Source organism: Aminobacter sp. 01T433 (assembly GCF_056398585.1).
This window is the reverse complement of sequence record NZ_JBFTPR010000002.1, coordinates 288,134-518,819: the sequence shown is the minus strand read 5'-3', so window position 1 is coordinate 518,819 and position 230,686 is coordinate 288,134. Positions and strand designations below refer to the sequence as shown.

Annotated in this window: 202 protein-coding genes and 3 pseudogenes (2 of these 205 cut by a window edge); 95 read left to right on the top strand and 110 right to left on the bottom strand. The window is 62.0% G+C overall.

Going from position 1 to position 230,686, the window contains the following annotated elements; translation table 11 throughout:
- Window positions 1–364, bottom strand: partial view of a methyltransferase gene (locus AC1DLV_RS05145; protein ID WP_476798487.1) — the beginning only. It extends 623 nt beyond the left edge of the window; only the first 364 of its 987 coding nucleotides appear in the window; its start codon is at window positions 362–364; its stop codon lies off the left edge, out of view.
- Window positions 365–619: 255 nt separating this feature from the next.
- Between AC1DLV_RS05145 and AC1DLV_RS05140 the strand changes: the two genes are divergently transcribed.
- Both AC1DLV_RS05140 and AC1DLV_RS05135 read left to right on the top strand, forming a co-directional pair.
- Entirely contained in the window at window positions 620–976 is a 357-nt protein-coding gene (locus AC1DLV_RS05140; RefSeq protein ID WP_476798486.1) for an ArsR/SmtB family transcription factor, read from the top strand.
- A complete protein-coding gene (locus tag AC1DLV_RS05135; protein WP_476798485.1) occupies window positions 960–1,439 on the top strand; it encodes an SRPBCC family protein in 480 nt (159 codons plus the stop codon). Before AC1DLV_RS05140 ends, AC1DLV_RS05135 begins: the two co-directional genes overlap by 17 nt.
- A gap of 194 nt (window positions 1,440–1,633) precedes the next feature.
- On the opposite strand, the gene AC1DLV_RS05130 is transcribed toward AC1DLV_RS05135, so the two are convergent.
- The 4 genes from AC1DLV_RS05130 to AC1DLV_RS05115 all read right to left on the bottom strand — a co-directional run bounded on the left by AC1DLV_RS05130 (window position 1,634) and on the right by AC1DLV_RS05115 (window position 5,898).
- Complete coding sequence (locus AC1DLV_RS05130) at window positions 1,634–2,539, bottom strand: DUF930 domain-containing protein (protein WP_476798484.1); 906 nt, start codon at window positions 2,537–2,539, stop codon at window positions 1,634–1,636.
- 652 nt (window positions 2,540–3,191) lie between these two features.
- Window positions 3,192–4,043, bottom strand: a complete 852-nt coding sequence (locus AC1DLV_RS05125) for a DUF1194 domain-containing protein (protein WP_476798483.1) — start codon at window positions 4,041–4,043, stop codon at window positions 3,192–3,194.
- A 45-nt stretch (window positions 4,044–4,088) separates the two neighbouring features.
- Window positions 4,089–4,784, bottom strand: coding sequence for a hypothetical protein (locus AC1DLV_RS05120; RefSeq protein WP_476798482.1), 696 nt, complete (start codon window positions 4,782–4,784; stop codon window positions 4,089–4,091).
- Between the two features lie 136 nt (window positions 4,785–4,920).
- Window positions 4,921–5,898 (bottom strand): DMT family transporter, encoded by a 978-nt coding sequence (locus tag AC1DLV_RS05115; RefSeq protein WP_476798481.1) that lies wholly within the window; start codon window positions 5,896–5,898, stop codon window positions 4,921–4,923.
- Window positions 5,899–6,038: 140 nt separating this feature from the next.
- On the opposite strand from AC1DLV_RS05115, the gene AC1DLV_RS05110 reads away from it, so the two are divergent.
- The 6 genes from AC1DLV_RS05110 (at window position 6,039) to AC1DLV_RS05085 (ending at window position 13,658) form a co-directional block, all read left to right on the top strand.
- Window positions 6,039–8,018, top strand: a complete 1,980-nt coding sequence (locus AC1DLV_RS05110) for a BTAD domain-containing putative transcriptional regulator (protein ID WP_476798480.1) — start codon at window positions 6,039–6,041, stop codon at window positions 8,016–8,018.
- A 607-nt stretch (window positions 8,019–8,625) separates the two neighbouring features.
- Window positions 8,626–10,146: a winged helix-turn-helix domain-containing tetratricopeptide repeat protein gene (locus tag AC1DLV_RS05105; RefSeq protein ID WP_476798479.1), complete on the top strand. Its 1,521-nt coding sequence runs from the start codon at window positions 8,626–8,628 to the stop codon at window positions 10,144–10,146.
- A 247-nt stretch (window positions 10,147–10,393) separates the two neighbouring features.
- Window positions 10,394–11,122: a TenA family transcriptional regulator gene (locus AC1DLV_RS05100; RefSeq protein WP_476798478.1), complete on the top strand. Its 729-nt coding sequence runs from the start codon at window positions 10,394–10,396 to the stop codon at window positions 11,120–11,122.
- A gap of 89 nt (window positions 11,123–11,211) precedes the next feature.
- Window positions 11,212–11,691: a GlcG/HbpS family heme-binding protein gene (locus AC1DLV_RS05095; RefSeq protein WP_476798477.1), complete on the top strand. Its 480-nt coding sequence runs from the start codon at window positions 11,212–11,214 to the stop codon at window positions 11,689–11,691.
- Between the two features lie 43 nt (window positions 11,692–11,734).
- Window positions 11,735–12,748, top strand: coding sequence for a 2Fe-2S iron-sulfur cluster-binding protein (locus AC1DLV_RS05090; protein WP_476798476.1), 1,014 nt, complete (start codon window positions 11,735–11,737; stop codon window positions 12,746–12,748).
- Between the two features lie 268 nt (window positions 12,749–13,016).
- On the top strand, window positions 13,017–13,658 hold the full coding sequence (locus tag AC1DLV_RS05085) for a GntR family transcriptional regulator (RefSeq protein ID WP_476798475.1): 642 nt from the start codon (window positions 13,017–13,019) through the stop codon (window positions 13,656–13,658).
- A gap of 225 nt (window positions 13,659–13,883) precedes the next feature.
- Here the strand turns inward: AC1DLV_RS05085 and AC1DLV_RS05080 are convergent, their stop codons facing one another.
- The 7 genes from AC1DLV_RS05080 to AC1DLV_RS05050 all read right to left on the bottom strand — a co-directional run bounded on the left by AC1DLV_RS05080 (window position 13,884) and on the right by AC1DLV_RS05050 (window position 18,834).
- Window positions 13,884–14,801 carry an ornithine cyclodeaminase family protein gene (locus tag AC1DLV_RS05080; protein WP_476798474.1) on the bottom strand — a complete coding sequence of 306 codons (918 nt, stop codon included), beginning with the start codon at window positions 14,799–14,801 and terminating at the stop codon, window positions 13,884–13,886.
- The gene (locus tag AC1DLV_RS05075; protein WP_476798473.1) at window positions 14,801–15,556 is read right to left on the bottom strand and encodes a sulfite exporter TauE/SafE family protein; all 756 of its coding nucleotides are present in this window, start codon (window positions 15,554–15,556) and stop codon (window positions 14,801–14,803) included. Before AC1DLV_RS05075 ends, AC1DLV_RS05080 begins: the two co-directional genes overlap by 1 nt.
- Window position 15,557: 1 nt before the next feature.
- Window positions 15,558–17,012: an aldehyde dehydrogenase family protein gene (locus AC1DLV_RS05070; protein ID WP_476798472.1), complete on the bottom strand. Its 1,455-nt coding sequence runs from the start codon at window positions 17,010–17,012 to the stop codon at window positions 15,558–15,560.
- A 29-nt stretch (window positions 17,013–17,041) separates the two neighbouring features.
- Window positions 17,042–17,335 (bottom strand): 2Fe-2S iron-sulfur cluster-binding protein, encoded by a 294-nt coding sequence (locus AC1DLV_RS05065; RefSeq protein ID WP_476784481.1) that lies wholly within the window; start codon window positions 17,333–17,335, stop codon window positions 17,042–17,044.
- A gap of 25 nt (window positions 17,336–17,360) precedes the next feature.
- Window positions 17,361–17,660: a ferredoxin gene (locus AC1DLV_RS05060; protein ID WP_476798471.1), complete on the bottom strand. Its 300-nt coding sequence runs from the start codon at window positions 17,658–17,660 to the stop codon at window positions 17,361–17,363.
- Between the two features lie 97 nt (window positions 17,661–17,757).
- Window positions 17,758–18,066, bottom strand: coding sequence for a 2Fe-2S iron-sulfur cluster-binding protein (locus AC1DLV_RS05055; RefSeq protein ID WP_184769869.1), 309 nt, complete (start codon window positions 18,064–18,066; stop codon window positions 17,758–17,760).
- Between the two features lie 9 nt (window positions 18,067–18,075).
- Complete coding sequence (locus tag AC1DLV_RS05050; RefSeq protein WP_476798470.1) at window positions 18,076–18,834, bottom strand: TenA family transcriptional regulator; 759 nt, start codon at window positions 18,832–18,834, stop codon at window positions 18,076–18,078.
- A gap of 169 nt (window positions 18,835–19,003) precedes the next feature.
- Here AC1DLV_RS05050 and AC1DLV_RS05045 point away from each other — a divergent pair, with 169 nt between their 5' ends.
- Together AC1DLV_RS05045 and AC1DLV_RS05040 are read left to right on the top strand one after the other, a co-directional pair.
- Window positions 19,004–20,476 (top strand): gamma-glutamyltransferase family protein, encoded by a 1,473-nt coding sequence (locus AC1DLV_RS05045; protein WP_476798469.1) that lies wholly within the window; start codon window positions 19,004–19,006, stop codon window positions 20,474–20,476.
- A gap of 47 nt (window positions 20,477–20,523) precedes the next feature.
- Entirely contained in the window at window positions 20,524–21,288 is a 765-nt protein-coding gene (locus tag AC1DLV_RS05040) for an SDR family NAD(P)-dependent oxidoreductase (RefSeq protein ID WP_476798468.1), read from the top strand.
- 116 nt (window positions 21,289–21,404) lie between these two features.
- Here the strand turns inward: AC1DLV_RS05040 and AC1DLV_RS05035 are convergent, their stop codons facing one another.
- The gene (locus AC1DLV_RS05035; protein ID WP_476798467.1) at window positions 21,405–22,664 is read right to left on the bottom strand and encodes an NAD(P)/FAD-dependent oxidoreductase; all 1,260 of its coding nucleotides are present in this window, start codon (window positions 22,662–22,664) and stop codon (window positions 21,405–21,407) included.
- A 101-nt stretch (window positions 22,665–22,765) separates the two neighbouring features.
- Here AC1DLV_RS05035 and AC1DLV_RS05030 point away from each other — a divergent pair, with 101 nt between their 5' ends.
- The 7 genes from AC1DLV_RS05030 to AC1DLV_RS05000 all read left to right on the top strand — a co-directional run bounded on the left by AC1DLV_RS05030 (window position 22,766) and on the right by AC1DLV_RS05000 (window position 30,540).
- Window positions 22,766–22,933, top strand: a complete 168-nt coding sequence (locus AC1DLV_RS05030; RefSeq protein WP_476798466.1) for a hypothetical protein — start codon at window positions 22,766–22,768, stop codon at window positions 22,931–22,933.
- Window positions 22,930–24,300: an amidase gene (locus AC1DLV_RS05025; RefSeq protein ID WP_476798465.1), complete on the top strand. Its 1,371-nt coding sequence runs from the start codon at window positions 22,930–22,932 to the stop codon at window positions 24,298–24,300. Before AC1DLV_RS05030 ends, AC1DLV_RS05025 begins: the two co-directional genes overlap by 4 nt.
- Before the next feature lie 665 nt (window positions 24,301–24,965).
- Window positions 24,966–26,450 (top strand): ABC transporter substrate-binding protein, encoded by a 1,485-nt coding sequence (locus AC1DLV_RS05020; RefSeq protein WP_476798464.1) that lies wholly within the window; start codon window positions 24,966–24,968, stop codon window positions 26,448–26,450.
- Between the two features lie 99 nt (window positions 26,451–26,549).
- Window positions 26,550–27,470 carry an ABC transporter permease gene (locus tag AC1DLV_RS05015; protein ID WP_476798463.1) on the top strand — a complete coding sequence of 307 codons (921 nt, stop codon included), beginning with the start codon at window positions 26,550–26,552 and terminating at the stop codon, window positions 27,468–27,470.
- Window positions 27,471–27,522: 52 nt separating this feature from the next.
- Entirely contained in the window at window positions 27,523–28,497 is a 975-nt protein-coding gene (locus AC1DLV_RS05010; RefSeq protein WP_476798527.1) for an ABC transporter permease, read from the top strand.
- Window positions 28,494–29,522, top strand: a complete 1,029-nt coding sequence (locus tag AC1DLV_RS05005) for an ABC transporter ATP-binding protein (protein ID WP_476798462.1) — start codon at window positions 28,494–28,496, stop codon at window positions 29,520–29,522. The genes AC1DLV_RS05010 and AC1DLV_RS05005 overlap by 4 nt, the downstream gene beginning before the upstream one ends.
- Window positions 29,523–29,535: 13 nt before the next feature.
- Entirely contained in the window at window positions 29,536–30,540 is a 1,005-nt protein-coding gene (locus AC1DLV_RS05000) for an ABC transporter ATP-binding protein (protein ID WP_476798461.1), read from the top strand.
- Window positions 30,541–30,573: 33 nt separating this feature from the next.
- On the opposite strand, the gene AC1DLV_RS04995 is transcribed toward AC1DLV_RS05000, so the two are convergent.
- Window positions 30,574–31,131: a MarR family winged helix-turn-helix transcriptional regulator gene (locus tag AC1DLV_RS04995; protein WP_476798460.1), complete on the bottom strand. Its 558-nt coding sequence runs from the start codon at window positions 31,129–31,131 to the stop codon at window positions 30,574–30,576.
- Window positions 31,132–31,343: 212 nt separating this feature from the next.
- On the opposite strand from AC1DLV_RS04995, the gene AC1DLV_RS04990 reads away from it, so the two are divergent.
- Window positions 31,344–31,712, top strand: a complete 369-nt coding sequence (locus AC1DLV_RS04990) for a hypothetical protein (protein WP_476798459.1) — start codon at window positions 31,344–31,346, stop codon at window positions 31,710–31,712.
- An 11-nt stretch (window positions 31,713–31,723) separates the two neighbouring features.
- A complete protein-coding gene (gene maiA, locus AC1DLV_RS04985) occupies window positions 31,724–32,365 on the top strand; it encodes a maleylacetoacetate isomerase (protein WP_476798526.1) in 642 nt (213 codons plus the stop codon).
- A gap of 24 nt (window positions 32,366–32,389) precedes the next feature.
- Here the strand turns inward: maiA and AC1DLV_RS04980 are convergent, their stop codons facing one another.
- The gene (locus tag AC1DLV_RS04980) at window positions 32,390–33,637 is read right to left on the bottom strand and encodes a flavin-dependent oxidoreductase (RefSeq protein ID WP_476798458.1); all 1,248 of its coding nucleotides are present in this window, start codon (window positions 33,635–33,637) and stop codon (window positions 32,390–32,392) included.
- A gap of 78 nt (window positions 33,638–33,715) precedes the next feature.
- Window positions 33,716–34,612 (bottom strand): LysR substrate-binding domain-containing protein, encoded by an 897-nt coding sequence (locus AC1DLV_RS04975; RefSeq protein ID WP_476798457.1) that lies wholly within the window; start codon window positions 34,610–34,612, stop codon window positions 33,716–33,718.
- Between the two features lie 151 nt (window positions 34,613–34,763).
- On the opposite strand from AC1DLV_RS04975, the gene AC1DLV_RS04970 reads away from it, so the two are divergent.
- The 5 genes and pseudogenes from AC1DLV_RS04970 to AC1DLV_RS04950 all read left to right on the top strand — a co-directional run bounded on the left by AC1DLV_RS04970 (window position 34,764) and on the right by AC1DLV_RS04950 (window position 41,486).
- On the top strand, window positions 34,764–35,735 hold the full coding sequence (locus AC1DLV_RS04970) for a bile acid:sodium symporter family protein (RefSeq protein WP_476798525.1): 972 nt from the start codon (window positions 34,764–34,766) through the stop codon (window positions 35,733–35,735).
- Window positions 35,736–35,788: 53 nt separating this feature from the next.
- Window positions 35,789–36,022, top strand: a pseudogene (gene tcuB, locus AC1DLV_RS04965) (tricarballylate utilization protein TcuB); the annotation flags it as partial.
- A gap of 125 nt (window positions 36,023–36,147) precedes the next feature.
- Window positions 36,148–36,285 (top strand): annotated as a pseudogene (locus AC1DLV_RS04960) (adenylate cyclase); the annotation flags it as partial.
- A gap of 208 nt (window positions 36,286–36,493) precedes the next feature.
- Window positions 36,494–36,703, top strand: a complete 210-nt coding sequence (locus tag AC1DLV_RS04955) for a hypothetical protein (RefSeq protein WP_476798456.1) — start codon at window positions 36,494–36,496, stop codon at window positions 36,701–36,703.
- 436 nt (window positions 36,704–37,139) lie between these two features.
- A complete protein-coding gene (locus AC1DLV_RS04950; protein ID WP_476798455.1) occupies window positions 37,140–41,486 on the top strand; it encodes an autotransporter domain-containing protein in 4,347 nt (1,448 codons plus the stop codon).
- A gap of 257 nt (window positions 41,487–41,743) precedes the next feature.
- Here AC1DLV_RS04950 and AC1DLV_RS04945 read toward each other — a convergent pair whose 3' ends face one another.
- A complete protein-coding gene (locus AC1DLV_RS04945) occupies window positions 41,744–42,217 on the bottom strand; it encodes an Lrp/AsnC family transcriptional regulator (RefSeq protein WP_476798454.1) in 474 nt (157 codons plus the stop codon).
- Window positions 42,218–42,328: 111 nt separating this feature from the next.
- On the opposite strand from AC1DLV_RS04945, the gene AC1DLV_RS04940 reads away from it, so the two are divergent.
- From AC1DLV_RS04940 to AC1DLV_RS04930, 3 genes are read left to right on the top strand one after another with little or no spacing between them, the layout of a single operon-like run.
- Window positions 42,329–45,799, top strand: coding sequence for an indolepyruvate ferredoxin oxidoreductase family protein (locus AC1DLV_RS04940; RefSeq protein WP_476798453.1), 3,471 nt, complete (start codon window positions 42,329–42,331; stop codon window positions 45,797–45,799).
- A gap of 5 nt (window positions 45,800–45,804) precedes the next feature.
- The gene (locus tag AC1DLV_RS04935) at window positions 45,805–46,932 is read left to right on the top strand and encodes an acyl-CoA dehydrogenase family protein (RefSeq protein WP_476798452.1); all 1,128 of its coding nucleotides are present in this window, start codon (window positions 45,805–45,807) and stop codon (window positions 46,930–46,932) included.
- Between the two features lie 11 nt (window positions 46,933–46,943).
- A complete protein-coding gene (locus tag AC1DLV_RS04930) occupies window positions 46,944–48,125 on the top strand; it encodes an acetyl-CoA C-acyltransferase (RefSeq protein WP_476798451.1) in 1,182 nt (393 codons plus the stop codon).
- Window positions 48,126–48,306: 181 nt separating this feature from the next.
- Here AC1DLV_RS04930 and AC1DLV_RS04925 read toward each other — a convergent pair whose 3' ends face one another.
- Genes AC1DLV_RS04925 through AC1DLV_RS04905 form a run of 5 tightly spaced genes read right to left on the bottom strand, consistent with a single transcriptional unit; the run spans window position 48,307 to window position 52,597 of the window.
- The gene (locus tag AC1DLV_RS04925) at window positions 48,307–49,542 is read right to left on the bottom strand and encodes an NAD(P)/FAD-dependent oxidoreductase (RefSeq protein ID WP_476798450.1); all 1,236 of its coding nucleotides are present in this window, start codon (window positions 49,540–49,542) and stop codon (window positions 48,307–48,309) included.
- Between the two features lie 59 nt (window positions 49,543–49,601).
- The gene (locus tag AC1DLV_RS04920) at window positions 49,602–50,393 is read right to left on the bottom strand and encodes an amino acid ABC transporter ATP-binding protein (protein WP_476798449.1); all 792 of its coding nucleotides are present in this window, start codon (window positions 50,391–50,393) and stop codon (window positions 49,602–49,604) included.
- On the bottom strand, window positions 50,390–51,298 hold the full coding sequence (locus AC1DLV_RS04915; protein WP_476798448.1) for an amino acid ABC transporter permease: 909 nt from the start codon (window positions 51,296–51,298) through the stop codon (window positions 50,390–50,392). Before AC1DLV_RS04915 ends, AC1DLV_RS04920 begins: the two co-directional genes overlap by 4 nt.
- Window positions 51,299–51,323: 25 nt before the next feature.
- Window positions 51,324–52,178, bottom strand: a complete 855-nt coding sequence (locus AC1DLV_RS04910; RefSeq protein ID WP_476798447.1) for an ABC transporter substrate-binding protein — start codon at window positions 52,176–52,178, stop codon at window positions 51,324–51,326.
- Between the two features lie 41 nt (window positions 52,179–52,219).
- Complete coding sequence (locus tag AC1DLV_RS04905) at window positions 52,220–52,597, bottom strand: RidA family protein (protein ID WP_476798446.1); 378 nt, start codon at window positions 52,595–52,597, stop codon at window positions 52,220–52,222.
- Between the two features lie 210 nt (window positions 52,598–52,807).
- On the opposite strand from AC1DLV_RS04905, the gene AC1DLV_RS04900 reads away from it, so the two are divergent.
- The gene (locus AC1DLV_RS04900; RefSeq protein ID WP_476798445.1) at window positions 52,808–53,746 is read left to right on the top strand and encodes a LysR family transcriptional regulator; all 939 of its coding nucleotides are present in this window, start codon (window positions 52,808–52,810) and stop codon (window positions 53,744–53,746) included.
- 166 nt (window positions 53,747–53,912) lie between these two features.
- On the opposite strand, the gene AC1DLV_RS04895 is transcribed toward AC1DLV_RS04900, so the two are convergent.
- From AC1DLV_RS04895 to AC1DLV_RS04865, 7 genes are all read right to left on the bottom strand, one after another.
- Window positions 53,913–54,518 (bottom strand): alkylhydroperoxidase domain protein, encoded by a 606-nt coding sequence (locus AC1DLV_RS04895; RefSeq protein ID WP_476798444.1) that lies wholly within the window; start codon window positions 54,516–54,518, stop codon window positions 53,913–53,915.
- A gap of 14 nt (window positions 54,519–54,532) precedes the next feature.
- Window positions 54,533–55,156 carry a CMD domain protein gene (locus tag AC1DLV_RS04890; RefSeq protein ID WP_476798443.1) on the bottom strand — a complete coding sequence of 208 codons (624 nt, stop codon included), beginning with the start codon at window positions 55,154–55,156 and terminating at the stop codon, window positions 54,533–54,535.
- A gap of 15 nt (window positions 55,157–55,171) precedes the next feature.
- Window positions 55,172–56,200: a putative FMN-dependent luciferase-like monooxygenase gene (locus tag AC1DLV_RS04885; RefSeq protein ID WP_476798442.1), complete on the bottom strand. Its 1,029-nt coding sequence runs from the start codon at window positions 56,198–56,200 to the stop codon at window positions 55,172–55,174.
- Window positions 56,197–57,894 (bottom strand): dipeptide ABC transporter ATP-binding protein, encoded by a 1,698-nt coding sequence (locus tag AC1DLV_RS04880; protein ID WP_476798441.1) that lies wholly within the window; start codon window positions 57,892–57,894, stop codon window positions 56,197–56,199. Before AC1DLV_RS04880 ends, AC1DLV_RS04885 begins: the two co-directional genes overlap by 4 nt.
- Window positions 57,891–58,778: an ABC transporter permease gene (locus AC1DLV_RS04875; RefSeq protein WP_476798440.1), complete on the bottom strand. Its 888-nt coding sequence runs from the start codon at window positions 58,776–58,778 to the stop codon at window positions 57,891–57,893. Before AC1DLV_RS04875 ends, AC1DLV_RS04880 begins: the two co-directional genes overlap by 4 nt.
- Window positions 58,775–59,719 carry an ABC transporter permease gene (locus AC1DLV_RS04870; protein ID WP_476798439.1) on the bottom strand — a complete coding sequence of 315 codons (945 nt, stop codon included), beginning with the start codon at window positions 59,717–59,719 and terminating at the stop codon, window positions 58,775–58,777. Before AC1DLV_RS04870 ends, AC1DLV_RS04875 begins: the two co-directional genes overlap by 4 nt.
- A gap of 66 nt (window positions 59,720–59,785) precedes the next feature.
- Window positions 59,786–61,435, bottom strand: a complete 1,650-nt coding sequence (locus tag AC1DLV_RS04865) for a TIGR04028 family ABC transporter substrate-binding protein (RefSeq protein WP_476798438.1) — start codon at window positions 61,433–61,435, stop codon at window positions 59,786–59,788.
- A 411-nt stretch (window positions 61,436–61,846) separates the two neighbouring features.
- Between AC1DLV_RS04865 and AC1DLV_RS04860 the strand changes: the two genes are divergently transcribed.
- From AC1DLV_RS04860 to AC1DLV_RS04835, 6 genes are all read left to right on the top strand, one after another.
- Window positions 61,847–63,364, top strand: a complete 1,518-nt coding sequence (locus AC1DLV_RS04860; RefSeq protein ID WP_476798437.1) for a peptide MFS transporter — start codon at window positions 61,847–61,849, stop codon at window positions 63,362–63,364.
- Between the two features lie 360 nt (window positions 63,365–63,724).
- A complete protein-coding gene (locus tag AC1DLV_RS04855; RefSeq protein ID WP_476798436.1) occupies window positions 63,725–64,345 on the top strand; it encodes a hypothetical protein in 621 nt (206 codons plus the stop codon).
- Between the two features lie 1,017 nt (window positions 64,346–65,362).
- Window positions 65,363–66,286, top strand: coding sequence for a DUF1194 domain-containing protein (locus tag AC1DLV_RS04850; RefSeq protein WP_476798435.1), 924 nt, complete (start codon window positions 65,363–65,365; stop codon window positions 66,284–66,286).
- 143 nt (window positions 66,287–66,429) lie between these two features.
- Window positions 66,430–67,038 carry a hypothetical protein gene (locus tag AC1DLV_RS04845; RefSeq protein WP_476798434.1) on the top strand — a complete coding sequence of 203 codons (609 nt, stop codon included), beginning with the start codon at window positions 66,430–66,432 and terminating at the stop codon, window positions 67,036–67,038.
- Window positions 67,039–67,397: 359 nt separating this feature from the next.
- The gene (locus AC1DLV_RS04840; protein WP_476798433.1) at window positions 67,398–69,035 is read left to right on the top strand and encodes a helix-turn-helix domain-containing protein; all 1,638 of its coding nucleotides are present in this window, start codon (window positions 67,398–67,400) and stop codon (window positions 69,033–69,035) included.
- A gap of 357 nt (window positions 69,036–69,392) precedes the next feature.
- The gene (locus AC1DLV_RS04835) at window positions 69,393–69,863 is read left to right on the top strand and encodes a nucleoside deaminase (RefSeq protein ID WP_476798432.1); all 471 of its coding nucleotides are present in this window, start codon (window positions 69,393–69,395) and stop codon (window positions 69,861–69,863) included.
- A gap of 148 nt (window positions 69,864–70,011) precedes the next feature.
- Here the strand turns inward: AC1DLV_RS04835 and AC1DLV_RS04830 are convergent, their stop codons facing one another.
- From AC1DLV_RS04830 to AC1DLV_RS04795, 8 genes are all read right to left on the bottom strand, one after another.
- Window positions 70,012–70,962, bottom strand: coding sequence for a hypothetical protein (locus AC1DLV_RS04830; RefSeq protein WP_476798431.1), 951 nt, complete (start codon window positions 70,960–70,962; stop codon window positions 70,012–70,014).
- 82 nt (window positions 70,963–71,044) lie between these two features.
- The gene (locus AC1DLV_RS04825; protein ID WP_476798430.1) at window positions 71,045–72,145 is read right to left on the bottom strand and encodes a glycoside hydrolase; all 1,101 of its coding nucleotides are present in this window, start codon (window positions 72,143–72,145) and stop codon (window positions 71,045–71,047) included.
- A gap of 43 nt (window positions 72,146–72,188) precedes the next feature.
- Complete coding sequence (locus tag AC1DLV_RS04820) at window positions 72,189–73,361, bottom strand: polysaccharide pyruvyl transferase family protein (protein WP_476798429.1); 1,173 nt, start codon at window positions 73,359–73,361, stop codon at window positions 72,189–72,191.
- Between the two features lie 44 nt (window positions 73,362–73,405).
- Entirely contained in the window at window positions 73,406–74,584 is a 1,179-nt protein-coding gene (locus tag AC1DLV_RS04815) for a polysaccharide pyruvyl transferase family protein (protein WP_476798428.1), read from the bottom strand.
- A gap of 41 nt (window positions 74,585–74,625) precedes the next feature.
- Window positions 74,626–77,298: a glycosyltransferase gene (locus tag AC1DLV_RS04810; RefSeq protein WP_476798427.1), complete on the bottom strand. Its 2,673-nt coding sequence runs from the start codon at window positions 77,296–77,298 to the stop codon at window positions 74,626–74,628.
- Window positions 77,285–78,757 (bottom strand): DUF6212 domain-containing protein, encoded by a 1,473-nt coding sequence (locus tag AC1DLV_RS04805; RefSeq protein WP_476798426.1) that lies wholly within the window; start codon window positions 78,755–78,757, stop codon window positions 77,285–77,287. The genes AC1DLV_RS04810 and AC1DLV_RS04805 overlap by 14 nt, the downstream gene beginning before the upstream one ends.
- A gap of 212 nt (window positions 78,758–78,969) precedes the next feature.
- On the bottom strand, window positions 78,970–80,184 hold the full coding sequence (locus AC1DLV_RS04800) for a glycosyltransferase family 4 protein (RefSeq protein WP_476798425.1): 1,215 nt from the start codon (window positions 80,182–80,184) through the stop codon (window positions 78,970–78,972).
- Between the two features lie 45 nt (window positions 80,185–80,229).
- Window positions 80,230–80,817: a MarR family transcriptional regulator gene (locus tag AC1DLV_RS04795; protein WP_476798424.1), complete on the bottom strand. Its 588-nt coding sequence runs from the start codon at window positions 80,815–80,817 to the stop codon at window positions 80,230–80,232.
- A 194-nt stretch (window positions 80,818–81,011) separates the two neighbouring features.
- On the opposite strand from AC1DLV_RS04795, the gene AC1DLV_RS04790 reads away from it, so the two are divergent.
- The 10 genes from AC1DLV_RS04790 (at window position 81,012) to AC1DLV_RS04745 (ending at window position 94,928) form a co-directional block, all read left to right on the top strand.
- Window positions 81,012–82,781: a type I secretion system permease/ATPase gene (locus AC1DLV_RS04790; RefSeq protein ID WP_476798423.1), complete on the top strand. Its 1,770-nt coding sequence runs from the start codon at window positions 81,012–81,014 to the stop codon at window positions 82,779–82,781.
- Window positions 82,778–84,184: an HlyD family type I secretion periplasmic adaptor subunit gene (locus AC1DLV_RS04785; RefSeq protein ID WP_476798422.1), complete on the top strand. Its 1,407-nt coding sequence runs from the start codon at window positions 82,778–82,780 to the stop codon at window positions 84,182–84,184. Before AC1DLV_RS04790 ends, AC1DLV_RS04785 begins: the two co-directional genes overlap by 4 nt.
- A 353-nt stretch (window positions 84,185–84,537) precedes the next feature.
- Window positions 84,538–85,197: a calcium-binding protein gene (locus tag AC1DLV_RS04780; RefSeq protein WP_476788814.1), complete on the top strand. Its 660-nt coding sequence runs from the start codon at window positions 84,538–84,540 to the stop codon at window positions 85,195–85,197.
- A gap of 75 nt (window positions 85,198–85,272) precedes the next feature.
- Complete coding sequence (locus AC1DLV_RS04775) at window positions 85,273–87,522, top strand: glycosyltransferase family 2 protein (protein ID WP_476798421.1); 2,250 nt, start codon at window positions 85,273–85,275, stop codon at window positions 87,520–87,522.
- Entirely contained in the window at window positions 87,519–88,358 is an 840-nt protein-coding gene (locus AC1DLV_RS04770) for a class I SAM-dependent methyltransferase (RefSeq protein WP_476798420.1), read from the top strand. The genes AC1DLV_RS04775 and AC1DLV_RS04770 overlap by 4 nt, the downstream gene beginning before the upstream one ends.
- Window positions 88,359–88,360: 2 nt before the next feature.
- Window positions 88,361–89,617, top strand: a complete 1,257-nt coding sequence (locus tag AC1DLV_RS04765; protein ID WP_476798419.1) for a glycosyltransferase family 4 protein — start codon at window positions 88,361–88,363, stop codon at window positions 89,615–89,617.
- An 11-nt stretch (window positions 89,618–89,628) separates the two neighbouring features.
- On the top strand, window positions 89,629–90,363 hold the full coding sequence (locus AC1DLV_RS04760; RefSeq protein ID WP_476798418.1) for a hypothetical protein: 735 nt from the start codon (window positions 89,629–89,631) through the stop codon (window positions 90,361–90,363).
- 6 nt (window positions 90,364–90,369) lie between these two features.
- Complete coding sequence (locus AC1DLV_RS04755; protein WP_476798417.1) at window positions 90,370–92,580, top strand: glycosyltransferase family 2 protein; 2,211 nt, start codon at window positions 90,370–90,372, stop codon at window positions 92,578–92,580.
- Entirely contained in the window at window positions 92,577–93,896 is a 1,320-nt protein-coding gene (locus AC1DLV_RS04750) for a glycosyltransferase family 4 protein (protein ID WP_476798416.1), read from the top strand. The genes AC1DLV_RS04755 and AC1DLV_RS04750 overlap by 4 nt, the downstream gene beginning before the upstream one ends.
- Window positions 93,897–94,040: 144 nt before the next feature.
- Entirely contained in the window at window positions 94,041–94,928 is an 888-nt protein-coding gene (locus AC1DLV_RS04745; protein ID WP_476798415.1) for a UTP--glucose-1-phosphate uridylyltransferase, read from the top strand.
- A gap of 31 nt (window positions 94,929–94,959) precedes the next feature.
- On the opposite strand, the gene AC1DLV_RS04740 is transcribed toward AC1DLV_RS04745, so the two are convergent.
- From AC1DLV_RS04740 to AC1DLV_RS04730, 3 genes are all read right to left on the bottom strand, one after another.
- Window positions 94,960–96,336, bottom strand: coding sequence for an aminotransferase class I/II-fold pyridoxal phosphate-dependent enzyme (locus AC1DLV_RS04740; protein ID WP_476798414.1), 1,377 nt, complete (start codon window positions 96,334–96,336; stop codon window positions 94,960–94,962).
- A gap of 56 nt (window positions 96,337–96,392) precedes the next feature.
- Window positions 96,393–96,956, bottom strand: a complete 564-nt coding sequence (locus tag AC1DLV_RS04735) for an outer membrane protein (protein WP_476798413.1) — start codon at window positions 96,954–96,956, stop codon at window positions 96,393–96,395.
- A 595-nt stretch (window positions 96,957–97,551) separates the two neighbouring features.
- Window positions 97,552–98,769, bottom strand: a complete 1,218-nt coding sequence (locus AC1DLV_RS04730) for an MFS transporter (RefSeq protein WP_476798412.1) — start codon at window positions 98,767–98,769, stop codon at window positions 97,552–97,554.
- A gap of 67 nt (window positions 98,770–98,836) precedes the next feature.
- Here AC1DLV_RS04730 and AC1DLV_RS04725 point away from each other — a divergent pair, with 67 nt between their 5' ends.
- Window positions 98,837–99,265, top strand: a complete 429-nt coding sequence (locus AC1DLV_RS04725; protein ID WP_476798411.1) for a helix-turn-helix domain-containing protein — start codon at window positions 98,837–98,839, stop codon at window positions 99,263–99,265.
- A gap of 196 nt (window positions 99,266–99,461) precedes the next feature.
- Here the strand turns inward: AC1DLV_RS04725 and AC1DLV_RS04720 are convergent, their stop codons facing one another.
- The 5 genes from AC1DLV_RS04720 to AC1DLV_RS04700 form a co-directional block, all read right to left on the bottom strand.
- Window positions 99,462–100,031 (bottom strand): helix-turn-helix domain-containing protein, encoded by a 570-nt coding sequence (locus AC1DLV_RS04720; RefSeq protein ID WP_476798524.1) that lies wholly within the window; start codon window positions 100,029–100,031, stop codon window positions 99,462–99,464.
- Window positions 100,032–100,288: 257 nt separating this feature from the next.
- The gene (locus tag AC1DLV_RS04715) at window positions 100,289–100,435 is read right to left on the bottom strand and encodes a hypothetical protein (RefSeq protein WP_476798410.1); all 147 of its coding nucleotides are present in this window, start codon (window positions 100,433–100,435) and stop codon (window positions 100,289–100,291) included.
- Window positions 100,436–100,551: 116 nt separating this feature from the next.
- Window positions 100,552–101,895, bottom strand: coding sequence for a purine-cytosine permease family protein (locus tag AC1DLV_RS04710; RefSeq protein WP_476798409.1), 1,344 nt, complete (start codon window positions 101,893–101,895; stop codon window positions 100,552–100,554).
- 91 nt (window positions 101,896–101,986) lie between these two features.
- A complete protein-coding gene (locus AC1DLV_RS04705; protein ID WP_476798408.1) occupies window positions 101,987–103,996 on the bottom strand; it encodes a hydantoinase B/oxoprolinase family protein in 2,010 nt (669 codons plus the stop codon).
- Window positions 103,997–104,040: 44 nt separating this feature from the next.
- The gene (locus AC1DLV_RS04700) at window positions 104,041–106,101 is read right to left on the bottom strand and encodes a hydantoinase/oxoprolinase family protein (RefSeq protein ID WP_476798407.1); all 2,061 of its coding nucleotides are present in this window, start codon (window positions 106,099–106,101) and stop codon (window positions 104,041–104,043) included.
- 605 nt (window positions 106,102–106,706) lie between these two features.
- On the opposite strand from AC1DLV_RS04700, the gene AC1DLV_RS04695 reads away from it, so the two are divergent.
- Complete coding sequence (locus tag AC1DLV_RS04695) at window positions 106,707–107,867, top strand: transporter substrate-binding domain-containing protein (protein WP_476798406.1); 1,161 nt, start codon at window positions 106,707–106,709, stop codon at window positions 107,865–107,867.
- Between the two features lie 89 nt (window positions 107,868–107,956).
- Window positions 107,957–108,613, top strand: coding sequence for an ANTAR domain-containing response regulator (locus AC1DLV_RS04690; protein ID WP_476798405.1), 657 nt, complete (start codon window positions 107,957–107,959; stop codon window positions 108,611–108,613).
- Between the two features lie 162 nt (window positions 108,614–108,775).
- Here the strand turns inward: AC1DLV_RS04690 and AC1DLV_RS04685 are convergent, their stop codons facing one another.
- The 5 genes from AC1DLV_RS04685 to AC1DLV_RS04665 all read right to left on the bottom strand — a co-directional run bounded on the left by AC1DLV_RS04685 (window position 108,776) and on the right by AC1DLV_RS04665 (window position 114,590).
- Entirely contained in the window at window positions 108,776–109,030 is a 255-nt protein-coding gene (locus AC1DLV_RS04685) for a helix-turn-helix domain-containing protein (protein WP_476798404.1), read from the bottom strand.
- 91 nt (window positions 109,031–109,121) lie between these two features.
- Complete coding sequence (locus AC1DLV_RS04680; protein ID WP_476798523.1) at window positions 109,122–109,988, bottom strand: glycine betaine ABC transporter substrate-binding protein; 867 nt, start codon at window positions 109,986–109,988, stop codon at window positions 109,122–109,124.
- Between the two features lie 62 nt (window positions 109,989–110,050).
- Entirely contained in the window at window positions 110,051–110,929 is an 879-nt protein-coding gene (locus tag AC1DLV_RS04675) for an ABC transporter permease (protein ID WP_476798403.1), read from the bottom strand.
- Window positions 110,930–110,951: 22 nt separating this feature from the next.
- A complete protein-coding gene (gene proV / locus AC1DLV_RS04670) occupies window positions 110,952–112,184 on the bottom strand; it encodes a glycine betaine/L-proline ABC transporter ATP-binding protein ProV (protein WP_476798402.1) in 1,233 nt (410 codons plus the stop codon).
- Between the two features lie 705 nt (window positions 112,185–112,889).
- Window positions 112,890–114,590 (bottom strand): sensor domain-containing diguanylate cyclase, encoded by a 1,701-nt coding sequence (locus AC1DLV_RS04665; protein ID WP_476798401.1) that lies wholly within the window; start codon window positions 114,588–114,590, stop codon window positions 112,890–112,892.
- 369 nt (window positions 114,591–114,959) lie between these two features.
- Here AC1DLV_RS04665 and AC1DLV_RS04660 point away from each other — a divergent pair, with 369 nt between their 5' ends.
- The gene (locus tag AC1DLV_RS04660; RefSeq protein WP_476798400.1) at window positions 114,960–115,382 is read left to right on the top strand and encodes a GNAT family N-acetyltransferase; all 423 of its coding nucleotides are present in this window, start codon (window positions 114,960–114,962) and stop codon (window positions 115,380–115,382) included.
- A 71-nt stretch (window positions 115,383–115,453) separates the two neighbouring features.
- Here the strand turns inward: AC1DLV_RS04660 and AC1DLV_RS04655 are convergent, their stop codons facing one another.
- The 9 genes from AC1DLV_RS04655 to murA all read right to left on the bottom strand — a co-directional run bounded on the left by AC1DLV_RS04655 (window position 115,454) and on the right by murA (window position 126,074).
- Window positions 115,454–116,572, bottom strand: coding sequence for an anhydro-N-acetylmuramic acid kinase (locus AC1DLV_RS04655; RefSeq protein WP_476798399.1), 1,119 nt, complete (start codon window positions 116,570–116,572; stop codon window positions 115,454–115,456).
- Between the two features lie 2 nt (window positions 116,573–116,574).
- The gene (locus AC1DLV_RS04650; protein ID WP_476798398.1) at window positions 116,575–117,588 is read right to left on the bottom strand and encodes a serine hydrolase domain-containing protein; all 1,014 of its coding nucleotides are present in this window, start codon (window positions 117,586–117,588) and stop codon (window positions 116,575–116,577) included.
- 12 nt (window positions 117,589–117,600) lie between these two features.
- Window positions 117,601–119,349: an ABC transporter ATP-binding protein gene (locus AC1DLV_RS04645; RefSeq protein WP_476798522.1), complete on the bottom strand. Its 1,749-nt coding sequence runs from the start codon at window positions 119,347–119,349 to the stop codon at window positions 117,601–117,603.
- Between the two features lie 14 nt (window positions 119,350–119,363).
- On the bottom strand, window positions 119,364–120,197 hold the full coding sequence (locus AC1DLV_RS04640) for an ABC transporter permease (protein WP_476798397.1): 834 nt from the start codon (window positions 120,195–120,197) through the stop codon (window positions 119,364–119,366).
- Window positions 120,197–121,156, bottom strand: a complete 960-nt coding sequence (locus tag AC1DLV_RS04635) for an ABC transporter permease (protein WP_476798396.1) — start codon at window positions 121,154–121,156, stop codon at window positions 120,197–120,199. The genes AC1DLV_RS04640 and AC1DLV_RS04635 overlap by 1 nt, the downstream gene beginning before the upstream one ends.
- Window positions 121,157–121,309: 153 nt before the next feature.
- Window positions 121,310–122,824, bottom strand: a complete 1,515-nt coding sequence (locus AC1DLV_RS04630; protein WP_476798395.1) for an ABC transporter substrate-binding protein — start codon at window positions 122,822–122,824, stop codon at window positions 121,310–121,312.
- Window positions 122,825–122,875: 51 nt separating this feature from the next.
- Window positions 122,876–123,808 carry an N-acetylmuramic acid 6-phosphate etherase gene (murQ, locus tag AC1DLV_RS04625; protein ID WP_476798394.1) on the bottom strand — a complete coding sequence of 311 codons (933 nt, stop codon included), beginning with the start codon at window positions 123,806–123,808 and terminating at the stop codon, window positions 122,876–122,878.
- A 113-nt stretch (window positions 123,809–123,921) separates the two neighbouring features.
- Window positions 123,922–124,821 carry a glucosamine kinase nucleotide-binding domain-containing protein gene (locus tag AC1DLV_RS04620; RefSeq protein ID WP_476798393.1) on the bottom strand — a complete coding sequence of 300 codons (900 nt, stop codon included), beginning with the start codon at window positions 124,819–124,821 and terminating at the stop codon, window positions 123,922–123,924.
- A complete protein-coding gene (gene murA, locus AC1DLV_RS04615; RefSeq protein ID WP_476798521.1) occupies window positions 124,818–126,074 on the bottom strand; it encodes a UDP-N-acetylglucosamine 1-carboxyvinyltransferase in 1,257 nt (418 codons plus the stop codon). Before murA ends, AC1DLV_RS04620 begins: the two co-directional genes overlap by 4 nt.
- 136 nt (window positions 126,075–126,210) lie before the next feature.
- On the opposite strand from murA, the gene AC1DLV_RS04610 reads away from it, so the two are divergent.
- Window positions 126,211–127,074 carry a MurR/RpiR family transcriptional regulator gene (locus tag AC1DLV_RS04610; protein WP_476798392.1) on the top strand — a complete coding sequence of 288 codons (864 nt, stop codon included), beginning with the start codon at window positions 126,211–126,213 and terminating at the stop codon, window positions 127,072–127,074.
- A gap of 138 nt (window positions 127,075–127,212) precedes the next feature.
- On the opposite strand, the gene AC1DLV_RS04605 is transcribed toward AC1DLV_RS04610, so the two are convergent.
- The 3 genes from AC1DLV_RS04605 to AC1DLV_RS04595 form a co-directional block, all read right to left on the bottom strand.
- A complete protein-coding gene (locus tag AC1DLV_RS04605) occupies window positions 127,213–128,124 on the bottom strand; it encodes a bifunctional GNAT family N-acetyltransferase/nucleoside diphosphate kinase regulator (protein WP_476798391.1) in 912 nt (303 codons plus the stop codon).
- 422 nt (window positions 128,125–128,546) lie between these two features.
- Window positions 128,547–130,205, bottom strand: a complete 1,659-nt coding sequence (locus AC1DLV_RS04600) for an FMN-binding glutamate synthase family protein (protein ID WP_476798390.1) — start codon at window positions 130,203–130,205, stop codon at window positions 128,547–128,549.
- Between the two features lie 378 nt (window positions 130,206–130,583).
- Window positions 130,584–131,480 carry a DMT family transporter gene (locus AC1DLV_RS04595; protein ID WP_476798389.1) on the bottom strand — a complete coding sequence of 299 codons (897 nt, stop codon included), beginning with the start codon at window positions 131,478–131,480 and terminating at the stop codon, window positions 130,584–130,586.
- Window positions 131,481–131,646: 166 nt separating this feature from the next.
- Between AC1DLV_RS04595 and AC1DLV_RS04590 the strand changes: the two genes are divergently transcribed.
- Window positions 131,647–132,537, top strand: coding sequence for a LysR family transcriptional regulator (locus AC1DLV_RS04590; protein WP_476798388.1), 891 nt, complete (start codon window positions 131,647–131,649; stop codon window positions 132,535–132,537).
- 199 nt (window positions 132,538–132,736) lie between these two features.
- Here the strand turns inward: AC1DLV_RS04590 and AC1DLV_RS04585 are convergent, their stop codons facing one another.
- From AC1DLV_RS04585 to AC1DLV_RS04510, 16 genes are all read right to left on the bottom strand, one after another.
- The gene (locus tag AC1DLV_RS04585; protein WP_476798387.1) at window positions 132,737–133,651 is read right to left on the bottom strand and encodes an SMP-30/gluconolactonase/LRE family protein; all 915 of its coding nucleotides are present in this window, start codon (window positions 133,649–133,651) and stop codon (window positions 132,737–132,739) included.
- 42 nt (window positions 133,652–133,693) lie between these two features.
- Entirely contained in the window at window positions 133,694–134,236 is a 543-nt protein-coding gene (locus AC1DLV_RS04580; RefSeq protein ID WP_476798386.1) for a gluconokinase, read from the bottom strand.
- Window positions 134,237–134,240: 4 nt separating this feature from the next.
- Window positions 134,241–135,227, bottom strand: coding sequence for an ABC transporter permease (locus AC1DLV_RS04575; RefSeq protein WP_476798385.1), 987 nt, complete (start codon window positions 135,225–135,227; stop codon window positions 134,241–134,243).
- Window positions 135,224–136,204, bottom strand: a complete 981-nt coding sequence (locus AC1DLV_RS04570; protein WP_476798384.1) for an ABC transporter permease — start codon at window positions 136,202–136,204, stop codon at window positions 135,224–135,226. The genes AC1DLV_RS04575 and AC1DLV_RS04570 overlap by 4 nt, the downstream gene beginning before the upstream one ends.
- Window positions 136,201–137,724 carry a sugar ABC transporter ATP-binding protein gene (locus tag AC1DLV_RS04565; RefSeq protein WP_476798520.1) on the bottom strand — a complete coding sequence of 508 codons (1,524 nt, stop codon included), beginning with the start codon at window positions 137,722–137,724 and terminating at the stop codon, window positions 136,201–136,203. Before AC1DLV_RS04565 ends, AC1DLV_RS04570 begins: the two co-directional genes overlap by 4 nt.
- 104 nt (window positions 137,725–137,828) lie before the next feature.
- Window positions 137,829–138,956 (bottom strand): sugar ABC transporter substrate-binding protein, encoded by a 1,128-nt coding sequence (locus tag AC1DLV_RS04560; RefSeq protein WP_476798383.1) that lies wholly within the window; start codon window positions 138,954–138,956, stop codon window positions 137,829–137,831.
- Between the two features lie 236 nt (window positions 138,957–139,192).
- Entirely contained in the window at window positions 139,193–140,236 is a 1,044-nt protein-coding gene (gntR, locus tag AC1DLV_RS04555) for an HTH-type transcriptional regulator GntR (protein WP_476798382.1), read from the bottom strand.
- 150 nt (window positions 140,237–140,386) lie between these two features.
- Window positions 140,387–141,454 carry an Ldh family oxidoreductase gene (locus AC1DLV_RS04550; protein ID WP_476798381.1) on the bottom strand — a complete coding sequence of 356 codons (1,068 nt, stop codon included), beginning with the start codon at window positions 141,452–141,454 and terminating at the stop codon, window positions 140,387–140,389.
- A 2-nt stretch (window positions 141,455–141,456) separates the two neighbouring features.
- A complete protein-coding gene (locus tag AC1DLV_RS04545; RefSeq protein ID WP_476798380.1) occupies window positions 141,457–142,419 on the bottom strand; it encodes a hydroxyacid dehydrogenase in 963 nt (320 codons plus the stop codon).
- Between the two features lie 51 nt (window positions 142,420–142,470).
- Entirely contained in the window at window positions 142,471–143,256 is a 786-nt protein-coding gene (locus AC1DLV_RS04540) for a FadR/GntR family transcriptional regulator (RefSeq protein WP_476798379.1), read from the bottom strand.
- Window positions 143,253–144,326, bottom strand: a complete 1,074-nt coding sequence (locus tag AC1DLV_RS04535) for a four-carbon acid sugar kinase family protein (RefSeq protein ID WP_476798378.1) — start codon at window positions 144,324–144,326, stop codon at window positions 143,253–143,255. The genes AC1DLV_RS04540 and AC1DLV_RS04535 overlap by 4 nt, the downstream gene beginning before the upstream one ends.
- 5 nt (window positions 144,327–144,331) lie before the next feature.
- Entirely contained in the window at window positions 144,332–145,324 is a 993-nt protein-coding gene (locus tag AC1DLV_RS04530) for an ABC transporter ATP-binding protein (RefSeq protein WP_476798377.1), read from the bottom strand.
- The gene (locus AC1DLV_RS04525; protein WP_476798376.1) at window positions 145,324–146,334 is read right to left on the bottom strand and encodes an ABC transporter ATP-binding protein; all 1,011 of its coding nucleotides are present in this window, start codon (window positions 146,332–146,334) and stop codon (window positions 145,324–145,326) included. Before AC1DLV_RS04525 ends, AC1DLV_RS04530 begins: the two co-directional genes overlap by 1 nt.
- On the bottom strand, window positions 146,331–147,296 hold the full coding sequence (locus tag AC1DLV_RS04520) for an ABC transporter permease (protein WP_476798375.1): 966 nt from the start codon (window positions 147,294–147,296) through the stop codon (window positions 146,331–146,333). The genes AC1DLV_RS04525 and AC1DLV_RS04520 overlap by 4 nt, the downstream gene beginning before the upstream one ends.
- A 1-nt stretch (window position 147,297) precedes the next feature.
- On the bottom strand, window positions 147,298–148,254 hold the full coding sequence (locus AC1DLV_RS04515) for an ABC transporter permease (protein ID WP_476798374.1): 957 nt from the start codon (window positions 148,252–148,254) through the stop codon (window positions 147,298–147,300).
- Window positions 148,255–148,333: 79 nt separating this feature from the next.
- Window positions 148,334–149,983, bottom strand: a complete 1,650-nt coding sequence (locus AC1DLV_RS04510) for an ABC transporter substrate-binding protein (RefSeq protein ID WP_476798373.1) — start codon at window positions 149,981–149,983, stop codon at window positions 148,334–148,336.
- 382 nt (window positions 149,984–150,365) lie between these two features.
- On the opposite strand from AC1DLV_RS04510, the gene pdxA reads away from it, so the two are divergent.
- The 4 genes from pdxA to AC1DLV_RS04490 all read left to right on the top strand — a co-directional run bounded on the left by pdxA (window position 150,366) and on the right by AC1DLV_RS04490 (window position 154,636).
- Window positions 150,366–151,355, top strand: a complete 990-nt coding sequence (gene pdxA / locus AC1DLV_RS04505; protein WP_476798372.1) for a 4-hydroxythreonine-4-phosphate dehydrogenase PdxA — start codon at window positions 150,366–150,368, stop codon at window positions 151,353–151,355.
- Complete coding sequence (locus AC1DLV_RS04500; RefSeq protein WP_476798371.1) at window positions 151,352–152,257, top strand: dihydrodipicolinate synthase family protein; 906 nt, start codon at window positions 151,352–151,354, stop codon at window positions 152,255–152,257. The genes pdxA and AC1DLV_RS04500 overlap by 4 nt, the downstream gene beginning before the upstream one ends.
- Window positions 152,258–152,328: 71 nt before the next feature.
- A complete protein-coding gene (locus tag AC1DLV_RS04495; RefSeq protein WP_476798519.1) occupies window positions 152,329–153,462 on the top strand; it encodes a sialidase family protein in 1,134 nt (377 codons plus the stop codon).
- 43 nt (window positions 153,463–153,505) lie between these two features.
- Window positions 153,506–154,636: an iron-containing alcohol dehydrogenase gene (locus AC1DLV_RS04490; protein WP_476798370.1), complete on the top strand. Its 1,131-nt coding sequence runs from the start codon at window positions 153,506–153,508 to the stop codon at window positions 154,634–154,636.
- Between the two features lie 190 nt (window positions 154,637–154,826).
- Here AC1DLV_RS04490 and AC1DLV_RS04485 read toward each other — a convergent pair whose 3' ends face one another.
- Window positions 154,827–155,468, bottom strand: coding sequence for a helix-turn-helix transcriptional regulator (locus AC1DLV_RS04485; RefSeq protein ID WP_476798369.1), 642 nt, complete (start codon window positions 155,466–155,468; stop codon window positions 154,827–154,829).
- 9 nt (window positions 155,469–155,477) lie between these two features.
- Window positions 155,478–156,350 carry a S1C family serine protease gene (locus AC1DLV_RS04480; RefSeq protein WP_476798368.1) on the bottom strand — a complete coding sequence of 291 codons (873 nt, stop codon included), beginning with the start codon at window positions 156,348–156,350 and terminating at the stop codon, window positions 155,478–155,480.
- Window positions 156,351–156,531: 181 nt separating this feature from the next.
- On the opposite strand from AC1DLV_RS04480, the gene AC1DLV_RS04475 reads away from it, so the two are divergent.
- Window positions 156,532–157,494, top strand: coding sequence for a S1C family serine protease (locus tag AC1DLV_RS04475; RefSeq protein ID WP_476798367.1), 963 nt, complete (start codon window positions 156,532–156,534; stop codon window positions 157,492–157,494).
- On the opposite strand, the gene AC1DLV_RS04470 is transcribed toward AC1DLV_RS04475, so the two are convergent.
- Window positions 157,454–157,756, bottom strand: a complete 303-nt coding sequence (locus tag AC1DLV_RS04470) for a hypothetical protein (protein WP_476798366.1) — start codon at window positions 157,754–157,756, stop codon at window positions 157,454–157,456. The genes AC1DLV_RS04475 and AC1DLV_RS04470 overlap by 41 nt on opposite strands.
- Window positions 157,757–157,935: 179 nt before the next feature.
- On the opposite strand from AC1DLV_RS04470, the gene AC1DLV_RS04465 reads away from it, so the two are divergent.
- The 7 genes from AC1DLV_RS04465 (at window position 157,936) to AC1DLV_RS04435 (ending at window position 163,978) form a co-directional block, all read left to right on the top strand.
- Window positions 157,936–158,331, top strand: a complete 396-nt coding sequence (locus tag AC1DLV_RS04465) for a cupin domain-containing protein (protein ID WP_476798365.1) — start codon at window positions 157,936–157,938, stop codon at window positions 158,329–158,331.
- A 26-nt stretch (window positions 158,332–158,357) separates the two neighbouring features.
- Window positions 158,358–159,353 carry a sialidase family protein gene (locus AC1DLV_RS04460; protein WP_476798364.1) on the top strand — a complete coding sequence of 332 codons (996 nt, stop codon included), beginning with the start codon at window positions 158,358–158,360 and terminating at the stop codon, window positions 159,351–159,353.
- 10 nt (window positions 159,354–159,363) lie between these two features.
- Window positions 159,364–160,056 carry an HpcH/HpaI aldolase family protein gene (locus AC1DLV_RS04455; RefSeq protein WP_476798363.1) on the top strand — a complete coding sequence of 231 codons (693 nt, stop codon included), beginning with the start codon at window positions 159,364–159,366 and terminating at the stop codon, window positions 160,054–160,056.
- Window positions 160,053–160,403, top strand: a complete 351-nt coding sequence (locus AC1DLV_RS04450; protein ID WP_476798362.1) for a RidA family protein — start codon at window positions 160,053–160,055, stop codon at window positions 160,401–160,403. Before AC1DLV_RS04455 ends, AC1DLV_RS04450 begins: the two co-directional genes overlap by 4 nt.
- A gap of 105 nt (window positions 160,404–160,508) precedes the next feature.
- A complete protein-coding gene (locus tag AC1DLV_RS04445) occupies window positions 160,509–161,669 on the top strand; it encodes a Gfo/Idh/MocA family protein (RefSeq protein WP_476798361.1) in 1,161 nt (386 codons plus the stop codon).
- The gene (locus AC1DLV_RS04440) at window positions 161,666–162,493 is read left to right on the top strand and encodes a sugar phosphate isomerase/epimerase family protein (RefSeq protein ID WP_476798360.1); all 828 of its coding nucleotides are present in this window, start codon (window positions 161,666–161,668) and stop codon (window positions 162,491–162,493) included. The genes AC1DLV_RS04445 and AC1DLV_RS04440 overlap by 4 nt, the downstream gene beginning before the upstream one ends.
- Before the next feature lie 15 nt (window positions 162,494–162,508).
- On the top strand, window positions 162,509–163,978 hold the full coding sequence (locus tag AC1DLV_RS04435) for an amidase (RefSeq protein ID WP_476798359.1): 1,470 nt from the start codon (window positions 162,509–162,511) through the stop codon (window positions 163,976–163,978).
- A gap of 11 nt (window positions 163,979–163,989) precedes the next feature.
- Here AC1DLV_RS04435 and AC1DLV_RS04430 read toward each other — a convergent pair whose 3' ends face one another.
- The 8 genes from AC1DLV_RS04430 to AC1DLV_RS04395 form a co-directional block, all read right to left on the bottom strand.
- Window positions 163,990–165,693 carry a glycoside hydrolase family 3 N-terminal domain-containing protein gene (locus AC1DLV_RS04430; protein WP_476798358.1) on the bottom strand — a complete coding sequence of 568 codons (1,704 nt, stop codon included), beginning with the start codon at window positions 165,691–165,693 and terminating at the stop codon, window positions 163,990–163,992.
- Between the two features lie 122 nt (window positions 165,694–165,815).
- On the bottom strand, window positions 165,816–166,604 hold the full coding sequence (locus AC1DLV_RS04425; protein ID WP_476798357.1) for an ABC transporter permease: 789 nt from the start codon (window positions 166,602–166,604) through the stop codon (window positions 165,816–165,818).
- Window positions 166,597–167,517: an ABC transporter permease gene (locus AC1DLV_RS04420; RefSeq protein WP_476798356.1), complete on the bottom strand. Its 921-nt coding sequence runs from the start codon at window positions 167,515–167,517 to the stop codon at window positions 166,597–166,599. Before AC1DLV_RS04420 ends, AC1DLV_RS04425 begins: the two co-directional genes overlap by 8 nt.
- Window positions 167,514–168,563, bottom strand: coding sequence for an ABC transporter ATP-binding protein (locus AC1DLV_RS04415; RefSeq protein WP_476798355.1), 1,050 nt, complete (start codon window positions 168,561–168,563; stop codon window positions 167,514–167,516). The genes AC1DLV_RS04420 and AC1DLV_RS04415 overlap by 4 nt, the downstream gene beginning before the upstream one ends.
- Window positions 168,564–168,594: 31 nt before the next feature.
- Window positions 168,595–169,653, bottom strand: coding sequence for an ABC transporter substrate-binding protein (locus tag AC1DLV_RS04410; RefSeq protein WP_476798354.1), 1,059 nt, complete (start codon window positions 169,651–169,653; stop codon window positions 168,595–168,597).
- 779 nt (window positions 169,654–170,432) lie between these two features.
- Window positions 170,433–171,671: a cyanate transporter gene (locus AC1DLV_RS04405; protein WP_476798353.1), complete on the bottom strand. Its 1,239-nt coding sequence runs from the start codon at window positions 171,669–171,671 to the stop codon at window positions 170,433–170,435.
- 4 nt (window positions 171,672–171,675) lie between these two features.
- Complete coding sequence (locus AC1DLV_RS04400) at window positions 171,676–172,149, bottom strand: nucleoside deaminase (RefSeq protein ID WP_476798352.1); 474 nt, start codon at window positions 172,147–172,149, stop codon at window positions 171,676–171,678.
- 15 nt (window positions 172,150–172,164) lie between these two features.
- Window positions 172,165–172,836 carry an ankyrin repeat domain-containing protein gene (locus AC1DLV_RS04395; RefSeq protein ID WP_476798351.1) on the bottom strand — a complete coding sequence of 224 codons (672 nt, stop codon included), beginning with the start codon at window positions 172,834–172,836 and terminating at the stop codon, window positions 172,165–172,167.
- A 161-nt stretch (window positions 172,837–172,997) separates the two neighbouring features.
- Between AC1DLV_RS04395 and AC1DLV_RS04390 the strand changes: the two genes are divergently transcribed.
- The 3 genes and pseudogenes from AC1DLV_RS04390 to AC1DLV_RS04380 form a co-directional block, all read left to right on the top strand.
- Complete coding sequence (locus tag AC1DLV_RS04390; protein ID WP_476798350.1) at window positions 172,998–173,867, top strand: LysR family transcriptional regulator; 870 nt, start codon at window positions 172,998–173,000, stop codon at window positions 173,865–173,867.
- Between the two features lie 55 nt (window positions 173,868–173,922).
- Window positions 173,923–174,093: a hypothetical protein gene (locus AC1DLV_RS04385; protein WP_476798528.1), complete on the top strand. Its 171-nt coding sequence runs from the start codon at window positions 173,923–173,925 to the stop codon at window positions 174,091–174,093.
- 14 nt (window positions 174,094–174,107) lie between these two features.
- Window positions 174,108–174,458 (top strand): annotated as a pseudogene (locus AC1DLV_RS04380) (DDE-type integrase/transposase/recombinase); the annotation flags it as partial.
- 484 nt (window positions 174,459–174,942) lie between these two features.
- Here the strand turns inward: AC1DLV_RS04380 and hdhA are convergent.
- The 3 genes from hdhA to AC1DLV_RS04365 form a co-directional block, all read right to left on the bottom strand.
- Window positions 174,943–175,704, bottom strand: a complete 762-nt coding sequence (hdhA, locus tag AC1DLV_RS04375) for a 7-alpha-hydroxysteroid dehydrogenase (RefSeq protein WP_476798349.1) — start codon at window positions 175,702–175,704, stop codon at window positions 174,943–174,945.
- A 176-nt stretch (window positions 175,705–175,880) separates the two neighbouring features.
- The gene (locus tag AC1DLV_RS04370; protein ID WP_476798348.1) at window positions 175,881–176,411 is read right to left on the bottom strand and encodes a dihydrofolate reductase family protein; all 531 of its coding nucleotides are present in this window, start codon (window positions 176,409–176,411) and stop codon (window positions 175,881–175,883) included.
- Window positions 176,412–176,683: 272 nt separating this feature from the next.
- Window positions 176,684–177,355, bottom strand: a complete 672-nt coding sequence (locus tag AC1DLV_RS04365; protein WP_476798347.1) for a TetR/AcrR family transcriptional regulator — start codon at window positions 177,353–177,355, stop codon at window positions 176,684–176,686.
- A 212-nt stretch (window positions 177,356–177,567) separates the two neighbouring features.
- On the opposite strand from AC1DLV_RS04365, the gene AC1DLV_RS04360 reads away from it, so the two are divergent.
- From AC1DLV_RS04360 to AC1DLV_RS04335, 6 genes are all read left to right on the top strand, one after another.
- Window positions 177,568–179,085, top strand: coding sequence for an ABC transporter substrate-binding protein (locus AC1DLV_RS04360; protein WP_476798346.1), 1,518 nt, complete (start codon window positions 177,568–177,570; stop codon window positions 179,083–179,085).
- 79 nt (window positions 179,086–179,164) lie between these two features.
- Window positions 179,165–180,169: an ABC transporter permease gene (locus tag AC1DLV_RS04355; protein WP_476798345.1), complete on the top strand. Its 1,005-nt coding sequence runs from the start codon at window positions 179,165–179,167 to the stop codon at window positions 180,167–180,169.
- A gap of 44 nt (window positions 180,170–180,213) precedes the next feature.
- Window positions 180,214–181,029, top strand: a complete 816-nt coding sequence (locus AC1DLV_RS04350; RefSeq protein WP_476836123.1) for an ABC transporter permease — start codon at window positions 180,214–180,216, stop codon at window positions 181,027–181,029.
- A gap of 35 nt (window positions 181,030–181,064) precedes the next feature.
- Window positions 181,065–181,424, top strand: a complete 360-nt coding sequence (locus AC1DLV_RS04345) for a RidA family protein (protein WP_476798343.1) — start codon at window positions 181,065–181,067, stop codon at window positions 181,422–181,424.
- 27 nt (window positions 181,425–181,451) lie between these two features.
- Window positions 181,452–181,811 carry a Rid family hydrolase gene (locus AC1DLV_RS04340; protein WP_476798342.1) on the top strand — a complete coding sequence of 120 codons (360 nt, stop codon included), beginning with the start codon at window positions 181,452–181,454 and terminating at the stop codon, window positions 181,809–181,811.
- A 29-nt stretch (window positions 181,812–181,840) separates the two neighbouring features.
- Window positions 181,841–183,631, top strand: a complete 1,791-nt coding sequence (locus tag AC1DLV_RS04335; RefSeq protein WP_476798341.1) for an ABC transporter ATP-binding protein — start codon at window positions 181,841–181,843, stop codon at window positions 183,629–183,631.
- Window positions 183,632–183,817: 186 nt separating this feature from the next.
- On the opposite strand, the gene AC1DLV_RS04330 is transcribed toward AC1DLV_RS04335, so the two are convergent.
- Complete coding sequence (locus AC1DLV_RS04330) at window positions 183,818–184,060, bottom strand: DUF1344 domain-containing protein (RefSeq protein WP_476798340.1); 243 nt, start codon at window positions 184,058–184,060, stop codon at window positions 183,818–183,820.
- Between the two features lie 105 nt (window positions 184,061–184,165).
- On the opposite strand from AC1DLV_RS04330, the gene AC1DLV_RS04325 reads away from it, so the two are divergent.
- From AC1DLV_RS04325 to AC1DLV_RS04295, 7 genes are all read left to right on the top strand, one after another.
- On the top strand, window positions 184,166–184,432 hold the full coding sequence (locus AC1DLV_RS04325; protein WP_476798339.1) for a hypothetical protein: 267 nt from the start codon (window positions 184,166–184,168) through the stop codon (window positions 184,430–184,432).
- 329 nt (window positions 184,433–184,761) lie between these two features.
- Window positions 184,762–185,178, top strand: a complete 417-nt coding sequence (locus AC1DLV_RS04320; RefSeq protein WP_476798338.1) for a Rid family hydrolase — start codon at window positions 184,762–184,764, stop codon at window positions 185,176–185,178.
- Window positions 185,175–186,395: a pyridoxal phosphate-dependent aminotransferase gene (locus AC1DLV_RS04315; protein ID WP_476798337.1), complete on the top strand. Its 1,221-nt coding sequence runs from the start codon at window positions 185,175–185,177 to the stop codon at window positions 186,393–186,395. The genes AC1DLV_RS04320 and AC1DLV_RS04315 overlap by 4 nt, the downstream gene beginning before the upstream one ends.
- On the top strand, window positions 186,392–187,183 hold the full coding sequence (locus tag AC1DLV_RS04310; protein WP_476798336.1) for an ABC transporter ATP-binding protein: 792 nt from the start codon (window positions 186,392–186,394) through the stop codon (window positions 187,181–187,183). The genes AC1DLV_RS04315 and AC1DLV_RS04310 overlap by 4 nt, the downstream gene beginning before the upstream one ends.
- Complete coding sequence (locus tag AC1DLV_RS04305) at window positions 187,180–187,908, top strand: ABC transporter ATP-binding protein (protein ID WP_476798335.1); 729 nt, start codon at window positions 187,180–187,182, stop codon at window positions 187,906–187,908. The genes AC1DLV_RS04310 and AC1DLV_RS04305 overlap by 4 nt, the downstream gene beginning before the upstream one ends.
- Entirely contained in the window at window positions 187,905–188,807 is a 903-nt protein-coding gene (locus AC1DLV_RS04300; protein WP_476798334.1) for a branched-chain amino acid ABC transporter permease, read from the top strand. The genes AC1DLV_RS04305 and AC1DLV_RS04300 overlap by 4 nt, the downstream gene beginning before the upstream one ends.
- A gap of 7 nt (window positions 188,808–188,814) precedes the next feature.
- A complete protein-coding gene (locus AC1DLV_RS04295; RefSeq protein WP_476798333.1) occupies window positions 188,815–189,759 on the top strand; it encodes a branched-chain amino acid ABC transporter permease in 945 nt (314 codons plus the stop codon).
- Window positions 189,760–189,793: 34 nt separating this feature from the next.
- On the opposite strand, the gene AC1DLV_RS04290 is transcribed toward AC1DLV_RS04295, so the two are convergent.
- From AC1DLV_RS04290 to AC1DLV_RS04270, 5 genes are all read right to left on the bottom strand, one after another.
- The gene (locus AC1DLV_RS04290) at window positions 189,794–190,492 is read right to left on the bottom strand and encodes a GntR family transcriptional regulator (RefSeq protein WP_476798332.1); all 699 of its coding nucleotides are present in this window, start codon (window positions 190,490–190,492) and stop codon (window positions 189,794–189,796) included.
- Window positions 190,493–190,592: 100 nt separating this feature from the next.
- Window positions 190,593–191,558 (bottom strand): ornithine cyclodeaminase family protein, encoded by a 966-nt coding sequence (locus AC1DLV_RS04285; protein WP_476798331.1) that lies wholly within the window; start codon window positions 191,556–191,558, stop codon window positions 190,593–190,595.
- Between the two features lie 48 nt (window positions 191,559–191,606).
- Window positions 191,607–192,911 (bottom strand): NAD(P)/FAD-dependent oxidoreductase, encoded by a 1,305-nt coding sequence (locus tag AC1DLV_RS04280; RefSeq protein WP_476798330.1) that lies wholly within the window; start codon window positions 192,909–192,911, stop codon window positions 191,607–191,609.
- Complete coding sequence (locus AC1DLV_RS04275) at window positions 192,908–195,205, bottom strand: molybdopterin guanine dinucleotide-containing S/N-oxide reductase (RefSeq protein WP_476798329.1); 2,298 nt, start codon at window positions 195,203–195,205, stop codon at window positions 192,908–192,910. The genes AC1DLV_RS04280 and AC1DLV_RS04275 overlap by 4 nt, the downstream gene beginning before the upstream one ends.
- A 28-nt stretch (window positions 195,206–195,233) precedes the next feature.
- Window positions 195,234–196,508 (bottom strand): ABC transporter substrate-binding protein, encoded by a 1,275-nt coding sequence (locus AC1DLV_RS04270; protein WP_476798328.1) that lies wholly within the window; start codon window positions 196,506–196,508, stop codon window positions 195,234–195,236.
- 575 nt (window positions 196,509–197,083) lie between these two features.
- Here AC1DLV_RS04270 and AC1DLV_RS04265 point away from each other — a divergent pair.
- Window positions 197,084–197,875, top strand: a complete 792-nt coding sequence (locus tag AC1DLV_RS04265) for a cyclase family protein (RefSeq protein WP_476798327.1) — start codon at window positions 197,084–197,086, stop codon at window positions 197,873–197,875.
- Window positions 197,876–198,115: 240 nt separating this feature from the next.
- Window positions 198,116–198,661: a MarR family winged helix-turn-helix transcriptional regulator gene (locus AC1DLV_RS04260; protein ID WP_476798326.1), complete on the top strand. Its 546-nt coding sequence runs from the start codon at window positions 198,116–198,118 to the stop codon at window positions 198,659–198,661.
- Between the two features lie 18 nt (window positions 198,662–198,679).
- On the opposite strand, the gene AC1DLV_RS04255 is transcribed toward AC1DLV_RS04260, so the two are convergent.
- Window positions 198,680–200,224 carry an indolepyruvate oxidoreductase subunit beta family protein gene (locus AC1DLV_RS04255; RefSeq protein ID WP_476798325.1) on the bottom strand — a complete coding sequence of 515 codons (1,545 nt, stop codon included), beginning with the start codon at window positions 200,222–200,224 and terminating at the stop codon, window positions 198,680–198,682.
- Window positions 200,225–200,229: 5 nt separating this feature from the next.
- Window positions 200,230–202,383: a thiamine pyrophosphate-dependent enzyme gene (locus AC1DLV_RS04250; protein WP_476798324.1), complete on the bottom strand. Its 2,154-nt coding sequence runs from the start codon at window positions 202,381–202,383 to the stop codon at window positions 200,230–200,232.
- A gap of 527 nt (window positions 202,384–202,910) precedes the next feature.
- On the opposite strand from AC1DLV_RS04250, the gene AC1DLV_RS04245 reads away from it, so the two are divergent.
- From AC1DLV_RS04245 to AC1DLV_RS04230, 4 genes are read left to right on the top strand one after another with little or no spacing between them, the layout of a single operon-like run.
- Window positions 202,911–203,258 (top strand): MurR/RpiR family transcriptional regulator, encoded by a 348-nt coding sequence (locus tag AC1DLV_RS04245; RefSeq protein ID WP_476798323.1) that lies wholly within the window; start codon window positions 202,911–202,913, stop codon window positions 203,256–203,258.
- Window positions 203,233–203,778, top strand: a complete 546-nt coding sequence (locus AC1DLV_RS04240) for a MurR/RpiR family transcriptional regulator (RefSeq protein ID WP_476798322.1) — start codon at window positions 203,233–203,235, stop codon at window positions 203,776–203,778. The genes AC1DLV_RS04245 and AC1DLV_RS04240 overlap by 26 nt, the downstream gene beginning before the upstream one ends.
- A 55-nt stretch (window positions 203,779–203,833) precedes the next feature.
- Window positions 203,834–205,405, top strand: a complete 1,572-nt coding sequence (locus AC1DLV_RS04235; RefSeq protein WP_476798321.1) for an ABC transporter substrate-binding protein — start codon at window positions 203,834–203,836, stop codon at window positions 205,403–205,405.
- 22 nt (window positions 205,406–205,427) lie between these two features.
- A complete protein-coding gene (locus tag AC1DLV_RS04230; RefSeq protein WP_476836122.1) occupies window positions 205,428–206,792 on the top strand; it encodes a serine hydrolase domain-containing protein in 1,365 nt (454 codons plus the stop codon).
- Window positions 206,793–206,865: 73 nt separating this feature from the next.
- Here the strand turns inward: AC1DLV_RS04230 and AC1DLV_RS04225 are convergent, their stop codons facing one another.
- The 8 genes from AC1DLV_RS04225 to AC1DLV_RS04190 all read right to left on the bottom strand — a co-directional run bounded on the left by AC1DLV_RS04225 (window position 206,866) and on the right by AC1DLV_RS04190 (window position 216,557).
- Window positions 206,866–208,125, bottom strand: a complete 1,260-nt coding sequence (locus tag AC1DLV_RS04225; RefSeq protein ID WP_476798319.1) for an NAD(P)/FAD-dependent oxidoreductase — start codon at window positions 208,123–208,125, stop codon at window positions 206,866–206,868.
- A 28-nt stretch (window positions 208,126–208,153) separates the two neighbouring features.
- Window positions 208,154–209,644: a M81 family metallopeptidase gene (locus tag AC1DLV_RS04220; RefSeq protein ID WP_476798318.1), complete on the bottom strand. Its 1,491-nt coding sequence runs from the start codon at window positions 209,642–209,644 to the stop codon at window positions 208,154–208,156.
- 164 nt (window positions 209,645–209,808) lie between these two features.
- On the bottom strand, window positions 209,809–211,236 hold the full coding sequence (locus AC1DLV_RS04215) for a serine hydrolase domain-containing protein (protein ID WP_476798317.1): 1,428 nt from the start codon (window positions 211,234–211,236) through the stop codon (window positions 209,809–209,811).
- Window positions 211,233–212,222: an ABC transporter ATP-binding protein gene (locus tag AC1DLV_RS04210; RefSeq protein WP_476798316.1), complete on the bottom strand. Its 990-nt coding sequence runs from the start codon at window positions 212,220–212,222 to the stop codon at window positions 211,233–211,235. Before AC1DLV_RS04210 ends, AC1DLV_RS04215 begins: the two co-directional genes overlap by 4 nt.
- Window positions 212,219–213,172 carry an ABC transporter ATP-binding protein gene (locus AC1DLV_RS04205; protein ID WP_476798315.1) on the bottom strand — a complete coding sequence of 318 codons (954 nt, stop codon included), beginning with the start codon at window positions 213,170–213,172 and terminating at the stop codon, window positions 212,219–212,221. The genes AC1DLV_RS04210 and AC1DLV_RS04205 overlap by 4 nt, the downstream gene beginning before the upstream one ends.
- Window positions 213,173–213,174: 2 nt before the next feature.
- Window positions 213,175–214,026 carry an ABC transporter permease gene (locus AC1DLV_RS04200; protein ID WP_476798314.1) on the bottom strand — a complete coding sequence of 284 codons (852 nt, stop codon included), beginning with the start codon at window positions 214,024–214,026 and terminating at the stop codon, window positions 213,175–213,177.
- Window positions 214,023–214,949, bottom strand: coding sequence for an ABC transporter permease (locus tag AC1DLV_RS04195; protein WP_476798313.1), 927 nt, complete (start codon window positions 214,947–214,949; stop codon window positions 214,023–214,025). Before AC1DLV_RS04195 ends, AC1DLV_RS04200 begins: the two co-directional genes overlap by 4 nt.
- 18 nt (window positions 214,950–214,967) lie before the next feature.
- Window positions 214,968–216,557, bottom strand: a complete 1,590-nt coding sequence (locus AC1DLV_RS04190) for an ABC transporter substrate-binding protein (protein ID WP_476798312.1) — start codon at window positions 216,555–216,557, stop codon at window positions 214,968–214,970.
- Between the two features lie 290 nt (window positions 216,558–216,847).
- On the opposite strand from AC1DLV_RS04190, the gene AC1DLV_RS04185 reads away from it, so the two are divergent.
- The 10 genes from AC1DLV_RS04185 (at window position 216,848) to AC1DLV_RS04140 (ending at window position 227,675) form a co-directional block, all read left to right on the top strand.
- Window positions 216,848–217,705, top strand: a complete 858-nt coding sequence (locus AC1DLV_RS04185; protein ID WP_476798311.1) for a MurR/RpiR family transcriptional regulator — start codon at window positions 216,848–216,850, stop codon at window positions 217,703–217,705.
- A gap of 243 nt (window positions 217,706–217,948) precedes the next feature.
- The gene (locus tag AC1DLV_RS04180; protein WP_476798310.1) at window positions 217,949–218,695 is read left to right on the top strand and encodes a GntR family transcriptional regulator; all 747 of its coding nucleotides are present in this window, start codon (window positions 217,949–217,951) and stop codon (window positions 218,693–218,695) included.
- Between the two features lie 69 nt (window positions 218,696–218,764).
- Window positions 218,765–219,451, top strand: coding sequence for an N-acetylmannosamine-6-phosphate 2-epimerase (locus tag AC1DLV_RS04175; protein WP_476798309.1), 687 nt, complete (start codon window positions 218,765–218,767; stop codon window positions 219,449–219,451).
- A gap of 5 nt (window positions 219,452–219,456) precedes the next feature.
- The gene (locus tag AC1DLV_RS04170; RefSeq protein WP_476798308.1) at window positions 219,457–220,305 is read left to right on the top strand and encodes an ROK family protein; all 849 of its coding nucleotides are present in this window, start codon (window positions 219,457–219,459) and stop codon (window positions 220,303–220,305) included.
- A 19-nt stretch (window positions 220,306–220,324) separates the two neighbouring features.
- Window positions 220,325–221,653 carry an extracellular solute-binding protein gene (locus tag AC1DLV_RS04165; RefSeq protein ID WP_476798307.1) on the top strand — a complete coding sequence of 443 codons (1,329 nt, stop codon included), beginning with the start codon at window positions 220,325–220,327 and terminating at the stop codon, window positions 221,651–221,653.
- Between the two features lie 248 nt (window positions 221,654–221,901).
- Entirely contained in the window at window positions 221,902–222,786 is an 885-nt protein-coding gene (locus AC1DLV_RS04160; protein WP_476798306.1) for a carbohydrate ABC transporter permease, read from the top strand.
- Entirely contained in the window at window positions 222,786–223,607 is an 822-nt protein-coding gene (locus AC1DLV_RS04155; protein ID WP_476798305.1) for a carbohydrate ABC transporter permease, read from the top strand. Before AC1DLV_RS04160 ends, AC1DLV_RS04155 begins: the two co-directional genes overlap by 1 nt.
- A 22-nt stretch (window positions 223,608–223,629) precedes the next feature.
- A complete protein-coding gene (locus AC1DLV_RS04150) occupies window positions 223,630–224,691 on the top strand; it encodes an ABC transporter ATP-binding protein (RefSeq protein WP_476798304.1) in 1,062 nt (353 codons plus the stop codon).
- Window positions 224,692–224,966: 275 nt separating this feature from the next.
- Window positions 224,967–226,640 carry an alginate export family protein gene (locus AC1DLV_RS04145; protein ID WP_476798303.1) on the top strand — a complete coding sequence of 558 codons (1,674 nt, stop codon included), beginning with the start codon at window positions 224,967–224,969 and terminating at the stop codon, window positions 226,638–226,640.
- A gap of 30 nt (window positions 226,641–226,670) precedes the next feature.
- The gene (locus AC1DLV_RS04140; protein WP_476798302.1) at window positions 226,671–227,675 is read left to right on the top strand and encodes an SDR family NAD(P)-dependent oxidoreductase; all 1,005 of its coding nucleotides are present in this window, start codon (window positions 226,671–226,673) and stop codon (window positions 227,673–227,675) included.
- Between the two features lie 153 nt (window positions 227,676–227,828).
- Here AC1DLV_RS04140 and scpB read toward each other — a convergent pair whose 3' ends face one another.
- Together scpB and AC1DLV_RS04130 are read right to left on the bottom strand one after the other, a co-directional pair.
- Window positions 227,829–228,566 carry an SMC-Scp complex subunit ScpB gene (gene scpB / locus AC1DLV_RS04135; protein WP_476798301.1) on the bottom strand — a complete coding sequence of 246 codons (738 nt, stop codon included), beginning with the start codon at window positions 228,564–228,566 and terminating at the stop codon, window positions 227,829–227,831.
- Between the two features lie 3 nt (window positions 228,567–228,569).
- Complete coding sequence (locus tag AC1DLV_RS04130) at window positions 228,570–229,535, bottom strand: DUF1403 family protein (RefSeq protein WP_476798300.1); 966 nt, start codon at window positions 229,533–229,535, stop codon at window positions 228,570–228,572.
- A gap of 302 nt (window positions 229,536–229,837) precedes the next feature.
- On the opposite strand from AC1DLV_RS04130, the gene AC1DLV_RS04125 reads away from it, so the two are divergent.
- On the top strand, window positions 229,838–230,686 hold the 5' portion of the coding sequence (locus AC1DLV_RS04125; RefSeq protein ID WP_476798299.1) for a site-specific integrase. Its footprint extends 339 nt past the window's final position; only the first 849 of its 1,188 coding nucleotides appear in the window; it begins with the start codon at window positions 229,838–229,840; its stop codon lies off the right edge, out of view.

The window sequence follows — 230,686 nt, the reverse complement described above, 5'->3', positions numbered from 1 at the left end:
CGTGCAGCGCAGCCGGCCGGCTTTGACGCAGCGACTCTGCGGTCAATAGGTCGGCTCCCCAGAGCTCGCGCAGGAGCGAATGATCGCCGCCGCGATAGGTCGGCTTGGAAGCGTCGAGAAAGGCGGACGCTTCGGCTCCGTTGCGGAATTGACCGTCCTTGACTTCGAGGAGTCCGATGCTGGCGAGCGCGTAGAGGAGCCGCGACAGACGATCGGGCTCCACTTTGAGTGCGGCCCCAAGACTGTCAACAGTCATCGCGCTGTCACCGAGCCGGGTGAAGACGCCAAGGTCCAGCCCGGCTCGAAGTGCCAAGGCGGGAGGCACCGCTGCGATCAGGTTGTCGATCCGATTAGAATCCACCATGTCACTCCCCTTCCGCGACCCAGGACCGAATTTGAAACAGCTCGGAAGATCGTAATCAACCGGGGCAGCGCTTTCCTTGCTTATCGCAGGGCCTCAGTGACGACCGGATCGCGGCGCATCTTGATGGCGGCCCATTGAGACGCGTTGCTGAACTGGGGCCTGAGCGGCCGACCTGTAGTGTCGCCTGTCAGCGATTACTAAGGCAACTACCTTAATTTCCTTGACCGGCGCCTCCAACTCGCGTTACAAAGGCATATGCCTTACCATTCGACGCCCCTCGACCTCGCCTTTCACGCTCTCAGCGACCCGACCCGCCGCGCGGTGGTGTCGCGGTTGGCAGAGGGTGAGGTCGCGGTCAGCGTTCTGGCCGAGCCCTTCGACATGGCGCTGCCGTCCTTCGCCCAGCATCTCAAGGTGCTGGAAGATTGCGGGCTGATCGCCAGCGAGAAGCGCGGGCGCAGCCGCTGGTGCCGGTTGGTGCCGGCGCGCTTCGACGAGGCGGCGGACTGGATGGAAGCGGAGCGCCGGCGCGCGGCCGAGCGGTTGGATCGGCTGGAAGTCTACCTGGACAAGACACAAGAGGATGGTGAACGACATGACAAACCTGTTTGATACCTGGTCGCTCGACCGGGAAATCGTGCTGGTAAAGCTGCTCAACCACCCGCGCGACAAGGTCTTTGCCGCCTGGATGGACCCTAAGGCGCTGGCGCAATGGTACGGGCCGGCAGGCCTTGGCATCGAGACCCACGAAGCCGATATCCGCGAGGGCGGGGTCTGGCGGTTCGACATGGTAGGCGTGTTCGAGGGCCGGGAGCAGCGCTTTGAGAACCTCATGCGCTTTCTGGAGATCGTGCCGAACGAACGGATCGTGATGGACTACGGCACGCCCGACCCACACGACCCCGATCGTTTCCGCGCCACGGTGACCTTCGATGAACAGGCCGACGGCAAGACTGTGCTGACCATGCGACAGCTCCACCCGAGCCGCGAGCGGCGCCAGGTGGTCATCGGCTTCGGCGCGGTGGAATACGGGCTGCAGACGCTGGACAGCCTTGCCGCCTGGCTGGACGGCTGAGCCCTTGGCCGCTGGGTGCCGCGCGCGCTAGTTGGCGATGGCTGATGCGGCGTGCGTATCGAGCTGCGCTTGATCGCGCGGGTCAGAGCTTGACGGAAAAGGATGGCCACAGCCGATGTCTGCCTTCAGACGGATGCTATCTCGCGTGACACGAGAAACCAGACAGCCGGGATCCCCATTGGGGGCAACAAGCTCTAGAACCCTGTAGGGAGTCCGAGACGCGCCCATTGCTCGCGCGGGATCGTAGCTCCGACGCGGAAGGAGAACGACAGGACTGACGTCGCGTCGGTATCGACCTCGCATCTGAAGCTGAGAGCGTGCCATGTTGTTCGCGTGCGGAAATGAGCCTTCGGGACGTCAAGGACATTGCCCAGTTTTAGCGGAAGACTTGGCACCAGGTCGGGGTAATAAGAAGCTTGCATCAGTTGCTGCTGCAAGGTGCTGGCACAAAGTTTGGCAACCCGCTGGTCGCGAGGCACGCCAGCCATCGAGGTTGTGGCCAGCGCATCGCCGGTAACACCTTGCGATTGGGGCCTTCGAACTCCCGGCAATCCCGAATAGGGTTGCGATGTGGCAACGTCCACATCCTTAGAGTTTGGCGTCCCGGAGCTCCCGCTTTTGGGCTTCGATGCCTTTGCAAAGCTGGACTTCGGCGCAGTCGCAGGCCTGGGCTGTGGCGCTTTGGCCAAGGCGGGAAGCGCGATCTCACCGTCGCTGCCGGCAGCATCCAACGGCGTTGGTGGCATTGCTGTTTGCTTGTCAGCACCATCCACCAGTCCCTCTTGTTTGTCAGTCTCCTGTTTGCCTATGTCCTGGTTTAAGGTCGCGTCGTTCTCCGCATCCTGTGCGGACTCGGTATCCTTTGCCGCAGTCGCCTGCTTTTCGGTGTCGCTGGCTGCATCTGGCCGCTCTTCGGAGCCCGGCGACGTGGCGGCTTCGTTCTGCGAGCCCTTCGCTGGGAGAGGTGGCTTCGAATCGTCACCCTTCGCCGGGGACGGCGAGCTGTTTTGAACGATGCCCCCCTCCAGAGATTTACTGGAACCGGCATCCTTGTCCCCGAACCGGAAAACAGGCTTCAGGACCTCGATTGGTGCGGGCATGGGTGGTGGCACTTCCGATGGAGGCGGTTGTTCCGCCTTCGGTTCCGGAGGCTTTTCGGCTTTGGGTTCCTTTGGTTCCGGGGGCTTTTCGGCTTTGGATTCATTTGGGGCCGGCGGAGGAGCAGGTTTCGGCTTTGGCTGTTCGGGCGGAGGCACGAGAGTGACGTTTACCGCTGGTTCTTCCTGCTGCAGATGAGGAAGCATCGGCTGGCCGTAGACCAAGACCGCGACGATGAGCCCGTGCAAGATCAGTGACGCGGGCAAGGCCCACGACAAGTCCCGACTGCGGTCCCTTGTCTCATCCTTCATGCTGACCGATGTGCCGTGAAAAGGAGGCGGCATCAAGCATGAACGTAGGAGTTGCGCAAAATAGCCGCTGGAGGGCCTAAATAGGGAAACAGGACCGCGGAGTTGGTTTTGTCAGGGCCAGTGTAGTGTGATTGGGCCGGCCCTGCTTCCTCGTGTGTGTATCTTCGTCTGGCCTGAGCGGCTCGTAGTGGCACCGAGCCGTCGATCCGCTTTCGGGACGATGCTATCAACGATCAGCCGTTCCGTTGGGGACCCGCTTGCCGCCGATGTGCCGCCCCTGCACGCAAAGCTGACCTCGAAGATCATGTGCGTGCTCTTGGATTTGGCCAACCCGCGACCGCATTCAGCAATCGCGACACAACCGCGAAGAACGCTCATCCGCTGCTCGCGAAAATTGTGGGTCAATGTTCATGCTTATTTCAGCCACCAGTTTGCGGCGGAGAGCCGTGGCATAGTCGCCAGGATCTTTGAGGGCCACCACGAAGGCTTGGGGACCGCCAATGACGGAGTCGGCAAAATACGAGGCCAACCTTTGGTCGGGGTTCTCACCTTCCGTCGGAATGGCGATCGCATTGATCGTGTACCCCTTAGCAATCGCGTTCAACCTGCTTCGGTGAACAGGAAGGCCGTCATTGTTTTTGCCATTGCTTGAGATGTCGATTACTTTCTTGGCCGCTGTTCCCGGAAACTGGTCGAGGAGCAGACTTCCCACGTCGATGGCTGAGGAAACGGATGTTCTGCCTCGCCCCCTGCGACTAAAGCCGGTATCGCCTTCCTCGCTGATCACCAGTGCAGCAGCCTCGGCATCTTTCAATGAGCAGATCCTTGTCCACGGCAGCACAATGCGTATGCGCCCGGCACTCGACCATTCAAAATAGGTTACACTGATACAGCCGAGATAATTGCGGGCAATGGCGGCGACAATCTCGGGCGAAGTCAGAGCTGCGGCATGCCCCTTGCGTTGGAGATCGGCTATGTCCGGATCGATCGAGGACGAAAAGTCAACTGCGAACACGACAGCTACATCAACGTTGGCAGCATGCGCCTGCAGGCCCCAGAACATTGACGCCGCAAGTGTGGCGGCCAGTCTCAATGGGCCTTTGGGCTGCCCGGTCACAGTCAGGGACGGCATCTGCACGGGATCGAGCGGCGCCCACAGCTTACGACCGACGTCTTGGAGCGCTTTTCCGAACATGGCACTTTCCCTTTCCGCGTTTGGCTGGGTTGAAAGCGATCGATTTCAATATTCGGAAATCTGGCGAGGAACCTTGGCCTCCGAGCCGAACAGCAGCAGGTCGGCCTTGGCCCATAAAAAGTAGCAACCGAGCAAGGCTATCGGCATGATGAGCACTGTGAGGGACCCGTCCGGCCAGACTTGCGGCAAGGCTGAGCCGAGGGCGAGCGCCGTAGCCAGCATGGCCGGCAACCTGCTGGCGAGAACGACGCTCCGAAACGGGTCGGGCCAGGCGACTGGCCACACCGGAACAGGCGTGCCCGGCCGGTGAAAGGCGCTGCCGAATTTACCCAGCGCATGCAGCAGCCCGGAGGTTGCAGCAAGCAGCGGATCCCCGAGCAACAACAGGGCGATGCCGAGTCCGATCGCACCTATGCCCGAAAGGAGGTCGCCCAGCCGGTTGAGGGCCGGATCGGGAGCGTCCGGCCGTGCCCACGCCCGGTGATAGGCCTCGCCGCCCCAGAAGAAGACCAGCGTCGCCAACGTCAGCGCGACAGCGCTGTGGCTGCCGGCGAAATAGTCGACCATCGCCGCCATGACGGTGTTTTCGCCAGGCGATCCAGTCGGTGCGGTGGCGATCTGGACACCAAGACCCGCGACGAGGCCGAGCGCATTGCCGCTGTTGTAGTAGCCACCGGGACCGCTCATGCGGGCGCGAAATGCGGATACCAGGCGCGGACAAAGAATTGCCAGCGACGTCATTATGGTGCCCTCCCGACAAGTTTGGACGCTATCGGTAGGGCGTCCTCCGGCAAGGTAGTCCCCGATGCAGGGAGACGAAGTCTCGCCGCGTTTTGCATTGCTGGGGCGATAAGTTGGCAGCTCGCGTTGGCAATGATCATAGCGTGCCTCCCTTTTGGACCGGTGGGACGGTCGGCTTTGCCCGCACGGGCAGTGGCATAGGCAAGGACGGAGCAGCGAATGACCGAATGGGGTCGATCCGCCTGGGCGCGTTTGTCGGTGTCGACCCCTTCGACATTGCGAGCGACAGGATGGCGGCGAGAATCATCGCGGCACCCAATGCCCCCATGGTCGAGGACCGCTCGCCGAGAAAGATTGCAGCACCAAGCGCCCCGAAAACGCTCTCGGCACTGACGATCACCGCGGCATGGCTCGCGGAGGTGAAGCGCTGGGCCGCTGCCTGCATGCCGAAAGCGATTGCCGTAGAGAACACGCCAAGGATGGTCAGTTCCGGACCAGCCGCAAAAATTGCGGCCGGCGACAGATTGCCGAATACAGCCCCGACCGGCAGGGCGAGAGCGGCGGTGCAAAGAAACGGCACCGCGGCGGCCGTGAATGGACGCGCATGGGCTTGCACATGGCGGCCAAGCTCGATCATCCAGAGCGAGTAGCAGGCGGCCGACAAAAGGGCTGTGAGGTCACCAGAGCCAAGGCTGGCAAGCCCGCCCGACAAGAGCAGGGCTCCGACAACGGTCAGGCCAGCGGCGATGGCGATACTGGCCGTCGGCCGTTCGCCGATGATTAGCCAGGCGGCGATAGGGGTCATCACCGTAGCTGTGCTGATCAGGAAACTTGCATTGGTGACGGAGGCGCCGAGATAACACACCTGTTGGAGCACGATCGCGATGACAAACAGCGCGCCCACCTTGGCGAGGCTCGAAAAATGACCCGGCCCGGCGGGCGCGCGCCGTTCGGTCAGGACAAAAGGCAGCACCAGCAGCCCGCCGATCAGGCAGCGCAAGCCGACTGCACTCAAAGCATCGAGATGGATAAGCACGGTCTTTTGCGCGACGTTGCCAAAGCCCCACAAAGCGGAGGCAAGCAGAAGCAGCAGATTGGCTTGCAGCTTTGACACAGGCCCTCATCTTGCTCAGATGGCTCTTTAGCGATTTCTAATTGATCCGCCGTCACGACAGCGCTTGAATGCACGGGCCGTTGGTTTGCGGGGCGTTAGTTTTGAGTTAGGATTTGGGCTGGTGGGAAGCTATTGGGCAAATGCCAGGTGAAGACAGCGCCACTGCAAACAAAATCTCGCTCTTCGGCGGCTTCCGAATTGATTGGGAGCCTGTTGGCACGCTCTGGCTGACCGGAAAGCGGGGACCCGCAATCATTGCCTATCTGGCCCGGTGCCCTGGCATGACGGCGACGAGAGAAAGACTGGCCGACTTGCTGTGGAGCGATAGCGACAGCGACCACTCACGAAACAGCCTGCGGCAAACGCTCAGCGTTCTGCGCCGGGATTTCTCGCGAGCAGGTGTGGACCTCATCCATTTTCGGAAGGATTTGATAGGGCTCAGGCCGGACAAAGTTCGCGTTGATGTAGAGGAATTTGAATCAGGGCTCTTGGCCCGCTCTTCGCTGGAACTCGAAACGGCCCTGAGCAATTACACCGGACCGTTCCTCGACGGACTTTATCTGGGCAGCAATGCTTTCGATGATTGGGCCGCGGCGGAACGCGACCGGCTCCTGAGTCGAGCACTTGAGTCGTTTGAGAAGCTCGCCCGTCTCGTCGACACGGAAACTGGACTCGTCATTGCGGATCGGCTTCTGGCCATGGAACCGACGCGGGAGGCATCCTATCGGCTGAAGATAGAACTGCTTGTTGCATGCGGCCAGCGAGACAGGGCCATGCGGACATTTGAGGCTTGCAAGGAAGTACTGAAGAAGGAGTTTGGCGTCACGGTCAGCCCCGAGACACAAGCGCTATGGCAGTCTCTGTCGGCCGCCGCCACCGCGTCCAATCCGCAGCCACACGGTGTTCCGACCGCCCAGCGTGTCGAGCGACCGTCGATCAGCGTCGCCGACGTCGTCAACCTGACAGGAAAGCGAGGCGACGACTTTTTTGCCAGAGGGCTCGTCCAGGACATCACCACGGCTCTGTCCGAGGTGGCCGACTACGTTGTGCTCTCCAGGCCTCCGGCGCTGGAGAAGAATGGCGCAGGCGATGAAGCCAAAGTGCCAGGAATGCTGCGCTCGCGCTACGTGCTGAGTGGCAGCATTCAGCGATCTGGCGACGAGCTGAGGGTAAACGTCCAGCTTGTCGATGCAGTCAGCGGTCAGAACGTCTGGGCCCAGAAGTTTGATGGCCACTCCGAGAGTGCACTTCAGTTCCAGGACCACATCGCACAGTCGGTCGTACTTGCCGTCACCCTCGAACTTCAATTGACGAATTGGAAGGTCCGCGACAAGAGCCCACCTGGCCCCCCTGAAGTGCGCAGGTTGGTGAACGAAGCTCTCATGAAGTATTTCGAGATGACGCGGGACTCGCTGTTGGTTGGCTTGGAGCTCGCCGAGAAAGCTCTTTCGCTAAGTCACGACAATGCGCGCGCGCAGCGAACACTCTCGATCATAACTTCAATGGGGGTAGCTTTTGGAGCACTGCCTCGGGAGCCTGGGCAAATCGAGCATGCGCTCGCACTTGCGGAAGCCTCGGTGAGAGCCGTGCCGGACGATGAAATTGCCCGGTGCGTTTTGTCATTCGCGCTCGAGAGCTCCGGCCGTATCGAAGATGCGATCGCGGAATGCCGGCATGCCATCAGCGTCAACCCAAGCTACCCCAGTGGTCACGGCGACCTTGCAATGCTTTTTGCTTTGCGCGGACAGGTCAATGAAGCACTACACGAGGCCAACGAAGCGATACGCCTCGGAACGCATGACGTTATCGACTTCTGGCGACACCATAGCGTGGTTATGGCCCGGTTCGCTGGCGAAGACGACCAACGAGCGCTTGAAGTCGCCCGCAAGGTGGTTAGGACCAAGCCAGGGTTCGTTCGGGGTGCCCTATATTGGGCTGCGGCAGCATCGGCAACGGGCAACAAGGCAGAGGCCTCCCGGGCCATCCATCACTGCCTTTCGCAGCTTCCGCATCTCAACCTTGGTAATGTCTGTCCCGGCTTTGTGCCGCGCTATGTCAAGGATTTGCACCACTCGAGGTTCCTTGAAATGCTGTCGCAGGCTGGCCTCCCGAGTTCCTAACAAGGTGTGCAGCGCCGGGTATCACGATGCACTGCCGCTCCTAGATGGGGCTGAGCAGCGGATAGGTCAGCCTTTGTGCCACGGCGAACACCCTGACGGTTGCGATGAGGCCTCCATCGCGGCCCCATGGGATCCGATCTCTCTTGCCGTAATTTCATGCAGTGCAAAAGCCGACGAACCACTGCGGAACACACGGAAACAGACGATCCCATGTCACGGCAACATTCGCCTTATGCCTGCCAGAAGGGCTTGGCGATCTCCGTCTCGACCTGCCGTCTCGTCAGACCGATATCGTCGATCAAATGGGCATCGGCCCTCGACTTTTGCTCAAGGTCCCAGCGAAAATGTATGCGCCAACGCCAGGTCGCTATCATGCTTCGCACAGTCACCAGGTGCCGACGTGTCACGTCCGCCGGCCTCATAGGCGTACCCGGCTGCGCTGCCTGATGCGGGACCGACGTAAGGGTGGACATATCGTTCATAGCAACCTCCATCGGATTTGAGGGCCACCGCCCTCGACCTGAAAGAGGATGAAGTCTGCAGGATACGAACACCGTCGTCGTTAAGCTCTGCCAAATAGTTCCAAAAACTTCCAAACGAGTTATAGATGCATCGCATGCAGGAAGCGCGCTTTGCCTTTGGTCCGTTCGTGCTTGATCCGGATGTGGGAACGCTCCTTCGGAACGATGTCCCCGTTGCCGTCGGCCACCGCGGGCTGAAGCTGCTTACGGCGCTCGTCAGACGATCGGGCGAAATCCTTGATAAGGCCGAATTGATGGACGCGGCGTGGCCGGGCACAGCCGTCGAAGAAGGCAACCTCACCGTCCAGATCGCGCAGCTCAGGAAGTTGCTTGGACCCGCCGCAGACGGCGGTGAATGGATATCAACGGTTCCGCGCGTCGGCTACCGCTTCACGGGAGCCGTCGAACAGATCCATGGCGCGATGCGAAAACCCTTGCCGCTGCCCGACAAACCGTCGATAGCCGTGATGCCTTTCGTCAATGTCAGCCACGATCCCGAGCAAGCCTCCTTCGCCGACGGGTTGACCGAAGACCTGATCACCGACCTGTCCAGAATTTCTGGCCTGTTCGTCATCGCCCGCAACTCGGCCTTCGCCTACAAGGGAAAGGCGATGGACGTGCGCGCGATCGCCGAGGAGCTCGGTGTGCGCTACCTGCTGGAGGGGAGCGCACGCCGCGCGGCGGGACGCGTGCGCATCAATGCTCAGCTGGTCGACGCGGCGAGTGGCGATCATTTATGGGCGGAACGGTTCGATCGCGGCCTGGAAGATATCTTTGCCGTCCAGGACGAGGTCACCGGCAAGATCGTGGAGGCGTTGCTGGGCCGGCTGCGCTCGCCACCGCCGCCGCGCAATCGGCCCAAAAATCTCGAGGCCTACGATCTCTGCGTGCGGGCGCGCAAGCTGATGGATGACATGCCGCAGGCGGCGCAAGAAGCCCATCTGATGCTCTCTCGCGCTATTTCGCTCGATCCGGAATATGCCGAGGCCCATCGCTGGCTTGCCATGAACCACTGGATGGGATGGATCCATAGCGGCGGGCCAGCAGAGCCTACTCGTAGGGTTGCTTTAGAACTGGCGCGCAAGGCTGTCGCGATCGATCCCAACGATGCTGGTTGCCGCTGGGTCCTGGCTTACCTGCTTGCCTATGAGCGCAGCTTCGCCGAGGCGGATGCGGAATTCGCCAAGGCGATCGAGCTTGACCCGAGCGAGGCCGACACCTGGGCGGCATTGTCCGACATCGCGGTGCTCGCCGGGCGGGTTGAGGAGGGCCTTGAGCACATTCGCAAGGCGTTCCGGCTCAATCCGTTTCCGCCAAGTTGGTACTATCTGACGCTCGGACAGGCGCAATATGCGGCTGTCGATTACGAAGCCGCTGTCGAGACACTGCGCAAGGACGAGACCTATCGTACAAGCTCACGCCGTTTCCTGGCGGCAAGCCTTGCCCAGTTGGGCCGGCTCGAAGAGGCGCGCGCAGAGGTCGAACTGTTCCTGACAGGCAATCCGAATTTCACAACCCGCCACTGGGCCGCGACGGAGCCATTTCGCGACGTTGCAACGCTTGAGCATTTCGTCGATGGCTACCGCAAGGCCGGCCTTCCGGAGTGAAGTTCATGCCTCTTTGCCATGATCGCCCATGCGATGCGGGCGATATTGTTGGCGAGTGCAACGCGCAAGCGTGAAGGGCTTCTTCGCGAGCAGGCCTCGGGGCTAGTTCGCCAAAGACCATCACTCGTCCCCCCTCTTCATCCAATAGAGGGCGGCATGCGCTCCGGCCAGCCGCTCTTGCACTCAGGTCATTTTGGTATACAGTATCCCAAATGGTTTGACATGTGACGACCTGAAGGAGCAATGAATGACCGTCGCAATGAACCCGGACGAGTTCCGCACGGCACTGGAAAACGCCATCAAGGGCAAGAGCGCCAACAAGTCGCCGTTCAGCGTCGGCTGGGCGAGCGGCAAGCTCAGCCGTGAGCATCTCGCCCGCTGGGCCGAGAACCATTACCACTATGTCGGGCCGTTCGCCGATTACCTTGGCTACATCTACGCCCGCATGCCGGAGGGCCACACCGAGGCCAAGGATTTCTTGCTCGCCAACATGTATGAAGAAGAGATCGGCGGCGACCGCCACACCGATCTGCTGGTACGCTTCGGCGAAGCCTGCGGCACGACGGGCGACAGGATGCGCGACCCCGACAACATGTCGCCAACGACACGCGCCCTGCAGAGCTGGTGCTACGCAGTCGCGATGCGCGAAGACCCAATCGTTGCGGTTGCCGGCCTCGTCGTCGGCCTTGAATCCCAGGTGCCGTCGATCTACCGCAAGCAGACGCCAACCCTGCGCGACAAATATGGCTTCACCGACGAGGAGGTCGAGTTCTTCGACCTGCACATCGTCTCCGACGAGATCCATGGCGAGCGCGGCTACCAGATCGTGCTCGAGCATGCCCGCACCGTCGAGATGCAGCAGCGCTGCCTCAAGATCTGCGAGGTTGGTGCCCAGATGCGCCTGCTCTACACCACCGCACTTTACAACGACTATGTCGCGGCCGAACTGCCGCTCGATGAGCTGCTCGCCGCTTGATCCCGCCACAGTGAGGAGCGCGCGGGGCAGCCCTGCCGCGTGCGTTCCCTCGGTGACCCAAACGCCAACAATTGCCGGACGATAACGACGTGAAACAGGTCCTGAAACTCGAACTCGAAGAAGCCCGTGTGATGGTGGCCGCGGCTGTGGCCAAGGCGCTGGAGCTCAATGTTCCCGAAACAGTCTGCATCGCCGATGACGGCGGCTATCCGATCGCGCTGGAGCGCATGAACGGCGCGCGCGTCACCGGCCCGCAGATCGCCTGGAACAAGGCCTTCACCGCCGCCGGCCACAAGCGCTCGACGCATCTGTTCACCACCCCGCCCAACGGCCCGGCGCTGCCCGGTAACGAGGCCTTCGGCATCCAGCTTAGCTTCGAGGGTCGCTTCGCAGCCTTCGTCGGCGGCTTTCCGATCGTCGTTGACGGCGAAGTGATCGGCGGCGTCGGCCTGAGCGGCGGCAATGGCGAGCAGGACATCGCCTGCGGCGTTGCGGCGCTCGCTGCATTGCAAGCAATGCTGGAACCCAAGGGCCACAAGGTCATGGTCCAGGCCGACATCAAGAAGTGACCGAAGCGGCAGCGCCGCGTCCAACCGTACAGTGGAGACATGGATGAGCCATGTTGTGCGCGTCCTCGAGACCGAGGACCAGTTCACCGTTGATTCCGAAGAATCCGTGCTGATGGCGGCGATCCGCCAGGGCGTCCAGTTGCTGCATGACTGCACCGAGGGCGGCTGCGGCACCTGCCGCGTGCGGCTGATGGAAGGCTGCGTCCGCTATGAGGAATACCCGTTGGCACTCACCCCGGAGGACGAGGAGGAAGGCTTCGCGCTTGCCTGCCAGGCACGCCCGGAAAGCGACCTGCTGATCTCGACCGAACGGCCAATGGATCCGTGCTCCGATCCCGAACGGTATGCCGCGACCGTCCAGTCGGTTCGCAATGTCGGCCGCGACGTCGTCCATCTCACGCTCGCGCTTCCGGGCTCGGAGGAGTTGATCTACCGGCCAGGGCAGTATCTCAACGTGCTGCTCGACGATGGCAACAAGCGCAGTTTTTCAATGGCTTCGGTACCCAATGGCAAGACCGTCGACCTGCATATCCGGCGCGTCCGCGACGGCCATTTCACCGGCGGCCAACTGCTGCGGCTCAGCCCCGGCGACAGGCTCGATGTCGAGCTGCCACATGGCCTGTTCTGCTGCCGCAAGGGGGATTTCCGCCCGCTGCTGATGGTGGCGACGGGTACGGGGCTGGCGCCGATCAAGAGCATCCTGGAATCGCTGATGGACGATCCCGACTGCCCGCCAGTGTCGCTCTACTGGGGCATGCGGACGGAAGAGGACCTATATCTGCATGACGAGATCCAGTCCTGGGGCGAGCGGTTGTGCGACTTCCAGTATGTGCCGGTGCTGTCGCGGCCCCGTCCGGGCTGGGAAGGACGGCAGGGCTATGTCCAGGAGATCGCTGCTGAGGATATCGGCGACTTTTCCGAGCACGCCATCTACATGTGCGGCTCGCCCAAGATGATATCGAGCGCCAAAAAACTGTTCGTCGAGAACGGCGCCAATCCCGGCTTCATCTACGCCGACGCCTTCAACTTCCAGCACACGCTGGTGCCGGCGGAGTAGCGGCGAACACCGAGCCCAGGGCGAGGGCAACATGGAAATCTCAGTCGCAACGCCCGCCGGGCGACGGCATGACGACGTCGACCATTTGCGAGGAATTCCCTATGCGGCAGCACCCGTGGGCGCGATCCGGCTCGAATCCTAGCCTGAAATGCACCAGAAGGGCAGCGCGGATTGAATACTGTACTCCAAAGCCAGGACGCTATATCGTCCGGCACAAGGCGTTGCTTCCGCAGGTTGATTCGACCCTTGCCACAGGAAGTGTAAGAGCATGACCGTCATACTCGGGGAAATCCACGCTCCGCTCACCAAGCTGATCACCGCCGCCTTGCGTGAGCGCATCGTCAGCGGTGAAATCGGCGTCGGCGAAAGGCTTGTCGAAGGTCGCCTCTCCGAGGAGATGGGCGTATCGCGCATGCCGGTGCGTGAAGCGCTGCGCGAGCTTGCCGCCGAAGGCATCGTCACCATCGAGCCGCGCCGTGGCGCTTCGGTTGCAGTGTTCAGCGAGGAGCAGAAGCGTGAGCTGGTCGAAGTTCGCGCCACGCTCGAGGCGCTCAACGCCAAGCTGGCCGCCAAGCGCCACGACCCCGAACAGATCGCCGCTTTGCAGCGCATCCTCGACGACGGCGCCAAGCTGGCCGACACCGACGATCCGGTGCTGCTCTCGCGCCAAAACACCGAATTCCACGAGGCACTGGCCACCGTCGCCGCCAATTCGGTGCTGCAGGACATGGTGCGCTCGCTGCGCGACCGTACGGTTATGCTGTTCGCCCCGATCAGCAAGCGCCGCGGCCGCCAGAACTGGGAAGAGCATGCCGGCATCCTCCGCGCGGTCATCGCCGGCGACAGCGAACTCGCCGCCTTGCTTGCCGCGCGCCACGTCTACAACGCTGCCGAGATGCCACAGGAATAGGCGCTCAGCGATTGTCGTAACTCTCCGGCGAATTGGGGCTGGTAGGGGCACCTGAATATCAGCTTTCGTGTCACCCTGAGGCACCCACCCACCGGTCGCCAGTCTTGAACGCACTGCAATCGAGCCTTTAGCTCCGCGCCTACAGCAGGTACGGCAGGCCGTGAAGAAGAGATAACCCCATGTCAGGAGCCGGCAATCGTCGGGCTCTGCGCCTGCAGGCCCAGATCAATCCTGGTCAACGATCCGACTGTAGGCTAGCCCGGCCAGGGCGATGTCCTGCAGGCCGACGCCGACAGACTTGTAGATGGTGATCTCATCATCTGAGGTGCGGCCACGCGCCCTTCCGGCGAGAATTTCGCCGAGCTCGACGACTTTGACCGCAGTGAGCGCCTGGGGATCGGCCAGCGCGAGATCGCCCGCTTCGCGTAGGCTCTGTTCGCGCCATTCGACGGCGACGAGCGAGGCACGGGCGATTGCCCGGTCGTCGAGCTCGCGAGTGTTGGGCAGGCTCGAGCCAACGGCAGCAATGAAGCACCCCGGCTTAAGCAGGTCGCCCGAAAACAATGCGGTTGGCGATCGCGAGGCGGTGACGACGATGTCGGCTTCTGCTGCCGCCTGTTCGGCCGTGGCCATTTTCGTGGGAACGCCGCAGGCAGCTTCCAGCTCGGCCGCCAATGCGGGATCGGACGACCGGCTGACCAGCAGCACGTGCCTGAGCGGAAAGGCTTCGGCCATCTGCACCGCATGCGCCCGGCCCAGCGGACCGGAGCCGAAGACGGCGAGCGTCGACGCGTTAGGGCGGGCCAGCCGTTGGGCGGCAACAACCGAGCAGCCGGCGGTCCTGAGCCGAGTAATGGCACCGGCATCGAAAGTGGCGAGCGCGCGGCCGTCGACGGACGAGAAGAGCAAGATGACGAAGGAGAACTGGCCTTTGATCGTGCTGTAAACCTTGGCGCCCAAAACCTGCTGGCCGGGGATGACGGCGCCCAGCGTCGAAAGCTTGACGCCATCGGCTTCGCTGCGGATGCGTGCCTGCATCGCCGCCTCTTGCCTGCCGAAAGACAAGAAAGCGTCAGCCAGCACGGCGCGAGCGTCGGCAGCGCTGACGGCCTTTTCGACCATGGCGTCGGTGATATGGATCATCATTGCACCAGCGTTCGGGCGAGAATGCCAAGCGCGCCGAGCCCGGACATGGTGAGCAAAAGGATGCGCACGCCGCGCGGCGAGAAATAGCCGACGAAGCGGCTCGAAACGAAGAAACCACCCAGCATCAGCGGGAAGAGCAGGATGCCAAGCCACAGCTGTGGCAGGGTAAAACGATCGACATAGGCCAACATCAGCAGCGACAGGATCGCGCCAGCAAAGAAGACGCAGCTGATCGTCGCCCGCATCTGGCGTGGCGGCACATATTGCATGACGATGGCGAAGGGCGGCGCGCCCGACGAGGTGATGGTGCCCATCAGCCCTGAGGCGAGGCCGGCAATCGCCATGTTGGGATGAGATGCCCTGACCTTCCAGCCGGCGAAGCTCAGCGCGACGCCGGCAAGGATCAACAGCGCAAAGACGATGGAGAACGCATTGGTCGGAAGGGCCGCGAGCGTGGCACCCGCAGCCAGTGTGCCGCCGGCGCGTCCTGCCATCAGCGTGGTCACGCTCGGCCAGTCGACGGCGTCGAAGTCGCGGAGAAGGCCGAGCAGCGCCAGGCCGGCGCCGAGCACCAGCAACGGCCCGGGCGCCATCTCGGGAAAGAACAGCACCGCAAGCGGCGCCGACACCATGGCAAAGCCGAGCCCGCCTATGCCCTGCAGCAGGGCAGCAATGAAGACCATGGCGCCCATGCCGAACAGATGTCCCGGCACGAAGTCGCCGGGCATCAACTCGAGCAGGGACTGGAGCATGTCAGGTCCCAAGATAAATGCTCTTGATGCGGCTGTAGAAATCCATGACGTTGGCGCCGCCCTGTTCCTTCGCCGCCTGGTTGCTCGAATGCTTGAGGCCGCCGAAGGGGGCGTTGAGCGAGACACCCGTGGTCGGGCTGTTGACCTTGACGATGCCATGCTGGGTCTCGCGGGCGAAGCGCAGAACCGACGGCAGATCGCCAGTCACCAGCGAGACGGCGAGACCGTATTCAGTGTCGTCGGCCAGCTTGATCGCCTCGTCGAGGCTGTCGACGGGACGCACCGCGACGACCGGACCGAAGATCTCCTCGCGCCACAGGCGACTGGTTTCCGGCATGTCCGAAACGACTGCGGGCCGGACAAAATAGCCATGCGCCAGACTGCTGTCGGCCTCGCGCAGCGCATCGCCGCCGACGACGCGGCCGCCCTCCTCGCGGGCGATGCCGACATAAGCGAGCACCTTGTCGTACTGCGCGCGGGTGGCAAGCGGCCCCATCTGCACGCCTTCTGCCGTGCCCGGCCCGACTTTGATGGCGGCAACGGATTTTTCGAGTCTTGCTACCAGTTCGGCATAGAGCGGGCGGGCGACGAGCACCCGGCTGGTTCCGGTACAGGCCTGGCCAGTGAGGCCGAAGGCGCCACGCTCGATGGTTGCCACCGCTTTGTCGATGCCGGCGTCAGCGAGAATGACAGTGGCGTTCTTGCCACCCATCTCGAGTTGCACGCGGGTGTCGGTGGACAGCGACGCGGCGATCTGCTTGCCGACCGCGTAGGAGCCGGTGAAGGTGAGTGCGTCGACGCCAGCGCTTGCGGTGATTGCCTTGCCGACCTTGGCGCCCTTGCCCTGGACGAGCGCGACGAGCTTTGGGGGAAGGCCGGCATCGAGCAAGACCTCGACCAGTCGCTGGCCCATCAGCGGCGTGATTTCGGACGGCTTAAAGACGACGCCGTTGCCGGCGGCAAGTGCCGGGCCAAGCTTGCGGGCGGCCATCGACAGCGGGAAGTTCCACGGCGTGATGACGGCGACCACGCCGACAGGCTGGCGCACCGACAGCACCAGCTGGCCGCTTTCGCTCGGATAGGTCTCACCATTCAGCCGCAGCGCCTCGCCGGCATAGAGGCGGAAGTTGGCGGCGATGCGCCTGGCTTCGTTGCGCGCCTCGATCAGCGTCTTGCCCTCTTCGCGGGTGAGCTCGGCGGCAATGGTGTCGGCTCGCTGGGACATCAGGTCGGCAGCCGTGAACAGCACGTCGGCGCGCACCTCCGGCGACTGCGCCGCCCAGGCCGGCCACGCGGATGCAACCGCTACCACCGCCGCGGCGACATCGGTGGCGTCGGAGTCGGGAAACAGCCCGATCAGGTCGCGTTCATCGGCGGGATTGCGGTTCTCGAAGGTGGCTCCGCCACGCGCGGGCTGCCACTCGCCAGCGATGTAGTTCAGGTGTCGCTCAGTCATCGGTCGGTTCTGCTTTCGGAGAGGGCGCGTCAGCGCGTCTTGGGCACCCAGGAGACGCTGATGTCGCCGAGCACGAAGGTCTGGCAGGCCATGCGGAAGCCCGCGGCAAGGTCGTCCACCGTCAGGTGGTTGCGCTCCTTTGGCTTGACGGCATCGGTGTTTTCGATGCCGGTCTCGATCTTGCAGCGGCAGGTGCCGCAGAGCCCGCCGCCGCACTTGAAGGGGATGCCCCCCTTCTCGCGCAGCGAGACACGCAGCAGGTTGCTGTTGTCAGGTGCGGACACCTGCTTGCCACCATTGGTGATGAAGGTGATGTTGATCATCGGCGCGTTCGATGCTGTTGACCGGTCAGACCAGCTTGAGCTGGATGTCCATGCTGCCGTAGGTGGTCAGCGTCTTGAGCTCGTGGCGGGCGTCCTCGACCGTGTCGAATTTCTCGAACAGCTTGCACGGCACGTTGTTTTCGATCTGCGGCGGCTCGTCCTCGACGATGCGGATGCGTGCCTGCCCGTCGTCGGCGAGCTTGGCGATTGTGAAGCTCGCACGCTTGCGGCCATAGAAGATGTAGTCGTAGGTCTCGACCGGCTGCACGCCAGGGCTCATCTCGGTCCGGAACTCGCCCGGCTTGGTCGTCAGAACCACATACATTTGTCCACCTCATGCTGATTGCTGTTCACGCCTGACAACGCACAAGCGTCACCGGCAAACTGTTCGGGAAGTGATGCGTCTTCCGGCGCGGCGAGCGCTAGGCCTGCTCCGTCACCTTCTCCTGGCGGAGCTCGATGTCGTTCTTGATCCAAAGCTGGCAGACGAGGCGGAAGCCCTCGTCGATCTTGTCGCCGAGCTGCTTCTTCTCTTTCCAGTTGGGCGGCGGCAGGTGCTCGGCACCGGCAAGGATGCGGCTGGCGCAGGTACCGCATTTTCCCATGCCGCACTTGTAGGCCAGATGCGGATAGGGAAACTGCTTGATGCCGGCGCGGACGACGAGGTTGGTGTCCTCCTTCACCTCGCCGGAGTAGGCCTCACCCTTGCTATGGATCACGACTGTCGGCATGTGCGTGCCTCAGACCCCGCCGATGCCGGCGAGTTCAGGCTCCATCGGCGCGACGCGGCCGAGCTTCACATCCTCAGCGACATAGTCGTTGTAGAGCGCCGTGGTGTAGAGTAGCCGCATCTGGGCGCCGACCTCGCAAATCTTGAGGCAGCGTTCCTGCATCTCGACGGTGCGCGCATGTTCCAGCACGATCTGGTAGCCGCGTTCGCCATGGATCTCGTCGGAAACGATGTGCAGGTCGAAAAACTCGACCTCCTCGTCTGTGAAGCCATAGCTGTCGCGCAAGGTGGGCGTCTGCTTGCGATAGATCGACGGCACCTGCGATTCGAGACCGACGACGAGGCCGGCAACCGCGACGATCGGGTCTTCGCGCATCGCCACCGCGTAACACCAACTCTGCAGGCCGCGCGTGGTGGGCGACATGTTCTCCGGATCGGTCATGCGCTCGCGGCTGGTGCCACAGGCCTCGCCGAAGCGGATCAGAAGGTCGGTGTGGCGGTCGCCGCCGATCTCTTCCTCATACATGTTGGCAAGCAGGAAATCCTTGGCCTCGACGTACTGCTCGGGCATGCGGGAATAGATGTAGCCGAGGTAATCCGCGAACGGCCCGACATAGTGGTAGTGGTTCTCCGCCCAGCGCGAGAGGTGGTCGCGGCTCAGCTTGCCGCTGGCCCAGGCCATTGAGAATGGCGACTTGTTGGCGCTCTTGCCCTTGATGGCGTTTTCAAGCGCGGTGCGAAATTCGTCCGGGTTCATCGGCTTGGTCATGCGGTTCCCCTGTCGTCGATGTGTCAAACTTGATTTAGAATACTGTATACCAAATTGACATCGGCGCAAGCCGCATTCTACTGTCGCGCCAGTGATCGCAGCCGACGCAAGCATACAGTATGTTGCAAGGATGATGATCGACGGGCTGAAACAGGTTAGGACAACAGCGATGGACAGCTCCGAAACACACGGCAACGCAGGCGTTCGCAGCGAAACCGCGATGGTCGCGACCGGGCACCCGCTCGCCGCCCGCGCAGCGCAGGACATGCTGGCTGCCGGCGGTTCCGCGGTCGACGCGGCGATTGCGGCGGATGCGATCCTCGGTGTGGTCGAGCCGATGGCGACCGGCATAGGCGGCGACCTTCTGGCGATGCTGGTCGAGCCGGACGGCCATGCGATCAGCTACAATGGCACCGGTCGCTCACCGGCAGCATTGTCGGTGGAGGCGGTGAAGAATCTGCCAAACCAGCGCATCCCGGAGCGGCACGGCCTGTCGGTAACTGTGCCCGGCGCGGTGCGGGGCTGGTTTGACCTGCACGCCCGCTTCGGCCGCCTGCCGTTTGCCCAATTGCTGGCTCCGGCAATCGCACTTGCCGAGCATGGCTTTGCCGTCCTGCCGATCACCGCGCGCGAATGGGTGGTGTTCGAGCCGGTGATCAAGCTCGATCCCGCCAGCGCAAAACTCTACCGCGCCGGCAGCACGCCGCTTGCTGGCGAGCGTTTCGCCAATCCAGAGCTTGCGGCGGTGTTGCGAGCGATCGCCGCCGACGGCCCTGACGCCTTTTATCTCGGCGCCCCGGCCCGCCAGGCAGCGGCGACGAACCAGACCAAGGGCGGGTTGCTGTCGGTGGAGGATTTCGCCAGCCATCGCGGCGACTTCGTCCTGCCGCTCGAACGAAAGTTCCGTGGCCTGACGGTGCTCGAATGCCCGCCCAACACTCATGGCGTGGCCGTGCTCGACGCGCTGGAGGAGCTCGATTCCTTGCCACTCGACCGCAACGATCCCGCAACCACACTCGCCATGGTCGAAGCCGTCGGACGCGCCATGGCAAAGGCCAAGAAGACCGTCGCCGATCCCGCCGGTAACACGGTCTGCACCGTGGTCGTCGACCGCGACGGCCTGGCAGTGACGCTGATGAGCAGCGTCTTCAAGCGTTTCGGCTCAGGCATCGCCGTGCCTGGTTGCGGCTTCGTGCTGCAAAACCGCGGCCACGGCTTTTCCGAGCCTGGCCACATCAACGGGCCGGGACCGTCGAAGCGGCCCTATCACACGGTGATCCCAGCGGCAGCCTTGAAGGGCGGCCGGTTCCATGCCGGCTTCGGCGTCGTTGGCGGCGCGATGCAGCCGCAGGGCCACGTCCAGATGATGATCCGCCTCGCCGCCTGGGGCGAGCAGTTGCAGCCGGCCATTGACGCGCCGCGCTGGCGGCTGGAGGGCGACAAGGCTCTGGCGATCGAGCCGGGCACATCAGATGCCATCGTCAGGACGCTGCGCGATTCCGGTTACGTCGACCCTGAAGGCGCTGGCGAACTGGCCGGCCGAAGCGATTTCGGCGGCGCGCAGTTCGTTCAGCGCGCCGAAGACGGCAGCCTGCTCGGCGGCTCGGACAAGCGCAAGGACGGCGTGGCACTAGGCGCTTAAGCCGAGTGCCTGCAAACATCATTCTCAACTGCCTCGGGGACAAAGACTTGACCACATCATTCGATCGCATCGTGCTCATCACCGGCGCCGGCAGCGGCATCGGCGCCGAAACCGCCCGCCGGCTCGCGGCGCCGGGCATCGGGCTCGTGCTGCACACGCGCAAGAACGCCGAAGGGCTGAAGAGCGTCGCCGAAACCTGCCAGTCATCGGGGGCCGCGACCGAGATCGTGATGGGCGATCTCGCCGATCCTGATGTGCCTAAAGCGATGGTCGCTGCCGCCCGCGCCCGCTTCGGCCGCGTCGACCAGATCGTTTCCAACGCTGCCCAGGCGACACGCTCGACGCTCAGTGAGGTCAGGCCGGAAGATCTCACCCAGGCTTTCGAGACGATGCCAACCGCACTGCTGCGCCTCGTCAATGCAGCGATGGCCGACCTCGTCGCCTCGGACTGCGGACGCGTGGTGGTGGTGAGTTCCTTCGTCGCCCACATCTTCGGCACGGCCGACATCCATTTTCCGGCGACGTCGGCGGCCAAGGGCGCACTTGAGGCGCTGGCGAAATCGATGGCCGCGCAGCTCGCGCCGAAGGGCGTGACTGTCAACTCAGTCGTTCCGGGTTTCACCCGCAAGGACCCGACCGGCCATTTCGCGGCGACGACCTCAGCGCTCGAAAAGGCCATTGCGGTCACGCCGACAGGCCGGCTGACCGAACCGGCGGACGTGGCGGCGGCTATCCTGTTCCTGCTTTCGCGCGAGGCCAGGCAAATCACCGGCCAGTCGCTGCATGTTGACGGCGGGCTGACGCTGCCGTGACGGCGCTCCGCCGCCTAGCGCAATTCCAGGAAAAGGGTGAAGCGGTTTTCCGTCCGGAATTGCGCAAAAACAAGAAGATAGAGAGATTCCGCATTTCGAAGAAAAACGGAAACGCTCTAGCCGCCGAAACGCGAAGGCGCGAAGGCGGCAATCGGCACCGGTGGGCGCTCTCCCTGGATCAAGCTGGCGACGACGGCACCGGTCATCGGACCGTTGGCGAAACCGATATGGCCATGGCCGAAAGCAAAGATCAGCCTGGGGTGGCGGGCGGCGCGGCCGATGACCGGCAGCCCGTCCGGCGTCGACGGCCGGCTGCCAAGCCAAGTCTTGCCATCGACCGGCATGGTGAAGGAAAGCGTCTTTCGCGCGTCGGGTTCGACCCCGTCGATCTGAGCATGATTTGCAGGATCGTCCGGCCGCGCCAGCTCGACGCCGGTCAGCAGGCGGACATAACCGTTCATCGGCGACAGCACGTAACCGCCAGCGGCATCATAGACTGGGCGGCGCAGTTCGACGCCATCGGCCAGGGCGAAATGGCGATGATAGCCACGCTCGGCGGCAAGCGGGAAACGGTAGCCGAGTGTGCGGGCAAGCATCGCCGAACGGGCGCCGGCGGCGAGCACGACATTGCGGCCTTCGATCCTACGACCGGCCACCATCACCGCCATGGTCTCACAGGCATCCGTCATGACCTCGGCCTTGCCAGCGACCAGAACAGCCCCCCGCGCTTTGGCCGCCTGCCGGTAGAGCTCGACCAGCTCGCCGGGGCTTTCGACGGAACCGGTGTCGGGAAAGAAGATGCCATTGCTGAACCGGCGGGCGAGATGTGGCTCGAGCTGGCGGATCTCGTCTTCGCCAAGGCAATCGATGCGAACGCCGTTCTCTTTGAGGACCGCTTGCTCCAGCGCGCTGCCGGCGAATGCCTCGTTGCTGCGGTAGAGCCTGAGCCAGCCATTGCGCTTGATCAGATGGCGGCCACCGACAAGATCAGCCAGCACGAGGTGACGGTCGAACACCTCGGCCACCATCGGGTTGAGAGCCGCCGCCGCGCGACGCCAGGCGCCCTCCTCGGCGGCGATCAGGAAGCGCACGAGCCAGGGCGCGAGGTGTGGCAGCGACCGCAAGCGGGCGCGTACAGCAACGTCGCGGCCGAGCGCATAACGCGGCAGGCGCGACCGGATGCCGGGTGCGGCCATCGGGAAGATCGAGCCGCGGCTGAGCACGCCGGCATTGCCGAAGGATGCACGGGCCTCGGCGACATCGGGGTCGATCACCGCGACAGAGAGGCCACGCGTCTGCGCTTCGAGTGCCACCGACAGCCCGACGATGCCGCCGCCGACAATGACCACGTCGAACGACTTTTCATTCTGCTTCATGCTGCGCACCCGATCCCTGATCGGCCCCAATCCCGCCCGGTACCAACAATGCATAACAGACGTATACTGATCAATTCCAATCTCTCAGCCCCGGACAAAACATGCGCGACGTGACCCCGCCTGCTCCCGAACTTCGCGAGATCGTGCTGCCGCCCGAGGCAAGCGCTGCCGAAGCTGCTGATTTCGCACGTGGCGTTTCAGTCCTCGAACGACTGGCCAGGCGCGTTGCCGAACTGGCCCGCGTGCAGGACCGGGAGAACAAGCCGTGAGCAGGCTGGAGCAGCTTTCCATCGCGGAACTCGCTACCGCCGTGACCAGCCGCGAGATCGCCGCCGTCGAGGTGACGGGCTACTTCCTCGACCGCATCGCACGTTTCGACGGCGAGCTTTCGGGCTACATCCATGTCGCCGACGAGGCGGCGCTGGCGCAGGCACAACGTCTCGACGCGCGCCTAGCCGCCGGTGATACCGTCGGCCCGCTGGCGGGCGTGCCCATGTCGGTCAAGGACATCGTCGAGGTTGCCGGCATGCCCAACACCGGCGCTTCGCATTCGCGGCTCGACCGCAGGCCGACGCAGGATGCACCAGTCGTGCGCCGGCTCGCCGATGCCGGCGCGATCATCATCGGCAAAGCCAATTGCCACGAACTGGCCTTCGGCGGCCCGTCCTTCGACCTGCCGTTTCCGCCTGCGCGCAATCCGTGGTGTCCGGAGATGTTCCCGGGCGGCTCGTCGAGCGGGTCGGGTGTCACGGTCGCCGGCGGGCTGTGCCTGGGATCGGTCGCGACCGACACCGCCGGTTCGATCCGCCTGCCAGCCACCATGTGCGGCGTGGTCGGCTTCAAGCCGGGCTTTGGCGCCGTTCCCGTGGAAGGGATCGATACGCTGGCGCATTCTATGGACCATTGCGGTCCGATCGCTGCGCGCGTCGACGACTGCCGCAGGCTCTATGCCACGATGTCGGAGACCGGAAACAGGCCGTCCCCCTCCGGCGAGGTGCCGTCATTCGCCGGCATGCGCCTCGGCATCTCCGCCTGCGCATGGGGGTTGGGGGGCAGCCTGAGGCCCGAAGTGGCGACAGCTATGCAAAACGCGCTGGACCTTTTCGCCCGCAACGGCGGCGAGATCGTCGAACTCGACCTGCCGCCGCTCGAAACCTTCCACGCGCCCGGCGCGGTGTTGATGATGGCAGAGATCGCGGCACATTACGGCGCCGAGGTGCGTGGCAACTTCTCCGCTTTCGGGGAAATGTTTCGCGGCCGCGCGTTGGTCGGCGAGAGCCTCGCGGCCGCCGACGTCATCGCGGCCCGGACGCTCCGCGAGGTGTTGCGCAGACAGGTCGACGCTAGCCTCGCCAATGTCGATGCGATCCTACTACCCGGCGCGCTCGCACCGGCGGGACCGCTCAAGACAGTCGACAAGTTCTACTTTCTCGAGGAACCGATCCCCAACATCCTGGCCAACCTGACCGGCCACCCGGCGCTCGCCTTTCCCTTCGGCAATGCCGGCAACGGCATGCCACTGGGGCTGCAGATCATCGGAGCACACGGGACAGAAAACCGCCTCTTCGACATCGTGGCCATGTATGAACGCCTCGACGGTGTGGCAGTCAGACTGCCGCCGCGCTACTTCAGCTGACCCAAGCGTCGCCAGCATGGCGGCGCACTCCTTGAACCACCACCCGATAGCCGAAATCGCCGCCGCCCGCGCAACACAGATCGCGCGGGCAGCAGTTCAGCGTCGATGTCAGCGAGAAACGCAATAACAGAATGCGCAAGCAGTTTCTTTCCCGGAACGAGTATCGGCCCGCAATTACATGAAGCGCCGGAGATCAGCGGAAAAGGATAACACGACCTTCTGCACCAACAGGATGCCGCAATTTGCACTCTTGTCGTTGAACACCAGCATAGCCGTAGCTGTCACGACGATGTATTTCCCGGAGACGCGATCGCCCGGGATGGCCTGACATAGCCGGCATCCTTGTTGCAGCGGTGATTTTTGGTATACTATATCCAAGAAATTGCCGAAGAACCGACTGATCCGCTTACCTCCGTGATATTCGTGAACGAAATTTCAGCAATCACATTCTAAATTTTGTGCATTTTCAATTATTTAAAGTGCCATTCGACGAATTGCTTAGTCTCGGCCCGCTATCGTCAGAAAAGTTGACCAACAATCGCTTGACAGTCAATTGCATACAATCCACTCTTCTGGTCGAGGGAAATGGCGGCCCGCAATATCAACGCAGCTCAAGACTGCGCGCATCGGGTCGTTTTTGTTATCTATGGCGAATGGGTGGACCGATGAAGCTACTGACGAGACTGGCAAGCAGCGCCGCACTTGCGGCAATCATGGCACTTTCCCCGCTGTCGGCGCACGCCGCCGACATCACCATTGCGATCGGATCGGAACCTTCGACGCTCGATCCGCAAGTGCGCGACGACGGCGGCGAGCGCGCGATCAACGACAATGTCTATGAGACGCTGATGGCGCGCACGCCCGAGGGCGAACTTGTCGCCGGACTGGCGACTGCGGCACCGACCCAGGTCGACGCCAAGACCTGGGAATTCAAGCTCAGGCCTGACATCAAGTTCCACAATGGCGAGGCATTCAACGCGGATGCCGTCGTCAACAGCGTCAAGCGTGTGATTGATCCGGCGCTGAAGTCGGAGCAGGCCGCCTACTTCGGCACCATCACCGGCGCGGAGAAGGTCGACGACCTGACCGTGCGCATCATCACCTCAGGTCCGGATCCCATCCTGCCGTCGCGCATGTACTGGATGAAGATGATCCCCGCGACCTATGCTGCCGACGCCAAGTTCGCCGAGGCGCCGGTCGGCACCGGCCCCTACAAGTTCACCAGTTGGAACCGCGGCCAGGACATCGTGCTGGAGAAGAACGCCGACTATTGGGGCGATGCCGCGTCGATCGACAAGGTGACCTACCGTTTCGTCGGTGAATCCGGCACGCGCCTTTCCGGGCTGATGGCAGGCGAACTCGATGTCATCACCAACCTCCTGCCGGAGTTCGCCCAGCAGGCACCGAAGTTCGCGGCCGTCAGCGGCCTTGAAACGAGCCTCATGATCGTGTCGACCGACAACGAGGTGACCAAGGATCCGCGCGTCCGCGAGGCCATGAACATCTCGGTCGACCGCAAGGCGCTGGCTGAGAGCCTGTTCGGGGGCTACGCCACACCGGCAAAGGGGCAGGTCGTCAACCCCAAGGCCTTTGGCTACAACAAGGCACTGCCCGACTACGTGTTCGACGTCGACAAGGCGAAGGCCCTGATCAAGGAAGCAGGTGCCGAGGGCAAGACCATCAAGCTTGTCGGCGAGGCCGGCCGTTGGCTCAAGGACCGCGAACTGATCGAGGCAGTCGGCGCCTATTGGAAGGACGCAGGCCTCAACGTCGACATCAAGATCGAGGACTTCGGCGAATACCTCAACCAACTGTTCGACAAGAACACGCGGCCAGATGCGGTCTTCCTCTCGAACTCCAACGAACTGCTCGACGTCGACCGTGAAATGACCGCCGTGCTACAAAGCAAGGCGAGTTCCGCGTCCAACAGCGACCAGGAAATGTCAGACCAGATCAGCGCTGCCAGGACCGAGACCGACGTCGAGAAGCGGCAGGCAATGTATGACGCCATCACCAAGAAGTCGTACGACCTGTCGTACCTCGTCCCGCTGCTCAACCAGCAGGACATCTACGGCTTCTCCAAGCGCCTGGAATGGCAGCCTCGGGTCGACTCCAAGCTCCTGGTCAAGGAGATGAAGGTCACGGAATAACCGGGACGATTGCGGGTTCGAACAAAAACATAAGCGAACCCCAACAGTTCTGGAGCCGGCTCAACAAGGGAGAGCCGGCTCCAGCCAATGGAGAGGAATATGGGTGGTTTTCTGCTCCGCCGAATTGGACAAGGTCTCCTTGTCGTCATCGGCGTGACCGTGATCGTTTTCATCGCCACTCGCATGGTCGGCGATCCGGTCAAGGTGATGCTGCCGCTTTCGGCAACCGACGCGCAGCGCGCGGCCTTTGCCCAGCAGATCGGCCTCGACCGTCCCATCGCCACGCAGTTCGTCGATTTCGTCGGTGACATGGCCCGGCTCGACTTCGGCGAGAGCCTGTGGCAGCGCCGACCGGCCCTCGACGTCGTGCTCGAACGCCTGCCGAATACGCTCAAGCTGATCGGCGCCGGCCTCGGCCTAGCGATCCTGCTGTCGCTACCGCTCGGCGCCATCGCCGCACTCAGGCCCGGGGGCTGGGTCGACCGAACGACAGTTTTTGTCGGACTGTTCGGCCTGTCGTTGCCGCAGTTCTGGTTCGGCCTTTTGATGATCGTGTTCTTCGCCGTGACGCTCGGCTGGCTGCCGACATCGGGAATGGGTGGCGCGCGCTACTACATACTGCCGGCAATCACGCTCGCCCTGCCCTCGCTCGCCCGGCTAGTGATGCTGGTGCGCTCGTCGATGATTGACGAACTCAACCAGCAATATGTCCGCACCGCCCGCGCCAAGGGGCTGCATTTCAGGCGCGTGGTGATGGTGCATGCCATGCGCAACACGCTGGTGCCATTCGTGACGCTCGCCGGCTGGGAACTGATCAGCGCACTTGCCGGCTACACCGTGGTGGTCGAAACGGTGTTCGCTTGGCCCGGCCTCGGGCTGACGGCAATGCAGGCGATCCAGAAGAGCGACCTTTTCCTGTTGCAGGCCATCGTTTTCACCGTCGCCGTGCTGATCGTGATCATCAATGTCGGCCTCGATGTGATCTACAAACTCATCGACCCACGGATAAGGTTGGCTTGAGATGGCTATCCCCATGCCTGTGACGACGCCGGTGGCAACCACGCACAAGACGATGCAACGCCCGACGCTGCTGACCAAGCTCGACGAGCTCGGACGCGAACTTTGGCAGGACAAACTCGGCACGCTCGGCTTCGCCGTCATCGTGGCCCTGCTGCTGATGGCGATCTTCGCGCCTCTCCTCGCGCCCTACGACCCGGCCGCGCAGTCGGTTATCTCGCGCCTCAAGCCGCCAGCCTGGCTGCCCAAGGGCAGCTGGGAGCATATCCTCGGCACCGACCATCTCGGCCGCGACGTGCTTTCGCGCGTCATCTACGGCGCCCGCGCCTCGCTGCTTGTCGGTGTGCTTGTGGTGCTGTTCGCCGGTAGCTTCGGCGTCGTGCTCGGCCTGTGGGCCGGCTTCAAAGGCGGCCGCACCGACTCGATCATCATGCGCATCGTCGACGTGCAGGTTGCCTTCCCGGGCTTACTGCTCATCCTCCTGGTAATCTCGGTCATCGGCCCGAGCATGACAACGATGATCATCGTTCTCGTCGTCACCAACTGGATGGTCTATGCCCGCGTTGTGCGCGGCATCGTGCTGTCGGTGCGCCAGACACCCTATGTCGAGGCCGCTGAAATGATCGGCTGCAAGACCTCGCGCGTCATCTTCCGCCACATCCTGCCCAATCTGTCGTCGCCGCTTCTGACGCTCGGCATCCTCGAATTCACCAATATCGTGCTCGCCGAAGCCGCCCTCTCTTTCCTCGGCCTCGGCGTGCAGCCGCCGGCGACGAGCTGGGGTCTCGATGTCGCCAACGGCCGCGACTACATCTTCGTCGCCTGGTGGCTGATCACCTTCCCCGGCCTGTCGATCGCCACCACCGTCCTTGCGGTCAACCTGTTCGCCTCCTGGGTGCGTGTCACCACCGACCCGCAGGAGCGCGAGAAGCGCTTCGCCTATCAGCGCGCCAAGCTTGCCACCCGGCAGGCGCGCCGCAGCCCGAAAGCCCAAAGCCCGGAAACCACGAGCCAGGGAGGCCGGTCATGAACATCAGCGCCATGAGTACCCAGGAACCGCTGCTCGAAGTCGAAAAGCTCAAAGTCGAGTTCGACACCAGGCGCGGCCTGGTCCAGGGTCTGCGCGGGGTGACCCTGTCGATCGGCCGCGGCGAGACGCTCGGCGTGGTTGGCGAATCCGGCTCGGGCAAGAGCGTGACCGCGCAGGCGGTGATGGGCCTGATCGACCTGCCCGGCCGCATCGCGTCGGGCGACATCCGCTGGAAAGGCCGCTCGTTGCTGGGCGCCGACGGCGAGCGTTACGCCCGTGACATCAGAGGCAACGAAGTTGCGATGGTCTTCCAGGACCCGATGACCTCGCTCAACCCGGTGCTCAGGATCGGCACCCAGATCGGCGAGGTGCTCGAACGCCATCTTGGCATGACCCGCAAGCAGGCGCGCAACCGCGCCGAGGAGCTGCTCGCCGCCGTCGGCATCAGCGCGCCGGGCCGCAGGCTGGACCAGTATCCGCACGAATTTTCCGGCGGCATGCGCCAGCGCGTGATGATCGCCATGGCGATCGCCTGCGAACCACAGCTTCTGATCGCCGACGAGCCGACCACTGCCCTTGACGTCACCATCCAGGCGCAGATCCTCGAACTGCTCGCCGAGTTGCAGCAATCGCTCGGCCTGTCGGTGGTGCTGATCACCCACGACCTCGGCGTGGTCGCCGGCCTCTGCCACCGCGTGGCGGTGATGTATGCCGGGCAGATCATTGAGACTGGCCTGGCCGAAGACGTGTTCGAGCGCCCGGCGCATCCCTACACGCAAGGGCTCCTGCGCTCGACGCCTCGGCTCGACGAGGTCTCAGAGCGGCTGGTCTCGATCGAAGGCACGCCGCCCAATCTGGTGACCCCGCCCGAGGGCTGCTCGTTCCAGCAGCGCTGTCCGCTGTCTGGCGAAGCCTGTCGCAAGGCGCCAAAACTCGAACATATCCGCCCGGATGCCGAGGCCGCTTGCTGGCAGCCATCGGTGCCGGCCTGGGCGACGCCGCTGATGTCGCCCACCTTCCCCTGACAGGAATTTCTCGATGCTCAACCCCGTGCCAGCCCAGACGCCAGCACCACCGCCGCTGCTCAGCGTGCAGGGCCTCGACGTGACCTACGAAACCGGGGCGCAGGGCTTCTGGGGACGGCCAAAGGCCTTCAAGGCGCTGGAGGACATTTCCTTCGACCTTCATCCCGGCGAGACACTCGGGCTTGTCGGCGAATCCGGCTCTGGCAAGACCACGACGGGCCGGGCCGTGCTGCGGCGCATCACAGCCTCGTCTGGCAAGATCGTGTTCCAGGGCAAGGATATCACCCACACCAAGGGCGAGGCGCTGCGCAAGCTCCGCCGCAACATGCAGCTTGTATTCCAGGACCCCTATGCCAGCCTCAACCCGCGCATGCGGGTGATAGACCTCGTCGCCGAGCCGCTGTTGGTGCACGGGCTGATCCGCCGTGTCGACGAGGCGCGCGACCGTATCACCGAGCTGCTGCGCATCGTCGGCCTGCCGGCGGACGCGCATGACCGTTTTCCGCACGCCTTTTCCGGGGGGCAGCGTCAGCGTATCGGCATCGCCCGCGCGCTGGCGTTGCAGCCCGAATTCATCGTCGCCGACGAGCCGGTGTCGGCGCTCGACGTCTCGGTGCGGGCGCAGGTGGTGAACCTGATGCAGGACCTGCAGCGGGAACTCGGGCTGAGCTACCTGTTCATCGCCCACGACCTCTCGGTGGTGCGTCACATCTCGCACCGCGTGGCGATCCTCTATGCCGGGCGCATGGTCGAGATCGCCGACCGCGACGACCTCTACGACCATCCGATCCATCCCTACACCGAGGCGCTGTTGTCGGCGGTACCCGTGCCCGATCCGCGCACGCAGCGCCAACGCAAGCGCATCGTCTACGGCGGCGAAGTTCCCGATCTCGTCAATCCGCCGCCCGGATGCCGCTTCTCGACGCGCTGCCCGCTGGCGACCGAGCAGTGCCGCACAGAGGCGCCGAAGCTCAGCGAGCGTTCACCCCGCCATCTCGTCGCCTGCTGGAATAGATGACCGGCTGCATGCAGGTTGTCTGACGACTGTCAGTCAATCGCCGAACTTGGCGGTGGCGAGTTCCGCCCGGCCATACTTGTTGTTGGCCTCCAGCAGCTTGATCAGCGCCGACAGAAACGCTTCGCGTTCCTTGTCACCAAGCGTGTCGAGTAGCCTTTCCTGGGCGCGGCTCATCGCAGGGTGCATGGCCGCCACCAGCTTCTCGCCCTCGCCGGTCAGGCGCGCCAGCACCATGCGCTTGTCCTCGGTGCTACGAGTGCGCTCGATCAGCCCGCGCTGGGCCAGCCGCGACAGCACGTCGGCGACATTGGTGCGGTCGATGCCGAGCGCCTGGGCAAGCGAAATCTGGTCGGAATCGGGATTGCCAGAGAGGATGGTCAGCAGCCCGTATTGCACCGGGGTGATGCCGAACCCCTCGCACTCCTCGAAGAACAGGGCGTAATGGATCTGGTGCAGACGGCGGATAAGATAGCCCGGCCGTTTCCAAAGCGGTAGTCGCTCGATGAGCTGCTGGAGTTCGGGGTTAGGCTCTCGCGGCGCGGCCGCAGCCTTCTTCGTCCGCGTCCCTTCCGACTTTGGCGACTTGGCCACGCTCATTTCCTCGCATTCGACTGCCTCATGTCTAGCTCTTGCCGGACTTGCAGGAAAGGGCGGTACCACCTCATATTTTCGGCCATCCGGAACAGCGAACGGGGGACAAATGCCCGGTGCGAAGCCCTTGTCCGGCAAGGCGTTGCGCCTTGCGGATGCTATAAAAGGCGGTATACTGATGAATATTGGAAACCTTGGAAAAGGAGAGCACCATGGCGCAGGAACCACTGGCCACGAAAGGCAACTTCCTCCACATCTACGACTTCCGCGTCGAAGCCGGGCGCGAGGAGGAATTCGTCCGGTTGTTCGAGGAGTTCGACTATTCGGACGGCAACCCGATGCACAAGTCCTGGGCCCAGGTCAAAGACGGCGTGCTGTGCCGCGACACCGAGGATCCGCAGCGCTTCTTCCTCATCGCCGAGTGGTCGGACATCGTCGAGCACGCCAAGATCCGCAAGGTGCTGGCCGAGGAAATCAAGCCGGCCTTCGTCGGCCTGATCGAGGGCCGCAAGTTCGTGCCCAAATATGTCGAGGTCGTCTCGTCGACCCCCGACGAGATCCTCAATGCCGCGTCACATTGACTGCCACAGCGATGCGCACGCTCTACACCTTCTTCAGGTCGTCGACCTCGTACCGGCTGCGCATCGCGCTCGCGTTCAAAGGGCTCGATTACGAGCCCCGGTTCATCAGCCTGCCCGGGATGGAGCACCGCACCGCCGACTACATGGCGCTCAACCCGCAAGGGCTGGTGCCGGCGCTCGTCGAGGACGGCAATATCTTCGCCCAAAGCCTCGCCATGCTCGAATATCTCGACGAGACCCATCCCGAGCCGCCGCTCTTGCCCACTGACCCCGCCGGTCGTGCCTATGTCAGGGGCCTCGCCCAGATCATCGGCTGCGACATCCACCCGCTCAACAATGTGCGCGTTCTGAAATACCTGAAATCTCGCTGGCAGCTTTCCGACGACGACACCAACGAATGGTACCGCCACTGGATCGAAGAAGGGTTCCGTTCCTTCGAGGCAACGCTTCGCGCCGCCGGCCGGCACAGTCGCTATTGTCTGGGCGACACCGTCACCATCGCCGACATCTGCCTGGTGCCGCAGGTGGCCAACGCCCGGCGCTTCCTTTGCGATCTGGCCGCCTTTCCCCTGTCGGTCGCCATCGCCGACCGCGCTGCCGCCCTGCCGGCATTTGAGGCGGCGCATCCGAACCTGCAGGCCGACGCGTTCTGAAGCGAATACGTCGGCAATGCCCTCTCACGCCGTTCGCCGCTCGGCCACCGTTGCTTTGTCGTAGCCGGCGACCTTTTTGTAGCTGTTCGACAGCGCCGCCAGCTCGTCCTGCGTGATGACGTCGTCAAGCCGGACGAAGGGCCGGTCACCCGTTCGCTCGTAAACCTCCTTGAGAATGACGTCGGGCGGGGTGGTACGGTTGGTGCGCACGACGGTCGCCGTCGCCTGCAGCCGCTTGTCCTCATAGGCCTTGAGCACGCCAGCAACGTCGCCGCCCGATGCGAAGCTGTCGGCCAGCGCACGCGCGTCAAGAATCGCTTGGCCAGCGCCGTTCGAACCGCGCGGATACATTGGGTGCGCGGCGTCGCCGAGCAGTGTGAGGCGGCCAAAGCTCCAGCGAGCAAGTGGGTCCTTGTCGACCATCGGGTATTCGAGGATCACCTCAGTGCCCCGGATCAGGCCGGGCACGTCGAGGAAATCGAAGCTCCAGTCGGCGAAAGCGCCGATGAAGTCGTCGAGCCGGCCGCGGCGGTTCCAGTCCTGCTGGTGATAATCAGGCGTCTCGATCTCCGCGACCCAGTTGATCAGCTGGCGGCCGTCGGCGTCGAGCTTGTTGCGGATGGGATAGATGACCATCTTGCCATGCGTCAGCCAGCCGGCGCGGACATAGCTGGCGCCACCGAGATAGGGTTTCCACCAGGTCGTGCCGCGCCACATGTTGACGCCGGAATAGATCGGGCCGCCATCGTCGGGCACAAGTTTGCGGCGCACGACGGAGTGGATGCCGTCGCAGCCGACGATCACCGTACCATGCTGAACGGGCCGGTCCTCGCCGGTGCGGCCGTCGACGAAACGGGCAATCGCCGCATCCGCCGTCTGCTCGACATCGATGCATTTCCAGCCAGTGACGACGCAGTCCGGCCCGACCCGCTCGACGAGTGCGGCGTAGAGGATCTGCTGTAGATCGCCGCGATGGATCTGGAACTGCGGATAATCATAGCCGGCAAAGGTGCCGACCGGCTCCCTGTAGATTAGCTGGCCGAAGCGGTTGAAGAAGCAGGATTCGTGCGCTGTGACCGCGACCTCCGCCAGTGCATCCTGCAGGCCGAGCTCGGTCAGCTCGCGGCTGGCGTGCGGCAGGATCGAGATGCCGACGCCGATCGGCCGGATCTCCTGCGCGCTTTCGTAGACACGGAAGGGAATGCCTGCCTTGTGCAGCAGCAGGGCCAGCGTCAGCCCGCCGATGCCCGCGCCGATGATCATCACGTCCATATGGCTCTCCGATCAATTTACACAGTATACTGATGATTACTCGGTTCGAAAAGCATAACCTCCGCCAACGTAGGCCGACTAGACCGCCTCGCGGAACGGCAGTTCGAATTCCTGGCGCGCATTGCGGTCGAGGATTTCCTTGGCAAGTGCCGCGGCCACGCCAGTCGGCTCGTTGGCGGCACTGGTCAGGATGAACTCGACCTCCTCGAGCTGCGGCAGCTGCGGGCTGGTCGGCAGCACCATCAGCCCTGACGACACCATGCTGCGCGGCTGCACCATGATGCCGAGCCCCGCGCGAGCGGCTGCCTGAAGCCCGCTCAGGCTGCCGCTGGTGCACACGATGCGCCAGGGGATGCCCTTGCGGTCGAGCGCCTCGATCGCCGCGACACGGGTGATGCCCGGACGCGAAAACAGGATCAGCGGCAAAGGCTTGCCAGTCTCGACGACCGATGGGTCGCGCGCCGCCCAGACTAGCCGCTCGGTGCGGACGGCAACGCCGCTGCGCGCTTCACGCTGCTGGTTGAGACCGACGCGGCGCTTGGCGATGACGAGGTCGAGCGCGCCCTCGTCAAGAAGGTCGAACAGCGTGCTGGACAGCGCCACAGTCAGTTCGAGTTCGACGGAGGGATGGCGCTCGGTGAACTTGTGCAGCACGTCGGCCAGCCGAGTGGTGACGAAATCCTCCGACGCGCCGAAGCGAATGCGGCCGCTCAGCCTGGCCCCCTGCAGGTAGCTGCGGGCACGTTCATTGGCGTCGAGGATCGAACGGGCAAAGCCGAGCATTGCCTCGCCGTCGGGCGTCAGCATCACCGAATGGGTGTCGCGAACCAAAAGCCGCCGACCGACGCTGACCTCGAGCCGCCGGATGTGCTGGCTGACCGTCGACTGGCCGAGCCGGAGATGCACCGCCGCCCCGGTGAAGCTGCGCGAACCGGCAACCGCTACGAAGGTCTGGAGGAGTATCGGATCAAACATGATCCCCCCTGTGTTCACGAAACGAAATGAGCATCATTCCTGTATGCGCCATTCACAATGCGATCGGCATTTGGCATACTGTATACCAAAATAGCTCATTGCCAAGGGATCCCACGCCTTGTTCGCACGTTTTCGTCCCGACACCTTCATCATGCTGATGGTCGCCTGTATCGCGCTGGCGTCGCTACTGCCCGCACAGGGCAGTTTCGCCGGCCATTTCGGCACAGCAACCAACATCGCCATCGCGCTGTTGTTCTTCCTCCACGGCGCGCGGCTGTCGCGGGCGACCGTGATTGCCGGCATGACGCACTGGCGGCTGCACCTTTTGGTATTTTCAACCACCTTCGTGCTGTTCCCGATCATAGGGCTGGCACTCGGCCTCTTGGTACCGACGGTGCTGCCGGCAGCACTTTATGCCGGCGTGCTGTTCCTGTGCGTGCTGCCGTCGACGGTGCAATCGTCCATCGCCTTCACCGCGCTTGCCGGCGGCAACGTTCCGGCCGCCGTGTGCTCGGCCTCGGCCTCCAACATCATCGGCATGTTCCTGACCCCGCTACTCGTCGGGCTGTTGTTCGCCAAGACCGGAGGCGGCGGCGTGTCGCTGTCGGCGATCGAAGGCATCATGCTGCAGCTTTTGGCGCCCTTCATCGCCGGCCAGCTCGTACAGCCCTGGCTCGCCGGTTGGCTCGGCAGGCACAAATGGCTTGTGACGGTCGTCGACCGCGGCTCGATCCTGATGGTGATCTATCTCGCCTTCTCCAAGGCGATGGTCGCAGGCCTCTGGCAGCAGCTACCCTTGCAGTCGCTGGTAGTGCTGCTGCTGATCGCAGCCTTCCTTTTGTCGACGGTACTGGCAACCACCATCTTCGCCAGCCGGTTCCTCGGCTTTTCCCGGCAGGACGAGATCACCGTCGCCTTCTGCGGCTCGCACAAGAGCCTCGCCTCAGGCGTGCCGATGGCTAACGTCATCTTCGCCGGCCAGGAGATTGGCGCGATCGTGCTGCCGCTTATGCTCTATCACCAGATGCAGTTGATGGTCTGCGCCTGGATGGCGCGACGCTACGCCGAACGCACCGCCGCCGAGCGCGCACCCGTGACCGAGCCGCAAGGCGCCGCACAATAGCCGCACGCAAGCCAAAAGCTCTGTGCGATCGACTTGGTCCATATCCTGCAGCCTACGGTTTCCTGCTCTGCTTTGCAGCCACATCCACGGCGAGGCTCTACCACTACATGCTGGGCATGGAAGCGCCCTACCCGGTCTACGATCTGCCTGTCGTGCTCGGCACGATCGGTGGCATCGGCCTCCTTGTCGGTCCGGCGGGCCTGCTTCACGCGAAATGGCGTCGCGGCCCCATCCTCAAGGACGAGTCGCGCACCGGCATGGACGTTGCCTTCCTAGTAATGCTTTGGGCCTGCCGCTCGCCCAAAGCGCCGGTGGCTGATCCTACATCAACGGGAAAACTGCGCGCGGGACAGCTTCTTCGACGGGATGAAGCGAGGGCGCAGGTGAGTTGGGCTATTTCCCCCGCCCGAGGCGCGCGGAGGTCGAACTGTTCCTGAGAGGCAACCCGCTTTTCACAACCCGCCACTGGGCCTCGACGGAGCCATTTCGCGACGCTGCAACGCTTGAGCATTTCGTCGATGGCTACCACAAGGCCGGCCTTCTGGAGTGACGCGCCGGCGTTCGGCGCCGAGCAGCATGACTGCACGTCTCATCTTGATGACTGAACGTCCCAATGTGCCCGGCGGCCTCGTTCGAAGTAGTGACACCATGAGTGACATGGCGGACAAGTATTTCTGGTTTTGGACTCAAATTTTCTAGCTAGCCATGGGGGGCTGGCAAGAACGAACAATGGGGCGAGCTCCTGGGAGGGCGCGGATATGCCAGAAGCAGTTCAGGTGCGGCAGCAGACTGGGGAAGCAGAGCACACCGCTCACTGGCAGTCATCATATCTGGGCCGTGCACTCAGCAAGGCATGGGCCCGGGTCACGTTCGCCGGCCCGCGCGACCAACAGCCGGACGGCTTGGAAGCGTTCGACATGCTCGGCGGCTGGAAAGGCTCCGACGTCAGGCGGCGCGACATCAGCTAGCACCTCGCCAGTCTACTTGCCGGCAAAGCAGGCGGGCATACAATAATTCCATTGATCAGGAGCGGCCGGCCTGGTGGCGTTTTTCTTTCTGCAGCGTTCAAAACCCCGGCAGATCGTCACCTGAAAGCCCGGTGCCCTCAGGGCGTCCGGCACAATTGGCCGTCATTGATCGGCACTGACCTCAAACCATCCACGACGCCCAACCCGTTCCACAGCGGCCAGATTGCAGCCGACCCAAGCAACCCGGCTTCAAGGCCAACTTCAACGTGAGACTCTCATGCGCATCAGCCCACTGTCCCGTCCGAACCCTGCCGACGAGGGTTTCGTTGAGCACGCGTCCCGTTTCCGGCGTCTGCTGCCCCAGACGTTGCGGGGGTCGACGATGCTGGTTGGGTTCGTCTCCGCCGGTGTTCACTCTGTGTTGGCAGTAGCGACTTTGGGTTTGGCTGCACAGCCGGCTCTGGCGCAATGTGTTCTCACGCTAGGCAGCTTCGCGTGCTCCGGAGCCAATACGACGAGCCAAGACATAGATGCCGACGATGCCGCTGTTGTTACGACCCCTGGCTTCAGCGTCGATACGACGACGTCGGGTGGGCACGCCCTTTCCATCCAGGGGCTCGGCCATGTCAGCTACATCGATGTCAATGCGGCGACCCTGACAGCGGGCTCAGGTCAAATTGGTCTGAATATCCAGACGAATGGCGATAACGGAGCAACGCCGGGCGCAGTAACTGTTGTGACTGGTGGAGCCATCAGCGGCGGCGATACGGGTATTTCGGCTTTCAACGGCGGAACTGGTGCGACCGCCGTGACCGCAACCGGCCAGGTCACCGGGACCAATGGCACGGGCATCTACGTCGAGAACGCCGCCACGGCGGCCGACCTGACGGTAAGCGCCGCAACCGTTACCGGCAACGCCGACGGTATTTATGCTTACAACGACGGCACAGGTGCGACCTTAGTCACCGCGACGGGCCAGGTAACCGGCGCCAATGGCACGGGCATCTACGTCGAGAACGCCGCAACAGCAGCCGACCTCACGGTGAATGCCGCAGGTGTCACCGGCAACGCCGGCATTATCGCCGCCAACAACGGCACTAGTGCGACGAGCGTCACCGCGACTGGCCAGGTGACCGGGACCGGTCTCAACGGCATCTGGGTCCAAAACGCCGCCAGCGCAACTGACCTTACGGTAAGCGCCGCAGGTGTCACCGGCAACGTCGACGGTATTTACGCTTACAACGAGGGCACAGGCGCGACCACCGTCACCGCGACAGGCCAGGTAATCGGCACCAATGACATCGGCATCAACGCCGAGAACGCCTCAACGGCTACCGATCTGACCGTGAACGCAGCAGGCGTCACCGGCGGCAACGCCGGAATCATCGCCGGCAACAACGGTACAGGCGCCACCAGCGTGACCGCAACAGGCCAGGTGATCGGGACGAATGGCAACGGCATTGAAGTCTGGAACGCTTCAGGGGCGACCGATCTGAAGGTGAACGCCGCAGGCGTCACCGGCAACGCCGACGGCATCAACACTTACAACGAGGGTACAGGTGCGACCTTAGTCACCGCGACGGGCCAGGTAACCGGCACCAATGGCACCGGCATCAAGGCCGAGAACGCCGCAACGGCAACCGATCTGAAGGTGAACGCCGCAGGCGTCACCGGCAACGCCGACGGTATCTACGCTGACAACGACGGCACAGGTGCGACCACCGTCACCGCGACAGGCCAGGTAACCGGGACCAATGGCAGCGGCGTCTACGTCGAGAACGCCGCCACGGCGGGCGACCTGACCGTGAACGCCGCAGGCGTCGCGGGCGGCGACACCGGCATTATCGCCGCCAACAACGGCACTGGTGCGACCAGCGTCACCGCAACAGGCCAGGTGACCGGGGCCAATGGCAACGGCATCTGGGTCAAAAACGCCACCAGCGCAACTGACCTAACGGTAAGCGCCGCAGGCGTCACCGGCAATGCCGACGGCACTTATGCTTACAACGACGGTACAGGTGCGACCGCCATCACCGCGACAGGCCAGGTGACTGGCACCAATGGCATCGGCATCAACGCCGAGAACGCCGCAACGGCAACCGACCTGACGGTGAATGCCGCAGCCGTTACTGGCGAGATCGACGGTGTTTATGCCTACAACGACGGCACAGGTGCGACGAGCGTTGCCGCGACAGGCCAGGTAACCGGCACTAATGGCACCGGCATTCACGCCAGGAACGGTGCCACGGCGACCGATCTGACGGTGAACGCTGCGCGCGCTACCGGGGGCGACACTGGCATTCTCGCCTACAACGACGGCACCGGCGCGACCAGCGTGACCGCGACGGGTCTCGTCACCGGGATCGCGGGAAACGGCATCCATGCCTACAACGGCGTCACCGCAAACGGCCTCTATGTGAATGCCGCTGATGTCACAGCCAAACTGACCGGCATCTACGCCTGGAACCAGGGCGCCGGCACGACCAGTGTGACGGCGACAGGCCAGATAACCGCCAAAGTTGGCTTCGGCATCTTCGCCTTCAATGACAGCGCCACGACGACCGACCTGACGGTAAAGGCTGCGGGCGTCACCGGCGTTCCAGCTGGTATCTTCGTCATCAACGCTGGCTCCGGAACGACCAGCGTCACTGCGGCCGGCCACGTGACCGGGGTTGCGGGGATCAGGGCCCTGACCGGCCCTGCCTCAGGCGACCTGACGGTGACGGCCGCAGACATCACGGCCGGCGACTTCGGCATTAGCACCTCCAACTACGGCCAGGGGGCGACGACAATCACCACTTCCGGTCAGGTGACCGGAGCCGCCGACACCGGCATCCTTGCCTACAACGACCTCACGACAACCGACCTGACGGTCAATTCCGCAGGCGTTGCCGGCGGGCTGTATGGCATCAGCGCAAGCAATAACGGCACCGGCGCGACCAGCATCACGACGAGTGGGCTCGTGGAAGGTGGGGTCAGCGCCATCTCCGTCGGGTCCAGCGGCCAACCGATCACCATCATCACCAGCGGGCTGGTGCGCAATACTTCCCGGGATTCGACGCGCCTTGCGATCGAGGCTTTCGGCGGCCCGGTGGCGCTGACCAATGCCGGTAGCATCCTCGGTACGGTCAACTTCGGCGCGGGCGCCAACGTCATGAACAATCACGCGGTCTGGAACACGGCGGGCGGCGAAAACGACTTCGGCGGCGGCACCCTGACCAACAGCGTCAATGGCACAATCATCGGCGGTGCCAATGGCGGCGCGCCGGTAACGACCCTGTTTGACAGCCTGGCCCGCTTCGTCAATCGCGGCGTGCTCACCATGGCCAATGGCGTGACTGGCGATGGCGTCAGCCAGACCGGCGGCAATGCGCGGTTCGAAGCGGGATCGGTTCTGGCGATCGACGTCGATGCCCTTGGACAGGCCGACAAATTCATCACAACAGGAAGCGCGACGCTGGCTGGCGGCACGGTGGCGATCCCCAACTTGGGCGGCGTATATCTGCCGGGCCGCCAGTGGACGATCCTCACTGCGGCCGGCGGCGTTAGCGGCACCTTTGCCGCGCTGTCCGAAGGAATGCCTTATGTGGACGTGTCGCTCGGCTATGACGCCAGCAACGTCTATCTCAGCGCCGTCCGCAACGGCGGCGGCTTCTGCCTCACTGGCTTCAGCGGCAACGAATGCGCGAGCGCCAATAGCGTCGAACCGCTCGGTCAGGGCAACACGCTCTACGACCTTGTCGTTTCGCAAACGAGTGCTGAAGCTGCGGCCTACGCCTTCAACCAGCTCTCGGGCGAAATCCACGCCTCGGCCAAGAGCATGCTGCTCCAAGACAGCCGCTTCGTCCGCGATGCCGCGACCGACCGCATCCGTGCTGCGTTCGACGGCATCGGTGCCGCGCCCGCGCCAGTTCTGGCCTATGGCGAAGGCGGGGCCGAACTCGTCGCTGCGGATACCGATCGTTTCGCGGTCTGGGGCAATGCTTTCGGCTCTTGGGGCGACGTAGACAGCGACGGCAATGCCGCCGCCTTCGACCGCTCCATCGGCGGACTTTTGCTGGGCGGCGATGTCTTGGTCGGCGATGCATGGCGCGCAGGCCTTCTGACCGGTTTCAGCCGCTCGTCCTTCGATGCCGACGACCGCGCATCTTCCGGCAACGCCACCAGCTACTATCTCGGCGCCTATGGTGGCAGCCAATGGGGTGCTGTGTCGCTGCGCACCGGTGTGGCCTATAGCTGGAACAGCATCGAGACCCGCCGCGCGGTGGCCATTCCCGGCCTGTCCGAGGGGCTGTCGGCCGACTATGACGGCGCCACGGCACAGATCTTCGGCGAGGTCGGCTACCGCATCGACACGGCGGCAGCGTCCTTCGAGCCCTTCGCCAACCTCGCTTATGTCAATGTGCGCACCGACGCGTTCAGCGAGACCGGCGGATCGGCGGCACTCTCGCAGGCCAGCTCGAACACCGATGCTACCTTCACCACGCTCGGTATCCGCGCCTCGGGCGACGTCGCGCTCGGCACCATCAACGCAACAGCCCGCAGCATGCTGGGCTGGCGTCACGCCTTCGGCGATGTGACGCCGCCGTCGACCCTGGCCTTTGCCGGCAGCAACGCCTTCACCATCTCCGGCGTGCCGATCGCAAGGGATGCCGCGGTCCTCGAAGTCGGCTTCGATTTCGATGTCACGCCTGCGGCCAAGCTTGGTGTCTCTTATACTGGGCAGTTCGGCTCCGGCGTTTCCGACAACGGCGCCAAGCTGGATCTCAGCATCAGGTTCTGAGCAGGCAGGCATGTATGGACCTCCCCGAGTGCCAGAATGCTGTGCCGGCCAAATGGATCAGTCGTCTGACCAAGGTCCTCCAGCTCCCAGGCGACCACCTTGGGGGCTACGCCATCGCTGGCATGGACGGACGCCCATGTGCAAAGCGAGGGCCGGGTCCGGATTGTGGTGCCCTTTTGGTCGCGCTTCCCAAGAATGGGGCGTGTCCCTGAAGCCGAGGACGGTTGGAACAACCGGCGACTTTTGCATTTGAACATTCAAGAGCGGACTTGTCGTGCGAAGGTCTTTAAGATGAAACTCGATTGGATATGTGCGATGCCATCGATACGCGTCAGCACCGACAGCAATTCTCGATAGTGATCGAGATCGCGGACGAAGGCGTGCAGCATGTAATCGTGACCGCCGCTTATGAGATATCCGCTCGTCACCTCGGGTAATCCAGCGACGGCGGTTTCAAATTTGGCAAGAATATCTTCGACTTGCCTTTCCATAGTGATGGAAATGAATAGCCCCATCGCTCCAATGAGTTTCGCTTGATCAAGATCGGCCGAGTAGCCTCGGATGATCCCATCCTGCTCAAGCCTCCGCACGCGGCGAAGAGTTGGCGTCAGTGACAGGCCAATTTCCTCGGCCAGCTCACTCCAAGTAATTCTGCCGTCGCGAGTCAGTGCGTTCAAGATCTTGAGGTCTTGCTTGTCGAGCTTCAGCGTATTGGTAACGTTCGCTATCATGACTAGATTGAGTAGCAAACTTCGCTATTCCAGGCGTAGTAAAATGCGCATAATTGGTCTGAAATGAGCGGGATTTTGGAGCATATATCGCCAATCTAATGGAGGATTGGCGTGAAGTTCGACCGCAGTACCAGCTTGGACTCTATATACAACGCCGATGCCGGCCCAACTTTCATGACCGGTATCCAAGCTTTGGTGCGGTTGCCGTTGATGCAAAGCCGACTGGACCGGCGATGGGGTCACAAAACGGCAGGCCTCATCTCAGGGTATCGTGGCTCCCCTATCGGGGCATACGATCAACAACTCTGGAAAGCGTCGAATTATCTCAAGGCCCACGACGTTGTGTTTCAGCCAGGCCTCAACGAAGACCTGGCAGCAACCGCACTTTGGGGTGCCCAGATGCACAAGGCTTTCGGACCGACAAAGGCCGACGGCGTTTTCGGCATCTGGTACGGGAAGGGAAATGGGGTCGACCGCACCGGTGACGCCTTTCGCAACGCCAATATACTTGGCACATCGCCGCTGGGTGGCGTACTTGCGATAGGCGGCGACGATCATTCGGCGCAGTCGTCGATGTTTCCGCACCAGACCGACGGCATTTTTCAGTCGGTGATGATGCCTGTGCTGCAACCGGCCAACGTGTCGGAAATTCTTTCGCTTGGCTTGGCGGGCATCGCGATGTCTCGCTTTTCAGGTCTCTGGGTTGCGATGAAAACGATCGCGGAGGTCGTGGAGAGCGCGGCAACCTTCGAGTTGCCGCCTGCCTATCCCGAGTTTTCCTCGCCGTCGGAGCTCGTTCCCGCGCACGGCCTCAACTGGGATCCAGGCATAGCCTGGCCAGCCGAGCGCGCGGAATATGAGCGCAGGATGATCGAAGAGCGCTTGCCTGCGGCGATCGGATGGGCTGCGGCCAACCGGATCGATAGCGCCATACTCGAAAGTCCGGTCAAAAGGCTATGCATAGTCACGGTCGGCAAAGCCCATCAGGATCTCATGCAAGCTCTTGCTGATCTCGACATCGGCGAAGAGGAGGCGCGCGCGCTCGGCGTCTCCATCTACAAGGTGGGGATGAGTTGGCCCCTGGCGAGCGGCCCGTTGCTCACCTTCGCTGGCAATGTCGATGAAATTTTCGTCGTAGAGGAGAAGGTCGGGACTGTCGAAACGCAAATTAAATCGGCGCTCTTCAATCGGGTGGGCAAACGCGTCCGCGTGACGGGCAAGACGGACGAACAGGGCCGCGCGCTGTTGCCTGTCATCATGGAATTCACGCCTGCGATGGTGGCGCAGGCATTCGTCGGTCGTTTCGATGACGCGGGACCAATCAACCTTGCCAGCCGTCTTGAGCGGATGCTGCATGACAGACAGCGCGGCGAAGTGGTGCCATTCCCCGTCCGCAAGCCTTTCTTTTGTTCAGGCTGCCCGCACAACACTTCGACCAAGACGCCCGAGGGATCGATCTCCGGTGGCGGCATTGGATGCCACGTCATGGCGTTGTCGCAGCCCAAGCTCAAGACCGATACGTTCAGCCAGATGGGTGGAGAGGGCATGCAGTGGGTGGGGGCGGCCCCCTTCTCCGATACTTCTCACATTTTCCAGAATCTGGGCGATGGCACCTATCAGCACAGCGGGCTGCTATCCGTACGCGCTGCCGTGGCGGCTAAGGCAAATATAACGTTCAAGATTCTCTACAATGACGCTGTCGCGATGACAGGCGGCCAGCCAGCGGAGGGGGCGATCAATCCTCTCAGGGTCGTGGCCCAGCTCCTCGCTGAAGGTGTTGCGGACGTACGCATGGTGAGCGACGATCCAGTAAAATGTCGTAGCTCGGCCATCCCGGACAATGTTCGGATCCACCACCGCGACGAGATGGACCTGGTTCAGCGCGACCTGCGCGACACGCTAGGTGTTACCGCCATCGTCTACGAGCAAACGTGCGCCGCTGAAAAGCGCCGCCGACGCAAGCGCGGGATTTCTCCTGACCCCAACCGTAGGCTCTTCATAAATCCCCGCGTCTGTGAGGGCTGCGGGGATTGCTCGGTCCAATCAAACTGCATTGCGGTTGAGCCATTGCCAACGGTCTTTGGCACGAAACGCCGGATCAACCAATCGGCTTGCAACATGGACTTCTCCTGCGTGAAGGGTTTTTGTCCCAGCTTCGTCGAAATTGACGGTCCGCAGATCCGCAAGCCAAATGCAGCCAGGATTAAGGAGTTCGAGGCGGATCGTTTCGGCGCACTGCCTGAGCCTGAACCGGTGGATCTTGCGGGCGTCTATAATATCTATGTGGCCGGCATCGGCGGCCTTGGCGTTCTAACGACTGGCGCGCTTCTCGCCACCGCCGCGCATCTGGATGGCTTGAGCGCGACTGTCCTCGACTTCACAGGCCTTGCTCAAAAAAATGGTGCGGTGGTCAGCCAAGTACGGATCGCAGCAAACGGGCACCCTATCCATGCCGTTCGGATAGGCGCGGGAGAAACCGACTTACTTCTGGGAACGGACGCACTGGTCGCAAGCAGTGCGGATTCCTTGCGCAAGTTCGCGGGTGGACGCGGCGCTGTTGTCCTCAATAGCGACGAAACGCCCACCGCCGATGTCGTGACCGATCGCGATGCCACGCTTCCAACCAAACGAATGATCGACACTCTCCTGGGCCGTGCAGGCGAGAGCGGGTTCCTTCTTAGCGCAACCCGCATTGCCGAGGGATTGTTCGGCAACAGTGTCGCCGCAAACACCCTTGTCGTCGGCTATGCTTGGCAAAAGGGGTTACTACCGTTGTCGGCAGGGGCTTTCGAGGCTGCGATTGAAGCGAATGGAGCTGCAGTCGATCTCAACAAGCGCGCGTTTGCCTGGGGGCGCTTTGCCGCAATCGACATCGACGCGGTCGAAGAGGTTGCAGGCATTGCCAAGGCATCACCGGCCACCGACGAAACAACCGAAACCGTGATCGCACGCAGGGTCGCTGACCTGATCGCATATCAGGACAGCCAATATGCCGACCTCTATGCGCAGCTTGTCGCCAAGGTTGGCGATGCAGTCGCCGAAATGGGCGCTGAGGGTGAAGAGTTTCTGCGGGCAGTGGCCGAAAACGCGTATCGCCTGATGGCCTACAAAGACGAATATGAAGTTGCACGCCTGTACGCGGATCCCGCCTTCAAAAAGTCCTTCGAGGCACAGTTTTCAGGCGCCAAGCGCCTTTCGGTATGGCTTGCGCCACCCTTGTTTTCCCGGCTGGACCCCACTACCGGACGTCCCGCCAAGCGGAAGTTCGGCCCATGGGTCTTCGTCGCCTTCAAGCTGCTTGCGACGTTCAAGCGCATTCGCGGCACCTGGGCCGATCCATTTGGCAGGACGGCTGAAAGGCGCGCGGAACGGGCGCTCGTGAAAGAGTATTTCGAGACGATCGACAAATTGTGTCGGTCGTTGGATCCAGCCACCGTAAAACAGGCGACGGCAATTGCAGCGTTGCCAGAGATGGTGCGAGGCTATGGGCCGGTCAAGGAGGCCGCAATAGCCGAGTATTCGGGAAAGCGGGCGTCTCTGCTCGCAGCGACGCCCAAGACTGTAGCCAGCAAGGCGGCGTAGCGAAAATGACACTCAATGATACACAGGTCGCGATCCGCGACATGGTTCGCAATTTCGCTCAAGCCGAAATACGTCCGCACAGCGTAAGCTTTGAAAAGAACGGCGGTTATCCTACGGCACTCTTCGAGCGTATGGCAGGGCTTGGTCTAATGGGCATGACCGCGCCGGTCGAATTTGGCGGGGCTGGTGCGGACTATACGAGCTACGCTTTGGCGCTGATGGAGATCGCCGCGGCCGACGGCGCACTGTCGACAATAACATCCATCCAAAACAGCCTTGTCGTTTCAAGCCTGATCAAGGACGGCACGCCGGCCCAACAAGAACGGTTCTTGCCGGATTTTATAGCGGGGCGAATGATAGGAGCCTTTGCCTTGACGGAAGCTGATGCCGGATCGGACGCAGCTGCGTTGCGCACGCGCGCCGAAAAGGTCGATGGCGGCTATCGCTTGAATGGCGCAAAACAGTTCATTACGTCCGGACGGATCGCGGGATTGGCGATTGTCTATGCGGTTACGGAACCGGCCGCGGGAAAACGGGGCATCTCGGCCTTCCTGGTTCCCACCGACCGCCCAGGCTACGGGATCGACAAGCTCGAACACAAGCTGGGGCAAGGCGCGTCAGACACCTGCGCGATAAGGTTCGAAGACCTGTTCATCGAAGAGGAGCTGAGACTAGGCGCTGAAGGGGCCGGATATAGCATCGCCCTTGCAAACCTCGAGGCAGGTCGCATAGGCATTGCCGCGCAGAGTGTCGGCATGGCGCGGGCCGCCCTGGAGGTCGCGGTGAGCTACGCCAAGGATCGCAAGAGCTTCGGAAAGCCGATCATTCAGCATCAGGCTGTCGGTTTTCGCTTGGCCGACCTAGCCACCCGTCTCGAGGCTGCCCTGCAATTGGTTCTCTCGGCTGCGTCACTCAAGGACGCCGGCGCTTCTTGCCTGACACAGGCCTCGATGGCCAAACTCTTTGCATCGGAGACCGCTGAGGCCGTTGTTTCGGGCGCGATGCAGACATTGGGAGGCTATGGCTATCTCGAAGAGTTCGGACTCGCCAAGATCTATCGTGATGTCCGCGTGTGCCAGATATATGAAGGCACATCGGACATTCAGCGTCTCGTCATCGCGCGCAGCCTGTAGGAATTGTACAAATGACCGACCCAATCATCATCTCCTCATATGCCCGCACCCCTATGGGCGCTTTTCAGGGTGCCTTTTCCAGCACCTCGGCAACGCAACTTGGAGCCGCCGCCGTTAAGGCTGCGGTAGATCGAAGTGGCGTCGACCCACAATCCATCGATCGAATCTACATGGGCTGCGTTTTGCCGGCAGCTCTCGGACAGGCACCTGCACGACAGGCGGCTCTTGGTGCTGGGCTGCCGCAATCGGTCGAGGCGACCACTGTCAACAAAATGTGCGGCAGCGGCATGCAAGCGGCGATCATGGCGGCCGAAGCGCTTGCATCTGGTAACGCTGATATCGTTGTTGCGGGTGGGATGGAGAGCATGTCCAACGCACCTTACGCCCTTCCCAAGCACCGCAGCGGCGCGCGTATCGGCCATGACCAGATCATCGACACAATGATGATGGACGGGCTGGAAGATGCCTATGACAAGGGCAAGCCGATGGGCGCGTTTGCCGAGGATACGGCGCGCGACTACCAGTTCTCCCGCGTCGACCAGGACGCATTTGCGCTCGCAAGCCTATCCCGCGCGAAGGCGGCGATAGACAACGGAGCCTTCGCAGACGAAATTGTTCCCGTGACGGTAAGCGGTCGGGGCGGCGATGTCGTGGTCTCGGAAGATGAGCAGCCAGGCAAGGCGAAACCGGAAAAAGTAGCGTCGCTGAAGCCCGCCTTCGCAAAGGACGGTACCATCACTGCCGCGACATCCGCCTCTATCTCCGATGGAGCTGCAGCATTGGTGATGACCCGCGCGAGCGTCGCGGCGCGGCTGGGTCTCGCACAGGAGGCGCGGGTCGTTGCCACCGCCGCCCATGCCCACGCGCCTGACTTGTTCACTACCGCACCCGTCTATGCCATCCGCAAGGTATTGGAAAAGGCCGGCTGGTCAGTTGCGGATGTTGACCTTTTCGAGATCAACGAGGCCTTTGCGGCAGTGGCAATGATTGCGATGCGCGATCTCGACATTCCGCACGAAAAGATCAACGTGAACGGCGGAGCCACCGCGCTTGGTCACCCTATCGGCGCAAGCGGCGCGCGCATCGTCGCCACGCTGATCGCCGCCCTGAAAGCACGCGGCGCAAAGCGCGGCGTTGCGGCGCTTTGTATCGGCGGGGGTGAAGCAACTGCCATGGCGCTTGAAATCATCTAGGAGGCATGTGCGCAGATAAAGGGATTGTCGTTCTTATCACTGTCGACGCATCGGATTTGGGTACACTGACCGCTCGGCACGCCTTGCGGTCGGGATACAGCGAAGGTGGCGATCGACGACGAAACTGAGTTTACGCAGTTCGCGGATGCGCTTCAGCGAAGTTTGATACCGAACGCCGCTTTCAAAACCGAGTTACTGAATAGGGCGCGGCCTCAATCTGAGGTGGACGCTTCAGAATCAGGTCGGCAACAAGATGGCCGCTCGGGGGGCCGCCCGTCATGCCGTAGGCGCCATGTCCGAAACACAGCCAGAGGCCTGGATGCTCTGGCACCGCCCCCAGGACTGGTAGCGAGTCCGGAATGGCGGGACGCTGACCCGTCCAGATTTGCTGCGGCGTGCCCTTCAACGCAGGGAAAATATCCCTAGCATGGTACAGAGCCTGATCGGCCCGTTTCTCGTTGGGAACGCCGTCGACACCGGAGAATTCCACCGTTCCTGCCACGCGCACACCCTCCAACATCGGCGTCATGCCGATGCCTCGTCCGCGATGAATGAAGGGCATGGCAAGGTCAATTGCGTCCGCGGGCAACATAACATGATACCCGCGCTGGCTCTCAAGCGGCACCTTTACCCCCAACGGCGCGATCAACTTGGCAGACCAGACGCCGCAGGCCACCACGACCTCGCGGGCGCGATGATTTCCCGTTGACGTCAAGACAAGCCAACCGTCGCCTTCACGAATGAGTTTCAGCACCCGTTCGCGAATGAAACGGGCGCCCTCACGCTCCATGAGGGCGGCCAGTGCAGCGTTCAGCTGGGCAGGGCTCACGGTGTGGGCGTTGCCCCTTTTCACCATTCCACGTGTCACTTTCGAAGAGATGCCGGGATACAGTTTTCGCAGCTCGGAGGGACCGAGCATGTCGACCTCGATACCAAACTCCGCCTTCAGCTGTGCTTCGACCGCATCGGCGGGACCCGCGCTAGGATGATCCCAAAGAACGGCCTCGCCTTCCTGGCGGATGAACCGCGCGTAAAGCTCAGGTCCGACGAGCCTATGCCATTCAGCCAGCGCGGGGCTGTGAAGCGCGTGCATGTGCCGCGCCAGAATGATCATCCGTCCCAACTGCCCTGCTTTCAGCCACCGAATGAACCATGGCAGGGCGCGAGGCAGATAGGACGGCTTGATCGCAAGCGGCCCCAGAGGATCGAGCAGCCACCCGGGAACGCTGCGCAACATTCCAGGCTGTGCACCTGGCATGTAGCTGTCGGGAGAAATGAAACCACCGTTCCCAAAAGAGGCACCGCCCGGTGAGGCCAGCGGATCGATAACTGCTACACGCCTGCCCTCTATCTGGAGGTTGCGCGCCACCGACAGGGCTGCGACACCGCCGCCCAGAACGAATACAGTCTCATCCATCAAGATCAGTCCCAGATCAGAATTTCAGGTAGGGGCGACACGCGCCTCCAAAGCGCATCTCAGTCGACGAGCCGTTCAAGGAACGCGCGGGTGCGTTCAGTCCGCGGATTGGAAAAGAGTTCGCCCGGGGAGCTGTCTTCGATGATGCGCCCGCCATCCATCACCACGACCCGGTCCGCCACCTCGCGGGCGAAGCCCATCTCATGAGTGACCACGACCATGGTCATGCCGGAGGCGGCCAGATCGCGCATCACTTTGAGAACCTCACCCACCAACTCGGGATCGAGCGCAGAGGTTGGTTCGTCAAAAAGCATGATCTTGGGCTTCATGGTCAGTGCCCGCGCAATCGCCACCCGCTGCTGCTGACCGCCTGAAAGTTGCGACGGAAAATAGTCCGCACGATCCGAAAGACCCACGCGGGCAAGGATCGCCAGCGCTTCCTGCCGCACCTCGGCCAAGGGACGTTTCAGCACCACGATTGGCGCCAACATCAGATTTTCCAGCGCGGTCTTGTGCGGGAAAAGCTCGAAATGCTGGAACACCATGCCGATATCTCGCCGGCGCAGACAGACTTCGGAGGGTTTGAGCTCATAAAGCCTGTTGCCCTGCTGCCGATATCCCACCAGATCGCCGTCGACATACAGCCTACCCGCGTTCACATGCTCGAGGTGGTTCATACAGCGCAGGAGCGTCGACTTACCCGAGCCTGACGGCCCGATGATACAAACCACTTCGCCTTGATGAACCTTGAGATTGATCCCCTTCAGCACCTCGACATGGCCGTAATGTTTGTGAACCTCCTGGGCCTCGACCATTACTTTGCGCGTGCTCTCCCCAGCCTGAAGCGTCATGCCTTGTTCCTCTGGCTCTTGGCGGATTTGTTCAAACGGGCCTCGATATAGGACTGAACTGCCGTCAGAATGGTGGTGAGCACGCCGTACCAAACCACCGCGACCATCAGCATCGGGATCTGTTCGAACGTACGAGCGTAGATCACCTGCACTGTCGTAAGCAGCTCCATGTAGGCAATGACGCTGACCAGCGACGTGGCCTTGACCATTGCAATGATTTCATTGCCAAGCGGCGGCACAACCACGCGCATTGCCTGCGGGAAAATGATGTGGCGCATGGATTGCATGGGTGTCATGCCGAGCGCCTGAGAGGCACGGGTCTGCCCAGCGGAAACGGACTGAATTCCCGAGCGCACGATCTCAGCCACATAGGCAGCCTGGGCCAAACCAAGACCGAGAACGGCCGCCACCATCTGGGTAATGATGGTGTTCGTTTTGACGATCTCAACCGATGGCCCAAATGGAATGCCGATCGAGATCATGGGCACCAGCGCTGAGAAAAAATAGATGAAAAGGACCAATACCAGCGGCGGGATGCCACGGAAAACCCACGTAAAACCAGCGCTTGACCACGAAAGAAGTGGGTTTTCCGACAAACGGGCAATGGCCAGCACTATGCCAAAACCGATGCCGACAATTTCCGCCAAGACGGTCAGGATAATCGTGTTCAGGACGCCCAACAGGATCGGGCCACTGAAAAGATACTCCCAGACCGTGTGCCATTGCCAGCGAGGATTGGTGATCAACAGATCTGCAACGCAAAGCAACACATATGCCATGACCGCCGCGCAGACCCAGCGCCAGGGATGGCGCAGCGGGACGGTGACAATGTTCGATGGCGTGGCCGCATCAACAGCTTGACCGGCCGGGAACTTTCCTAGCCGGATTGTTTGGTTCTCGCTCATTTCATATCGCCTGGATAAGCCGAGCCTAAAGCAGCGCTTCGTTAATCGAGATCGCTTCGAGCACGGTGTCTGCCTGACCCCATTTGTTGAAGATTTCTTGATAGCGACCGCTTGCCACCAAAGCCTCGAGGGCTGCCTTCAGGGCTTGGCTTAGTTCTGGTGAGTCCTTGTTCACCGCATAACCCAGGAGTGCAATGATCCGCATCTCCCCTGCCGTTTCTATTTCTCCATTGGACTGGCTCACCGCATACCCAACCGGCGCGCTGTCGCCAGACCAGGCGTCGGCTCGTTCCGAACGCAGGGCCAGAACGGCAGCATTGCTCTCAGTAAAGGTTTGTACGTCGAGATCGCTGCCCTTGGTTTGGCACTTAGCTTTCTGCTCGCTAAGTTCCTTTTCCTGGAAGGTTCCGCGCATCACTGCCACCGACTTGCCGCAGAGGCTGGCCACATCGGTGATACCCGCAGGATTGCCCTTGCGTACCGCCATGCCGACTCCGGCCTTCACGTAATCGACGAAATCAACCTGTTCCTGACGAACCTTGAGGTCGCCGATCGAGCCCACCGCCAGGTCGGCCCGATTGGCGGCAATCGACGGGATCAGGCTGTCAAAAGTACCGTTGACGAATTCAAGTTCAACACCCAACACCTCGGCGACCGCCCGGGTGAGATCGATCTCTAGACCTTCCAACGTCCGAGCATCGGTTCCCATGAAAAGCATGGGTGGGCTGCTGGGCGACGCCACCGCGCGCAGTTTACCAGAATCTCGAATGGGCTGCGGCAGAAGCTTGGTGAGTTCGGTGTCGGCAGCCGCCGGCACGGCAAGGCTCAAAGCGAGGGCGGCGGCTGCCATCGGGGCGAACAGTTGGGCAACAAAATTCATTTTGACTCCTCCATTTTGTCTCAGGCTAGCGCTCTTAAGTTTCACCCTAGATGGGCGCTGGCCACGATCTCGATCAGCATGCCCTCAAGCATGAGTTCCTTGACCACCACGGTAGCGCGGGCGGGAAAGGGAGCCTTGAAAGTCTCCGTCCAGACGCGGTGCATCGGCGCCCAATCGCTGGAATCGACGATGTAGACTTGCACCAGCATGACATCGGCGAGCGAGCCGCCCGCGGCTTCCATCGCGCGCGCCAGATTGGCAAAGACCTGCCGCGATTGCGCCTCGATTCCGCCCTCAGCGAGCTTGCCGGTTTCCGCCAAGATGGGAATCTGGACGGTCATGACGATATTTCCGTTTTTGACCGCACCAGAAATGGGACCGCCAGTATCTGCCTTGCCCGTATCTATGGTTTCAAACATCTATTCCCCCATGCCTCTTGGAGGCATTTCATTTTGTAATGGCTTGCCGCACCTTGCAGGTCAGCTCCCGATGAAATGCTGCAGCACGGATCGTGGAATCGCCGAAAATGCAATAAAAGCCGGCCAATTCGCGAATAATCTTGCCGATAATTGCAGTTTGTGGAATTGCCTATTTTGTTATGATGATATGCCGTTTGTTATAGGTCGACGATGCCGCGCAGGAAATTGCAGCTGAAACACATAGAGGTCTTCCGTGCTGTGGTTGCGGGGGGAAGTGCTTCAGAGGCGGGGCGGCAGCTCGGGCTTACGCAGCCAGCAGTGAGCAAAATCATCATCCAGGCCGAGGATCTTATCGGAATCCCGCTCTTTGACCGGCACCAAGGCAGGCTTTCACCTACCCCCAAAGCCCTGGCGCTGTATCAGGAAACCAATGTGCTCTTTTCTACATTGGAAAACCTGGAGCTGATTGTCGAACGTGTGACCAAGGATGCTGCTGTACCTATTGCATTCGGTACGGTGCCGTTGCTCGCGACAGCGCTTTTGCCCAGCGTGCTACCTGATTGGTTGGATCAATGCGGACAGACGCTGACCCTGCACACCCATGACGGGGTTGACCTGCTGAACCTCGTCGCAGCGCGACAGATCGAAATCGCCCTTGTCGTCGCACAACAGCACATGGACGGTGTGGAGAGCCGTGTGATTGCCCGCAGTCTGCTTTACTGCGCGATCCCATTTGGCCACCCTCTCTCCGCAAAAAAGGTGATCGTACCTGAAGATCTGCACGCGGAGCCTTACATCGGCTTATCTCGTGCCGAGGGGATCCAAACTGGTATCGACCGCATCTTCTTGGCGGCAAATACGCGCCCTCGCGAAGTCATGCAGGTGGCGCTTATGGCTTCGGCGGTAGCGATGGCAGAAGCAGGCGCAGGACTAACGCTCGTTGACGCCTTTGGCATGAAGATGGCTAAAGCAGACCAACTGATATTTCGGCCCTTCTCACCGCAAGTCCATTTCGAGTACCGGGCAATCTGGCCCCGTGGCTATCTGCCAGTATACGACCGAAACGCGCTCCTGGGTCGGCTCGCCGCACACGCGCTGAAAATCCTAAGCGATGCGAGCGAGCTGGTAGGCCTACCGCAATTTGAATGATCCCACGAGCAGAGGCCCGCTCGTGGTTGGCTGCCTTTCCGCGGCGACGCAACCCCTTGGGGTGTGAGCGCACCATTCCAGGCGTTTAAACACGCGCCAACCGTCTGGCGCCGAAGTTTACCCAGCCACAGACCGGCGGCTGCTGAGACATCGGACTCAAAGAACGCTATGCGACCGGCGGTGTCGGCTCACCGAGCGACAGCATCAGGCGGTTGGCCCAGTTGAAAAATGCGGCACCGTTGATCACGTCGACGATCGCCACGTCGTCCAGGCCGGCCCGGCGCAACTCGTCAATGTGGCTTTCCGTGAAGCCCTGGGGCGTTTTTGTCAGAGCAGCAGAAGCGTCAATGATGGCATTCCAGCTCGGATCGATATCCGTGTAGATGCCCTCGTCGAGGAGCTTCTGGACATCTTCGCCGCGCTTGGAATGCTGGTAGGCAAAGCGCGAGTGGACGGAGGCACAGAAGATGCACCCATTGGTGCGCGACGCGGCTGTCGCTGCGATCTCGCGTTCGGCCCGCGGCAGGCCGGTCTTGGTGTTGTAAAAGATGTCTTTGTCGGTCTTCGTGCGCGCGCCGAGAATATCGGGATCGCGTGCGAGCAGCATGAAATAGGGCGACTTGGCGCGGGAGGGATCGACCAGACCCGCATGGTGGCGGTCGGTCAGCTCGTCCTCGGCCAGCGGCTGCAGCCATGGCACCCAGCCAAGCTCATCACGGGTGAAGACATTGGGTTCGACGTTGTCGGGATAAGTGATGGTGGTTTCGGTCATCTCGTAACTCCGTGTCATTCCGCCGCGTCGAGGCGGTCGGCGGCAAATTTCCTGTCGAGCACTCGCAGGCCGGCCACCACCCTGATCTGGAAGGCGAGGAAGGCGATGATCTGCGACAGCGTGACGATGCCGGTGGTGCTCCAGCCGGCGTCGAGCAGCGCCTGCAGTGTCGCCGGGCTGGCATCGCGCGGGTGCAGCACGAGCAGATGAGCGTGTTCGAGCCCAGTCGCCAGTTTCGCGCCCAGGACCTCTCGGCTCGCCTCACCGACGCGGTAGGATGGACCGGTCACATTTTCCCGTGTCAGTGGTCCGGTGGGGTAGGCACCATAGGGACCGCTGGCCCTGCCCTGCTGGACCTCATGCGCGATGGCACTCGCCATCGCCTTCGACGGCTTTTCGGCATCAAATTTGTCGAGATAGTGCTTCGTCACCCTGTCGTCGCCATGCAGTCCGACGACGAAACTCGCGATCGCGAAACGGTCACGGACCGAAACCTCGTTCTGGTCGTCGGGGTCGAAGAGCGCGAGATAACTCTTCTGCGCGTTGTCGCGGGCCTCAACGCGGTCATAGCGGATGAGGTCGAGCCTGGAGCCGACAACAATGCCGGCAAGCTCGTCGATGATATCGGGGTTGCTCATGGTTCTGGCCTCCGTTCAGGCAACGAGTTTCGGGGAGTGTGGTATCGACCTGCCCCAGCCGAGCGCAGGCCCAACCTTCTGGGCGGTCAGTTGGATCGAGCGCAGCGTGCGCTCATGGCCGGGGTCGACCGAGTGCACCTGGAACACGACGTCGGTGACGCGCCGGAGGCTGGTGTCGGCAGACAGGCTAGCGATCACCGCATCGGGCGACCCCGCATGAGTGTCGAAAGCGGTGGCGAGTCCTTCTACACTGTCGCCCGGCGGGGTGTGGCCGGTGGCGATGAAATGATCGCGCACGCGGCGCAGTCCCGTCTCGGCAAGCTGCAGGGCCTCGGTATGGCTATCGGCCACAAACAGGCTGCGCGAACCCAGGATGCGCGGTGCGACTCCTGCCGGGAGTGCTGCCAGATAGGCATCGATGATAGGGTTCTGCACTTCGTCCAGCGAGGCGTTGGGGTTGTCCTTCGGCCGCGGCTGCGTCCGCGACAGCATCAGTCCGTCACCTGCGAGCCCTGCGCGACGGCCGCCTTCGACCGAGAACGTCGCCTGCCAGACTCGCCCGGCAAGGGTCGGGGCAGCAGGATACAGCGTGTCGTCGCCCTCGAACGGCTCGCCGGCGAAGGCACTGCGCAGGACATGGAGATGCGCATTCAGCAGCTCGCCGCGCCGGGCGCTGTCCAGTCCGAAGGCGGTGAAGGACGATGCCGTTCCACCCGAACCGACACCCAGTTCCAGCCGCCCGCCCGAGATGAGGTCGAGCACGGCGGCGTCCTCGGCGACGCGCAGAGCATTTTCCAGCGGCAGTGTGATGATGCCGGTGCCGAGCCGGATGGTGCGGGTGCGGGCGGCCACATTGGCGAGCAGGATCAGCGGCGACGGAAGGCCACCTTCGGCGGCGCGGAAATGATGCTGCGCCACCCAGGCCGTGTCGAAGCCCTCCCGCTCGGCTGTGAGTATCTGTTCTGTGGCGAAGCGATACCGGTCGGCAGGCGATGCCTCCTCGAGCAGACGCGTGAAGAACCCGAGCCTTTTCCTCTCGGTCATTGTGCAGTTCCTTCAATTGGCTGGGCTGTGCGGGCGAGGAAGCCTGCGCCAGACTTCAGCTTGCTACCGGGTATCGCTGCGATGAGTTCGCGCGTGTAATCGTGCGCCGGGCGTTCGAAGACATCTTCGATGCTGCCTTGCTCCACCTGCTTGCCGTCGCGCAGCACCGAGACGGTGTCGGCAATCTGCCTGACGACCGCGAGATCATGAGAGACGAATAGATAGGTCAGGCCGAGCGATCGCTGCAGCTCGTCCAGCAGATCCAGGATCTGGGCCTGAACGGTGACGTCGAGTGCCGAGACGGCTTCGTCGAGCACAAGGATCTCAGGGTTCAGGATGATCGCCCGGGCGATGGCGACGCGCTGCCGCTGTCCGCCGGACAGGGCCGCTGGCAGCCGGGCTAGCGATGCCTCCGGCAGCCCGACCCGCTGCAGGATCGCATGCACGCGTTCCCGGCGCTCGGCCTTGGGCACGGGATCGAAATTGAGCAGCGGCTCCTCGACGATGTCGAAAATCGTCTGCCTTGGATCGAGCGATGCGAACGGATTCTGGTACACGAGTTGGATGCGCCGGCGAAATTGGCGCAGTTGCTCGCCGCGCAACGACGACACGTCTTGGCCGTCGACGACAACGCGGCCGGACTCGAGCTTCTGGAAGCCAGCGACCGCGCGCACCGTCGTCGTCTTGCCCGAGCCGGATTCGCCGACAAGGGCATGGGTAGTGCCGCGCGCGACCTCGAAGGAAACATCGTCGACGGCACGGAGCTGCCTGCCGCCTGACAACGGAAAATGCTGCACAAGCTTATCGACCACGATTGCTGCTTCGGCATTCGCCTGGAGCTGGTCCCGCGCGGTCTTCGGCGTGGCAAAAGCCGGTGCGTCGTTGAGCAACTGCCGTGTATAGGCCGACTTCGGCGCGGCGAGCACGTCGGCCACGGTGCCCGCTTCCTGGATCTGGCCGCCCTGCATCACCACGATCCGGTCGGCACGATCGGCAGCGACGCCAAGGTCATGGGTGACCAGCAGCACCGACGTGCCGGACTCGGCCCGCAGCTCGTCGATGAGATCGAGTACGCGGCGCTGCACGGTGACGTCGAGCGCGCTCGTCGGTTCGTCGGCGATGATCAGCGTCGGCCGCAGCGCAACCGCGATGGCGATCAGCACGCGCTGGCGCATGCCGCCTGAAAGCTGGTGTGGGTATTGCTTCGCCCGGAGTTCCGGCTGCGGCAATCCGACACGATCGAGCAGTTCGATGACACGCTCGGCGATGGCCCGCCGGTCGCCCCACCGATGCACCTTGAGGATCTCGCCGACCTGGTCGCCGATGGTCTTGACCGGGTTGAGCGAGCTGACCGGGTCCTGCGAGATCAGGCTCACCACCTTGCCGCGGATGGTGTCGAGGCGCTTGTCGGCCCAGCCGCCAATGCTGGTGCCGTTCAGCCTGATGTCGCCGGCCTCGACGCGACCGTTCTCGGGCAAAAGTCCGATCACGGCATGGGCCGTCGTCGACTTGCCGGAGCCGGATTCGCCGACCAGCGCCACCACTTCGCCCGGCTGCACCGAAAAGGAAATGCCGTGGACTACTGTCTCGCGGCGCGTTCCATGACCATAGGAAACGACCAGCTTTTCGACTTCGAGCACAGGCACCGCAGCAGCGGCCGTTGCTGCCTTGTTGGCGAGGTTCAATGCAGTCATGCCCGGCTCCCGCCAAAGGAACGGCTGATGCGATTGGCAGAGAGCACCACCACCACCACGACAATCCCGGGTGCCGTCGTCAGCCACCAGGCTGTCGAGACGTAGTTGCGGCCTTCGGCGATCAGCAGCCCCCACTCCGGCGTGGGCGGCGGGGCGCCATAACCGAGGAAACCAAGCGTCGATATGTTGAGGATGGCATTGCCGAATTGCAGGGCGGCAAAGGCGATGACCGACGTCAGCGAGTTGGGCAGGACATGGCGGAACAGCACCGATGTGAAGCTGCCGCCGCTGCCGAATGCTGCCTCGACATAGTCGCTACGCCGCACACGGACCACTTCTGATCGAGCCAGCCGAGCGAAGCTGCCGATGGAGGCGGCACCCACGGCGATTGCCGCGTTTACCGTGCCAAAGCCGAGCAAGATGATAATGGTGAGTGACAACAACAGGCTCGGGATCGACAAAAGTACATCAACGACGCGCATGACGACATCCTCGATGCGCCCGCCGGCGGCGGCCGCAACCACCCCAAGGGCGGTACCGATGACGAGGCCGACGGCGACAGCCGCAAAGGCGCCGCTGAGAGAATGGACCGCGCCATAGACAATGCGCGCATAGACGTCGCGACCGAGCGCATCCGTGCCCAGGATATGATGGGCGCTCGGCCCGGCGAGCTTTTCGGATGCGACGCCTTCGGTGCCGCTATGGCCGGTGAACAGCCCAGGCAGCAGCGCCCACAGCACCACGATCGAGATGACCAGCCAGGCCAAAACCAGGCTGGGCTGGAGCCGTTTCAGCCGTTCGGCAAAGTCTTCGCGATCGTAGGCCGCATTTGCGTCTCGGGGCGCGAGCCCTCCGACGGCGCCCAATGAATCGATGATGGTCATGCGCTGGCTCCTGCGGGATTGCGAAGACGGGGATCAAAGACCGGGTAGAGGAGATCGACGATCAGGTTTGTGAGCACGAAGCCGGCAGCGGAAATCAGCACGATCGCCTGAAGGACGGTGACGTCCTGGGTGTTGACCGACAGGTAGGTCAGCGCGCCGATGCCGTTGAGGCCGAACACGGTTTCGGTGATGACGGCGCCTGCAACGAGTTCGCCGAACAGCACACCGCCAATGGTGAGCACGGGCAGGATGGCGTTGCCGGCGACATGGCTCACCAGCACGCGCCTGTGACTGGCGCCCTTGGCGCGGGCCACTGCCACGAAGGGGCGCGTGCGCACCTCGTCGATGCTGCGGATGAGTATCTGCGCCAGCGGCGCCGAGATCGGCACGGCGATGGCCAGGACCGGCAACACCAGCATTTCCATCGGCCCGGGATTGATGACCGAGATCAGCTTCAGCCGAAACGAAAAGACCTGGATCAGGGCGATGCCCAGCCAGAAGACAGGGATCGAGATGAACAACGACGGCAGCGAATGGAGCGTGTTGCGCAACCACGCGCTACGGCTGACCGTCGCGACATAGGCGATTGCGCCAGCAACCAGCACTGACACGAAAAGGGCGACCGCAGCCAGCCGCAAGGTGGTCGGCAGCGTCGTTGCCAGCAGCGACGTGACCGGCACGCCGGCGCGGACCGAGTAGCCGAAATCGCCCGACAGGACCGATCCGAGCGTCGATAGATATTGCTGCCAGGCGGGCACGTCGGCACCATAGGCGATACGGATTTCTGTAAGCTGCTCGGGGCTGAGGCCGAGTTCCGGATTGAGGAACTTGATCAATACGCCGTCGGCCGGCAACAGCTGCAGCAGCACGAAGCTGACGGTGAAGGCCGCCCAGAGGACGAGCACGGCCTGGCCTATCCGGCCGATGACATATCGCGACATGATGGATCTCCGTCGAAGCGATCAGGAGAGCGGTCCCGTCTCACGGGAGACGGGATCGCTCTCGCCTCAGTCGCGCGGCGACAGCCAGACGCGATAGAACGATGGACGCCCGACCGCCTCAAAGGCGACGTCATGGACATTGGGCGCGCCGGCAAAGGCCTGCGGTTCCTCGAAGATCGGGATCGCATAGGCCTGGTCGAGCACATAGGCCTGGACCTCGCCGGCGATTGCCAGCCGCTTGTCGCGGTTCGGCTCCGAGGCGAGCGCCTCGAGCAGGCCGTTGAGCTTGTCATCGACAAAGCTCTGGACCTTGTCGCTGACGCCGCCCTTCTGCTGCAGCACGTTGCGATTCCTGGGGTAGTATTGGCTCTTAATGACGTCCGGATCGGCGCGGCCGACCATTGCGGGTGCCACCGGTGTCTTTAGCGGATCGAGGTTGTCGGCTGCGGCACTGCCGGAGTCACCGGCGAGGACAGAGAGCTTCACGCCGACCTTGTTCCACTGCTGGGCGATCAGCTGCAACGTTTCCTTGTTCTGAGGTTGCGGCAGCGACTCGTAGGCGCTCAACACCAGTTCCTTGCCGTCCTTGGTGCGCACGCCGTTTGCGCCCAGCGTCCAGCCCGCCTCGTCCAGCAGCTTGCCGGCAAGAGCCGGGTCGTAGGCGAGCTTTGCCGACTGGTCGACATAACCCTGGGCCGCTTTGGCGATGATCGATGTCGCCTGCGGATAATTGGCCGAGAACAGCGTATCGACGATCTCCTTGGCATTGGTGGCATGCAGCAGCGCCTGGCGCACCTTGATGTCGGCCACCAGCGCATTGTCCGGCCGGAAGACGACCGAGTTGTTCACGCCGCGGGTGCCTGGCGCGTAGATCTTGTACTCCGCCGCCTCGACCTGCTTTTCGTCATAGGCCTGGACCTGGCGGATAAAGTCGGCCTGGCCAGCGAGCAGCGCGCCGATGCGCACGCTGTCTTCTGGCGTGATCAGGTACTTGATCTCGTCGAGCAGCGCCCGGCCCTGATGTTTCAGTTTCGCTGGTCCCCAGGCATAATCGTCGCGCGCCTTAAGCACGAGCTCACGTCCAAGTGTTTCGCTGGCAACCACAAACGGCCCCGAGCCGATAATCTTGGTCGCGTCGCCAAGTTGCTCGAACGGCAGCTCAAGCGTCTTGGGCGACACCAGGCCCGAGCCGATCACCGAGGTGCCCTGCAGGAATCCCGGCGACGGCGCCTTGAAATGGAACCTGACAGTCAGTGGATCGACCACTTCGCTGCGGTCGTAGTTGTTGATGACCTCCGAAACAGGAAGCTTCAGCTCCTTGTTGCCCTTGCCGAATGTGTCAAAATTCTTGGCCACGGCTGCAGCGTCGAGCGCGGTGCCATCCGAGAAGGTTACGCCGGGACGCAACTTGAAGGTATATTCGGTGGCTGTGTCGTTGACCGTCCAGGACTCCGCGACCCATGGCTCGATCTCGAGCGTCTCGGGGTTCTGGTATGTCAGCTTGTCGGTGATCTGGTTGAGCACGCCGCCATTCGGATAAAAGCCTCCCGCCGGCGGGTAGAGGTTCGTATGCGACTGCTGCTCCAGATAGACCAGCGTCCCGCCCTTGATGGGCGTGTCGGTCTGCGCGAAAGCCTGGGCCGAGAAGCCCAGCGCAGTCGCCGCCATCAGTCCGATCAGGGTGAGTTTGAGTGTCGAGCGTCGTGTATGAGACATAGCCATCCCCTTGATAACGACCGGAAATCGGCGCTCCTTGGGAGGATCAGGATCGTTCCGGTCTGCCTGTTTGCTGTCAAGAGGATAGGCGTGGTGGCTGCTTGGGCGACAGGAACTGAGTTCCATCGTCATCGCCAGACGAGAACTAATTCTACTTATTTGATAGAATTTATGGAATTCCTTAGGCGGCGTCCTGCCCGCCATTGTGCCACATGGTCCGATGTGCTCGCGAACCAGTCAAGGTTGAACTCCGCTGGATGGCAGCGTCGCAGTTTGCTGCCCCACTTAGACAGTGAAGTCGCTTTTGGTCAGACCTCGGCATGTCGCGACTTTGCGCTGTCAGAAAGCTCGACGCGCTTTTTCATCCGATCCACGCTATTGTTCTAGCGAAGACCGACTGCGGAGAGTCCGATGTCGACGACGTCCGGGAAGTATCCGTCAGGGCTAGTTGCCCTCTTTCTTGTCGAGATGTGGGAGCGCTTCAGCTACTACGGCATGCGAGCGCTGCTTATCCTCTTTCTCGTCGACCATATTCAAAATGGCGGCCTTGGCATCACAACCGCCGACGCTGCGGCAATCTACGGCCTCTATACCGCCTCGGCCTACATACTGGCGCTGCCAGGTGGGTGGGTCGCCGACCGCTTCTGGGGCTGCAAGCGCGCCATCCTCGTCGGCGGCGTCGCCATCATGATCGGGCACACTTTGCTCGCGTTTTCTGGCTCCGTCGCCTCAATCTTCTTCCTTGGGCTCGTCTGCATCGCCATAGGTACTGGGCTTGTTAAGCCGAACATCTCGACCATGGTTGGCCTGCTCTATGACAAGAACGACATTGGCGGACGCGACGCTGGCTTCTCCTTTTTCTACATGGGCATTAACATCGGTGCGATCCTCGGCGGGCTTATAGCTGGCTACCTCGGCGAGAAGTGGGGATGGCACTGGGGTTTCGGAGCTGCCGCTGTCGCGATGTTCTTCGGACTCGTCAATTTTCTTTTCGCCAGCCGCACCTCGCTTCGCGACAAGGGCAACGTGCCCTCCGTCCACCTCCACCCCGACGCAGTCATCGGCAAGCGCGACCAAATCTTCACCGGCATGATCGGAGGCGCGGTCGTGCTACTGGTCGCTGTAGCCGCACTGACCGGTCAGATCAGCCTGACCAGTCCCCAGGGCCTCGCACAGGCCATGGGGATGGTCATCATAACCGTGGCCTGCGCCTTCTTCCTGAACATATATTTTGCCGGCGACCTGACCGGCCCGGAGAAGAGGCGAATGATTGCCCTTGCACTCCTCTTCGTCGCCGCGGCGCTCTTTTGGTCGGGTTTCGAGCAGGCGGGTTCATCGCTCAACCTTTTTGCCAACGACCTCACCCAGCGCGAACTCGGCAGTTTCATCGTGCCCACCTCGTGGTTCCAAAACCTCAACGCCCTGTTCATCATCTTGCTGACCCCGGCCTTCGCCGCTTTCTGGATCTATGCTGAGAACCGCTGGACCATCCCCGTTTTTGTGAAGTTCGGATTGGCACTTATCGCGATGGGACTAGGCTATTTGATCCTCGTGCCAGCCGCGCTTACCGCAGCTACCGGTGTGAAAGTTTCCGCGCTCTTCCTGATCGGCACCTATCTTCTTCACACTGTGGGGGAACTGATGCTGAGCCCGGTAGGCCTGTCTACCTTCTCCCGCCTCGCGCCCGAGCGCTTCACCAGCCAGATGATGGGTTTCTGGTTTGTCGCCTCGTCGCTCGGAAACCTAATGGCCGGACTGCTCGCATCTGGCATGGACACTGAGAACGCGGCTGGCCTACCTGAAGCCTTCATGCGCATCTTCCTAACCAGCGCCGCTTTCGGGCTCGTGCTTATCCTCCTTGCTCGCCCGCTTACCCGCTGGGCTCTTGGGGGGAGCGAGCGGCTTGAAGAGGCTCGTGAAACTCAATAAGTCCACCCGGTCCGCTTTCATCTGCCAGTGGCAACGAATATCGCAGACTGCGCCGCATCAGCGAGCGAATATCGGCGTGATTTCGCAAGGGGCGAAGCTGCTACGCCGAGGTGCGAGCATGACACTCACATTTCCAGTCTCCTGCAACGAAAGCTCGATTAGGGAATTGTTCCAATTCTGGCCACTACGGCGGGAGCCCTGGCAGTTGACCGTGAACTCTTGGCTCGCGAAGGCGAGTGCGGTCCGCTGGGCCATCCAACGACATTTGGCGGAGGTCATCCCAAATGCCGCGCCCGACTTGCCAACATTTTCCAGCGCGCTAATTGTGAACAACGACAAACGACAAATGTGGGGACGCAAATGAGAGCGAGCCATCTGCTATTGGTGCTGTTTGCCCTAACAGCGACTGGATGTGTATCGGAAGACCTACCCCCTCAGCCAGGCTACGTGTCGACCGGCCATAGTGGCGTGGCCTCTGTTGCTCCGTCCGTGACCGGCAAAGGCCGCGGAGCAACAGCAACGAAATCATCCGGATACTTCGTCGAATTCCGTTCCCGCTATGCCCTAAGCTACGGCCATACCTACGTCGCTTTCGGGCGCCTCAACGAGGCAGGGCGGGCCGCCAACCTCGAAATTGCGGGCCTTCACCCGGCGTCCAACAGCGAAGTTCCTTATGTCCTTGGTCATTTTGTGCCGGTGCCTGCCGAAACCGGAGCGAGCGACGGTGACTTGGAAGAACAATACAGGTCAGCGAGTTGGCGGGTGATGCTGAACCAAGCTGAGTATAACGAAGTCGTAGCGCATATACGCAAGCTTCAGGCTAATACGCGGCTCTGGCAGGCTTCGGTTTACAATTGCAACGCCTTTACCGGCGATATTGCCAGCTCGATGGGATACAAGGTTCCCTCGAAATACCTGCGGCCTCAGCAGTTCGTAACCGAGCTTCGGGAGATGAACACGGGCCCTGGCGGTCGACTCTAAGGGCATCGTCTGTACCACGTCGGTCATTCCGGTCTGCGCTGGATGTCCGCTCAAGCGCAGAGCCGACGTTCTGTCTGCCTAGTGGTGCGAAGCTGTCGGTCGCTTCGGCTGACCTGACGTCAGTTTGTATCACTCGTCCCACGGAAAGCGGGCGAACAGGTTCCCACCCCATGATGTCATAGGAGATCGCTTGTGGAGCCTTGAGGCATAAATTCGATTTCCGTCGCTTCAGGGGCTGTTATCGGACTGGCAGCTTCGGATGCAGATTGCTAATTGCGGACATTCAGGTCGGCGTGAGCATCATCGTGGCCTGCCCCTGAGCTGACCTTCCCACGCAGTTCAGTAGCCCGATGCAGACCTTCGCCGGGACAAGAGGCTCGGGGCTTCAACCGAGAGCCTGACCCTTCTTAGCCTTGGCGAGGTGCGCCGCGCCAAGCTTGTCACGTTCCTCTATGAAGCGCCCTTCAATAGTCTCCGTTGCGGGACGTGGGGTGCTCAGAGTCAAGGCTGTCGAAGAGGCGGCTACGAAGTGGAGACGATATTTTCGGCAATTCGACCGGACCGACACCGAGAACATCAACCAGCCGCGCAACGACATCTATGCTGGCGGCGTAGACGCGGCGCCACAACGAAGCGCGTCGTCCGCATCCCTCTACACGCCGCCGAAAGAAGAGAGACGAATGAAGTCTGCCTCAACTGGCTCATTCCTCCTTGGCAAAACCTGATTTTATCAAGATCAAATATTTCCGCAACAATCCCCGGATAACCGTCACAGATGCTGGAAGAGCAAGTCTGTAACGCGTTCGGCGGAGCGAGGCTTAAGTCTCCTGCCGGAAGGCACAGTCATATCAACATTGGCAAGACAGCATGTGGCGAGGGAGCGCAAATGATACGCTTTTGGCTGAGAGAGATCTCCGAAGTGCTTCACGATGCCATCAGGCTGTTGATGCTGATGCGAGCACCTTCCAGTAGGGACCAGCGTCAAAGGGGCCGGCCGCCGCACGATTTCGACAGGCGATGACCGGACGCGATCCATCCCTGAAGCCAAAGCCAACCTCCCAAACCGGAGACCCTCGCATGCGTATGGCAAATGCGGCCCTCGCCATCGGAGTACGCTCACGCCCGGCCGCCTTGAGCATATTTTCAGCCAGGTGGAAATTTTCGGTTCGAAAAAGAAGCATGTTCCGCGGCTCACTTGCTGTCGCAAGCGTGGCCTTGCACTCGCTGGCGTTTTCGCCCGACGCGGCATTTGCCATCGAGAGCGACGCGGTGGACACCGCGATTGTCTTCGCCGTAGACAGGTCCTCCTCTATCGGCCCCGATAAGGCTCACTTGCAGCTCAACGGTCATGTCGAGGCGCTACGATCCGCCGAAGTCGCCACAGCCATTGCAGGTGGTCCGATCGGATGCGTCGCGATCTCCTATTTCGAATGGTCGAGCGTTGGGAAGCTGGACGTCATCCTTCCCTGGACGAGACTATGCGGGGCCGAAGACGCCAGCAATGCGGCGGGCCTGATCCTTGAACGTGGAAGCGACGGCAGCGAGCGAAGGGGGCGCGGCAAAACCTCGCTTTCATTCGCCCTGGACGCTGGCAGATCGCTGCTCGACAGCTACCCCGGCCACGCGGGGCGCAAGGTCATCGACGTTTCCACGAACGGCACCAACAATGACGGGCTACCGCTCATCGACAGCCGGGCGCGAGCATTCGAAGTCGGCTACATCGTCAACGGCATTGCGGTCTCGCGGGACGACCCCGGAATAACCGATGACCTGCCGGGATATCTGGAAAACAATGTCATCACGGGGGCGGGAGCCTTTGTGATCGCGCCGAGCAAGCCGGAAGAATATGCAATGGCGCTTCGGCGCAAGCTTGTTCTGGAAATCGGCGGTGCCACAAGTGCGCAATTTGCCAGCAACATCACGCGACAACTGTCACGATAAGGTGCCCGCTCGGCCATCCGCTTCCAAATCCATGGAGGAGCAGTTGCCCTGTTTCGCTATTTTACGACATGCGACCATGCGGTGCTCTCGTGGCAAATGGTAGTGCTCGTCAGCGGATCGAGAGCCGCATGCGGGATCCCGGCATGCTCTACAATTTGGGCAATTCACTGGGCTTCATCGTCGGGCTCGGCGTCGCACTCGCAGCGGATGTTTCCCGCGATGACGGGGCCAGCCTGTGGGGCCGCGGCATTGTCCATGTTGTAGGCAGTCCGGCAGCTGCAGCGTTAACCGGCGCCACGCTCGTGTTTTTCTGGGGCGGCCTCCTCTACACCAAGGCCTGGTCAAACGGCGCGCCACCCGATCCCAAGCTCAATCGACAAGGCGATGTGCTTTCTGGCATCGGCGCAATCCTTCTCGGGATTGGATTGGTCATCATGGGCAATCCCTGGCTTGCCGCTTCGGCTGGTTTACTGCACGCAGCGGGGAAATTCGGCAGTGCCTTGGGTGGCATGCGCGTTGCCGATTTCTGCAAGGATCTGGTCCTGGTTAGCCGTGTGCCAGCGGTCCTTGTGGGCGGGGCTGCGCTCTGGCGCGAGCTTGCGCTGCTGGAAAACATGCAGGAACTGCTGTTGTCTCTGAGCTTCATGACTTGTTGCCTGATATGGGCCGCGGCCGATTGGATGCTGCTGTCACCCGACGGGTGGGTCAAACCGGTAGTTGTACGTATTGCCAGAAGAGAACCGAGAGCTTGATCGAAAAGGAAGAAGACCTCGATGGCGAGCAAAGACCGAAATGGTCGGTGTAGCAGGACATCGATAGATGTTGAGCTTGGATCTTTCAGAAACGAAGCCCGCCACTGATTATAACGGACTCCAAACAATTTGCATCATATAAGGTACGTCGAATTATTTGCAGCACATGACGGATATGACGAGCTCTCTATATACTAAGTGGTCGTCCCAAAACTCTACATGGCACACATTGAGCGCAATGAAGTGACCCCGTCTAAGAAACGTCATTTTTGGTATGTGAGGCGCACCTCATTTCTGCTCGATTCCACATTTGCTTTGCGGTAGACATCCACTAGGCAACTCTTTCTTGGTGCCATCAAATGGTGGGTGTTAATTACCAAAACCTGACGTTCGCGCTAGACTATTCATATGCACATGGCGACGACGGCAAAATGATAAAGTTCACGCGAGCAGAACGACTGTTGCTCGCGGATCTGATCGCCCATGCAGGAATGCTGCGAAGTCGTGAACAACTGCTGGACGCTGTTTCACAGGTCGGATCCGACTCTTCAGACCGCAATGTGGATTTCTTCATAAATCGACTTAGAAGCAAGATACGGGACTCGGCCAAGAATCCGAAATTCATCGGCACTCGGTATGGCGAAGGATACGTTTGGGTTGGGGCCCATTCCGTGCAGACAGGTCCGCTGGCGGAATGCTTCGTCGTTGTAGGCCCCATTGTCACAATCGGGCAGGAGAGCGCTGACAGCAGCGCCATCGAGTTTGCCGAAGGAGTAGCGCAGGCCCTCAGGAAGCAACTACCCGTCGGGCGCGTCGTGTCCGTCAGACCCGATGAAGCCGAAGGTTTCACTTTTCGGATAAATCTGACGTTCATCGTATCTGGTGGCAGGAGGGAATGTGTTTCTTGTCTCCAAAGCAAGGAGAACACAAAGGTCATCCTTGCGCGGCGCGATAGCTGCCACGACATCGACGTCAACTCCTTGGCCGAAAGTCACCTTTCTGCACTTTGGCAATTCCAGGTCGACCGATCAGGCCCAGGCGCCTCAGATGCGGCGCCCCTGGCTGTTAGAATGGTCGAGGCTGGCGAGTTGTTTGCCGACGACAGCCCAGCCGGATTGTCCAGCGAAATAGCCAAACTGAAGGGAGAGGCTTTCCCGTCTTCTTCTATCTGGCGCAAGAATGATGTGCGGTTGCGCCAGTCAATTCGTAATGGGAATGCAACCCCCCTCACGCGACTGATGCTGGCGGCCAACATTTATACCGGCTACATCATCGATGGTTGGCGCTTTCTGGCCAACGAGGATCCCCGCGAACGGGACCAAGCTGATATGGAGAGCCTCATACTTGAGGTTCTTCCCGACCTTCTGGATGATCCTGAGAACGCGCTGTCGGCGGCACATGTTCTCAGTTTTATGGGTCCGACTCACCAAGTGCTTGCGTTGGAAATCGCCGAGGAGGCGTTTGCCAGATCGACGGCGCTGGCCGACGCTCTCTCGATACTTGGGCGTTTGCGCGGCTTCGCGGGCGATTTCGATGGCGCGCTTGAATTGCTTCATCGCGCGCGGCCCTTGTGTAAGCCCGGCTCCATGTTTGACCGCTACATTACTTCATGCATCTGCCAAAATCTGCTGGCTTCGGGCAATTTCGAGGCGAAGGACCGCGAACTTGAATCACTGACCAAAAGCCCGATAAGCAAAGGGCCATACAGGCTTTTATATGCTAATCCAAACGAGGCTGTGCCGTCTTTGCCCGTTCGCATTCACCTTGCACTTACCCCGCGAAAATATGCCCGCGCAGCGGTGCTCTGGAGCTACTACATATCCGCGCGCCTTTTTCGCCCCCGCGAAGCGAAGGAAAACGTGATTGTAGGCCTGGCCCGCCATATGCGCCGCCGCTTTGGCGACGAGATCATTCCAGATGAAGTTAGCGCAGCAATACCTGCGACAATGGGTGATGTCGCCCGGCCCGCGTCCGAAAGAATATCTTCTTATGTCTGACTGCTAGTAAGTGCTTTCGTTCGCCGGCCGCACGTAGAGCTATTGAGCTTGGTTGACCGGCGTAATCTCGCCCCAGCTTCCTCCTCGGGGCGGTAGCCGGGCACGACAGCGGCGATGCCTTCACCGACGACGTCCTGACTGGTTAAAGATACCGCTGTGAGTGTTCCAGCGCATCACCTGTCACGATGCTAACTGCATAACCAAGGCAAGAACATTTGACAAACCCGCTGAATAGCGGCGCTTAATGGTGGAGCTAGGTAGTCGACGAGGCTGCGTTGCACCGCCGGCATAATCCGGTAGCTTTCAGCCATTTGGTAGACCAGTCGGCCGCCCGTAAGAATATGAGGGGATTTTGCCGTGACTCGAGAACAGATGATCGCCCATATCCGTGAAGCCAATGATGTTGCCCGCGCCACCGCTGCCCATGGTCATCATCCATTTGGTGCGGTGCTGGTCGGGCCTGACGATGAGGTTCTCATGCGCCAAGGCAACATCGATACGGTGCATCATGCGGAGAACGAACTTGCGCGGCGAGCGGCGGCGGCCTATTCGCCAGAATTTCTCTGGACCTGCACGTTGGTATCAACCGGGGAGCCCTGCGCGATGTGCACAGGCACACTCTACTGGGCGAATATAGGCCGGCTTGTCTACGGCTATGAGGAGACCAAACTCCTCGCACTTACTGGCGACCATCCCGAAAACCCCACGATGAGCCTTCCCTCCCGCACGGTGCTTGCCTCCGGCCAGAAGGAGATCGAAGTACTCGGTCCCTTCCCCGAGATCGAGGACGAGCTGCTTGCGCCTCACCGCGATTTCTGGAAGCGCTGACACGATGGCCGTCACTCCGGCGGAGACGCCGCAGCGAGTACCCGGAGTGTTCGTCTCGCGACGAATGTTCGTTCGGCTTCTCGATCGGTCATCCTGGTCAATCGACAGGTCTAGCGATTAGGACTGGTCTAGTTCGCCTGCGAAAGTCTCAAAAAGTTGCCGCCGCCTCGCCCGTGCGGATGATGCGCGCATCGACTTCCTGCAGGCGCCGGGCGGGTCCGGCATTGCTCGGCTGAATGGCAATAGCCTCGACAAGCATGTCGCGCGCGGTGGCCAACTCGCCGTCGCGTATGTGTCGATTGGCCCGGTGGTAGAGGTAGTTGACCCGCTGTACAGGCGAGAACTCTTTGAAGAACCGCTCGCAAAGCCTGTCGGCCCAAGCGGGATGACGCGCAATCGCGGTGAGCGCGGTCTGATAGGGCCGCATGGGTGCGTCGACCCGGACCGCGCGGGCGAGCGAGCGCAGGCCAGGCACATTGTCCGCCCGGCAGGTTTCGATAAGGGCCAGCCCGCGCGCCGTCCCGGCGAAGGCCCGGACAGTGCCGTGGCCGGTCATGTGCACTGGGACGAGCCGCGTCCGCTCTTGCAACGCCGCGATCCGCGCCGCGTGCTTGCGATCGACGACATGGAACGGATCATGGAAGATATAAGCACGGCCAGCCGCATGCTCGGGCGCGATCGCCATGTCTTGATGAAGCGAGGCCGCGAAGTGAGGGGTGAAACGGCCGTCGAAGGGGACCGCACTGGGATCGATGGAGATCTGCGGACAGAAGGCGATCGCGACATCGGCATCCAAGAGCCGGCGATAGCGGAGCGTCGCGTAGCCACCCTGGGAGTGGCCGTAGAGGATGCGTTCGGTTGCCTGCCGCAGGATCGGCGCTGCCACGACGCTGGCCTTCGCCATGCTCGGCGCCGGGAACCAGTTGGGGCGCCGGCTGATGAAGCCGAGAGCGGTGATGTCCGCCTTCTCGCAAAACCGCTGCCCCCAGAATCGGCTGCCGTTTGCCCGCATCTCCATTTCGTTGAAGGTCACGAGAACATAGGGCGACGATCCCGCCCTATGAAAGACCTCTAGATTTTCGTCTGAATAGATGAGCAAGTCCAGTTCCCGCATGTTGGAAATACTCTGGCAATACGGATCGCCGCTCCATTGTATTTGCACCTGCGCAAAGCTTGCCCGCTCAAGGCATTACTGACCGCGGCACTTCGGCTACGGCCGGTGCAACTGCAAGTGCTCCCGCAGGGCTCAACCGGCCGCAACGCCATAGGCTGTATGATTTCTCGGTGTCCCAATCGTAGTAGTAGGCTGCCGTCAGCCGCCCTTCGTCCATCAACTGCTGGAAGACTGTGCGCACGGCCCGCACAGCATCTTCCCGCTTCCGGTCGTCGACGGGGCAGTCGCGCGCGGTATTCGCGATCCCCCATTCCGTCACCCAGCAGGGTCGGCCATCATTGTCGGTGCGGCAAAAGTCGAGGATGCGCTTCACCTGCTCCGCAAGCGCCTGTGCTGGTTTCTGTCCCGGATAGACGTGAATACCGTAGGCATCGACAAGGCTGTCGATGCCTCGCTTGCGCAGCAGCGCGATGACTTCGTGCGGATCGAGCCGCTCCATGCCTCGCTTGTCAGCCCAGTCCGCACTCAGGTCGGACAGGCCGGCCGAAACGACGCCAGCGTCGCTGCTGTGAACGGTACGCCGTACCTCTTCGCGGGTGATCTTCACGGCCTCCAGATACTTGTCGAGCCCCTTCTCGAAGGCCGCCCTGCCCGCCAAGTCAGCGATGCTGCGTGGGGTCTGTTCGCCGGGACGACGATAGACAAGGAGATCGCCATTGTAGGCGCTGAAATTGATCTCGTTTCCGGGCTCGATCGCGTCCAGCCGAATGCCCAGGGCATCGATGCGGCCGAGTGCGTCGCGCAACCCCTTGCGGTACCTGTCGAGATCGAGTTCCGAGAGCCGGTGGACATCCCAGATTCGGCCGAAGCCGGCCCGGGGACGAGCCGTCTCAGGATAGTAGCTCTTGTTGGTAAGCTGGATCTCGAGAAGGATCCGTATGCCCAGGTGACTTGCGATCCCAAGGGCCTCGATGCTCTTGTCGACTGGCCGCGAAAGCGAAAGACGTGCATGCGTGATGCGGTTCGCCGCCATCTCCCCGAGCACCCTTTCCTGGTCGCTTCGCCGCAGCCAGGCGAGGTTCAGGCGGTTGATCCCGATGCGGGCACCTTGCGTCTCGCCTGCATCGGCAGCCGGCACTGGGGTGATACCCCAGACAGCCAGCAGCATGCCAAACAGAAGTCTGGCTGCCGCAGTCCCCTTGATACTAAAACTAGAGACCCACATGGCCGAGTGCGCTGCGGAAATTGGCTTCGCAGGCCGAGTACCGATCGGTTACAGCCTGCGTGTCGATCTTGGAAAGGAAGTTGGCGAGGTAGGCCTTCTTGTCGGCCTCGCGGTTCCACGTCGCCGCCTCCATGTAAGGGAAGCCGACAAATTCCAGCATCTCGCGCATGCGGTCGTCTACTGCGATCATAAGCGCCGGCACGCCGGCCTGCATGCCGATGATGCAGCCATGGAACCGGCGGCCGAAGCAGAGTTCGCGGGTGGCGATCCAGTTTCGCCACTGGTTGGTGTCGAAAAAGACCACGAGCTCATGATCCCTCTGCCACTTTTCGGAATGCTTGTATGAGGTCGCCCCGGTAATGCGGCCGCTGGCCTTGTCATAGACGGGCGCATGGTCGTCGCCAGCCAAGGACAGATTATAGGCGATCACCTCGTCCTGTATGACGTAGCTTGCGACACTTGTCGGCTTCAGCAGCGCGTGCGCATCGACGATCGTATCGGCCACGCTGCCTAGATAGCCGCCGAAGGCGATTTTCTGCGCGTTCGCCAGATCAGGATCCGCGAGTGCCGCGAGCGATCGCTTCATCCCCGCAGGGTTGAAATAGAGCGACGGACAACCGGTCGGTTTCACAAACTTCATGCCCTGTTCCCTCAAGAACTCAGCAGTGAAATAGCCGCGGGTGAGGAAGAAGCTCTCCTTGCGCTTGAGGACATCGAGGAACTTGATGGTGCCGGCGGGCAGGTTCTCCTTGAGGCCTTCCTTGCGCTGGATGCCGATACCCATAACCACGACCGGCATCTTCAACTTCTCGAACACTTCCGCTTCCAGATCGGCGGAATATCCAGGCCGCAAAAGGTTGGCCGAGGCGAAGACGCAGATGTCGAACTCCTGGTTCAGGCGCTCGTAGGCTTCCGCGGAATCACAGCTGCGGGCGAGGTGCCAGAACGGCACGTAGGTGACGTCATGCGCCTTCAGGCTGTAGGCCGCGCCCTCCCCGATCAGATAGTTGCCAGTGTTGGCTATCTTCCTGACCTGCTCGATCAGCTCCGCCTTGGTGCGGATATCGTCGAAATAGGGCCTGTGGCGAACCTCCGCTCCGGACACGCTCGCCACGGTTCGCTGCAGATATGATGGGATGCCCGTAAGCAGGATGCGCATGATGTTCCCTGAAATTGTGCCTGAGACTTTGGGGCGGCGAGCGGCTAATGCCCGATGCCGATCTCGCGCAGCGCCGTGCGGAAGTTGCGCTCGCGGTCGGAGTAGCGGTCGACCAGTTCGGACGCGTTGAGGCCGGCCAGATGACCGGCGACGAACTCCGCCCGGTTCTCGGCCTTGTCAAGATCGGTCGCGTCGATGGCCGGCAAGCCGGTGAAGCCCAGCATCTCGCGCATGCGATCGTCCACCGCCACCATGAGGCTCGGCACTCCCGCCTGCATGGCAATGATCGAGCCGTGGAAACGCCGCCCAAAATTGAAGTCCATCGACGAGGCCCAGGCGCGCCATTGGTTGGTGTCGAAGAAAGTGCGCACTTCGAATGGACGCTTGAGCCGCTCGGTGCCTGGATAGGCGATATCGCCGATCATCATTCCGGAGGCTGTGTCGTAGACGCGCCCTTCGGCATTCGGCTCCACCTTCATGTCAAAGTGCAGGAACTCGTCCTGGACGACATATTGGGGAACCGATTCCTGCGGCTCCAGCGCGTTGGCGTCGACGATTGCGTCGTGATTGGCGCCGAGGTAGCCCGAGAAAATGGTCCGCGCCTTGCCAATCTGCACGCCAGGCAGCTTCTTCAGCGCCCGGCGCATGTTGTCCGGCATGAAATAGACGGACGGACAGCCGGTCGGCCGGACATTGGAGAAGCCCTGGTCCTTTAGGAAACCGGTGGTTTCATGACCGCGCGTCAGGAAATAGTGCTCCCGCTCCTTGAGAATGCTCAAGAGCCGCTTCGTGCCCTCCGGCAGTGCGTTTTCGAGATCCTTGCGGTTCTGCTGGCCGATGCCAAGCATGACGATCGGCATCTTGAGCTTGCTCAGCACTTCCGCTTCGGCATCGGCTGAGAGCCCCTTGCGCAATAGGTTTGCGCAGGTGAAGACGCAGATGTCGAAGTTGGAATTGAACTGCTCGAACCCATCCCCGTTTTGGCTGCAATTATAAAGATGCCAAAAGGGCACCTGCTTGGCATGCGGTGCGAGCGCACGCAAAGCGCCCTCGCCGATCAGATAGTTGCCGGTGTTACTGATGTTTCGCAGTTCCTGGAGGAACTCGTCCTTCGACTCCGGTTGCTTCTGCCGTTCCGAATAGGAGACGGCCAATCCGTTGGCACCGTTTGCGAGGCGCGAATAGTGGCCAGGAATGCCCGTCACGAGGATCCTTGGACGCATACAACTAGACCTTTCTGCTTGATAGAATTGGTGGAAGCCGTTCAGCCCGCCACCGCGACCTCTGTGTCGGCCGTCTCGGGCCGGCGCATGACAGCTGCACGCGACAGCGATGAATTGTTTACCGCGCCATCGCACCAGCTGAGGAATTCCGAAAACGAGCTTGTCCACGACCGTCGTGCCGCCGAGTCGAGGCAGCCTTCCATGAGCGGAGCGAGCTTGCGGCGATCACGAGCGACCTCTTCGATGACCCCTGCCATCTGCCGCACCACCTGGGAGTCGACATCGGCATCAATGAGGATGCCGTCTTCGCCATCGGTGATAAGTTCGCCCACGGCGCCGACGGCGGTTGCGATGGGAACGCAGCCGAGCTGCTGCGCTTCTGCGATCATCAAGGGAGCGCCTTCCCAGCGCGAAGGCATGACGAGCACGTCGGCCCAGCCCAGCGCCTTGATCAGTTCCTTGCTGGCGAAGACCGGGGGGTGCACGTCGACGCCGAGGTCCTTCAGCAGTTCCGTCCAGGAAACGGTGGAATCAGCGAGAATCTCGCCTCCGATCGCCCGTGTGTCGACGGGAACCCGCGTGGCGTGCAGCTCCGCGATCGTCGCGGCCAGGCGGTCGATGCCCTTCTGCTGGTCGAACCGTCCCATATAGAGGAGCCGCAGCCGATCGTCCTTCCGCTCCCCCCTCCTTGCCGACACCACCTCGGCAAACGCCTTGGGCGGCACCGAAAAACTCGCGCCGTTGGCCACGGCGAAGACCTTTTCGAGGGGGACACCGAAACTGCGAAGGTAGATCTTTAGCTGCTCCGAGCACGTCAGGAACGCGTCGTAGCAATGCTCGTGGGCGATTGCCGCGAAGGGCTGGCCGGCCGGCCGTTTGAACGAGGTGTTGTCGACGACGTGAAGATAGCAGGCCGTACGCGTTCCTTCCGAGCGCAGCCGTGCAATCAACGGGTGGACCGACATCACATGGTTGTTGATGACCAGGTCGAAACCCGAGAGCTGCCCCTTCAGAGCGCCCCAGTCGACCTCGTGGTGATCGGCGATGAAGTCCTGGCCGAGGAACTGGCCCGAGCCTCCCCATGCCGGAATGCCCTCGTTCCAGAAATGGATATGATCGAAGCTCGCGTCGAACTCATCGATGACGTCCATGCGCAGGGTGCCGAGCACGAAGAGATGGGTTTCGTAACCGGCCCTCTTCAGCTCGCGCGCGGCCGCATAGACCACCTTCTCGGCACCGCCGAACGACGCATTGGGCACAAGCAGCGCAGCCGTGCGCTTGCCGTCGCTGTGGCCAAGCGGCAGGACGGGCGAACCGCCGATCTCTTTGCGCAGTGATTTGTACAGATCCGCAAAAGGCACAAGCCGTGCTGGCCGCCATGTCCAGCGTGCGCCCGCGGTCTGGCGCAGCGGGCTCGTGGCAATGGCGTTGACGCAATTTATCATCACCTGCTGGGGGGTGATCTGCGACCGCCGCGGCCGACTCCTCGGGAACGGGAACCGCACCTTCAGGATGGCCGAAGTGGGCCAGACCTGCTGGTTGCCGATCGAGGCGAACCAGTCCAGTGCGCTGTTTTGGATCACATCGCGAACTAGCGACGTAGGAATGAAGATGAGGTCGGCAGACGCGGCCTGCGAGGCCCCCGACTCCAGGATCACCGGTTCGATCTTGCGCTGCGTCGCATCGTTGCCGAGTTGGACGAAGACGATGTTCGCCTTCTCGCTCAGGCGCTCCAGGTGGCAAAGCACGTTGGGCAGCATGCGCGACCGTCGCAACAGGTCAAGCGTCGCGCCGCTGCCTGCGATCAGGAAAGGCGGGAAGTGGACATTGTCAGGCTCGCCGATGCTCGCCCAGAAATCCGGGATGATGTCGTCGAGGCGAAGCATCCTCGGCGCCTTGGTGGGATCGGTGAAGAACGAGATAGCGGCGTCTTCGGTCCGCGCGAAGAGATAGCGCGGGCATTCGTCATGCTCGAACTCGACAAGCATTGGACGCTGGAACAATGCCTTGTGGCGCTTCCTGAGGAAGCTGACCGAAGTGGCACGCTCGCGATTGGCTTCCTTGAAGCGGCTTTCCGCCCGCAGCCGATATTCGAAGGTGGTGTCGTGCGAGGGGACGCCGACGAAGCCGTGCTCGATGCAGGAAAGCCAGAACTCCCAGTCCTCGAATCCGTTCTGCCGGTCGTCGTTGAAGCGTACGCCGGCCAGGAAGACGTCGATGGAGATCATCGAGCCAGTGTCACAGATGTTGTCGGTGATGCAGTGGACAAGCCGCGAATAGCGGTTGCCGTAGTGCGCGCGCCAATTCACCGAAAAGGTATCGATATTGGTGTAGACCCAGCCGCAGCCGCTCGAGAGAAGTTGCTCGTATAGGGTTTCGATCGTACCCGGCAGAACCCTGTTGTCGGCATCGAGCAAATAGAGCGCCTTGGCCTGCGGCAGGTTTTCCAGCACGTAGTCGATCGCGCGATTGCGCGCCCCGCCCGGTCCGGCATTGGGGCCGAACACCACATGTATTTGAGGATGGCTGGCGGCATAAAGCAGCAGCAGGTCGAAAGCCTCGTGCCGTGGATCGCCGTCGACGGACACGACAATGGCGATCCTGCAATTGGAAGCCGTCGAAGCCAGGACGGATTCCAGCGCTTCCAGCGCAAGTGCGGCATGGCCGTAAAGCGGCATCGCCACGGCAATCAAATCGTGCTTACCGGCGGACATTGATCGCCTCCCCCGACTGCTTGACCAGTCGGAAGCCCGACACCTTGAGCCAGGAGAAATCGACTGAACCGGTGACGGCACGGCTCAGGATCATGAGATCCATGTGCGCGCGCACCGGCTCGTCCATGTGCATGTTGATGTTGATCGACTGATTGGGGCCGACCTCGCGCCAGCCGCTGAAGAAGGCCGACGGGTTTGCCGAGCCCGTACGCACCAACTCCGCCACTTCGGATCGTGCGTTGGCATTTGCCGGGGCAAGCAGGAAACTGACGGCCGCCGGAGCCCCTTCCGGATGGTCGATCACCGCGGTCGCCGAGAACGAAATGGTTCCAGGCTCGACTGCGCGGCTGACGGCGCCTGCGGATATTCCGCTCGGCAGCGGATGACACACCACCGCGTGCTCGTGCTCGAGGAAGCGGACGGTCTGGAATTCGGGGACAACCGGCGAGACCGAAACATCGACGATTCGGCTCAGCAGGTCCGGCGCTAGACGGTAATCTTCGATGAACTGGCCGTCCAGCAGGTAGGTCGGCGCGATCATGTTAGGCATACGGGCTGGCTTGACGCCGGGCAGTCCCGTGAACACGCGGAATGCCAGCGGCCTGAAATCGAGGTCGGGATGCGAGGCGTCCGACCGCGCGGTGTAGCGCTCGCTGGCAATCGGGAAGCCAAGGGACAGCCCGACAGCCTCGTGGCCCGTGGTCGACACTCGCAGCCGCAATGTCTTCGCCCCAAGCCCGCAAGCCCGCGGCAGCGAGAAGAAATTCCAGTTCGCGACGAGCTTTGAAGCGGGAACGCTCCACTCGGCCACGCCCTCGCGGCTCTCGACATAGCTCAGCGTGACGACCAGCTCGACGCCGTCCCTAGGCACTGAATGGAGATGAAGAGCGATGCCGGCCACGCCCTGGCTGGAAACGGGAAGAAGCTGCTCGACATAGGAACTCGACAACAACTGGCCGATACCTTCGTCCTTCGGGTCGACATATGGATCATGCGCAAAGACTTCCGCCACCGGCTCCCAGTTGCGCGCCTGAAATGCATCTTCGAGCGCGCGGTAATTCTCGAACAGCACTTCGCGCTCCCGGCGAAGCATGGCGAGTTCCGAAGACATCGAGGCGGTGAACCGCGACAGCCGCCCCAACCCGCCTTCGGCCAACGCAACAATGAGCGCGCACATCTCGGCCCCGTTTCGGGCATCGAGCCGTTGGACGGGAACTTCCGGCACCGTGGCAAGTCGCCTGAATGAGACAAGCGCATCCCTCAGGTCAGCTTCGGCTTCTTCCGAAAAAGCTATGGCGATGAGAGGAAAGGCGTTCTTGAGGATCGGTTGCGAACGTATGCCGTCGTCAAGAAAGACGACCAGATGTTCAATTCCAGCCTTTTGAAGATTCGCCCGGTCCAAATCTGACGCGACAATCAGCTTTATACTCGTCGTCGATTGCTTCCGGCCAGAAGACATCAACATTTGCACACATCACCCTCAATAACAATGATATAGTTCGAAATCTGAATTCAATCAGACGTCGAAAATCATTAGCAATCATTATGGGAGACACGTAGCAACAATTGCAGCTACCGACAATAATGAAAATCAGGAATTTACTTGAAAGTATACTTCAAAACTTGAAGTAATAATTACGCAATCTGCCATCTCAGCAATGGAAAGGAAGTTTATTCCGTCATTTTCGAAACCAGAGCAACCTGGCTCGCGACACATTCATCCAGCCGGAAGCGCTGTTCGATCGTCCGGCGCGCGGCGATCCTGAGGTCAGCGAAGCTGTCCGGGCTCTTCAGGACTTCGAGGATCGTCTCGGCCAGAGCGTCCGCGTCGAAGAACGGCACCAGAATACCGTTGCGGCCCGGGCTGATGACCTCGCGGACAGGCGCGGTATCGGAGCCGATGATAAGAGCACCGCAGGCCATCGCCTCCAGAACCGACCATGAAAGGACAAACGGGTAGGTCAGGTACAGATGGGCCACCGAAATCTGGAAGAGCTGGCGCAAGACCGCATGCGGAACCGGGCCGGGGAAAATCACCCGGTCTTTTGGAAGATCCAGCGAAGCGAGAAGGTGCTCCTTCCACGATACCCCGCCGGGGGCCGGTGTGCCGTAACTCACGCCGTTGCCGCCCACGAAGACGAACAAGGCATCGGGGTGTTTGCGGATGGCCTTGGACGCAGCCTCCAGCGCCTGGGGAAATCCGCGGTAGGGCTCAAGGTCGCGTGCTACAAAAGTGATGGTGGGAGGATTGCCAGCCTTGAGCACGCGTCCGTCCGGAAGCTTCAGGGAAGCGTTCGGATCAGGACGGAGGCGGTGCGTATCTATCCCCTCGTGGCACACCGTGATGCGCTCCCGCGCATCCGCCGGATAAAGGCTCCTCTGCCACTGGGTTGGACTTATGCCGCCCTCGAGCGCCTCGAGCGAAATGAGCTGCGCCATGTTGCGAAGCCTGATCCGCTTTCGCGTCTCAAGGTCGGGCTGGCTGTCCGGGGCAAATCCGACATCCGCACCATCTGCCCGATAGAAAAACTCGCAGTAGCCGAGCGCCGGGACATGCGGCAGCACGTCCTTCACGAACATCATGCTTCCCCAGCCGATGTGGCCGATGACGATGTCAGGACTTTGGCCCTGGCGCGCCATCGCGTCGAACGTCTCAGCGACGCGATGGCCGATCCGGGCATGGTGATCGGGTATGCCGAGATGGCGGGCCATCTGCGGATGGGCCCGCGGACCCGGCTCCGACCGGTGCCGCACAACGCGCACCGACGGGATTCGCTGGTCCACGGCCTCCGTTACCAGGCTCACCTCGTTCCCCGCCTGCGCCAGATGGGTGGCCAGGGCGGCGAACTGGCCGAAACCGCGCCGATGCACGAAAGCTACATGCATGACGCTCAGCCAGCCCGCGACAAGGAACCGCCCTTCAGCCGCAACTCAAACGCCGTAGCGCGCGGCATTGGCCCACACCAGCTCGAGCCGGTGCAGCGCCTGGAAGGCGGTTGCGAGATCCCGCAGGTCCTTTTCCCCACAAAAGGCTCGCTCAAAGGCCTTCGCCGCATCCCGCAGGTCGGCACAGAGCTGCCTGCCCCTTTCCGTCAGCCTGATTCGGGCCGAGCGCTTGTCGCGCTGGGAGGTGACGCGATCGATGTAGTCGCCGTCTGTCAGCTGCTTCAGGTAGTACGAGATGTTCGAGCCGACATAGTTGCCGCGATCGAGCAGCTCGCCGACCGAAAGCTCGGTATCGCCAATGGCCAACAGAACCATCACCTGGGCCGGCCCGATGTCGTCGACACCCAGCCGCGTAAGCTCCGCGCTCACCAAGCCAGAGAAGCGCCGACTGGACCGATCGAGCAGACGAGCCAGGTCAAAACATGAGACCTGAGGAGCATCGCTATGCTGCTGCTCGCGGTGCAGCTGATCACGGCGTGGCTCGTCAGGGGCGACATGCAGTCTATCGCCCCCGTTCCGTAACAATACAGCGTCTTCCAGACCCGTGAACGGGTAGAGAAGTCCTTGCGTCATCCACCTCTCCTATTTTTGTAATTTACTTCAAAAATTGAAGTAAAATTGCACAATGCCCCGCCCCATATCCCTACCCTTGAGAGTGTTATATTTATTGTGTCACACTGACGACAGCGATATTGCAATATGTTCTGCATGAGATGCAGATACCACCCTCAAATCACTAAACACGTAAGCCCCAGGCCAAATCGCCCATGTTCGATACTGTTCGAAAAAAACCGGTTGGCAAGAGCCAAAATGGGGCAGTTGCCGCCCAAAACGGGACACTCAATCCGAGGTTGCTCGTTTTGCAGGCAAGGCGTGTGTTTGGCGTGACGCTCCTTTATGCAGCCTTGCTGAGCGCCTGCATCAACCTGCTTCAGCTGACGATGCCCCTGTTCATGCTGCAGGTACACGACCGGGTGCTAAACAGCCAGAGCATCGATTCCCTCGTCATGCTGACGGTCCTGGCGGTTGGCGCCCTCGTGATCTACGGCGTGCTCGAATTCATCCGTGCCCTTTCGTTCCAGGCCATGGCCAGCGCGGTGACGCGATGGCTGAACCTGCCGCTGCTGACGGCCGCGGTTCAGGCCTCCGTCGATCAGGGCGTTTCCCGCGCGGCCCAGTCCCTGCGGGATCTGACGGAACTGCGCGGCTTCCTCACCTCGTCGGCCGTCAGCGCACCCCTTGATGCCGCCTGGTCGCCGATCTTTTTGGGCGCACTGTTTTTGCTACATCCCCTCTTCGGCGTGGTCGGCGCTATTTCGGTCGCGCTGCTCTTGGGCTGCGGGGTCATTACCGACCTGCTCACCCGTCAGCTCATGAAAGAGGCAAGCCAGACCAACACCGAGTCGGTGTCGAAAATCGCCGCATCTCTTCGTCACGCGGAGGCGATCGAGGCGATGGGCATGCTGCCCGCGCTGGCGCGGCGGTGGCGAGGCGCACAGATCCACGCGCTGGAAGCGCTTGAAAGCGGCGGCAGCAGAAGCAGGGCGATGTCGGCAATCACCCGCGTGCTCCGCTACGTCATCCAGGTCGTGACGCTCGCAGTCGGCGCGCTGCTTGTGCTGAAACAGGAAGTCAGCCCCGGCGCGATGATGGCGGCAAGCATCCTTGTCGGTCGGCTGCTCGTGCCCTTCGATTCTATCATCGAGAACTGGCGGCAATGGGTCCTGGCGATTGCCGGCTGGCGCCGGATCGAGGCGAGCTTGAACGAGGACCTGGCGGTGCGCCAAGTCATGCCTACGCCGCAGCCACACGGCGACCTCGTCGTCGACAAGCTGGTCTATGCTGCGCCAGGCATGGATGTGCCGATCATCAAGGGCATTTCCTTTTCCCTTTCCCCCGGCGAAGTGCTGGGGTTAGTCGGCCCCTCCGCGGCCGGCAAATCGACCTTGGCGCGCTTGCTCGTCGGTGTCCTCAAGCCAACGTCGGGCGGCATCTTCCTCGACGGCAACAATGTCTACCTCTGGGAGCGCGGCTCCTTCGGCCGCGTGGTCGGCTATCTTCCGCAATCGGTTTCGCTGCTTGAAGGAACGATCAGGGACAACATCTCGCGTATGGAAGATGGCGACCCGCACAGGGTGCTTGAGGCCGCACGGTTGGCGGACGTCCACGACATGATCGGCCGCCTCCCCCTGGGCTACGACACGCCGGTCGGCGACGGCCGGCTGACGCTTTCGGGCGGACAGAAGCAGCGCATCGCACTCGCCCGCTGCCTTTATGACCGTCCCCGGCTGATCGTGCTGGACGAGCCGAACGCCAATCTCGATGCCGTTGGCGAGCGCGCCCTCATCCGTGCCATCGAAAAGGCCCGAGACGACGGCGCCATTGTCGTGATGATCGCCCACAGGCCGACAATCATGGAGGTCGCTGACAAGCTGCTCGTCCTGGAAAATGGACGCATTACCCAGTTTGGCGAGCGCACTGATGTGGTTGCCTCGATGACTTCAGCTCAATCGTCGCGCGAGGTAGTGGCATCATGATGCGCAAGTCGATACCGTCGTCACACACCGAGGTTCAGCCTGTCCGCAAGCCCGATGTGGCGCACCACCAGCCGCGGGCGCTGTTGCCCGTAAGCGCCATGGAGCTGGAGATGGCCGAGGGCAAAGCCCGTTCGCCGCTCCGGCGCCTTGTCATCGCTGGGCTCACGACAATCCTGGTGTCGTTCGGCGGATTTCTCGGCTGGGCGTTCTTCGCCGACCTCAGTAGCGCCTCGGTGGCCAGCGGCACGGTCGTCGTCGATTCGAAGCGCAAGACGGTCAGCCATTTCGAGGGTGGCGTGTTAAGCCGCGTAGTGGTGCAGGAAGGCGATCAGGTCACCGTCGGACAGGCCTTGATAAAGCTTGAGGACACGCGGGCCCGCGCCGATCTGCAAGGCTTGGAAAGCCGGCGCATTGGCCTAATTGCCAAGCTGGCGCGACTGAGGGCGGAGCGAGCCGGCACCGAGGCGGTAGGTTTCCCCGACGAGTTTGGCGCCAGCAGCGACGCTGCGGTCCAAGACGCCATGGCTGCTGAACGGGCATTCTTCGATAAACGCCGCGAGTCCAAGACAGGGCGCAACAGCATCCAGCAGACAACAATCGAGGAATATGGCGAGCGGTCGAAGTTCCTGACCATTCAGGTCGATGCCATCGACCGGCAGATCGACCTCATCAACGAACAGAGGTCGGCCATCGCGACCTTGGTGGACAAAGGCTTCGCCCAGCGCTCCAAGCTCATAGAGATTGATGCGCGGCTCAGTGAGCTTGCCGCCAAGCGCGGAGAGCTTGCCGGACAGCGAGCCCAGGCTGAAAAGGCCGAAGCAGGCGCCGGACTTGGGTTGACGGGAATCGAACGCGACTTTCAGTCGGAAATTGCCGGCGAAATCACCACGGCCCGGCTCGAACTCGCAGATGTCGAAGAGCGAATTGTCGGTGCCAAGGACGTGTTGCGCCGCCTCGAGATTCGCTCCCCCCAGGCAGGCATCGTCACCAACATCCGTGTGCGCACGCCGGGAAGTGCCGTGACCCCAGGCGAACCGCTGCTCGACATCGTGCCGGAAAGCGAGCCGTTGCTCATCGAAATGCATGTCAGCACGCGCGACATCGACAGTATCGCGGTCGGCTCGCAGGCGCAGATCCGGCTGACGGCCTACAATCAGCGCTCGCACCTGCCCGTGGCAGGCAAGGTCATCTATGTGGCCGCCGACCAGTCCGTCGATGAAAAATCGAACATGTCGTACTTCGTCGCCCGAGCCCAGGTCGACCCAAACTCGCTGGCCGCCGATATGCGCCTCTATCCCGGCATGCCGGCGGAAGTGCTCATCGTGCACAAGCCGCGCCGGGCGATCGACTACCTGGTTTCGCCAGTCACCGACAGCTTCAATCGCGCCTTCAGGGAAGACTGACCCCAACTCTGCCCGAGTTCCGCTCGGGGACGATGGCTAAGCCCCGCCCAGCCTATGGGCACTCCGGCGACCCGCATCTCCGGCCGGCGACGCCCACCTTCGGATACTGCTGGAATTTAGTTCGAATTTTGAAATGCATTGCGTAAAAACCAGAATTACAGTCGCTATATTGTTCTCGTACTTTCTGTTTTAATTGATGATATTTACTTAGCTTTAGCAATTTTTTATCAAAAAAAGTCACTTTATGCTTCCGTATGTGTTGCGAATATCTTCTGTGCGTCGCACAATGATCTGGCGTAATTCTCGGATCCCCCCGGCGATACACGCATTCAAAAGGCGAAGAGGAGTAGCAGATGGCCACATTGGAAGGCGGCGCATATGACGACGTCCTGTTTGGCTCTCGCTTTGACGACGTCATTCGCGCCCTTGGCGGCGATGACCTCGTCAAAGGAGGCAACGGGCATGACATCATCTACGGGCACGGCGGCGACGACGTACTGTTCGGCGACAATGGAAACGACACTCTGTTCGGCGGCGACGGAGCGGACATCCTCTATGGCGGAAACGGCAACGACATCCTGAACGGCGGTCCTGGCGACGACATGCTGTTCGGTGACAATGGCGACGACATCCTCCATGGCGGCGACGGCAATGACATCCTGATGGGCGGCAAGGGCAACGACTTCCTGTTCGGCGGTGCTGGAAACGACATCCTCAATGGCGGCAAGGGCGACGACATCATGGTCGGCGGCAAGGGCAACGACCTGTTCGTCTTCGATGGCGGCGGCGGCAACGACGTCATTCTCGACTTCACCCCCGGCGAGGACCTGCTGCAGATCTCGAAGCATATCAACGGCCTCGACATTTCCTCCCCCGACGACATGGCTTCGCGCATCACCCAGGTCGGCGGCAATGTCGTGATCGATCTCGGCCACGGCGACTCCCTGACGCTCGTCAACGTCGACGCAAAGGACATGCAGGCCAATCCGGACCACTATTTCACGGTCCATTGAGCCTGACACGGCGTGCCCTGAACTCCCCCTGCAGGGCACGCCGCCCCCTCTCCAACCGATCTAAAGGACCAACGCGTGACGTCCGACCATTCGAAGGTCGCCGGCGGCGGTTCCAGCTTGGCACAGGCCTTCCAGCTCTGCTCGGAGGTGGCTGTCGTGGCCTGGGACATCCCCCCGCAACTACCAGCCTTGGGCAAGCTCACCCTGGCGATGCAGTCCCAGCCGGTTCCGCTCGTCAGCATGACGCTTCCGCGGGCCGATGGCGCGCAGTGCGTGCTATGGGCAATGAAGCCCGGACACGAAGCGGAAGACGTCCAGATCACCGCGGCTGACGGAAGCGCGCTGCAGGCATTCACGCTCCAGCCGGCCGCACGGCTGCCGCTTTTCGACGTGGAGACCCTGCTGGGCAATCTCTCGCCGGAAGGCCGCGTCAAGTTCCTGAACAATCTCCTGACCGTTTGGCGCAGTGCGTTCCGGCTGTCCCACGACGAGCTCTTCGGCAGCGTCGTCGAGGATGCCGTCTTCACCCTTGTGCCGGCGCCGCGGCTTGCCAGTTCCGTCTGCCAGATCGCACCCCGACGCTATCTCATCGAGACCGACATGAACCCTGACCTGGGGGAGATCACTGGCATCTATGCCATCGGCGCTGGTTTGATTCTACGGCTGCCGTTGCAATTTGTCGTCGCCAACAGTTCTGAGCGAGGTTGGCAGCCTTGCCATTTCATTTTCGACACGCCACGACCTGCCCGGCCGCTCCACATCATGTTCCTGGGCAAAAGAGGCATCGCCGTCCGTAACCTGCCGAACTGCAATCCGCGCCACCCCGATTCTCAGAAATGGTGGGCGGAGCAGCGCGGCGGCACGGGGCTACGCGAGTTCGTCGTGCGTCAACTCTCAACATTGGTGGGCAGCGGCACGGCAACTGCAATCGACCTCCAGCAGCGGGCCCCGCTTCCAGCACGGCAGGTCACCGGGCCCCAGATGCATGCGGCTGTCGACCTCGCGCTTTCCTTGCCGGACGGCCTGCTCGCCGGCGGCTGGACCAACGACCAGACGTCCAACCTTGCCGGCATCGACTATCTCAAGGAGGACGGCACAGCCCTGCCCCTCGACGGCAACTGGTACCAATTCCCGGCCTGGAGCCGCGAACCGAAGACCAATGCAAAGACAGCAGTGACCGGCTTCATCGCCTGGCTTCCGCTAAACGAGCCGCTTGGCCCGCTGCTCCAGCCACGCTTTCAGTTGCGGCTCGCCTCCGGTGCAGTGAAACCGCTCGTACCGAAGCCGCAGCCCTTCGAGCCAGGAGCGCAGCGCAACCGTCTCCTGCGCGCCGTACCCCCGCAGCATGCCGTAGACAATGCGTTCCGGACCATTCTTGCCCCGGCCATCCAAAGTGTCGAACAGGCACTGGGCAAAACCATAAGCGTCGACCACACCAAGGACTATGGCCAGCCTCGAAAGGCGCCGCTCGTCTCGATCGTGGTGCCTCTCTATCGGGTCCTGGATTTCCTGCGCTTTCAACTGTCCGGCATGGCCACCGATCCTTGGCTGGCGGAGAATGCCGAGATCATCTTCGTTCTGGATTCCCCCGAGATCGAAGACGAGGCGAAACACATGCTGGGCGGGCTGCACATCCTGCACGACCTTCCGATGAAGCTCGTGGTGATGAACCGCAATGGCGGCTATGCCCGGGCCTGCAACGCCGGTGCGCGCTTTGCGCGCGGCGCGGTTCTGGTGATGCTCAACTCCGATGTCGTGCCGCGCGAACCGGGCTGGCTTCAGTTGCTGGTGCGACCACTTCTCGAACAGCGCAAACTCGGCGCCATCGGCCCGAAACTGATCTTCGAGGACGGCTCGCTGCAGCATGCCGGGCTCTATTTCGGCCGCGACCAGCACGGCATCTGGCTCAATCACCATTTCTACAAGGGGATGCCCGGACGCTATCCGCCGGCGCAGGGCGCCCGCAACGTTCCCGGCGTCACGGGCGCATGCCTTGTGACGCTCACGGAAACCTATGAGCGGGTCGACGGATACACAGAGGACTATGTCATCGGCGACTACGAAGACAGCGACCTCTGCCTCAAGATCCGACGGCTGGGCCTTGAGATCGCCTATGAACCCGCGGCCTGCCTCTATCATTTCGAGCGCCGTTCAATCAGCCGCAGCCAGGACTACACGCGCGGCGTCGCCAGCCAATACAATTCCTGGCTGCACACTGAGCGTTGGGAAGACGACATCGCCGCGCTGATGGCTGCCTATTCCGATGGCCCAGGCGCGCAGGGCATCTCCATCGACATCGAAGCGACAAAAAGGAACGCCGCATGAGCGAAGCCGTTCTCCGCCATGACGCCCAGCCGGCGGCAACGGTCCGGGTACATCGCGTCAGCTGGCTGACAGAAGCGGTCCTGAATAACCGCTTTCTGCCGCAGCCGGATGCGAGCAGCGTATTCGTCGGCGACGGCAATTTCCGCGCCGTCGGCGCGGAGTTTCTTGGCCATTTCATACGCCTGGGCGGCCTGCGGCCGGAGCATCGCGTGCTCGACATCGGCTGCGGCATCGGCCGCATGGCCGTTCCGCTGACGCAATATCTGGACACTGAGAAGGGACGCTACAGCGGGCTCGATCCGGTCGAGGGCGGCATCGCCTGGTGCCGTCGTTTCATCACCCCTGTTTATCCCAACTTCGCGTTCCAGCGTCTCGACATCGCGCACAAGCTCTACAACCCTCAGGGCAAGATCAGCGGCGAGGCACTGAAACTCCCCTACCCCGAACGGCAATTCGATTTCGTGATCATGACATCAGTCGTCACGCACCTGCCGCCCGACGAGGTTCTCGTTTACCTGCGCGAGGTCGCCAGGATGCTCAAGCCGGGCGGGCGCCTGTTCATGACCGCCTTCGTGGTCGACGGCATTGCTGCGGCGAACGCATCCGGCAGGCGCGATCCCAGACTTGGCTTCGTCCGCGAGGGCGACGGACCCTGCTGGCACGTTCCCGACATGCCGCCGCTTGCGGCCGTCGGTTTCGACGACGGCTTCCTGGACCAGGCGCTGGAAAAGGCCGGGCTTGTGGTCACCATGAAATCCCTCGGCCATTGGCGCGGTCAGGACGCCGGCCACTACCAGGACCTCTATGTCGCCGAATGCCGAGGAGCCCAGCGGTAAGCATGCGCATCCTTATAGCGGCGCACAACCATCCGGCCCTCCACCCCGGCGGCACCGAGATCTTCGCGCACGACCTTTTCCGCGCCTACCAGCGCGCTGGCCACGAAGCACTTTTCCTCGGTGCGACGAATCAGGTCCATCGCCAGATCCGGCCCGGCACAAGCTTCCAGGGGCTCGGCAATGCGGCGGACGAAGTACTGTTGTGGTCGGGCCATTTCGACCGCTTCTACATGAGCCAGGTCGACCTCTACGGGGTCGTTCCGGACCTGGTGGAGCTGCTGTCCGACTTCAGGCCGGACGTGGTGCATATCCATCACCTGCTGCTGATCGGCGCCGAGTTCCCTCACATCGTCCGCCGGACGCTGCCGGACTGTCGTATCGTCATGACCCTCCATGACTATTATCCGATCTGCCATCATGACGGCCTGATGGTCCGCACCAACGGCAAGGAGCTCTGCCACACTGCCAGCCCGGACCGCTGCCATGCCTGTTTCAAGGACATCCCGCTCGACCGCTTTGCGTTGCGGGAGCGTCATCTGAAGGCCCTGCTGAGCACGGTCGACCACTTCGTGGCGCCGAGCCGCTTCCTGCGCCAGCGCTACGTCGACTGGGAACTTGCCGAGGACGCCATAAGCGTGATCCCCAACGGCCTGCCGCTTCGACCCACGCCTGAGGCCGCGCCAAGCGGCGATGGGCGTCCGACAGTGTTTGGATATTTCGGCAATCTCAATCCCTGGAAGGGAACGACGGTTCTGCTCGAGGCCGCCCGACTGCTCATCGAAGAAGGGCTCGAGTTCGAATTGCGCGTCCATGGCGGCACACCGTTTCAAAGCGAAGCCTTTGTCGCGGAGATCGACCGCCTTTTCAGCGACACGGCACCGACGGTGCAAAGGCGTGGGCCCTATCGGCGCGAGGACGTTGCCGAGCTCGTCGCCAGCGTCGATTGTACGGTCGTGCCGTCGATCTGGTGGGAGAATGCACCGCTCGTCATCCAGGAAGCCCAGGCGCAAGGGCGGCCCGTCATCGCCAGCAACATTGGCGGCATGGCCGAACTGGTCGAAGACGGGGTCAACGGTCTGGGGGTTTCGCCCAACGATCCGCGCGCGCTCGCTTCGGCAATTCGCCGCATCGCTGAGGCACCTGAGCTGCGGCAAAGGCTTTCCAAGAACGCACGCCAACCCGACGACATCGATACGACCGCCCGGCGCTACCTCGAATTGATCGAGGCGATCGAGTCAGCGCGTGTCCAAGCAGCATGAGGAACAACTGAATGCCCGTTGGTGCCGAAAAACCAAGCGCTGTGGCCGAGCAAAACAATACCAAGCCGGTGAATGGCCGCGTTGACGCCATCGACCAGGGCTGCGTCTTCGGCTGGGCCTTCGATCCCGCCGAGCCGAACAGGCGGCTTGCGATCCGGGCGACCCTGGACGGCAAGACGATTGCCGAGGCAGTTGCCGACCGCGATCGTCCCGATCTCAGGCGCAACGGCATTGGCGACGGCAAGCACGCCTTTGAAATCATGCTGCCGGAGCCGGCGGTCTTACGAGCTTCCGATCTCATCGTCATGGCTTTGAGCGGGACGGGCAACGAGCACGCGCTGCGCGTCCCCCGCCCCGACGAGCAGGCCGCTGGAGCCCTGATCGCCGCACCGCTCACCAAGGTCCTCGACAGGCTGGACGTCCTGATGGCGGCGCAACGACAGCTGCAGGTCTCGCAGCGTTCCTTCATGCGCACGCAGCAGCTCGACGACACCGGCGAGGCTGAGGCCGTTGGCCTCATCGACATCAGCACCGCCGTGTCCAGCCTCCGCACCGAGATCACGGAGCGACTGAGCGATCTCGACGTCCATCTGATGCGGCTCGACGGCGTGGTGGCTGGAATGGAAAAGACCCTGAGCGGACTGCAGAAGCGCTCCAACGGGGAGTTGAAACCGCTGCTGCTGTTGCTTTTCGTTCTGGTTGGTTTTGCAGCCGGCGCCGCCATGGCGCTCCTTGCACGGGCCTGAAACAACATGCTGGCCGTGGAAAATGGACCTCCCCTCTCCCTGCCCGCCGCGTCCCGGCGTATCAGCAGGATCCCCAGGGCTGGACGGGTTATTGGTTGCCAGATAGGCGGTTCTGCCCTGCTCGTGATCGGCACGGGCGGTCCGATGCCCAACGCGGCACTGGCCACACTCAATGACGATCCCACCGAGGTCTCGCCTGCCGCCATCATCAGCTGGCGATTAGCGATGCCATTGCCGAGCGCCACGCATGGCTTCGCGGCAATGTTGCATGTGAACGCCGCCGATCGCGCATTCGCCATCGCGCAGTTCGAGCAGGAAAGCCTGCCCAAGCGCCACGTCTTCACGCCTCGAACGGTCTCGGTCAACGAAGCCGCCGCGCTGCTGGCGGAGCTTTGCGGCAGCCAACTGGCCGCCACCATCGATTCCTTGGCAGATTTGCTTATCGCGGCGCCATCCGACCCTCACAGGCTGTCGGCTATCGTCGCCCTGGTCAAGGCGGCGCATGGGAGCAACGGCTTCCTTGAATTGCTTGGCGAAGGCCAGGACGGGGAGATTTTCCTGCAAGGCTGGGCCTACGACGTCATGTCTGGCATAGGCCGTGTGGTGGTCGACGGCGACGAGCCTTTGGTCGCGGTAGGTGCAATTGCCACCTATGCGCGGCAGGACATTCCTCAGTGTGCCCAGGCTTTCGCCGGACTTCTCGATGCGAGCGGGCCGATCAGTCCCGGCGGTATCGAAGGCCTTGTCTGGCGCGGCCGCCACAGCTGGCGCCATGTGGCCGTCCACGAGCGCAAGCTGATTGCCGGACCGCTCGAAACAGCTGGCCACGTGCGCTCGGTGCTGCCGCGGGCGCACAGCACGCCGCAAGCTCTGCTGCGCCTGCGCACGGCTGCCAACAGCTTCGATGGCACGGAGACAGTGTCGAGCCTACCCGTTCCGGTCCGCATGGGCGTGGACGACGTATTTCAGGTCGACGACGCGGGCTTTCTTGTCTCCGGCTGGCTGCTTGACCCCAACGGTCATGTCCAAAGCGTCAAGTTGCGCCGTCACACCGGCGAGACACGGCTCGATGAGAGCTGGAGCCGGATCGACCGGAGCGATGTGGCCGATGCCTTCGCAGACCATCCAACCTTCTCGCGCGCATTCGGTGACGGCGGCCACAGGCATGGCTTCGTCGCCCATGCGCGGTTGCCAGACGACAATGCGTCTTCGCCTCTCTACCTGGAACTCACATTGCGCGACACCCGCCGCGCCTTCATGCCGCTCTCGCCCTTGCGGACCACGGGCCGCCTCGCTGCGGTGCGCCAGATACGCGCCATCGACCCATCCGACTGGGCACTGCCGGAGCTCATTGAAGGCCAGATCGTCCCCCTTCTCCGCGCTTCGCCAAGGGCTACGCCGACAGTCAAGGACATCGTCGACGCCGGCCCGTTCGAAGCGGCGGCCGGTCCGCCGATCGTCATCAACGCCGGAGAAGGTGATGAGGACGGCATCGCTCCCCTTCTCGCCTTGCTGGCGATCGACCCCGAAACGAAGCGCGCGCCGATTGCCCTTGTCATGCCCTCGGAACGCTTTCACCGGCAGGTGCCCCGCATGAGCAAGCTCGCCGCGTTCTACGGGCTCTCGCTGAGGCTGGTCTCGGCCGGCGAGGCGGGCGATACCTATGATCTTCTCGAGGCAGGGGCACGGGCACTGTCGTCGGACACAGTAGTCCTGGTTTCAGGATCGCTGGTGCCGAACAAAGCCGGCTGGTACCGCAAGCTTGTCGACACCCAGGCAGCGCTCAAGAACAGCATCATCTCCCCTACCCTTGCCTATGAGGACTATTCTGTCCGCTGGGCTGGAACCTGGCCAGCGCGCCGCTACGAAGGCTACCCCATCAGTGCGGTGACCGGGTTCAAGCTGACGCCAGTTGCGGCAGCATCGCTGGACTGCTGCGTGATGCCGCGCGAGGCCCTCATCAAGGCTGGCGGCTTCGCAGGAGGGTATCTCGGCTCTCGCGACAAGGGCCTGGACCTAGGCCTTCGCCTCGGCCGCGCGGGCGTTGCCTGCTACTGGCTGCCATCCGTGCAGATGCTCGGTTCCGACGACGTGTCGAGCTCAGGCCTATCGGCCATGGGCGCTCTCGTGGAGAGCATCGATCGAAAGATCTTCGATATCAGGGGCATGGCTGCGCCTGCCGGCAACGCAAACCCATCGGAGGCGTCGCGCACATGACCGAGCAGCTTCGGGTCCTCGTCATCTCGCACGGGCATCCAGCACTTGCGCTGGGTGGTGCTGAAATCGCCTCCCACAACCTCCACCAAGGCCTGAATTCGCTGCCCGGTGTGGAATCGGTCTACCTGGCCCGTGTCGGCCAACCCTTTCCACGGCATGGTGCTTCGGCGCTCATGAGCCTTAGTCCAACCGAGGACGAGCTTCTGTTCCATGCCGACGACTACAACCACTTCTTCCTTTCGAACGGCGATACTGAGGCCCTCCAGCGCGACCTCGTGCGCTTCGTTCGCGACGCACGGCCCCATGTCGTCCACTTCCATCATGTTCTGGGCCTTGGAATGGAAGCGCTCTACGCGGTGCGCGATGCCCTGCCCCGGTCTGTCATCCTGGTGACGCTCCACGAATACCTGTCGATCTGCCACAACCATGGCCAGATGGTTAAGCGACCGACCGGCCAGCTCTGCAGGGAAGCATCCCCCATCGCCTGCCACGGATGTTTCCCCGAAATACCAGTGTCGCATTTCCTCAAGCGCGAGCGATTCGTGCGCGGAATGCTCGACTTGGCGGACGGTTTCGCTTCCCCAAGCGTGTTTCTGGCCAAGCGTTACGCCGAATGGGGCATCGAGGCGGACAAGCTGTCGGTCATCGAAAACGGGATCACGCTGGGCGAAGTCGTACCCGCACGCGAGCTTCCGCCCCTTAGCCCACGCCGGAACCGCTTCGCCTATTTCGGCCAGTTGACGCCCTTCAAGGGCGTCGACGTGCTGATCGACGCGGTCTCGCGGGTGCCCGAGGACATCTGGGGCGACGATGCCTGCCTGATGATCTACGGCGGCAATCTCGAGCGCCAGCCGCCTGAATTCCAGGAGCGCCTGAAGAAGCTCCTCGACTACGCCGGCCGCCGCGTGCGCTTCTACGGCGCCTACCAGAACGCCGACATGCCGCGCCTGATCGGCTCGGTGGATTGGGTTGTGATGCCTTCCACCTGGTGGGAAAACTCGCCGATGGTGATCCAGGAAGCGCTGCACCACCGCAGACCCCTCATCTGCTCCGACATTGGCGGCATGGCCGAAAAGGTACGGGACGGAAAGGACGGACTGCATTTCCGCGCAGGCAGCGCGCAGGATCTCGCCGATCGCATGGCCGAGGTGTTGAGCGCGCCGCAGGCCTGGGACCGGCTGCGGGCTTCGATGAGGCAACCCACGAGCCACATCGATTGCGCCCGCGAACATGTCGAGCTCTACCGTCGGCTGCTGCGTCGGGATCATGGCGACGTCTCTGGTGGCGGGACCCGCCCACTATCGCAGGCGGGTTAGGCAGCAGATGGCACGCGTATTCGCAATGTACCTCGAAATGCCCCGTTTCCCGACTGAAGGCGGCACCGCTCGCCAGACGATGGGCAGAGGCAAACCCCAGAATATTTCCGCTCACAAAGTCACATGACCCGGAGGGCTACCACCATGCACCAGAAGATCCGCAAGGCCATCATTCCTGCCGCCGGTTTTGGGACGCGCATGCTTCCGGCAACCAAGAGCATTCCCAAGGAACTGCTGACGATCGTCGACCGCCCCCTGCTCGACTACATCGTCGCCGAGGCATTCGCCTCGGGGATCGAACATGTGATCATCGTCACTGGGCGCATGAAAGGCGCGATCGAGGACCACTTCGATCACGCGTTCGAACTCGATGTCAGCCTGCGCAATGCCGGGAAGCTGCACTTGGCCGACCGGATCGCGCAGGACACGCCGGGTGCCGGGACGATTTCCTTCGTGCGACAGCAGCAGGCACGGGGTCTCGGCCACGCCGTATGGACGGCCCGCCACATCGTCGGCAACGAGCCCTTCGCGGTGCTTTTGCCCGATATGCTCATGGTCGCCGACAGGCCATGTCTGAAGTCCATGGTCGATCTCTATGAAAGCCACGGCGACAACGTCGTCGCTGTGGAGAGATGTGCGCCCGAGGACGCCCACAAGTTCGGCATCGTCTCGCTCAAGCCCACCGCCGACGGCCCGGTCGTGACCGGGCTTGTGGAGAAACCGGCCCCCGGCTCGGCGCCCAGCAACCTCTTCATCTCCGGACGTTACATCCTGCAGCCCGAAATCTTTTCCATCATCGAGCGGCAGGCGCCGGGAGCGGGCGGCGAAATCCAGCTCACCGACGCCATGCTCACGCTTCTGGAGTCCCGGGACATCCGGCCCTTCGAGTTCTGCGGCCACACCTTCGATTGCGGCGTCCCGGCCGGCTTCGTGACCGCCAACCTGCACATGGCGGCCCAGCGCGCCGATCTCGCCCCTCACATCGGGGCCGCAATGGATGCCCTCTACCCGGCACGGCGCGCAGTGGCATGAGCGTTCTGCCGGCGGCCCAGGCCACTGGTCGTCAGGCTTCGGTCAGTGCGCCGTCCAACGTGGTCGGCACCTGGTCACCCTCTGACACGGCCAGCTGCTCGGCGCCGGATTCGCCCTGTATTTGATCCAGTTCCGCCGCTGCGCTGTCCATCGCGCGATTGAAGGCTGTGACCATGGCCTCGATGTCCTCGGTCGAATGTGCCGCCATGACCTGGAAGCGGAACCGCGACTGTCCCAATGGCACGGCCGGAAACTCCACCAGATTGGCAATTCCGCCATATAGCGCGAGGTATTTCGAGGCCAGCCGCCCCAAGGCTTCACCGCCGACGCGCACCGGCACAATGGGAGAAGGCTCCCCCAGCACCTCGCGGCCGGAGCGCGCCATGGCTTCGCGCAGATAAGTCACGTTGTCGTGGAGCTTGCGCCGCAGTTCCTTGCCTTCGTTCGACCGAATGATCGCAAGCGCTTCCATTACAGTCGCCGCCTGGACTGGCGACAGGGCATTCGAGAAGGTGTGGGGCGCGCTGTAATATCTCAGATATTCGGCCGCGGCCCGTGTCTTCACCGCTACAAAGCCGCCGTTGGAGGCGAAGGTCTTGGAGAAGCTGCCGATGATGACGTCTATATCGCCGAGCATCTCTTGCTCGCCGATGCGGCCAAGGCCGTCCTCGCCCATGCAGCCGAAATCGTGAGCGACGTCGACCAGCAGGCTGGCTCCATAGATATCACAGATAGTCCGAAGCGACCTCAGGTCAGGGGTGTCCGAATGCATCGAAAAAAGGCTCTCGGTCACAACCAGAATGCCGTTTTGCGTGTCCACCGCGCGAATGTTCGCCAGCTTGCGGACCAGCGCATCCTGGTTGAGATGGCGGAAGTAGTGCACGTTGCCAGTGGCGGCCGATGCGCCTGCCTGGAGGCAGGAATGTGCCAGCACGTCCATCACGACATGGTCGTCTGAACGGACGAAGCCCTGGATGGCGCCGTATCCGGCAGCCCATCCGGTCGGATAGAGCACGACCTGGCGGCCGCCGACGAATTCCGAAAGGGCTGCCGACAATTGCAGTGAGTAGGCGGTGTTGCCGAGAAGGGCAGCGGAGCCTGCGCTGTGAACGCCGTAAGTGTCGATCGCCGCCCTTGCCGCAGCCTTTATCCTGGGATGGGAGGACAGGCTGAGATAGTCCTGCGAGGCGAAGTTGACGCCTGAGCTAGCCTCCCCGGTATCGGTCCTGATATCCGATCGCGGCCGGGGCGCGGATGAGGTCGACCGAGCGTATGGCCACAGGCCATGCTGACGCCGGAGATCCTGCCAACTGAAGAAGCTCTCGGCACGCGCCATAAGACCGCTGTTCTTCAGCGCGCGATAATCCTTCAGGCTCCCGGACAGTGCAGCCTTGGGTACTGATTTCATCGGTGACGTGTCTCTCGTTCGGTGCGAAGGTCTCGGGCGAGGTGTCTGGGCTGTTCCTAGAACCTGTAACTCACCCGTGCCTTCACGAGATCGAGCTGGCCGTCGATCAGCGTTCCGTCGAACCGATCGAACTGCATGTGATCCCAGCTCACGCCGGCGGCGAGATGGTCGGTCAGCAGATAGTCTGCACCCATGCCTGCTACCCAGCCCCAATCCTGCAGGCCGATATTGGTGGTGATGTAGGTGGCTCCGGCGTGCCCGGTGAGCAGCAGGCGATCGAAGGCGAAGCCGGCGCGAGCTTTTACCGAGGTGGCGTCTTCGACATCAATGGGGAAGCCTTCGAAATTGATGTCGAGCCGCGTGTATTCGGCTTCGCCTCCGACAACGAAGGCGCCGAATTGATGAAGATAACCGACGTGGGCACCAAAGACGACGCCATCTCCGGACGAACGGAACGGCGGCGTAAACTGGCGGTCGACATCGCGAAGCCAGCCATAGCCGGCCGAGACGCCGACATAGGGTGCGCTCCAGTCAACCGCTGGCTGCCCGACAAGGTCTGCCGCGTCTCCCACATTGGCCGAAAGCATTAAAGTGAAAATGCCGAATATCTGCGCTCTCATGGTGACCCTAATCGAATCTCATACAAATGAGAGCGCAGTAGATGGCTTTCCGCATCGCATTCAAGCTGAATTGGAGAGGATAATTAATTTTCTTTTAAGTACTTTATTGCGGTAAAAGCCAAAACTACAAAAAATCACTATATCAATATTGACAAGATTCCAATTAATACTTTGATCAAAGCGAAAATTTTCAAAAGATTTCTACAAGATATAACAATATATATCATCTCCGAATATGCTGGCAATGGAGGATGGTCAGCTTTTTCGCCGCGACGGAGACTTGTTCACGAGTTTCCGCCCGCCATCAAAAGCTCCGGAAATTCGCCCAAGGGCACAACTGCAGCGCAGGCAAAGCAGCTGGACTTGCCGCGTCTTCGCTAGCAATACGCCTTCGGCGGGAGACACTTGCGCGCAGGTAGGCGTTTCTGCGCGATCTACTGCACTGCCGCCGGTCTGAGTTCATCGGCAGGCCTCGAGAGCACAATCGTAAATCAGACGCCTCTCGGGCCAGCGCGCTGCCTTGATCTTGTCTGCGCCCCGGAGGGCTTGCGCAAGTATGGCAGCTTTTGGAGAGCCGGACGCCGCTCGGTGAAGGTCATCTGAATGGCTGCGTTTCGCGGGCTCGCAGGAGTGTGCCGCCAAGCGCGATCGCCGCCATGATCGCCAGAAGCACGGCTGCGTCCAGGAAGAGCCCCTGGTAACCAGCGGTCATGATCACCGGTGTGCTGAGCAGTGGCGAGATGAATTGGCCGGTGAACACCGAGGCCGTCAGTATGCCGCCGGCCAACCCTCGGCGATGCGCTGGTGCAAGAGCGAGTGTCAGCGCGACAAATGTCGGCGAAACCGCCGCATAGCCCGCACCGATCAGAGCAGCGCCAGCAAAGGTGAACAAAGGCACCGCAGAAGTCACCAACAGCAGGAAACCAGACGCCATAGCAGCATACCCAATTGCATAAACGCCAGCGTAGCCGATAGCCCGCTGTATCCGGGAGTAGACCAACGCCACGCTGCCGCCACTCAGCATCAGCACGCTGAGCGTCATGCCCGTCATGGCGGCACTGCTATAGCCCTCGGCATCAAGGAAGAACGGTAACTGCGTCGGCATGATGAAAAAGAACATGTTCGTTATCGACTGCAGGACGACCAGACCAAGAAATGGCAGACGCCATTTCCGCTGCTCCTCCGATCCGGACGCACAGGCAACTTGGCCTGCTGAAAGCGTCCGCTGCGGCTCCACGATCACCTTCCATGCAATCGGCAGCACCAGCAGGGCCAACCCGTACACACCGAAGGCCCATCGCGGCGATACCGCCGCGACTAAGCCTGCCAGTAATATGAAAACCAGGCCGCCAAAGTTTCGAGCCGAGACTTGCAATCCCGTCAGCGCACTCCGGGCCTCACCAGTGAAATAATCGCCGACCAGTGCCGTCTGCGCGGTCATGATAAACGCGACGGCGATCCCCAATGCGATGCGACTCAGGAAGATCGCCGGCAAGTTGGGGAGGTACAAGCCGGCGCTGCCTGCGATCACAAAAAGAACAATGCCGGCAAGTAGTAGAACGCGTCGTCCGATCCGGTCCACGGCAAGCCCCGCCAATGGAGCGAGGAGCGCAATGCTCAACGAAGGGGCCGTGACCAGGAGCCGCGTCAGCAACGCCGAATGGGGATCGTCTGCGAACAGTTGTTGCAATCCGGGGAGCGCGGGGCTGATCGTCGCGTTTGCCATCACTGTTAGCGTTGCCGCCATCAACAGCGCGACTGCGCGGCTATCCCGCCAGATCACCATATCAGTCGTTCTTGATGTGCTTTCCATCCTATTTCCCTTGCCGCAATTGTCGTTGCGAGCGATGCTACGACTTCAAGCCAACTTGAGGTCAAGCATGAAAATGATGGATATTGGTGAGGTAGCGGAGCGCGCCGGCGTACGGCCCTCTACCTTGAGGTACTACGAAGAAATTGGGCTTATCCGATCCTTCGGCCGGCATGGGTTGCGGCGACAGTTCGACGGAGACGTCCTGATGAAGCTCTCCTTGATCGCGCTCGGCAGAACGGCAGGTTTCTCACTCACCGAGATCGCTGCGATCCTTGGACAGGACGGCCGGTTGGAATTGCCGAGGGAGGAACTGCGTGCCAAGGCGGACGACTTGGCGAGACAGATGGCTGGGCTGCGCGTTTTGCGCGACACGCTTCGGCATGTCGCCGACTGCAGTGCACCGAGCCATCTCGAATGCCCGACGTTCCGTAAGCTCCTGAACACAGCGTCCAAAGTTGCAAAACCGCGGAAAACGCCAATGAGGGCACGAGCATAGGTCAGATCGGACGACCGCGATTTCTGATTTTGGGGGCGTACTCGCCAGGCGCTTGACGGCGCGGTGCCATTCCTTGGTGTTGGCGATCTCGGAGATCCTGAGCATTGCCGCGATCTCCAGCTCTAGGCTGCGCGCCAGCGCATCGCCGCTCTGGCTGCGCTCGCGAAACTGACGATCATCGTTTCGCACTTGTCAGCTACCCGGTCGTCGAACCATCGTTATGCACGGTACCGTTCAGCGGAGAGGACCGAAACGAAAGAAAGCGGACAGGTAGCCTAACCACCCCACAAGGGCCGTGAATCACATCTGCATTGAACAAAAGGCTGTCACCCGGAACCATGTGGTAGAGTCTTACTCCGTGGCGATAGTTGAGTTCTCCCTCCAGCAAATAGACAAGTTTCATTCCCGGATGCCGCAAAAGTGAGCCACCGCCCATAGCCTTGGTTAGGGTGACAAGTTGCGGCTCCAACACAACCTCTGCAGCGGCGAACCCAAGATAGGTAAAGAGATTCTGGTGCCTGGGTGAACCCCGGCCCACGCGTTCTTTCACCCCAGCTCTTACAAACAGGGGATCGCGCTGAACGTCGTCAAAAGTTCGGAAAAGAGCCGTAAGTGGGACGCCCAGCGCCTGCGCCAACGCCTGCAACGTAGACAGCGACGCCGATATGATGCCATTTTCGATCTTGGACATCATGCCGAGCGAAAGGCCTGCCGCCCGCGCTAGCTCGACCAAGGTAATTCCGAGTTGCCGGCGGTGCGATCTCACCTCGCGCCCGATCGTCACCTCGAGAAAATTTCCGGCCGAGTGCTGGGCGGCTGCCGCATTGGGCCACGGGACCTGCAGTAGGCCGCGGTCATACGGGGAAACATAAGTCCTGCTTCCTGCTCTTGTCACCTACAATCTCCGATTTCAATGGATGCCGGGGAATGGCGCTGCCCGCCGCAGCTCCACGACCTCTTACCGTTGCGCGATCTGACTTACGCGTGGGCGATTAGGACGCTCCATGTCTCGGCGGAGTTCGATCACCGGGCTGTGATGGGAAGCTCGACATCGGAGGGCCGCAGGCATTGCGAGACGAACATTGAACCGAACTTGCCGGCGCCGATCAGACCGATGCAGATACTACGTCCTTGCGCCTCGAGTGCCCGAAGCTTGGAATGCAGGTTCATCGCGCGTCTCCAGATCGTGGTGGTGCCATGGGTGCGTTCTGCTGAAGATCGAAGAATCGTCGCCGGCACTTGTTCCCGGACGCCGGCCGGAGCCGGCATCCGGCGGCAGCGCACAGTCAGCGCTGATAGGCGGCCTTGGCGACCATCGTCCGCGACGACAGCGCCCAGAACAAGAGGAAGCTGCTGGTGACAGTCGCGGGCGCCGAGAGCAGTTCCAGGTTCGGGATGGCGAGCAGTATGATGCCGATGGCGACAGCGCCGAACCAGGCGACCATTCCGGGAGCGTAGTAGGCAGGGAAATCGTCGTCGGAACGGGCGCTTTCCTCGCCGGTACCGTCATGTTGCCCGCACAATATGTAGGCCAGCGCCACGCCGACCCAGGCGACGACGAAGATGCCCTGATAGGCGAGTGCGACGAGCAGATACTGGAAGATGTTGGCTAGCATCACGAAGTAGACGATAACGCCGACGATGATCGCCCAAACATATTTCGGCATCTCCAGCTTGAACACCAGCCGGAAGAACGCCTGCATGTTGACTGTCGACAGGTAGAAATTGGTGGTGTTGATGCGCGTCTGGCTGATCCAGACGAACAACAGGCCGAGCGCGCCCATCATCACGATCAGCGCCTTGACGACCGACACTTCCGAGGTTGCGCCCTCGAGCGGGATCGTCTGCACCAGGAAGATGCCGACAAGGCCGTTGACGAAATAGGTCAGCGTGTAGAATGGCAGGCCGAAATTGAAGACGGCGTGGTAGGTCTCGTCCTCCTTCTTGCCGAAGCGGGCGAAGTCGAAGGTGCACATCATCATCCACCAGACGCCCATGAAGGCGATGAAGACGTTGATCCAGCCATAGGGCGGGGCGCCGCCTTCCGGCGTCATGGTCAGCCAGGCGTTGGAATAGCCGTAGTGGGAGATGGCGTAGACCACCGTGCCCACCAGGCCGAGAAGATAGAGCGGTAGCAGGTAGCCGTTGAACTTGTCTAGCCAGTGCTGGACACTGCCGAGGATCAGCGGCACGCTGTAAATGCACACAATGAGAGCGGCGACAGCGAAGGTCAGGCCTTCAAAGTAGTAAGTCGCAGCGGTGGCGATGACCGAGCCTTCGAACACGGCGTAATAGATGCTGCTGACCGCATAGATGAAGGTAGCGATCGCCGATCCGTAGCGTCCGAACAAAAGCCGCGAAAACAACGACACCGACAGGCCAGTCCTGATCGCGTATCTGGTGATGACGGCATTGATGGCGGAGTACGAAATAACGGTCAGTATCAAGCCGATGATCGTATTCGCTGTGCCATAGATCTCGGCGAGCGTCGCCGAGATGATGAGAAAGAACATGGCGCTGCAGATCGCCCAGAAGGCCATCGTCAGATTGAGCTTGGGCATGCGGCCACTGGGCGGCACAGGCCTTTGCGAATAGTCTAATTCCCCTGCGACATCGAGACTTCCAGACATGGTTCATCTCCAGATTTTTTGATTTTTGATTATGCAAACCCCGTTAGCGAAGAAGGCAGCAAGCCTGCGAAAGCTTGCTGCCTTCCCTTGATCAGGCGACCTTCAGGGTCGCGTTGGCGGCCTGGCCCGATGCCGTCCAGTAGGGAACCGTCCGCCGCTTCAGCATCTCGCGGAACTCAGCGGTGGTCTTGGGAAGAAGTTCGCCCGAGCCCCAGTCGACGATGACGCCGTACTGGCGGATCAGGTCGAGCATGTTGAGCTTCTTGTCGCGATAGAGTGCTGCGATCTTTTCGGCGTCCTCGTTCAGCCATTCCTTGCGGTGGCTGCCGATGCGCGCCCGTTCGGCGAGCGTGGCGTTCTCGTCGATCTTGTATTCGTCGAGATCGAGATCGACGACATGGACGACGACGCCATAGTCCTTCTTTGCCCGCTCAACCGAGACATAGCCTTCGACCACGTCGCTGAGCACGCTCTGTATATCGCGCTTGAGGGGATCGCCAAGGCCGCCGCCGCCGGCCGAGGGCCGCTGCACGGTGTCGCCCTGCTGCAGCGGCACGCCTGAGAACAGCGAGCCGAGATAACGCTCCTTTTCCTGGCCGGGATTGACCCAGACGCCGTGCGGGATGGACGGCAATCCGCCCCATAGGCCCCAGGTGATCGAGCGTTCGCGGTCGCAACAATATGACACCACGGTGCGTTCGCAGGCGTAAAGCGTGCCGCCCTTCTGGACGCCGAGGCCGCCGCGGAATTCGCCGGGGCCGCCGGAATCGACCATCAGCTCGTGGCAGGTGGTTAGCACGGGCGACAGCCGCTCCTGGCCTTCGAAGGGCTGGGTGCCGAGCTGGACGCCGAACACCGGCCCGGTTGCCGCCCAGCCATCACGGCCGTTGCGCGCGCCCCAGCCGCCGACCATCCAGTCGTACCACATGAAGTAGGGCTTGCCTTCGTGACGGGTGTCGCGGCCTCCGATCAGGAGGTAGTCGAGATTGAAGGTGCAGGCCATGGCGCGTTCCGGCAGGACCTCTGCCCAGAGCTCAAAGACCGCGTTCATGATCTTTTCGAACGGCCCCGAAGCGAAACCGGCGACCGGGGTCGGCCATTCGGCGTTGACCACCGAGCCGAGCGGGCCAGCATCGACCGTCACTACCCGGTAGAAGCCGGAGTTCATCGGAATGTCGGGCGATTGCATCTTGGTGCCGGCAACGACAGCCGCAAAGGCGCCGCCATAGCAGCAGTTGAGGAACGAGCCGACTGTCTTGGGGTGAGACCCGGTCAGGTCGTAATGGACCCGGTCGCCGTCGATGGTCATCTTGACCTTGATCGGCACCAGCCCTTCGCCCTCGTCCGGGTCGACGTCGATATAGTCGATGGTTTCCCAGGTGCCGTCGGGCAGCTCGGAGATGCGCTGGCGCGTCATGTCCTCGACATAGTCCTGGACCTCGTTGAACGACTTCTTGATCGTGTCGACGCCATACTTGTCGCACAGGCGCTGGATCTCGCGCTCCGCCAGGCGGCAGGCTTCCGCCTGTGCCTGCAGGTCGCCGATGATATCGTTGGGCGCGCGCGTGTTGTGGGCGATCAGCTCGGCGACGTCGGAGAGATAGACGCCTTTGCTGTAGACCCGGACCGGGGTAATGCGCAGGCCTTCGGCCATGTGGTCAAGCGCGTTGACATTGAATGAGCCGGGGACGGCGCCGCCGACATCCGCCCAATGGCCGTTGGCTTGAGCAAAGCCAAGCAGTTCGCCCTTGTAGAACATCGGCGCAAACAGGCGCGTATCGTTGAAGTGGGTGCCGCCCTGGTAGACGTCGTTGATGACAAAGACGTCGCCTGGGTGAACGTCGTTGCCGAACTTCTTGATCACCGCCTTGGCGGTCAGGTGAAGCGTTCCAACGTGAGCGGCGATATCGCCGCTGCCTTGCATGATCGTGTCCCCGGTTGGGTCGCACAGTGCCGAGGAGAAGTCGCGGGAGTAGATGACGAACGAGTAGCAGGTGCGCAGAATCTGCTCCGCCATCTGGTCGACGATGTTGACGTAGGCGTTCTTCAGAACTTCAAAGGTAACTGGATCGAGCGTACGGCGATCTTTTTTCGGTGCCATTTCCAATCTCCAATTCAAATCTTGTGTGGTGATAGGTGCGTCGTTCAGGATTGCTGCGGAACGTGCATCCTGATGATCAGGTACTCATCCACTTCGGCCTTGATCCCGGGCGGCACGACGATGGTGGAGTCGAGCTGGTCGATGATGGCAGGGCCGACGACAATAGCGCCCGCATGCAGGGTCGAACGGTCGTAGATCGGCGTCTTGATCCGTTCGGGCGCTTCGTCGAACCGCACCATGCGTTCGCCGACCGGAACCGGGAGCGGGGCCTTGCGCAGTTCGTGCTTCGCCAGCTCCGCCTTGCGGTTGAGGCCGGTGGCCTTAACCTGGATACGGCACACCTCGACCGGAGCGTCGGGCCTGGAGTAGTTGTGCTCGCGGCCATGCTCCTCATGGAACTGCCTGACGGCCTCGTCGAGGTTGGTGATGTCAGCGCTGACCGGGATCGACATAGAGCGCCACTGGCCGAGATAGCGCATGTCGATGTAGCGCTGGAACAGCATCTGGTCAGGGGAGATGTCTTCGCTCAACAGACGGTCGTGGCCGTCTTCTTCCAGCACGCGGAAGGCACTGTTGAGCTCGGCCATGTCGATGTCGCTGACCGTGTCGGTGTACATCTGCGTGATGTCATGGGTGATGTCGACGAGCAGGCAGCCCATGGCCGAGGTGACGCCGGGGTTTGGCGGGATCAGCACGACCGGGATGTAGAGATCGCGGGCCAGCGCCACGCCGTGCAGGGCGCCGGCGCCGCCGAAGGCCACCAGCGCGAAGTCGCGCGGGTCATAGCCCTTGCGCAGCGACACCAGGCGAACGGCGTCCGCCATGTTGGCGTTCGCAACCTTGAGGATTGAAAGTGCGGCCTGTTCCGCATCCATGCCGAATGGTTCGGCAATGACGCGGTTGATGGCGCTTTCCGCCAGCTTGACGTCGAGTTCGACCCTGCCGCCGGCAAGCTTGGTACCCAGGCGGCCGAGATAGACGTTGGCATCGCAGTTGGTCGGCTCCGTACCGCCGTGATTGTAGCAGACCGGTCCCGGCGTCGAGCCCGCGGATTGCGGTCCGTTGCGAAGTGCGCCGGCCGCGTCGCGCCAGGCCAGCGAGCCACCGCCAGCGCCGATGGTCAAGACCTCGATGCTTGGAAAGCGGATCGGGTAGCCATATTCCACATGCCAGTCATTGGTGACGTGGAGATGGCCGTCGGAGCACAGGCTGATGTCGGTGCTGGTGCCGCCCATGTCGAGGCTGATCGAGTTCTTGTAGCCGGCGAGCTCGGAAATGAAACGACTGGCGATCGCGCCGGCAGCGATGCCCGACGCTGCCAGTCTTGCCGCGAACTTGGTGGCGCCCTTGGCGGTCATCACGCCACCGCCCGAATGGAGCAGCAGCACATCGCCGGCATAGCCGCCGCCCTGCATGCGGCTTTCGAGCTCGGCGCCATATTGTCCGGCGACCGGTCCAAGCACGGTGTTGGCGACAGTGGTGTTGAAGCGTTCATGCTCGAAGATCTCCGGCATGATGTCGCTCGACAGCGAAATCGAAACGCCGGGCAGTTCCTCCAGCAGAATGTCGCGCATCCGCTGCTCATTCTCCGGATTGACGAAGGAGTTCACGAAGCAGATGGCAATGTTGTTGACGTTGCGCTTCCTGATGACGCGGGCGAGCTCACGCGCCTCGGCTTCATTGACGCCTTCGATCACCTTTCCCGAGTAGTCGATGCGCTCGGTGACCACCAGCCGGTCACGGCGCGGCAGGTAGGGAGGCGCCATTTCCTTGTAAGTGTCCCAGAGATCGTCACGCGTGCCGCGGCGAATTTCGATGACGTCGCGAAACCCCTTGGTCGTGACCATGATGGCGGGCGGAAAGCGGCGAGTGATCAGCGCGTTGGTGGCCAGCGTGGTGCCGTGCGAGAACAGGATGATGTCGCGAAGGGCGACGCCGCCCGCTTCGATGCCCTTGAGTACGCCGTCGATTGGGTCCGGCGTCGTCGGCGTCTTGGCGACGTGTATCTTGCCAGAAGCCTCGTTTAGAATGCACACATCGGTAAATGTGCCGCCAACATCGCAGGCTACACGCACTGCAGTGCCAAACGTCTCTATTTTGTTCACGTCCAGTTCCTCCTCAGGCTGATGTTTGTCTTGTGTTCCCTTCGTGCAGATCGGTTTTGGCAAAGCTCCGCACGTCTGAGATCCGACAGGAATCTCAGGGATTTTTGGTTGCGAGCGACTTGCGTCGCTCTAGGCGGCAATGGGTATTGTCAGCGTCGTTGCTGCCTGCGGAGCCGCAGATAATACGGGCGCAGCGCACTGGTGATAAAACGCAAAAAGGCTCCGGCGGAGATTTCCCGCAGGAGCCTTTTTGCTCTGGTATCAGCCCGCATCGTCGCAGGCGTGATGGCATCACCATCCGGGATTTGAATTTTTCTGTCAACTGGCAATTCACGTGGCGCGTCTAAAGCGCAGCAAAGCCGCCGATCTATGTAGTTCGGCGCGCCTGCGCCCGGCCTTTTTCGACACCGGTAGGTAGGCAGCACAGAACCCGGTCAGCATGGCGCCTCAAGCGTGTTGACTGGCAACGCCGCTTCATGCAGAACTTACGTAAGGACAGCGATGTCTTCGTGTCGGTCGAGCAAAGGCGCTTGCTGCGGTTTCTCCCGCGCTGGGCGCTTTTTTTGTGTCGAGTTCGCGGATGAACAATCTGACGGAGTTGGCAATTGATTGCGACAAGAACCGAAAAGCCGATCAAGGTCGGTGTGCTGTTCTCCCAGACCGGGGTCACGTCGGTGACGGAGCGCAGCATGCTGAATGCGACGCTGTTTGCCATCCACGAGGTCAACGACGCCGGCGGCATCAACGGGCGCGAACTCGTCCCCGTCCCTTATGATCCCAGTTCCGACGCTGTTGCCTACAATCGACTGGCCAACAGGCTGCTTGTCGATGACGGCGTCAGAATCATCTTCGGCTGCTACATGTCAAGCACGCGCAAGGCCGTTCTGAAGGCGGTCGAGCACCGCAACGGGCTGCTCTGCTACCCCGCTCAATATGAGGGCTTCGAATACTCGCGCAATGCCATCTACTGTGGTGCGGCACCAAACCAGAACAGCGTTCAGCTGGGCGAGCATCTTCTCAACCATGTTGGAACGCGCTTCTACATGGTCGGCTCGGATTACATTTGGCCGCGCGAGTCCGACCGCATCATGAACGAGATGGTGCTGAAGCATGGCGGCGAGGTTGCCGGCAGAGGCTATCTGAAGCTCGACGCGAGACGGTCGGCCTACAAACCGCTGATTGCCGACATCAAGCGCAATCAGCCGGATTTGATCTTCTGCAATTTCGTCGGAGAAAGTATCGTCCATTTCTACCAGGCCTTCGCGGAAGCCGGCCTGGATGCGAAGTCGATGCCGATCGCGAGCCTGACAACTAGCGAGTCCGATATCCAAGCGATGGGCATCGATGTAGGTGCCGGTCACATCACTTCCGCCACCTATTTCCAGTCCGTCGGGGGCTTGCAGAACGAACGCTGCGTCGAGCGCTACAAGAAGAAGTTCGGTAGCGATGCCGTAACCAACATGTGCTGGGAAGCGGCGTACTTCCAGGTTCACGTGGTGGCGAACGCGCTGCGCAAGGCCAACACCGACGATGTGGAGGCGTTGCGGCCGGCAATTCTCGGTGCGGAGTTCGACGCGCCACAGGGGCGCATCCGGATCGACCCCGAAAACGCGCATACATATGTGTGGCCGCGGGTGGCGCGGGCGCGCGAGGATGGCCAGTTCGAGATTCTGTCGAAATCGGCAACGGCCATCCGGCCCGATCCCTATCTCGCCAGCTACAACCCCGAGGAATGGGGGGAGCGCCTGGCCATGCATTCGATATGACCCCATGCCGAGGGGCATGGACCAAGCAACCGAACGACACCATGGGCAAGCGTTGGAACAACGCAATGACATTGCCGCGATGAGGAACAATGGTATCACGTAGCCCCAACGTGGCGCCGCATGACGGATCAGCGCCGATCCAGATCAAGGACATACGGTCGCTCCGAGTCCTTTTGCTGCAGCCCAAGAGCAGCGAGGGCGAGGAGCTTTGGCAGCACCTCAACCGGATCGGCTGCCAGGTCCAGACCAATTGGCCGCCGCCGGCGGAAATCCCGGCCAACATCGACGTTGTGTTTGCCTTCATCCGCCCGCTGGTCGAAGGCGACATCGCATGGAACTGGAACGCCGACGATCCACCGGCGGTGCTGATCGCCATTGTCGACTACGAGAACCCGATCATCGTCGAGAAGGTGCTGCGACTGCGGGCCCAGGCTGTGATCGGCCTACCGCTCCGGACTTTCGGAATCCTGGCCAACATACTGCTGAGCGTCAACAATCACCGGCGCGAGGCGCGTCTGCGCACACGTGTCGATCGCCTCTCCGCAAAACTCAAAGCGCACCGGGATATCGACAAGGCCAAGGAAATCCTAATGGCCACCAACAGGGTGTCGGAACAGGTCGCATACGAGACATTGCGCGAGCAGGCGATGAACAAGCGCACCACCATCGAGGCGATTGCCCTGGCCATCATCAATGCCAGCGACCTGCTAAACCTACCATTGCGTCAAGCTGCCGATGTCACCTGATTTCACGCCTCGGTCGGAGTTGGAGCGAGTCGATACCGTAAGTGCTATTCAGGCGAACAGTTGCAGGGCAGGCTCGGCAAGACTCAGGGCGAGCTGATCGGCAGCCTCTCCCTCCGCCGTCGACGCTCGTCTCATGTCGTGAGCATCGGCCAACGCCGACCATTACCTCGGGCCCGCGCCCCGTCCGGTGAGCAACCATGAGAGACTTACACTCAGAACGCCAGCGATCATCACCAGGCGATTGGCGCGTGGAGCAGCCCGATCATTTTCCCAGTCGCACCAGGTACTCGTCTCGACGCCCACCACTTTCGCCATGCTTTGCGCCGAAACATCCAAAGCATCGCGAGCAAGCGAGATGCGTCCGCCAATCGTGTCGTCCAAAACGGCATTGGCCGGATAGTGATCGTTGAAAATCATAGGAATTCCCTTCGACGTGACCCCATCGACACTCCTGGCACCGTGACCGGTGCCAGGTTCTTTTCTGAAGTCCATGGACCTCTTTTGCCGCCTATTTGCCGGTCCAGGCTTTCACTTGTTCAGGATGGTCCGCCATGTATTTTTCGACAGCGGCATCATACGAAGTCTCCTGCGCCTGGAACATTGCGGTTTCCAGATCGCCGATGGGCAGCTTCATACGCGACAGAAAGCCTGCGACCTCCGGGTTGTCCTGCTTGAAACCCTTGCGAGCCAATATGTCGACATGCTCGGCCTGGCCGAGGGACTTCTTCGGATCGGCTATGTAGCGCAGTTCGTACTTGCCGAACATCCAATGAGGGCTCCAGGCCGTCGCGACGAACCACTTCTCAGACCTGGTTGCGCGGTCCACGGTCGTCAGCATGCCAGCCTCGCTGGAAATCTGCAGCTTGTAGCCGTCGAGGCTGTAGTCCTTGACCGCATTTTCCGAAAGACGGGTAAGCCCAGCACCGGGATCGATGCCTTGAACAGTACCGTCGAGCTTTTGCTTGACCTCGTCTTTCTTCAGGTCCTCGATCGAACTGATGTCGCTTTCCGGTATATAGGCCGGGACGACCCATCCAAGCCTGGCGCCGTCATAGACTGTGCCGAGGACGTCTACCTTGTCTTCAATCTTGCCATAATACTCGGCATGGGTCTGCGGAAGCCACGCCATCATCATCGCATCGAGATCCCCACGGCTCACGCCCTGGTAGAGCGGTGCCACATCCGTCTGCATAAGCTCGACCTTGTAGCCCAGTTCATCCTTGATGATCTTGGCGGCGAGCTTGGTAACGAATTCCGCGTCGGACCATGCCGACCAGCCGATCTTCACAGGCTTTGCGTCCTGCGCGATTGCTACGGTAGCTGCGCCACCAATGAGCATGGCAGCAAGGCTGATGGTTCCAATGGCCTTCAATATCTCTACTCCAATTATGGGCTGGGAAAACAGCGGACCGCTGGCCCGCTGATGCGGTGCAACGGTCAAGTGGTGGCAACCACCGACTGCCGCGCTGCGAAGCTGGGAGACAGCACGCGCCAGGATACGCCTCGCTTGCCGAGGCTCTGGGTGAGCCGGTCAAGGATCACTGCGAGAATGACGACGGCGATGCCGCCTTCGAAGCCGGTGCCGACATCAAGTCGCTGAATTCCCGTCAGAACCCTATTGCCCAGGCCGCCGGCGCCGATCATCGAAGCGATGACCACCATGGACAATGACAACATGATGGTCTGGTTGATGCCTGCCATGATCGATGGCATCGCGTTGGGCAGTTGAACCTTGAGCAGGAGTTGGGTCGACGTACAGCCAAATGCGTTGCCGGCTTCGACGAATTCCACATCCACCTGACGGATGCCGAGATTCGTTAGGCGCACGACCGGAGGCATCGAGAAGATGACGGTCGCTATCGTGCCGGGAACGGCCCCCAGGCCAAAGAACATTGCCGCAGGAATGAGGTAGACAAAGGCTGGCATGGTCTGCATCAGATCCAGCCCCGGGCGGATGACCGCGGCAACCGAGTCCCGACGCGCCATTGCGATGCCGAGCGGCAGGCCGACCATTATCGCAATGATCGTCGATGCGATTACCAATGACAGGGTCTCCATCATTGCCGGCCAAAGCTCCATCTGCCCCACCAGAGCAAGCGACAAGCCGGTGAAAATCGCAAAGCCGAGCGAGACGCGCCATAGGGCAAGAAAGACGAAGATGGCGATCCCGAGCGGCATCGGGATGCCGAGGAGGCCGCTTTGTAAGGTGCCCGTCACGAACCCGATCAGCGCTGCGAACGTGTCGAGCGCAGGGGCGAAATTGTCGAGCAGGTAGTTGACGGCCAGGTCGATGCCGTCGCCGATGTCGAAGGACATGATTTAATCCGTAAGTCTGGTTTCAGTTGGCGCGATCGAGCGTCTCAAGCAGCGCCGACTTGCTGATGGCGCCGACATAGTGGTGTTCGTCGTCCACTACGGGTACGGGCCATTCGGTGGCCGCCACAGTTCCAAGAACGCTGGAAAGCTGCTCGCTGGCCAGGATTGGCACCGCCTCTGAAAGGAACGCCTTGCGATACGAGTCCGCATCCTTGGAGCGGACCTTCTCCATCAGCGACGCCCGGCTGACAATTCCGAGATATTTTTTGTCGCGCCCCACAACAATGGCATACTCCCGGTCATGACTTTTCATCTGTTCCAACGCTGCCGCAGCTGAAACACCCTGACGTTCTATGATTGTGAGCTGTGTCTTGCGGGCTACATCGCCCGCTTTGAAAACCTGTGAGACGTCGACATTGCGAAAAAACGAGCGGACGTAATCATTGGCGGGATTGCCGACGATTTCATCGGGCGTGCCAACCTGGATGACATTCCCGTTTTGCATGATGCAAATACGGTCGCCAATTCGCATCGCTTCATCGAGGTCGTGGCTTACAAAAACGATGGTGCGGGTGTGCTCGGATTGCAGCCGAACCAGTTCGTCCTGCATCTCTGTGCGGATCAGCGGGTCAAGCGCCGAAAAAGCCTCATCCATAAGCAAAATGGTCGGTTCGCTGGCCAGCGCTCTAGCAAGCCCCACTCGCTGCTTCATGCCGCCGGAGAGCTCATCCGTCCGGCTATCGCCATAGCCATCCAGCCCCACGGCCTTGAGCGCTGCCATGGCGTTGATCTGGCGTTCGGCCGCCCCAACTCCGGCCACTTCCAGTCCGAAGGCGGCGTTGTCTAGGACGTTACGGTTTGGAAGAAGCGCGAAGGATTGGAACACCATGCTGATGTCCCTGCGGCGGAGGTCAATGAGCGCCCTACGCGACATCTTCGTAATGTCGTGGCCGTCAATCTCGATTGAGCCGGATGTCGGCTCTATCAGCCTGTTCAGCAGGCGCAGAAGGGTTGATTTGCCGGATCCGGACAGGCCCATGATCACGAAGATCTCTCCTGCCTTGATATCAAGGCTAGCGTCGTTGACGCCAATGGAGCAGCCGGTTGTCCGATGGATTTCGGCCTTGTCCTTACCCGAGCGGAGCAGTTCGAGGGCCTTCCGGGGCTGTTCCCCGAAGATCTTATGGACGTTCCTCAACCGTATCTTCGTCGCCTCGCTGGGCGCGCAGTTATCGTATTCAGTCGCTATTGCCATCAATGATTTGCCGCCAGCTCAATAGCCGACGCACTCTCCTTATCGTGAGTTGTCTCAGGCCTCTGCCAATGGAGGCACGTTCGAAAATACTTTCGCCCCCCTTCCAGAGGCGAAAAAACTAAAGACCGCACTGCCAAGATGAGTGCATCTATAACAAGCGTCATGGATTGTTCGGCGCGCAGAAATAGAATTTTCTACAGTGACAATTTATTGCCGAAGCGCAAGGATGCCACTTTAATACGACATATAGCTTCTGTAGTCCATCAAAAATTCCACTTTTTGTTCCTATCGGCTTATTTGCCCTGCATTTTGGAGCTGATTGGGGTGCCATTTTGGCCGCCGACGCCATGTAAAAGCGCGTCTTGGCCTGCTCCGATTGTCGCCCCCCTGAAAATTGCCGGATCGGTGGACAAGCGCAAAAAATGTTCTCCGAAATGGGATCGGCGCCGTCACGGCCTGCGGCGAGCTATTTTGCCTTGGATCTGGAGGCCATTCGCTAAAGTGCCCGCAATGAGGCTTAAAGTGATGGCCACAAAGTCACCTGGCGTCGGCGCAGAAACGTCTGCCATTGAAGGGACGGCCATGCGCACATTGCTGATTGTCCGGGCGGGGCCCGAAAGGGTCGGCCCGGTATTTGTTGGAGATTGGCAGCAAGCTGCCATACCGTCCAACAGCGCTCCCGCCGGCAGCGCAGCAGCGGATCGTTCAGGCTCTAGCCGCAGTATCAAAGACTGGATCGGCATCATTCTTCGGGCCTTGAGCCAACGCAACTTTGGTTCGATTGCGGCCAGAAAATTTGGCGTCGTAAAGTAGCTTGTCGGCTTGTTCGTAGAGCTCTGCGAACTGCGCATCAGCATTTGGTGACGCATCCGTGATGCCCATGCTCGCAGTTACGGGTCGTCCAAGGCCTGGAACGGCATTGGCGACGATGGTGGGGATCGCTTGGCGCCGACGTTCCGCCTGGGCCAAGGCATCTTGTCCGCGCACCAGCAGTACGAACTCCTCTCCGCCGAGGCGGAACGCACGAACCTTCGGGTCCGCCTTGAGTGCTTCGGCCACGGCTTTCAGCACGGCGTCGCCGACCACATGGCCGTGAACATCATTGATTGCCTTGAAGTGGTCCAGGTCGAGCACGGCAAGTGTGCGATAGCCCTCAGAGCGCAACTTCCTGAAATTCTGCTCGATTGCCCGCCGGTTGAGCAACCCCGTCAGCGCGTCGCGTTCGGACAGGCGCTCAAGCATGTCAGCTTCGAAGCGAGCGTTGTCTCGCTGGCGCTTGAGCGTCATGAAGCGATCTGCCACGCCGAGTGTGGTGAACAAGACTTCGGATACGCAACCCACATAGAACAAGAGCATGGCATCATTGCTCTGCAACCAGGGAACTACGCCCGTGACCAAGCGCACCAATCCGGCCAGAATTATAGGGATATAGCCGATCGCCTGGAACTTGGCGGCCCGACTTCCGCGCCGCAGTGCGTCGGCAACTGATAATATGAAAATGACGACCACCGGAGCAAAAGCCGCAGTGTACACCGTCGACTGGATCGAACGCCCCACGAACGGGAAAAGCGCGTGAGAAACGCTCAAAAACATCGCCCATACGGCGCACCCGAGCAACGCCCGCCGCAGGAGCGGATGCATGCGGCCGGGCTCTATGAAGCTGTGCGTAAACATCGCTCCAGAAGCGACCGTAAGGCCGAAGATCACTGTCGTCATCCAGCTCAACGTCATTGCTGGCGGATCGAAGAGAACGACTGCAAGGCCCGAAGAGACCAGGATCGTCAGCAGCAAAGAGATTGTTAGCATGGAATGCCAAAGCACGAATGGCTCGCGCAGGATCCGGTAGAAGGCCGCATTGAAGATGAGCGGCATGGAGAGCATTCCGGCAAGGGTAGCCAGGAGAATTAGAGACCGCACAAAGTCTGGGCCGAGAGCGATGTCAGACGGCGACAAATAGGCTCTCTCCAACGTCATTTGATGGCTCGGCAAATCGAATGCAACAACGACTTGCAGCGTGTCGCGGGTCACACCCGGCAAAGCGGCCTTGAAATACCCGCCATGCAGAGCGCTAGGAAGCTCACCCGCCAAGAAAGAGGTCTGGCGAATTGCGCCGTCTCGGTCGACCGCCAGCAGATGCACAGCCGCGAGCGCACTACGTCTTGAAAAGAGATATTGAGGAATGGCATCTTTTGGACCGATTTCAAAGCGCAGCAGCGTCCGCTCGCCTTCGAGCGAATAGATCCGATCTCCGCAGGTCCAGCGCCCGGACGAGTGGACAACAGAGACCAAGTCGTCCGACAAACTGCTGGACGTCCAGCAGGAGCTGCGAATGTCCATAGATTCAGCCGCGCCAAGGGGTGCAACGCCCAAAGAGGCAAGCACTAAGAAGCTCAGCACCGTCGTCACAGACGCTTTTCGGAGGTCATTCCAGAACATGGATCGACTTTACACGCTCGATATTGAGATGCGGTTACCGGCCTCCAAATCAGTCGGTACGCCACGAAGACGAAGCTCAACTTAGAATCCCAAACGCAATACATGCTGTGGTCCGTCCACACCGCCTGGCAGCCGCTTCCAACAAGTCGGGCCGTAACGCGCTCAGCCGGATGGCAACGAACGGGGAGATCGATTCCGTCGCTTCCGGGGCCGAAACTGGTAGGACTGCTTCCAGCAAATGGAATTGAAAGCAGCCGTTGCATCCGCCTAGTCTGGGTGTTTAATCGCGCCACGATTCTAGCGTCTCATAAGCCGACTGGCTGCGAATACAGGCTACATATGGACACCGAAGTCACCGACAGCCCCTCCATCGAGGACCTCAAGACGGTGGGCGACCACTTGACCGCCTTCAATGCAGCCGATGTCGGTCCTGCGGACAAGCGCTCGTTGGCAGTGTTCGTCCGCGGCAAGGATGGTTCCGTGATCGCCGGCATTTCCGGCTACACGGCCTGGGGTTGGCTCTATGTCCAGTGGCTCTGGGTGGACGAAAGCCTGCGGGGGCAGAACGCGGCTTCACGCATGCTGCAGGCAGCCGAAGACGAGGCCGCTATCCGCGGCTGCCATGGCGCTTACATCGACACCTTCAGCCCGACGGCTCTGAAGGTCTATCAGCGCCAGGGCTACAAGCCGTTCGGGACATTGCCGGATTTCCCCAAAGGCCGAGCTCGCACCTTCCTGGCTAAGTCACTAGAACAAGCCTGACGGGATGCGGTAAAAGATTGGCGGCCGTCACGGTCGCCATGCCCCATAGCCTCCGTGTCATGGGCGGATGATCACCCGGCGGTGCGGCCTCCTATCATCGGCTGCGGCACACCGGTCGTGCTCGGGAAGCTGATCGGCATGCCGCGCAGGACACGCACGGCGAGGAACGCGAAGCACTCGGCCTCCACCGCATCGCCGCGCCAGCCGATGGTGTCGGCAGAGACGGCATCGACGCCCGCACGCGCGTGCAGCATCGCCATGAAGGTCGGGTTGTGGCGGCCGCCGCCTGAGACAAACAGCTTCTTCGGCCGCCGCGGCAGAAGGTCGAGCGCCTTGCCGACACAGGATGCGCTGAAGGCGGTCAGGGTGGCGGCGCCATCCTCGTTGCTCAGCCCGTCGGCCATCGCGGCGGTGAAGTCGAAGCGATCGAGCGACTTGGGATAGGCTGCGGCGAGATAGGGATGCTCGAGCAGGCGCGCGAGCCTGTCCTCGTCGACGGTGCCGGCGGCGGCAAGCGCCCCGCCCCGGTCCATCTCGCCCAGCCCCCTCGACTTGACGAAGTCGTTGATCGGCGCGTTGGCCGGGCCGGTGTCGAAGGCGACGAGGTCGGACTTGCCGTCCCACCAGGTGACGTTGCCGACGCCACCGAGATTGAGGATGGCGCTATCACCGCTGGCACCGGCGGTACCCAGCAAGGCAGCGTGATAGGCGGCCGCCAGCGGCGCGCCCTGGCCGCCAGCGCGGATGTCGGCGGTACGGAAATCATAGACGACCTTGGTGCCTAGGAGAGAATGCATCAGCGCGCCATCGCCGAGCTGGCGGGTCTCGCCTGGCAGGCCGCCCTTTTGCGGGCCACGATGCAGCACGGTCTGGCCATGAAAGCCGACGACGCCGATGTCGCTCATCGCCATGCCGGCACCCTCAACGACCTGGCGCACGGCGGCAGACTGGGCGCGAGTCAGGGCCTGCTCGGCCTTGGCGAAGATTGCCGGCTCCGGCCCCTCGAAGTTCCAGACCCTGGCTTCGGCCTGCGCCTGCACCAGCATCGGCCGGACCGAAGCCTCGTAAGGCACGAGCGCGTAAGGACCGAAGGCCTCGATGCGCTCGCCGTCGGTCTTGAGCAGCGCGACGTCGATGTTGCCGTCGAGCACGGTTCCGGTCATCAGCCCGACCGACCAGATGGGTTGCATGTTCAAGCTCCGTTGATGATGTTGCCGACCCGGCGGCGCAGATCTATTATGCCGCTGTCGAAATGACGCGTCGGGTGGATGCGATTGGTGAGCAGCGCCCAGGCGCGGCCGGCGTCGAAATCGATCCAAAGGCCCGTGCCGGTAAATCCGGTATGGCCAATGGTGCCTGCGCTGCAGCGGTCGCCACCGGACCAGCCGGCATAAGGATGCTCCCAGCCATGCGTGCGCTTGGCCGAAAGCGGCGAGCGCATCAGAGCGATTGCGTCGGCCGATGCGCCACTGCCATCGAGCAGGCCTTGCGCGAAATCAAGCACGGAGGCTGCCGTGCCGAACAGTCCGGCATGACCGGCACCCTGAAGGGCCGAGCAATTGTCGTCATGGACCTCGCCCGACAACACCCTGTGCCGCCAGGTGCACTCCTCGGTCGCCGCTGACTGGTCAGGATCGGCCAAAAAGGCAAAGCCCTTGCCGGCATCCAAGTCGCGGATCCACTTGCCCGACAGGCGTTCCATGGCAAAGCCGAGCAGGATGAAGTTAATGTCGGAATAGACTGGCGCTTCCAGCTTTCGCCATTCGCGCTGCAGGATGAACGTCCGCAGCAGGTCCGGGTCACGGCCATAGGTATAGATCGGCTCGACCGCCGGAAACGGTGTCTGGTGGCCGAGACACTGGCGGAAGGTGACCTGCCGTTCCCAGGCGTTGGAGTCATACTGCCGCAGATCCGGCAAAACAGTCGTCAGCGGCGCATCGAGGTCGATGGTCCCCGCTTCGGCCAGCGCCAGGATGCGCGGCGTGGTGAAGACGACCTTGGTCAGCGATGCCAGGTCGAACCAGGTGTCTTCGCACATAGGGCGCTCTGACGGCACGCGCTGCGCATGCCCGATGGCCCGGCTGATCCTGTTGCCGCCCTTGTCGACGATAGCAAGCACGCCACCTGGGACGCGACCGGCTTCCACGGCCTGCGTTAGCGCTGCGAAGGCACGTTGGTGAAGCCGGGCGAGATCGTCGGTGGCCATCTTCTTACTCTCTCAGGCTTCGGCCCGTACCTTATGGTCCTTGCCGAAATGGAGCCAGTTCGCGGGCGGCGGCTCATAGCCGACCGGGCGCACCAGCGAGGGCACCTGGCGGGTATCGAGCTCGAAATGCTGCTTGCGGCGGTCGATTGTCGGCACGGCGGCGATCAGCTTCTTGGTATAGGGATGCTGCGGGTCCGAGAGCACTGCTTTCGCATCGCCGATCTCGACAATCTGGCCGGCATACATCACCGCGACACGATGCGCGATGCGCTCGACGACCGCCATGTCGTGGGAGATGAAGAGATAGGCGAGACCGTATTCCTGCTGCAAGTCGACCAGCAGTTCCAGCACGCGCGCCTGCACCGAGACGTCGAGGGCCGAGACCGCCTCGTCGAGCACCACGACCGACGGGTTGAGCATCAGCGCGCGCGCAATGCACAGGCGCTGGCGCTGGCCGCCGGAGAACTGATGCGGATAGCGGGCAAGGCTGTCCTCGGGCAGGCCGACGCGCTTGAGCAGTGCTGCCATCCTGTGGCGAACCGCTGTATCGATGGGCGCGCCGGTGGCGATCACCGGCTCCGCGAGGATCTGCTCGACGTTGAGACGCGGATTGAGCGAGGCATAGGGGTTCTGGAACACCATCTGCACCGGCAGCCGGCTCTGGCCGGGTCGCGCGGCCTGGGCTTCCACCGAAAACGCTCCGCGCGTCGGCGAGACGAGGCCGAGCACGGCGCGCGCGGTGGTCGACTTGCCCGAACCGCTTTCACCGACGATCGCCAGCGTTTCGCCCGGCATCAGATCGAAGGCGACGCCGTCGACGGCATGCACCGCGCCCACCGGCTTGCTGAACCAGCCGCCCTTCAGCGGATAGCGCACGACAAGGTCATCGACCTCGAGCGTCGGCTTGGGCAGCGGCGCTATCGCGCGTGCTCCGTCGGTTCTCGCCGCTACACCGCCGGAAAAGTGCGGCACCGCATGCAGCAGATGCTGGGTGTAGGGGTGCTGCGGCTTATCGAGTATCTGGCCCAGTTCACCCTGCTCGACGACCCTGCCATCCTGCATCACCATCACGCGGTCGGCGATGCCGGCGACGAGGCCGATGTCGTGGCTGATAAAGATCATCGACATGTCGGTTTCGCGGCGAAGCTCGGCCAGCAGCGCCATGATCTGCGCCTGGACGGTGACGTCGAGCGCCGTCGTCGGCTCGTCGGCGATCAGCAGGCGCGGATTGCAGGCGAGCGCCATGGCGATCATCACACGCTGCAGCATGCCGCCCGACAACTCGTTCGGCGTCGCCTTGAGCCGGCGCTCGGCATCGGGGATACGCACGCGTTCGAGAGCGTCGCGCGCTGCGGCACGAGCCTGCGCTCCGGTCAGGCCGCGATGCAGGCGGAACGATTCCTCGATCTGGGCACCGATGGTCAGCACAGGATTGAGCGACGTCATCGGCTCCTGGAAGATCACGCCGATCTCGGCACCGCGTATGCCGGTCAGCTCCTGCTTTCCGGCGCTGGTGACATCAAGCACGCTGCCGTCGGCGCGCAGCAGTTCGATCTTGCCGCTGGTGATGCGGCCGCCGGCATAGTCGATCAGGCGGTTGCTCGACAGTGCGGTCACCGACTTGCCCGAGCCGCTCTCGCCGACGATCGCCAGCACTTCGCCAACGCCGAGGTCGAAGCTCACGCCATGCACGACTTCCTTGGCGCTGGCCGCCGGGCCGAAACTGACATGCAAATCGCGGACAGAAAGGATCGGCTTCATCTCTGATGCCATCGTCACGCCCTCCTCGTCTTGGGGTCGAGGATGTCGCGCAGCGCATCGCCGAGAAGGTTGAAGCCGAGGATCGAGAGCATGATGGCGACAGCCGGGAAAGCCAGCAGCCACGGCGCCTGCTCCATCAGGTTGCGCGCGTCGCTCAGCATCAGGCCGAGCGACGAGGCCGGCGGCTGGGTGCCTAGGCCGAGGAAGCTCAAGCCGGCCTCGGTCAGCAGCGCCCAGGCGAGCGCCAGCGTGACCTGCACGGTAAGCGGCGCCACCAGGTTGAGCAGCAGGTGCCGGGTCAGGATATAGGTGCGGCTCGAGCCAAAGGTGCGGGCGGCATCGACGAAATCGCGGGCTTTCAGCGACAGCGCCGGGCCGCGCACGACGCGGGTGAAGATCGGCGTATAGACGATGCTGATGGCAGCGACGCTGGTCCAGGTGCCCGGGCCAATGATGGTGACGATCAAAAGCGCCAAAAGGATCGCCGGGAAGGCCAGCAGCACGTCCATGAAGCGCATCATCACCGTGTCCCAGCGCTTACCATACCAGGCGGCCGTAAGCCCAAGCACCGTGCCGGCGAGCGTCGCGATCGCCACGGAGAAGAACGCCACGGTAAAGGACTGCCCGATGCCCTTCATCAGACGGCTCATCACGTCGCGGCCGAACAGATCCGTGCCCATCCAGTAGGACGATGTCGGCGCTTGCAGCCGGTCGATGCGGTACTGCATCAGCGGATCGTGCGGGGTCAGGCCGGCAGCGCCGAGCAAGGCGACGACCAGATAGACCAGCACGATGGCGCCGCCGATGCGCCCGCTCGGATGCGAAAAGATGGCCTTCACGACGCGCATCAACGGCCCTCCAGGCGAATACGGGGGTCGAGCGCGGCATAAGCGAGGTCGACGAGCAGATTGACGATCATGAAGTTGAGGGCAATGAACAGCACAGCACCCTGCACCAGCGCATAGTCGCGCTGCAGGATGGCTTCCAGCACCATGCGGCCCAGGCCGGGCAGAGCGTAGATCTGTTCGACGATAACCGCGCCGCCGAGCAGGTAGCCGAACTCGATGCCGCTCAGTGTGACGACGGGCACCAGCGCATTGGGCAGCGCGTGGCGCCAGATGACGCTGCGCTCGGAGGCGCCTTTGCTGCGCGCGGTGCGCACATAGTCGTCGCTCAGCACGTCAAGCATGGCCGAGCGGGTGACGCGGGTGACCGAGGATGCAAAGGCGCAGCCAAGCGTGATCGCAGGCAGGATCATCTGGCCAAGATTCTGCAACGGATCCTGCCAGAACGGGGTGAACGCACCCATGGTGGGCAGCACGCCGAAGCCGGCCGACAGGATGTAGATGATGACGAGGCCGACAACGAAGCTCGGCGTTGACTGGCCGATCATTGCGGCGATGCGGACGCCGAGATCGGCAGGACGCTCGTTGCGGGTGGCAGCGAACACACCTGCCGGCACGCCGATCGATAGCGCGATCAGCATGGCCAGAAGTGCCAGTTCAAGCGTCAGCGGAAAGCGTTCGATGATGACCGATAGCACCGGCTTGCCATAGGTCACCGATATGCCGAGGTCGCCGCTGAACAGGCCGGTGAACCAGCGCCAGTACTGGACCGGCCAGGGTTGGTCGATGCCGAAATAGATGGCCAGCGAATCCCGCTGCTGCGGGGTCAGAAGTCCGGCCTCGGTTCCCAGCATGGCCGTGATGGAATCGCCCGGCACTAGCCGGATGGCGATGAAGACGATGATAGAGACGCCGATCAGGACCAGTGGAAAGGCCCGCAGGCGACGTATCACGTAACTCATGGCGAAGGGACCATCTGGGGTTGGGGAGCCATTGCGGCTCTCGGGCTAGACCGGACTAGGCCGGTCGCGGAATTAAGGGCGGTCGCCATCGGCTCAACGGCGACCGCCTTTGGGCGGCGACAGGGAGATGCCCGCCGCCCAAAACACCTGTTTTTACTGGATGGTGACCTTGCCGAGGCTGACCAGCGAGCCGGTCGGCATCGGCACGAAACCCTGCACGTTCTTCTGCTGGGCGGTGTAGCCGTAGCCGGTATAGAGCCAGATCCACGGCGCCTTTTCGGCAAGCTGTTTGTCGAACTCGGCGAAGATCACCTTGCGCTTTTCCGGATCGGTCTCGGCGCGGCCGTCCTGCAACAGCTTGTCGAGCGTGTCGTCGGCGAAGTTGGAAACCTTCTGCAGGTTGCCGTTCTTGGTCCAGTAGCGGTTGTACATGGTGTAAGGGTCGGGACGGCCGCCATTCAGCGCCACCGCCATGTCGAAGTCGCCCTTCAGCCAGGTGTCGACATAGACGTTGAGCTCCATCATCTTGATGTCGAGCTTGACGCCGATCTCGGCCAGCTGCGACTGCAACACCTGGGCTTCGGCGGCAGCCGTCGGCGGCTCGCCGGTCGCAGCGATCACGGTGGCGCTGAAGCCGTCGGCAAAGCCGGCATCGGCCATCAGCTTTTTGGCCTTCTCGACGTCCTGCTTGTAGCAGAACAGCGAATTCGGATCGGAAGCGAAGAACGGAGCGGTAATCGGCCCGGTCACCTTGCCTTCGCCGAGGGATGCCGTGTCGAGCACGGCCTGGCGGTCGACGGCGCAGGAAATGGCTTGGCGCACGGCAAGCTCGTTCATCGGCTTGCGCACCGGGTTGAGCTGAAGCACGTGGTAGGCGAGCAGCGGCGCACGGTTGAGCTGAAGCTTCGGCTCCTTGGGCACCAGCGTCGCGATCAGCGGATCGTTGAGCAGCGCGAAGTCGACCTGGCCGGTGCGCATGGCAGCGAGGATCGCGGTTTCGTCGGGCAATACGCTGATTTCAATGCCGTCGACGCCGGTCGCACCGCCAGCCCAGTCCTTGTTGGCAACGAGCGCCGCCTTGGAATTGGGATCCCACTTCTCGAGCTTGAACGGACCTGAGCCGACAGCCTTTGTGCCGATAGTGCCGGCCGCGATCTCGCTTGCCGGGACGATCGACGAATTGGTGTCGGTCATGGCGGTGAGGATCGGCGCGTCGGGCTGCTTCAGCTTGAAGACGACGGTGCCGGCATCGGGCGCCTCGATGGCTTCGATGGACAGGTAGTTGGCGCGGTTGGCAGCACCTGTCTTCTCATCGAGGATGCGCTCGAACGATGCCTTGACGTCGGCCGAAGTCACGGCTGCGCCGTTCTGGAACCTGGCCTTGGGGTCGAGCTTGAAGGTTAGCTGCTTGCCGTCGGCTCCGAATTCCCAGGACGTAGCGATTCCGGGGATGATCTTGAGATCGGCATCGAGGCGCACGAGCGGCTCATAGATCAGCTCGAGCAGGCGCAGCGACGAAAACGCGGTCTGCTTGTGCGGGTCGAGGCCGGTGGCGTCCTGCGCCCAGGCCATGCGCAGGGTCGCTGCATCGGCATGCCCTGCAACAGCCGACAGGCCGATCATCACGGCCGTGGTTGCCCCAAGGAAACATCTGAACTTGCTGGTCATTTCATCCTCCCTGTTACTCTTTCGCTGGCACGGCCAAAATGGCCGCCCGGATCACATGGATGCCTGCTTCGCATCCTGGATTGCTTGCCGCAAGAAGCCTTTGGAACCGTCCAGCGCTGATCGCGCTGCGCCAAGGTCCATCCCCGTCATGACGATGAGGATTGCCAGCTTCACGTCGTTATCGGTCTGGGCGAGCGCTGCCTGCGCCTCTTCCAGCGTGCATTCGGCTGCCTGCATGACGATGCGGGCGGCGCGCGCCACGAGCTTCTTGTTCGATGCCTTCAGGTCGACCATCAGGTTTTCGTAGGACTTGCCGATGCCGATCATGCTGGCGGTGGTCAACATGTTGAGCACCAGCTTTTCGGCCGTGCCCGATTTCATGCGCGTCGAGCCCGTCAGCGCTTCGGGGCCGACAACCGGCGAAATGGCGATATCGGCAATGGCGGCAATGGCCGACTGGGGGTTGCATGACAATGCGACTGTAGTTGCACCGATCTTCTTCGCATAATTCAGGCCGCCAATGACGTAGGGCGTACGGCCGCTGGCGGCGATACCGACGACGACGTCCCTGGCCGTTAGCTCGATGTCGGCCAGCGCCTCGGCGCCCTTGGTCTGGCTGTCCTCGGCCCCTTCCGTCGCCTTCAGCAAAGCGCTGTAGCCGCCAGCAATGAGCCCGACCACCATGGTCGACGGCACGCTGAATGTCGGCGGGCACTCCGAGGCGTCGAGCACGCCAATGCGGCCGCTGGTGCCAGCGCCCATATAGATCAGCCGTCCGCCCTGCCTGAAGGCAGCGATAGTGCGGTCTGCCGCAGCGGCGATTTCGGGGATCACCTTTTCGACTGCATGCGCGACAAGTTTGTCTTCGTCGTTGATTTTCCTGAGGACATCGATGGTCGGCAGCAGGTCGATATCCATGGTGCGCGGGTTCCGCTCCTCGGAAACCAATCGCCCCAGCTCCGAAATCAAGGCTTGTTCTGACACTTGTCGCCACCTGCCCGGTTCTCAAGATGAAGAGCACGCGGAGCCGGTTCTCCGAGGCTTTCATTAGATCTCTAGAATGCAATATTCCTGGTGTCAACGAGATTTGGAATGGATTATTCCTTGAGACTGCACGACTGGTCAAGCCGCCTGGCCAGGATGATCGCGCCGGAAACGGCGTCGCCATCGGTCGGCTTGAGGCGGCGGCGAACATCGGGCGCAAGCCAGGGTTCGAGCGGGCTGGCTAGGCCACCAAGAAGCGTGACCCGCGGCGCACCCTTGTCGAAGAGGGTGCGCACGATAGTATCGATCTGCTCCGCCGCGGACAGCACGATGCGACGGCCAGCGGAGTCGCCCTGGTCGGCATGGCGCATGACGGTCGGCGCCAGGGCCGCGTAGTCGGTGGCTGTTGCCCGATCCATCCAGGCCACCGCCTCCATAGGATCATCGTGGAAGCGCTGTATGATTTCCGTCAGAAGGGCGGAACGGTCGTGCCGACCGTCATAGGCACGGAGCGCGAGTTGCACCGCCTTCAAGCCCAGATCGGCACCACTGCCCTCGTCCGAGATCGGGAACCCGTAGCCGCCGACCCTGAGGTCTCGTCCTTCGACGAAACCCAGTCCGATCGAACCGGTACCGGCGATGACGATCGCTCCATCCTTGCCCGAATGAGCGCCGAGGCAGGCGCCCATGCCGTCGCTGGTAAAGTCTATTCCGGCGAAGGGATGCGCGGTGGCCCTGAGCGCCTCCAGCGCACCCTTGCGCCCTATGCCGGCAAGGCCGATGCCGGCGAAGGTACGCGCCAGTTCGGCAGAGCCGAAACCCGCTTCCTCGGCGGCCTCGCCGAAGGCGCGTGTGATCGACGCCCACGCGACGTCGATGCCGAGCCGCGTCGTCGCAGGACCGGAAAGCCCCTGCCCGAGCACGTTGCCGGCCTCATCGACGATCCGGGCGCGGCAGCCGGTGCCTCCGCCATCGACGCCGAGATAGAAGCGAAGCGTGGAGGCGCTGGTCATCCGGGCAGCCGCTCGATGGTGGCGCCACACATGCGCAGCTTCCGGTCGAGGCTCTCATAGCCCCGGTCGAGATGGTATACGCGATTGACGATGCTCTCGCCCTCGGCGACGAGTGCGGCAAGCACCAGAGACACTGAGGCGCGCAGGTCGGTTGCCATCACCTGCGCACCGCGCAGAGGCGTGCCGCCCCGTACTAGCGCCGTCGTCCCCTGCAGAGTGATGTTCGCGCCAAGCCGCATCAGCTCCGGCACGTGCATGAAGCGGTTCTCGAACACCGTCTCGCGCAGGAGCGACGCGCCCGGCGCGCAGCACATCAGCGCCATGAACTGCGCCTGCAGGTCTGTCGGAAAGCCGGGATAAGGTTCCGTGGTGATGTCGACCGGCGTCAATGGACCGTCCCGCGAGACGATCAGGCCACGGTCTCCGGGCCACACGCTGACACCTGCCGCTTCCAGCACCTGCACCACAGACGCTAGATGCTCGAGCCGCGCGTTCGTCAGCTCCAGCTGGCCGCCAGTGATGGCTGCTGCGATGGCATAGGTTCCGGCCTCGATCCGGTCGGGAATCGTGTGATGAGAAGCCTTGCGCCACGAAGTGCCGCCCTGGATCAGGATCCGGTGCGTTCCCGCCCCCTCGATATTGGCCCCCATGGCGGTGAGGCAGGCGGCAAGATCCGTCACCTCGGGCTCGCGGGCGGCATTGACGATCTCGGTCTCGCCCATTGCAGCGGTGGCCGCCATCATCGCAGTCTCGGTCGCGCCCACCGAGGGCGAGCCGAGCACGATGCGCGCGCCCGTCAGCCCTCGGGACGCGGAAGCGACGATCGAGCCGCCCTGGATGCCAATTTCGGCGCCCAATTGGCCGAGCGCCTTGATGTGCATGTCGACCGGCCGTGCGCCGATGGCGCAGCCGCCGGGAAGCGACACCTGCGCCTGTCCGAACCTGGCTAGCAGCGGCCCGAGCACTAGCACGGTGGCGCGCATCTTGCGCACCGTGTCATAGCTGGTCTCGCGGGAGGACGCAGTGCTTGCATCGACCACGACCGAGCGGCCATAGCGAGCAACCTGCGCGCCATGCTGGGCAATGACGCCGAGCATGTTCTCGACGTCGCTCACCGCAGGCAGATTGGTCAGTTCGAGCGGTTCGGGGCTCAGCAGCGAGGCCGCGATCTGCGGCAGGGCCGCGTTCTTGGCCCCGGAGATGGCGACGGCCCCTTGCAGCCTCTGCCCACCAAAGATGCGCAACTTGTCCATGATCGAAAACCCGTTCATCAGCCGGTCGAGACCAGCCGAGCCGACAAGAGAGTTGATCGCAATATTCTTTCCTGTCAACCTCGGATGGAATATTCTATTCCTAGATACTCGCTGGATGAAAGGCTCCTGGCGCTCCATGTCGGTTCTCACGAAAATCCTGGCGACGCTCGACACCATGGCGCCGGCCGACCGGCAGATCGGCCGGTTCATCGTCGACAACCCCGACGAGATGCTGCAGCTGTCCTCCGTCGCCCTTGCCGAGCAGACCGGGCGCAGCCAGTCCAGCGTGGTGAAATTCGCGCAGAAGCTGGGCTACCCGAGCTACCAACAACTGAAGCTTGCAGTGAGCGAAGCCAAGGCCCAACAATGGCGGGCCCCGCCCGGCATGGTGCACGGCAGCATCGACCGCGCCGACGGCTACGTCGCCGTGCAGCAAAAGCTCGTAGCGGGCAAGCTAACTGCGATGCAGCAGACCATGTCGGTGAACAGCGAGCAGACCGTGGCCAGGGTCCTCGAATTGCTCGACCAGGCCGACCGGATCCATCTCGCCGGCGTCAGCGCCTCGTCGCTCGTGGCGCGCGACTTTGCGATCAAGCTGATGAAGCTCGGCCGCAACGTCCTGCATGACAGCGACAGCCACGTGCAACTGGCGAGCGCGGCCTCTCTGGGGCCGAGAGACGTGATGGTCGCGCTTTCCCATTCCGGCACCAGCATCGAGACGCTCCGCATCGCCGAGCTTGCCAGTGAAGGCGGCGCGACGGTCGTGGCCGTTGCGTCGCTGAGGGACAATCCGCTGAGCGCGATCGCCGACATCGTGCTGCACACGGCAAGCGACGAGGACGACGTCCGTTCGTCCTCGATCACCGTCCGCGACGCCCAACTCGCGCTGACGGATCTGTTGTTCATCCTCCTGGTGCAACGCCAGGCCGACGCAGGCGATCACATCCGCAAGAGCGAAGCAGCCGTCGCTGCCCTGAAACTGGATGGAAGACTGCGTTGAGACCCGGCCTAGTGCGATCGCGCATTCGGCCAACGTAGGCTGACGAATCAAGAACTTTGCGTGACCGGAAGCCCCCGCTCGTCTCTCCTACTTGTCAGGCTGCTGACGAACTCGACAAGCAGGCTTGCCACAGTACTGCTAGAGATGAAAATCACCGGACGATTCCGGTTGATAGATCACCCTTTCGATCAGGATACGTCGCGTACGATCTGTAACCCTCCAGTCGATGGCATCGCCTTCCTGATAGCCCAGGATCGCGGCGCCGACGTCGGAGAGGACCGATAGTTTGCCAGAGCGTTCGTCGGCGTCTTGCGGGTAGACAAGAGCCACTTCCTTTTGTTCATCGTCAAGCTGCAGCACGACCCTGGAATTCATTGTCACGACATCGCGCGCGACGTGCTGAGGATCAACGACAACGGCTCTCTCGATCTCGTGTTCAAGCTCGACAATTGCCGCCCCTTGCTCGAACTCAATCAGGCTCTGGAGCCGTGCTTTGTCGATCTCCGTGACGTAGATGTCGGTAGATTTTGCCATGGCGCCTTCGCGCAGGAGTTGGAGATACCGACTAGAGGTCATGGACAGGGAATTGAGCGTTGGTGTTTCGAGTTTGAGAAGAAAACCGCAGCGTTCAAAACCCTTCAGCGAGCGCGTATTGTCCGGGTGAATTTTGGCGATGACGCTCTCGGCTCGCATGTCGAGGAAGGCGAGCTTCAAACCTTCTCGGATGGTGCTGGCGCCAAGTCCGCGCCCCCAATTGTCATGGTCTCCGACGACCAAGACTATTTCACACTCAGCGTCTGTCTTGACCAGGCGGACGAAGCCGACCGGGATATCGTTTCGGTCGTAAGCCATAAAGAAGCGGCCGCCCTGATTGAACAGATGTGTCAGGATCGGCATCTGAGCTCGGTCGACGGCCTGCGCGATGAATCGAGACACACTGCGGGAATCGCTCAGGTAGCGAGTGACGCGTTCATCTTCTAACCAGTCCATCAGGATCAGTGCGTGTGTCCGAGTGATTTCTGGACGCAACGAAACAAAAGGCTTGTTCATCTTCGCTACCTTGGTCGCAAGAATGAAAGCCTGTCACGGTCGCTGCCGTGCTGGTTCTTTCGGATCAACATTGAAACTAGAAGACCGATTTAGCAAAGATTCAGCGGTGAAGGCCAGCGAAGAAGCGCGCCCGTATGCGTGAGGGCGTACCGCAGTCGAAGTGGGGCGGCCTCCTGAGAGGGTTCCCGAACGGGACGGGCAGGAAACCACCCGCAAACAGCCCTACCCTCAGCCTGGGCGGAAACGATTCGTTCCGGCAGGATCGGGGCGGGAACCGGTCTATCCCCTTTCGAAACAAGTTTGATTGAAGCGATGACATCCTTGTTCTCTCACCGCATGACAAACAGATGATGTTCGCATCTGCATATTCGAAAGGCGATGACGCCCGTTGATTTCCTCGTGCGGAACACGTCGCAATGTTTTCAAGCGGCCTTGCGGCGCTGGAAGGGTCCGTGCGGAATTTCCGGCGGCGCGAAGCTCTCGGCATTGGCGCGGTCCCAGCGGCTGTACCAGTCGGCCAGTTCGGGAATTTCCTCCCCGGCGACGAGGAAGCCCTCAGGCAGATAGGGGTAGGCTTCGTTGCCGTCGAGGAACTCATTGTCCTTCTGCCGGAACATGAAGTGATAGGGCATGAAGTCGCTAGGATTGCTCAGGCCGGCCGACCCGGCGATTTCGCCAAGCGCCTTCATCGTGTTGCGATGGAATCGCGCGACGCGATCGCTCTTGTCGCCGACATCGAGCGCCCGCTGGCGGACCGGGTCCTGAGTCGCGATGCCGACAGGACATTTGTTGGTGTGGCAGGCCTGAGCCTGGATGCAGCCAATGGCGAACATGAAACCGCGCGCCGCGTTGCACCAGTCGGCCCCCAGCGCCACGACGCGGGCGATGTCGAAGGCTGAGACGATCTTGCCGGCTGCGCCGATCTTCACCTCATGGCGAATTCCCGCGCCGCGCAGCGTGTTGTGTACGAAGGTCAGCCCTTCCAGCATCGGCATGCCGACCCGGTTGGCGAATTCGACCGGAGCTGCGCCCGTTCCGCCCTCTGCGCCATCCACCACGATGAAATCCGGGATGATCCCCGTCTTGAGCATCGCCTTGACCATGCTCATGAATTCGCGGCGATGGCCGATGCAGAGCTTGATGCCGACCGGCTTGCCCCCCGACAAGACGCGCAACTGACCGACGAACTGCATCAGGCCGATCGGCGTCGAGAAGGTGCCATGGGCGGCCGGAGAGACGCAGTCGACACCCATGGGGATGCCACGCGCTTCGGCGATCTCCGGTGAGATCTTCGATGCGGGCAGCATGCCGCCGTGGCCCGGCTTCGCGCCCTGGCTCAGCTTGATCTCGATCATCCTGATCTGCGGATCGGCGGCGAGCTCGGCGAATTTCTTCGGCGAGAAACTGCCGTCGTCGGTGCGGCAACCGAAATAGCCCGACGCAACCTGGTAGATCAGGTCGCCGCCGCCCTGCCGGTGATAACGGCTGATGCCGCCCTCGCCCGTATCATGCGCGAAGCCGCCTTTCTTCGCCCCTGTATTGAGGGAGAGGATGGCGTTTGCGGAGAGCGAGCCGAAGCTCATCGCCGAAATGTTGTAGAGACTGGCGTCATAGGGCTGCTTGCAGGCGGAACCGCCGATGCGCACCCGGAAGTTGGTGTCGGTGATCGCTACGGGCGAGGCGGAATGGGTCAGCCACGCATAGCCGGAACCATAGACATTCTCAATCGTGCCGAAGGGCCGTTTGTCCTCGACTCCCTTGGCGCGTTGATAGACGAGACCGCGGGCCTGGCGGCTGAACGGCACCTCTTCATGATCGCCCTCGATGATGTACTGCCTGATTTCCGGCCGGAATCCCTCGAGCAGGAAGCGCAGATGCCCGACGACCGGATAGTTGCGCAAGATGGAGTGCCGGCGCTGGAAAAGGTCATGCACGCCGAGCAGGAAGAGCCCGCCGCAAAGCGTGGCAACGACCAGCAGCCACTTGCTGTAGAGCGCCGCACCCGCAAGAGATGCTAGCGCAACGAGCCCAACGCCGACGAATACGGTATAGCGCTGATGCGAGAGGATAGTGCTGACCATTTTTTGGGATTTGTCCGGAAAGTCCGCGTTGTGGCATTCATAGCCAGGGTGGTCCGGAACGAAAGCTGCTAAAGGCAAATCGCTCTGGCGACAGGCCTATAGCACCGAATTTGTGACATTGCAGCGAATCCCACGGGGCAATTCGCGTCGCATGGCACTGAGCCGGCTGTAGTCATTGGCAAGGGCTGAAACGAAAGAAATGATTTTCTATGGCGGATCGGGAACCGGATGCCGACCGACAGCTTTGGGCACTCAAGGTGGTGAAGCGGACATTGGCGTAGCAGCCTGGTCGCCTTTGAAGGTCTCATAGCTGGCGTCCGGCTTCACAGGAGCGCAGCGGAAGGTAGCACGATCCGCTCCCCGGGAATGCAACAATACTTATCCGCGCGCAGTCAGCCAGACGCCCACCAAAGTTACGCCCAAACCCAGGAACATTGCCGGGGTTAGCGGCTCCGAAAACAGCATCCAAGCCCCGAACATTGTCACTGGCGGGCTCAGGTAAATGGCCGCGCTTACCTTCGCCACTGGGAACATGCGCAGCATTGTGTAGTACACTGAGTAGGCAGCAAACGTAGCGATCAGCACGAGCCAGGCCATGCCGATGGCGAACTCGCGGGTCATGGGCGGCGCGATCCCTCCCTGAGCGATGGCGCAGATGCCGAAAAGGACTGCACCCGTCAGCGTGTGGATGCAGAGACTTTGGTGAACAGGCATGTTCAGCGTTTCCCGGCCCCTGCGGAGAACCGAAGCCAAGGCGAACACCATCATCGAGCCAATGGTCAACCCATAAGCCCAAAAGGGGGCGGTACCCAAGCTCAGACTGTCGAAGGACACGATCAGCACTCCCGTGACGGCGATGGCGGTGCCCAGCCACTGCCGCCTTGTGAGCCGCTCGCCCAGGAGGGGTTGCGCCATAACCGCGATCGCCAGCGGCACCAGATCGGAGATCAGCGCGACCAGCCCGGTTGGGACGCGCTGCTCGATCGCAAGCGCAAAGCCTCCCAGGTAGATGAAAACCGCCATAACGCCGAACCCGACCTGAGACAGTACGGCGCGCAGACGCATCCTCGGCCCGAAAGCCAGGGCGAACGGAAGCAGGAGCCCCCCCGACAACAGCGTGCGCCAAAACAGCAAGACGGCCACGCTCGCCTGCTCGCTGGCATAGCGGATGCCGACGAACCCTGAACTCCAGCCGATCACGAGCAGCGCTGCCATTACGGGCCAGAGGAAGCGGGACCGTGTCGCGGCCGTGGGAGACAGAGAAAGAGCGGTCATGGGATGCCTACATGGATATCATCCCGAGTTACTCATTCCCTGAGGGCCGCGCACATGACAAATTTCGATCATGTGATGACAGACATTGCCTCACGGTAATCATTTCGTGCAAAAATGATATGCGTGGATCATGCAGTCGTCGTACGCCACTAGATCGGGGCCAAGGATGAACGAGATCAACACCAGGCGGTTGGACATCGATGCGCTGCGTGCGCTTCGGGCGATCAAGCTCCACGGGGGTGTCACCCGGGCTGCCGAGGCGCTCGGGCTTACGCAATCCGCCGTGAGCCACAAGGTCAAGCGCATGGAAACCAGCCTGGGCTGCGAGCTGCTGGACAGACGGCCCGGTGGCGGCATGTTCACCTCCGAAGGAGGGGCGCTGCTAGAATACGCCGTTAAAATCCTCGACCTGCACGACGAGGCGCTGGTCAGCTTGGCGAAGTCCGACCTGGCGGGTCGAATCTTGCTAGGCTTAACGGAGGACACGACCTGTTCGGACTTGTCGCGCATCCTCGGGCGCTTTCGGCGCCTGTATCCCCAGGTAGCGGTGAGAACGAAGGTTCGAATGAGCCTGGTGCTGCGGTCAATGCTCGATCGCGGCGAGCTGGACGTGGCCATCGTGCAGATTTTCGCCCATGAGGTCCGGCCGACCGATGTGGTGCTGTTTCGCGAGAACCTTCATTGGGTCAAATCCCGCGAGCTGTTGTTGGATCCTGAAGGGCCGATCCCATTCCTCTCCTTCGACGACGACTGCTTCTATCGACGCTGGGCAATTGACATTGGACAGGATGGAGGTGCGGACCTGGAAACCGTGTTCGAATGCTCAAGTGCTGCAGGCATCGTGGCCGCGGTGAACGCGGGACTTGGCGTGGCGCTCCTCAGTGACCGCCATCTGCGTCCGGACATGGACATAGTCGACACCCGCCTTCCTGCGCCTCCGCCGCTAGTCTACGTGGTGCGACGCGCGAGGAAGACGAGGAATCCTGCCCTCGAAAGCCTGATCTCCGAGATCGAGAGCGAGGTCAACCGCTACGGCAAACTGGCATTGGCAGTCTAGCACAACTGCCTTAAACGACAGCCTTGGGGACGAGAGCAGTCGGACTGCCTTTGGTAGTTCAGGTAGGACGAGCTGCCGATATGCTCTGCCTGGACGCCAGCGTTTTCCGGATTTTTTTACTGCACAGATCGACGACCCTAACACCGCTTCTACTTTGTTGAGGTGAACGTTCCGGCTCAAGGAAGCACAACTCGACGGACTAGTAGGTCGGATGTCCATTCACCATGAGCCGAACGCGGTAGAGGGACGTCGTGCCAGCAATATAAAGACAGTTGAGTTTTGCTCCGCCAAAGACACAGTTGGCGGTCGGCTCGGGAACCTTGATCTTGCCGACCAGGGTGCCGTCGGGGTCATAGCAATGGATGCCGTCATGAGCCGCAACCCATATGCGACCGGCAGTGTCGAGCCGGAATCCATCAAACAGTCCGGCGGTACATTCAGCGAAGATGCGCCCTCCGGACGCACGCCCTTCAGCGCTGACGTCGTACACACGCATGTGTGCCGGATACTGGCTGCCGTGCGTGCGGCCGGTGTCGACCACGTAAAGCCTGCTTTCATCGATCGAGAAGGCGAGCCCATTCGGCTTCACCATGTCAGCGATGACCGCCTCGACCTCGCCCGAACCCGGATCCACCCGATAGACCTGGGATGAGCCGATCTCGCTTTCGGCCTTGTTGCCTTCGTAGTCGGAATCGATGCCGTATGTTGGATCGGAAAACCATATCGAGCCATCCGATCGAACGACCACGTCATTTGGGGAATTCAGGCGCTTGCCTTGCCAGCTATCGGCGATGACGGTGATCTTCCCGTCATACTCGGTTCGCGTCACACGCCTGCCTCCATGCTCGCACGTTACGAGCCTGCCCTGACGATCGACGGTATTGCCATTCGAGTTTCCTGATGGCTGGCGAAATGTACTGACCCGACCGTCGGTTTCGTCGAAACGCAGCATCCGGTCGTTGGGAATGTCCGACCAGACGAGATAGCGACCGGCAGCAAACCAGGCCGGACCCTCGGCCCATAGGCAACCGGTGAACAGTTTTTCGACCCGTGAGTGGAGATTGACCAGCGGCGCGAAACGGAGGTCGATAATTTCAAATGCAGCGTCTGACATATGTGCTCCCAAGGATGTCTAGCCAGCAACTGCCGGTGCTCGTCATGGCTGCCGGCCACCATTCACGAAGTCTGTAGCTGCCCTCGCCAGCACATCGACAGGCAACAGCGCATCAAGGACAAGTGCTGCTTCGTTGACGTCGGGAGGCTCAAGATCGGCGAACTGGCTGTCAACAAGGCTCTCGGGCATGAAATGGCCAGTGCGTTCCAAGACGCGACGACGAGCCGTGGCTGGATCGAGCACCAGGTGAACGAAATGCAAGGATGGGTTCAGACTCCGGAGCTGATCGCGATAGCGGCGTTTGAGAGCCGAACACGCGGCAACAACATGATGTCCTTGCTCAACTTGCGCTGCGATCTCCCGGCCAATCAAGTCGAGCCACCCCTTCCGATCCGCATCATTCAGCGCCTGCCCGTTGGCCATGCGCGTGATGTTTTTGGCGGGGTGCAGCATGTCACCCTCAACGAAGCTGGCATGAAGAGCCTCGGCTATCGCCATTCCGACCACCGACTTGCCACAGCCGCTCACGCCCATGACGACGAGCGGTAGCACTACCCGATGCGTCTTTTTGCCGGGCTTGTTCAAGCTCTTACCCTTTTGACGGGGTCCGACCGTAGAGCAGCAGCATGGAGATGATGACGACCCCATAGATGATCTGCCGGCCGGCCTCCGGCATTTGAATGACCGAGAGGATGGACTGAAGAAGGGTAATCAGAATGACGCCGGCTACCGTCCCGAGGTATGATCCCTTGCCACCCAGTATCGAGGTGCCCCCGAGAACCACCGCCGCGATAGCCGGCAATAGGTACGCATCGCCCATTGCCTGTGCCGCCTTCGAGGCGTAGCCCGCCAGCAGGACACCGCCGAGAGCGCTCAATCCGCCTGAAATTGCAAAGGCGATCAACACCACAAGTCTGGTGTTGACGCCCGACAGGTAGGCGGCGCGCTCACGGTTGCCGATTCCGTAGACAGCACGTCCAAAGCCCGTCTTCGTCAACATGAACACCATGCCGGCTCCGACCAGGGCCCAGATGACGACAGCGTTTGGAACTCCCGGGACGAGCGCGCCGGTGGCGATGTAGCGCATCGCGTTGGTTGCTGAATCGCGTGGTGCAAAACCGCCTGTATAGACCACCATCAGCCCTTGGGCGACGGCATTGGTGGCGAGCGTTACAATCATCGAGGGGATGCGCAGATACGCGATGCCAAAGCCGTTGAGTGTTCCGAACGCCATCCCGCAAAAAATGCCAAGCGGAATTGCAAGGGCGGTTGCCACAGGCCCGTAGGCCGTTGCGGCACAGGCCATCATCGCGCCGCCTGCCACGACCCAGGGTACGGAGAGATCGATCTGTCCGAGAAGAATGACAAGCATCATGCCAGTGGCGATCACGCCAAGGAAGGACGCGACCTTCAACTGCTGGAGTAGATACTCGCTTGAAAGGAAGCTCGGTGAATAGAGGCTCCCGATAATGATCAATGCCAGGATGCAGGCAAAGGCGGTTACGATCGCGGGATCGGCACGGCGGAGGAATTTCGGCATCCTGCTTGGCGTCCGCATTGGCAAAGCTTCGCTCATCGAAACCACTCCAGCCGATTGCGCACCCTCAGAAGTCCGATCGAGCTAAAGCTGATAGCAGCCAGCAAGATCACTCCCTGAAACAGGGGTTGCCATAAAGCGTCCAGATCAAAGACGAACATGAGGTCGCCGATGGTCCGGAAAGCAAACGCGCCAAAGATCACGCCGATGATGCTGCCCTTCCCGCCATAGAGCGAGACGCCGCCGAGCACGACCGCTGCAATCGAAAAAAGCGTATAAGTGCTCGCGCTTGCCGTCGAAGCCTCGCCTGAATAGGTGAAAAAGGTCAAGAACAAGCCCCCCATGCCGGCAAGCAGGCCCGAAAGAGCGTAGGCAGCAAGTTTGCCACGACGGATTGGAACACCTGACATATAGGCGCTCTGCTCGGACGATCCGGCGGCATAGGCAGCGCGCCCGGCAACGGAACGGCTGAATGGCACCCAGACCACAAGCACGATCGCCAAAAGAAACACCAGGCTCGTTGGCACAACGCCCAGCAACTTGCCGGTCATCGCATCAGCCAGTGTTTCGTTTACCGATCCTCCAGGCAACGGGCGCAACATCAGGGCAATGCCGAAATAAATCGCGCCGGTTCCGATGGTGGCGACGATCGGTTGCAACCTTCCAAACAGGACGATCAGGCCATTTAGGGTTCCACAAAGCAGACCGACTGACAGCACCAACACAATACCCAGGGCTGTTTCCAGGGGCGTTCCCTGCACAAGCCAGGAGGCTAGGCAATTGGTCAATACGAAGATCGATCCGATAGAAAGGTCTATTCCGGCAGTGATCACAACCAGTGCCTGAGCCATGGCGACGAGCGCCAGAAGTGTGGCCTTGTTCGACGCTGTCTGCGCGACGTTGGGTGTGAGCCCCGCAGGGTGGTTGGCTATGTAGATCGCAAACATGAACAAGAAGATGCCGAGTGCGATCAGCGTTCCCTTCTGCTCCGCAAACCAGTAGCGCCAGTCCCTCATGATGGGATTCCCCCGATCCGAGCACGTCTTGTCTCTTGATCAACATTAAGCGCGCTAGCAACCAGCGCATGCTCATTGAGCTCGTCGCCTGCGAATTCCCGCTTGATGGTGCCGTCATAAAGGACAAGGACCCGATCGCAGCAGCCGATCAGCTCGTCATAATCGGTCGAATAATAAAGAATCGCCGCGCCCTGGTCGGCTAGTCGACGCAGGAGCTGATAGATCTCCTGCTTAGTCCCCACATCGATGCCGCGTGTCGGATCGTTGAGCAGAATGATGCCGGGCTTGCGCATCAGCCACTTGGCGATAACGACTTTCTGCTGGTTGCCGCCTGATAGCGCGCTGACCGGACCGTCGAGCCCGTCGGTCTTGACGGCGAGCAATTGCAGCATGTCCTCATTGGCCTGACGCTCGGCTCGTTTGTCTATCATCCCGTGCGCAGAGAGCAGGTCGAGTGCAGCGAAAGAAAGGTTGTCGCGCACCGACATGGGCAGCATCAGGCCTTCGGTTTTGCGATCTTCGGGGATCAGCGCCATTCCCAAAGACTGGATTTTGGCGGCCGAGGGGCTTTTGATGGATACGCGCTGGCCATCGATGAGGATATCGCCGTCCAGCCCGCGCAATACCCCAAAAATAGCCAGCAGCAGTTCGCGCTGGCCCTGTCCGTCAAGGCCACCCAGCCCAACGATCTCACCAGGCCGCACCGACAGCGAGATGTCTTTCAAGCGATTGTCCCACGACAAATTGCGACATTCCAAGGCCGGACGTTGGGCGGTCGGAACGCAGGGTGGTTTGGGCGGAAAGACGTGGCTGTAATGTCGTCCGATCATCATCTCGACGACTTCGTTTTCGGATCTGCTCCCCGCCTCATAAGTCGCGACGTTGCGCCCGTTCCTGAACACGGTGCAGGTGTCGGCAAGCTCCGTGATCTCGTTCATGCGGTGCGATATGAACAGCAGCGCCAGTCCTTCGCTGCGCAAGCGCCGCAGGACCGCAAATACCTTTTCCACATCCACGGCAGTGAGCGCGGATGTTGCCTCATCCAGGATGAGAATTTTCGGGTTACGCGCGAGCGCCTTGGCGATTTCGACCAGTTGGCGCCGCGACAGCGGCAAGTCTCCAACCAGCGCCGCGGGGTGGATGTCTTCCGCGCCGGCCCTAGCCAGCGCATCCATGGCGATCAGCCGTTGCCTTTGGCGGTCGATCAGGCCGAAGCGCTTCGGCGGATCAGCTATCATGATGTTGTCGGCAACGCTGAGGTCTGGAATGAGCGAAAGCTCCTGGAAGATGCAAGCTACGCCTTGCCTGCCCGCAGCCGCCGGCGACGCGAACAAGATCTCCTCGCCATTCATCAGCATCCTGCCCTCGTCGGGCGTCACGACGCCGGCAATGATCTTGATCAGGGTCGACTTGCCGGCTCCGTTTTCTCCGAGGATGGCGTGGATGCGCCCGGCCTCCACGGTCAGGTCGGCTTTGTCCAATGCATGGACACCGCCATAGTGCTTGGAAACCTTCTCCATCTGGAAGAGCGGGGTGGTGTCCAACCGAACCTCCTGTTGCGAGTTGAAGGCGCAAAGGCTGCCGCGGGAATTGCCCCGCGGCAGAGAAGTAGGGCGTTCTCGATCTACTGGTTTTCCTTGGACTGGCCGAGGATCTCGATAGCGGAAATGTCGATGCCACAAGTCGGGAATGAATTGCCGACAAAGAAGTTGTCAGACTGGTCAGGATAGAAATCCTGGCCTTCCTTGAAGTTGGGATCCTCTACGATAGCTAGCGGCAGCTTAATCGACTGGGGAACCACATTGCCTTCCAACGCGGTAAGTGCGGTCTTGATGGCAACGGCGACCTGGGCAGGACCGGAGCCAGCCGACGAGCATTTCAAACCCTCGCCGCCGTATTTGGCGCAAAACTTGCGAAAGCCGTTCTCTGTCTCGCCGCCAAACGGCACGAACGCATGCTTCGTGTCGATCATCGCCTGAACGATGCCGGTGTCGCCGCCCTGACCGGTGATGCCATCGAAAGGTCCACTGGCGACAATGGCATCTGCCGTCACTTTCTGGGCGACAGCGTCGTCCCACTTGCCGACAACTTCGACGACATCCCATTTCTTGCCGGTTGCCGCAAAAGTCTCGTGGATGCCTTCGTGGCGTGCTCCATCGACCGGATGGCCGGCGACGCCACGAACCTCAAGGATCTTGCCGCCCTCCGGCAGATGCTTGACCAGCCAGTTGGCCCATAGGATGCCGAGACCCTTCTGGTCGACATTGACGTTGATGAGGTCTTCGGAATTGTCGACCGTGCCGTCGAAGGCAACCACCACAACGCCAGCCGCCTTTGCCCTCTTCAGTGCCGGAATGAGCGCAGCCGCGTTCTGGGCGTTGACGATGATGGCGTCGTAACCGGAATCAATGAAGTTATCGACGGCCGAGATCTGCGCTGGCACGTCTTCGCCAGTCGACACGACCTTGAACTCCTTGAGTTTCGCGGCGACCTCTGGTTGTGCCGCGTAGGCCTTGGCCGACTGGATCATCTGGATGCGCCATGTGTTGGCGATATAGCCATTGGCGAGGGCAACGCGATAAGGCCCGGTCTTGGCCGGATACTTGTAGAACTTTGTGTCTGCATTCCACGGCGCGAAACATTTCGCGTCGGCCGCTGGGCCAGACACCACCTCAGGGTCGGCAATCGCTGTCGATCCCATCATAAGAAACGCGCTGGCCGCGATCATGCCAGCCGCAAGCGACTTCAACATGTCAATCCTCCCGTTTCGTTTCATGACGTTGAGGATCAATCCGCACGCGGCCAGTATGGCGGCATGATTTCTCCTCCGCAGCATCAGCACTGCAGCAGGTGAATATCGGGACAACATCCTCCATATTGCACACCAAGGCCATTTCCTCCCGGCATTTGGCGCAATTCCAAGATGGTAGCGCTACCATCTTGGAATGTAAAGATAGTCCGCTTGTGCTCTCTGGCGCAGCGCAAGAGCTACCTACGGTTGGTGCTTTCCCGGATTTTCAATTCGAATCCGACATCAACGACAGGTTCAAGCTGAGGCGTTCCCGCGATTGCCGCGCGGACCATGGCAACCGCTCGCCTGCCGATCTCGTAGCGATAGGTACGCACGCTTGTCAGCGACGGAAAAGCCACTTCCATCATGTCGAGATCATTGAAGCCCGCGATTCCAATCCTGCCAGGCACTGCCAGGGCAGAGCGGTTGCATTCGAACAACGCGCCCAAGGCCAGATCGTCATTGTTGCAGAATACGGCATCAAGGTCCGGCGCCTTGGCAAGTGCGTGACGCAACAACTCGCGTCCGAGCGAGACGCTGGATGGTGTCGGCGTTGTCGTCACCAGGCGCGGGTCGTAGATGCCCATGTCTTCAACCACGGCGCGATAACCGGCCATGCGCCGCTGCGACCGGGGATCCATGCGCGCACCAATGAAACCGATCCTCCGGTACCCCATCTCGACAAGGTGACGGGTGACGACTCGCCCGCCTTCGAAATGCGAGAAGCCGATCATCATGTCGATCGGGTCGGTTCCGGTTTCCATGATCTGAACAACGGGACAACCTGCCTTTTGCAGCATGGCCCGGGATGCCGGTGTCTGGTCGATACCGGAGACGACGAGGGCCGATGGGCGCTGGCTCAGGAAAACGCGAAGCAAGCGTTCTTCTTCAATGCCCGAATAGTGGGTGTTGCCGAGGTGAAGCTGCAGATGGCTATCGCCCAGACCGTCATAGAGACCGCGCACGACCTCGGCAAAAACATTGTTTGTCAGCGACGGCACCAAAACAGCAACAATGTCGTCCCGCGCCGAGGCGAGTGCGCGGGCGTTGCGATCGGGAACATACCCAAGTTCATCGATCGCCGCAGCAATTTGGTTGCGGAGGTCTTCGGACACTCGGTCAGGCTCTCTCAGGGCGCGCGAAACCGTAATCGCTCCAACACCTGCTCGTTGGGCGACATCCGCAATCGTAGGCTTGCCGCCGCCACGTCTTCTCCGCGTCACCAGGTTCGCCTTCTTCATCAGAGCGATGGGGTCCAGTTTTCCACGGCATCATGCAACAAACTCGGCTGGCTTGAGAAGCCAAGTGCAACAATTCTGAGCGACAAGATCGACGAGTTGGTTGCGGCCGAAGGGAGGGCAAGAGGCTTGCGCTAGGCGCGCATCGCTGCCTTAAGGTTGTTCGGAATACTGCGAGGTGACATCGATCCCAAGCCTTGCCGCCTCGGTGACGAGTTTGTCGAACACACCCTCGTGGAGCGCGACGCCGTTGGCCATTGCCTGCCGCTTGCGCCTTGCCGCGTTTTCGCCCGGCAGGCGAACGCGTTCGACACCTGGACGGGGCGGGTTCGTTCGGCAGGCATCGGCCAGCCAGCCGGTCTGGCTGGTGAAGGCCGCTTCGCCGGCGAAGGCGCTTGGGTCGATGACCTGCATGAACACCGAGGCGTTGGTGCCTTCGGGCTTATCGACGCGGCCAAAGCCGGCAAGGCCCTGGGTCAGCGCTTCGACGAGGATCGCCAGAGCATACCCTTTCTGACCGTGGTCGAGCCCGCCAGCGGGCAGGATTGTGCCGCCGTCGTTGAGCACGCGGGGATCGTTTGTCGGGTTGCCCTCACGGTCGAGCAGCCACTGGTGCTCGAACGTCCGGCCTTCGGCGATCAGGCGTGAGCTCATGTTATTGGTGGTGATCGAGGCGCTGACATCGATCAGGATCGGGTCGCCGTCGGTCGGGATGCCGGCGGCGATGGGGTTCGGCGTGAAGACGCCGCGCGTGCCCCCGAACGGGGCGACCGAAGCGCCCGACGGGCTGGAACTTGCCAGCAGCGCGACATAGCCGCGATCAGTAGCCCGGGTAAGATAGGCGGCGAGGCAGCCGATGTGATGGCTGTTACCGATGGCGACGGTGACTGTACCGTAGATCGCGGCGCGCTCGACGGCGAGGTCCATCGCCGTCGCCGTCAGCCAGGCGCCGGGCAGACGCAAGCCGTCCCAGGCGACGCAGGCACCGCGATCCGAGATCACCCGGGGTGCGCCTGATTTGGTCATGACGCCGTTGCGGATGCTGTCGAGATACCATGGTGCCAATGCCAGCCCATGGGTGGTGTGGCCCATCAGGTCGGCTTCGACCAGGATCTCGGCCACTGCATGAGCCTTGTCAGGCTCGAGGCCCGCCGCCTTGAAGATGGCAAAAGCGAGGTCGGTCAGCGTATCGATGTCGTGACGCGTGTCATCGGAGGCCATGGTCATGCCCTTGCATAGAGATTCTGGGCGATCTGCTCGCCGCGGAGGAAGGCAAGCACGTTGCCGGCGGTCATGATTGAGACGGCACGGCGCGCGTCCTCGGTGACGCCCGCGACATGCGGCGTAAGCAGGACGTTGGGCAGCTGCCAAAGCAGGCTTGCGACCGGCGGCTCCTCGGCGAAGCTGTCGAGCCCGGCGCCGGCGATGCGCCCGGCCTGGAGAGCCGCGATCAGCGCCGGTTCGTCGACCACCTCGCCGCGCGCCGTGTTGACGAGGATGGCCGTGGGCTTGATCAGCGCGATCTCGCGCGCGCCTATAAGCCCGCGCGTGCCGTCGGTCAGCGGACAATGCAGGCTGACGACGTCGCTGTCTGTTAGAAGTGCATCGAGCGAGGTCGCGCGCTCGACCCCGCTCGCAAAGGCCTCGTCCGTCGCGAAGGGATCGTAGGCCGAGACCTGCATGCCGATGGGAGCCACCATGCGAGCGAGGATCTGGCCAATCAGGCCGAAGCCGACGAGGCCGAGCTTCTGGCCGCGCAGCTCGCGCCCAGCATAGAGCTTCTTGTCCCACAAGCCGTTGCGGATATGGCCGTCCTGGCGCAGGAAATCCTTGGTCAGCGCCAGGATCAGCCCGAGCGCGTGTTCGGCCACCGAATGGGCATTGGCTCCGGTCGCCATGACGACGGGGATGCCCATCGCCTTTGCGGCAGTGGCGTCGATGTCGTTAGTGCCGACGCCATGCTTGGCGACGATCCTGAGATTGCGCGACGCCGACAGCATGTCGCTGTCGACCAACTCCACCAGCCGCACCACAAGTGCTGCCGGCTGGTGCTGCTCGATCAGTTCCAGCACCTCGGATTTCGCGGGATAAGGCTCGGTCGAGATGCACGTAACTCCGGCATCTTCAAGCATGGCAAGGCCCTCGGCGGCCATCCGGCCGCCGACTGTAACGATCGTCGTTGTCATCGTTCTTTCCTGTCGTGCCGCCTGAGCGGCTGAAGTTCTGCCGACCCGGGGTCAGCGCGAGAGGTCGAGCACCTTGTTTTCGAACAAGCGGTTGCGCGAGCCTTCGAGATGCTCGCGCATGCGGTTGCGCGCCAGCTCCGCCTCACCCGCAGCGATGGCGTCGCAGATGCCTCGATGCTCGTCGTAGACCTGTTCGAGCTTGGTCAGCGGCCCCATCAGGGAGAGACCGTGCAGGTTCATGCCGACGGCGATGTGCTGGCGCAGTGCGTCGAGGCAAGCGGTGTAATAGTGGTTGTTGGCGGCCTCAGCCACCGAGCGATGGAACAGGAAGTCGACATCGGATCGGTGGGTCTGGTCGCGCGTCGCGTCGCGCAGTTCGGAGAGAGCGGCGCGCATCTTCTGCATCGCCGCAGCGTCATGGCGCAGAGCGGCGAAATAGGCGGCCTCCGGCTCGATTGTCAGGCGGAACTCGTAGCAACGCTGGATGTCGGCGATCGTCTTGACCGGGGAGAAGCCAAGGCTGGTCTTCTGGGTGTCGAAGACGCGGACGTAGGTTCCCGAGCCCTGGCGGGAATAGACGAGGCCGACATCACGCAGGCGGCCCAGGGCATCACGCACCACCGGCCGTGACACGCCGAGCAGCGTCGCTAGATCGTGCTCGCCCGGCAGCTTAGAGCCCGAGGGGAACTCGCCTGAGACGATCCGCTCCTGCAGCTGGTCGAACACCTTGTCTACCAGCTTCGGCGCCTTGGAAGCGCCCTTGTGGCCGTTGCCCGGCTTTTCGCCGGCTTCGGCCGCATCCGGCTCCGTTCCGTCCTGCTGCAATTCGGTCGTCATGTGTGTTCCGCCTGTTCCCGGCTCGGCATACGCAAGAGATCGGAGAGAACCGCGACCTTCCCGAATCCGCCGGATTTTACGACACAGCGCAGCCCTTCGCCATGGCGCGTCGCGATTGTAAACCAGGGCAAGCCCGGCGCCACCTCGCCCTGCGGAAATAGCACGTCGGCGCCAAGCGCGCCAAGTATGGCCAATGCCGTGTCGCCACCACCCATGACAAGCGTCGAAGGGCGCAGCCGGTCTACAGCGGCGGCGACCTGCTTAGCGAAACGGGCTGCGATTCGGGTCGGCTCTTCGACCATCTCGCCGGTGCAACGAACAACCGTTGGCAGAGTGCTGTCGGCGGGCAAGGCGAAGCGGCCGTTCAAGGCGTCGACGACCTGAACGTGGGGATTATCATCGACCAATCGGGCGACCTGCTGATCGGTGATGGGGTCGCGCGAGCCGAAGGCGAATAGCACGTTCTGGTCGCTTGTCGATGCGTCGGCGGGCCTGGAGTTGCTGTTGGCCTGGAGATGGCGGGCGAAGGCCAGCCCCAGTCCCCGCGCCCCGACCGCAACGCTGTTGCTCCAGTCGGTATCCGCGATGACTTGGTCAAGATCGGCGTCGTTGACGGCGTTGCGCACGGAGACGCGCCTGGACAGGCCCGCAAATGTCGCCAGCACCGGCACTGGCGCATCGACGCCGCGGCCGACGACAGCGTCGTCGCGCGTCGTGCGGCCCTGGTCGGGAACGGCGGGCGCCACGACGAGCGCATCGCGCCCCGATGCCTCGGCCAGCGCGTCGGCTTCCACGCCGACATTGCCTTTCAGCCGGGAGTCGATCTTCTTCATGACGATGCCGGGCGTATGCGGCATGAACCGGTTAGCGACTTCGCGCACCCTTGCAGCTGCGACTTCCGCGGGTAGTGCCCGCGACGCCGTGCTGACGGCAAAGACATCGGGAGCGCTCGCCAGCGCCTTGCCGGTCGCTTCGAGAGTCATCGCCACCGCCACCTTTAGGCCCTCTGCGACGAAGGGCGCCGAAGTGTCGAGCGCTCCGGTCAGGTCATCGGCAACAATGGCGAGCATCAAGGTCATCCCGGCAGTCCGTCTGTCACGGCATGGCAGGCGACATGGTGGCCCGTTACCACCTCGCGCCACTCGGGAACCACCGCCTTGCACTTGTCCATGGCGATCGGGCAGCGCGTGTGGAAGCGGCAGCCGGCCGGCGGTGAAAGCGGGCTTGGCACGTCGCCCGTCAATATCTGGCGCTGGCGCGTCTTCTCAAGCTCCGGATCGGCCTCCGGCACCGCCGAAAGCAGTGCCTTGGTGTAGGGGTGCAGCGGGTTGGAAAACAGTTGTTCGCGGGTAGCCAGTTCCGCCATGCGGCCGAGATACATCACGCCCACGCGGGTGCTGATGTGGCGGACCACGGCAAGGTCATGGGCGATGAACAGGTAGGTCAGCCCGTACTTTTCTTGCAGATCGAGCAGCAGGTTGATGATCTGCGCCTGTACTGACACGTCGAGCGCCGAGATCGCCTCGTCGCAGACGATGAATTTGGGCTGGCAGGCGAGCGCCCGGGCAATCGCCACGCGCTGGCGCTGGCCGCCCGAGAGTTCGTGCGGATAACGCTGGGCAAAACGGGCGGGCAGGCCGACATCGGCGAGCAGGCGTGACACCCGCTCCGGCAGCTCGGCCTTGGTGGCAAGCTTGTGGAACAGGATCGGCTCGCCGACCACTTCGCCGATGGTCATGCGCGGATTGAGCGTCGAATAGGGGTCCTGGAAGACGATCTGCAACTCGCGGCGATAGGGCCGCATGCGCTTCTCGTCGAGCGAGACGATGTTTTCGCCCTGGAATATAACCTTGCCCGAGGTTGCCTTCTGCAGGTTGAGCAGGGTGAAGCCAGTGGTCGACTTGCCGCAGCCGGATTCGCCGACCAGCGACAGCGTTTCGCCGGTGAAGATGTCGAAATTGACGTCGTCGACGGCATACACTGTGGCGCCGCGCTCGCCGAAGGCGCCGAGGCGGACGACGAAATGCTTGACGAGATTCTCTACCTTGATCAGCGGTTCGGCAGCCATCACGCGGCCTCCTTCATCTGGCGCTGGGCGACGAAGCAGGCGACGCGGTGGCCGCTGGTGCCTGCGACCGGCTCGAGCACCGGCACGCGTTCGTGGCAGATGCTTTCGGCCAAGGCGCAGCGTGGCGCAAATGGGCAGCCCTTCGGACGGCGGCCCGGTTCGGGTGGCGTGCCGCCGATGGAAGACAGCCGGGTGGCCCGCTCGTCGGACAGCTTGGGGATCGAGGCCAGCAGGCCGCGCGTGTAGGGATGCGTCGGCCGGGCGAAGAGTTCGCCGACCGGCGCGTCCTCCACTACAGTTCCGGCATAGAGCACGGCGACGCGGTCGACCAATCCAGCGATCAGCGCGAGGTCGTGGGTAATCCACACCACCGACATGTTGAGCTTCTTGCGCAGATCCTTCACCAGGTCGACGATCTGCGCCTGGATGGTGACGTCGAGCGCAGTCGTCGGTTCGTCGGCGATCAACAGTTCCGGGTCGCAAGCAAGGCCCATGGCGATCATCACCCGTTGGCGCATGCCGCCAGAGAGTTCGTGCGGATAGGCCGTGATACGTTGCTCCGGGCCTGGGATACCGACCAACCTCAGCAATTCGATCGCGCGCTCGCGGGCGTCGGCCTTGTTCATGTTGCGATGGTAGATCAGTGGCTCGCAGAGCTGGTCGCCGATGCGCATGACCGGGTTGAGCGAGGTCATCGGATCCTGGAAGACGAAACCGATCTTGCCGCCGCGCACCTGGCGCAGCTCCGACTTCGACATCTTGAGCAGGTCGCGGCCAGCGAAGTCAGCTGTGCCGCCCTTCACCTTGATCTTGTTTGGCAGCAGCCGGACCAGGGAGAGCATGGTTAGGCTCTTGCCGCAGCCGGATTCGCCGACGACGCCGACTGTCTCGCCCTTGCCGACGGTGAGGTTGATGCCGTCGACGATGATGGCCGGGCCCCGGCGGGTTTCGATCTCGATTGTCAGGCCGCGAACGTCGAGCAGCGGCTTCTGGATTTCGGGAGCGGTCATTTGCTGCCCCTCGGGTTGAGAGCGTCGTTGAGGCCGTCGCCTAGGAAAGAGAAGGCGACAGTGGCGAGGCCGAGCACGGCTGCGGGTGCGGCGAGCAGATGTGGATAGTGCTGCCAGACGCGCAGGCCGTCGGAGATCATGTTGCCCCAGCTGGGCGTGGGCGGATTGACGCCGACGCCGAGGAAGGAGAAGGCGCTTTCCAGCACCATGGCGGTACCGAGACCGGCGCTGACCGAGACGATCAGCGGGCCGATGGCGTTGGGCACGATGTAGCGCATAAGGATCAGCCGGTTGGTCAGGCCGAGCGCGCGCGCCGCCGTGACATAAGGCCGACCGCGGATCGACAGCACCTGGGCACGGACGAGGCGGGCATAGGGTGGCCAGCTGATCAGTGCCATCGAGCCGAACACCAGCAAGAAGTCGACCCAGATGGTTTCGCGGTAGAACGGGTTGAGCGTCGCCTGATAGCGCGCTTCCATCCAGGTGGTGATGGGCGTCTTCAGCGAAGCATTAATGACGACGACCAGCAAAAGGTTGGGCACCGACATGGTCATGTCGGTGAACCACATGACGATACGGTCGAACAGTCCGCCGAAGAAGCCAGCCATGGCGCCGAGGGTGACGCCGATGACGACGGCGATCGTCGTCACCACGATCGCCACGACGAAGGCGGTGCGGGTGCCATAGACAACGCGTGAGAAGACATCGCGGCCGAGATCGTCGGTGCCGAAGAGGTGCGCAAGCGATGGCGCCTGGTTGCGAGCGTTAAGGTCCTGGGTCAGGAAGTCGTAGGGCGTGAGCCAGGGGCCGAAAACGGCGACGAAGGCGAGCAGGATGACCACGGCGAGACCGGCAACCGCCAGCTTGTTGCGCAACAGGCGGTGCCAGGCATCGCGCCACAAGCTGACGGGGGGCTCGTCGTCGGCCACTGACGAGGACAGATTGACGGGCGCGATCGTCATGTCAGCGGCTCCTCATCGTGTCGTTGGCGCGCGGATCGAGCAGCGGGTAGAGCACGTCGACAAGAAGGTTCGACAGCATCACCAGGAACGAGCCGATCAGCGTGATTGCCAGGATGACGGGATAGTCGGAATTTGTGAGCGCCGAGACTGTCAGGCGGCCGAGGCCAGGGAGGCCGAACACCAGCTCGACGAAGATCGCGCCGTTGACGATGGTGATCATGATCAGGCCGAGCTGGGTGACGACGGGCGTCAGCACGGGCCTGAGGATGTGGCGGAAGGCCACCACCATTTCGGGCACTCCCTTGGCGCGGGCGGTGCGGACGAAATCCTCCGACAGCACCTCAATCACGGCGGCACGGGTCTGGCGCACAATCAACGCGATCGGCTGGAACGAGAGCACGAGCAGCGGCAACAGGATGCGCAGATCGAAGATGCCGCCCCAGCCATAAGGAACCTTGCCCCCAGGCAGGACGAAGATCAGCGCCACCATCAAAAGCGGACCGGCGACATAGGCCGGGATGGCCCACAGAAACAACGCCGAGCCGAGGATCGTGTAGTCGATCTTGGTGTTCTGGTTCATTGCCGCGATCATGCCGAGCGGTACGGCAACGATTGCCGTTAGCACCACGGCGCAGAGGCCGAGCTTGAACGAAACGGGAGCCGCGGCAGAAACCATCGCCCAGACCGAGCGGCCCGAAGTCAGCGAGTTGCCGAAATTGCCCTGCAAAAGGTTGAGGATGTAGCTGCCGAACTGAACGAGGAACGGCCGGTTCAGGCCCGCGGCATCACGGATCGCCTCGATCTTTTCAGGATTGTAGGCGACGTCGCCGGGCGCGCGCAGGAAGATCAGCTTGATCGGGTCGCCAGCACCAAAATAGGCCATGGCATAGACGGCCAGCATGACCAGCAGAACGGACGGAATCCACAGCAGCAGCCGTGTTGCAATATAACGCAGCATGGCGGGCGGCCTCCCACCGCACGGTATCATTTCGAGAGAGTAGCACGGGGGACGAGCCCCCGTGCGCTTTACCGGAGCATCAGCCGACGGTGATTTCCCAAGGAGCGACAACCTGCCAGTCGAGGTTCTTGTCGATGCCCTTCACATTGGCATTGGCCCAGCGCGACATGGCCTGCGCGTACCAGGGGATGAAGGTCCAGTCCTCGCGGAAGGCCTTCTGGGCCTCCTGGGCAAGGGCTATGCGCTGCGGATCGTCGGCCGCCTTGGTCGCGGCTTCGGCCAGCAGCTGGTCGACCTTGTCGTTCTTGTAGCCGCCGAGCTTGTTCTGGGCGTTGGACGAAGTCGAGGCGATCGAGCCGGCGAGATAGCTTGCGGCATCCGGCACGCGAGTGCCGACGTCGTCGCGGAAGATCTGCACCGAGTTCTGGTCGGGGCCGGCATAAGCGTCCTGCTGCGGCTTCATGTCGACGGCGGTGATGCCGAGATTCTGGCGCCACTGCTCGGCGATGAACTGGGCAGCCGCCTCGTTGGCCGGCGACGAAATGCCGACGAACAGGATTTTGGGCAGGCGCTCGGGACCGCCATATGTCGACTCGGCGAGGAGCTTCTTGGCGCCTTCCGGATCGTAGGGATACGGTTCGAAGCCGGAATTGTCGGCGCCGGGCACCGAGTTGAGCACCTGGTCGGTCTTCTTGTGCGGGCCGTCGGGGAACGAGGCCTTCATCAGGCCGTCGCGGTCGACCGCCATGATCAGCGCCTGGCGAACCTTGGGATCGTCCATCGGCGCGCGCTTGGAATTGAACCAGAAGTGCTGGCTGGTCGGGATCAGCGGACCCGAGGCGAATTCGGCGCCAAGATCCTGCACGATGGTCGAGGTGACCAACTCGGTGTGGGCGTTGAACTCGCCCGACTTGAGCAGCGAGGTGGCCGTGACATTGTCTTCGATCGAAGTGATCTCGATGCGGGCAAGCTTGGGCTTCGGCCCGAAGAAGTTCTCGTTCGGCTCGAACACCAGCTTGCCACCGTCAATGTCGATGCTGGTCAGCTTGAACGGGCCGGAATAGACGGCACCTGCGTCGGGCGTGAACCAGTCCTGGATCTCGTTGCCATCCTCGCCGCGCGACTGCGAGGCCTTGGTTATCGGCACGATGTGGTTGGCAACCCGCATGAAATAGATCGGGTCGGCTTCGTTCAGTGTCACGACGACGGTGCCCTCGTCGGGCGTGGCGACGCCGGAAATGGTGTTGGCGCTGCCGCCGGTCACTTCGGCGAAGCCAGCGACCTTGCCGAGCACCTGGTCGGCGCGCTGGCTCTTGGTGCCGGGCATCGCCGCAACGTTCCACGAACCTGCAACATCTGCCGAAGTGATCTTGCTGCCGTCGGAGAAGGTCGCCTTGGGGTCGAGCTTGAAGGTCCAGGTCTTCGAGTCAGCCGAGCCTTCCCAGCTAGTGAAGACGTAAGGATGGATCTTGCCTTCGCTGTCGAAATACATCGGCGAGGCCCACCAGGCCGAGTTCCAGCGATAGGGCACGCCGCCACCGCGCAGCGGCGACCAGTCCTGGTTGAAAGCCGGATTGGCGACCTTCAGCACCTGTCCTTCTTGCGCGAAGACGATCTTGGCATTGAGGCCGAGCAGCGTGAAGCCCACTGCGCCGCCCAGGCCGAGCCTGAGCGCGTCGCGGCGGTTCATCCCGGCACGCGACGGAGTCTCGGTGTTCCGTTTCGACATCACATTTCCTCCCTGAAACCCGTGAACGGCGATGCTCTGGTCGGTCGAAAGGCAACAGACGCGGAAGCGGCAACCGTGGTCGAACAAATGCCGCCATATTGTAAACATGTCAATTCATTTTTTCGACTTGCGACGCAGAAAAATTAGCTGTCGGTAAAATGACGTAGATTAAATGTCGTAAAATCAATAATTTAGCTGACTCAGCGCGACCACCATTCAAATTCATCAGGAAAAAGCAACTTGACAACTTGTCTGCTTGTGGTCAGTTTCCGGCCATAAGCCAAGTGCAGTTGGCACCCACCGGGTGCATGCGCTCGGGAGGATTCCAGACCGCCGCGCGCCACAAGCTTGGATCGCCGGCAGACAAGACGGACAGGGAGCGATGGCGAGTTCTAGCCGCACGATTGGCATCACCATGGGGGACCCGGCAGGCGTCGGCCCCGAGATCATCTGCAAGTCGCTGGCCGAGATGAGCGCCGCCGACCGCGCCACCGTCCGCGTCTTCGGCAACCGCGACAGCCTTGAAGCGGCAGCCAGCATCGTCGGCGCACCACTGAAATTCGCACCGGCCTCGGACGGTGCCGACACGGTTGCTGTCGAGCATGTCGCCATCGAGGGCGATCCGATCGCCTTCGGCAAGATCGACACCCGCGCCGGCGACGCCTCGTTCCGCTTCATCGCCCGTGCAGTGGAAGCAGCTACCGTGGGCGAGATCGGCTGCATCGTCACCGCTCCCATCAACAAGGAAGCACTGAACCTCGCCGGCCATCACTATGACGGCCATACTGGCATGCTGGCGCATCTGACTGGCTCGCGTTCATCCTGGATGCTGCTCGCCGCCGAGCGCATGTCGGTCATTCACGTCTCGACCCATGTGTCGCTGAAAGAGGCGATTGCGCGGGTGAAGCCCGAGCGCATCCTCGAGACCATCCGCACCGGCTATCGCCACCTGCGCCGCATCGGCATCGAAAGCCCACGGATCGCGGTCGCCGGCCTCAACCCGCATTGCGGCGAAAACGGCCTGTTCGGCACCGAAGACGACGAGTTCATCGCCCCTGCCGTTGCCGCGGCCAAGGCCGAGGGCATAGATGCCTACGGCCCGGTGCCGCCGGATACAGTTTTCCACCGCGCCTATTCCGGCGCCTTCGACCTCGTCGTCGCGCAGTACCATGACCAGGGCCACATCCCGATGAAGCTGGTTGCTTTCGAAACCGGCGTCAACATCTCGCTCGGCCTACCCATCGACCGCACTTCGGTCGACCACGGCACCGCCTTCGACATTGCCGGAACCGGCAAGGCCAACCACGTCAACATGAATGCGGCGATCGCCTATGCGCGCAAGCTCGCCGGAACGCCTCGGGTGACAGCATGACGAAATTCGCAATCTCGGGCGTCTTTTCCGCCGCCGCCACGCCCATCAATGCCGATCTATCGCCGGACCATGGCCTGCTCGCCAAGCATTGCCAGCGGCTGCTCGACGAGGGTTGCCATGGCGTCGCTCTGCTCGGCACCACGGGCGAGGCCAATTCGTTCTCGCTCGGAGAGCGCAAGGCGATGCTGGAAAGCGTCGTCAAGGCAGGCGTTGGGGCTGACAAGCTGATGCCCGGCACCGGCGTCGCCGCCATTCCCGAAACCATCGAGCTGACTCGCCATGCGCTCTCGATCGGCATCGACAAGGTCGTGATGCTGCCGCCCTTCTATTATAAGGGCGTGTCCGACGATGGCTTGTTCGACGCCTATTCGCGCATCCTCGAAGGCGTTGCCGACGATCGGCTCAAGGTCGTGCTCTACCACATCCCCCAGGTGTCGGGCATTGCATTGTCGGTCGAGCTCGTCGGCCGGCTGATCGAGGCTTTCCCAAAGACGGTTGTCGGCATCAAGGAATCCAAGGGCGATTTCGCCAATATGCAGGCGCTGGTGCAGGCCTATCCGGGCTTCGCCGTCTTCCCAGGTGCTGATCCGCTGATGCTGCCGCTTTTGCGCGAAGGCGGCGCCGGCTGCATCACAGCCACCTCAAACCTGATCGCGGATGCGCTGCGCACAGTGTTCGACAACCATGCCAACCCTAGCGAAGAGGCCAAGGTCGAAGTGGCGCAGGCGCGCATCAACGCCTGGCGCAACCTCTCCAATAGCTACGCCCAGATCCCGACCATCAAGGCCATGGTCGGCCTCAAGCATGGCGAAAAGGCATGGCAGCGGCTGCGCCCACCGTTGGTCGGGCTGAGCGACGGCGACATCGCCGCACTCCGCCCGCAGCTCGAACAGCTGCCGTGAGCGGAGAGATGGCCATGAGTTTGGCGCAAGCGGAAGCGGCCGTCATGACCCACGCGGAAGTCGCGGCGCGCATGGACGGCAAGGTGTGGGCGACAGCGCCCGGCCGCACCGAAGCCTTCCTGCCGTCGCCGACGGTGCAGAACCACGCCGCGAACCTTTCGCTGCTGCCCGACGGCACGCTCACTTGTGTCTGGTTCGGCGGCACCATGGAAGGCATGGGCGACATCTCGATCTACATGTCGCGGCTGGCACCCGGGTCCGACACATGGTCGGCGCCGCAAAAGATGTCGGACGACCCCCAGAAATCCGAACAGAACCCGATGCTGTTCAACGCGCCCGACGGCAAGGTCTGGCTGCTCTACACCTCGCAGACCTCGGGCCAGCAGGACGGTGCCGTCGTCAAGCGCCGCATCTCTTCGGACGGTGGCAAGACCTTCGGTGAGGTGTCGGTGCTTTGCGATATCCCTGGCACCTTCGTGCGCCAGCCGATCATCGTGAACGGCCGCGACGAATGGCTCTTGCCTGTATTCCGCTGCATCGGCGTGCCAGGCACGCGCTGGAGCGGCGATGTCGACACCGCTGCCGTGCTGATCTCCACCGACGCCGGCACCAGCTGGGCCATGCATGACGTGGCCGACAGCATCGGCGCGGTGCACATGAACATCGTGCCGCTCGGCGGCGACGAGATGGTGGCGCTCTACCGCAACCGCTTCTCCGAGCAGGTGCTGCGCAGCCGCTCACATGACGGCGGCCGCAACTGGAGCGCCCCTGAGCCAACCGACCTGCCCAATAACAACTCCTCGGTTCAGACCGTGCGAACGGGCGATGGCCGTATCGCCATCGTCTACAACCACGCTAATGCCTCGATGTCGGATGACCGCCGGCTGTCGCTCTACGACGAGATCGAGGGCGAAGAGCCAGAGGCGGCAGAAGTGGTCGAGCCCGTTGGTCGCAAGGCCGTCTGGGGTGTACCGCGCGCGCCGCTCAGCCTCACCTTCTCTTCCGATGGCGGCGACAGCTTCGCCGACCGCATCGACCTCGAGACCGGCGACGGTTTCTGCCTGACCAACAATTCCAAGGATGGGTTGAACCGCGAGTTTTCCTACCCGTCCATCCTCGCGGCCCCGGACGGGGCGATCCATGTCGCCTTCACCTATTTCCGCCGCGCCATCAAATACATCCGCCTCTCGCCGGGAAGTTTCTGACCATGCGCGACGGCGGCAGCCATATACAGCTGGAGCACTGACGATGAACGGTCTCAATACGCCCATCACGATCGTTCGGCCGCCTGTCATCGAGTTCGGCCCCGGCGTGGTGTCTCGGCTGGCCGCTTGGGTCAAGGCGCGCAACGTCAAGAAGGTTCTCGTCGTCGCCGACGCCTTCAACGCCGCCCGTGTCGACACGCTCGCGCTCGGAGTCGAAACGGTCGTCTTCGGCGAGGTACGGCCCGAGCCGGACCTGCCCAATCTGGAGAAGGTGCTCGAATTGGCCGCCCGTTCGGAGGCCGACCTGATCATAGGCTTCGGCGGGGGCAGCGCCATGGACCTCGCCAAGCTGGTCTCGGTCATGGCCGGCAGCGGCCAGCGCCTGCAAGACATCGTCGGCGTCGGCAAGGCGGCACGGCGCCGCGTCGCCCTCGCCCAGGTGCCAACAACCTCGGGCACCGGCAGTGAGGCCGGCATTCGCGCACTCGTCACCAATCCAGAGACCCAGGCCAAGCTCGCCGTCGAAAGCATCGAGATGCTGGCCGACATTGCAATCGTCGATCCCGCTCTGACAATGACCGTGCCGCCGGCCATCACCGCCGCCACCGGCGTCGATGCCATGGCCCACTGCGTCGAAGCCTACACCAACAAGAAGGCGCATCCAATGATCGACCTCTACGCGCTGGAAGGCGTGAAGCTGGTCGGCCGCTACCTCGCGCGTGCGGTGAAGGACGGCAGCGACGTCGAGGCCCGCGCCGGCCTGGCACTCGCCTCGCTCTATGGCGGCTTCTGCCTCGGCCCGGTCAACACCGCCGGTGGCCATGCGCTCGCCTATCCGCTGGGCACGCGCTGGCACATCGCCCACGGTGCTGCCAACGCGCTGATCTTCCCCCATGTGCTGGCCTTCAACTTGCCGGCAGCGGCGGAAAAGACAGGCCATGTCCTAGCAGCGCTCGGGCTTCCCGAGGCCCATGCCGTGCAAGACGTGTTCGGCTCGACGCACGACTATTGCGCCTCGCTCGGCATCGAGATGCGCCTGTCGAAACTGGGCGTGCCGGAGGACGATCTCGAGACCATGGCCGACGACGCCTTCGCCATCCGCCGCCTGCTCGACAACAACCCGCGCGAACTGGCGCGCGCGGACATTCTCTCGATCTATCGCGCGGCCCACTAGATTGCCTCAGAGTGAGGGATTTCCACGCATTTGATGATGCCCTACGAGGAGGCAAGTCGCGCCGCGCAACTTGGGATTCAACTTTGCGCGACCGTCGCCTGAAACGGGAACATCTGGTGCCGTCGGGTTCCGATGTTGGGTTGGGTCGGAGCTGCCATGATCTCGCAATTTCCACCTAAAGCTACTAGCCCTAAACCAGCACGAGACCCTGCCGCATCGCTGTGGCGATGGCATCCGTGCGGTTGGCCGCGCCGAGCTTCACCAGGATCGCCGCTACATGGAATTTGACAGTATGTACGGAAATGTCGAGATGCCGCGCGATCACCTTGTTCGACGCGCCCTCGGCAAGCAGCGACAGCACCTCCGTCTCGCGCGGCGACAACCTGATCGAGAAAGCTTCGTGATCTGGCTCACCATCGGCCAACAGACCGCCACCGAGCCGGCCATCAGCCGAACCGGGCCTGCCGTCGCGCCCGTCCAGTTCAGTTGATACATGAGCGATATGATAGCCTGCGGCGACAAGCCGTACGGCCGCTGCGATTAACGCCATGTCAGCGTCTCTCGGCAGTACCGCTGCAACGGCCGCCGGCCTTTGCGTCGCTCGGGAGGAGGAAAGGACAAGCTCTGGTGCGCCCTGCGTCCACATGCGGCTTACAGTTTCGTCATCGATGATCGCCACGTCGACGTGGTCGCCTTCGGCCAGGTCCTCGGCCATCACTGCCACCAGTTCGGTGTCCTCGGACAGGCGAAGGGCAACTTTCTCGCTCGACGCTGCATCGCGCAGCGCGACCAAAACGAGCAGCTTGTGCTGCGTCTCCGGTATCGCCAGCATCCGGCACTCTCAGATAAGGGGTTTTTCGCCGATAGTAACCGCCACGTCTCGCGCCTCCCCGCCACGTAAAATCTTCAGCGCAACTGCGGTGCCCGCGCTGTCCGGACCCAGGCGAAGGATCAGTTCGCGCGGCCCCCGCATTGGTTCCCCGTTCCAAGCAGTGACAATGTCGCCCAGCGCAATGCCCGCAGCCTTGGCCGGCCCGTTGTCGTCGAGCCCCATGACCATGGCGCCCTGCACCTGGCCGTGGTGGATGGGATGCAGGCTGGCACCGAGATAGCCACGCAGCACGTGGCCTTTCTCGCGCAACGTCGCGACCGTACGCTCGATCGTCTCGTAAGGAATAGCCAACGCCCGGCGGCGCGGCCCGAAGAGCAACATCCCAACGAGTCCGCCACTGGCGTCAAGCACAGGTCCCCCCTCGAAACGAGCTCCCGTCATCACCGCAAGGTTGATGCGGCGGTCGATGGTGCCGCCGCGCCGTGAGCGCCACATCGGCCCGACCTCGCCCACATTGCCGAGCACCGCAAGAGGCGAAGCGCCGTCACGCCCAGCCACGACGACGACGTCGCCGAGGCGCACCGGCTCGGCCTTTTCGAAGCTCCTGCTGCCGGCTGCTGCCGAAGGCTTCAGGAGCGCTATCCCGGTCGACGGATCGCGACCGATCAGCTCGGTCTTCACAGTTTCGCCACTGGGCAGGGCAAGCTGCAATTCCTCGTCCGGTTCGACAGTCTCCTCTGCGGCGACGTAGAGGCCCTCGCCCCAGTGGAAGGCCGTCACGGTCCGGCCATGATGGGTTGAAAAGCTCGCAGTCACAAGCGCAGCCTGTTCAGAGATGTCGGCGACGGCATTGGAAAGGGCGGCAAGGTTGAACCTGGTCATCACGCACTCCTGGGTTGGGCCGTTTGAGGCTTTCTGAACCCAGATATTGCCACGCCGCATGGTACTTCCAACTCGCCAGACGGCTAGGAGCCGCGGCTACTAGCCATCAGGTCAGGTCGCAGCATGCCTGTCTGCAAAACACATATAGGCATCGATTGCTCGAATGACATGGAGGCCCCAAATGGCCCTGCCCGCAACCGACCCGCAACCCCATGATGCCGGTCTGCTCGATACTTACTCGTCCACCGTCGCCGACGCGGTCGACCAGATTGGCCCGGCCGTGTGCCGCATTGGACCTGTTGCCGACGGACGCCGCACCGCCGGCCAAGGTTCAGGCTTCGTCATCTCGCCGGACGGGCTGATCGTCACGAACTTCCACGTTGTCGGCGAAGCACGCGCAGTGCGCGTCGCAATGCCTGACGGCACGTCTGCTGAAGGGCGCGTGCTTGGCGGCGATGCCGATACCGACATTGCCCTGGTGCGTGCCGACGGACATTTTCCCGACATCGCCCCGCTCGGGGATTCGAAGCGCCTGCGCCGTGGCCAGATCGCCATCGCCATAGGCAATCCGCTCGGCTTTGAATGGACGGTGACGACTGGCGTTGTCTCGGCCCTGGGCCGATCAATGCGCGCCTTGAGCGGACGGCTCATCGATGACGTGATCCAGACCGACGCGGCACTCAACCCAGGCAATTCCGGTGGACCGCTGGTGTCGTCGGCCGGCGAGGTGATTGGCGTCAACACCGCTACGATCCACGGCGCCCAAGGCATCGCTTTCGCTGTCGCCTCGAATACGGCCAGCTTCGTCATTGCGGAAATCATCCGCTTTGGTCGCGTGCGCCGCGCCTTTATTGGCGTGTCGGCCGACACTGTCACCCTGCCTCGCCGCGTGGCACTGCTTGCAGGGGTGACCAGCCGAGCTGCGGTGCGGTTGCGCTCGGTCGAAGCCGGCGGACCGGCTGCGAAAGCCGCGCTGAAGGAAGGCGACCTCATCGTCGCTATCGACGGTCACGCCGTCGGTGGCGTGGACGATCTGGTGCGGATGCTGGGTGCCGAGAGGATCGGACGAGAAACGGAGTTTATGGTTGTCGGTCGCTCCGGAGTCAGCCAAGTGGCAGTAACGCCGGGCTTGCGGGAGCTTTGAGCGTATCAAACTGCCGGCGCAAATCGGCGACGAAGATCCGCACCCGCGCCGTTCGTTTGAAATCGCGATGATAGAGGATCCAGATATCCTTATCCGACCGCGCCTCAAGGTTGGGCAATCGGACAAGCCCTGCAATGGCATGGGCGATAAGGACCGGCATTTCGACCACGCCCATTCCGGCCAGCGCAACGGCAAGGGCTGTTAATTTGCTGTCCACCCCTTCGCTGCGGGGCGGCTCAAGGGGAAATGGCGCCGCGCCCAATCAGGATAACCCCTGGACTGATCGAGCCATATCCAGTCGAGTTCTAGAGTTGCGCCTTATCGATAAAGTTGGCGATAACCCTTTACTGGCCAGCGCGCGCGACCGTTCGTAAGGTCCAGCCAATCGCAGGGCCCTGGGCCCAATCAATATCTGCATTGGCCGGCTAAGGGGGCGCTCCGATGGACATCCGCTCGAGCGATTTCACGCGACCTGTACTTGAGCATCAAGGCACGACACCTGTGTGGTGGCTGGTGCCGCCGCGCGAGATGCGGAACGAGACGCTGGGCGGCCATCTCGAGCTGATCAGTGAGTTCGAAATCCGCGCCGGCGGCGAGGTCAACACCCACCACCACCCGACCTACGAGTTCTACTTCATGCTCTCCGGAAGGGCGCTGATGACAATCGAGGACGAGACCCGGGAGATCGGCCCCGGCGACTTGGTCAAGATCCCGCCCAATGCGCGGCACTCGATTAAACCGGCCCACGAGCACAACGGCATCCGAGCGCTCGCTATGGCCTTCGGCGTCAAGGATGCGCCCGTCGTCGACTATTCGACCGACCCCGAAAGCCACTGACCCTCATTCAGACTGCGACCAAGACCATGACCACTACCCTTTATGCGGGGCTCGCCGGCGACACTGATCCTGGCCGCTTCATGAGTTCAGGCCTGCTGCGCAGCCACGATGGCGGCCCCTGGGAGCGCATCGAGATTGGTTTTCCCAACGTACCGCAGACATTCGCGCTGCTCGCCGATCCAAGGCGCCCCGGCGAAGTGTTCGCCGCCACTCAGGACGGCATCTACCGGAGCGCCGATCATGGCGACAGCTGGACCCAACTTGACGCGCCGAAGCCAGAATTCGCGGTGTGGTCGCTGACCCGCCATCCACACGAAGCGGACACGCTTTTCGCCGGCTACGAGCCGACGGCGATCTACAAGTCGACAGACAACGGACGCACCTGGCAGGACCTCGATGTCTCGGTCGGCTATCCCGCCATCACGGCCGACATGCCGCGACGCATCACCCGTATCGCCATCGACCCCAGCAATACCGACAGGATCTACGCCAGTATTGAGATCGGCGGCTTGATCATGACGGAGGATGGCGGCCGCAGCTGGCACCAGGCGCTCGACGGCCTCTATGTCGTCGAGGATGCCGTCGATCTGCACTCGGTACTTATCGGTAGCGATGGCAAAGTGACGGTGACGACACGTGTCGGCGCCTTCCGGAGTAGCGACAATGGCCGCCACTGGAGCAAGCTGCCGGTGCCGGCGCTACGCGAAAAGGGCTCCTATTGCCGCGTCCTCGACCAAGGCCCTGCAGAAACGATCTATCTCGGCGCCGGCAACGACTTCGACGGCGACCTCGGCGGCTTCTTCCGCTCGACGGATGGCGGCGCGAGCTTCCATCGCCTCGATCTCGGCGCGCCATTGAAGAGCACTGTCTTCGCCATGGCCGTCGACCCGACCGACCCGAAGCGGATCGCCTGCTCGGACAAATTCGGCCACGTCTTTCAGAGCAACGATGCTGGCGAGAGCTGGTGCTCGAATCCTTTGCCCAGAGGCATCGGCCATGTCTTTTCCATCGCCATAGGCTGAGGGGCGTATGATGCCAAATCCGTTCAAGCAACGCCTCCTTCGCGACGAGCCGGTCGTCGTCGTCAACCCCGATCACCCCTCGCCTGCACTGACCGAATTTCTCGGACGCCTCGGCGTCGACGGCGTATTTATCGACTGCGAGCACGGGACAGCTTCTATCCAGACCGTGCAGGACATGTGTCGCGCCGCCCGCGCGGCTGGACTGCAGTCTATCGTCCGGCCCGAAGCAAATCGCGACCATCTTCTCACCCGCTACCTCGACGCTGGCGCAGGTGGACTGATCGTGCCGCATGTGAACGATGCCGACAGCGCCCGCAGCATCGTAGCCGCCGTGCGCCGGGCCCGGCCGCAGAACTATGGCGACACCGTCGTAGTGGCGATGATCGAGTCGCTTGAGGCCGTCGAAAATCTAGACGAGATCGTCGCGGTCGAAGGCATTGACGTGTTCTTCATGGGCCCCAACGACCTGTCGCATTCGATGGGTCTCAACGGCCAGACTCACCATCCCGACGTCAAGCAGCTCGTACTCTCCTGCGCTGCGAAAATTCGCGCGGCCGGCAAAGTGCCAGGAACACTGGTGACGCGCGACACGGTTGCCGCCTTCGTCGCTGGCGGATGCCGGTTCCTCTACGAACACGCCAACAATTTCCTGATCACCGGAGCCAACGACTTCCGGCAAATAATGAAAGAGAACACAAAATGACGATGATTGAACGGCTGCGGCAGGGCGAACGAATGTCCCAGATCGTGATCCATGGCGACACGGTCTATCTCGCCGGCCAGACCGCCACCGACCCGGTGCCTTCAGTCGCCGAGCAAACCAGGCAGATCCTCGACAAGATCGACACCTATCTCGCCGAAGCCGGCTCCGACAAGTCGAAGATCCTGTCGGCCAATATCTGGCTCACCGACGTCGCCACCTTCGAGGAGATGAACGCCGTCTGGGACGCTTGGGTCGCCAAAGACAACACGCCAGCGCGCGCGACAGTCGGCTCGCCGCTGGCGCGGCCGAAGAACCTGGTCGAAATCGCCGTCATCGCGGCGCGCTGAGCGCCACGCCAAACCTCAACTGAAAGCCCGGTCCAGACCGGCATGCCTGCCCGACCCATCGGGCAGGCATGCCGGCCTGTGGCCAGAGAAAGCGGAAGGATTGCCATGTCACGTCAATTGGGAGTGGGCCTCTACGGGGCCGGAAATATTGTCCACGACGGCCATGCGCCGGCCGTGGCTGCTGGTTCCTCCACCAGGCTCGCCGCGGTGTGCGACATCGATGAGGGGCGCGCCAGAACGCTAGCCGATGCCTATGGCGGCGCGAACATCTATACCAGCCTGGACAAGATGCTTGCCGACCCGTCGGTCGACATCGTCATCATGGCAACGCCAAACAACCTGCATCGCCGCGATTTCGAAGCCTGCGCCCGCGCTGGCAAGCACGTGCTGTGTGAGAAGCCCCTGGCCGTCACCTATCCCGACGCGCTCGCCATGACCAAGATCGCCGAGGAGCACAAGATCGTGCTCAAGACCGGCTTCAACCAGCGCTACCTCAACCAGATCCGCATGGCCAAGCTCGCTATCGACGCCGGTCTGATCGGCGAGGTGTTTTCATTCCGTACCGTTTTCTCGGCCAAGTGGGACAACTGGGTCGACGGCAGCAACTTCCGCTGGGATCTCGAAAAGTCGGGTGGCGCTACCACCAACGACAACCTGATCCACCGCTTCGACATGCTCCGCTACCTCCTCGACGACGACTATGCCGAGGTCGTGGCCGATGTCAGCCATTGTGTCATCCCGCCTGTCGTCGACGACAACGTCCACCTCATGGTACGCACTAACAAGGGCGCGCGCGGCTCGTTCATCGCCGACCGCTATTCACCGGTGCTCGGCGACGCCACCGAACTCTACGGCACCAAGGGCTCGCTGTCGTTCTGGACCAATGCCGGCTCGCCCTTCTTCGACGTGCCGCTCGCCATCAATACCACCGTGCCGATGAACGAGCTGCCGGAAGCGATCCGCAAGGCCGTTTATCCCACCGCGCGCTCCAAGCAGAACCGTCACGCCTGGGACGGCTGGCTGTCAATCTGGCCGCCCCGCAACGAGTGGGACACCTATGCCGAGCAGCTTGCCGGCATGGCCGAGGAGATCCTCTCCGGCACCTGCGATGGCATCGGCGCCACAGGCCTCGACGGCGCCCGCGCCACTGAGCTGGTCCACGCTTCTTACAGCTCGCAGATCGCTCGCTCCTGGGTGACGCTGCCGCTTGCCGACAATGCGCCCTTCGCTTTCCCCGACTTCGAGGCCCAGGCAGGCCGGTCATGATCACGGCCGGCTTCTACAGCACCTTCCTGCACCAGCTGCCCGTCGCCGAGTTGGCAGGCAAGCTGTCGCAGGCGGGATACAAATCGGTCGAGCTCAATGGCGACCTGTGGAGCAACGGCTTCGTGCCGCATGTGACGCCGGCGCTCGACGCGGCCGGGCGGGCGGATGTCGCTCGCGCCATGTCGGATGCCGGCATGAGCATCTCGGCATTGAGCGCCTGCCTTCATCTCGCCAAAGAGACGGCAGAGGAACGCCGCGCCGGCATCGATTATCTCAAGGCATCCGTGGACCTGGCGCGCGACATCGGCGCGCCAGTGGTGTGGGTCTTCACCGGTCGCGCCTTCGGCGGCATCGACATCGCCACAGCGCGACAGTACCTGGCGGCAGCACTGGAAGAGGTCTGCGACCACGCCAGGGATCGCGGCGTCAAGCTCGGCATCGAAGGCTGCTCGATGCATATCGTCGCCAAGGCTGACGAGTATCTCGACCTGTTCCGGGCGATCCCCGGTTCCGACGTCCGCGTCGCTTTCGATCCGACCCATTTCCAGCTACGCGGCGAGGATCCGGTCAGGGCGGCGGAACTGCTGTTCGACCGCATCAGCAACTTCCACGTCAAGGATTCGATCGGCCGCTACCCTGAGTTCAAATGCGTACCGCTAGGTACAGGCGAAGTCGACCTCAAGTCCGTCACCGACACCTTGCGTCGGCTCGGCTACGACGGTGCTGCGTCTGTCGAATATGAATCGCACCTGTTTGGCTGGGACGTTCCGGCCGACGACGTCATCCGCGACAGCCGCGCCTTCTTGCGCGGCCTAGGCATCTGAACGAAGGAGAAGCCGATGTCTCGTTCGCCAATCGGGCCGTTCAAGGAGTTCGACGACTACGACGCGCTCGGCCTGGGTGATCTCGTGCGCCGCCGCGAAGTGAGTTCGCGGGAGTTGGTCGAGACGTCGATCGCCCGTATCGAGGCGCTCGACGGGACGCTCAATGCGGTCGTCATTCGCTGTTTCGAGCAGGCGCTCGACTCGGCCGACACCACTTCGCCGGCCGGGCCGTTTGCCGGAGTGCCTTATCTCGCCAAGGACCTGCATTCATCCTGGGCCGGCGTTCCCTCGACCAACAGCGTCTCGTCCTTCGCCGGTACCGTTTCTCCGGCGGATTCGCTGATCACCCAGCGGACGAAGACCGCCGGCTTCGTTCTTCTAGGCAAGACCAATGCGCCAGAATGGGGCTGGTCGCTGACAACCGAGTCGCCGATGCACGGTCCAGCGCGCAACCCCTGGGATTTCGCCAGGACACCGGGCGGCTCGAGCGGCGGCGCAGCCGTTGCGGTCGCGGCGGGCTATCTGCCATTGGCCGATGCAGGCGACGGTGCGGGCTCCACCCGCGTGCCGGCGGCGATCAACGGGCTTGTCGGACTCAAGCCGTCGCGCGGCCGCATTTCGCCGGGGCCTGGGGCCGCCGACTTCTGGTTCGGCGGCGGGCAGTCTCTTTGCATTTCAAGGACGGTGCGAGACACGGCAGCCATGCTCGACGTACTGCAAGGCGGCTATCCGGGCGAGCCCTACTACATCCGAGAACGCCCAGTATTTCTCGATTGCGCCGCACCCAGCAACCGACGCCTGCGCATCGGCTTCAGCCTCAACAACCCGCGCGGGGATGCCAACAGCCCCCTGGTTGACGAAGCGGTCGCCGACGCTGCGCGGCTTTGCGGGGGGCTTGGACACGAGGTCGAGCCATTCAATTTCGACTATGACTTCGACGGCTTGTGGCGCGCCTATACCGCCATGATCAGGGTCCAGACGGCAGCTCAATTCGACGACCATGCCAGGGTTCGCGGCGTGCCCAACAAGCCCACAGACATGTCGGCGGCGATCTGGACGACGATCGAGCGCGGCCGCGCGATAAGCGCCATCCAGCACAGCCGCGACATCGAGACTATGCGCCGGCATTCCCGTCATATCGCCACACTGACCTCACGTTACGATGTGGTGCTGCTACCGGTGTTGCCGCAGACCACGCGCCCGCTCGGCTACTACGACATGTCCAAGGACATCGACGTCTATGATGCCTCAGCCATGGGCGAGGACACTGTCTACATGATGCCATTCAACGTCTCGGGTCAGCCCGCTTTGTCGCTGCCGCTCGGCATGGACCGTTCCGGGTTGCCGCTTGGCGTCCAACTGGTGGCGCCACCGGCCGGCGATGCGACGCTGATTGAACTTGCGGCATCGCTCGAACGGGCACGACCCTGGTACGACCGGCGCGCACCCTTCCATGCCGCCAACGGAGCCAGCGGCAGGTTCTGAAAACTAGTGCACTAGTGCCGAACGCCGTTCGCCATGTGATGGGCGAACGGCCGGTCGAAATGCGCAGCGCACAGCTTTCCCAGACGTTCCAGATCCTGGTCGCCCAGCGCCTTGATCATCTCGTCATGCTCGGCTAGTGCCGGCTCGACGAGATTGTCGGCCATCAGGCTGCCGGCATCAATGCTGCGCATGCCGGCATCGCAGTCGTGGATCGAGCGGGCGATGAATTCGTTGCCCGTCGCCTCCAGCAACAGGTCATGGAAGGCGCGGTCCTGGACATAGGCCAGTTCGAGATCGCCCACGGCGATCGCCGATCGGTGGATCTGCCGCGCCTGTTCGAGCTTGCCCATCAGCACCGGAGATACAGGAAGGCGGATGCGCTGCACCGCTGCGGCGATCAAAAGCTGGCGGACATCGTGCAGCTTCACCAGATCGTCCGGCGACAGTTGGCGCACCACGGCACCCCGATAGGGCTCGAGCTTGACCAGGCCGGTGCGCGCCAGCTCCTGCAGCACGGCGCGTGCGACATGGCGCTTGACACCGAGGCCATAGACCAACTCGTCCTCCATGATGCGTTCCTTGGGCAGGATCCGGCCGAGCACGATGTCGCGCTCGATCTTCTTGGCGACGTTGCCGACGATTTCCGACGAGCGCGTCGTGCCCGACTGGCGCGCGCGTGCGCCGAGCGGCTTGAGCAGATCCTCCAGCCGCCTCGCTGTATCAGCCAGGTCTATCGCTGACGGGCGCCGGCGCATCCGCTCGGCGCGGTGCAGGCGTTCGACCGCGTTCTCGGACAGCGGCATGGCCGCATCGGCCACACGCTGCATTTCATCCATGTCGCCGCTGCCGTGCAGGATGACGTCGCAACCAGCTTCCAGCGTGGCGCTGACCTGCGCATCGAGCGGATGGGTGCGGCTGATATCGGAGACGTCGTCGCTCATCAGCACGCCGTCGAAGCGGATCATGCCGCGGATGATCTCGTCGATGACGGTGCGCGAAGCGGTGGCCGGGGCGTCGCGGTCGATGGCACGGTAAATAACGTGTGCCGCCATGGCGCAAGGCATGTCCTGCAGCGAGCGGAACGGCACGAAGTCAGCGGACTGCATCTCGTCGAGCGAAGCATTGACCACCAGCAGCGCCTCGGACTTGTCCTGGCGAGCGCGGCCATGACCGAGGATGTGCTTGATAACGGGCAGCACACCTCCAGCAAGCAAGCCCTCGCAGGTGGCGCGGCCGAGTATGCTCGCCATCTCGGGCGTGTCGCCCAGAGCCCGGTCGCCGATCACCAGGTCGCCCTTGCCGATCGGCAGGTCGAGCACCGGCGCGATGTTGATATCGATGCCGAGATCAAACAGCTCGGCAGCCACGAGGCGTGCATTGAGCCGCACGGCATCGAGCGCGCGCTTGATGTCGGTGCGTGCGATCTGGGCAAATAGCGATGCCGGAGGCGGGGCACGCCAATGCGGCGGCGCCAGCCGCGCTACCCGGCCGCCCTCTTGATCTATCAGCACGCGCACGTCGGTGCGGCCTACGCTCTCGCGCAACTCGGCCACCAGCGTGCGCAGCTGCGCCGGATCGGCGCAATTGCGCTTGTGCAGGATGAAACCCCAAGGCTGGGCGGCACGGAAGAAGCTGCGTTCGGCGGCGTTCAGGCTGGTACCCGCGCAACCAAACACCACTGCCTTCGGCTGCGTTCGGTCAATTGTCAGCGGCATGGTCATCACACTCCTGGCGGATTGCACGAGACCGACTTGTCGCCGCCCGAGTCATCAGCTTGGCAGAAAAGCTGCCGGCGCGGAAGAGCGAGCCGGTCAACCGAAGCCTGATTGCAGGCCGGTCACGAATGCTCCTGGCGCTGGCGCCCGAACACCACTGTGACGACGATGGCCACCAGCACGATCCAGATTGTCGATATCACCGCGGCCTGCGGATCGACACCGAGGAACATCACCTTGGTCAGCGTGGTGTTGGCACCGCCGCCGACAAACATGGAGACAATCACCTCGTCGAGCGACGTCAGGAAGGCGAGCAATGCCGCCGACAAAAGCGAAAAGCGCATCTGCGGGATGACCACCGAAAACATCGACCGCCACCAGCCGGCGCCGAGGCTGCGTGCAGCCTTTTCCTGGGTGAAGTCGAAGCGAGCGAAACCTGCCGACAAGATGACGTAGGCGGTCGGGATCGCGATCACCGTGTGCCCCAGCCACAGGCCCGGGAACGAACCGATGAGATGCATCCTGGCGAGCACGAAAAACAGGCCAATGGCGACCAGGATGGGCGGCACGGTGGCCGGCATCAGCAGCACGCCGTAGAGCGGCAGCCTGGCCCAGCCGAGCGAACGGGTCGTGGCATAAGCGGCAGCGAAGGCGATCGGCACGGCCGCGGCAGCGGTAACCGTCGCCAGCAACAGGCTGGTCTTGGTCGCCGGCATCCACAGGTCGGACTGCCAGTACTGCTGCCACCAGCGCAGCGAAAACTCGGTCGGCGGGAACTGCAGCAGTTCGGACGCCGAAAACGACATTGGCACAACGATCAGCGAAGGTGCGAGCAGGAACACCGCCACCAGCGCCATGAAGACTCCGATCGCCAGGCGCAGCGGCCACGCAATGTCGAAACCGTCAAACATTAGCCGAGCCTCCCAGGGCCTTGATGCTGCGTCGGAGCAGGAAGGTGACGAGGAAAACCAGCCCGACCGACAAGAGCAGCAGCACGCCTAGCGCACTCGCCGCCGGCCAGTCCGAAAGCACCGAGACGTTCTGCTCGATGCGGGTCGAAATCATCGGCACGCGCCCGCCGCCAAGGATGGCCGGCGTGACGTAGAAGCCGAGGCTGAGCACAAACACCAGCACGGCGCCTGCGAACATGCCGTTGGCGGCCAGCGGCAGGATCACCGCCCGCAGTGTCATGAACTTGCTGGCGCCGAGGCTGGCCGAGGCGCGGATGACGTTGTGGTCGATCTGCTTGATCGCGGCATAGACCGGCAGGATAAACAGGGGCAGCATCACGTGAGTCATTCCGACAATGGTGCCGAAGAAATTGTTTATCAGCGGCAAGGGCTCGGAGACCAGCCCGATGTCGATCAGCAAGCTGTTGACCAATCCGTTGCGCTGCAGAAGCACCGACAGCGCATAGGTGCGCACCAGAAGGGCCGTCCAGAACGGCAGCATCACCACCAGCAGCAGGATCGAGGCAAGCCGCTGGCCGACGCTGGCCATAACCAGCGCAAAGGGCGTGCCCAGCAAACCACAGGTCAATACCGTCATGCCGCTGACCTGGAAGGTCGTCAGCACCGAGCGCGTATAGACGGGTGTGCTCAGAATCCTGAGATAGGTGTCGAGCGACACCGAACCGTCCGGCAGCGCAATCGATATCCAGAACATTGCCGCCAGTGGCACGACGATGGCGATGGTAACGAGCAACGCGGCCGGCAAGGCCAAGCCGAAATAGCCGAGCTGCGCAAGCTTACGGTCGCGCCGCAAGACGGCGGAATTGTCGAAAGCGCCGATCGGGGCCGGCATGATCAAAGCGGGCGCGCTCATGCGTCGGTCACGGCGATGAGCGCATCTCGACGCACATGGAGCTTGAGCGGCGCGCCTTCGGACAATGCCGCCAGGTTGAAATTCGCCGCCTCGGCAGCGGCGATGCGGGCCGAGACGGCTCCGCCGTTCGCCAGATCGACGGAGATGAGCCAGCTGTCGCCTTGGAAAACCGAGCGTGTTAGCACACCGTTCAGCGACACTTGGTCGTGGCCGCTGGCAGCAACGAGTGAAAACCCTTCGGCGCGGATCATCAGCTTCCAGTCCGCCCCGCTTGCCTTGCCTTTCGGCGCGGCGAAGCTCTCGACGGCATCGAGCTCAATGATGTTGGCTTCGCCGAGGAATTCGGCAACGAAACGCGACGTCGGCCGGTGGTACAGCGATGCCGGTGTGCCGAGCTGACGGATGACGCCGTCGCGCATGACCGCAATGCGGTCCGACATGGTCAACGCCTCGCGCTGGTCATGCGTGACATAGACGGTGGTTAGGCCGAGCCGGTCATGCAGCTTGCGGATCTCATACTGCATCTGCTCGCGCAGGTTCTTGTCGAGAGCCGAAAGCGGCTCGTCCATCAGCATCAGCCGGGGTTCGAAGACCACTGCGCGGGCCAACGCCACGCGCTGCTTTTGCCCGCCGGAAAGCGTTGCGATGTGGCGCTCGGCCATGCTGGCGAGATCGACGATGTCAAGCGCCTTCCTTGCGCGTTCGGAGGCCTCTGCGCGACCGATACCCCGGACGCGCAGAGGAAACATGACATTGGCGGCAACATTCATGTGCGGGAACAGCGCGTAGTTCTGGAATACCACGCCAATACCGCGCTTGTTGGCAGGCAGGCGGACAAGGTCGCGCCCGTCGACGCCAATGTGTCCGCGATCCGGCCTGACGAACCCGGCAAGCGCCATCAACAAGGTGGTCTTGCCGGAACCCGAGGGGCCGAGAACGCTCAGGAACTCGCCGCGCCCAACGTCGAGATCGACGTCGTTGAGGGCGTGGAAAGATCCATAAGCTTTCGAAAGATTGCGGATTTCAATGAACGCGGCACTTGTCATGTCGATCGAACCAAGCCGTTGCCTGCCGCGCTCAGCGCGACATCATTTCCTGGAAGCCGAGCTGGGCTTCGCCGACATGCTCGACCCACCATTCATTGCGCTGGGCGAGCTGGTGCGAAGCGTTGTCTGGATAGGTCGGCAGCTTCTTCGACACGTCGTCGGGGATCAGACCGGTCTCATAGGCGCGCTTATTGGCGGCACCATATTTGACCCCGACCGAAAACTTGGCCTGGGCTTCCGGTTTGGACATCTCGTTGATCATACGCATCGCCTCAGCGGCATGGGGTGCGCCGGCCGGAACGGCCCAGCAATCCATGCTCATGACGCCCTGGTTGAAGGTGTAGTCGATCGCCGCACCGTCCTTCTTGGCTGCCTCGAAACGGGCATTCCAGCCCACCGACATATCGACTTCCTTGTCCTTCATCAGCTGCGCATGCTGGGCACCCGAATTCCACCACACCGCGATATGCGGACGCAACTGTTCTATCTTGTCGAGCGCGCGCTGCATGCCGCCTTCGGACTGCAGCACCTCGTAGACCTTGTCCATCGGCACGCCATCGGCGAGCAGGGCAATTTCGAGCTGGGCCTCGGCATCGTTGCGCATGGCCCGGCGACCGGGGAATTTCTCAACGTCCCAGAAATCGGCCCAGGTCTGCGGCGCCTTGTCCTTGTAGGCATCCGTGTTCCACGCCATGACCCAGGAGAAAATCAGCGCCGAGATGCAGTACTTCTGCGCCGTGCCCTCGATGAAGTCCTTGGAGTCGATGACGCTGTAGTCGAGCGGCATGAACAGACCCTCACGGCCACCCTTTTCAGCCTGGAAAGCGTTTGTCTGGACGAGGTCGAAGGTTACGGCGTTGGCGGCGGCCTGTAATTTCACGGACGCATAGGCGTCGTTGATGGTTTCTTCGCGAACCGTGTCGCCGAGCGTCTTGGCGGCTGGGCCCCACAAAGTCTCGCGGCCGACTTCCTGGATCACCCCGCCGCCGACAGCGACAGTCACCTCCGCAGCCTGGGCAGCCGTCGTGGCGATGCACGCAGCGAACAGGGCATAGGCGGAAAGAGAGTTCCTCACATTTTTGAAGATCATGGCAATTCCCCACAGGCTGGGCTTTTTCATCCAGCAATTTTTATTTTCCCTAAACCGCTCCGGAAGGCAGCATTTTCCCGGCGATCAGTACCCTTTGTAATTCACCAAGGGCAGGGTCAGAATTACCGTAGGCCATGCCGGGCAGGTATCTGCGATTTATCGACAGGCTTATCAATAATTTTCCGCTCGCTATCGAGCGGGCATGCGAGGCGCGTTTCTCGCCCGAAACTTCAGCCGGCTTGGCCCGCGTAAGACTTTTCGCGAGCTCGCCGCGCCAGTCGGTACGTAGTCGTTTGTCGTCGCGCTATGCCTCATCAATTGCTGCTATCGGCGACCACGGCCCGCTCGACGCCCAAATTCGCCCTTCATTCAATACGCTGACCAGCAGCGTCCAGAAGCTGCGAAGAACAGCGATGACAATGGCTGAAACTTCCGGTGCGGTAGCCTTCCGTTCGCGACCAAGCAAGGCGCGCCATTGAGCGGCCGATGCCTCTGCGAACTCATCGGTCGAGCCAACCGGTACATCGGCTGTAAGGAAAGATTGTTAAGCGAAAGCAACGGAATCGCTAGGGGTCGCCTGCAGGATCTCGGTCAGTGCCCGCTCCCAGTGCGAAGGATAGAACGCGCAGTCGTAAACAGACCCGATCAGCTCCAAAAGGGTGTGAGGCGACACCAGCAAGAGCTCCACGCTCACTTTCGGTTGTGCGCAAGGAGTCGCGCCGCCCCGTCTATTGAGCGCTTGGGGCGTCGGGCATTGTCTAAGGTTTGGCCGGGCCTCGTCATGGCCGGGCTTTGGCAGCGCAGGCTCCTTCGACCGAACGGGCGCGTGCCGCTAGCCCCATGGCGCGCCCATAGCTTGCCGGGGAGACCTGCCAATAGAGGGCCGTGACGATGGCGACGCAGAAAAGGTGAAGCATCCAGCCCGCGGTGAAGCCGCCAGTCAGATCGTGGAGGACGGCAACGATCCACGGCGGCAGTGCCGCGAGCAAGAAACCGCCGCCCTGCATGAGTGCGGAGAGCGCGCCGGCCTCGGCCGGATCGGACAGATGGTCGAGCGACACGATCATGGAGAGCGCGAAGCAGCCACCCAACCCCGCGCCCAGAATGGCCGCCCACAATAGGGGCGCGACCTCTGGCTGCAAGACCAGCGCGGTGAAGCCGAAAGCCTGCATGGCAAGCGTCAGCCACAGCCAGGGCCGTCGGTCTTCCCGCCTGCCGGCCAGCACCGGCAACAGCAGTGCGGCGCTGGCCTGGAATACGGCCATGACCGCCAGCAGGCTGCCGCTAGCGGCGGCGCTCCAGCCGAGATCCCGATAGTAGGGGGCAAGCCACGCGACCGCGGTCGAATAGCCGCCATTGACGAGGCCGAAACAGGCCATGAGCAGCCAGGTTCGCGGCCGCCTAAGAAGGACGCCGGTCTTGCTTGGGCCGCCCTTGCCTTGCGTGTCCTGGGGCAGGCTGCGCGCGACCAGCCAGATCGCAAGCATTGCCGGCGCAGCCATCCAGGCAAGACCGGCACGCCAATCGCCCGCTGTGGTGGCGACTAGCGGTGCCAATTGCGCGCCAAGTGCACCGCCGCCCATCAGCATGGCGGAGTAAAGGCCCATCACCACGCCGACATCGGCAGGAAAATGCCGCTTGATGATGCCGGGGAACATGGCCTGCACCACCGCGGCTCCAAGGCCGAGCAAGGCGGCTGTGGCCACCATTTGCCATCCGTTCGTCACGAACAGGCGCAGCAATGAAGCCAGTGCCAGAATGGCGAGCGCGGCGATGATGGACCTGCGCGCCCCCAGCCGCACCTGCAACAAGGGGCCTGCAAAGGCCAGCAGCCCCATCAAGGCCATGGGCACCAGCGTCAACAGCGCGATACCTTGCAGCCCAAGTCCAGTCTGTGCGGATATATCGGCTGCAAGCGGACCGATGCCCGTGATGAAGGGCCGAAGATTGAGCCCGACCAGCACGATGGCCGCAAGCAGCAGCAAGCGGCCAAAGGCTGATGCGGAGCCCTGTTTCATCATCCTACTTCTGCCCGTTGCGGGCCTGCGCCCATTGTTCGTAAAGGTGCTGGCTGGAATTGTCCTCCAGCGGCACATGGCTGATCGCCATCGACTGTTCGGCAAAGGGACGCTTCAGATCGGCATAGATGTCGGCCGTGGACAGGTTGAACGGCGCGCCGTCCTCATTGGAATAGGCATAGGAGACCGTGCTGACCCCGGCCAGCCGCATGGCCGCCATGCACATCGGGCAGGGATGGCCGCTGGCATAGACTGCGCTGCCCTTCAGTGCTTGCGCCCCATGGCCGCGCGCGGCAGCGCGAATGGCCAGAAGCTCGGCGTGGTCGGTGACGTCGTCGCTGAGATGCATCTCGTTGACGGCGCTGGCGATCACTTCGCCATTGCCGACCACCACGGCCCCGAAGGGACGGCCGCCCACCCCCACATTTTCGCGCGCAAGTTCGACCGCCTGGTTCAGGAAACGTCGTGCATCACTCATGGGAACCTCCACAGTTTATCGGCCGCCGGCGGCGGCAAGGATTTTTTCGATGTCGCGATAGCCGGCGCTGCGGGCATGTTGAAGCGGCGTCACGCCGTTCCTGTCCGCCAGATTGACGTTGGCGCCAGCCTTGACCAGCAGTTCGACGATCTGCCGGTAGCGGGCGCCGCCATCCCCGAGGATGATTGCTTCCAATAGGGCAGTCCAATGAAGATTGTTGATGTGGTCGACGTCTGTGCCGGCCGCAATCAATATTCGCACCGTTTCGACATGGCCGCGTTCCGAAGCCGGGATCAGTGCCGTGCCGCCATAGCGGTTGGTGCTTTTCAGGTCGGCCCCATGCGCCAGCGTCATATTGAGGATTTCCAGATGGCCGCGCGCCCCGGCATAGAGATAGGGGCTGTCATTGATGTTGTCCTTGGCGTTGACGTCGGCACCGGCCTCGATGAGGACGCGGACCGTATCAACCGCGTTGGCGTGGGTGGCGACGAGAAGTGCTGTCGCTCCGGCGCCATCGCGTGCGTCGATTTCCGCCCCGTCGGTCAGAAGCCGGCTGACGCGTGTGGCGTCATTCTTTTCCGCTGCACTGTGCAATTGCGTTCCGTTCATGGCTTTTCCTGCTGCAACGAAGGGCGCGGCCATCAGCAGCAGGCCGGCGGCGCCTGCAAGGATCGTACGACGAAGCATGTTGGAACTCCCGGTCAATGGCCGCGACGGTTCGGCTTTGTGATGGCCATAGTCTTGTGGCTACCGTGCTTAGATAGGGAGGGAAGTCAGCATTTGAAAATTAGATATCAAGATGATTTATATCACGATCGTGAATGATCTCTGGCCACCAACGGGGTAACATGCTCGATCCACGCCTGCTTCGCGCCTTCATTGCGATCGTCGATGCGAGAAGCTTCACCCTCGCGTCAGAACGGCTTCACATGACGCAATCCACCATCAGCCAGCAACTTGCCCGGCTCGAAGATGCCGTGGGCTCTGCTCTGATCGAACGCTCGGCACGGCCGGTCCGGCCCACCGCCGCCGGCGAGCGGCTTCTGGGCTATGCGCGCAGGCTGCTCGCCCTCCAGCAGGAAGCGGAAGCCGCGCTCGGAGACCCGGCGGGAACCGCCTCCATTCGCATCGGCGTGCCCGAAGACATTTTCAATGTTGCAATGGCCAAGACGTTCAGCGACTTTGCCCGCCGACATCGCGAGATCCGGCTGGATGTCACCGCCGGGCTGAGCCGCGAACTCACAAGGCGCTTCCGCGGCGGCGAATTCGACATCGCCATCGTCAAAGAAAGTGAGCCGGCTCCCGATTGCCGAGTGTCGTATCCGGAGCCCGTAGCATGGTTCGAAGGCACCGACGCGCCGGGTGAATGGCTCGATCCGCTGCCCCTGGTCGCCTTTCAGCCGGGCGGCCTCTACCGGGACACGATGTTCGAACGCATTGAACGCGAACAGCGCCGCTGGTATATCGCCTTCGCGGCTAGCAGCCTTCACAATGTGCTCGTAGCCGTCGAGGCCGGCCTTGGCCTCTCGCTCCTGCCTGTCAGAGCTGCGCAGGGCTATCGCGTCCGGCCCTACGCGCTTTTCGGCATGGAAGCAGCCATGGTCGTGGCTCTATATTCATGGGAAACCGACGGACCAGTATCAGAATTGGTCGGGTCGATGCAGGCGATGCTTGCCACCAGAACCTCACCGCTTGGCGAAAAACCGGATGAGATCTAGCGACAAAACTTGGCGACGAAATTTCAGCCGCACGCAAAAGTGCAAGAATGCATCCATGGCAAGCAACAGCCCGATCCTTGAAAATCCGCTTAAGCTGATCTGCTATTGCTGCGGCCGTTTGCTGGCGATTGTACAACGCCAGTCCCTAGTTGCCGAACTGCAGCAGGAGCGCGCGGTCCTGCACCGACTGGCATCCCATCGGGCCGACCACACGACGCCCACCTGACGGCGCGGTTCTGTCGCAACGGCCGACCGGAGCCCATCGCCATTGACGGCAGCCAGACCTATTACGAGGCTATCATCTCCTGCGATGCCGAAAACCGTCTACGGGATCGGTCGCGACGTTCGTCAAAGCCGACCCGCATCCGAAAGAACAGATACTTCAACAATCGGGTCTGAACAGAATCACAGTCGCATCAATCGCCGCATCCGACCGGTGCTCGGCTTCAAGTCGATGGCGCCGAGATCATTCTCTCCGGCATCGAGATGGTTCACATGATGCGCCAGCGACAGGCGAGGTTTGCCTACAATCCACGTCCGTCAATCGCCGAGCAATTCAATATCCTCACCACCCGAGCCGGGCGCACATAGCTCCTCTCGTGACCACCAGCAGCGTATGCGACAGAACCGTTAGCCGTTCCTGATAGACGAAATCGATCCAACCGGGGCACTGTTGACCAATCAGCGTCGACTGTTGCCACAAGTCGAATTCCTCAAGGCCAATCTCACGGTCGACGATGCAACCGCGAGCCAAACAGATCGTCAATGCGCTGTTCGAAAGCTTCCCTGGCAGAGACGCCCATCGTCACGTGGAGGGATTGCTTCGACCTCGAAGGTCATCCCATGGCGCGGACAATTCCCTGCAGCTCGCTATATCCTCTGTGGACATCTGTCGCCGAACTTCGGCATCGCACTGCTCTGCCTCGTCTTGGCTGTTCTGCTCCGCGGGCTGACTGCCGACCGGCCAGGCCGACGCTGGATGAAGCCAATGGTTTCCGCCACCTAGTAGCGGCTTTGGATCGTTTTCATGCCTTGGCCCGCGATGAGCACATGCAGGCCAGGCCCGGCGATATGCTCAGTCCAGCTCCTGAACGCCGCCGCCACTGACGGTCAGTATCTGGCCGCTAATCCAGGCGGATGCCGGCGAACACAAGAAGAGGGCAGCGTTGGCGATATCCTGCGGCTCGCCGAGACGACCAAGCGGGGTGTGCTTCAGCATCGCCTTTTCGACATCCGGCGTCAGAACGCTGAGCAAGGCGTCGGTTTTGACGGCGCCTGGGGCTATCGCGTTGACCCGGATATTTCGGGGCCCGAGGTCGAAGGCCATGTTGCGCGTGAGGTGGTTCACCGCAGCCTTCGACGAACCGTAGGACGTCATGCGAACGTTCTTGTTTTCGCCGGCCATGGAGCTGATGTTGAGGATTGCACCACCGCCAGCCGCGCCCATGGACGTAGAGCAAATCTGGGTGAGCCGAAAAATAGAAAACACGTTGAGCTTGTAGGCCCAGACGAAATCATCCATCGACATGTCGAATGGCTTGGGCCCGCCGCCGCCAGCATTGTTGACCAGGACGGTTACCTTACCGAACCGCTTGAGGGTTGCATCCACCAGGGAGACAAGGTCGTCTTCCTTGGTCACGTCGCAGGCGAGGCCGATGGCCTGCCCGCCCGATGCGCTGATTTCGTCTGCGACAGCCCGCGCAGCGTCTGATCGGAGATCGCTCGCTGCAACGCTGGCGCCGGCGCGCGCGAAAGCCATGGCGATAGCCCGGCCGATTCCAGCCCCTGCCCCTGTGACGATGGCTACCTGACCAGACAGAGTGAAAGGTGCTTCCATTGTGCTCTCCATTCTTCGAAAAACGAAGCGGCTTACGCCGAGCCTTTAGCGCCGAGCCGCTACCCGACGATGACGGCGATGTAGCCTAGCATGATGCTGACAACGACACGGCCAACGCAACCAGAGACCGTCAGAACGACCAAACCGTAGGCGAAACTCGAAAACGAGAGGCGCGATTAGGCAGGAACGTACGTCAACCTAATCACGCCCTCGCCAACATGATCTGTGGATACAAGGCGGAGTGGTGGTCGCGGGCCGGCGAAGAATGGCTTGCCGCGACCAAGCACAACGGGGTGGAAGTAGAGTCGATACTCGTCAATAAGACCAAGTTCGGTCAGACTTCGCGCCAGGTCTGGTCCGGAGATTGCAATCTCGCCAACGAGCCGAGCCTTCAGCCCCCTTACCATCGCCTCAATGTCATCCTCGACATGTGTGGCGTTGGGGCCGACCGACTTCGACGAGCGTGACACGACCCACTTCGGTTGGCGCCGCCACGCCAATGCGAACTCGCGTTGCTCCTCAGTCCATTCGGGCCGGTCTTCGTCCCAGTAACGCATGATCTCGTACATGCGGCGACCGTACACGCTGCCCGTCAGGTCGTTCACATGCTCTATCCAGTGTCGAAAGAGTTCGGGGCCTGTGTGCATTTCCTGGTAGTCGACATAGCCGTCCAGGGACTGGTTCATTCCAAAGACGAGCTTCGCCATGCCACAAGATCTCCACCGCAAGGTATTCAGAATAGCTTGAGGCGACATTGCGCGGAAGTGCGGTTGGGCATGAACTGCGCGCCGCTTGGTCGGAGCAACGAAAAAAGCCAAAGGACACCGCAAACCACACCACCCTCGTGCGACATCGGAATTTCTACTTCGGGGCCATACGCGCCTGACATCCGCTTAGGGCGCGCATCGGCATGCAAGGCGGAGCGCAAGCTGCCTTCTGACAAGCCGGGTCACGGGCTCCCCGAAAGCGAGGGCCCAGATTATGCACCGAGACCTGGTGGTTTCAGATAGGTCATGATCAGTTCGATGACGTGTTGCCTTCGCTCCGCCAGCAAGTCCGGGGCGGCAAGATCGAGCCCGAAGGTGACCGACAGCGTATAGCGGCTCGAGATGTGAATGAAGCTCAAGGCGACGATCGAAATATAGAGCTGGGTCGGGTCGACATTCGGACGGAAGATGCCAGCGTCTTCCCCTTTTGTCAGAAGCGCCCTGATCGAGTCGATGAGCGGTCGCGACGAACGTGGGATGCTTTCGATCTCCTGGATGAATGCGCCTTTGAGCAGGTTCTCAGCACCAACCATGCTGATGAATTCGGGGTTCGCTGACATGTAATCGTAGGTAAAGGCAGTGAGAGCCCGAATCCCGTCCGCCGGCTCCCGGTCGGCGATGTTGAGCTTGGCCTCGCTTGCACGCAGCTTGGCATACACGTGCTCGATCGCGGTTCGGTACAGCAGCTCTTTGCTCTGGAAGTAGTGGTAGAGCATCCTAATGTTGCACTGGGCGCGTTCGACTATGCGCGCCGTGCTGGCGCCGCTCAGGCCGTATTCGCAGAATTCCTCCAGCCCAGCTTCCAGGATCGATGCGCGCGTTGCCACAGCATTGCGCGACTTTGGACGATTGGCCCCCTCGTCGCCCCTCGTGGTCTCGTTCATTCACAAACTTCCTTGCAACCGGGCATGACGCAATTCCAAGAGCAATTTCTACAGCATCCGCTGAAGAGGACAATTGACTCCCTAATTAGTAAGTAATAGCATACTTACATAATTTGAGGAACCCACCTTCGGCTGGCGACGGTGGTTGAAATGCAGCCAGGCTCATTGTGCCCAAGGAGGGAGCGAGCCGGCAGCAAAACGGGGGAGAGACCATGCTAAAGGCAATCAAGAGGATACTTGCGATCGGCTGTGCCGCGTCGCTCGGTGCGACTGTCGCGGCAGGCCCGGCAAGAGCGCAGGAGCCGGGGCAGATATCAGTCGCCATTACCGAGGCGATCTCGGGCTACAACCCGTACGCGGATTCCATCGTGCTCGTTGGGTCGATCTGGTGCCAGGTCTATGGCTGCATCATGCGCTGGGACTTCGAGGCCGGTAAGTTTGTGCCGTTCCTAGCCGAAAGCGTCACCGTCGAGGACGATCTCCACTGGATCATCACGCTCCGCTCTGACTGGAAACGTCACAATGGCGACCCGGTCGTGTCGGCGGACATTCTTCATTCGATCGAGCGCTCGCGCAACGACCCGCAGAGCATGTCGCAAGCCTCCGTCCAGTATATCGCATCGGCAGAAGCGCTTGACGATCGCCGGATCAGGATCACCACCACCCAGCCGATGGCGACGCTTCCGAGCTATCTCGCGACACTCAAGATCACCTCAAAGAAGATCTTCGAGGAGCACGGCGCCCAGGATGCCGACCGCAAGTATCCGATTGGCGCAGGTCCCTACCGCCTGACGGACATCGGTGTCGGCAGCCATATCGTCATCGAGCGGGTCGACGACCATCCGCTGATCAGCCCAACCAACCCCAAGCGCATTATCTACCGCATGATGGCGGAGCCCGAGCAGCGCGTCACAGCCCTTGCCAATGGCGAGATCCAGATCGCCCAGGGAATTCCGCCCCAGCTCGTCAGCCGAGTCGAAGAGATGTCGAACGCGGGTGCGGAGTTCGTCGACTCCGCCGAGATGATGTTCCTCGCGATGAGCCCGAAGACAGCTCCTTGGGACAATCCGAAGGTCCGCAAGGCGGTTTGCCATGCCATCAACCGCGAGGGTATCGCCCGTGCGATCCTGGGCAACCGCGCGACCTTGTTGAACGGTCCGGTCGGCAAAGGTCAGCTGGGCTACGACCCGAATTATGTCAGCCCGCTGGACTACAATCCGGAAAAGGCAAAGCAGCTGCTTGTTGAAGCAGGTGCGGTTGGCGTCGAGGTCGATCTGTTCACCCCGGTCGGCCGCTACATCGCCGACCGTCAGATCACCGAAGCAATCATTCCGATGCTGGAAGAGGTCGGTTTCAAGCCGCGCCTGCAATCTCCGGAATGGGCCACCTTGTGGACGAATGTGCAGCGCGGCGACACGCCCTTCTACTATATGGGTCGTGGACAGATGCTCGATCCGTCGCCGGCACTCGCCCAGTATTTCGAAACCGACGCCTCGCCACGCTTGAAATATTCCAACCCAGAGGTTGACGCGCTTCTCCAGGCCGAGCGCCGCGAGTTCGATCCCGAAAAGCGGGTCGCCATGCTCACCAAGGCAATGGCAGCCATCACCGAAGATGCACCGGCCTGCTTCCTTTGGCTCCACCAACTGGCCTGGGGCGTCGCCAAGGGCGTGGAGTTCAAGCCGAGCAAGGCCGATCGGGTCAACGGCTGGGAAATCCATCTCCGCTAGGCACTGATCGTCAGTCACAGCGGGGCGGGCAGTTTGACCCACCCCGTTATCCCCTTCCTCGCGAGCCGCAGGTCGTTCCATGTTAGGCTACACGCTGAAGCGCGTGGCAGGCACCATTCCGGTCCTGCTCATGGTTTCGCTTCTCATCTTCTCGCTGATCCATGTCGCCCCGGGCGACCCTGTTGATATGCTCGTCGACGATGAGGCGACCGAACAGGTCCGCGAGGCCATCCGCGCCGCGTGGGGGCTCGATCAGCCGGTCTACATCCAATACCTGACGTTTCTCAAGAACGCGGTTTTGGGCGACTTTGGAGAATCGTTCCGCTACCGCGAGCCGGTCATGGACCTGGTTCTCGAGCGCCTGCCGGCAAGCCTTGAGCTTGCGGTCTACTCGACCCTGCTTGCTGTCATAGTTGGCCTGCCGCTTGGCGTTTGGGCGGCGAGCCGCCCTAACTCGTTCATCGACACTGTCGGGTCGGTCGGCGGCTTTTTTGGCATCTCGCTACCGAATTTCTGGCTCGGCATCCTGCTCATTTTGCTGTTTGCCGGCATCTTCAACCTACTCCCGTCCGGTGGCCGGGCAACATGGGGCATGGGCGTCGATCGGGTCACCGGCTTCCTCACCATAGATGCGATGATCGCCGGGCGCTGGGATGCTCTGTGGGACGCCATCCGCCATCTGACGCTGCCGATCATCGTGCTCGGCACTAACATGACCGGCATCATCATGCAGATCACCCGCGCCTCGGTCATGGAAAACCTGCAGGAAGACTACGTCATGACTGCGCGTGCCAAGGGCATGTCCGGCCGCGTCGTGTTGTGGCGCCATGCCTTCCGCAACGCGCTCATTTCGGTCATCACCATCATCGGCCTGGAGTTCGGCACGCTGATAAGTGGCGCCATCATCGTCGAGACGGTCTTTTCCTGGCCGGGCATCGGCTACCTACTTCTGCAGGGCATTTCCTTCCGCGACTTTCCGCTGATCACCGGGCTGGTGCTCGTCTACACCTCGCTGTTCGTGCTCATCAATCTTCTCATCGACATGATCTACACGGTCGTCGATCCCCGTATCCGGCTGAGGTGACAAGCATGGCCCTCTCACCGAATGCTCGTCAGTTGTCGAAGGCCATGAAGACTCCGAAAGCGGTCTTTGCCTTGACGGTGATCGTTCTCCTGCTGCTGGCAAGCGTTTTTGCGCCGCTGCTTGCACCGTTCGATCCCAATCGTCAGGACCTGATGCTTGCGATGACGCCGCCGCAATTGACTGGCCCCCATTTCTTGGGCACCGACCATGTCGGCCGCGATCTGCTCAGCCGCATCGTTTATGGCTCCCGCGTTTCGCTGATGATCGCGATTGCCGTCGTCGCCTTCTCCGGCGTAGTTGGCGTGACGCTCGGGGTCGTCTCCGGCTATTATGGCGGCCGCGTCGACTCCGCCATCCAGAAATTCCTGGAAGTGGTCTGGGCGTTTCCCCCGCTTTTGCTGGCAATTTCGATTGTCGCCTTCCTCGGCCAAAGCCTCGGCATCCTGATCATCGCGCTCGCATCGCAGCGCTGGATTCCCTATTGCCGCTTGGCCCGGGCGGAGGCTCTGACACTTCGAGAACGCGAGTTCGTCGTCGCCGCGCGTTCACTGGGCGCAAGCGACGCCAGGATCCTGCGCACGCATATCCTGCCCAACCTCATCCAATCGGCCCTGATCGTCGGCACCTTCGCCATGGCAACCGCGATCATCGCCGAGTCGAGCCTTAGCTTCCTCGGGCTTGGCGTGCCGCCTTCGACCCCGACATGGGGCGGCATGCTGGCCGACGCCCGCGCCTACATCAGCACATCTTGGTGGATGGCGCTGTTTCCCGGCCTCTGCATCTTCTGCACGGTGCTTGCCATCAATCTGCTCGGCGATGTCTTGCGCACCCATCTAGATCCTCGTCTGCGCACCAAGTGACGGGCCCTCAATCAACAAAAGAAGGATAGACCGCTGTGATCGAACGTTTCGAAACCGCGAAGACCGACGGCGCCATCAAGAGCATGTGCGTCACCCATAATAACATGATCTTCCTCTCTGGTGTCCACGCCACCGACACCAGTGGCGACATCAAGGAACAGACCCGCGAGGTGCTGGGCACCATCGACCGTCTGCTGGCCGCCGCCGGCTCCGACCACAAGTCGATTTTCGTGGTCCATGTCTGGCTGAAGGACATGCGCTACTTCGGCGCAATGAATTCCGTGTGGAACGAGTGGGCCGATCCGGCCAACCCGCCGGCACGCACCTGCGTCAGCGGCGAGCTCTATCGTTCCGATTGCCTGGTCGAGGCCGTCGTCATCGCCTACCGGGCTTGAACGACGCGCACAGATAGGGAGACAGATATGGAACTGAGAGAAATCGGCCGCGTGCATGGGCCGGGGCGCCCCACGATCTGCCTCGGCAAGGCGTCCAAAACGCTGGCGTCGGTCTGCCTGACCGCGCCGGACAAGAGCGGCGACATCAAGGAACAGTCGCTGCAGATCCTCAACATCATCGACCAGCACTTCAAGGACGTCGGATCATCGCGCAAGCAGATCCTAATGGTTCAGGTGTGGCTGTTCGACATCGCCGAATACGACGACTTTTGCGAGGTCTGGAACAACTGGATCGATCCGGAAGGTGTTCCGGCACTGTCGGTTGTCACCGGTCATGCGGCACGGCGCGATTGTGCCGTCGAGATCCGCGCCTACGCGGCCTGCTGACAACGGCTTGATCCCTGCGGCTCCTGGAGATGAACGTGACTGAAGAACTGCTCAAGATTTCCGATCTCGCCGTACATTTCGACGGAGCCGCGGAACAGGATCTCGCCGTCAAGGGAATAGACCTCGCCATTGGACGTGGCGAGGTGGTGGCGCTTGTCGGTGAATCGGGATCGGGCAAGTCCGTCACCGCCAAATCGGTGATGCGCCTCGTCCACTTCATGGGCGGCCGTATCGTCCGCGGCAGCGCGATCCTGCGCGACAAGGCCGGTGTCACCGTCGACTTGTTTAGCCTCGACGAAACCCAAGCGCAGAAAATCCGGGGCGACAGGCTGGCCATGATCTTCCAGGAGCCGATGACCTCGCTCAATCCCGTGCTGACCATTGGCGCGCAGCTTTCCGAAGTTGTCATCCGGCATCGCAAGGTCGGCCGGTCAGAGGCCGATCGTATTTCGCTGGAGGCTCTGCAGCAGGTGCGGATACCTGAGCCCGAGCGGAGGCTGAAGCAATATCCGCACGAGCTTTCCGGCGGCATGCGTCAGCGCGTCATGATTGCCATGGCGATACTTTGCAAACCCGACCTCTTGATCGCAGACGAGCCGACGACGGCCCTCGATGTCACGGTTCAGGCGGAGATCCTCGCGCTCTTGAAGGTCATCCAGCGGGAAACCGGCATGGCGATCCTGCTCATCACCCACGACATGGGCATCGTCGCCGAAGTCGCCGACAAGGTTGTCGTTATGCTCCGCGGCGAAGTGGTCGAACAGGGCGATGTCCATTCGATCTTCAACGATCCGCAACATGAATATACTCGCCGGCTGCTCGATGCCGCCCCCAAGCTGGGCGACATGCGCTACGACACGGTGGAAGGCGTGTCCGCAACAGGTACTGTTGAGGCGGAGGACAAATCCGATGTCGTCCTCAGCGTCCGCAACCTGGTGACGCGTTTTGCCGTACGCCAAGGTATTTTTCAGCGCACCGTGGCCAACGTCCATGCAGTCGAGGACGTCTCATTCGACCTGCGGGCCAAGGAAACCTTGTCTCTGGTCGGTGAAAGCGGCTGCGGAAAGTCGACCACAGGCAAGACCATCATGCGCCTGATCAATGCCAACTCGGGGGACATCCTGCTTCAGGGGCGCAAGCTGAATGACATTGGCTCTTCCGACATGCGCGAGACGCGCAAGAGCATCCAGATGGTGTTCCAGGACCCTTATGCGTCGCTCAATCCACGCATGAACGTCGAACAGATCGTCGCCGAGCCGCTTCTGATCCACAATATGGGCTCACCAGCTGCCATCCGCGACCGGGTGATGAGCCTGCTCAACAGGGTTGGCCTCACCCAGGAACAGGCCGCCCGCTACCCGCATCAGTTTTCCGGTGGCCAGCGCCAGCGCATCTGCATCGCGCGGGCCCTGGCACTGAACCCCAAGGTGATCATCGCCGACGAGCCGGTTTCAGCCCTCGACGTTTCGATCCAGGCGCAGATCCTCGACCTTCTTGCCGAGATCCAGGAGGAGTTCGCAATTTCCATCCTCTTCATCTCCCACGACATGGCCGTGGTGGAAAGGGTGAGCGACCGTATAGCGGTGATGTATCTGGGCGAGATAATCGAGATCGGACCGCGCGATGCCGTTCTGCAATCGCCCGCGCATCCTTATACCCGCCGCCTACTTGATGCCGTGCCGATCGTCCACCCCGACCGGCGCCGTGAGCGTACGCTGGCAGCACGCGAACTCAAAAGCCCGATCCGGCCCGTCGACTATCGCCACGAAGCCATTCCAATGAAGACAATTGGTCACGACCACTTCGCCCGGCTGGAGTAGTCTGGCACGCTGAATAATGCATGGCTGCGAACGCTCTATTCGTTTGGCGCCTATCGCTTTCGTGCAAGTCAGCCATCCCGCAAGATTACTCAACGACCTGCTCGATTCCAGTAAGCCGCGGGGCCAAACGCCACGGGTGGGAGTCCCCGTGGCGCTCTTCTTGCGGGAGGCCTAGGACCGAGCCAACTAGCGCGACTTCAGCACGTCAGTCACACGGTCTCCTTCGCCGTTCAACATGATCGTTACCTTCTCCCCTGCCTCGAGTGGGGGCAAGGCAACGTCGCGCGGCACCGTGTAGCTTCTGCCGTTTTCGAGAGTGATGACACGTACGTCGTGGTTGTATTTGGCAATAACGCCGTCCCGAGAGGATGCGAGTGCCGCGCCTGCAACAAGAATGAGAGGTGCGACAACGAGGAGGATCTTCTTCATTTTAGGTGTGCCTTCTATTTTTGAGCAATGGAGGGGCGCTCCTGGCATCGCTGATGCCGGGATTGTCCACGCCAGTGTTTTTCGTAGGGATCTGACTTCGGTCTGATGACCGATGATGCGGGCCTGCAGACTGGCCGCAAGCCGTATTCGATTATCAGCCGAGCATGCCGTTTCCTTCCTGGTTGGCGGCTTTTCGAGCCGTTGTTGCAAGCTGCCCTTTCCAGTTACTGGAAAGTCAAGCGTGCTGATGCAAAGCTGTTGCTGATGGCTTTCCTGGCAGAACTCTCTCGGCAAATCAGCAATATTCACCCTCAATACGTGGGCTTCTGGCCATCGCCCGTGAGGATACGAGAGCTGTTGATTCGTTGCTGATCAGAGGTTTTCTGCGGCGGCCCATGCAGCTTGGCGGGAGCAACAGAAGACCGTCGATCTTCCAGTCACTGGAAACACAATTATCGCTGAAGATCATCAGGCGGTGTCGTCGGAGACGTCGCGCTAGTTCACTGAATGCGTGCCAGACCTGCAATCGGCTGTCTGCGTGCCGGCCTGAGCGCCGATCGCCAATTCTTCTCTTCATCCGCGCCTTTCGCCGCCAAAGCCGAAATGCTTGGGGCCTGCACCTAGGCGGTTGATCTGTCCCCAAACTTGCTATAATCACGATGATGGTTTGATCAAATGAGCGCGCACATTCAAGGTGGCCGATGACAAGAAAAGCGATCTACTCCGGTTCTCCCTTCGAAGAACTCGCGGGCTATTCCCGCGCTCTGGTCGACGGTGAATGGATCTTCGTTTCGGGCACGGCCGGCCATGATCCGGCCATCGGAGGCTTTGCGCCCGGAGCGGAAGCCCAGGCCCGGCGCGCGCTCGAGATCATAGCTGCGGCATTGGCCGAAGCCGGGTCCGGTTTGCGCGATATCGTTTCGGTGCGCGTCTATCTCGCAAGCCGCGACGACGTCATGGCCGTCTCGCGCGTGCTCGGCGAAACCTTCGCCGATCCGCGCCCGACCAATACGACCATCATCTGCGGTTTCCCCGTTGAAGAGATCAAGGTCGAGATCGAAGTGATCGCACGCCGCCAAGTCAGTGCTGCGGCAAATGTCAGTCAGGTGGAACAATGAAGCGGGTTGCGCGGCGTATCTCGGAGACGCCACAAAAATCATTCGGCATGTATCAGAAGGCGGCGGCACTCGCCGGTAGCGGACGCGACCTCATCCATCTGGAACTTGGGCGGCCCTCCGCCGACACGCCCGACCATATCAAGCAGGCGACGATCGCGGCACTTCTGGCGGGCGACGTCCACTACAGCGATCTCAAGGGAACCGCGAGCTTCCGCGCGGCACTGGCTGAAAAGCTGCGTACCCAGAACAGCATGGATGTAACGGCTGCGGACATCCTGGTCACCAACGGCCTGACGCATGCCTCTTTCGCGGCATTTCTTGCCCTGCTCGATCCAGGCGACGAGGCGATCCTGCTCGACCCCTTCTACCCCCAGCATATCGGCAAGATCGAACTGGCCGGCGCCAAGCCGGTGTTCGTACAGCTTGATGCCGCCGATGATTACACGCTCAAGCCCGAGCGCATCGAGGCCAGCATCACCGAGCGCACCCGGATGATCGTGCTGGTCAACCCGGTCAATCCGACCGGGCGTGTCTATTCACGCGCCGAACTCGAAGGTCTTGCCGAACTGGCGATCAGGCGCGACCTGCTCGTCATCTCCGACGAGGTCTATGAAGACATGGTCTATGACGGCCATGCGCACACAAGCATTGCCGCGCTGCCCGGCATGGCCGAGCGCACCATCACCGCTTTTGCATTCACCAAATCCTTTGCCATGGATGGATGGCGTCTTGGCTACATGGTGGCACCTGCCTGGGCCATGCCCGGACTGCTCAAGATCACCGCCAACGACGCCACCCACGTCAACACATTTATCCAGGCAGGTGGGCGCGCCGCGATCACCGGCCCTTCAGACGTGCTTGCTGAACTGGTCGACCAAGACCGCCAGAAACGCGATCTTGTCGTGCGCCGCCTCAACCAGATGCCGGGCGTGAAATGCCCGTCACCGCAGGGCGCGATCTACGCATTTCCCGATATCTCAGCCTTCGGCATTCCCTCGCAGGCGCTTGCCGAAAGGATCCTTGACGAGGCAGATGTGGTCGTCGAGGCTGGCAGCTTCTACGGTCAATCAGGCGAAGGCCATCTTCGTGTCTGCTTCGGTTCCGAGAGCCTGGAACGACTGGACGAAGGCATGGACCGGCTGTCCAGGTTCTTCAACAATCTGTGGGATGGGCGCGACGCCGCGGCAACCACCGAGCCCTTGCGGGGCGGTGCATGACGCAAGGCGGCGATGTCATCCTGCAGACCCGAGGCCTTGGCAGGAGCTTTGGTGCTCTCAAGGCCGTCGACAATGTCGACATATCAGTCAGGGCAGGCCAGATCACTGGCCTGATCGGTCCCAACGGAGCGGGCAAGAGCACGCTGTTTGGCCTCATTGCCGGCGAAGTCCAGCCAAGCGCTGGCGAAGTGATCTTCGCCGGTCAGCGTATATCTGGTCTCAGGCCAGACAAGATATTCCGCAGTGGCCTCGCGCGAACCTTTCAGATCCCTCGGCCCTTTCCACAGATGTCGGTGCTCGAAAACGTCATGCTGTCGGCGACCGACCAGTTGGGCGAGAAATTCTGGAACAATTGGTTCCGTGGTGGACTGGTCGGCGCTGAAGAGCGCCGCGCCCGCGAGCGGGCAATGGAGGTGCTTGCCTTCACCGGCCTCGCCGACAAGGCGCACGACCTCGCCGGCGTGCTCTCTGGTGGCCAGCAGAAGCTACTCGAGCTTGCTCGTGTCATGATGGTCGATCCGCCGCTGATCCTGCTCGACGAGCCGACAGCGGGCGTCAATCCTACCCTTATCGAAACCCTCATCGACAAGATCGTTGCACTCAACGAGCGCGGTGTCGCTTTCCTCATTGTCGAGCACAACATGGACATGGTGATGCGCATCTGCCGCCATATCGTGGTGATGGCTCAGGGCAAGGTGATCTTCGAAGGCGATCCCGCCGGCGTGATGAAAGAGCAGCGCGTCGTCGATGCCTATCTCGGCGACGTGACAGCGGGAGAACTGGCATGAACGCGCCCGTCTGCGAGGCCCGCAATCTACGCGCCAGCTACATCCCAGGCATGCCGATCGTCTTCGACATTTCGGTCACCATCGATGCCGGTGAACTTGTCACGCTCATTGGCCCCAACGGTGCTGGCAAGTCGACTTTTCTCAAAGCGCTTGCCGGCCTGCTGCTGGTCGAGGGCGGCGAGGTCAAGCTCGGCGGCAAGCGTATCTCCGGTCTGCCAACGCATGAGATCATCTCCGCCGGCGTCGGTTTTGTGCCACAGACCAGCAACGTGTTCTCCTCCCTGTCGATTGAGGACAATCTGATCAGCGGCGGCCACACCTTGCCACGTTCCTTGCTGAAGGAGCGCGTGCAGCGCGCCTTTGAACATTTCCCTGCACTTGCCGAGCGCCGCCGCGCTGCAGCCAACGTGCTTTCGGGCGGCCAGCGCCAGATGCTTGCAGTAGCGCGCGCGCTGATGACCGACCCACGCGTCATCATGCTCGACGAGCCGACAGCTGGTCTCGCCCCCAAGATCGTACATGAGGTGCTCGAGGATCTGCGCCGTCTCGCCAAGAGCGGTGTTGCGGTGCTGATGGTCGAGCAGAACGCAAAGGCAGCACTTCGGGTTTCCGACCGCGCCTATGTCCTGGTCGAGGGCCGCAACCATATGACGGGAACGGCGTCCGACCTGCTCGACAACGACGCAATTGCCGAGGCATTCCTGGGCTTCCGGAGGAAATCATGATCGGACAAGCCATCGCCGACGGTCTGTTGACCGGCGGCATCCTCGCGCTCGGGGCGATCGGCTATTCGCTGTGCTCGCATATGCTGAAATTCGCCAACTTCGCCCATGCCGAAATGCTGACCTGGGGAGCCTATCTTGCATTTGCGGTTGTGGCATTCCTGCCAGCAAGCCAAGCTATCGGCCCCTTCTCTTTCGGGTGGCCGCTGATCGTTGCCATCGTTGTTTCCTGCATCGGCACTGGCCTGATTGCCGTTGCCGCTGACGCCTTGGTTTTCTCCAAGCTCAGGAAGCGCCGCGCCGGCAGCCTGACGCTGGTTTTCGCCAGCTTCGGCATCGCGCTGATCTTGCGCAATCTCGTGCTGTTTATCTGGGGCGCCGACGCCCATTACTTCAGCCAGGAACTGCAGATCTCGCTAGAGGTCCTGCCCAATGTCCGCCTTATGCCCGACCAGGTACTTGTTTTGGTGCTTACGGTAGTGCTGGTGGTGGCGCTTAACCTGTTCCTGAAGTTCAGCCGTGTCGGTGTCGCCATGCGCTCGATGGCCGAGAATCCGGCGCTGTCGCAGGTCTGCGGCATCGACATCGCCAAGGTGGTGCGCTGGACTTGGATGCTGAGCGGTGCACTTGCGGCCATCGCCGGTGTCTTTGCCGGACTCACTGTGCAGATTCGCCCCGAGATGGGCTTCAACATGCTGCTGGCGCTGTTCACGGCGGCTATCCTCGGGGGCACCGGGAGCCTGTTTGGCGCGGTCGCTGGCGGCTTGATCGTTGGCCTCGCAGAAAGCCTGTCGGCGCTGGTCATCCCTACCGGCTACAAGGCGGCGGTGCCCTTCGGCCTGCTGCTCATCATCCTCTACCTCAGGCCGCAGGGCCTCTTCTCCAGGTCGGCACGCGTGTGAGGCTCAGATGATCGGATTTGCTTCGTATCTTGTATTCTTCTTCACTGTCGCACTCATCTTGGGCATCGCGACGCTGGGGCTCAACCTGCAATGGGGCGGCACAGGCCTGTTTAATGCCGGTATCGTTGGTTTTTACGCCATCGGCGCCTACACCTTCGCAATCTTGACCGCGCCGGCGCGGCCTGAGCTTCTCGGCAATTTCGAGCTGCCCTGGATTGTCGGGCTTGTCGGCGCTATGGCCGCAGCTGCCGTAGCCGCCCTCATCACCGGAATGGCGACGGTTCGGCTAAGGGGCGACTATCTCGCCGTCGCGACCTTCGGAATCGCTGTCACCATCCAGCTTGTCGCCACCAACTTCGAAGCCCTGACGGGCGGTACGATGGGTATCGCTTCAATTCCCAACCCGTTTCGCGGATTGTTTGCGACCCCGCTCGCCAACAATCTCGGCTATCTCGCCGTCGTTGTGATGGTTCTAGCCGTCGCCTACCTAGCACTTGAGCGTATCGCGCGGTCGCCGTGGGGACGCGTCCTCAAAGCGATCCGCGAAGACGAGGTCGCCGCTGAAACACTGGGCAAGAATACCCGCAGCTTTCGCCTCCAGGCCTTTGTCATCGGCTCTACGCTGATGGGGCTTGCCGGCGCGCTCTACGCCAGCTTCATCGGTTTCGTCAGTCCCTTCGACTTCCTCCCCATCCTGACCTTCCAAATCTGGACGATGCTGATCATCGGCGGCAGCGGCAACAATCGCGGTGCCATTTTGGGTGCGATCGTGGTCTGGGGTATCTGGAGTGCAATCGGCGCGGCTTCGTCGAAAATACTGCCCGAGCAGTATCAGATCTATGGCGGCGCGGCTCAGGCCATGATCATTGGCCTGGCGTTGGTTCTGGTGCTTTTGCTTCGTCCTCGCGGCTTGATCGGTGAACAGCCGGTCACCTCAAGGCACGCCGGCTGAGATGCCCATCGGGTCGGCGCACGCGCCGGCCCTTTCAGGTCTTGTCGACCATTTCCTTGCACAGGCGGCGCAGCAGCGCTTGGGTCGTTTCGATGTCACCCTTGATCGCCTTGGCAGCAGTGCGACCATCGCCAGCGTCAATCGCGTCGATCAGGTCGCGGTGATGCGAGCTCGGCTTGTACTTCCCAGACACCAGCACCGGCTCGATGTGACCCGACAGCATGCGCATATAGGGGCCGAACCGTAGCCAAAGGCTCTGGATGAACTGAGTGATGACAGGCGAACCGCAGCAGTCGTAGATGGCGAAATGCAGCTCCTGGTTCCGCGCCAGCATCTCTTCGAGATTTCTGTCATTGGCCGCAGCTTCATGCTCTTCAACGAGGGTGCGGAAGGTGCGCCTGTCGGCTGGCGTGCAGCGCTCGGTCGCAAGTTTGGTGGCAAGTGTCTCAAGCGCTATGCGCGTCAGGCACAAATCGTCCAGCGCAGCCAGGCTGACCGTCGGCACCTGGGCCGAGCCAGTCGTCAGCACCACCAGCGCGTTCTCGGCGATGAGGCGACGCAGGGCTTCGCGAACCGGCATGTGGCTCGTCTTGAACGTGTCCGAAAGCATGGCAATCGTCAGCGTCTGGCCCGGGTCGAAATGGCCGGACATCAGCGCCTTGCGCAGCTGACGGTAGACGCCGTCCTGAATTGTCGAACGCGACGATACGGGTTCCAGGAATTCGACGTTCATTCGTCTTCCTCTTTGATCAAACGATGAATGAGCACATAACATAGAAAAAGCGCCGCGCCGTATCAATTCGGCCGCGACGTTTGCGCGCTTTTCTGCGTTGCTACCAATCGACCTGCTGGCCTATGCCTTGTGCAAGCGCGTTTCTTACGGCGCGGTGCGCGGCCGCGGCATCTTCGACGGCAATGCCGAGCGACTTGAAGACGGTCAGTTCGCCAGGGGATGTCCTGCCAGGGTGCAAGCGGGCCAACACCTCGCCGAGTTCGGCACGGACATGGTCGGCACCGATGACGCCTCTTTCGAGGGGCTGCAGAAGCTCGCCACATTCCGTCGCCGCCTGGCTGCGCGAATCGACGAAGAAGGTAGAAACAACGACGATGTCGTCGCCGAGTTCGCGCGCTGTACGATTGCTCGAGCCGACAGCGTTGACGTGGCAGCCTGGTTTGAGCCAGCCAAGCTCGATAATAGGTTCCTTCGAGCCGGTCAGCGTGCAGACCACGTCGGCTTCAGCCACTGCGTCCCTTGGGCTTGCGGCCATCTCGGCCCCGTTTGCCTTGGCAAGCGCCGCGAGCTTGTCTGGTGATCGGCCCCACAGGATGAAGCGCGCGTCGGGAATAACATGGCGCAGCGCCTCGATATGCGTCGCAGCCTGCGTTCCGGTGCCAAGGATGGCGACTGTCTTCGCATTTTCCCTGGCCAGTGCGGCTGTCGCCACAGCCGAGGTCGCCGCGGTGCGACGCGCGGTGATTTCTGTGGCATCGAGGACAGCACGGAGCTGGCCGGTTTCGCCGTCATTGAGCAGCACCGCGCCCTGATGGTTGTCGAGGCCGCGGCTGTGGTTGTCATGCGCCACGAGCACGTCTTTGAGGCACCACATTTTCTCCCCGCCGGCGCGCGAAAACACCGGCATCAGCCCCATCAGCACTTCGCCAGTTCCTGGGTTGAGCTGGTGGCGCGGAAACAGCTGGTACTTGCCCTGGGCAAAATCCAAAAGCGCATCGCGCATTGCGTCGATGCAGTCGACCATGGGCAAAGCTAGTGCGACTGCCTGCTGGTTCAGGATGAGCATGAGTCCCGGCTCCCTTGTCGGCGACAGGTGTGGAATTGTCGCGGTCGATCACAATCCCTGTCGACGGTCCTGCCATCTGGCTTGCGCGATGGCAACAGAAGGGGCTGCGGCGGCAAAGCTGCGGAAGGGCAGCGCGCGCGGCGAGGCCTGTGGGATCGGCAATTCGTCGAGCTGCGTGCCCGACGCGGCGTTGGCCAATGCCTTGCCGAGCATCGCCGTCAACGCGATGCCTCGTCCGTTGCAGCCGATGCCGCCGATGAAGCGCGGACCGAATTCATAGACATGAGGCAGGAAATCGGTCGTCATGGCAGCCGTGCCGCGCCAGACGCTTTCAACTGCGGGAAGTCGCGGTAGACCGAGCTCAGCCTGCAAACGCCTTGCGATCATCGCAGACATGCGAGGTTCGGCACCCACTGGCAGCACCGACATGCCGCCACTGATCAGGCGGTTGTCGCGGTCGAGCCTGAAGGTGAAGAGATTGGCGCGTGTGTCGGCGACCGGGTTTCGGCTGGGCGAAATGCGCCGCACGGTGACCTCGTCGAGCGGGGCGGTGGCGATCTGGTAGACGCGCAACGGCACGACGATGCGGCCTAAGCGGCGCGCTGCGCCTTGCTCCGAAGCATTGGTGCACAGCAGGACGGTGTCGGCATCGATCGTGCGACCGTCGCTGGTCAGCCGCCACCCTTTGCCAGACCGTTCAACGGCCTGGACAGGCGCGCGCTCGTGGACAGAGGCGCCGGCCTTGATGGCAACGCTCGCCAGTCCATAGGCGTAGTTGAGCGGATGGAGCGTGCCGCCGCTCTCGTCGATGAGGGCGCCAGCGTTATGCTTGAGGCTTGCGCGGCGGCGCGCTTCGACAGCATCGAGCATGCGCACCGGGCGGCCGAGGGACTGCCAGGCCCAGGCTCTGTTTTCGAGCACATCAAGCATCTTTTCCGAATGCGCGACATGCATCCAGCCGACCTGCTCGGCATCGCAGCTTATGCCGTTTTCGCGGATCGTAGCGTAGACGCAGTCAGCGCCTTCGCCGATCATCTCAAGCAGCCTGTGGCCGCGCTCTTCGCCAAGCTTGGCAACAACCGCCGTCGGATCAGCCTTGGCGAAATTCGGCACCACGAAGCCGGCATTGAGGCCGCTCGCACCGCTGCCGATCGTTTCGGCCTCAAGCACGGCGACGCGGGCGCCACGCCAGGCAAGATGTAGCGCAGCGGTAAGTCCGGTGAAACCGGCGCCTATGATGGCGATATCGACTTTGCTTGTGTCGGCTAGTGGCTGAGTGACCGGTGCCGGATTGGCGGTTTTCCACCACACAGTGCACATGTGCTGGTGGGGCGCGGTTTGTGCGGTGCTCATAATGTTTCGAATTCCGGCAGGCAAAAGGCAGTGACAGGAGGAAGTGGACCGCTAAAGGCTGCGATCTCGATCAAACAGGTCTGGGCGCTGCAGCCTTGCGATAGGCCTGATGCCGGCACGTCGAGCGTCAGGACGTTCGGATTGCCGTGCTTTTCGAGCCCGGTGGTGGGGTCGGGATCGAACCAGGCGCCGGTGTTGAGCCGGGCAACGCCGGGCATGATGTCGTCTGTGACTGTCACGGCCGCGAGGCAGCGGCCGCGATCGTTGAACAGCTCGACGATCTGTCCTTCGGACAGGCCACGTTGCGCGGCATCGGTGGTGTTCATGTAGACCAGCTCGCGGCCGCGGGACTTACCGCCGACGCTATGCGGGCTGGCGTCGAGTTGGCTATGCAACCTGCGGGCTGGCTGATCGGTCAAAAGGTGCAGCGGATATGTAGCCGCGAGCTCGGCGCCTAGCCATTCGGCTGGCGCCAACCATGTGGCATGGCCAGGGCAATCCTCCAGTTCGAAGCCGGCAATGCGCTGCGAGAAGATCTCGATCCTGCCCGACGGCGTGCCGAGCGGCTTCTTCTCCGGATCAGCGACAAAATCGGCTAGCATGGTAACGGGGTGGTCGAGCGGGGTGAGGTCGATCAGTCCTTCACGCCAGAACGTCTCGAAATCGGGCAGTTCGAGCCCGCGCTCGCGATTGACGACACGGCTTTCTTCATAGAGCCGGGATAGCCAGCCGGCGGCGTCCAGCCCTTCCGAAAATGTCTCGACGCAGCCGAGCCTCTCGGCCAGGTCAGCGAAGATCGCATAGTCGTCGCGAGCTTCACCAGCGGCGGGCACCGCTTGTTTCATTGCCACGAAAAACGCCTCACGCGTCGCCGAGCCGATGTCGTCGCGCTCCAGTGAAATCGTGGCCGGTAAAACGATGTCGGCGCGCTTGGCGGTTGGCGTCCAGTATTGCTCGTTGACAATGACGGTGGCGGGCTTCTGCCAGGCTGCGAGCAGGCGGTTGAGGTCCTGGTGATGGTGGAACGGATTGCCGCCGGCCCAGTATACCAGGTGGATGTCGGGATAGTTCTGCGTCTTGCCGTTGTAAGTGAAGGGCGCACCGGGATTGAGCAACATGTCGGAAATGCGGGCGACAGGTATGAAATCGGGCACGCCGGGCTTGAGCTGCGAAAGCGTGGGGCCCTTGACCCTGACATGCTTGCTGCCGACAAGATTGGCAGCACCGTAGCCCACGCCGAAGCCACCGCCGGGCTTGCCAATCTGGCCGAGCATCGCCGCCAGCGTCACCACCATCCAGAACGGCTGTTCGCCATGTGTGGCACGCTGCATCGACCAAGACACGTTGAGCATGGTGCGCGACCTTGCCATACGCCGAGCCAGATCGACGATGGCTGGGGCCGGAACGCCGCTAATTGATTCCGCCCATTCGGGTGTCTTGGGGACGCCATCGGCCGCGCCGATGAGGTAGGGGGCAAAGCTTTCAAAGCCTACGCAGCAGCGCTCAAGGAAAGCCGCATCGTGCAGAGCCTCAGTGAAAAGCACCCAGGCGAGCGCCAGCATCACCGATGTATCGGTGTTGGGCCGGCAAGCGATCCAAGTTGCTGTATCGGCGACAGCGCCGAAGTTGTCGCGTACGGGGCCAATATTGACGAATTGGGTGCCTGCGGTGCGCATGCCGGCGAGGCCCGTCGGCACGCCATGTAGTCCGACACCGCCGGCATTCATCTGAGCATTTTTCACCGGCACGCCGCCGAAGGTGACGAACAGCTCGCAATGCTTTGCGAGCATGTCCCACGAATTGTGGCTCGCCATCAGCTCGTCCATGCTCGCCACAATGTGCGGCAAAACGACGTTGGCGGCACCCAAACTGTAGGAATCAACATGCCTTACATAGCCGCCGGCTGCATTCAGGAAGCGATGGACCTGGCTTTGCGCGTGATGGAAGCGGCCGGCGCTCGACCAGCCATATGAACCGCCGAATATCGACGAATTGCCGTATGTGGTGCGGACCCTATCGATCTCGGCCGCGACCATGTCGAGGGCGTGGTCCCATTCGACTTCGACAAAGGGGTCGAGACCGCGCCGTTCGGGGGCGGAACCCGGGCCATGCTCAAGCCAGCTCTTGCGTATGGCAGGGCGCCGGACCCGGAGCCGTTCGAGCGCCGGGTCGAGCTGGTGGAAGCCGATCGAGCTCGGGTCCCGATCGCGTTTGAACGGATTGAGGGCGGGCATGCCGTTTCCGCGGGGTTCGACCTCATAGGTGCCCCAATGGGAAAGCGTGTAGTTCGTCATGCCCTGTGGTCCGTGCCCGCCCGTGGATTTAGCCTTCGATTTCGGCGAAGAGCTTCTTCATATCCTCATTCGAATAGGTCTTGTCGATGATCAGTTCGTCACCCTGGATATGCCAGGAAAGGGCCGGGCCGCTGATGTCGCCATAAGCATCGAATTCGATCTCGCCGAGCGAGCCGACGAACTTTATTGGCTTGCCGGCCTTGATCAGCTCCAGCGCCTTCTTGAACTCAGCCGGACCTGTGCCGATGACTTCGCCATCAGCGGCTTGTGTCTTGCGCATCGCATCGCGGATCGAAGCACCTGACAAATCTGGTGCGATGTTCATGGCGAGGCCGAGGATCATGACGGCGTCGTACTCGCTGTAGATGCCGGGGCCATCGGAACTGACCCCATAAGCGGCGTTGAACGCCTGCTTGAAGGCTTCGATCTCCGGGCCGGCTACCGACGCATTGTCGGTGCCAAAAGCCTTGGTCAGGTACTTGGAACCCACCGCCTTGACGAAGTCGGGGCTGCGCAGCGCGTTATTGAGGATCAACGATTGGGTGCCGCCGAGCGAGATCCATTCGCGAGTGATCGTCGCACCATCCTGCGGGAAGGCGACAAGGAACATCGCATCCGGCTTTTCTGCGAGCGCGGCGGACACTTCGGCGCGATAAGAGGCCTGGTTCTCGTTGAAGGCGACCGCTTTCACCACTTCGCCGCCAAGCTTCTCCGTTGCCGTCGAGAAATCCTTCAGCAGGCTCGTGCCGTAGTCGTTGTTGACGTAGATGATTGCGATGCGCTTGAAGCCGCGCTCGGCGGCGATCTTGGCCGGCGGATAAGCGAGGTTCTTGACGGTCGGCTGGGTGCGGAAGAAGAAGCCGCCTGTTTTGCCTTCCTGCGCGAGCGTTGTGAGGATCGGGGCGGACGCACAGCAGGCGATCTGCGGTATCTGCGAGGGAGCCGAAACCGAGGTCAGGATCGGGATGGTGACGCCGCTGCCAATGCTGGCCGTCAAGGCTTTGACCCCTTCGACATCGACAAGAAACTTGGCCGCGTCGACGCCGACATTGGGCTGGCCCTGGTCGTCGCGCAGTACAAACTCGACTTGGCAACCCTTGATGCCGCCGCCTTCGTTGATGTTGGCGATGGCGAGCTGCGCACTGTTGGCGATGTTCTTACCCACGGCACCCATCGAGCCGGTCAGCGACAGCACGCCGCCGATCTTGACCGGGCAGGCGGCTTCGTCAGCCATTGCCGATGACGTGGAAAACGCGGTGGCCGCGAGCAGGCTGGCCAGCATCAGGCCCTTGGTCTTGTTCATCAAAGTTCTGTTCCCCTCGTTTGGATGATGGCGGCCGCGCGCTCATCTCAGGCTTTGCTGCCTGTTGGTGAAGGCGTCGCGGCAAGGCTCCTCTGTTCCATCATTTGATCATAAGCGCACAAAAGATTGTGGTTGTAAAGCGAGGTTGCAGGACGCGAAGTCGACGTGGATGGCAATCTCGGATCGGAAAAATAGTGCTTATTTTCAATCCGTTACCTTCGTACGCGATATCTTGCATGACAAGATGGTCCCGTAAGATGCGGTTCCTGATGGGCCGATGATTTTCATCGACTTTGCGGTGGAATGAGGTATTTCTGAACGGCGGCTGCCAAAAAAGAAGTAGCAATGCAGCGGGTCAGCCGGAGCGACGAACGCACTTGGCGTGCTCCGGGATAACCTCGGTGGGGCGGTCTGCAAGCTTGCGTGGTCAAAAACCATGCATGCGAGGATATTCGCGCTTGAAAGATACCGGTGCCACTGACGTCAGTGCGAAAATAATATTTGCAAATGCATATTACTTGAATAGGCTGAGCAAAACTTGGGCTTCGGGCCCGTCAAGGAGGAGGAGAGCCAAGATGAGTGCCAACCAGACGCTGGCGGATTTCGCTTCAGCAATCGCCACGGGCGCGGTCCAGATCGTCGACCTGACCGCTCCGCTAGGGCCGGATACCCCGGTTCTCTATCTGCCGCCGGATTTCGCCAAGAACACGCCGAAGTTCAAGATGCACGAGATCTCGCGCTATGACGCGAACGGCCCATGGTGGGCTTGGGGCTGGATGGAGTTGGGTGAGCACACTGGAACGCATTTCGATGCCCCAGCGCATTGGATTTCCGGCAAGGATGTCGCTCAGGGCACCACTGACACCGTGTCGCCGCAGTCCTTTGTCGCGCCTTGCGTGGTCATTGATTGTTCGAAGCAAGTGGCCGAAAACCCCGATTTCCTGCTCACCGCCGATGGCATCAAGGCATGGGAAGCCATCCACGGCGCGATCCCCAAGGGTGCCTGGGTACTGATGCGCTCGGACTGGTATCACCGCAACACTTCCACCGAAGCCTTCCTGAACGCCGATGAAAAGGGCCCTCATACGCCTGGCCCGAGCGTCGATTGCGTGCGCTACCTGGTAGAACGGGGCGTGCTCGGCTTTGGCAACGAATGCGTCGGCACCGATGCCGGCAGCGCGGTGGCGATGGACCCGCCATTCCCGGCGCACAGCCTCTTGCTGGAAGTCGGCAGCTACGGCCTTGCCAGCCTGTGCAACCTCGACAAGCTGCCAGCCACGGGTGCCGTGCTCGTCGTGGCGCCGCTCAAGATCGTCGGGGGTACCGGCAGCCCTGTACGCGCCTTCGCGCTCGCGCCTCGGGCCTGAGCCAGTATTTCATTGAGGACTGCGGCGGCTCCCACCGCCGCCGTCGCCGTCAGGCGGATGGAGCTTCTTCGAGGCGACAATCACCACGGCGTGGGCCGGGTTGTCATTTGGCGCCCGGCCTTTCGTTTTAGGCCGACGTTGTGTGCCTGATCTAGGCAGCGACGCTCTGGACGGTTGCCGGATAATCGGCTTCATGGCAATTCGGACAGCGACGAACTCCATCGAGCCGAACAGGTAGCAATGGTCACGAAATACTTCCTCGGGTCGTTCAGAGAGGCAGGCGACGGCAACCGCCTTCCCAGCCTTGGCGAAATCGGGCTCAACCGCTTCGCACCGCATCTCATCAACCGGCTGTCGGCAAGCTATAACGCCAATCTGCAGGAATTGCTGCGCCCGCTCGACCTGACGACGCCCAAGATGCGGGCCATAGCGCTGCTAACGATCTCGCCAGGATTAACCGTCAACGAGCTGTCGTTCCTTGCCGTGGTCGAGCAGTCGACGATGAGCCGCACCCTCGATGCGCTCGAAGAGCAGGGATTTGTCCGCCGCCTGTCGCGCGCCGACGACATGCGTGTCCGCGAAGTTCACATCACCGATGCCGGTCGCGATGTCTTCCAGCAGTTTTGGCCGGTGCTGTTTGGCATCTTTTCACAGCTGTTCGAAGGTATCGAACCCGACGAGTACGATGCCTTCATCGTCACGCTGCACAAGGTTCTGCGCAATGTCGACAAGTTCAGCGTCGATGAAGCTGCGGCGAAGGCCGGCGACGGAAAAACCGAGGCGTAGGCGGGGCAGGAAAAACCCTCACGCGAAGCTTCTGACGGTTGCCAGCGCGCCATCGAGCGACTTGCCGGCTTCGTCCTGTAGCGCTGCCTGAACAAGACGCTTGAGCCAGGTTCCGCCATCCTCCCGTGCCTGCAGCATGGGAACAGCTGACAAAACCTTGTCGAATTTGCCCTGGCCGCGGCTGTGCGTATCAGAGTAGCCCTTGACCAGTCTACGACTGCCCACCACGGCGGCGGCCAGATCATAGTTTGTCGGCAGCATGGCCGTGGCCGTATCCAGCCAGTTCTTGATGTGTGCCATCTCGCGCTTGTGACGCAGCATGGAGCGTCGTATCGGCTTCAGGCTCGACAAGGCATAAAGTGCAATGAACCAGCTGATAGTGCCGGTGCGCACCCGCCGACCCTTGCTGAACAGTCGCTCCAGCAGCTTGAGCAGCGTGGGCCGGCTCTCGATGAATTGCCCCAGGAATGCCGGCATGGTGCCAACCACCTCCTCGGCCCGCGGATGCATGTATTCGGTGGTGTAGACGAGCTGTTCGCCAGTCGCGCCGATTTCCTTGCGCACGCGCTCGAAGCGCGTCGAACGGGTTTTCAGGTCGGCGACGCGCACGACATCGTCATACGCCATGGCGACGGCGAGGTATTTGGCGATCTCCTGGCTGAAGCCGAAGTTGCTGGCTTCACCGCCAGCGTCGCGGTCGAGCGTTAGCAGGCGCGACGCGGTGTCGAGATACTCCTCGGCGTAGCGCGGGTCCTGGAAGTCGACCAGCTTCTTCGTGCCGGCATAGAGCATCGGCGCCAGCACCGGCGGGAACTCGGAATGGATGCGGTCAAGCAGCCGGTCGAGCTTCGGGTGCCCGACCGAGATGGGCGCGTCCGGCAGCAGCTTCTCCGGCATCTTAGCCACTTTTTCGGGCTTACCGTCGCGTGCACGGTCGAGGGCCGAGCCAAATGCGCGCAGGCTAGCTTCAACGCCCTTGCCACCGGCTCGCACTGCATTCTCGAAGGCTTCGCGGGCGAAGGGCAGTACATTGGCACCAGCCAAGGCTCCGAACATGGCCGACGAAATCACGCTGCCGTTTTTTTCAGCCAACGCCTGCATATCAAAGAGGATCGTCCTTTTCGCCGCGACGCCAAAGGCATCGACCACGGCCAGTGGATCGCCCGTGCCATCGCCAGGCACTTCCTTTTCGCCGACCGCATAAGAGCGATGGGTCGACGCGATCAGCACCGTCTTGTCCGGCGTGACCAGCCCGCGCAGCATCGACCGGCCAGCTTCCATGAATTCGGCGGCGAGCACAACGTCGACGTCGCCCGGCGTCGGCATAAGCGAAAGCACCGGCATCTGGCCGCCCTTGGGTTTGAGCATCTCGACATAATAGATCGTTGCGCCTGTGCGCTGGGCAACACCCGGCACCGAGGTTGACTGGGCGACCCAGCCCTCTGCCTCGGCGAGCGCCACCACCCAGTCGGCCAGAACGCCGCCGCCCTGACCGCCCATGGCAAGGATGGCGATCGAGATTGGTTTTTCGTCGGCTGATATTGTGGTCACAGGTTTGCTCATTATTTTCACCCGAAGACCACGCGCCGGGCTTCGCGGCGGCGCTGCAGGAAACCGATGACGGCGTTGCGCAGTTTCGCTGCGAAGCGGTCACGCCGCGACGGATTGTAGATGATGTCGGCGCGGTAGAAGGATGGGCACAGTACCGCGGCTTCCGAGACTTCACCGCAATTTCCGCAGCCGACGCAGGTGTTGTCGATCGCCACCACCGGATCGTCGCGTAGTGGGTCGTCGGTGTGCTTGAGCGACAGCGACGGACAGCCGGACAAGCGGATGCAGGCATGGTCGCCGGTGCAAGTGTCCTCATCGACGCCGAAGCGCTCGCGCACCATCCGCTGGCCTGACTGGACCGCCTTGGAGAACAGCGGTTTTTCCCGACGCTGCCGGTTCAGCATGCACTCGGACGAAGCGACGATGATTTTCGGACCTTCCTCCTTCGAGGTCAGCGCCTCCTTCAGTGTGTCGCGCATCTTGGCGACATCATAGGTGCGGTCGATCTGGCGCACCCATTTTGCGCCGATGCCCTTGACGGCGTTGACAATGGAATTGTTGGTCGAGCGCTCCGGATTGTCGGCGCGAGACGACAAGATGTCCTGTCCTCCCGTCGCCGACGAATAGTAGTTGTCGACGACCATGATGACGCCGTCATGCTTGTTGTAGACAGCATTGCCTACGGAGGTGGTGAGTCCGTTGTGCCAGAAGCCGCCATCGCCCATCACCGAGATGGCGCGCTTGCCTGCGTCGACATTGAAAGCAGATGCGGAGGCTGGTCCCAGGCCGTAGCCCATCGTGGAGCCGCCGATGTTGAACGGCGGCAGGATGGAAAAAAGATGGCAGCCGATGTCGGCCGAGATGTGGTGCTCGCCGAGTTCCTGTTCGACCAGTTTCATGGCAGCGAAGATCGGCCGTTCGGGGCAGCCAGTGCAGAAGCCGGCGGGGCGTGCCGGCACGACTGCGTTCAGCGCCTTGACCTTCGGGTCGGCGAGCACCGCGTCGGCGCTCGGAAGCGGCGGACGGTTGCCAAGCAGGGCCACGGCGTGTTCTTCAAGGAATGCTTGTATGCCGTTCATCAAAACGGCTGCGGTATAGTCGCCGCGGATGGGCAGGACACCTTTGCCGGCGAGGCGAGTGTTGATGTCGCGGCGACGCAGGATGCTGTTGACGGCCTGTTCGAGATAGTCGGGGTGGCCTTCTTCGACCATCAGCACGGCGCGTTTGGAAGCGCAGAACGCCGTCACTTCATCGTCAATCAGCGGATAGGTCACGTTGAGCACATAGAGCGGAATGACTGTGTTGCCGTAGGCGTCGGCGAGGCCCAGAAGCTGCAGCGCCCGCATGACCGAATTGTACATGCCGCCTTGCAGAATGATGCCGACATCGCCTTCTTCGGGGCCGAACCATTCGTTCAGCTTGCGGCTCTTGATGAAATCGATGGCCGCCGGCCAGCGCTTTTCGATCTTCTCGCGGTCGTGCACTGTAATCGACACCGGTGGCAGCACGATGCGGTTAAGGTCGCGCACCGGGTTTTCCAGCGCTTCCTTGATGGTGAAGACGGGACGCTTGTTATCCTTGGCAATGAACTGGCCATGCACATGGCAGGCGCGGATACGCACCTGCATCATCACGGGCGTATTGGAGGCTTCCGAAAGTTCGAAGCCGTCCTCGACGGACTTGACGATCGATTCGAGATTGGGACGCGGGTCGAGCAGCCACATCTGCGACTTCATCGCGAAGGCGTGGCTGCGCTCCTGCGGAATGGATGAGCCCTCGCCATAGTCTTCGCCGAGGATGATCAATGCACCGCCCTTGACGCCGCTCGACGCCAGATTGGTCAGCGCGTCGCTGGCGACATTGGTGCCAGCGGTCGATTTCCAGGTCACGGCACCGCGCAGCGGATACATCACCGACGCCGAAAGCATGGCAGCGGCGGCGGCCTCAGAAGCGGAGGATTCGAAATGCACGCCGAGTTCGTCGAGCACCGGTTTGGCGTCGGCTAGCACATCCATCAGATGCGAGATCGGCGAGCCCTGATAGCCGCCGACATAAGACACGCCCGACTGCAGCAGCGCCTTGGTGATGGCAAGGATACCCTCGCCGCGAAAGAGCTCGCCCTCACCAAGCTTGAGGTCCTCGACCTCCCGCGCAAATGACCGTTCCGCCATGTCGACCCTCCCAGGCGTGGCCAGACCGCCACGGTGGCTCGACCTCCCACGGGGCCGCCAGGCTTCCCGGGTGTCGAGCCACATAACTATGAAAATGCATATTCATGAGAATGCATGGAACTGTCAATCCATTTGCATGAAACAGCCAGTTCGAAGCATCCACATTGGCTGGTTCTATCCACCGTCATCGAGGCAAACCAGTTCATAGCAAAGCTGAATGCATGCCTGTGCATATATATAGAGAAGAAATGCGGTTGGCGTCGCAGATCCACCGGTGCACCCAAGCAAAAAACGTCCGCGGCGACGGACGCCTTTGAGTTCATTCGCGGCGGCTCCTCGGCTCATCGGCGCAACTCACCTGATTACGTTGCCCTGGGGACGTAGCCAATCCGATGGCCGACAGACCCTTCAAAGCCGCGATCGCCCCTACCCTAGGCTTTCTGGTTCGCAAAAGAAATGACAGCAAACTGTCACTATTTACACATATGATAGAAATATGTCATTGAAGAAAATCCGAGGAGGGGACGATGACAGGAACCGTGCGCGAGAGATTGGCTGCTGCCCTGAACCAGGGATCGCGCTCGAACCGAGCCATCGCTACCTACATGATCACCAGTCTCAATGAGCTACCTTTCGAGACAGCATCGAGCATGGCCGAGAAGGTCGGGGTCAGCGAGCTGACCGTCGGCCGCTTCTGCCGTTCGCTGGGTTATCAGCATTTCAAGGATCTCAAGGCGGACCTCAAGACCAACATCGCTGACACCCCATGGTTGATCGGCGACCGGCTGCGCGAGTTCCAGGCAACAAGCAAGAAGGGGGGCGGAGATCTCGCCAGGCCTGGAGCTGGAAATGGCGGCACTGGTCAAGGTCTATGAGCTGGCCGGATCGGCTCAGTTCAAGGCAGTCGTCGATCGTCTCGCAACATGCGAGCGAATTTTCATCGTCGGTTTCCAGAGCGAGCGCGGCATCGCCGTCACCATGGCGCACCTGCTGCAGTATGTGCGCGACGGCGTGCAACTCATCGATCTTTCCGCCGGAAATTTCTCGGAAGTGCTGCTCGCCGACCCCAAGAAAACCGCGCTCGTAATGTTCGATGCGAGGCGATACTCGCGGCAGGCCGCCGCGCTGGCGCGCCGGGCAACTGATGCCGGCGTGCCGGTCACGCTCGTCACCGACCAGTTCTGCGATTGGGCGCACGGCGCCACCTCCGAGGTCTTCGCGCTGCCGTCGGAGATCAATCTGTTCTGGGACACCAACGGGCCGATGCTCTCGCTTGTTCATCTCATGTTGAACGGCGTGATCGGCGAACTTGGGTCCGACGTCGAAGTCCGACTCGACCGCATGTCCCGGCTCTACGGCGAATTCGTCGGCCATGCCGGCGGGCCGGAGCGCTGACACGGCGCTCATTTCCTATGCAACACACATCACTGCAAATCAGGGAGGATTTGACATGAACCGGCGTGAATTGATTGTTTCGGCATCACTGCTCTCGCTTGTCGCAGCGACGGGCTTGATAACGTCGGCCAAAGCCACCGAAACAGAAGCCGTCATCGTTCTGGCCCGGCAGGAACAGGGAGCCGCCAGCTACGATCCGATCCGCGCCGTTACCCTGAACATGGCTGCCGGCCTCATCTACGACCGCCTGGTCGAGCAGGCCGCCGACCAGTCCTATCATCCCCATCTCGCCGAATCCTGGGACATCAGCCCGGACGGACTGGCCTGGACGTTCAAGCTCCGCAAGGATGTAAGCTTCACCGACGGCGAGCCTTTCAACGCGGCGACGATCGTCTGGTGGATCCCCAAGTTCAGGGGCACCGAAAACGAATACATGGTCGACGCCATCGACCGCGTCGAGGCCGTCGACGAGCACACGGTGCGGTTCGTGCTGAAGCGGCCCGAGCCGAACCTGATCTTCAATCTGGCCATGATGAACATGGGCATCCCCAGCCCGAAGGCGTTCGACGCAGCAGGCAGCGAATATGGCGTGATCCAGGCGGTGGGAACCGGGCCCTACAAGCTCGAGAACTTCGTGGTCGGCCAAGAGACGGTGCTGGTCAGCAATGAGGACTATGCCTGGGGCAGTCCGCTGTCAGAAAACAGGGGGGCACCGCACATCAAGCGCCTCACTGTGCGCGAGCTCCCCGATGCGTCCACCGCCTTCCTCGAACTCAGGACGGGAGGCGTCGACATGTTGCTTGACCTGCCGACCGACTTCCTGCCGCAGATCCGGTCCGAGGCCGACATCGACATGCGCGACCTCCCCGGCTACGGCATCACGTTCGTTGCGATCAACACCCGGGCCGCGCCGTTCACGGACATCCGTGTGAGGCAGGCAACCGCGCTCGCCATCGACCAGAACGCGATTCTCAAGAGCGTCTATGGTGATGTCGGCAAGGAGGCGCACCAGCTACTGGTCAGCACCTTGCAGGAATCCAAAGTCGATCCGGCCGTCGAGATCCGCAACGATCCTGCCCGGGCCGCAAGGCTGCTCGACGAGGCAGGCTGGATGGCAGGCGCCGACGGCATTCGCAGCAGGGACGGCAAGCCGCTGCAGGTCAAGCTGTGGGCCAGAGCCGACACCGAATACCGGCGCACTGCGGAGATCATCCAGGCGCAGCTGAAAGCCGTGGGGATCAGTACGGAAATCACGGTGTTCGACGCCGGCACCTATCGCGATCAGTTCCGCAGGCCCGAGCGCGAGCTCGTGCTGCAACCCTATTCGTGGACCAACGCCGATATTCTCGACTGGTTCTTCAGTGCCAAGCGACTGGATTCGTGGAACCTGTCGATGTGGGACGACCCCAAATCCGAGGAATTGCACGATCTGGCGATGTTCGGCTCCAAGACCTGGGACGAGCGTGCTGCAAATTTCCGGAACTACCACGCCCATCTGCTCGCCAATTTTGTCGCTGCCCCCGTCCACGAGCCGGCGCAGACGATGGCGTTCAACAAGACCCGTCTCGCAGCACCCCAGTCGTTCCGTGCGCCCTATTCGATCGTCGACATCAAATCCGCGCAATAACAGCAAGGCCAGAGCTATGGATATGATGAAAGACCCCGCCATCGCTGCCAAACTGGAGCGCTATCTCGATGCCGAAATCGAGGCGCACGGAATTCCAGGCCTGGGGGTTGCAATCGTGCGCGACGGCCAGATCCTGCATCTCGGCGGTCACGGGCTGGCCAATGTCGAGCATGGAGCCAAGGTCAGCCCCGACACCATTTTCCACTCCGGTTCGACCGGCAAGATGTTCACGGCAGCCGCCGTACTTCTTTTGGTACAGGATGGACTTCTCCAGCTTGACCATACTGTCGATCGCTACCTGACCGAGGTGCCGAGAAGCTGGGCCGGGATGACAATACGCCACCTGCTGTCGATGACGAGCGGCCTTGGCAACTTCGTCGACGTCTTTGCCCCGACACCTGTCGAAAACAATGTCGTTCCGGTCAATCTGTGGCAGGACCACAGCGATGCCGATCTGCTAGCGCTCGCCAGCCTGTCACCACTCGCCTTCGCGCCGGGCGAAAGCTACCTCTATTCCAACATCAGCTACATCGTGGCATCGCTGGTGGTCGCCCGTATCGCTGGCAAGCCATACTTTGCTCTGCTTCGCGAAAGACTGTTCGCTCCAGCTGATATGACGAGCGCACGCGAGGCCAGCTGTCGTGACATCGTCCTAAACCGGGCCAGCGGATACAGCCGCGACGAGGGGCAACTGCGCAACAGCCACTGGACCGCGCCGACCATGCTGCGCACGGGCGATGGCGGGCTCTATTTTTCGCCGCGCGACATCGCCCACTGGTTCATCGAGCTAGACAGGCCCCACCTGTTCCGACCTGACACTATCGACCAGATGTTCCAGCAGGCTCTGATGTCTGATGGTCGCCCGACCATCAACGGCTACGGACTGGGCTGGCAAAACTCCGAGGTTCGGGGCCACCGCAAAATCAGGCACGGCGGCACCTGGGATGGTTTCCGCGCAGAACTTGCCCGCTTCCCTGACCAACGACTCTCAGTGGCGGTGCTGGCCAACATCGACTCCGCTCAGGTGGCGCGTATCGCGCACAGGGTCGCCGGGTTCATCGATGCCACGGTCGCGCCTTATGAGGCCGTCGCCGACGCCAATCCCGCGCTCACCAGCCAAGACAGCTCATTGATCAGGGCAATTGCGGCGCGCTGCATACCCTCCAACGCCTTCAGCGGAGAATGCTGGCGGCAATGGTCGGACAAGTGGTTCGACCAGGTGATCGCCGAAAGCGAATCCGATCTTGGCGCCGCTCCCATGGAGCTGGTCGAAGACACCGGGCTGCGGCGGCGGTATCGCCTCGCGACAGGCCGCTACCACATGCACTGGACCGTCGACCGCCAGGGCGACGGCCGCATCGCGGCCATGCGTTTCCACATGGAATGAGATGCCTTAAGCACCATGCGGACGTCAGGTCCGCATGGTTTCGGCGCGTGGTTACCTGCGTGCCCCGGATACATCATCCGAAGCGCGCCAGGGCATAGGGCGCCGGATCGGCGAATGTCGGCTCGCCTGTCATCATTTCGGCCAACAGGCGTCCGGTGACCGGGCCGAGGGTCAATCCGTGGTGATTGTGGCCAAAGGCAAACCACAGCCCCTTGTGCCGATAACCCCGGCCGATCACTGGCCGCATGTCGGGCAGGCACGGGCGCGATCCCATCCAGGGTTTGGGCTCGATGCGCTGCCTAAGCGGGAAAATCTGGCGAGCGAGCGGTTCCGTCCTGTCCAGCTGAATCGGGTTTGGCCTCCTGCCGCGCGATGCGAATTCGACGCCCGTGGTCAGCCTGACACCCTGAGCCATCGACGCCAGCACGAAACCACCATCGGCATCGACAACGGGATGATTGAGCTGGGCGTCGCCATCGGTCTCGAAATGGACATGGTAGCCGCGCTTCATTACCAGCGGGATCTTGTAGCCGAGCGAACGCGAGATCGTGTCCGTCCAGGGCCCGAGCGCGACAACGGCCTCCGGTGCCTCGACGCTCCCGCTGTCGGTGACGATGCTCCAGCCCGTTTCCTCCTGCCGCAGTTGCTGGGCATCGCCTTGCAGGAACAGCCCGCCGCGGTCGACGAAATGGCTGGCATAGGCTTTTACCAGCGCCCCCGGATCGGCAACGGTGGCCGGATCGAGCCAGTGCACGGCGCCGACCAGCGCGTCGGAGAGATCCGGTTCGCGCTGTTGCAGCGCCTTGCGGTCGAGCACTTCGTAGTTCAGGCCGAATTGATGCAGGGCGTTGGCAGCGTCCCGCCCCTGCCCGAAGGTCTTCTCGCTTCGGTAGACCTCAAGCCAGCCGGCCCGGCGCAGCTGCGGCAAAACACCTGCCTCAGACATCAGCGCTTCATGCTCGGTCACCGAACGCTCGATAAGCGGCTGCATGTCGGCTGCGGCGCGCGCCAGCGGCTTGGGCGCCGACTCGCGCCAGAACCGCCACAGCCACGGCGCGATCCGCGGCATCTGCAGCCAGTCGAAACGCACGTCCGCCGAGAGGTTTAACGCATAGCGCATCAGCTTCGAAAGCTCGCGCGGCGCGCCATAGGGCACCACGCTCGAGCGCTCGATCAGCCCGGCATTGCCATAGCTCGTTTCCTCACCGGCGCCACGGCGGTCGACGAGGATGACGGAGCGACCGCGCCGCTGCAGCTGCAGCGCGACCGAAACGCCGATGATGCCGGCACCGAGCACAACAACGTCGGCTCGTTGGATATGTGGCTTCGTCATCGGCTTCCTTGCTGTCATTGCCATGCGCTTAAAGTGTCATGTCGCGGTCGAGCGGGAAGATCGGACGCGGGACGTTGCTGTAGGGCATCCTGGAATAGTCCATGGTGCAGAGCGCGCCACTGTCACAAACGATGACCTGGCCTGCGATGGGTTCGAAGGCTGCCCGGAAATGCTGCATCGACTTGAGCCCGACCACGCGATGACGCGCCGGATCGATGCCAAATGCCCGGAATTGCTGGAGATCGCGCATCTGCGACGGCTCGGTAACGACAAGCACGGCAATGCCGTCGACCTGCACCACAGCCGTCGGGCCAAACGAGAACTCCAACCCGCCCAGCTGCTCTCCATCGCCGATGAGCTTGCCGTCGCTGATGACCAGCAGCTTGCCGGTCACTTCAAGCGGATCACCGCCGAAGCGCGGATCGGTCTTGCCGCCAAGCCTGAGTTGGACGGTATCGCCGACCGTGGCGCGGTGAAGCCGGTTCGCCGTCTCCGGATCGACGATGGGACCGAAGCAGGCATCGTCGATGCCCACTTCCAGTAAGGCTCCAAGCAAGGCCGTCGCGTCGCCATAGCCGCCGGCACCGGGATTGTCGGCATAGTCGGCAATTATCAACGGGCGGTCGCCGCGGTAGTCATGCGCGATCTCGGCTGCCTGCATCACCGTGTGGAAGGTGTTCAGCACGTTGAAGCGGTTGTCCCAGATCTCGTCGGCGATGCTTTCCGCGAAGGCCTGATGCCGCGCCGGATCACCGTCATAGGTGACGAGCACAGTCGGACCGACCTCGGGAATGTCAGCATTAGGAAAGGCACCGTTGATGCTGACCGCTAGCGCTCCTGCGGTCTCTTGATATGCACGCGCCCGTGCGATCCATTCGACCATCGGCCCTATGTCGGTGCGCCCGGCATTGGCCTCCTCCAGCATCGGCCGGCGCGCCAGAAGTGTTTTGGGGCGGATCTCGCCGGCCATCGTCTTCTGCAGCAACTCGCCGGCGTGACGCGCGATCTCACGCATGTCGATATGCGGATAGGTCTTGAACGAGATCAGGATGTCGGCGTGCTCGCACATCTTCGCCGTGACGTTGGCATGCGGGTCGAGCGTGACGGCGATCGGCAGATCCGGCCCGACCACGGCGCGCAGCCGCTCCAGCAGCTCGCCTTCGCCGTCGGGCGAGAAGTCGGTGACCATCGCACCGTGCAGGCCAAGCAAGATGCCGTCGATCTGGCCCTTGGTTTCCGCCGCCGCCTTGACGATGGCGCCGCCGATGCGGTCGAACGCATCGCGCGTCACGGGTCCCGCCGGCTCGGCGGCGGTACTCAGCACATGCTCGATGGCCCAACCATATTTGCGTCCGATATCGAGGAAGCCGGCGATCTCAGTGTTAGCTTCGCCACGGGCGCGAATGGCGTCGTCGCCGAACAGCACTCCTTCGACAGTGAACGCATCATAGTCCGTTTTGCGGACACTGAATGTGTTGGTCTCATGCGAGAACTCAGCGGTCAGAACACGAAAGCTCATTATCGGTCTCCAGATGTTCATTAAGGCGTTTCGGATCGATCAGGCGCGCGTTACCGTTGCGTTCCTCGTCGAGGGACGCGCGCTCCTGATCGGGCAAGTTGGTTTGGTGTGTTTGGAAAGGTGACCGCGCCAGCGCGGCAGCGGCCGCCCCAAATCAGTTGCGGCTACTCCATGTGGAAGCGCATTTCGCTCACCAAGTCTTCGGTGTCGCGGCTGATCGTCCAATGCAGGTGGTAGCCGCCCATCTCCAGCCGGTAGCGCCGCGCATCAGCTTCCTGATGCGTAAGCTCGAGCGGCACTCCGGCTACCGCGACGCCACTCGCGGCGATCTGGTCGAACCAGCCATTGCTCCACAGCCGCCATGCCTCTTCGACAAAGCCGTCGCGCGGCGCGCGGCGATCGACGATGGCTTGCAGCAACCCGTGGTCGCGTTTCGTCAGAGCTTCGTTGCCGTCGGCAACCGGCTCGTAGGGCGCCAGTGCGGGGTCGACGATCCCGGCAATTTTCTGGCCGATCCGGGCGACCTGGGCCTCATCCGTGTTGCCGAGCACGCAGACCGACAGCTTGCGCGCCGGGAACCGCGCGATCTCGGCGCGGAACCCGTCCCAGGTGCCGCCATGCCGGATCTTGCGATGGCCGCGGATCGTGGAGTTCTGCCAGCCCAGCGCATAGTTGTTGAACGACGGCTGACCGTTCTTCATCTGCACAGGCTCCGACATCAGCGCGATGGTTTCGGGCCGGAGCACCGTCGGGCTGTCCAGTTCGAGCAGCCAATGGGCGATGTCACGGGGCGAGAAATAGAGCCCGCCATCGCCGGTGCGCTGCAGCGTGGGTGCCGCCCAGTAGCGGTTCTCCAGCTTGCCGTCGCGGATGCAGTGGCCGGCGGCGCGGTTCGGCACGAGGTCGAACCATGAAGCCTCACGCGCTGTCGCCATACCGATCGGCTCGAACAGCCGCTCGCGTAGCAACTCGTAGTAAGGCTTGCCCGAGATGCGGGCGACGACCAACCCAGCCAGGATGTAGCCGGTATTGCTGTACTGATAGCCCTCGCCCGGCTGGTACACGAACGGAGAACGGCGGGCCAGGTCGATCAGCTGCTCGTCACTGTGGTCCTGCCACAGGTTGAGGGGCACGGCGCTACCCTCGCAGCCATCCGTCGCTGAGAAGACGATGTCGAAATTGCCGAAGCCGGCCATCATCGACAGCAGGTTGCGGATGGTGATTTCGGCCCAGCTCTCCGGCCCCTCGGGAATGTAGCGGCTCAACGGGTCGTCGAGCTTGATGCGGCCGTCCTGCAGCAAGAACATCACCGAGGCCGAGGTGAACATCTTGCCGGTCGAGCCGGAGTGGAAAACGGTATCTGGCGTCACAGGCACCTTGTTCTCGACATTAGCAAGGCCATAGCCGGCGAGGTGAACGATCTCGCCATCGTGGACGATGGCGACGCCGAGGCCGGGAACCTGGCTGTTGTCGACTTCCGATTGCAGATAGCGGTCGAGTTCTTCGGTGAAGTTCATGCTCGTTTCCTGGTCTTCAAAGCCGTGGCGAAGCTGTAGGGCACCTGCAACGGCAGTCTTTGTGGATGTGTTCATGCGACCGACCTCTGATCGACTGCCATGTCGGGCACGGCAGTGAGCGGATGATGACAGGCCGCCTGATGCCCGCTGCCTTGCGACGTCAGCGTAGGCCGCACCCGGCGGCAGAGATCGGACACACGAGGGCACCGGTTGGCGAAAGCGCAGCCGGGCGGCAGGTCGTAGCCGCTTGGGATTTCACCGGCGAGCCGCGTGATCGTACGGCGCCGCTTCGGATCGGGCTCGAAGGTGCTGTCGAGCAATGCGCGGGTATAGGGATGCGCGGGCGCTGTGTCGCTCGGCAGCACCTCGACGATGCGGCCGAGATACATGACGAGGATCTGGTCGCAGAAATAGCGCACCAGTCCGAGGTCGTGCGAGATGAACAGATATGTCAGCCCGAGCTCCTGCCGCAGCCGCTCGAGTAGCGAAACGATCTGAGCCTGCACCGAAACGTCGAGTGAGGCAGTTGGCTCGTCGAGCACCACCAGCGACGGGTTGAGCGCCAGCGCCCGGGCGATGCCGACGCGCTGTTTCTGGCCGCCCGACAGCTGGTGCGGATAGCTTGCCGCCAACGCGCTGTTCAAGCCGACCATGTCGAGTAGCGACGAAACGGTCTCGTCGGCGGCTTTCGGCTTCACCCCCTGCACCCGGAACGGTTCGAGCAACGCATCCCTGACCGAGTAGCGCGGATCGATCGCAGAATAGGGATCCTGAAACACCAGCTGCATGCGCTGGCGCAGGCGGCGCATATCTCCACGCGAAAGCGACGCCATGTCGATACCGTCGAACTGCACCTGCCCTTCGCTCGGGTTGATCAAGCGAAGCACCAGCCGCGCCAGAGTAGACTTGCCGCAACCGGATTCGCCGACGACACCGAGGATCTGGCCCTTCTTCAAGGTGAACGAAACGTCGCTGACGGCGTGGAACACTTTGCGCTTGCGAAACAGCCCGCCGTCGCTGAAACGGCGGCTGAGCCCATTGACGGCGAGAAGATCGCTCATGCTGCCTCCGCCACGTGGCAGGCCACGCCATTGCCGCTCGCGCCGACGCGCAGTTCGGGGATTTCGACTCGGCAGCGGTCCGCGACGCGGGCGCAGCGTGGATTGAACCTGCAGCCCGGCGGCTGCGCCGCAGCGCTCGGAACCATGCCAGGGATGGCGCTCATCGTGCCGCGTGCCATGTCATGCCGGGGGATGCAGCGGATCAGCGCTTGCGTATAGGGATGACGAGGGTGTTCAAACAACGCGTCGACCTCAGCCAACTCGACCACGCGTCCGCAATACATCACCGCAACGCGATCACAGGCCTGGGCAACGACGCCCATGTCGTGGGTGATCAGGATCAAACCCAGCCCGCGCTGCCGCACGAGGTCGACGAGAATCTGCACGATCTGAGCCTGGACCGTGACATCGAGCGCAGTGGTCGGCTCGTCGGCGATCAACAGCTCAGGGTCGCCAGCCAGCGCCATGGCAATGACGATGCGCTGCTTCATGCCTCCGGAGAGCTGGTGCGGGAACAGGTCGTAGACAGAGGCAGGATCGGGGATCCGCAAATCGGCCATCAGCTCCAGGCTTCTGGCGCGCGCAGCACTTCTGCTGAGGCCTAGATGGAGGCGAGCCGCTTGGTCGACCTGTGGCCCGATCCGCATCATGGAATCGAGCGAGGTCATCGGGTTTTGTGTGATCAGCGCGGTGCGCCCGCCGCGCAGCCGCCGCATCTGCCGCTCCGGCAGCCCGACGAGGTCGGTGCCGTCGAAGCGGATGGTACCGGCAGCGACCTGACCGCCGATGCGCGGCAGCAGTCCCATGATCGCGGTCGCGGTCAACGACTTGCCCGACCCGGATTCTCCGACGATGCCGAGGATCTCGCCACGGTCGACGCTCAGCGTGACCTCGTCGACCGGCGAGAAGGCGCCGAACCTGATACGCAGCTTTTCCAAATCCAGCAGCATCTCTACGCCTCCCTGAACTTGGCGCGGACATCGAGCGCAGCGATGACTGCGTCGCCGAACAGGTTGATGAAGACGACCGTCAACGCTACCGCGAGGCCAGGCAGCAGGATCACCCAGGGCGCTATGAACAGCTGCGCCGTGCCGGAGCTCATCATCGCGCCCCAGCTTGGCGTCGGCGGCTGCGCGCCAAGTCCGAAAAAGCCGAGCGTCGCCTCGAGGATGATGGCATCCCCAGTCGCCAGCATCGCCGCCACCAGAACCGGTGCCAGCGCGTTCGGCAGAAGATGCGAAAACAGGACGTGGACGTGGCCGGCGCCAAGGCTGATAGTCGCCTCGACATAGGTCTCGCTCTTCAGCGACATGATGTAGGTTCGCGTCAGCCGGGTGAACTGCGCGAGGTAGGCGATGGCAATGGCGATCACCACGCCCTCCAGCCCCGGGCCGATGATGGCGACCAGCATCAGTGCGATAAGGATCTCGGGAAACGACCAGGTCAGATCGATCACCGTCATGACCACCCGGTCGAACGTGCCGCCGAAATAGCCGCAGGTGGCGCCGAGAACCAGGCCGAGAGCCACGGAGATGCCGATCGCCGTGACGCTAACCGAAAGCGAGGTCCGCGCGCCGGTGATCATCCGCGACAGTACATCGCGGCCGAACTCGTCGGTGCCGAACAGATGCGTCAGCGACGGAGCCTGGTTCATGATACCCAGGTCCTGCTGGTCGTAGGGGTACGGCGAAAGCCAAGGCGCAAACAGCGCGCCGATGACCAGAAGCAACAGAAACGCCCCTGAAATGCCGCCCTTGAATGTGGAGACGGCCTTGAGCAGTGCCAATGCGCGATGCTTGATCATGCCCGTGCCTCGCGCTGGCGTGGATCCATCGCCGCCTGGACGATGTCGCCGATCAGGGCGCCGATGATGACGGCCATGGCCAGCATGAGAAGGCAGCCCTGCACCAGCGGATAGTCACGCTGGTTGAGCGCCCGGATCAGCAGCGAACCGAGGCCAGGCCGGGCGAAGACATATTCGATCGTCACGGCACCGCCCAAAACCCAGCCGATGCGCAGGCTGAGAATGGTGACGACCGGAACCATGGCGTGGCGCAGCACATGGCGCAACTGGATGATGAAGGGCGGCAGGCCCTTGGCGTGCAGCAGCGTCACGAAATCCTGCCGCGACGTCTCGATCATGGCGATGCGCGTGACGCGGGCTACAAGTGCTATGCCACCGAGTCCGGCAGCGATCGTCGGCAGGATCAGCGAACTCCAGCCGCGCGCCCCTGACACCGGCACCCAACCGAGCCAAACCGCGAAAACCAGGATCAGCAACAAGCCGAGCCAGAAGCTCGGCACCGTCGAGCCAAGTAGGATAAAGCCGGTGATCGTGTCGTCGACGCGGGTGCCCTGATAGCTCGCCGCGATCGCGCCGGCGGCGATGCCGGTCAGCGTCGAAAACAGCAGTGCGGCAATGCCCAGCTCGAGGCTGTAGGGCAGGTTCCGGGCGATCAGCGCGCTGACCGGGCGCCCCTGTATGATCGAGGTGCCGAGATCGCCGGTCAAAAGTCGCCCCATCCAGGTGACGTATTGCTCGACGAGGCTACGGTCGAGACCGTACTTGGCCGCAATCATCAGCCGCTGCTCGGGCGTCGAGCCAGCGCGCATGAGATTGTCGATGGGGTCGCCCGGCACCAGGTGGATGATGAAGAATACCACCAGCGAGACGACGAAGAATACGGGCAGCAGCAAGGCAAGCCGCCTCAACGTGAATCCAATCATTATCGTCCCGCCGACCGCTTAACCAACGACCTTGATGTCGACGGCCGTTGCCTGCACCAGCTGGGTGCCGCGCAGCTTTTCCGGCACTTCGAGCGTGGTTTTGTTGAACGCATAGTTCTGCACCGGCTCGTGGATCGGCACGAACAGGAAGTTGCCGATCAGGTTCTCCTGATACTTCTTGAAATTGGCCACCCGCTCTTCTTGCGTCTTCGACTGCTGCATGGCGACGTTGCGAAGCTCCTGCGATTTCTCATCCTGCCAGCCGGATGAGTTCGGATAGGGAATGTTGGTGGTGCTGAAGAACCAGTCGAGAATGTCGGCGTTGTTCCAGCCATACTGACGCACCGCGAGCTGATGCTGGCCTTTCTTGAGCTGATCGACGACCGTCGTGCTGTCGAAGATGTCGATCTCGACAACCATGCCGATTGCCTTGAGCTGCGCCTGGACGATCTCGGCAGTACGTTTGATCGCCGTCTCCGACTGCGCCGTCAGCTTGATCTTCAGCGGCTTGCCGTCCTTGACCCGGATGCCGTCATCACCGCGCTGCCACCCGGCCTTGTCCAGAAGCTCGTTGGCCTTGGCCAGGTCGTGGTGGATTTCCAGCTTGGGATCGATCTTCGATTCCACCAACGTGCTGATCAAGAACTGGTGCGCTTCGAGGCCGACGCCGTTGAAGACGCTTTTGAGGATGGCGCCCTGGTCGACCGCCAGCGCGGTTGCCTGGCGTACGGCGGCATCGCCGAAGGGCTCGGCTCGGGTGTTGAACGCGAGGTACGTGATCCCGAAGCCAGGCAGGCTCCGGAAGTCCAACATCTCTTCTGCCTGAAGTTGCGGCAAGAACTGGTCCGGTACCCCAAGCAGCAAGCCGACACCGCCCGTCTTCAGTTCGAGAAAGGCCGTGGAGGCGTCGGGAATTTCGCGCAGGGTCAGCCGCTTGACATGCGGTGCTGCCTTGTTGTCCGAGAGGTCACTGCCCCAGCTGTAGTCTTCATTGGCGACTAGTACGGTCTCCTGGCCTACGGCGAAGCTTTCGAACTTGTAAGGCCCGGTTCCGACGGCCACGGTCACGCCAAAATTGTCACCGGCCGCGTCGTAGGCCTTCGGAGACGGGATGCCCATAAAAGACGACGCCAGATTGTAGATCAAATTCGGCTCCGCCCGTTTCATGACGAAGCGAACAGTGTAGTCGTCGACAACCTCGACACGATCGATGGCGTCGACAAGGTACTCGTTGGGGCTGCCTTTGAACTTGGGGATCCACCACGCTATGGTCGCTGAATTGAACGGTTCACCATCATGAAAGCGAACGCCTTGCCGCAACTTGAAGGTCCAGTTCATGCCGTCGGGGCTGTTCTCCCAGGATTCGGCGAGATGGGGATGATAGGATTGGTCGACATCCTGCTCGATCAATCGGTCGTAGATCAGGGTCGCGACGGTGCTGAGCAAGGTGGCCCGAATTGGATCGTGATGAGGGGCGCCTATTTCGGCACTGCCGAGAGCGAATACAGCCTCCGGTTCTGTAGCCCGCGCTGAATATCCTCCAGCCAGGCCGAGACCCGCGGCCAGCGTGACCACCGATACCGAAGCAAGAAACCCACGTCGATTCATGTTCAACCTCCCCTTGGAAAATTGGCAAATGCCCGCCATGCCGCGGAAGCAGCATTTTTTCGGCAACAGACAAGAATTCGCGATGTGGCGTGGTCATATGACCTGAGCCAGCTGCGCGTCGTTTCCTCCCGGTTGCTGTGCGGTACTGGCAATATCCAGCTGCTCAGCAACGTTTTTCTTCCCCGCTCCTCAACGAGGTTGCGTTCAAGCTATTTTGAAAAAAAACAAACGTCAATCGATTCTGTGATAGAATTCTTACAAGAAGTCCCGCCCCAGACAGAGAGAGAAAAATGACGGAATCGGTTCGCCGCAGGCTTGTCGAAAGCCTCGCCACCGCTACCAACGCCGAAAAGGCGCTGGCGAACTACATGTTGGCAAATCTGAACGGCGTGCCGTTCGAGACCTCGGCGACCTTGGCCAGCAAGGTCGGCGTCAGCGAGCCGACGGTCGGGCGATTCTGCCGGACGCTAGGTTATGCCCGCTTCAAGGACCTCAAGGAGGACCTCAGAGACAATATCGGCACGCAACCCTGGCTGGCCGGGGACCGGCTGAGGGAATTCCGCGAGCGCAGCCAGAACGGCGATGCGCTGGCGCGCAGCCTGGAGCTGGAGATCGCCGCACTGCTCAGGATCTACGAGATCGCCAACACCAAGGAGTGGCACCGCGCCGTCAAGCGCCTGGCGAGTACGCCCCAGCTATTCGTCGCCGGCTTCCAGACTGAGCGCGGCATCGCCCAGTACTTCGCAAACCAGCTGCAATACCTTCGCCCCGGCGTTCAGCTGGCCGACATCGCCGGCGGCAACTTCAGCGAGATCCTGCTGAACCCGCCCAAATCCACCTGCCTGGTGATCTTCGAGGCCCGCCGCTATTCGCGCCTGAACCTGCTCCTGGCGCAGGAGGCCAAGAGGGCGAAGGTTCCAATCACGTTGATCACCGACGCCTTCTGCGACTGGGGGCGCGACCTCGCCGACGAAATGTTCGTCGTGCCCACCGAGTTTGGCATGTTCTGGGAATCAACGGCGCAGATGGCCAGCCTCGGCAACCTGCTGATCAACGGCATCTTCAACGAACTTGGCGTCAGCATTGAAGGACGCATGAACAAGGTCTCGGAACTGCACGGCAAGATCACCGGCTATGTCGGCGACTAAACAGGTGCCAGCGGCGAACAGTCGAATGATCACGTTCAAACCGCATTATGGCAGTCCACCGATTGGCTAGCGCTCGGCAGCGGTGTCGCGTTGGAGGCGGCTATTGCCCGTGGCGCGTCGGCTTCTAGAATTTTGGCTACCCAACTGTCATCATGCCACAAAATTGACCCGACAAGAACAATACCAGTTTAACACCTGAAAAAAAATCTGCATAAAGGGGGCGACTTTCCACAGGTGGCTCCGATGGGCGAACAGGCAATCCTCGACTTCCTCGCAAAACAGCTTTCGGGCGAAAGTGGCGAACCGCTCTACCGCCGGCTAGAAGACGCCATCAAGCAGACGATCAGCACCTCGCACCTCAAGCGCAATGCGGTCATCCCCAGCGAGCGCGCCCTGTGCGATGCGCTTGGCATCTCGCGCGTCACCGTGCGCAAGGCCATCGACGGCCTTGTCTCCGACGGGTTGCTGGACCGCCGCCAGGGCGCAAAGACTGTCGTGTCGTCGCGGCTGGAGAAGTCACTTGCGACCATGACCAGCTTCTCCGAGGACATGCGCTCGCGCGGGCTGGAGCCTGGCTGCGTGTGGATTTCGCGTGAGATTTCACGGCCATCGCCGGCCGAGATGATGGCTTTGGGCATCTCCGGCAGCGAAAAAGTCGTTCGCCTGCGCCGCCTGCGCACCGCCGACGACATGCCCATCGCCATCGAGATCGCCACGCTGCCGGCCCGTTTCGTGCCCGATCCGCAAGCTGTTCAAGCCTCGCTCTACGAATATCTCGAGGCAACCGGCGCCAAGCCCGTTCGCGCACTGCAGCGCATGCAGGCCAAGCCTGCGAGCGAAGAGGAGCGCCAGTTGCTCGGCACGCCCGACGATGCCAGCCTGCTCATCATGGAGCGCCGCTGCTTCCTCGCCGACGGCCAGATTGTCGAGTTCACCCAGACCAAATACCGCGGTGACATCTACGACTTCGTCATCGAATTGATGCGATAATACCAGTTCAAAGCCTGTTGCAATCTGGTCTTAGACTGCTACCGTCTGGGCATCACAGGAGATGCCCGCGTGCCGCTTGACTTCAAAGCCCTCGACAATGGTCTCATCGTGTCCTGCCAGCCCGTGAAGGATGGCGCCATGGACAAGGCCGAGATGGTTGTGGGCTTCGCGCTGGCGGCCATCGACGGCGGTGCCGCCGCCCTGCGCATTGAATCCGCCGAGTACGTTGCGGCCGTCCGCGTAGCCACCGAAAAGCCGATCGTCGGCCTGGTCAAGCGCGACCTCGAGGACACACCCGTCCGCATCACGCCTTGGCTCGAGGACGTTGATGCGCTCGCTGCAGCTGGCGCCGACATCATCGCCTACGACGCCACTCAACGAATCCGCCCGGTTTCGACCAGGGCGCTCATCGAACGCATCCATTCCCACGGCCGCGCCGCCATGGCCGATTGCTCGGTCATCTCCGATGCCGAGCGGGCGCTGGCCGAGGGAGCCGATGTCGTCGGCTCCACGCTTGCCGGCTACACCGGCCCGGTCGAGCCAACGGAACCCGATTTCGCGCTCATTTCGGCGATGCGCAAGCTAACGCCGTACGTAGTCGCAGAGGGCAATGTCCGCACCCCCGCCCAGGCGCAGCAGGCGCTGGCATCGGGCGCATCGATGGTCGTGGTCGGCTCGGCCATCACCCGGCCGGAATATGTGACCTCCTGGTTCCGCTCGGCCCTCGACGAAACCATCGCCAAGGCCGGGGCCTGATCGCCATGGCCGACACCGTTCTCGCGCTCGACATCGGCGGCACCAAGATGCTCGCCGCGCTGGTGCGCGGGCCCGAGGTGGTCAAAACTCACAAAATGCCGACCCCGCGCAGCGGCGACCCCGAGCAGTGGCTGACGGCCCTGTTCGACGCAATTTCAGGCTGGAAAGGCCGCTACGACACAACAGGCATCGCCGTCAGCGGCATCATCGACGACGGTTGCTGGTCGCCACTCAACCGCAAGACGCTCGACATTCCGGAGCGATTCCCGCTGGTCGCGACCGTCAGCAGGCTCGCAGAAACCGAGGCCGTACTCGCCGCCAACGACGCGCAAGCTGCCGCCTGGGGCGAATTCGCCTTCGGCGCCGGCCAAGGCCAGGATCTCGTCTTCCTCACCATTTCGACTGGCATCGGCGGCGGCATAGTCGTCAACGGCCGCCTGCTCGGCGGCCTCGCCGGCCATTTCGGCCTGCTGCGCAGCCTCAACGAAGATGCCGGCGTCTTCGAGGATCACGTCTCCGGAAACTGGATCGCAGCCCAGGCCGCGCCGCATCAGGCCGGAGCCACCGCGCGCGAGGTCTTCGAGGCGGCAGCGGCGGGCCACGCCTGGGCCAAGGAAATTATCAAGGCGTCGGTTCGCCAGACTGCCCTTTTGTGCCGCAACATCAAGCTCATGCTCGACCCCGCCCGCATCGTCATCGGTGGCGGTATTGGACTTGCGCCTGGGTATCTCGAATCCGTCCGACAGGCGCTGGGAAGCCTGCCGCCACGGCTCACCCCGCAGCTTCACGCCGCAGCACTCGGAGAGAGCGCCGGCGTCGTGGGCATCGCGGATTTAGCAAACCGTCAGAACTGAATAAGAGGGAGAACACCACATGACATTTTCGAAGATCAGAAAGGGCGGCCTGATCGCGGCTGCGATCGCCAGCCTTCTGGCGAGCCCCGCCTTCGCCAAGGTGACCGTGCTCGGCTGGCCGGGCGGCCCCGAGGAGACGGCACTGCGCGCGGCTGCCGATGCCTACAACGCCAAGGCCGACGTATCGGCCGACAACAAGGTCGAGTTGCTGTTCTTCAACCGCGACGGCTTCTGGGACAAAGTGCAGGCCGACCTCGCTGCCGGCACTACCGCCTTCGACGCCAACTTGCTCGCGACCTATTCGATCGGCCGCTATGCCCCGTACATGGAACCAGTCGAGCTGTCGGACGAGGCCAAGGCCGTCTACGGCGACTCGGTGCTCACCACGATGCAGTACCAGGGCAAGCAGTACGGCGTGCCGACCGACCTGTCGCTGCACTTCATGTATTACCGCAAGGACCTGATCGAGGCGCTGCTCAAGGACGACGCGGCCAAGGCCAAATTCGCCGAGATTTCCGAGAAGCACCTCGGCAAAAAGCTCGAGCCGAAGAACCCAGACGAGTGGACCTGGGACGACTACGCGGCGACCGCACTGTATTTTACCCAGGCCGTGAACCCCGACAGCCCGACCCGCTATGGCACCGTGCTGCAGCTCAAGAACCTGCTGTTCAACATGATGGTGTTCCAGTCGCTGCCGCGTGCCTATGGCGCCAACTGGATGGACGCGAATGGCAAGGTGACGGTCAATTCCGACGCCTATCGCAAGGGCCTCGAGACCTACAAGCTGCTCTATGACGCCGGCGCCACCCCGCGCGACTCGCTGTCTTACGAGTTCGCCGAAGCCAATGCCGCCTATGCGTCGGGCCAGGTTGCCGCGATGATGCAGTGGAACGCTGCCGCTTCCGACCTGACCTCGAAGGACAAGTCGCCTGCCGTCGCCGAGGTCACCGAGACCGTCGCGCCGCCTACAGGTCCCGAAGGCCGCTTCACTCACATCCATGGCCTGGGCTTCGGCCTCAACAAGAACGCGCCCAACAAGGAAGGCGCCAAGGCCTTCATCAAGTGGCTGTCGTCCAAGGAAGCAGCGCTGATCTACGCCAGGAACAGCGGTGCTCCGGCGCTGACGCCTGACGTCGTCAAGGAAGTCGCTGCCGAGCGCCCGGACCTGGTCAAGCTCGGCGAGTTCGCCAGCAAGTATGGCTACGTCATGAACGGGGGCACCTCGGCCAACGCACAGTCCGTCTACCAGCTCCAGGCCAAGGAGTTCACCGGCTACTGGTCGGGCGCGCAGTCGCTCGACGATGCACTTAAGAACACCGAAAAGGGCATGACCGACCTGCTCAAGTAAGCGTTTGGCCGATGGCGGCGCTTTTGCTGCCATCGGCCATCCCAACAGGTTCAGGATTCGGCACCTCCCCGCGATTTCGTGCCTACGGGCATGTCGACGGGGCGATCCTGGCACCATTTTCCCGCCCCGCCATGCGGGTTCGAGGTGCCGAGTCCTGAGCGTGTCGAAAGAGCAAGTTGGCGAGGCCCCGTGGCTTCGGCCCACCAGCCACTATTGCTTCCATTGGGAAGCCAGCCATAGATCGATTGATGACAACGCTTTCACAACGCGCCCCCTCGTCCGAATTCAGGCTGCTGGCTGTCCCAGTGGTGCTGTTTCTGCTGGTGTTCCTTGGCTTCCCGGCGATCGTCAATCTCGTCTATTCGGTCTCGGAGGTTACCTTCGAGAACCTGCGGCACCCCGAGATCACTGGCTTTTCCAACTTTGCCGCCGTCTGGAACGACTCATCGTTCTGGCAGGCGACGTGGTTCTCGCTGCGCTTCGGCTTGCTGACGGCGCTACTCGAATGCGCGCTCGGTCTGTTCCTCGCCATCTTCTTGTCGCCGCTCATTGAAAAGCGCAGCTGGCTGATGGCGATCCTGATGCTGCCGCTGATGGTGGCGCCGGCACTTGTCGGCCTGATGTACCGCCTGGTGCTGCACGAATTCGTCGGCCCGGTGCCCTATTATCTCTGGACTTGGTTCGGCGCGAGCTTCTCTTTCCTCGGGCCGGCCTCGGCCTTCTGGACGCTGGTCGTGGTCGAGACGCTGCAGTGGACGCCCTTCGCGTTCCTGCTGTTCTATATGGCCTACCAGGCCATCCCCAAGGAGATCATCGAGGCGTCCGCCATGGACGGTGCGCGCTACCGCCACCGGCTCTGGTACATCGAACTGCCGCTAATGGCGCCAACCATCGTGGTTGCCCTGCTCATCCGCTTCATCGATGGCTTCCGCGTCTTCGACAACATCTATGTACTGACCGGCAGCGGCCCTGGCGGCTCGACCGCCTCGCTGTCGATCTACATCTATGAGGCCTTCTTCAAGCAGGGCGCCATCGGCAAGGCGGTCGCGGCTTCCGTCATCCTGTTTGCGGTGTCGTTCGCCGTGCTCTACGGCCTCAACGCGCTTGCCGCCCGCCGCAAGGGAGCCCGCTGATGATCAACGCCCTTCGCTGGCTCGTCTTCGCCATCGCGGCACTCGCGATGAACTTCCCAATCCTCGTCACGCTCTCGACATCGCTCAAGAGTGCGCGCGAGCTGTCGACCAATCCGGGCCTGTGGGTCTACGCGCCGACGCTCGACAACTATGCCGCCGTCTTCAAGGTCTCCGACCGGCTGAACATCTTCCTCTATCTCGCCAACAGCGTCGCGGTCGCGGCGCTCGGCACCTTGCTTGCCGTAGCACTCGCTCTGCCCGCGGCTTATGCGATCGCTCGCGGTAAGGTCGGCGAGCGCACATTGTTGCCCTTCATCGTCAACGTGCGCGCCGTGCCGCTCATCATCTTCGCCATCCCGCTCTACATGATGTTCCAGTGGCTGGCGCTGCTCGACACCCGGCTCGGCCTTGGCCTGATCCTCACTATCGTCAACCTGCCGCTGGCGCTGGTCATCTTGGTCAACGCCATTCGCGACCTGCCGGGCGAACTCGACGAGGCGGCACTGATGGACGGCGCAACGCGCTTCCAGATCCTGACCAGGGTCATCGCCCCGCTCTGCCGGCCGGCCATCGTCACCAGCCTGATCTTCGGCTTCATCACCGCCTGGAACGAGTTCCTGTTTGGCCTGATGCTGACCACGTCCAAGGCCGTGCCCATCACCGTCGGCGCCTCGTTCTTCTTCGCCGCCAGCGGCGGCGGCGTGCAATGGGGCGTGGCCTCCGCCGTCATGATCGTCGGCGCGCTGCCGCCGATGCTGCTCGGCCTCATCATGTATCGCCAGATCAGCGGCTCGATGACAGCAGGCGCGGTCAAGGGCTGAGACAGTTTCTTCGGAGGATTCAATGAGCACGATTTCGCTGGAAAAAGCCGGCAAACGCTACGGCGGCACCGAGATCATCAAGGATCTCGATCTCGACATCGCCAATGGCGAGTTCGTCGTCATCGTCGGGCCGTCCGGCTGTGGCAAGTCCACGCTTTTGCGCATGATCGCCGGCCTCGAGGAAACCACCTCCGGCCGTCTGCTGATTGACGGCCGGGACGTCACCAAGGCACCGCCAGTCGAGCGGCAACTTGCCATGGTGTTCCAGTCCTACGCGCTCTACCCGCACATGACAGTGCGCCAGAACATGGGCTTTGGGCTCAAGCTCGCGAAACTCTCGTCGGATGCGATCAAGGCCAAGGTCGACCAGGCCGCCGACACGCTGAAGCTCACCCATCTGCTCGACCGCTACCCGCGCCAGCTGTCGGGCGGCCAGCGCCAGCGCGTCGCCATCGGACGCGCGATCGTGCGCCAGCCAGTCGCCTTCCTGTTCGACGAGCCGCTGTCCAACCTCGACGCAGCGCTGCGGGTCGATATGCGCCTCGAGATCGCCAAGCTGCACCGCGCACTCGGCGCCACCATGATCTACGTCACGCATGACCAGGTCGAAGCGATGACGCTCGCCGATCGCATCGTCGTGCTCAAGGAAGGCCGCGTCATGCAACACGGCAGCCCGCACGAGCTTTACGAGCGGCCGGCCAATTTGTTCGTCGCCCAGTTCATCGGCAGCCCAAAAATGAACGTGCTCGCCTGCGCGCCCTCTGATAAAGGCAAGCTCGATCTTTCCGGACAGGGCGCGCTTGCCCTCGCCTTCTCCGGCACGCCAACCCAACTCGGCGCCCGCCCCGAGCATCTGACGCTCGTTTCGCCCGAGGCCGGCAACTGCCGCGGCTCGGTAGAGGTTGCCGAATATCTCGGCGGCAACACCAGTGTGTTCGTGCGCAACGACCGGCTTGGCCTGATCAACGTCAACGCGCCCGCGGATACGCCGGTGCGCATCGGCGAGACTGTTGGCATCGCCATTGACGGTGCGCGCGTGTCGTTGTTCGACGCTGACGGTTCCGCGATCACCCGCGCCGCCTGATCGCGAAATCGATTGGACAGAGCCGCTGGTCGGGGTTTGTAAAGCCCAAGACGAGAGCGTTGTGGCCGCGCGATCGTGTTGACTAAGCCCGCAGCTGCGCTAGGTCTGCTCGTGCCACCTTGTTGTACGGCAAATTGCATGCCAGCTCATTGCCAGGGGACCTTATGGGCGGACTAAACTGTGAGGGTCTGTCTGGGACGATATCTAAGACGAGAATTGGTGGACTGTCGCTTGCCGGGATCGTCTTCGGCGCCTTGGCCGGATTGAGCCTGCCCTTGGAATGGTCAAGTCAAGCGCGCGGTCAGGGCATCAGCGACGTAGATGAAAATCTGCGCATCGAAGCCATCAATGTCACGATTTCCAATCCGAGCCCCGATGCCGCTCGGAACTCGCGTGTCGAGGATGCGGTGCGCCGCGCGCTTGGCACATTTCCCTCCGACCGCTACCAGCGCACGACCACCGACCTTGCCCTGTCGACGGCAAGGCGCAATCCGCAGATCGTCGACATCGCCCACGGCGTGAGCTTTGGCCCAACCGGCGGTGTTGTGCTCGATGTCAGCGTGACCTTGAGCAATGAAGCCACCGTTGCAGGTCCACGCGGGGTGATGGCGGGTTACAAGAGCGACTTCCCTGTCCTCTTCGACAACAATGGCGTCTATATCCGGGCTAGGTTCGAAACGCTTGGCATGTACTATGGCAACAACAATGCCTGGTATGGCCGCCCGGACCTGATGCTCAACGGCAATCCCTTGGTTGAGGGCAAGACCGCAGGGCTCGGTTATTCGAACTGGCTCGAAGGCTTCGTACATACCGGTCTCTACGGCATCGCACCCCTGACGCAGTCGATCTATGCCTATGGCGGCGCGAGCGCCGTCTTGAGCGGCTCGGCCGGGCAGGAGCTGTTCACGGACAACAGCCGCATGTATCTCGGCGCTGAAGATGCATTCGCCGGCATGGTCGGTGGCGTTGCCACCGAAGAGGGCCAACGACTGGTCTACAATGCCTCGGTTGGACGCCAGAGGTTCAGCATCGGCGACGGCTTTCTGATCGCCAATACGGCGTCCAACGGTGGCGACCGCGGCGCGCTGCAGTCCAATCCACGCTGGGCTGCCGACATGCAGGCGCTGGGGCAGGTCAAATACAACAACAGCATGTTCGAAGCATTTTACCTCGATCCCGACGAGTTGCCGATAATCGACAGCAAGACGAAAATCGTGGGCGCCAATTTCGAAACGAAGTTATGGGGCCAACTGGAAGTCGGAGCGACATTCCTGCAGGTGCCGGAGTCCGACTTTACCTATTACACGACCTCAGAGGTCTTTTCCCGCAAGGGGTTGCAGGTTTACGACGCCCGCCTGAGATGGCAGCGCAACCCTGCCACTGAAGCAGGTCCGTTCATTGCGGCCGAAGCTGGCTTCCAGCGCAACGAAAACTTCGACATGGCCGCCTATGCGTTTTACGGCGAGGCGGGATACAGCTTTGCCGACCTGCCGTGGTCGCCAACGATCAGCTATCGTTATGCGCAGTTTTCAGGCGACGACCCGAACACATCCCGTTTTGAGCGCTGGGATCCGCTGCTGTCGGGCGGCAACGGTGAGCAATGGGTCGAAGGCATCAATCACTTCAAGGTGTTTCAGAACTCGAACCTGATCGCCCATCGTTTCCAGGTAAGATTTCGCCCGACACCACAGATCGAATTGGTGCCCCAGCTTTGGCTGTTTCGGGCCCAGTCGACGACCAATCTGGGTGGCAATCCCGCTTTGTCGTTTCTCGGCTCGAAGGACCTCGGCTTCGAAGCCAATCTGACAGCGAAGTATTTCATGTCGAAGAACATGTTCGTGCAAGGGCATGTCGCGGCAACATTCCCCGGCGAAGCGATCGACATGGCGTTGGGGTCGACCGCAAAGCCCTGGGTCAGCACGATGCTGTTCCTCAGGATTGGCTACTAGATATCCTTACGGACAAGAGGGAGACTATGCATGGAACGCAGAGATATGTTGAAAGGCATGGCGCTATCCGCCGCCGCCGCATCAGGTGCTGCGCTCGGAGTCGTCGACTCGGCTCAAGCTCAGGAAACAGTCGACGGAGTGGTCGAGATACAGCCAGCGAACCCGGACTATTTCGTTCCCGACAGGTTCAAGGGCAAGACTATCATTGTCACCGGTTGCGCTCGTGGCATGGGCGCTGGCGCTGCGCTCCGCGCCGCCCGTGAAGGCGCAAACATCATTGGCGTCGACTGGATCAAGGATCTCGGCGAAAAGACCATCGCCGACATCGTCGCTTTCGGTGGAAAGGCCACCTTTGTTTATGGCGACGTCGGCGAGACCGACACCTGCGAAAAGATGGTCAAGACGGCCGTTGCCACCTATGGCAGCCTCGACCTGGCGCTCAACAATGCGGGGGTCATGGACGGCGTCTATTCGGGCGATCCGATTAACTACCAGGCACAGAAGCCGCTGATCTTCGCCCCGATCCACGAGGCCACCGACGAGTATTGGGATCGTGTCTTTCACACCAATTCAGGTGGCGTTTTCCGCTGCATGCGCGCCGAACTCAAGCAGATGGTTGCACAAGGGCGCGGCGGAGCGATCGTCAACGTGGCCTCCATCGCCGGCATGACCGGCCTGGCCGGAAACCCCGCTTACGTAGCCTCCAAGCATGCGGTCAACGGCCTCACCCGCAATGCGGCCATCGACTACGCGCCGCATGGCATCCGGGTCAATTCCGTCAACATGGCAGCGACCGACACTCCGATGGTCGAGCGCGCGGGAATCCTTGTCGCCGAGGCCACGAAGGCCAACAAAACGACTGGGCCTAACATGGGTCGAGCCAAGACCTTCAGCCTGCTTGCCTATGCCGACCCCAAGCATCGCCCGGCAACTATTGCCGAGCAGGTGTCGATGATGCTCTTCCTTTTGTCCAACGAGGCGTCCAATTTCACCGGCGGCGTGTTCCCGACCGATGGTGGCTGGACGTCGTACTAGATGAGGAAGGAACAAGAACGCCCGACCTGAACGCGATGATACGGCGGACGTTTCACTGAGGCAGCGCCGAACAGGACCACAACTCCACTTCCCTAACTCACGCCTTCCTGGACACGCTATTGCGACGACGATCTGATCGGCCTTAATTGGCTGCTAGATTTCCATCATCGCCTCACCATCAAAGGCTCCGCTATCCGATAGGTCGCTGTCATCGTCCCCTTCGCCTCTTGGAGGGCCGACGGGAATATCGCCCGCCAGCAGTTTGTCTTTGCTAAGCAGACCGGCATCCTCTAGCGACTCGAAGTCGGGCAGGTCGCGCAGCGTATTGAGCCCGAAGTGGGACATAAACGCCCGCGTCGTCACATAGGTATAGGGCGCTCCCGGTTGCGGGCTGCGGGGGCCGGAGGCGATGAAGTCTTGCGAGCGCAGCACACCTATCAGATCGCGGCTGACTTCCTTACCTAAGAAGGATGACAGATCGGCACGGGTGATCGGCTGGAAATAGGCGATGCACATCAGTACGAGACTTTCCGACTGCGACAGGGTTTTTGACCCCGGCCCGCCATTCGCGCCCTGCCCCGTGGCTGCCCGGATTGCGTCGGAATAGACCCGGCGGGTCCGATGCTGCCAGCCGCCGGCAACAGCGACCAGTTCGTACGGCCGACTACGCAACTCGTTGCGGATGTCATCGATGATCAGGTCGATGCTGCAGCATTTACCGACTACACGCGCCAAGACCTCAGCAGACACCGGCTCACGTGCAGCGAAGATCACGGCTTCGACCCGGCCCATCCATTCGCGCCAGCGCAGATCCGCCGGCAGATGCTCAAGTTCAGTGTCCAGCTGCTTCGGCTGGGCCTTGTCTGCTCCTCGACCGGTCTGATCAGCCATCGCCTAGAGCCCGTACAGCCGAAACGTCGACCGCCCTGACAGTTCGCGCACGGCGTCGAACGTCCGCAAGCGCTCAAACAGTCGCCGCGACGCAAACCGTGACAAGTTTCTGGTCGTCAGCGATCCGGAAATCGCGTCTTCATCGAGCAGCTTCTGGATCGCCTCCCCAGCCCCCTTGGCACGTAGTTTTGGCGCTACCGCCACCAACCGATCGGCGCGCCGGGAAATCTCTGCCCCCAGCCGGCAGGCCTCGGCGGCGCCGTTCGCCAGAGCCAGGCACACCGACCGCTCCAAATTTTGCTCCCCAGACCGGATTCTTGCGGTGATCCCACGGCCGCCTTCGGTGCGGAAGGCCGGCGTAAAAACTTGCGCCATTAAAACCGGTACCGGCTTTTTCCAGAGCAGCTTCCGTGCCAGCACAAGATCAGCCAGCCACCATCCGAGCGACTCGGCATCGGGACGCACGGCAAGAACCTGCGTGGCGATCGCTGTGGCGGCGAACGGCGCCGATCTGTTGTCGCTGGTTAGCGCCAAGTCGTTGATCTGCGTGGGAATGGTGGCCAGATCCTCGCTCCAACGCAGGCCGAGCAATTCCACGATACTGGCAAGGGTCTCGACATCGACAACTGGCGGCTTGGCTGCCAACCGCCGCCAGCCAGTTAGAATGTTACCGGCCGGGCCCACATCGTCGCCAGGCCGGGTCATGAGCACGGCATCGCGCAACGCCGCTTCATCTTCGGTTCGACCAGCGAGACGCACAGCTGCGGTGGCGCATTTCAAGGCTTGGCGTTGACGCCATGCGCCGGCCCATGCTGGCTCGCCTCGCACCAGATTGTCCAAGGAGTTCAGGGCGGCGCCAGCCATGAAGGCCGCTTCCGCGTCGCTTGCGACATGCCCGCGCCACTGCGCCCAGCTGGGAACGCTCGGGGATTGATGGGCGACGAGCTGTGGCGCAGCGGTTGGAATCATGTTGGGGAGTGTAACAAGCCTGTGCGCTTATTGCCATTGCTGGGCAGCAAACCGCACAGCCTGTTGGCAATCTGCAACGAATGATAATGTTGTATTATCGCTCGTTATGATCTCTATTCCGACAATGGCCGCTCTCGTCGAGCAAAACGCCGAAAACGGTACTCGGCGGCGTTCTGCTCGATGGGCGGCACCTTTCGAATAGCTGATTTCCGACGATCCGGTGCGACTCATCGCGACGGTGTTGGAACCGGCCATAAGGCGATGATTTCTCGCAGGCTGACATCCAAGTTGTAGCGACAGGAATGAACACTAAGAATTCACCCACCATGGCGGCCGATAGCGATTGCGACGCTCTTCCCGACATCATCAACGTCGCGATGGCGATGAAACAGCACCTGGATTCGGCGGTAGGGCCGGACACCTTGGTCATTCCAGATGACAAGCCCCCCTCTCTCACCGAGGCTGCTCCTTCCGGCCAGCTTCAGGCGCAGCTCGATAGGCCTGCCCAACGCGCTCGCGGCTATGTCGAGGCAGCCAATTCCGCCAACACCCGCCGCGCCTATGCCGCGGACTGGAAGCATTTCGGCAATTGGCTCCGCGTCCAGGGCCTTGCGGCACTGCCGCCCGATCCCGAGACCGTCGGGCTTTACATCACCGCTTGTGCCTCTGGTAGCATCTCGGGTAGCGCTGGAGACGGTGCGGCGGCGCGCAAGGATGCCGTTTCCACCATCGACCGGCGCCTGTCGTCGCTTTCCTGGAACTATGCTCAGCGCGGCCTGTTCCTCGACAGGAAACAGCCCGCAATCGCCACAGTCGTGGCAGGCATGCGCAACGCCCATGCCCGCCCTTCCCGGCACAATGAAGCGATCCTGTCCGACGACCTCATCGCCATGCTGGAAACACTTGGGCGTGGCACTTTGCGGGGCATGCGCGACCGCGCGATGCTGCTGCTTGGCTTTGCCGGCGCCCTACGCCGCTCCGAGATCGTCGGCCTCGACTGCGGCCGCGACCAGACACAGGACGGCCGTGGCTGGATCGAAGTCTTCCGCGGCAAGGGCATCCTCGTCACGCTGCGCGGTAGGACCGGCTGGCGCGAGATCGAGATCGGCCGCGGTTCAGCTGATTCCACCTGCCCTGTCGTGGCGCTGGAA

Coding starts and splice junctions, on each gene's coding strand:
- AC1DLV_RS05140 (WP_476798486.1), top strand. CDS start 620: ATGCCTTACCATTCGACGCCCCTCGACCTCGCCTTTCACGCTCTCAGC.
- AC1DLV_RS05135 (WP_476798485.1), top strand. CDS start 960: ATGACAAACCTGTTTGATACCTGGTCGCTCGACCGGGAAATCGTGCTG.
- AC1DLV_RS05130 (WP_476798484.1), bottom strand. CDS start 2,539: ATGCCCGCACCAATCGAGGTCCTGAAGCCTGTTTTCCGGTTCGGGGAC.
- AC1DLV_RS05125 (WP_476798483.1), bottom strand. CDS start 4,043: ATGTTCGGAAAAGCGCTCCAAGACGTCGGTCGTAAGCTGTGGGCGCCG.
- AC1DLV_RS05120 (WP_476798482.1), bottom strand. CDS start 4,784: ATGACGTCGCTGGCAATTCTTTGTCCGCGCCTGGTATCCGCATTTCGC.
- AC1DLV_RS05110 (WP_476798480.1), top strand. CDS start 6,039: ATGCCAGGTGAAGACAGCGCCACTGCAAACAAAATCTCGCTCTTCGGC.
- AC1DLV_RS05105 (WP_476798479.1), top strand. CDS start 8,626: ATGCATCGCATGCAGGAAGCGCGCTTTGCCTTTGGTCCGTTCGTGCTT.
- AC1DLV_RS05100 (WP_476798478.1), top strand. CDS start 10,394: ATGACCGTCGCAATGAACCCGGACGAGTTCCGCACGGCACTGGAAAAC.
- AC1DLV_RS05090 (WP_476798476.1), top strand. CDS start 11,735: ATGAGCCATGTTGTGCGCGTCCTCGAGACCGAGGACCAGTTCACCGTT.
- AC1DLV_RS05085 (WP_476798475.1), top strand. CDS start 13,017: ATGACCGTCATACTCGGGGAAATCCACGCTCCGCTCACCAAGCTGATC.
- AC1DLV_RS05080 (WP_476798474.1), bottom strand. CDS start 14,801: ATGATCCATATCACCGACGCCATGGTCGAAAAGGCCGTCAGCGCTGCC.
- AC1DLV_RS05075 (WP_476798473.1), bottom strand. CDS start 15,556: ATGCTCCAGTCCCTGCTCGAGTTGATGCCCGGCGACTTCGTGCCGGGA.
- AC1DLV_RS05070 (WP_476798472.1), bottom strand. CDS start 17,012: ATGACTGAGCGACACCTGAACTACATCGCTGGCGAGTGGCAGCCCGCG.
- AC1DLV_RS05065 (WP_476784481.1), bottom strand. CDS start 17,335: ATGATCAACATCACCTTCATCACCAATGGTGGCAAGCAGGTGTCCGCA.
- AC1DLV_RS05060 (WP_476798471.1), bottom strand. CDS start 17,660: ATGTATGTGGTTCTGACGACCAAGCCGGGCGAGTTCCGGACCGAGATG.
- AC1DLV_RS05055 (WP_184769869.1), bottom strand. CDS start 18,066: ATGCCGACAGTCGTGATCCATAGCAAGGGTGAGGCCTACTCCGGCGAG.
- AC1DLV_RS05050 (WP_476798470.1), bottom strand. CDS start 18,834: ATGACCAAGCCGATGAACCCGGACGAATTTCGCACCGCGCTTGAAAAC.
- AC1DLV_RS05045 (WP_476798469.1), top strand. CDS start 19,004: ATGGACAGCTCCGAAACACACGGCAACGCAGGCGTTCGCAGCGAAACC.
- AC1DLV_RS05035 (WP_476798467.1), bottom strand. CDS start 22,664: ATGAAGCAGAATGAAAAGTCGTTCGACGTGGTCATTGTCGGCGGCGGC.
- AC1DLV_RS05030 (WP_476798466.1), top strand. CDS start 22,766: ATGCGCGACGTGACCCCGCCTGCTCCCGAACTTCGCGAGATCGTGCTG.
- AC1DLV_RS05020 (WP_476798464.1), top strand. CDS start 24,966: ATGAAGCTACTGACGAGACTGGCAAGCAGCGCCGCACTTGCGGCAATC.
- AC1DLV_RS05015 (WP_476798463.1), top strand. CDS start 26,550: ATGGGTGGTTTTCTGCTCCGCCGAATTGGACAAGGTCTCCTTGTCGTC.
- AC1DLV_RS05010 (WP_476798527.1), top strand. CDS start 27,523: ATGCAACGCCCGACGCTGCTGACCAAGCTCGACGAGCTCGGACGCGAA.
- AC1DLV_RS05005 (WP_476798462.1), top strand. CDS start 28,494: ATGAACATCAGCGCCATGAGTACCCAGGAACCGCTGCTCGAAGTCGAA.
- AC1DLV_RS05000 (WP_476798461.1), top strand. CDS start 29,536: ATGCTCAACCCCGTGCCAGCCCAGACGCCAGCACCACCGCCGCTGCTC.
- AC1DLV_RS04990 (WP_476798459.1), top strand. CDS start 31,344: ATGGCGCAGGAACCACTGGCCACGAAAGGCAACTTCCTCCACATCTAC.
- maiA (WP_476798526.1), top strand. CDS start 31,724: ATGCGCACGCTCTACACCTTCTTCAGGTCGTCGACCTCGTACCGGCTG.
- AC1DLV_RS04980 (WP_476798458.1), bottom strand. CDS start 33,637: ATGGACGTGATGATCATCGGCGCGGGCATCGGCGGGCTGACGCTGGCC.
- AC1DLV_RS04975 (WP_476798457.1), bottom strand. CDS start 34,612: ATGTTTGATCCGATACTCCTCCAGACCTTCGTAGCGGTTGCCGGTTCG.
- AC1DLV_RS04970 (WP_476798525.1), top strand. CDS start 34,764: ATGCTGATGGTCGCCTGTATCGCGCTGGCGTCGCTACTGCCCGCACAG.
- AC1DLV_RS04955 (WP_476798456.1), top strand. CDS start 36,494: ATGCCAGAAGCAGTTCAGGTGCGGCAGCAGACTGGGGAAGCAGAGCAC.
- AC1DLV_RS04945 (WP_476798454.1), bottom strand. CDS start 42,217: ATGATAGCGAACGTTACCAATACGCTGAAGCTCGACAAGCAAGACCTC.
- AC1DLV_RS04935 (WP_476798452.1), top strand. CDS start 45,805: ATGACACTCAATGATACACAGGTCGCGATCCGCGACATGGTTCGCAAT.
- AC1DLV_RS04930 (WP_476798451.1), top strand. CDS start 46,944: ATGACCGACCCAATCATCATCTCCTCATATGCCCGCACCCCTATGGGC.
- AC1DLV_RS04925 (WP_476798450.1), bottom strand. CDS start 49,542: ATGGATGAGACTGTATTCGTTCTGGGCGGCGGTGTCGCAGCCCTGTCG.
- AC1DLV_RS04920 (WP_476798449.1), bottom strand. CDS start 50,393: ATGACGCTTCAGGCTGGGGAGAGCACGCGCAAAGTAATGGTCGAGGCC.
- AC1DLV_RS04915 (WP_476798448.1), bottom strand. CDS start 51,298: ATGAGCGAGAACCAAACAATCCGGCTAGGAAAGTTCCCGGCCGGTCAA.
- AC1DLV_RS04910 (WP_476798447.1), bottom strand. CDS start 52,178: ATGAATTTTGTTGCCCAACTGTTCGCCCCGATGGCAGCCGCCGCCCTC.
- AC1DLV_RS04905 (WP_476798446.1), bottom strand. CDS start 52,597: ATGTTTGAAACCATAGATACGGGCAAGGCAGATACTGGCGGTCCCATT.
- AC1DLV_RS04900 (WP_476798445.1), top strand. CDS start 52,808: ATGCCGCGCAGGAAATTGCAGCTGAAACACATAGAGGTCTTCCGTGCT.
- AC1DLV_RS04895 (WP_476798444.1), bottom strand. CDS start 54,518: ATGACCGAAACCACCATCACTTATCCCGACAACGTCGAACCCAATGTC.
- AC1DLV_RS04890 (WP_476798443.1), bottom strand. CDS start 55,156: ATGAGCAACCCCGATATCATCGACGAGCTTGCCGGCATTGTTGTCGGC.
- AC1DLV_RS04885 (WP_476798442.1), bottom strand. CDS start 56,200: ATGACCGAGAGGAAAAGGCTCGGGTTCTTCACGCGTCTGCTCGAGGAG.
- AC1DLV_RS04880 (WP_476798441.1), bottom strand. CDS start 57,894: ATGACTGCATTGAACCTCGCCAACAAGGCAGCAACGGCCGCTGCTGCG.
- AC1DLV_RS04875 (WP_476798440.1), bottom strand. CDS start 58,778: ATGACCATCATCGATTCATTGGGCGCCGTCGGAGGGCTCGCGCCCCGA.
- AC1DLV_RS04870 (WP_476798439.1), bottom strand. CDS start 59,719: ATGTCGCGATATGTCATCGGCCGGATAGGCCAGGCCGTGCTCGTCCTC.
- AC1DLV_RS04865 (WP_476798438.1), bottom strand. CDS start 61,435: ATGTCTCATACACGACGCTCGACACTCAAACTCACCCTGATCGGACTG.
- AC1DLV_RS04860 (WP_476798437.1), top strand. CDS start 61,847: ATGTCGACGACGTCCGGGAAGTATCCGTCAGGGCTAGTTGCCCTCTTT.
- AC1DLV_RS04855 (WP_476798436.1), top strand. CDS start 63,725: ATGAGAGCGAGCCATCTGCTATTGGTGCTGTTTGCCCTAACAGCGACT.
- AC1DLV_RS04850 (WP_476798435.1), top strand. CDS start 65,363: ATGACCGGACGCGATCCATCCCTGAAGCCAAAGCCAACCTCCCAAACC.
- AC1DLV_RS04845 (WP_476798434.1), top strand. CDS start 66,430: ATGCTCTACAATTTGGGCAATTCACTGGGCTTCATCGTCGGGCTCGGC.
- AC1DLV_RS04840 (WP_476798433.1), top strand. CDS start 67,398: ATGGTGGGTGTTAATTACCAAAACCTGACGTTCGCGCTAGACTATTCA.
- AC1DLV_RS04825 (WP_476798430.1), bottom strand. CDS start 72,145: ATGCTGCTGGCTGTCTGGGGTATCACCCCAGTGCCGGCTGCCGATGCA.
- AC1DLV_RS04820 (WP_476798429.1), bottom strand. CDS start 73,361: ATGCGCATCCTGCTTACGGGCATCCCATCATATCTGCAGCGAACCGTG.
- AC1DLV_RS04815 (WP_476798428.1), bottom strand. CDS start 74,584: ATGCGTCCAAGGATCCTCGTGACGGGCATTCCTGGCCACTATTCGCGC.
- AC1DLV_RS04810 (WP_476798427.1), bottom strand. CDS start 77,298: ATGTCCGCCGGTAAGCACGATTTGATTGCCGTGGCGATGCCGCTTTAC.
- AC1DLV_RS04805 (WP_476798426.1), bottom strand. CDS start 78,757: ATGTCTTCTGGCCGGAAGCAATCGACGACGAGTATAAAGCTGATTGTC.
- AC1DLV_RS04800 (WP_476798425.1), bottom strand. CDS start 80,184: ATGCATGTAGCTTTCGTGCATCGGCGCGGTTTCGGCCAGTTCGCCGCC.
- AC1DLV_RS04795 (WP_476798424.1), bottom strand. CDS start 80,817: ATGACGCAAGGACTTCTCTACCCGTTCACGGGTCTGGAAGACGCTGTA.
- AC1DLV_RS04790 (WP_476798423.1), top strand. CDS start 81,012: ATGTTCGATACTGTTCGAAAAAAACCGGTTGGCAAGAGCCAAAATGGG.
- AC1DLV_RS04785 (WP_476798422.1), top strand. CDS start 82,778: ATGATGCGCAAGTCGATACCGTCGTCACACACCGAGGTTCAGCCTGTC.
- AC1DLV_RS04780 (WP_476788814.1), top strand. CDS start 84,538: ATGGCCACATTGGAAGGCGGCGCATATGACGACGTCCTGTTTGGCTCT.
- AC1DLV_RS04770 (WP_476798420.1), top strand. CDS start 87,519: ATGAGCGAAGCCGTTCTCCGCCATGACGCCCAGCCGGCGGCAACGGTC.
- AC1DLV_RS04765 (WP_476798419.1), top strand. CDS start 88,361: ATGCGCATCCTTATAGCGGCGCACAACCATCCGGCCCTCCACCCCGGC.
- AC1DLV_RS04760 (WP_476798418.1), top strand. CDS start 89,629: ATGCCCGTTGGTGCCGAAAAACCAAGCGCTGTGGCCGAGCAAAACAAT.
- AC1DLV_RS04755 (WP_476798417.1), top strand. CDS start 90,370: ATGCTGGCCGTGGAAAATGGACCTCCCCTCTCCCTGCCCGCCGCGTCC.
- AC1DLV_RS04750 (WP_476798416.1), top strand. CDS start 92,577: ATGACCGAGCAGCTTCGGGTCCTCGTCATCTCGCACGGGCATCCAGCA.
- AC1DLV_RS04745 (WP_476798415.1), top strand. CDS start 94,041: ATGCACCAGAAGATCCGCAAGGCCATCATTCCTGCCGCCGGTTTTGGG.
- AC1DLV_RS04740 (WP_476798414.1), bottom strand. CDS start 96,336: ATGAAATCAGTACCCAAGGCTGCACTGTCCGGGAGCCTGAAGGATTAT.
- AC1DLV_RS04735 (WP_476798413.1), bottom strand. CDS start 96,956: ATGAGAGCGCAGATATTCGGCATTTTCACTTTAATGCTTTCGGCCAAT.
- AC1DLV_RS04730 (WP_476798412.1), bottom strand. CDS start 98,769: ATGGAAAGCACATCAAGAACGACTGATATGGTGATCTGGCGGGATAGC.
- AC1DLV_RS04725 (WP_476798411.1), top strand. CDS start 98,837: ATGAAAATGATGGATATTGGTGAGGTAGCGGAGCGCGCCGGCGTACGG.
- AC1DLV_RS04715 (WP_476798410.1), bottom strand. CDS start 100,435: ATGAACCTGCATTCCAAGCTTCGGGCACTCGAGGCGCAAGGACGTAGT.
- AC1DLV_RS04710 (WP_476798409.1), bottom strand. CDS start 101,895: ATGTCTGGAAGTCTCGATGTCGCAGGGGAATTAGACTATTCGCAAAGG.
- AC1DLV_RS04705 (WP_476798408.1), bottom strand. CDS start 103,996: ATGGCACCGAAAAAAGATCGCCGTACGCTCGATCCAGTTACCTTTGAA.
- AC1DLV_RS04690 (WP_476798405.1), top strand. CDS start 107,957: ATGGTATCACGTAGCCCCAACGTGGCGCCGCATGACGGATCAGCGCCG.
- AC1DLV_RS04685 (WP_476798404.1), bottom strand. CDS start 109,030: ATGATTTTCAACGATCACTATCCGGCCAATGCCGTTTTGGACGACACG.
- AC1DLV_RS04675 (WP_476798403.1), bottom strand. CDS start 110,929: ATGTCCTTCGACATCGGCGACGGCATCGACCTGGCCGTCAACTACCTG.
- proV (WP_476798402.1), bottom strand. CDS start 112,184: ATGGCAATAGCGACTGAATACGATAACTGCGCGCCCAGCGAGGCGACG.
- AC1DLV_RS04660 (WP_476798400.1), top strand. CDS start 114,960: ATGGACACCGAAGTCACCGACAGCCCCTCCATCGAGGACCTCAAGACG.
- AC1DLV_RS04655 (WP_476798399.1), bottom strand. CDS start 116,572: ATGCAACCCATCTGGTCGGTCGGGCTGATGACCGGAACCGTGCTCGAC.
- AC1DLV_RS04650 (WP_476798398.1), bottom strand. CDS start 117,588: ATGGCCACCGACGATCTCGCCCGGCTTCACCAACGTGCCTTCGCAGCG.
- AC1DLV_RS04645 (WP_476798522.1), bottom strand. CDS start 119,349: ATGAAGCCGATCCTTTCTGTCCGCGATTTGCATGTCAGTTTCGGCCCG.
- AC1DLV_RS04640 (WP_476798397.1), bottom strand. CDS start 120,197: ATGCGCGTCGTGAAGGCCATCTTTTCGCATCCGAGCGGGCGCATCGGC.
- AC1DLV_RS04635 (WP_476798396.1), bottom strand. CDS start 121,156: ATGAGTTACGTGATACGTCGCCTGCGGGCCTTTCCACTGGTCCTGATC.
- AC1DLV_RS04630 (WP_476798395.1), bottom strand. CDS start 122,824: ATGACCAGCAAGTTCAGATGTTTCCTTGGGGCAACCACGGCCGTGATG.
- AC1DLV_RS04620 (WP_476798393.1), bottom strand. CDS start 124,821: ATGACCAGCGCCTCCACGCTTCGCTTCTATCTCGGCGTCGATGGCGGA.
- murA (WP_476798521.1), bottom strand. CDS start 126,074: ATGGACAAGTTGCGCATCTTTGGTGGGCAGAGGCTGCAAGGGGCCGTC.
- AC1DLV_RS04610 (WP_476798392.1), top strand. CDS start 126,211: ATGTCGGTTCTCACGAAAATCCTGGCGACGCTCGACACCATGGCGCCG.
- AC1DLV_RS04605 (WP_476798391.1), bottom strand. CDS start 128,124: ATGAACAAGCCTTTTGTTTCGTTGCGTCCAGAAATCACTCGGACACAC.
- AC1DLV_RS04600 (WP_476798390.1), bottom strand. CDS start 130,205: ATGGTCAGCACTATCCTCTCGCATCAGCGCTATACCGTATTCGTCGGC.
- AC1DLV_RS04595 (WP_476798389.1), bottom strand. CDS start 131,480: ATGACCGCTCTTTCTCTGTCTCCCACGGCCGCGACACGGTCCCGCTTC.
- AC1DLV_RS04590 (WP_476798388.1), top strand. CDS start 131,647: ATGAACGAGATCAACACCAGGCGGTTGGACATCGATGCGCTGCGTGCG.
- AC1DLV_RS04585 (WP_476798387.1), bottom strand. CDS start 133,651: ATGTCAGACGCTGCATTTGAAATTATCGACCTCCGTTTCGCGCCGCTG.
- AC1DLV_RS04575 (WP_476798385.1), bottom strand. CDS start 135,227: ATGAGCGAAGCTTTGCCAATGCGGACGCCAAGCAGGATGCCGAAATTC.
- AC1DLV_RS04570 (WP_476798384.1), bottom strand. CDS start 136,204: ATGAGGGACTGGCGCTACTGGTTTGCGGAGCAGAAGGGAACGCTGATC.
- AC1DLV_RS04565 (WP_476798520.1), bottom strand. CDS start 137,724: ATGGAGAAGGTTTCCAAGCACTATGGCGGTGTCCATGCATTGGACAAA.
- AC1DLV_RS04560 (WP_476798383.1), bottom strand. CDS start 138,956: ATGTTGAAGTCGCTTGCGGCTGGCATGATCGCGGCCAGCGCGTTTCTT.
- gntR (WP_476798382.1), bottom strand. CDS start 140,236: ATGAAGAAGGCGAACCTGGTGACGCGGAGAAGACGTGGCGGCGGCAAG.
- AC1DLV_RS04550 (WP_476798381.1), bottom strand. CDS start 141,454: ATGGCCTCCGATGACACGCGTCACGACATCGATACGCTGACCGACCTC.
- AC1DLV_RS04545 (WP_476798380.1), bottom strand. CDS start 142,419: ATGACAACGACGATCGTTACAGTCGGCGGCCGGATGGCCGCCGAGGGC.
- AC1DLV_RS04540 (WP_476798379.1), bottom strand. CDS start 143,256: ATGACGACCGAATTGCAGCAGGACGGAACGGAGCCGGATGCGGCCGAA.
- AC1DLV_RS04535 (WP_476798378.1), bottom strand. CDS start 144,326: ATGCTCGCCATTGTTGCCGATGACCTGACCGGAGCGCTCGACACTTCG.
- AC1DLV_RS04530 (WP_476798377.1), bottom strand. CDS start 145,324: ATGGCTGCCGAACCGCTGATCAAGGTAGAGAATCTCGTCAAGCATTTC.
- AC1DLV_RS04525 (WP_476798376.1), bottom strand. CDS start 146,334: ATGACCGCTCCCGAAATCCAGAAGCCGCTGCTCGACGTTCGCGGCCTG.
- AC1DLV_RS04520 (WP_476798375.1), bottom strand. CDS start 147,296: ATGACGATCGCGCCCGTCAATCTGTCCTCGTCAGTGGCCGACGACGAG.
- AC1DLV_RS04515 (WP_476798374.1), bottom strand. CDS start 148,254: ATGCTGCGTTATATTGCAACACGGCTGCTGCTGTGGATTCCGTCCGTT.
- AC1DLV_RS04510 (WP_476798373.1), bottom strand. CDS start 149,983: ATGTCGAAACGGAACACCGAGACTCCGTCGCGTGCCGGGATGAACCGC.
- pdxA (WP_476798372.1), top strand. CDS start 150,366: ATGGCGAGTTCTAGCCGCACGATTGGCATCACCATGGGGGACCCGGCA.
- AC1DLV_RS04500 (WP_476798371.1), top strand. CDS start 151,352: ATGACGAAATTCGCAATCTCGGGCGTCTTTTCCGCCGCCGCCACGCCC.
- AC1DLV_RS04495 (WP_476798519.1), top strand. CDS start 152,329: ATGGACGGCAAGGTGTGGGCGACAGCGCCCGGCCGCACCGAAGCCTTC.
- AC1DLV_RS04490 (WP_476798370.1), top strand. CDS start 153,506: ATGAACGGTCTCAATACGCCCATCACGATCGTTCGGCCGCCTGTCATC.
- AC1DLV_RS04485 (WP_476798369.1), bottom strand. CDS start 155,468: ATGCTGGCGATACCGGAGACGCAGCACAAGCTGCTCGTTTTGGTCGCG.
- AC1DLV_RS04480 (WP_476798368.1), bottom strand. CDS start 156,350: ATGACCAGGTTCAACCTTGCCGCCCTTTCCAATGCCGTCGCCGACATC.
- AC1DLV_RS04475 (WP_476798367.1), top strand. CDS start 156,532: ATGGCCCTGCCCGCAACCGACCCGCAACCCCATGATGCCGGTCTGCTC.
- AC1DLV_RS04465 (WP_476798365.1), top strand. CDS start 157,936: ATGGACATCCGCTCGAGCGATTTCACGCGACCTGTACTTGAGCATCAA.
- AC1DLV_RS04460 (WP_476798364.1), top strand. CDS start 158,358: ATGACCACTACCCTTTATGCGGGGCTCGCCGGCGACACTGATCCTGGC.
- AC1DLV_RS04455 (WP_476798363.1), top strand. CDS start 159,364: ATGCCAAATCCGTTCAAGCAACGCCTCCTTCGCGACGAGCCGGTCGTC.
- AC1DLV_RS04450 (WP_476798362.1), top strand. CDS start 160,053: ATGACGATGATTGAACGGCTGCGGCAGGGCGAACGAATGTCCCAGATC.
- AC1DLV_RS04445 (WP_476798361.1), top strand. CDS start 160,509: ATGTCACGTCAATTGGGAGTGGGCCTCTACGGGGCCGGAAATATTGTC.
- AC1DLV_RS04440 (WP_476798360.1), top strand. CDS start 161,666: ATGATCACGGCCGGCTTCTACAGCACCTTCCTGCACCAGCTGCCCGTC.
- AC1DLV_RS04435 (WP_476798359.1), top strand. CDS start 162,509: ATGTCTCGTTCGCCAATCGGGCCGTTCAAGGAGTTCGACGACTACGAC.
- AC1DLV_RS04430 (WP_476798358.1), bottom strand. CDS start 165,693: ATGCCGCTGACAATTGACCGAACGCAGCCGAAGGCAGTGGTGTTTGGT.
- AC1DLV_RS04425 (WP_476798357.1), bottom strand. CDS start 166,604: ATGTTTGACGGTTTCGACATTGCGTGGCCGCTGCGCCTGGCGATCGGA.
- AC1DLV_RS04420 (WP_476798356.1), bottom strand. CDS start 167,517: ATGAGCGCGCCCGCTTTGATCATGCCGGCCCCGATCGGCGCTTTCGAC.
- AC1DLV_RS04415 (WP_476798355.1), bottom strand. CDS start 168,563: ATGACAAGTGCCGCGTTCATTGAAATCCGCAATCTTTCGAAAGCTTAT.
- AC1DLV_RS04410 (WP_476798354.1), bottom strand. CDS start 169,653: ATGATCTTCAAAAATGTGAGGAACTCTCTTTCCGCCTATGCCCTGTTC.
- AC1DLV_RS04405 (WP_476798353.1), bottom strand. CDS start 171,671: ATGAAACAGGGCTCCGCATCAGCCTTTGGCCGCTTGCTGCTGCTTGCG.
- AC1DLV_RS04400 (WP_476798352.1), bottom strand. CDS start 172,149: ATGAGTGATGCACGACGTTTCCTGAACCAGGCGGTCGAACTTGCGCGC.
- AC1DLV_RS04395 (WP_476798351.1), bottom strand. CDS start 172,836: ATGCTTCGTCGTACGATCCTTGCAGGCGCCGCCGGCCTGCTGCTGATG.
- AC1DLV_RS04390 (WP_476798350.1), top strand. CDS start 172,998: ATGCTCGATCCACGCCTGCTTCGCGCCTTCATTGCGATCGTCGATGCG.
- AC1DLV_RS04385 (WP_476798528.1), top strand. CDS start 173,923: ATGGCAAGCAACAGCCCGATCCTTGAAAATCCGCTTAAGCTGATCTGC.
- hdhA (WP_476798349.1), bottom strand. CDS start 175,704: ATGGAAGCACCTTTCACTCTGTCTGGTCAGGTAGCCATCGTCACAGGG.
- AC1DLV_RS04370 (WP_476798348.1), bottom strand. CDS start 176,411: ATGGCGAAGCTCGTCTTTGGAATGAACCAGTCCCTGGACGGCTATGTC.
- AC1DLV_RS04365 (WP_476798347.1), bottom strand. CDS start 177,355: ATGAACGAGACCACGAGGGGCGACGAGGGGGCCAATCGTCCAAAGTCG.
- AC1DLV_RS04360 (WP_476798346.1), top strand. CDS start 177,568: ATGCTAAAGGCAATCAAGAGGATACTTGCGATCGGCTGTGCCGCGTCG.
- AC1DLV_RS04355 (WP_476798345.1), top strand. CDS start 179,165: ATGTTAGGCTACACGCTGAAGCGCGTGGCAGGCACCATTCCGGTCCTG.
- AC1DLV_RS04350 (WP_476836123.1), top strand. CDS start 180,214: ATGAAGACTCCGAAAGCGGTCTTTGCCTTGACGGTGATCGTTCTCCTG.
- AC1DLV_RS04340 (WP_476798342.1), top strand. CDS start 181,452: ATGGAACTGAGAGAAATCGGCCGCGTGCATGGGCCGGGGCGCCCCACG.
- AC1DLV_RS04335 (WP_476798341.1), top strand. CDS start 181,841: ATGAACGTGACTGAAGAACTGCTCAAGATTTCCGATCTCGCCGTACAT.
- AC1DLV_RS04330 (WP_476798340.1), bottom strand. CDS start 184,060: ATGAAGAAGATCCTCCTCGTTGTCGCACCTCTCATTCTTGTTGCAGGC.
- AC1DLV_RS04325 (WP_476798339.1), top strand. CDS start 184,166: ATGACCGATGATGCGGGCCTGCAGACTGGCCGCAAGCCGTATTCGATT.
- AC1DLV_RS04320 (WP_476798338.1), top strand. CDS start 184,762: ATGACAAGAAAAGCGATCTACTCCGGTTCTCCCTTCGAAGAACTCGCG.
- AC1DLV_RS04315 (WP_476798337.1), top strand. CDS start 185,175: ATGAAGCGGGTTGCGCGGCGTATCTCGGAGACGCCACAAAAATCATTC.
- AC1DLV_RS04310 (WP_476798336.1), top strand. CDS start 186,392: ATGACGCAAGGCGGCGATGTCATCCTGCAGACCCGAGGCCTTGGCAGG.
- AC1DLV_RS04305 (WP_476798335.1), top strand. CDS start 187,180: ATGAACGCGCCCGTCTGCGAGGCCCGCAATCTACGCGCCAGCTACATC.
- AC1DLV_RS04300 (WP_476798334.1), top strand. CDS start 187,905: ATGATCGGACAAGCCATCGCCGACGGTCTGTTGACCGGCGGCATCCTC.
- AC1DLV_RS04295 (WP_476798333.1), top strand. CDS start 188,815: ATGATCGGATTTGCTTCGTATCTTGTATTCTTCTTCACTGTCGCACTC.
- AC1DLV_RS04290 (WP_476798332.1), bottom strand. CDS start 190,492: ATGAACGTCGAATTCCTGGAACCCGTATCGTCGCGTTCGACAATTCAG.
- AC1DLV_RS04285 (WP_476798331.1), bottom strand. CDS start 191,558: ATGCTCATCCTGAACCAGCAGGCAGTCGCACTAGCTTTGCCCATGGTC.
- AC1DLV_RS04280 (WP_476798330.1), bottom strand. CDS start 192,911: ATGAGCACCGCACAAACCGCGCCCCACCAGCACATGTGCACTGTGTGG.
- AC1DLV_RS04275 (WP_476798329.1), bottom strand. CDS start 195,205: ATGACGAACTACACGCTTTCCCATTGGGGCACCTATGAGGTCGAACCC.
- AC1DLV_RS04270 (WP_476798328.1), bottom strand. CDS start 196,508: ATGAACAAGACCAAGGGCCTGATGCTGGCCAGCCTGCTCGCGGCCACC.
- AC1DLV_RS04265 (WP_476798327.1), top strand. CDS start 197,084: ATGAGTGCCAACCAGACGCTGGCGGATTTCGCTTCAGCAATCGCCACG.
- AC1DLV_RS04260 (WP_476798326.1), top strand. CDS start 198,116: ATGGTCACGAAATACTTCCTCGGGTCGTTCAGAGAGGCAGGCGACGGC.
- AC1DLV_RS04255 (WP_476798325.1), bottom strand. CDS start 200,224: ATGAGCAAACCTGTGACCACAATATCAGCCGACGAAAAACCAATCTCG.
- AC1DLV_RS04250 (WP_476798324.1), bottom strand. CDS start 202,383: ATGGCGGAACGGTCATTTGCGCGGGAGGTCGAGGACCTCAAGCTTGGT.
- AC1DLV_RS04245 (WP_476798323.1), top strand. CDS start 202,911: ATGACAGGAACCGTGCGCGAGAGATTGGCTGCTGCCCTGAACCAGGGA.
- AC1DLV_RS04240 (WP_476798322.1), top strand. CDS start 203,233: ATGGCGGCACTGGTCAAGGTCTATGAGCTGGCCGGATCGGCTCAGTTC.
- AC1DLV_RS04235 (WP_476798321.1), top strand. CDS start 203,834: ATGAACCGGCGTGAATTGATTGTTTCGGCATCACTGCTCTCGCTTGTC.
- AC1DLV_RS04230 (WP_476836122.1), top strand. CDS start 205,428: ATGATGAAAGACCCCGCCATCGCTGCCAAACTGGAGCGCTATCTCGAT.
- AC1DLV_RS04225 (WP_476798319.1), bottom strand. CDS start 208,125: ATGACGAAGCCACATATCCAACGAGCCGACGTTGTTGTGCTCGGTGCC.
- AC1DLV_RS04220 (WP_476798318.1), bottom strand. CDS start 209,644: ATGAGCTTTCGTGTTCTGACCGCTGAGTTCTCGCATGAGACCAACACA.
- AC1DLV_RS04215 (WP_476798317.1), bottom strand. CDS start 211,236: ATGAACACATCCACAAAGACTGCCGTTGCAGGTGCCCTACAGCTTCGC.
- AC1DLV_RS04210 (WP_476798316.1), bottom strand. CDS start 212,222: ATGAGCGATCTTCTCGCCGTCAATGGGCTCAGCCGCCGTTTCAGCGAC.
- AC1DLV_RS04205 (WP_476798315.1), bottom strand. CDS start 213,172: ATGCTGCTGGATTTGGAAAAGCTGCGTATCAGGTTCGGCGCCTTCTCG.
- AC1DLV_RS04200 (WP_476798314.1), bottom strand. CDS start 214,026: ATGATCAAGCATCGCGCATTGGCACTGCTCAAGGCCGTCTCCACATTC.
- AC1DLV_RS04195 (WP_476798313.1), bottom strand. CDS start 214,949: ATGATTGGATTCACGTTGAGGCGGCTTGCCTTGCTGCTGCCCGTATTC.
- AC1DLV_RS04190 (WP_476798312.1), bottom strand. CDS start 216,557: ATGAATCGACGTGGGTTTCTTGCTTCGGTATCGGTGGTCACGCTGGCC.
- AC1DLV_RS04185 (WP_476798311.1), top strand. CDS start 216,848: ATGACGGAATCGGTTCGCCGCAGGCTTGTCGAAAGCCTCGCCACCGCT.
- AC1DLV_RS04180 (WP_476798310.1), top strand. CDS start 217,949: ATGGGCGAACAGGCAATCCTCGACTTCCTCGCAAAACAGCTTTCGGGC.
- AC1DLV_RS04170 (WP_476798308.1), top strand. CDS start 219,457: ATGGCCGACACCGTTCTCGCGCTCGACATCGGCGGCACCAAGATGCTC.
- AC1DLV_RS04165 (WP_476798307.1), top strand. CDS start 220,325: ATGACATTTTCGAAGATCAGAAAGGGCGGCCTGATCGCGGCTGCGATC.
- AC1DLV_RS04160 (WP_476798306.1), top strand. CDS start 221,902: ATGACAACGCTTTCACAACGCGCCCCCTCGTCCGAATTCAGGCTGCTG.
- AC1DLV_RS04155 (WP_476798305.1), top strand. CDS start 222,786: ATGATCAACGCCCTTCGCTGGCTCGTCTTCGCCATCGCGGCACTCGCG.
- AC1DLV_RS04150 (WP_476798304.1), top strand. CDS start 223,630: ATGAGCACGATTTCGCTGGAAAAAGCCGGCAAACGCTACGGCGGCACC.
- AC1DLV_RS04140 (WP_476798302.1), top strand. CDS start 226,671: ATGGAACGCAGAGATATGTTGAAAGGCATGGCGCTATCCGCCGCCGCC.
- scpB (WP_476798301.1), bottom strand. CDS start 228,566: ATGGCTGATCAGACCGGTCGAGGAGCAGACAAGGCCCAGCCGAAGCAG.
- AC1DLV_RS04130 (WP_476798300.1), bottom strand. CDS start 229,535: ATGATTCCAACCGCTGCGCCACAGCTCGTCGCCCATCAATCCCCGAGC.